141 protein-coding genes, 1 pseudogene and 1 riboswitch are annotated in these 162,175 nt (G+C 72.5%); of the genes and pseudogenes, 38 read left to right on the top strand and 104 right to left on the bottom strand.

The annotated features are described in order from the left end of the window. Positions 1–408 precede the first annotated feature (408 nt). Both ACZ7FF_RS34450 and ptsP read left to right on the top strand, forming a co-directional pair. Entirely contained in the window at positions 409–858 is a 450-nt protein-coding gene (locus ACZ7FF_RS34450) for a PTS sugar transporter subunit IIA (protein ID WP_470817349.1), read from the top strand. 78 nt (positions 859–936) lie between these two features. Further along, positions 937–2,607, top strand: a complete 1,671-nt coding sequence (gene ptsP, locus ACZ7FF_RS34445; RefSeq protein ID WP_470817347.1) for a phosphoenolpyruvate--protein phosphotransferase — start codon at positions 937–939, stop codon at positions 2,605–2,607. Positions 2,608–2,700: 93 nt separating this feature from the next. Here ptsP and ACZ7FF_RS34440 read toward each other — a convergent pair whose 3' ends face one another. Beyond that, positions 2,701–3,594, bottom strand: coding sequence for a hypothetical protein (locus ACZ7FF_RS34440; RefSeq protein ID WP_470817346.1), 894 nt, complete (start codon positions 3,592–3,594; stop codon positions 2,701–2,703). A 22-nt stretch (positions 3,595–3,616) separates the two neighbouring features. Further along, on the bottom strand, positions 3,617–4,891 hold the full coding sequence (locus ACZ7FF_RS34435) for an MFS transporter (RefSeq protein ID WP_470817344.1): 1,275 nt from the start codon (positions 4,889–4,891) through the stop codon (positions 3,617–3,619). 45 nt (positions 4,892–4,936) lie between these two features. Here ACZ7FF_RS34435 and ACZ7FF_RS34430 point away from each other — a divergent pair, with 45 nt between their 5' ends. After that, on the top strand, positions 4,937–6,256 hold the full coding sequence (locus tag ACZ7FF_RS34430; RefSeq protein WP_470817342.1) for an aminotransferase class I/II-fold pyridoxal phosphate-dependent enzyme: 1,320 nt from the start codon (positions 4,937–4,939) through the stop codon (positions 6,254–6,256). Positions 6,257–6,266: 10 nt separating this feature from the next. Here the strand turns inward: ACZ7FF_RS34430 and ACZ7FF_RS34425 are convergent, their stop codons facing one another. Further along, positions 6,267–8,234, bottom strand: a complete 1,968-nt coding sequence (locus ACZ7FF_RS34425) for an acetoacetate--CoA ligase (protein ID WP_470817341.1) — start codon at positions 8,232–8,234, stop codon at positions 6,267–6,269. 214 nt (positions 8,235–8,448) lie between these two features. On the opposite strand from ACZ7FF_RS34425, the gene ACZ7FF_RS34420 reads away from it, so the two are divergent. Further along, entirely contained in the window at positions 8,449–10,809 is a 2,361-nt protein-coding gene (locus ACZ7FF_RS34420) for a glycoside hydrolase family 31 protein (RefSeq protein ID WP_470817339.1), read from the top strand. An 82-nt stretch (positions 10,810–10,891) separates the two neighbouring features. Here ACZ7FF_RS34420 and ACZ7FF_RS34415 read toward each other — a convergent pair whose 3' ends face one another. Continuing rightward, positions 10,892–11,428 carry an NUDIX domain-containing protein gene (locus ACZ7FF_RS34415; RefSeq protein WP_470817337.1) on the bottom strand — a complete coding sequence of 179 codons (537 nt, stop codon included), beginning with the start codon at positions 11,426–11,428 and terminating at the stop codon, positions 10,892–10,894. A 225-nt stretch (positions 11,429–11,653) separates the two neighbouring features. On the opposite strand from ACZ7FF_RS34415, the gene ACZ7FF_RS34410 reads away from it, so the two are divergent. The 5 genes from ACZ7FF_RS34410 (at position 11,654) to glpK (ending at position 17,781) form a co-directional block, all read left to right on the top strand. Beyond that, a complete protein-coding gene (locus ACZ7FF_RS34410) occupies positions 11,654–12,100 on the top strand; it encodes a Zn-ribbon domain-containing OB-fold protein (protein ID WP_470817336.1) in 447 nt (148 codons plus the stop codon). Continuing rightward, complete coding sequence (locus ACZ7FF_RS34405) at positions 12,097–13,287, top strand: lipid-transfer protein (RefSeq protein ID WP_470817334.1); 1,191 nt, start codon at positions 12,097–12,099, stop codon at positions 13,285–13,287. The genes ACZ7FF_RS34410 and ACZ7FF_RS34405 overlap by 4 nt, the downstream gene beginning before the upstream one ends. A gap of 132 nt (positions 13,288–13,419) precedes the next feature. Beyond that, positions 13,420–15,072 carry an EAL domain-containing protein gene (locus ACZ7FF_RS34400; protein ID WP_470817332.1) on the top strand — a complete coding sequence of 551 codons (1,653 nt, stop codon included), beginning with the start codon at positions 13,420–13,422 and terminating at the stop codon, positions 15,070–15,072. Between the two features lie 341 nt (positions 15,073–15,413). Beyond that, positions 15,414–16,163: an MIP/aquaporin family protein gene (locus ACZ7FF_RS34395; protein WP_470817331.1), complete on the top strand. Its 750-nt coding sequence runs from the start codon at positions 15,414–15,416 to the stop codon at positions 16,161–16,163. Positions 16,164–16,260: 97 nt separating this feature from the next. After that, a complete protein-coding gene (glpK, locus tag ACZ7FF_RS34390) occupies positions 16,261–17,781 on the top strand; it encodes a glycerol kinase GlpK (protein WP_470817329.1) in 1,521 nt (506 codons plus the stop codon). An 80-nt stretch (positions 17,782–17,861) separates the two neighbouring features. Here glpK and ACZ7FF_RS34385 read toward each other — a convergent pair whose 3' ends face one another. The 5 genes from ACZ7FF_RS34385 to ACZ7FF_RS34365 are packed head-to-tail and all read right to left on the bottom strand — an operon-like array spanning position 17,862 to position 25,793. Then, positions 17,862–18,467 (bottom strand): GTP-binding protein, encoded by a 606-nt coding sequence (locus tag ACZ7FF_RS34385; protein ID WP_470817327.1) that lies wholly within the window; start codon positions 18,465–18,467, stop codon positions 17,862–17,864. Then, a complete protein-coding gene (locus tag ACZ7FF_RS34380; protein WP_470817326.1) occupies positions 18,448–22,125 on the bottom strand; it encodes a hydantoinase B/oxoprolinase family protein in 3,678 nt (1,225 codons plus the stop codon). The genes ACZ7FF_RS34385 and ACZ7FF_RS34380 overlap by 20 nt, the downstream gene beginning before the upstream one ends. A gap of 24 nt (positions 22,126–22,149) precedes the next feature. After that, positions 22,150–22,545, bottom strand: coding sequence for a DUF742 domain-containing protein (locus ACZ7FF_RS34375; protein WP_470817324.1), 396 nt, complete (start codon positions 22,543–22,545; stop codon positions 22,150–22,152). 9 nt (positions 22,546–22,554) lie between these two features. After that, positions 22,555–22,989, bottom strand: coding sequence for a roadblock/LC7 domain-containing protein (locus ACZ7FF_RS34370; protein WP_470817322.1), 435 nt, complete (start codon positions 22,987–22,989; stop codon positions 22,555–22,557). Next, positions 22,986–25,793: a nitrate- and nitrite sensing domain-containing protein gene (locus tag ACZ7FF_RS34365; RefSeq protein WP_470817320.1), complete on the bottom strand. Its 2,808-nt coding sequence runs from the start codon at positions 25,791–25,793 to the stop codon at positions 22,986–22,988. Before ACZ7FF_RS34365 ends, ACZ7FF_RS34370 begins: the two co-directional genes overlap by 4 nt. Before the next feature lie 419 nt (positions 25,794–26,212). On the opposite strand from ACZ7FF_RS34365, the gene ACZ7FF_RS34360 reads away from it, so the two are divergent. Beyond that, complete coding sequence (locus tag ACZ7FF_RS34360) at positions 26,213–26,734, top strand: hypothetical protein (RefSeq protein ID WP_470817319.1); 522 nt, start codon at positions 26,213–26,215, stop codon at positions 26,732–26,734. Between the two features lie 135 nt (positions 26,735–26,869). Here ACZ7FF_RS34360 and ACZ7FF_RS34355 read toward each other — a convergent pair whose 3' ends face one another. From ACZ7FF_RS34355 to ACZ7FF_RS34340, 4 genes are all read right to left on the bottom strand, one after another. Next, positions 26,870–31,519 (bottom strand): hypothetical protein, encoded by a 4,650-nt coding sequence (locus tag ACZ7FF_RS34355; RefSeq protein ID WP_470817318.1) that lies wholly within the window; start codon positions 31,517–31,519, stop codon positions 26,870–26,872. Positions 31,520–31,583: 64 nt separating this feature from the next. Further along, the gene (locus ACZ7FF_RS34350) at positions 31,584–32,462 is read right to left on the bottom strand and encodes a hypothetical protein (RefSeq protein WP_470817316.1); all 879 of its coding nucleotides are present in this window, start codon (positions 32,460–32,462) and stop codon (positions 31,584–31,586) included. A 31-nt stretch (positions 32,463–32,493) separates the two neighbouring features. Next, positions 32,494–34,023 (bottom strand): hypothetical protein, encoded by a 1,530-nt coding sequence (locus tag ACZ7FF_RS34345; protein WP_470817314.1) that lies wholly within the window; start codon positions 34,021–34,023, stop codon positions 32,494–32,496. Positions 34,024–34,202: 179 nt separating this feature from the next. Then, a complete protein-coding gene (locus ACZ7FF_RS34340; RefSeq protein ID WP_470817312.1) occupies positions 34,203–34,904 on the bottom strand; it encodes a GntR family transcriptional regulator in 702 nt (233 codons plus the stop codon). 166 nt (positions 34,905–35,070) lie between these two features. Between ACZ7FF_RS34340 and ACZ7FF_RS34335 the strand changes: the two genes are divergently transcribed. From ACZ7FF_RS34335 to ACZ7FF_RS34310, 6 genes are read left to right on the top strand one after another with little or no spacing between them, the layout of a single operon-like run. Then, entirely contained in the window at positions 35,071–36,378 is a 1,308-nt protein-coding gene (locus tag ACZ7FF_RS34335) for an MFS transporter (RefSeq protein ID WP_470817311.1), read from the top strand. 5 nt (positions 36,379–36,383) lie between these two features. Then, a complete protein-coding gene (locus ACZ7FF_RS34330; RefSeq protein WP_470817357.1) occupies positions 36,384–37,214 on the top strand; it encodes a putative hydro-lyase in 831 nt (276 codons plus the stop codon). Between the two features lie 50 nt (positions 37,215–37,264). After that, positions 37,265–38,023, top strand: a complete 759-nt coding sequence (locus tag ACZ7FF_RS34325) for a LamB/YcsF family protein (protein ID WP_470817310.1) — start codon at positions 37,265–37,267, stop codon at positions 38,021–38,023. Continuing rightward, on the top strand, positions 38,020–38,637 hold the full coding sequence (locus tag ACZ7FF_RS34320; protein ID WP_470817308.1) for a 5-oxoprolinase subunit B family protein: 618 nt from the start codon (positions 38,020–38,022) through the stop codon (positions 38,635–38,637). The genes ACZ7FF_RS34325 and ACZ7FF_RS34320 overlap by 4 nt, the downstream gene beginning before the upstream one ends. Then, complete coding sequence (locus ACZ7FF_RS34315; protein WP_470817306.1) at positions 38,634–38,861, top strand: hypothetical protein; 228 nt, start codon at positions 38,634–38,636, stop codon at positions 38,859–38,861. Before ACZ7FF_RS34320 ends, ACZ7FF_RS34315 begins: the two co-directional genes overlap by 4 nt. Next, entirely contained in the window at positions 38,858–39,727 is an 870-nt protein-coding gene (locus ACZ7FF_RS34310) for a 5-oxoprolinase subunit C family protein (RefSeq protein WP_470817305.1), read from the top strand. Before ACZ7FF_RS34315 ends, ACZ7FF_RS34310 begins: the two co-directional genes overlap by 4 nt. A gap of 248 nt (positions 39,728–39,975) precedes the next feature. On the opposite strand, the gene ACZ7FF_RS34305 is transcribed toward ACZ7FF_RS34310, so the two are convergent. From ACZ7FF_RS34305 to ACZ7FF_RS34285, 5 genes are all read right to left on the bottom strand, one after another. Continuing rightward, on the bottom strand, positions 39,976–40,884 hold the full coding sequence (locus ACZ7FF_RS34305; RefSeq protein ID WP_470817303.1) for an SGNH/GDSL hydrolase family protein: 909 nt from the start codon (positions 40,882–40,884) through the stop codon (positions 39,976–39,978). Continuing rightward, positions 40,881–42,053 (bottom strand): glycosyltransferase, encoded by a 1,173-nt coding sequence (locus tag ACZ7FF_RS34300; RefSeq protein WP_470817301.1) that lies wholly within the window; start codon positions 42,051–42,053, stop codon positions 40,881–40,883. Before ACZ7FF_RS34300 ends, ACZ7FF_RS34305 begins: the two co-directional genes overlap by 4 nt. Then, positions 42,050–43,177, bottom strand: a complete 1,128-nt coding sequence (locus ACZ7FF_RS34295; protein ID WP_470817299.1) for a glycosyltransferase family 4 protein — start codon at positions 43,175–43,177, stop codon at positions 42,050–42,052. Before ACZ7FF_RS34295 ends, ACZ7FF_RS34300 begins: the two co-directional genes overlap by 4 nt. Before the next feature lie 278 nt (positions 43,178–43,455). After that, the gene (locus ACZ7FF_RS34290) at positions 43,456–44,874 is read right to left on the bottom strand and encodes a HEAT repeat domain-containing protein (protein WP_470817298.1); all 1,419 of its coding nucleotides are present in this window, start codon (positions 44,872–44,874) and stop codon (positions 43,456–43,458) included. Positions 44,875–45,171: 297 nt separating this feature from the next. Beyond that, entirely contained in the window at positions 45,172–45,564 is a 393-nt protein-coding gene (locus ACZ7FF_RS34285) for an ankyrin repeat domain-containing protein (protein WP_470817296.1), read from the bottom strand. 266 nt (positions 45,565–45,830) lie between these two features. Here ACZ7FF_RS34285 and ACZ7FF_RS34280 point away from each other — a divergent pair, with 266 nt between their 5' ends. Next, positions 45,831–46,025, top strand: a complete 195-nt coding sequence (locus ACZ7FF_RS34280; RefSeq protein WP_061930217.1) for a hypothetical protein — start codon at positions 45,831–45,833, stop codon at positions 46,023–46,025. Between the two features lie 46 nt (positions 46,026–46,071). Then, positions 46,072–47,673: a hypothetical protein gene (locus tag ACZ7FF_RS34275; protein ID WP_470817294.1), complete on the top strand. Its 1,602-nt coding sequence runs from the start codon at positions 46,072–46,074 to the stop codon at positions 47,671–47,673. A 284-nt stretch (positions 47,674–47,957) separates the two neighbouring features. Here ACZ7FF_RS34275 and ACZ7FF_RS34270 read toward each other — a convergent pair whose 3' ends face one another. Further along, positions 47,958–49,466: an SCO1417 family PLP biosynthesis transcription factor gene (locus ACZ7FF_RS34270; protein WP_470817293.1), complete on the bottom strand. Its 1,509-nt coding sequence runs from the start codon at positions 49,464–49,466 to the stop codon at positions 47,958–47,960. 102 nt (positions 49,467–49,568) lie between these two features. On the opposite strand from ACZ7FF_RS34270, the gene yczE reads away from it, so the two are divergent. From yczE to ACZ7FF_RS34250, 4 genes are all read left to right on the top strand, one after another. Then, positions 49,569–50,222, top strand: coding sequence for a membrane protein YczE (gene yczE, locus ACZ7FF_RS34265; RefSeq protein WP_470817292.1), 654 nt, complete (start codon positions 49,569–49,571; stop codon positions 50,220–50,222). After that, positions 50,219–50,986, top strand: a complete 768-nt coding sequence (locus tag ACZ7FF_RS34260; RefSeq protein WP_470817291.1) for a glycerophosphodiester phosphodiesterase — start codon at positions 50,219–50,221, stop codon at positions 50,984–50,986. The genes yczE and ACZ7FF_RS34260 overlap by 4 nt, the downstream gene beginning before the upstream one ends. Positions 50,987–51,042: 56 nt before the next feature. Further along, positions 51,043–52,389 carry an MFS transporter gene (locus ACZ7FF_RS34255; protein WP_470817356.1) on the top strand — a complete coding sequence of 449 codons (1,347 nt, stop codon included), beginning with the start codon at positions 51,043–51,045 and terminating at the stop codon, positions 52,387–52,389. 266 nt (positions 52,390–52,655) lie between these two features. Continuing rightward, positions 52,656–53,030, top strand: a complete 375-nt coding sequence (locus tag ACZ7FF_RS34250) for an RNA polymerase-binding protein RbpA (protein WP_010046329.1) — start codon at positions 52,656–52,658, stop codon at positions 53,028–53,030. 79 nt (positions 53,031–53,109) lie between these two features. On the opposite strand, the gene fxsA is transcribed toward ACZ7FF_RS34250, so the two are convergent. The 4 genes from fxsA to ACZ7FF_RS34230 all read right to left on the bottom strand — a co-directional run bounded on the left by fxsA (position 53,110) and on the right by ACZ7FF_RS34230 (position 57,280). Then, complete coding sequence (gene fxsA, locus ACZ7FF_RS34245; protein ID WP_470817289.1) at positions 53,110–53,661, bottom strand: FxsA family membrane protein; 552 nt, start codon at positions 53,659–53,661, stop codon at positions 53,110–53,112. 67 nt (positions 53,662–53,728) lie between these two features. Beyond that, the gene (locus tag ACZ7FF_RS34240; RefSeq protein WP_470817288.1) at positions 53,729–54,523 is read right to left on the bottom strand and encodes a polyprenol monophosphomannose synthase; all 795 of its coding nucleotides are present in this window, start codon (positions 54,521–54,523) and stop codon (positions 53,729–53,731) included. A gap of 608 nt (positions 54,524–55,131) precedes the next feature. After that, positions 55,132–56,739: an amidohydrolase gene (locus ACZ7FF_RS34235; RefSeq protein WP_470817287.1), complete on the bottom strand. Its 1,608-nt coding sequence runs from the start codon at positions 56,737–56,739 to the stop codon at positions 55,132–55,134. A 100-nt stretch (positions 56,740–56,839) separates the two neighbouring features. Continuing rightward, the gene (locus tag ACZ7FF_RS34230) at positions 56,840–57,280 is read right to left on the bottom strand and encodes an Lrp/AsnC family transcriptional regulator (protein ID WP_053759891.1); all 441 of its coding nucleotides are present in this window, start codon (positions 57,278–57,280) and stop codon (positions 56,840–56,842) included. Positions 57,281–57,524: 244 nt separating this feature from the next. Here ACZ7FF_RS34230 and ACZ7FF_RS34225 point away from each other — a divergent pair, with 244 nt between their 5' ends. Next, complete coding sequence (locus ACZ7FF_RS34225; protein ID WP_470817285.1) at positions 57,525–57,959, top strand: hypothetical protein; 435 nt, start codon at positions 57,525–57,527, stop codon at positions 57,957–57,959. 22 nt (positions 57,960–57,981) lie between these two features. Here ACZ7FF_RS34225 and ACZ7FF_RS34220 read toward each other — a convergent pair whose 3' ends face one another. The 3 genes from ACZ7FF_RS34220 to ACZ7FF_RS34210 form a co-directional block, all read right to left on the bottom strand. Further along, the gene (locus ACZ7FF_RS34220) at positions 57,982–59,076 is read right to left on the bottom strand and encodes a phosphotransferase family protein (protein ID WP_470817284.1); all 1,095 of its coding nucleotides are present in this window, start codon (positions 59,074–59,076) and stop codon (positions 57,982–57,984) included. Positions 59,077–59,090: 14 nt separating this feature from the next. After that, positions 59,091–60,197, bottom strand: a complete 1,107-nt coding sequence (locus tag ACZ7FF_RS34215; protein WP_470817282.1) for an Rv3169 family protein — start codon at positions 60,195–60,197, stop codon at positions 59,091–59,093. Between the two features lie 344 nt (positions 60,198–60,541). Then, the gene (locus ACZ7FF_RS34210) at positions 60,542–61,714 is read right to left on the bottom strand and encodes an acyl-CoA dehydrogenase family protein (protein WP_470817280.1); all 1,173 of its coding nucleotides are present in this window, start codon (positions 61,712–61,714) and stop codon (positions 60,542–60,544) included. 333 nt (positions 61,715–62,047) lie between these two features. Between ACZ7FF_RS34210 and ACZ7FF_RS34205 the strand changes: the two genes are divergently transcribed. Continuing rightward, entirely contained in the window at positions 62,048–63,280 is a 1,233-nt protein-coding gene (locus ACZ7FF_RS34205) for a glycoside hydrolase family 18 protein (protein WP_470817278.1), read from the top strand. 54 nt (positions 63,281–63,334) lie between these two features. Here ACZ7FF_RS34205 and ACZ7FF_RS34200 read toward each other — a convergent pair whose 3' ends face one another. The 5 genes from ACZ7FF_RS34200 to ACZ7FF_RS34180 form a co-directional block, all read right to left on the bottom strand. Continuing rightward, positions 63,335–63,988 carry a TetR/AcrR family transcriptional regulator gene (locus ACZ7FF_RS34200; RefSeq protein WP_470817277.1) on the bottom strand — a complete coding sequence of 218 codons (654 nt, stop codon included), beginning with the start codon at positions 63,986–63,988 and terminating at the stop codon, positions 63,335–63,337. 105 nt (positions 63,989–64,093) lie between these two features. Then, a complete protein-coding gene (locus tag ACZ7FF_RS34195) occupies positions 64,094–64,234 on the bottom strand; it encodes an SCO1431 family membrane protein (RefSeq protein ID WP_470817275.1) in 141 nt (46 codons plus the stop codon). A 101-nt stretch (positions 64,235–64,335) separates the two neighbouring features. Next, the gene (locus tag ACZ7FF_RS34190; RefSeq protein ID WP_470817273.1) at positions 64,336–65,709 is read right to left on the bottom strand and encodes a peptidase C39 family protein; all 1,374 of its coding nucleotides are present in this window, start codon (positions 65,707–65,709) and stop codon (positions 64,336–64,338) included. 218 nt (positions 65,710–65,927) lie between these two features. After that, the gene (locus ACZ7FF_RS34185; protein WP_470817271.1) at positions 65,928–67,457 is read right to left on the bottom strand and encodes an amino acid permease; all 1,530 of its coding nucleotides are present in this window, start codon (positions 67,455–67,457) and stop codon (positions 65,928–65,930) included. Positions 67,458–67,521: 64 nt separating this feature from the next. Further along, complete coding sequence (locus tag ACZ7FF_RS34180; RefSeq protein ID WP_470817270.1) at positions 67,522–68,478, bottom strand: hypothetical protein; 957 nt, start codon at positions 68,476–68,478, stop codon at positions 67,522–67,524. 322 nt (positions 68,479–68,800) lie between these two features. On the opposite strand from ACZ7FF_RS34180, the gene ACZ7FF_RS34175 reads away from it, so the two are divergent. Together ACZ7FF_RS34175 and ACZ7FF_RS34170 are read left to right on the top strand one after the other, a co-directional pair. After that, a complete protein-coding gene (locus ACZ7FF_RS34175) occupies positions 68,801–69,361 on the top strand; it encodes a uridine kinase family protein (protein ID WP_470817355.1) in 561 nt (186 codons plus the stop codon). Between the two features lie 430 nt (positions 69,362–69,791). Continuing rightward, positions 69,792–71,654 carry an AAA family ATPase gene (locus ACZ7FF_RS34170; RefSeq protein ID WP_470817269.1) on the top strand — a complete coding sequence of 621 codons (1,863 nt, stop codon included), beginning with the start codon at positions 69,792–69,794 and terminating at the stop codon, positions 71,652–71,654. A gap of 80 nt (positions 71,655–71,734) precedes the next feature. Here ACZ7FF_RS34170 and ACZ7FF_RS34165 read toward each other — a convergent pair whose 3' ends face one another. The 9 genes from ACZ7FF_RS34165 to ACZ7FF_RS34125 all read right to left on the bottom strand — a co-directional run bounded on the left by ACZ7FF_RS34165 (position 71,735) and on the right by ACZ7FF_RS34125 (position 79,079). Then, positions 71,735–72,823 carry a hemolysin family protein gene (locus ACZ7FF_RS34165; protein WP_470817267.1) on the bottom strand — a complete coding sequence of 363 codons (1,089 nt, stop codon included), beginning with the start codon at positions 72,821–72,823 and terminating at the stop codon, positions 71,735–71,737. Beyond that, a complete protein-coding gene (locus ACZ7FF_RS34160; protein WP_470817266.1) occupies positions 72,820–74,154 on the bottom strand; it encodes a hemolysin family protein in 1,335 nt (444 codons plus the stop codon). Before ACZ7FF_RS34160 ends, ACZ7FF_RS34165 begins: the two co-directional genes overlap by 4 nt. 203 nt (positions 74,155–74,357) lie before the next feature. Next, entirely contained in the window at positions 74,358–74,813 is a 456-nt protein-coding gene (locus ACZ7FF_RS34155; RefSeq protein ID WP_470817264.1) for a PH domain-containing protein, read from the bottom strand. 16 nt (positions 74,814–74,829) lie between these two features. Beyond that, on the bottom strand, positions 74,830–75,678 hold the full coding sequence (hisG, locus tag ACZ7FF_RS34150; RefSeq protein ID WP_470817263.1) for an ATP phosphoribosyltransferase: 849 nt from the start codon (positions 75,676–75,678) through the stop codon (positions 74,830–74,832). 55 nt (positions 75,679–75,733) lie between these two features. Beyond that, the gene (locus tag ACZ7FF_RS34145) at positions 75,734–76,006 is read right to left on the bottom strand and encodes a phosphoribosyl-ATP diphosphatase (protein WP_019983911.1); all 273 of its coding nucleotides are present in this window, start codon (positions 76,004–76,006) and stop codon (positions 75,734–75,736) included. 34 nt (positions 76,007–76,040) lie between these two features. Further along, the gene (ribH, locus tag ACZ7FF_RS34140; RefSeq protein ID WP_470817260.1) at positions 76,041–76,526 is read right to left on the bottom strand and encodes a 6,7-dimethyl-8-ribityllumazine synthase; all 486 of its coding nucleotides are present in this window, start codon (positions 76,524–76,526) and stop codon (positions 76,041–76,043) included. Between the two features lie 23 nt (positions 76,527–76,549). Next, a complete protein-coding gene (locus ACZ7FF_RS34135; protein WP_470817258.1) occupies positions 76,550–77,839 on the bottom strand; it encodes a bifunctional 3,4-dihydroxy-2-butanone-4-phosphate synthase/GTP cyclohydrolase II in 1,290 nt (429 codons plus the stop codon). After that, a complete protein-coding gene (locus ACZ7FF_RS34130) occupies positions 77,836–78,477 on the bottom strand; it encodes a nicotinamide mononucleotide transporter family protein (protein WP_470817257.1) in 642 nt (213 codons plus the stop codon). The genes ACZ7FF_RS34135 and ACZ7FF_RS34130 overlap by 4 nt, the downstream gene beginning before the upstream one ends. Then, complete coding sequence (locus ACZ7FF_RS34125) at positions 78,474–79,079, bottom strand: riboflavin synthase (protein ID WP_470817255.1); 606 nt, start codon at positions 79,077–79,079, stop codon at positions 78,474–78,476. The genes ACZ7FF_RS34130 and ACZ7FF_RS34125 overlap by 4 nt, the downstream gene beginning before the upstream one ends. 159 nt (positions 79,080–79,238) lie before the next feature. Next, a riboswitch (FMN riboswitch) is annotated at positions 79,239–79,369 on the bottom strand. Between the two features lie 351 nt (positions 79,370–79,720). Here ACZ7FF_RS34125 and ACZ7FF_RS34120 point away from each other — a divergent pair. Then, the gene (locus ACZ7FF_RS34120; RefSeq protein ID WP_470817253.1) at positions 79,721–80,476 is read left to right on the top strand and encodes an SDR family oxidoreductase; all 756 of its coding nucleotides are present in this window, start codon (positions 79,721–79,723) and stop codon (positions 80,474–80,476) included. Positions 80,477–80,511: 35 nt separating this feature from the next. On the opposite strand, the gene ACZ7FF_RS34115 is transcribed toward ACZ7FF_RS34120, so the two are convergent. Continuing rightward, positions 80,512–81,765, bottom strand: a complete 1,254-nt coding sequence (locus tag ACZ7FF_RS34115; RefSeq protein ID WP_470817251.1) for an ROK family transcriptional regulator — start codon at positions 81,763–81,765, stop codon at positions 80,512–80,514. Positions 81,766–81,894: 129 nt separating this feature from the next. Between ACZ7FF_RS34115 and ACZ7FF_RS34110 the strand changes: the two genes are divergently transcribed. Next, positions 81,895–83,118 carry an MFS transporter gene (locus ACZ7FF_RS34110; protein ID WP_470817249.1) on the top strand — a complete coding sequence of 408 codons (1,224 nt, stop codon included), beginning with the start codon at positions 81,895–81,897 and terminating at the stop codon, positions 83,116–83,118. Here the strand turns inward: ACZ7FF_RS34110 and ACZ7FF_RS34105 are convergent. Beyond that, positions 83,078–83,536, bottom strand: coding sequence for an acyl-CoA thioesterase (locus ACZ7FF_RS34105; RefSeq protein ID WP_470817247.1), 459 nt, complete (start codon positions 83,534–83,536; stop codon positions 83,078–83,080). The two genes, ACZ7FF_RS34110 and ACZ7FF_RS34105, sit on opposite strands and share 41 nt — an antisense overlap. A 237-nt stretch (positions 83,537–83,773) precedes the next feature. Between ACZ7FF_RS34105 and ACZ7FF_RS34100 the strand changes: the two genes are divergently transcribed. The 3 genes from ACZ7FF_RS34100 (at position 83,774) to ACZ7FF_RS34090 (ending at position 87,016) form a co-directional block, all read left to right on the top strand. Next, on the top strand, positions 83,774–85,165 hold the full coding sequence (locus tag ACZ7FF_RS34100; RefSeq protein ID WP_470817245.1) for a uracil-xanthine permease family protein: 1,392 nt from the start codon (positions 83,774–83,776) through the stop codon (positions 85,163–85,165). A gap of 137 nt (positions 85,166–85,302) precedes the next feature. Further along, positions 85,303–85,989 (top strand): DUF5995 family protein, encoded by a 687-nt coding sequence (locus ACZ7FF_RS34095; protein ID WP_470817243.1) that lies wholly within the window; start codon positions 85,303–85,305, stop codon positions 85,987–85,989. A 97-nt stretch (positions 85,990–86,086) separates the two neighbouring features. Beyond that, the gene (locus ACZ7FF_RS34090; protein WP_470817241.1) at positions 86,087–87,016 is read left to right on the top strand and encodes a TIGR03619 family F420-dependent LLM class oxidoreductase; all 930 of its coding nucleotides are present in this window, start codon (positions 86,087–86,089) and stop codon (positions 87,014–87,016) included. A gap of 36 nt (positions 87,017–87,052) precedes the next feature. On the opposite strand, the gene ACZ7FF_RS34085 is transcribed toward ACZ7FF_RS34090, so the two are convergent. The 11 genes from ACZ7FF_RS34085 to ACZ7FF_RS34035 all read right to left on the bottom strand — a co-directional run bounded on the left by ACZ7FF_RS34085 (position 87,053) and on the right by ACZ7FF_RS34035 (position 99,592). Beyond that, positions 87,053–88,759: a flavin monoamine oxidase family protein gene (locus tag ACZ7FF_RS34085; protein WP_470817239.1), complete on the bottom strand. Its 1,707-nt coding sequence runs from the start codon at positions 88,757–88,759 to the stop codon at positions 87,053–87,055. Between the two features lie 58 nt (positions 88,760–88,817). Then, positions 88,818–89,606, bottom strand: a complete 789-nt coding sequence (locus tag ACZ7FF_RS34080; RefSeq protein WP_470817237.1) for a carbon-nitrogen hydrolase family protein — start codon at positions 89,604–89,606, stop codon at positions 88,818–88,820. A 253-nt stretch (positions 89,607–89,859) separates the two neighbouring features. After that, positions 89,860–90,501 (bottom strand): DUF4232 domain-containing protein, encoded by a 642-nt coding sequence (locus tag ACZ7FF_RS34075; RefSeq protein WP_470817235.1) that lies wholly within the window; start codon positions 90,499–90,501, stop codon positions 89,860–89,862. 101 nt (positions 90,502–90,602) lie between these two features. Continuing rightward, the gene (locus tag ACZ7FF_RS34070) at positions 90,603–90,983 is read right to left on the bottom strand and encodes a DUF742 domain-containing protein (protein WP_470817233.1); all 381 of its coding nucleotides are present in this window, start codon (positions 90,981–90,983) and stop codon (positions 90,603–90,605) included. A 7-nt stretch (positions 90,984–90,990) separates the two neighbouring features. After that, positions 90,991–91,428 (bottom strand): roadblock/LC7 domain-containing protein, encoded by a 438-nt coding sequence (locus ACZ7FF_RS34065; RefSeq protein WP_470817231.1) that lies wholly within the window; start codon positions 91,426–91,428, stop codon positions 90,991–90,993. Next, entirely contained in the window at positions 91,418–94,027 is a 2,610-nt protein-coding gene (locus ACZ7FF_RS34060) for a sensor histidine kinase (RefSeq protein WP_470817229.1), read from the bottom strand. Before ACZ7FF_RS34060 ends, ACZ7FF_RS34065 begins: the two co-directional genes overlap by 11 nt. 95 nt (positions 94,028–94,122) lie before the next feature. After that, positions 94,123–95,565 carry an HAD-IA family hydrolase gene (locus ACZ7FF_RS34055; protein ID WP_470817353.1) on the bottom strand — a complete coding sequence of 481 codons (1,443 nt, stop codon included), beginning with the start codon at positions 95,563–95,565 and terminating at the stop codon, positions 94,123–94,125. A gap of 83 nt (positions 95,566–95,648) precedes the next feature. Continuing rightward, a complete protein-coding gene (locus ACZ7FF_RS34050) occupies positions 95,649–96,725 on the bottom strand; it encodes an ABC transporter ATP-binding protein (RefSeq protein WP_470817227.1) in 1,077 nt (358 codons plus the stop codon). A gap of 4 nt (positions 96,726–96,729) precedes the next feature. Next, positions 96,730–97,551 carry an ABC transporter permease gene (locus ACZ7FF_RS34045; RefSeq protein WP_470817225.1) on the bottom strand — a complete coding sequence of 274 codons (822 nt, stop codon included), beginning with the start codon at positions 97,549–97,551 and terminating at the stop codon, positions 96,730–96,732. Next, a complete protein-coding gene (locus tag ACZ7FF_RS34040) occupies positions 97,536–98,435 on the bottom strand; it encodes an ABC transporter permease (RefSeq protein ID WP_470817223.1) in 900 nt (299 codons plus the stop codon). The genes ACZ7FF_RS34045 and ACZ7FF_RS34040 overlap by 16 nt, the downstream gene beginning before the upstream one ends. Beyond that, complete coding sequence (locus tag ACZ7FF_RS34035; protein ID WP_470817221.1) at positions 98,432–99,592, bottom strand: ABC transporter substrate-binding protein; 1,161 nt, start codon at positions 99,590–99,592, stop codon at positions 98,432–98,434. The genes ACZ7FF_RS34040 and ACZ7FF_RS34035 overlap by 4 nt, the downstream gene beginning before the upstream one ends. A gap of 213 nt (positions 99,593–99,805) precedes the next feature. Here ACZ7FF_RS34035 and ACZ7FF_RS34030 point away from each other — a divergent pair, with 213 nt between their 5' ends. Further along, positions 99,806–100,546: a GntR family transcriptional regulator gene (locus tag ACZ7FF_RS34030; protein ID WP_470817220.1), complete on the top strand. Its 741-nt coding sequence runs from the start codon at positions 99,806–99,808 to the stop codon at positions 100,544–100,546. A gap of 37 nt (positions 100,547–100,583) precedes the next feature. Here ACZ7FF_RS34030 and ACZ7FF_RS34025 read toward each other — a convergent pair whose 3' ends face one another. The 9 genes from ACZ7FF_RS34025 to fmt form a co-directional block, all read right to left on the bottom strand. Continuing rightward, positions 100,584–101,036 (bottom strand): Lrp/AsnC family transcriptional regulator, encoded by a 453-nt coding sequence (locus ACZ7FF_RS34025; RefSeq protein ID WP_470817218.1) that lies wholly within the window; start codon positions 101,034–101,036, stop codon positions 100,584–100,586. A gap of 27 nt (positions 101,037–101,063) precedes the next feature. Beyond that, on the bottom strand, positions 101,064–102,551 hold the full coding sequence (locus tag ACZ7FF_RS34020) for an amino acid permease (RefSeq protein ID WP_470817216.1): 1,488 nt from the start codon (positions 102,549–102,551) through the stop codon (positions 101,064–101,066). Between the two features lie 331 nt (positions 102,552–102,882). Next, positions 102,883–104,325 carry a GuaB1 family IMP dehydrogenase-related protein gene (locus ACZ7FF_RS34015; protein ID WP_470817215.1) on the bottom strand — a complete coding sequence of 481 codons (1,443 nt, stop codon included), beginning with the start codon at positions 104,323–104,325 and terminating at the stop codon, positions 102,883–102,885. A 132-nt stretch (positions 104,326–104,457) separates the two neighbouring features. Then, positions 104,458–104,787: a barstar family protein gene (locus ACZ7FF_RS34010; protein WP_470817214.1), complete on the bottom strand. Its 330-nt coding sequence runs from the start codon at positions 104,785–104,787 to the stop codon at positions 104,458–104,460. Next, a complete protein-coding gene (locus ACZ7FF_RS34005; RefSeq protein WP_470817212.1) occupies positions 104,784–105,191 on the bottom strand; it encodes a guanyl-specific ribonuclease in 408 nt (135 codons plus the stop codon). Before ACZ7FF_RS34005 ends, ACZ7FF_RS34010 begins: the two co-directional genes overlap by 4 nt. A 61-nt stretch (positions 105,192–105,252) precedes the next feature. Beyond that, positions 105,253–106,296, bottom strand: a complete 1,044-nt coding sequence (locus ACZ7FF_RS34000; protein ID WP_470817211.1) for a sugar-binding transcriptional regulator — start codon at positions 106,294–106,296, stop codon at positions 105,253–105,255. A gap of 90 nt (positions 106,297–106,386) precedes the next feature. Continuing rightward, the gene (gene rpe, locus ACZ7FF_RS33995) at positions 106,387–107,073 is read right to left on the bottom strand and encodes a ribulose-phosphate 3-epimerase (RefSeq protein WP_470817209.1); all 687 of its coding nucleotides are present in this window, start codon (positions 107,071–107,073) and stop codon (positions 106,387–106,389) included. A gap of 109 nt (positions 107,074–107,182) precedes the next feature. Next, positions 107,183–108,610 carry an RsmB/NOP family class I SAM-dependent RNA methyltransferase gene (locus ACZ7FF_RS33990; protein WP_470817208.1) on the bottom strand — a complete coding sequence of 476 codons (1,428 nt, stop codon included), beginning with the start codon at positions 108,608–108,610 and terminating at the stop codon, positions 107,183–107,185. Positions 108,611–108,688: 78 nt separating this feature from the next. Next, the gene (gene fmt, locus ACZ7FF_RS33985) at positions 108,689–109,621 is read right to left on the bottom strand and encodes a methionyl-tRNA formyltransferase (protein ID WP_470817207.1); all 933 of its coding nucleotides are present in this window, start codon (positions 109,619–109,621) and stop codon (positions 108,689–108,691) included. 279 nt (positions 109,622–109,900) lie between these two features. Here fmt and ACZ7FF_RS33980 point away from each other — a divergent pair, with 279 nt between their 5' ends. Continuing rightward, on the top strand, positions 109,901–110,443 hold the full coding sequence (locus tag ACZ7FF_RS33980; RefSeq protein WP_470817206.1) for a hypothetical protein: 543 nt from the start codon (positions 109,901–109,903) through the stop codon (positions 110,441–110,443). Between the two features lie 78 nt (positions 110,444–110,521). Here ACZ7FF_RS33980 and ACZ7FF_RS33975 read toward each other — a convergent pair whose 3' ends face one another. Further along, positions 110,522–112,681: a primosomal protein N' gene (locus ACZ7FF_RS33975; RefSeq protein WP_470817205.1), complete on the bottom strand. Its 2,160-nt coding sequence runs from the start codon at positions 112,679–112,681 to the stop codon at positions 110,522–110,524. Positions 112,682–112,971: 290 nt separating this feature from the next. On the opposite strand from ACZ7FF_RS33975, the gene ACZ7FF_RS33970 reads away from it, so the two are divergent. Then, positions 112,972–113,118: a hypothetical protein gene (locus ACZ7FF_RS33970; RefSeq protein WP_470817203.1), complete on the top strand. Its 147-nt coding sequence runs from the start codon at positions 112,972–112,974 to the stop codon at positions 113,116–113,118. A 60-nt stretch (positions 113,119–113,178) separates the two neighbouring features. Here ACZ7FF_RS33970 and metK read toward each other — a convergent pair whose 3' ends face one another. From metK to pyrR, 13 genes are all read right to left on the bottom strand, one after another. After that, positions 113,179–114,387 (bottom strand): methionine adenosyltransferase, encoded by a 1,209-nt coding sequence (gene metK / locus ACZ7FF_RS33965; protein ID WP_470817201.1) that lies wholly within the window; start codon positions 114,385–114,387, stop codon positions 113,179–113,181. Between the two features lie 236 nt (positions 114,388–114,623). Next, positions 114,624–115,826, bottom strand: a complete 1,203-nt coding sequence (gene coaBC / locus ACZ7FF_RS33960) for a bifunctional phosphopantothenoylcysteine decarboxylase/phosphopantothenate--cysteine ligase CoaBC (RefSeq protein ID WP_470817351.1) — start codon at positions 115,824–115,826, stop codon at positions 114,624–114,626. 111 nt (positions 115,827–115,937) lie between these two features. Beyond that, entirely contained in the window at positions 115,938–116,210 is a 273-nt protein-coding gene (rpoZ, locus tag ACZ7FF_RS33955; protein ID WP_005319902.1) for a DNA-directed RNA polymerase subunit omega, read from the bottom strand. Positions 116,211–116,262: 52 nt separating this feature from the next. Continuing rightward, the gene (gene gmk / locus ACZ7FF_RS33950; protein ID WP_470817198.1) at positions 116,263–116,907 is read right to left on the bottom strand and encodes a guanylate kinase; all 645 of its coding nucleotides are present in this window, start codon (positions 116,905–116,907) and stop codon (positions 116,263–116,265) included. Then, positions 116,882–117,205, bottom strand: coding sequence for an integration host factor (locus tag ACZ7FF_RS33945; RefSeq protein WP_003977346.1), 324 nt, complete (start codon positions 117,203–117,205; stop codon positions 116,882–116,884). The genes gmk and ACZ7FF_RS33945 overlap by 26 nt, the downstream gene beginning before the upstream one ends. A gap of 300 nt (positions 117,206–117,505) precedes the next feature. Continuing rightward, positions 117,506–118,351, bottom strand: a complete 846-nt coding sequence (pyrF, locus tag ACZ7FF_RS33940) for an orotidine-5'-phosphate decarboxylase (protein WP_470817196.1) — start codon at positions 118,349–118,351, stop codon at positions 117,506–117,508. Beyond that, on the bottom strand, positions 118,348–119,454 hold the full coding sequence (locus ACZ7FF_RS33935) for a quinone-dependent dihydroorotate dehydrogenase (RefSeq protein WP_470817194.1): 1,107 nt from the start codon (positions 119,452–119,454) through the stop codon (positions 118,348–118,350). Before ACZ7FF_RS33935 ends, pyrF begins: the two co-directional genes overlap by 4 nt. Positions 119,455–119,599: 145 nt before the next feature. Continuing rightward, positions 119,600–122,908 (bottom strand): carbamoyl-phosphate synthase large subunit, encoded by a 3,309-nt coding sequence (gene carB, locus ACZ7FF_RS33930; RefSeq protein ID WP_470817192.1) that lies wholly within the window; start codon positions 122,906–122,908, stop codon positions 119,600–119,602. Beyond that, complete coding sequence (gene carA, locus ACZ7FF_RS33925) at positions 122,901–124,058, bottom strand: glutamine-hydrolyzing carbamoyl-phosphate synthase small subunit (RefSeq protein ID WP_470817191.1); 1,158 nt, start codon at positions 124,056–124,058, stop codon at positions 122,901–122,903. Before carA ends, carB begins: the two co-directional genes overlap by 8 nt. Continuing rightward, positions 124,055–124,615: a PH-like domain-containing protein gene (locus ACZ7FF_RS33920; RefSeq protein WP_470817189.1), complete on the bottom strand. Its 561-nt coding sequence runs from the start codon at positions 124,613–124,615 to the stop codon at positions 124,055–124,057. The genes carA and ACZ7FF_RS33920 overlap by 4 nt, the downstream gene beginning before the upstream one ends. Beyond that, positions 124,612–125,898, bottom strand: a complete 1,287-nt coding sequence (locus ACZ7FF_RS33915; RefSeq protein WP_470817187.1) for a dihydroorotase — start codon at positions 125,896–125,898, stop codon at positions 124,612–124,614. Before ACZ7FF_RS33915 ends, ACZ7FF_RS33920 begins: the two co-directional genes overlap by 4 nt. 5 nt (positions 125,899–125,903) lie before the next feature. Further along, positions 125,904–126,881 carry an aspartate carbamoyltransferase catalytic subunit gene (locus ACZ7FF_RS33910; protein ID WP_470817185.1) on the bottom strand — a complete coding sequence of 326 codons (978 nt, stop codon included), beginning with the start codon at positions 126,879–126,881 and terminating at the stop codon, positions 125,904–125,906. A gap of 89 nt (positions 126,882–126,970) precedes the next feature. Beyond that, complete coding sequence (pyrR, locus tag ACZ7FF_RS33905; RefSeq protein WP_470817183.1) at positions 126,971–127,540, bottom strand: bifunctional pyr operon transcriptional regulator/uracil phosphoribosyltransferase PyrR; 570 nt, start codon at positions 127,538–127,540, stop codon at positions 126,971–126,973. 252 nt (positions 127,541–127,792) lie between these two features. Between pyrR and bldD the strand changes: the two genes are divergently transcribed. After that, positions 127,793–128,296: a transcriptional regulator BldD gene (gene bldD / locus ACZ7FF_RS33900; RefSeq protein WP_020938842.1), complete on the top strand. Its 504-nt coding sequence runs from the start codon at positions 127,793–127,795 to the stop codon at positions 128,294–128,296. Between the two features lie 156 nt (positions 128,297–128,452). Here the strand turns inward: bldD and nusB are convergent, their stop codons facing one another. From nusB to ACZ7FF_RS33835, 13 genes are all read right to left on the bottom strand, one after another. Continuing rightward, positions 128,453–128,887, bottom strand: a complete 435-nt coding sequence (gene nusB / locus ACZ7FF_RS33895; RefSeq protein ID WP_366761377.1) for a transcription antitermination factor NusB — start codon at positions 128,885–128,887, stop codon at positions 128,453–128,455. A 2-nt stretch (positions 128,888–128,889) separates the two neighbouring features. Then, positions 128,890–129,456, bottom strand: a complete 567-nt coding sequence (gene efp / locus ACZ7FF_RS33890) for an elongation factor P (protein ID WP_009187601.1) — start codon at positions 129,454–129,456, stop codon at positions 128,890–128,892. Positions 129,457–129,500: 44 nt separating this feature from the next. Next, positions 129,501–130,607 (bottom strand): aminopeptidase P family protein, encoded by a 1,107-nt coding sequence (locus tag ACZ7FF_RS33885; protein WP_470817180.1) that lies wholly within the window; start codon positions 130,605–130,607, stop codon positions 129,501–129,503. 83 nt (positions 130,608–130,690) lie between these two features. Next, on the bottom strand, positions 130,691–131,572 hold the full coding sequence (locus ACZ7FF_RS33880) for a Pro-rich N-terminal domain-containing protein (protein ID WP_470817177.1): 882 nt from the start codon (positions 131,570–131,572) through the stop codon (positions 130,691–130,693). Between the two features lie 166 nt (positions 131,573–131,738). Further along, a complete protein-coding gene (gene aroB, locus ACZ7FF_RS33875; protein WP_470817174.1) occupies positions 131,739–132,830 on the bottom strand; it encodes a 3-dehydroquinate synthase in 1,092 nt (363 codons plus the stop codon). Next, positions 132,827–133,345 carry a shikimate kinase gene (locus ACZ7FF_RS33870; RefSeq protein WP_470817172.1) on the bottom strand — a complete coding sequence of 173 codons (519 nt, stop codon included), beginning with the start codon at positions 133,343–133,345 and terminating at the stop codon, positions 132,827–132,829. The genes aroB and ACZ7FF_RS33870 overlap by 4 nt, the downstream gene beginning before the upstream one ends. Then, a complete protein-coding gene (gene aroC, locus ACZ7FF_RS33865; protein ID WP_470817170.1) occupies positions 133,342–134,526 on the bottom strand; it encodes a chorismate synthase in 1,185 nt (394 codons plus the stop codon). Before aroC ends, ACZ7FF_RS33870 begins: the two co-directional genes overlap by 4 nt. Before the next feature lie 165 nt (positions 134,527–134,691). After that, complete coding sequence (locus ACZ7FF_RS33860; RefSeq protein ID WP_470817168.1) at positions 134,692–135,531, bottom strand: shikimate dehydrogenase; 840 nt, start codon at positions 135,529–135,531, stop codon at positions 134,692–134,694. Then, positions 135,512–137,134: an endolytic transglycosylase MltG gene (gene mltG, locus ACZ7FF_RS33855; protein ID WP_470817166.1), complete on the bottom strand. Its 1,623-nt coding sequence runs from the start codon at positions 137,132–137,134 to the stop codon at positions 135,512–135,514. The genes ACZ7FF_RS33860 and mltG overlap by 20 nt, the downstream gene beginning before the upstream one ends. 176 nt (positions 137,135–137,310) lie before the next feature. After that, on the bottom strand, positions 137,311–137,775 hold the full coding sequence (gene ruvX / locus ACZ7FF_RS33850; RefSeq protein ID WP_470817163.1) for a Holliday junction resolvase RuvX: 465 nt from the start codon (positions 137,773–137,775) through the stop codon (positions 137,311–137,313). Positions 137,776–137,800: 25 nt separating this feature from the next. Further along, positions 137,801–140,473: an alanine--tRNA ligase gene (gene alaS, locus ACZ7FF_RS33845; protein WP_470817162.1), complete on the bottom strand. Its 2,673-nt coding sequence runs from the start codon at positions 140,471–140,473 to the stop codon at positions 137,801–137,803. After that, complete coding sequence (locus ACZ7FF_RS33840; RefSeq protein ID WP_470817160.1) at positions 140,473–140,820, bottom strand: hypothetical protein; 348 nt, start codon at positions 140,818–140,820, stop codon at positions 140,473–140,475. Before ACZ7FF_RS33840 ends, alaS begins: the two co-directional genes overlap by 1 nt. A gap of 15 nt (positions 140,821–140,835) precedes the next feature. After that, the gene (locus ACZ7FF_RS33835; RefSeq protein ID WP_470817158.1) at positions 140,836–141,270 is read right to left on the bottom strand and encodes a DUF948 domain-containing protein; all 435 of its coding nucleotides are present in this window, start codon (positions 141,268–141,270) and stop codon (positions 140,836–140,838) included. Between the two features lie 152 nt (positions 141,271–141,422). On the opposite strand from ACZ7FF_RS33835, the gene ACZ7FF_RS33830 reads away from it, so the two are divergent. After that, entirely contained in the window at positions 141,423–143,573 is a 2,151-nt protein-coding gene (locus ACZ7FF_RS33830) for an ATP-binding protein (RefSeq protein ID WP_470817156.1), read from the top strand. A gap of 21 nt (positions 143,574–143,594) precedes the next feature. Here the strand turns inward: ACZ7FF_RS33830 and rpsD are convergent, their stop codons facing one another. The 5 genes from rpsD to ACZ7FF_RS33805 all read right to left on the bottom strand — a co-directional run bounded on the left by rpsD (position 143,595) and on the right by ACZ7FF_RS33805 (position 149,024). Further along, complete coding sequence (gene rpsD / locus ACZ7FF_RS33825) at positions 143,595–144,209, bottom strand: 30S ribosomal protein S4 (protein WP_030343860.1); 615 nt, start codon at positions 144,207–144,209, stop codon at positions 143,595–143,597. A gap of 304 nt (positions 144,210–144,513) precedes the next feature. Then, on the bottom strand, positions 144,514–145,869 hold the full coding sequence (locus tag ACZ7FF_RS33820) for a replication-associated recombination protein A (RefSeq protein WP_470817154.1): 1,356 nt from the start codon (positions 145,867–145,869) through the stop codon (positions 144,514–144,516). A 46-nt stretch (positions 145,870–145,915) separates the two neighbouring features. Beyond that, positions 145,916–146,572, bottom strand: a complete 657-nt coding sequence (locus tag ACZ7FF_RS33815) for a vitamin K epoxide reductase family protein (protein WP_470817152.1) — start codon at positions 146,570–146,572, stop codon at positions 145,916–145,918. Between the two features lie 468 nt (positions 146,573–147,040). Then, on the bottom strand, positions 147,041–148,303 hold the full coding sequence (gene hisS, locus ACZ7FF_RS33810; RefSeq protein ID WP_470817150.1) for a histidine--tRNA ligase: 1,263 nt from the start codon (positions 148,301–148,303) through the stop codon (positions 147,041–147,043). Positions 148,304–148,316: 13 nt separating this feature from the next. Beyond that, positions 148,317–149,024 (bottom strand): MBL fold metallo-hydrolase, encoded by a 708-nt coding sequence (locus ACZ7FF_RS33805; protein WP_470817146.1) that lies wholly within the window; start codon positions 149,022–149,024, stop codon positions 148,317–148,319. Between the two features lie 169 nt (positions 149,025–149,193). Between ACZ7FF_RS33805 and ACZ7FF_RS33800 the strand changes: the two genes are divergently transcribed. Together ACZ7FF_RS33800 and ACZ7FF_RS33795 are read left to right on the top strand one after the other, a co-directional pair. Further along, entirely contained in the window at positions 149,194–150,018 is an 825-nt protein-coding gene (locus ACZ7FF_RS33800; protein WP_470817143.1) for a peptidylprolyl isomerase, read from the top strand. A gap of 154 nt (positions 150,019–150,172) precedes the next feature. Next, on the top strand, positions 150,173–151,402 hold the full coding sequence (locus tag ACZ7FF_RS33795; RefSeq protein WP_470817141.1) for a DUF349 domain-containing protein: 1,230 nt from the start codon (positions 150,173–150,175) through the stop codon (positions 151,400–151,402). A 94-nt stretch (positions 151,403–151,496) separates the two neighbouring features. Here ACZ7FF_RS33795 and ACZ7FF_RS33790 read toward each other — a convergent pair whose 3' ends face one another. The 10 genes and pseudogenes from ACZ7FF_RS33790 to ACZ7FF_RS33745 form a co-directional block, all read right to left on the bottom strand. Continuing rightward, a complete protein-coding gene (locus ACZ7FF_RS33790; protein ID WP_470817140.1) occupies positions 151,497–154,037 on the bottom strand; it encodes a RelA/SpoT family protein in 2,541 nt (846 codons plus the stop codon). A gap of 264 nt (positions 154,038–154,301) precedes the next feature. After that, positions 154,302–154,850, bottom strand: coding sequence for an adenine phosphoribosyltransferase (locus tag ACZ7FF_RS33785; RefSeq protein ID WP_470817138.1), 549 nt, complete (start codon positions 154,848–154,850; stop codon positions 154,302–154,304). Further along, positions 154,847–155,932, bottom strand: coding sequence for a protein translocase subunit SecF (gene secF / locus ACZ7FF_RS33780; RefSeq protein WP_470817136.1), 1,086 nt, complete (start codon positions 155,930–155,932; stop codon positions 154,847–154,849). The genes ACZ7FF_RS33785 and secF overlap by 4 nt, the downstream gene beginning before the upstream one ends. A gap of 3 nt (positions 155,933–155,935) precedes the next feature. After that, complete coding sequence (gene secD, locus ACZ7FF_RS33775; protein WP_470817134.1) at positions 155,936–157,723, bottom strand: protein translocase subunit SecD; 1,788 nt, start codon at positions 157,721–157,723, stop codon at positions 155,936–155,938. Positions 157,724–157,867: 144 nt separating this feature from the next. Next, the gene (gene yajC / locus ACZ7FF_RS33770; protein WP_470817132.1) at positions 157,868–158,362 is read right to left on the bottom strand and encodes a preprotein translocase subunit YajC; all 495 of its coding nucleotides are present in this window, start codon (positions 158,360–158,362) and stop codon (positions 157,868–157,870) included. Positions 158,363–158,573: 211 nt separating this feature from the next. Continuing rightward, a complete protein-coding gene (gene ruvB, locus ACZ7FF_RS33765; protein ID WP_470817130.1) occupies positions 158,574–159,638 on the bottom strand; it encodes a Holliday junction branch migration DNA helicase RuvB in 1,065 nt (354 codons plus the stop codon). Positions 159,639–159,663: 25 nt separating this feature from the next. After that, positions 159,664–160,272 (bottom strand): Holliday junction branch migration protein RuvA, encoded by a 609-nt coding sequence (gene ruvA / locus ACZ7FF_RS33760; RefSeq protein WP_470817127.1) that lies wholly within the window; start codon positions 160,270–160,272, stop codon positions 159,664–159,666. A 311-nt stretch (positions 160,273–160,583) separates the two neighbouring features. After that, positions 160,584–161,123: a crossover junction endodeoxyribonuclease RuvC gene (gene ruvC, locus ACZ7FF_RS33755; RefSeq protein WP_470817125.1), complete on the bottom strand. Its 540-nt coding sequence runs from the start codon at positions 161,121–161,123 to the stop codon at positions 160,584–160,586. A 115-nt stretch (positions 161,124–161,238) separates the two neighbouring features. Next, entirely contained in the window at positions 161,239–161,991 is a 753-nt protein-coding gene (locus ACZ7FF_RS33750) for a YebC/PmpR family DNA-binding transcriptional regulator (RefSeq protein WP_470817123.1), read from the bottom strand. 48 nt (positions 161,992–162,039) lie between these two features. Next, positions 162,040–162,175: pseudogene (locus tag ACZ7FF_RS33745) on the bottom strand (pyridoxal 5'-phosphate synthase glutaminase subunit PdxT); the annotation flags it as partial.

The following is a 162,175-nucleotide window of genomic DNA, read 5'->3' as shown; positions in this document are numbered from 1 at the left end:
GTTGATTTTTGGCACGCTGTTGAGTTCTCAAGGAACGGTCGCTTCCTTTGTACTCACCCTCTCGGGCTTTCCTCCGGGCTTCCCTTCGGTGTTTCAAACTCTATCAGTGTTTTTCCGTCCTCCTGACCACCCCCCTGCGGGCATGCAGAAGGAGATCCGGAGATAGGATCTGACGAGTTTGGGTTCTGCTGGACGATGACGCTCTCGCGCCGCTCAGCCCCAGGCAGGAGTACGACTGTACACGCGGCTCTGAAGCGGGTGCAAATCCGGGGGGTTGGTGGTCTAGACCACTTACTGGTAGCTTCTATACGGAACCGCCACTTCACATGACATACCCTGCTGCTCAGAGCGCCGTCCGGACACCCGGTGACGGCCCGTGAGCAGCTCCACTGCTTTGGGAGGCTTCCCATGACCACCGTGACGTCCCCTCTCGCCGGATGTGCCATCGGACTGGCCGAAGTGCCGGATCCGGTCTTCTCCGGGGCCATGGTCGGCCCAGGCACCGCGATCGACCCCGTGCGCGAGCCGTCCGAGGCCGTAGCGCCCGTGGACGGTGTCATCGTTTCGCTGCACCCGCACGCCTTCGTCGTGGTGGACGAGAGCGGACACGGCGTGCTCACCCACCTCGGCATCGACACGGTCCAGCTCAACGGCGAGGGCTTCGAGCTGCTCGTGAGCAAGGGCGACACCGTGACCCGCGGCCAGAGCATCGTGCGCTGGAACCCCTCCGCCGTCGAGGCCGCCGGCAAGTCCCCGGTGTGCCCCGTCGTGGCGCTCGAAGCCACGGCCGAGTCCCTGTCCGACCTCCGTGACAGCGGTGACGTGAAGGCCGGCGACAGCCTCTTCTCCTGGAGCTGACGGAACCGCCGTCCCTGGACGGCGTACAGGACAACCACTGCGGCGGCGGGACCCGCCGCACTATCGGAGACGGGTGAGATGGACACAACGCTGCGAGGCGTCGGCGTGAGCCATGGCGTGGCGATCGGCGAGGTTCGGCACATGGGTACGGCGGTCCTGGAGCCGCCGGCCAAGCAGATTCCCCCGCAGGACGCGGAGCGGGAGCAGGGGCGCGCCCGGCAGGCCGTGGACGCCGTGGCCGCCGACCTGATGGCGCGCGGCAACCTGGCGGGGGGCGAGGCCCAAGCGGTGCTCGAGGCACAGGCCATGATGGCCCAGGACCCCGAGCTGATGGCGGACGTGGAGCGGCGGATCGCCGTGGGCAGCACGGCCGAGCGTGCGGTGTACGACGCGTTCGCGGCGTACCGGGAGCTGCTGGCCGGTGCCGGTGAGTATCTGGCGGGCCGGGTGGCCGACCTCGACGACGTGCGCAACCGTATCGTCGCCCGGCTCCTGGGCGTTCCGATGCCGGGTGTCCCGGACAGCGACCGGCCCTATGTACTGGTGGCGCGGGATCTCGCTCCTGCCGACACCGCTCTGCTGGACCCCTCTCTGGTGCTCGGTTTCGTCACCGAGGAGGGCGGCCCGACCAGCCACAGCGCGATCCTGGCCCGTGCGCTGGGTGTGCCGGCCGTCGTCGCGCTTCCGGGTGCGGGCGAGCTGGCCGAGGGGACGGTGATCGCCGTGGACGGCAGCACCGGCGACATCTTCGTGAACCCGAGCGAGGAGAAGAAGGCGGCGCTGGAGGCGTCGGCCGCCGAGCGCAAGGCCGCGCTGGCCGCCTCGACCGGGCCGGGTGCGACCGCGGACGGCCACAAGGTGCCGCTGCTGGCCAACGTAGGCGGTCCGGCTGACGTGCCGGCGGCCGTGGAGGCCGGGGCCGAGGGTGTCGGTCTGTTCCGTACCGAGTTCCTGTTCCTGGACGACAGCAAGAACGCTCCTTCCGAGGAGAAGCAGGTGGAGGCCTACCGGCAGGTGCTGGAGGCGTTCCCCGAGAGCCGTGTGGTCGTGCGTGTGCTGGACGCGGGTGCGGACAAGCCGCTGGAGTTCCTGACTCCCGCGGACGAGCCGAACCCGGCCCTGGGCGTGCGCGGCCTGCGGACGCTGCTCGACCACCCCGAGGTCCTGCGTACGCAGCTGACCGCGCTGGCGAAGGCCGCCGAGGGGCTGCCGGTCTACCTCGAGGTGATGGCCCCGATGGTGGCGGACCGGGCCGACGCGAAGGCGTTCGCGCAGGCGTGCCGTGAGGCGGGGCTGCGGGCGAAGTTCGGGGCCATGGTCGAGATCCCGTCGGCCGCGCTGCGGGCGCGTTCCATCCTTCAGGAGGTCGAGTTCCTGTCGCTGGGGACCAACGACCTCGCGCAGTACACGTTCGCGGCGGACCGGCAGGTGGGTGCGGTGTCGCGGCTCCAGGACCCGTGGCAGCCGGCGCTGCTCGACCTGGTCCAGCTGTCCGCCGAGGCGGCCAAGGCCGAGGGCAAGAGCTGCGGTGTGTGCGGTGAGGCCGCGTCGGATCCGCTGCTGGCATGTGTGCTGGCCGGTCTGGGTGTCACCTCCCTGTCGATGGGTGCCGCGTCGATTCCCTATGTCCGGGCGACGCTGGCGAAGTACACGCTGGCGCAGTGCGAGCGGGCCGCGGCGGCGGCCCGGGCGACGGACAGTGCCGAGGAGGCGCGTGGCGCGGCTCAGGCGGTGCTGTCCGGCGAGTAGCCGGGCCGGCGCCCGTGGTGTGCCGGGTGGTCAGGGGCGTCCCGCCTTCGGGTGGGGCGCCCCTGGCGCGTTTCGTGTGCCTTCGGTGTGCGGTCAGTGGTGGTGTCCCCGTGCCAAGTCCTCCTCTCCGAGGTCGGGAGGTTCGCAGTAGTCGACGCCGGGTTCCGGGGAGATGAGGTCGCCGGTCTCCGCGTCGGTGCAGTAGGCGTCGAACACCTCGGAGGCGGTGAGCGGTTCGAGGCCGCCGCCGCGCAGCCGCCACCCGTGGACGCGGTCTGGGGTGCCGGGGGCGCTGGTGCGCAGGACGAGTCCGCCGGGGCTGCGGGTCGCGAGGCCGAGTGCGAGGACGCCGGTGAATTCCAGGGCCTCGGCCTCGTCGAGGCGGGTGTCGCCCTGTGTGTCCTGCTCGCCGTGCAGGACCGAGACGAGTGTCTCCGGTGTTCCGGAGACGGTGCAGACGAGGTGCCGGTCGCCGGGCGGGGCGGTGTCGAGGATGCGGACGAGCAGGTCGGAGGCGCGGGTGAAGGCGGCCCGGCCGATGTCCTCGCCGCAGGTCGGGCAGGGGCCCAGCCGGGTCAGGAGTGTGGTGGCGTACTCCCAGGTGGCCTGGCGTACGGCTTCGTCGACGAGGGCGGGCACGAGTGCGGCGAGCGGACGGCCGTCGTAGGGGATGGTGGGTCCGGTGGCCGCGAGTTCCGCGGTGAAGCGGGTCCGGCTGGCGGGGAGGTCGGGGTCGAGTCCGGTGCCGGCGCAGAATTCGGCGTAGTCGGTGGGGTCGAACAGGGCGAGTGTGGTGTGGCCGCCCTGGGCGGCTCGGTCCCTGAGGAGGTCCTCGACCTGCCGGAGGTAGGTCGTGTGGTCGTCGAAGGTGAAACTTCGGTAGCGCCGCATGGCGCGGAAGTCGTGTTCGTCGGTGAGCAGTCCGATGGTGCCGGCGATCTCGCGGCGCAGGACGCGTCGCAGGTTCCGGTGGTCGGTGTGCGCCATGATTCCCCCAATGCGCAGTCGATCAGTGCTCACTCACGGTAACCGGGGGCACTGACAACGGGGTTCGCTGGAGCCGGTCCCGGACCAGTCGGTGCTGGATTCCGCAGGTCATGGCGATGGTGGCACCGAAGACGGTCCAGCCGAGCGGTCCCGCGGCGATGGCGGCGGTGACGGCCAGTGGGCCGATGCTGCGCTGGGTGGCCTGGGCGAGCCCGTGGACGCCGAGGTAGGCGCCGAGGGCGGTGCCGGGGGCGAGGGCCACGGACAGTTCCCAGGAGACGGTCGCGTGCAGCATCTCGGCGAGGGTGAAGGCGGCGGCCGCGGCGGTGAGCCAGCAGACGGCCGACGAGGTGCCACCGCCGGCGGAGAGGGTCATGGCCGTCCCGCCGAGGGCGAACGCCGCGGAAAGCGGAACGAGGAGTCTGCGCGCGGCCGCGGTGGTGCTGCCGTAGCGAGCGAGGGGGACCTGGAGCGCCACGACCATGAGGCTGTTGAGCACGAGCAGCAGTGGTGCGAGGCCGTGCGGTACGCCGGGGGTGTGCGCGATCCAGAGGGGCAGGCCGACCTTGAAGACGGTGTCGTCGAGGGAGAGCACGGTCTCGGTCGCGACGTAGGCGAGGTAGGTGCGGTCGCGCCAGGGGCCGGTGGGCCGGGCCGCGGGTGTCTGCGAGCCGGAGGCGGCGGCGATACGGGTGTGCCCGGGAGGCTCCGCGCAGGCAAGGGTCAGGAGCGCGACGGTGACGAAGGAGAGGGCGTCTGCGGCGAGGAGCCAGCGGTAGACGGTGGTGGTGCCGAGGGTGAGGGCGGCCGCGGCGCCGAGTCCGCCGAGGGCCCAGCCGGCGTTGGACGAGGTCCGGTTGACCGCTTGGTAGCGGACGCGGTCGGGTCCCGCGACGCGGGTGGCGTAGAGCTTGGTGAGGACGCTGGCGGCACGGTCGCCCAGGCTGCCGACGGCGGAGCACGCGAGCAGCAGCGCGTAGCGGTCCGTGGTCAGCAGGGCGAGGGAGGCGACGGCGCGGAGGAGCTGGAGTGCGATGAGCACCCTGGTGAGAGGGAACCGGTCGGCGATGCGGCCGCCGAGGGGCGCGCCCGCGATGCCGACGGCGCCGGAGATCGCGGCGAGGGTGCCGACCTGGGCGAGGGAGAGGCCTGAGACGTAGGTGAAGTACAGGACGGAGACGGATGCCCACAGGCCGCTGCCGATGCGGTCGACGAAGGTGATGGCGAGCATTCTCCGGCCGTCGCGGCCCCCGGGTATGCGCGGCGGCCGGTCGGTGGCGCAGGGCTTCGCGTCCACGGGTCCCCCTTGTGTCGAGTTATGTATTGATACATAATGATCAACGTGGCAATACAATATGGGATCGCTGGTACGACGGCCAAGGCGATTGCCGCGTCCGTCGAACGCGGGGTGGCCGAAGGGACGTTGGCGCCCGGGTCCCCGCTGCCGCCGGTGCGGCGGCTCGCGGACGAGCTGGGCGTGAGTCCGGGCACGGTCGCGACGGCCTACAAGGAGCTGCGGCAGCGGGGCATCGTCGTCACGCGCGGGCGGGGCGGCACGGTGGTGGCGCCGGCTCCCACGGTGGCGTCACGGCGTCCGCCCAGGGTTCCCGAGGGGCTGCGGGACCTGGCGGGCGGCCATCCGGATGCCGCGCTGCTGCCCTCGGTGGTGCCGCCTTCGCGCCTCTCCCCCGGTGCCCGGTCGCACCGTTCCACACCCCGGCTGGCGGGGCTGGAGGACGCCGTACGCGACTGGCTCGGCCCGGACGGCGTACCGGTGGAGCACGTGACGTTCGCGCACGGCGCGCTGGATCTGATCGACCGGGTGCTGCAGGTGGAACTGCGGCCCGGGGACGGCGTGGCCATGGAGGATCCGGGCTACCACCATCTGCTGGATCTGGTGACGGCGTCGGGGCTGCGGACCGTGCCCGTCGCCGTCGACGACGAGGGTGTGCGTCCGGACGCGCTGCGCGAGGCGCTGCGGGCGGGTGTGCGCGCGGTGGTGTTCAGCCCGCGGGCGCAGAATCCGTACGGCGGCTGTTTCTCCGCGGCCCGGCGGGACGCGGTCGCCGAGGTGCTGCGGGAGGCTTCCGAGGTGCTGGTGGTGGAGAACGACCACGCCTCGGACGTGGCCGGCGCCCCGCTGCACAGTGTCGCCTCGGCGCGGCTGCCGCGCTGGGTGCATGTGCGCACCGTGAGCAAGTTCCTGGGCACCGACTTGCGCTGGGCGGCGGCCGCCTGCGACCCGGTCACGTTCGCGCGGCACGACGGACGGCTGCTGCTGACCTCGGGCTGGGTCAGTCATCTGCTGCAGGAGAGCGTCCACGGTCTGCTGCTGGACGCGGGCACGCGCGCGTTGGTGGCACGCGCGCGGGAGACGTACGCGCGGCGGCGCACGGCCCTGTCGGGGGAACTGGCCGGGCGGGGCATCGCCTCGCACGGGGCGAGCGGGATGAACCTGTGGGTGCCGGTCCGGGACGAGTCGGCGGTGGTGAACGGCCTGCGGTCGCACGGCTGGTGGGTGGCCGCCGGGGCGAGGTTCCGGCTGGCGAGCGGGCCCGGGGTGCGCATCACCACCGCCGACCTGGAGCCCGCCGAGGCGGAGCGCCTGGCCTCGGACTTCGCCGCCGTACTAGGCGAGTCCGAGGCCACCTACGGAGGGTGAGGCGCCGGGGTCAGGCGCGCTTGCGGGCCAGCTCCTCGTAGAAGGCGAGCAGGGCGAGGTCGTCGATGGAGCCGGGGTTGACCGCCTTCTCCATCGGCGTGCCCTGCAGGAGGCGCTTGACGGGGACCTCGATGCGCTTGCCCGTGAGGGTGTGCGGGACGCCGGGCACCTCGATGACCTCGTCGGGGATGTGGCGGGGTGAGAGCTGTTCGCGGATGGCCTGCTTGATCCGGTTCAGCAGGGCCTCGTCCAGGACGGCGCCGGGTGCGAGGTGTACGAAGAGGGGCATCCAGTAGCCGCCGTCGGGCTGTTCGATGCCGATGACCAGCGATTCCTTGATCTCGGGCAGGCGCTCGACGACCTCGTAGATGTCGGCGGAGCCCATGCGTACGCCCTGCCGGTTGAGGGTGGAGTCGGAACGGCCGTGGATGATCACGGTTCCGCGCGAGGTGAGCGTGATCCAGTCGCCGTGGCGCCAGACGCCGGGGTAGGTGTCGAAGTAGCTGTCGTGGTAGCGGCTGCCGTCGGGGTCGTTCCAGAAGTGGATCGGCATGGACGGCATGGGGTTGGTGACGACCAGCTCGCCCACCTCGTCGACGAGGGGCTTTCCGCTCGGGTCCCAGGACTGCAGGTCGGTGCCGAGCCCGGGGGCCTGGAGCTCGCCCGTGTACACCGGGAGGGTCGGCACGGCTCCCGCGAAGCAGGAGCAGACGTCGGTGCCACCGCTGACGGAGGCGATCCACAGGTCGTCGCGGACCTCGTCGTGCAGCCATCGGAAGCCGTCGGGCGGGAGGGGGGAGCCCGTGGTGGCGACGCAGCGCACCGTGGAGAGGTCGTGGTCGCGGGCCGGGTGGACGCCGGCCTTGTGGCAGGCCATGACGTAGGCGGCGGAGGTGCCGTAGAGAGTGGCTCCGGTGCGTTCGGCGATCCGCCACTGGGCGCCCGTGTCCGGGTAGCCGGGGCTGCCGTCGTACAGGACGACCGTCGTGCCGGTGAGCAGGCCGGAGACGAGGAAGTTCCACATCATCCAGCCGGTCGAGGTGTACCAGAAGAAACGGTCCCCCGGGCCGAGGTCGCAGTGCAGGCCCAGCTGCTTGAGGTGTTCGACCAGGATGCCGCCCTGGGACTGCACGATGGCCTTCGGCAGGCCGGTCGTGCCGGAGGAGTACAGCACCCACAGGGGGTGTTCGAAGGGCACCTGCTCGAAGACGGGCTCGGTGTCCCCCGCCGTCAGCGCCGACCACTCCAGGGCGCCCTCGGGTGCCTCGGTGCCGAGGAGCGGGATGTGGACGACGGCGCGCAGGGTGGGCAGCTCGCGGCGCAGCTCGGCGACGACCTCGCGGCGGTCGTGCTCCTTGCCGCCGTAGCGGTAGCCGTCGACGGTGAACAGGACGACCGGTTCGACCTGCTGGAAGCGGTCGAGGACGCTGCGGGCGCCGAAGTCGGGGGCGCAGGAGGTCCAGACGCCGCCGACGGCGGCGGTGGCGAGCAGGGCGACGACGGACTGCGGGACGTTGGGGAGGTAGCCGCTGACGCGGTCGCCGGGGCGTACGCCGAGGGCGCGGAGCTCGGCGGCGAGGGAGCCGACCTGGCGGCGCAGCTCGGACCAGGTCACCGGGCGCGGTTCGTGGGTCTCGTCCACATGGAGGAGGGCGGGTTCGTCCGGGCGGTCGGCGGCGGCGCGCAGGGCGTGCTCGGCGTAGTTGAGGGTGGCTCCGGGGAACCACTGGGCGCCGGGCATGGCGCGGTCGCCGAGCACGCGCGCGTAGGGCGTCGAGAACCGTACGTCGAACCACTCGGTGACGGCTTTCCAGAAGGTGTCCGGCTGGTCGACGGACCAGCGGTGCAGGGCCGGATAGCCTCCGTCGGCCGGCGCCCCGTGGTGTTCGGCGGCCCACGCCTGGAACTTGGTGATGCGTGCCTCGGCGATCCGCTCGGGATCGGGCTGCCAGAGCGGCTGGGGGTTCGCGGTCGACATGGGGCGGCTCCCGGACTGTGCGCGTCGTGTGCGTCGGTCCGCGCACGGGCTGGGGTGTGCGCGTGACGCGGCTGACAGGGACGATGCCATGTGATCGACTTCAGCACCAGGGTGCCCCCCACATCGTCCGCGTCATGAAGATGTGGTCACGGCACGGGTGAACGGCAGTTGAACGACACGCGCGCGCGGGGCGCGCAGTGGCAGGGTGAGCAGCATGGACGGTCGTGACCTGGTGCGTTCGGTGAGTCTGGTCGGTTCGGGGAGGGCGGCTCGGGGGTTGCGTACGGTGCGTGCCGCGTGGCGCAGGCGGCGGATCGACGCCGCCGGGCTGCCGCGGCGGGGGGCCGAGCGGGCGCGGGTCCCCGGGCAGGTGGAGGGCGTGGCGCCGGGCCCCGGGGGCGGTGTGATCCGGTTCAGCCGGTCGGAGCTGCGGATCACCGTCGCGGTGAACGGGGCGGTGTTCTGGGGCTGGGACGGGGCGGGTCCGCAGCCGTCGTACGCGCTGGCCGGCACGTGTCCGGAGCCGGACCCGCGGGCGGTGCTGGAGCCGGACAAGGACGGCGGCTGGCGGGTGGTCGCCGAACGTGTGACGGTCGTCGTCTCACGGCACGGCGCCGTGCAGGTGTGCACCCCGGGCGGTGTGACCCTGCGGCGGGATCTGCCGCCGCGCTGGTGGGAGCCGGTCGACGGGGGCACGGCTCGCTGGATGCAGCGGTCGGAGGTGGCGGCTGACGCCCGGTTCTTCGGCCTGGGCGGGCGGGCGTCGGGTCCGCGGCTGCGGGACGGCGGGTACCGGCTGTGGAACACCGACCCCGGCCGTGCGTTCGGCCCCGGCGACGATCCGCTGTATCTGACCATGCCGGTCCAGCTGGTGGTGGCCGACGCCGGCACGCATCTGGTGTTCCACGACACCACGTGGGACGGCACGGTGGTGCTGCGGGAGGGCGAGGAGGGGGCGGGCTCGGGACACGACCGGGTGGGTCGCTGCGAGCTGCGGATGGACGGCGGTCCGCTGCGCTGCTGGGTGATGGTGGGCCCTCCCGCGCGCGTGCTGCACACCTGGGCCTCGCTGACCGGGGCGCCCGCGCTGCCGCCCGCGTGGGCGCTCGGCCACCACCACGCGCGCTGGGGCTTCGGCAGCGAGCAGGAGGTGCGCCGGATCGTCGCGGGCTACCAGGAGCACGACCTGCCCCTGGACGCCGTCCACCTGGACATCGACCACTACGACGAGCATCAGGTCTTCACCGTCGACCATGAGCGCTTCCCGAAGCTGCCGGTGCTCGCCGAGGAGCTGCGGCGGGCCGGCGTCCGGCTGGTGTCCATCGTCGATCCGGCCGTGAAGGCGGCGCCGGGCAACGCCGTGTACGACGGCGGCGCGGCCGTGGACGCGTTCGTGCGCGATCCTGCGGGGCGGACGGTGCGCGGTGAGGTGTGGGCCGGGGAGTCGGTGTATCCGGACTTCACGCACGCGCGCGTGCGCAAGTGGTGGGGCGGGCTCTACGAGGAGCGCCTCGGGCAGGGCTTCGCGGGGTTCTGGCACGACATGAACGAGCCGACGTCGTTCAACGCCTTCGGTGAGACGACGCTGCCGCGTTCCGCCCGGCACGCCCTGGAGGGGCGTGGCGGCGACCACCGGGAAGCGCACAACGTGTACGCGCTGTGCATGGCGCGGGCGGGCTACGAGGGGCTGCGCGAGCTGGCGCCCCGGGAGCGGCCCTTCCTGTTCTCGCGCTCCGGCTGGGCGGGCATGCAGCGCTACGGCGGTACCTGGTCGGGAGACGTGGCGACGGGCTGGCCGGGGTTGCGGGCGTCCCTGTCGCTGGTGCTGGGCCTCGGCCTGTGCGGGGTGCCGTACTCGGGGCCGGACGTGGGCGGTTTCGACGGCAGTCCGTCGCCGGAGCTGTATCTCAGATGGTTCCAGCTGGGCGCGTATCTGCCGCTGTTCCGCACCCACGCGAGCCTGCGGGCGGGGCGCAGGGAGCCCTGGGAGTTCGGACCGGAGGTGCTGGCGCACGCGCGCGCCGCGCTCCTGGAACGCCGCCGGCTGCTGCCGTACTTCGTCACCCTGGCGCATCTGGCCCGGCGGACGGGTGCGCCCTATGTCCGGCCCCTGTGGTGGGGGTCGCCCGAGGACCGGGCGCTGCGCGACTGCGAGGACACGTTTCTGCTGGGCGACTGTCTGCTGGTGGCTCCGGTCCTCGACCCGGGTGCCGACCGGCGTGCGGTGCAGCTGCCGCGGGGCCGCTGGTACGACACGGTGACGGAGCAGATGTACGAGGGACCGGGGCAGGTCCTGGTGGACGCGCCGCTGTCGCGGATACCGGTGCTCGCGCGCGCGGGCGCGGTGCTGCCGGTGCGCGGTGCCGACGGCGGCCCGGAGCTGGAGGTGTGGGCGCCCGCGCGCGGCCGTACCGGCGGGGGGCTGGTGGTGCGGGACGCGGGCGACGGGTGGGACGAACCGGAGATCGAACGCTACGTCGCCCGCAGGCAGGGAGGCCGGGTGGTGGTCACGCGGGAGGGGGAGGACGGCGTGAGCGCGCCGTCCTGTCCGGTGCGCGTGCGGGGGCTCGGCTGAGCCGCCCGTCCGGCGCGTGTGGAAGGCTCGGCTGAGCCTTCCTGTCCGGTGCGTGCGCGGGGGCTCGGCCATGCCGCTCGCCTCAGATGTACCGGCCCTCGAACCAGGCCCGCACGGCCACCGTGTGCAGCGGGAAGGCGAGTTCCTCGGGCCTGCGCAGCAGGTGCCAGCCCTCGGTCTCGTCCGTGGGGTCGGAGGGCGGCAGTCCCTCGGCCGGGCGTTCCGGGAGGAGTCCGAAGAGCAGCAGATGGCCGTCGGGTGAGCTCATGGCGTCGACGAGCCGCACGTCGCGGGCGGCGGCGTCGATGCCGGTCTCCTCCTTGAGCTCCCGTACGACGGCCTGCTTCCAGTCCTCCCGGTCGTCGACGTAGCCGCCGGGCAGGGCGGTGCCTCCGCGCGCGGGGCCGACGGTGCGGGTGATGACGACCAGGGCCGTGCCCTTGGTGTCGTACACGGGCTGGAGCGCGATCGCGACCGGCAGCGGGTTGCGGTAGGCGGTGGTCCCGCAGGATCCGCAGGTGCGCGGCCAGCCGGAAACGCCCGCTCCATAGGGCGCCCCGCAGCTCGAACAGTGAGAGCCGGGCACGGAGTTGGTAGTCGGTTGTTGATTTTCGGACACGCGCGGACTTTATCCGACCACGGGACGAACGTCTTCCGGAAGTGATGCGCCGGAAAGCGGCGGCCGGGAAGAGGGACGGCCGGCACCACCCCCGTCGGCCCCGAACGCCCCGCCCGTACCACGGCGCCGGGTGCGGCCGTCCGGTTCGCAGGCACGGCCTGCCCTTTTCCGGTCGCCCGTGACACACTCCTGACGCTTCGTCAGACAACGTCACAGGGAGGGGCTTTGCCGCACACACGGACCCCCGCGGTCGCCGGCTGGTTCGGCGGCGAGGGGGACGACTTCCGACTCCTCGGCACCCGCTGCTCGTCCTGCGCCTCGGTCTTCTTCCCGCGCGAGGACGTCCACTGCCGCAATCCGCACTGCGCGGGCGGCGATCTGGAGGAGGTTCCCCTGTCACCAAAGGGACGAATCTGGTCGTACACCGACAGTAGATACCGTCCTCCGTCACCCTATGTGAGCAACCCGGAACTTCCATGGGAGCCGTACACGTTGATCGCGGTGGAGCTGGAGGCCGAGCGGATCGTGGTGCTGGGACAGGCGGCTCCCGGGGTCACCGTCGCCGATCTGGCGGTGGGCATGCAGGTGGAGGCCGTACCCGGCGTGCTGCACGAGGACGCGGAGACGGCCTGGACGGTCTGGCACTGGCGGCCGGCGGAGGTGACGGCATGACGGCGGACGTGGCGGTGCTCGGCGCGGGCATGCACCCCTGGGGCAAGTGGGGGCGCGGCTTCGTGGAGTACGGGGCGGCGGCGGCCCGCACGGCGCTCGCGGACGCCGGGCTCGGCTGGCGGGAGATCGGCTCCATAGTGGGCGCCGACACGGTGCGCGGCGGATATCCCGGGTATGTGGCGGGGGCTTCGTTCGCCAAGGCGCTCGGCTGGCAGGGCGCCCGAGTCACCAGTGTGTACGCGGCCTGTGCGTCGGGGGCGCAGGCGATCGCCACGGCACGGGCGCAGATCCTCGCCGGCCTCGCCGACGCCGTGCTCGTGGTCGGCGCGGACGCCGCGCCCAAGGGCTTCTTCCGGCCCGCGGGCGGGGACCGTCCCGACGACCCGGACTGGCTGCGCTTCCGCCTGCTCGGGGCGACGAACCCGACGTACTTCGGGCTGTACGCGCGCCGGCGCATGGCGGTGCACGGCGACACACCGGACGACTTCGCGCTGGTCAAGGTGAAGAACTCCGCGATGGGAGCGCTGAATCCGAACGCCCGCTACCGCAGACGGGTCACCGCGGAGGAGGTCGCCGGCTCGGCGGTCGTAGCCGATCCGCTGCGCCTGCTCGACATCTGCGCCACCTCCGACGGCGGCGCCGCCCTGGTCCTGTCCAGCATGGAGTTCGCGCGGCGGCACGGCGCGGCACGGCCGGTGCGCATCCGGGCGGTGTCGACGGTGACCCCGCGCTTCCCGAACACGGTGCTCGACCTGCCGGACATCGCGACGGACCCGGCGGTGGCGGTGCGGCCCCCGGACGAGACGTTCCGCGCGTCCATCGCCCGGACCGCCTACGAGGAGGCCGGCATCGGCCCCGAGGATCTGTCGCTGGCCGAGGTGTACGACCTGTCCACCGCGCTGGAGCTGCAGTGGTACGAGGACCTGGGACTGTGCGGCGAGGGCGAGGGGGCGAAGCTCCTCAGGGAGGGCGCGACGGCGCCGGGCGGCCGGACACCCGTCAACACCAGCGGCGGCCTGGCCTCCTTCGGTGAGGCCGTGCCGGCCCAGGCCATCGCCCAGGTCTGCGAGCTGACCTGGCAGTTGAGGGGCACCGCGGGCGACCGTCAGGTGGCCGGGGCCCGGGCGGGGATCACGGCCAATCAGGGGCTCTTCGGGCACGGCTCGTCGGTGGTCGCGGTGCGGTGAAAGGGGGTGGAAGGAGTGATCTACGGGAGGAGGGTTCACGCCGTTGCCCACGCTGTGTGACCACCCCGGAATCCTGCGTGAACGTCTCATGAACTGGGCCTGGGCGTACGCGGGCAGCGCCATCATGCTCCCGTGCCTTCCTGGACGGATACTCTCCGCTTCGCCTTCCAGCCGGTGGTCAATCTGAGGACCGGCGCGGTCGCCGCACTGGAGACACTCGCCCGCCCCGAGACCGGCGACATCCTGGCCGAGGCCCGCCGTGACCCCGAACTGGACGGCAGGCTGGCCGTGTTGGCGCTCCGTGCGGCCACGCACAAGGAGACCCTGCTGCCGCTGCACCTGAACGTGTTCGCGGCCACTCTCGCCGACCTCGGCGGCCTCACCCCGCTGCACGACGCCGTGCGGGGGGCGGGGCGCATGCCCTGGGAGGTGACGCTGGACATCGTGCCGCCGTACACGCACGTGCCGCAGCGGGCCCTGCTGGAGGCGGTCGCCGCGCTGCGGGAGCAGGGGTTCCGGATCAGCGCGGACGGCGTCGGAGAGGGGGACGTGCCGCTCAGGCTGCTCGCCGACCTCTCCCCCGACCTGGTCAAGCTCGACGCCTCGCTGCTGGCACGGCCGGCCGCGGTACGGGCGATGCGGACGCTGTGCGAGGGGCTGGGCGCCCTGGTCGCCGTGGAGGGGGTGGAGACCGAACTGCAGTACGGGGCCGCGGTGTCGGCCGGCGCCCAGCTGGCCCAGGGCGAGCTGTTCGCGCCGCCGGCCCGGATCCCCGCGGCGGACGTATACGTTCCGCCCCACGCGCCGCGTGCCGCGGTGACCTCCCGGTCCGGCCCTTCGGTACGGGAGTTCGTGCGCCCGGCCGCCGCGCTGCCGGTGACCGCGTCGGCGGGGCAGGTGCGCGCGCTGCTGACCGGATCGCCGGACGTCTCCGGCGTGCTGCTGATCGACCAGGCCGGCAGGCCCGTCCGGTCGGTCCACCGCTCACGCTTCCTGCTGTCGATGTCCGGGCGCTACGGGCACGCCCTGTACGCCGACCGGCCCGCCTTCAAACTGGGCGACGCACCGCGCACGGTCGGTGTCGACGCCACCGCCTGGGAGGTGCTGGACGTGGTCGCGGTCGGCGGCCGGGACCGCACCTCCGACGATGTGACGGTGGTCGACGAACACGGCCGCTGCGCGGGGGTCGTACGGCTCGCGGACCTGGTGCGGGCGCTGGCCGAGAACCGGGTGGAGGAGGCGGCCGGGCTCAATCCGCTGACCCGGCTGCCCGGTTCGGACGCGATCACGAGCGAGGTGGACCGGCGGATCGCGGACGGCCGGACGTTCGCACTGAGCTGGCTGGACATCGACCACTTCAAACAGGTGAACGACGGTGCCGGCTTCGCCGCGGGCGACGAGCTGATCCGCTCCGTGGGGCGGGCGCTGACGCAGGCGGTCGCCGGGCACGCGCGCGTGGGGCACATCGGCGGGGACGACTTCCTGGTGCTGGCCGAGGAGGAGGCGCTCGGTCCGCTCGTGGCCGCCGTGCTCGACGCGCACTGGTCGGCGGCCGGCCGGCCGGTCACCCTGTCCGTGGCGACCGTCGTGTGCGGTCCGGGCAGCGTGACCGACCACCGCCAGGCCGCCGCCCAGCTCGCCTCGCTCAAGCGGGTGGCCAAGGCGCTGCACGGCGCGAGCTGGGTGCTCGGGCGCGCCGGGCGGAGCGGTCACGAGGTCCGGCGCGGCGGCCCGGTGGCGGCACCGGCGCAGGCGGGCTGCGCGACCGCCGAGCCACGGTGGTGAACGGCTCGCCCGGACAGGTTCGTTGACGTACCCGGCGGAAGGAGGGCCGCCGGGGTGTCGCCGCCATCGGCGCTGTCGGCAACCTTGACGCCCCCGGGACGCCGGTGAACACTTCCCGGTGTCAGCCGACATCGCCGCACATTCACGGTGTTATCAGGCACTGCGCCACGGGTCCGCCCTGCTCCACGGCCCCCTCCCTGGCGATCCGGCTGCGACGGCACGCTCGTCACGGACGCCGGGCGGGACGCGGGGACCTCCCCTCCTCCGGCTGAAGTCGCCAAGGAACCGTCCTGCACGGAGGGCCGGGGCCGATCGCCCCCTACCGCGCCAAGGGAGCCGCCATGAGCAACGGACACATTTTCGTCGGCGAGGTCATCGGCACCGCGATCCTCATCCTCTTCGGTGCCGGTGTCTGCGCCGCCGTCACCCTCAGATACTCCAAGGCGCGGGCCGCGGGGTGGGTCGTGATCGCGTTCGGCTGGGGCTTCGGCGTGCTGGCCGGCGCGTACACCGCCGCTCCCCTCTCCGGTGGCCAGCTCAACCCGGCGGTCACCATCGGCATCGCCATCGACACCGGCAAGTGGGACAAGGTCTGGGTGTACCTGCTGGGCGAGATCGTGGGCGCGATGCTCGGCGCCGTGCTGGCGTACCTGGTGTATCTCGCCCAGTTCCAGGCCAACGAGCGCAGGGTCGGCACGACCGAGGGCACCGCGGACGAGCCGGTGCCGACGCTCGGCATCTTCTCGACCATCCCGGAGATCCGGAACCCGGTGGCCAACCTCGTCACCGAGATCATCGCGACCATGGCGCTCGTGCTGCCCATCCTCGCCTTCGGGCTGACGAAGGGGCTCGGGGAGTCCGGGACCACCGTGCTGATCGTCTCGCTGCTGGTGGTCGGCATCGGGCTCTCCCTCGGCGGGCCCACGGGCTATGCCATCAACCCGGCCCGTGACCTCGGCCCGCGCATCGTGCACACCTTCCTGCCCATACCGAACAAGGGCTCGTCCGACTGGGGTTACGCCTGGATCCCGGTCGTGGGCCCCCTGATCGGCGGGGCCCTCGCCGGCCTGATCTACAACGTGGCCTTCTGATCCCCGCTCCCCCTCCCCGCGCGCCTCGCACGCAGTCGGCCGCGGCCCCTCGCGGCCCTGTGACCCAGCGACCCGACCCAGCGACCCAGGGACAGCTATGACGGACACCGCCCAGAAGTACGTCGCCGCCATCGACCAGGGCACCACGTCCAGCCGCTGCATCGTCTTCGACCACGGCGGCGCGATCGTCGCCGTCGACCAGCGCGAGCACCGCCAGATCTTCCCCAAGCCGGGCTGGGTGGAGCACGACGCCACCGAGATCTGGTCCAAGGTGCAGGCGGTGGTCGCGGGAGCGCTCGCCAAGGCCGGTCTGCGCGCCGACCAGCTGAGTGCGCTCGGCATCACCAACCAGCGGGAGACCACGGTCCTGTGGGACCGCGCCACGGGCAAGCCGGTGCACAACGCGATCGTCTGGCAGGACACCCGCACCGCGGCCCTGTGCCACGAACTCGGCGGCACGGACGGCCAGGACCGCTTCCGCGAGCAGACCGGGCTGCCGCTGGCCAGCTACTTCTCCGGGCCGAAGGCGGCCTGGCTGCTGGACCAGGTGCCCGGCCTCAGGGAACGCGCCGAGCGCGGCGAGATCGCCTTCGGCACCATCGACTCCTGGCTGATCTGGAACCTGACCGGCGGCACCGACGGCGGCCGGCACGTCACCGACGTCACCAACGCCGGGCGCACCATGCTGATGAACCTCGACACCCTGGAGTGGGATCCGGCGATCCTGTCCGCCATGAACCTGCCCGAGGCGATCCTGCCCGAGATCAGGTCCTCCGCCGAGGTGTACGGCACCGCGGTCGGGCAGCTCTCCGGAGTGCCCGTGGCCTCGGCGCTGGGCGACCAGCAGGCCGCCGTGTTCGGGCAGGCCTGCTACGACGTCGGCACCGCGAAGAACACCTACGGCACCGGCAGCTTCCTGCTGCTGAACACCGGCAGCCGGCCGGTGCCGTCCAAGAGCGGGCTGCTGACGACGATGGGCTACAAGATCGGCGGGGAGGCGCCGGTGTACTGCCTGGAGGGGTCCATAGCGATAACGGGCGCGCTGGTCCAGTGGTTCCGCGACCAGCTCGGGATCATCCGCACCGCCGACGAGATCGAGACACTGGCGGCGAGCGTCGACGACAACGGCGGGGCCTACATCGTGCCCGCGTTCTCGGGCCTGTTCGCGCCGTACTGGCGCTCCGACGCGCGCGGAGTCGTCACCGGCCTGACCCGCTACGTCACCAAGGCGCACCTCGCGCGCGCGGTGCTGGAGGCGACGAGCTGGCAGACCCGGGAGGTCGTGGACGCCATGTACCAGGACTCCGGGGTGCGCATCACCACCCTGAAGGTCGACGGCGGCATGACGAAGAACAACCTGCTCATGCAGCATCAGGCGGACGTCCTCGGCGTGCCGGTGATCAGGCCGCGGGTGTCGGAGACGACCTGTCTCGGCGCCGCCTACGCGGCCGGTCTGGCGACCGGTGTCTGGAACGACCTGGACGAGCTGAAGTCGCACTGGCAGAGGGACGCGGAGTGGACGCCCGCGATGGAGGCGTCGGCGCGCGACCGCGAGTACCGCAACTGGCGCAAGGCGGTGGAGAAGAGCTTCGGCTGGCTGGAGGAGAGCGACGCGTGACGCCGCCGTACGCGCGCGTGCCGCTCCACAGGACCACGGCCCGTACCCCGGTCGGCGGGGGTACGGGCCGTGCCCGCGGGTCAGCCGACGACGGGCTCGCGGTGGTCGGCCGCGTACTCCATGGCGTGCTGCACGACGCCGATGAGCACCTCTTTGGCCGACTCCCGGTCGCGTGCGTCGCAGAGCACGACGGGCACGTCTCCGTCCAGGTCGAGGGCCTGACGGACGGCGTCGGCCGGGTAACGGGCGGCTTCCTCGAAGCAGTTGACACCCACGAGGAAGGGGATCGAGCGCCGCTCGAAGTAGTCGACGGCGGCGAAGCAGTCCTCGAGGCGGCGCGTGTCGGCGAGGACGACGGCGCCGAGCGCGCCCTCGGACAGCTCGTCCCACATGAACCAGAACCGTTCCTGCCCGGGCGTGCCGAAGAGGTACAGCACGAGGTCCTCGCGCAGGGTGATGCGGCCGAAGTCCATGGCGACGGTGGTGGTGTGCTTGCCCTCCACACCGCTGGTGTCGTCGACCGGGCGGCCGGCCTCGGTGAGCAGCTCCTCGGTGCGCAGCGGCTTGATCTCGCTGACCGCGCCGACGAGGGTCGTCTTGCCGACGCCGAAGCCGCCGGCCACCAGGATCTTGAGCGTGACGGGCTCGACCGGTGGCTTGCCGCGCTCAGAACGCTCGAAGACCATCGTTCTCTTCTCCTGCTTGATGGGGGTCGGGCGACGGCCGGCCGTAGCCGCCGCCACCGGGGGTTTCGATGACGAGTAGGTCGCCGGGGGCGACGTCCGCGGAGCCGCTGCCGCCGAGGTCGGTGACCGTGCCGTCGGCGTGCTCCACCCGGTTGGCGCCGAGCGCTCCGGGCGCGCCGCCCGCCATGCCGTACGGGGGCACGCGGCGGTGCTGGGAGAGGGCGGAGACGGTCATGGACTCCAGGAAGCGGATGCGGCGCACGGCGCCGTCGCCGCCGCGCCAGCGTCCGCCGCCACCGCTCCCCCGCCGGACGGCGAACTCCTCCAGCCTGACCGGAAGCCGCCATTCGAGGATTTCGGGGTCGGTGAGCCGGGAGTTGGTCATGTGGGTCTGGACGACGTCGGCGCCGGGGAAGCCGTCGCCCGCTCCGGATCCGGAGGCGACGGTCTCGTAGTACTGGTGGCGTTCGTTGCCGAAGGTGACGTTGTTCATGGTGCCGGATCCCTCGGCCTGGACGCCGAGCGCCGCGTAGAGGGCGCCGGTGATGGCCTGGGAGGTCTCGACGTTTCCGGCGACGACGGCCGCCGGGGGCTCGGGGGCCAGCATGGAGCCCGGCGGCACGACGATGTCCAGGGGGCGCAGGCAGCCGTCGTTGAGCGGGATGTCGTCGGCGACCAGGGTGCGGAAGACGTACAGGACGGCCGCGTTGACGACCGCGAAGGGGGCGTTGAAGTTCGTGGCGAGCTGCGCGGACGTGCCGGTGAAGTCGATGGTGGCGCGGCGCTCGGCGCGGTCGACGCGCACGCGGACGCGGATGACGGCGCCCGAGTCGGTCTCGTAGGAGTACTCCCCGTCGGCCAGGGCGTCGACGACGCGGCGCACGGCCTCCTCGGCGTTGTCCTGGACGTGCCGCATGTAGGCCTGTACGACGTCGAGGCCGAACTCGCCGATCATGCGGCGGACCTCGTCGACGCCCTTCCGGTTGGCGGCGATCTGGGCGCGCAGGTCGGCGAGGTTGGTGCGGGGGTTGCGGGAGGGATGGGGGGCCTCGGCGAGCAGGCGGCGGGTCTCCTCCTCGCGGAAGCTGCCGTTCTCGGCGAGGAGCCAGTTGTCGAAGAGGACGCCCTCCTCCTCGATGGTGCGGCTGTGGGCCGGCATCGAGCCGGGGGCGATGCCGCCGATCTCGGCGTGGTGGCCGCGGGAGGCCACGTGGAAGAGGAGCCGGGGCCGACTGTCCGTGTCCGGCGCGGAGTCGGTGTCGAAGACCGGGGTGATCACGGTGACGTCGGGCAGGTGCGTGCCGCCGTGGTACGGGTCGTTGACGGCGTAGGTGTCGCCCGGTCGCATCGAGGTGCCCCGGCGCCGCAGGACCTCCTTGACGCTGGTGCCCATCGACCCCAGGTGAACCGGGATGTGGGGGGCGTTGGCCACCAGGTTTCCGTCCGGGTCGAACAGGGCGCAGGAGAAGTCCAGGCGTTCCTTGATGTTGACGGACTGGGCGGTGGACTCCAGTCGGGCTCCCATCTGTTCGGCGATCGACATGAAGAGGTTGTTGAAGACCTCGAGCAGGACCGGGTCGGCTTTCGTGTCGAGATCGGAACTCTGCGTGACCGCCGTGCGTTCCATGACCAGATGACCGTCGTCGGTCGCCGCGGCCCGCCAGCCGTCGTCGACGACGGTGGTGGCGCCGGCCTCCGTGATGATCGCGGGGCCGGTGACCCTTTCGCCGGGAGGAAGGGCCTCTCGGCGGTGGAGGGGTACGTCGCGCCAGGAGCCGCCGGTGTGGAGGCGGGCGGCCTCGGGCGCGCCGGGCCGGCCCTCGTACGGAGCGAGGGCGGAGAGATCGGGGGGTGCGGTGACGCCGGTGGCTTCGACGGAGAGGGATTCGACGACGATCGGACGGTCGAGGGTGAAGGAGTACGTGGCGCGATGACGTTCTTCGAAGGCGTGCCTCATGGCGTCGGACCCGGCCAGTTCGACCGTGAGCGCGGTGTCGGTGCCGTCGTAGCGGAGCTGTGCGCGGCGGGTGACCCGGATGCGGTCCCCGGGGACGTCCTCGGCGACGAGTTCGGCGCGTGCGGCGGCCTCCAGGTCGTCGGCCGTCTTGGTGACGCCGGGCATGGTGGCGGCCTCCAGCGGGGCCTCGACGGACTGCTCGCGCATGGCGGTGGTGTCGGCGAGCCCGATGCCGAGCGCGGACAGGACCCCGGCCATGGGGGGTACGAGGACGGTGCGGATCCCGAGCGACTCGGCGACCCGGCACGCGTGCTGGCCGCCCGCCCCGCCGAAGGTGGTCAGCGCGTAGCGGGTGACGTCGTGGCCCTTCTGGACGGAGATCCGCTTGACGGCGTTGGCGATGTTGGCGACGGCGATCTGCAGGTAGCCCTCGGCCACCTGCTCCGGGGTGCGCTCGTCGCCGGTCCGCTCGTGGATCTCGCGCGCGAGGTCGGTGAACCGGTCGCGGACGAGGGCGGCGTCCAGGGGCTGGTCGCCGCCGGGCCCGAACACGGCCGGGAAGTGGGTGGGCTGGATGCGGCCGAGCATCACGTTGGCGTCGGTGACGGTGAGCGGGCCGCCCGCCCGGTAGCAGACGGGGCCGGGGTCGGCGCCGGCCGAGTCGGGGCCGACCCGGTAGCGGGAGCCGTCGAAGTGCAGCACGGAGCCGCCGCCGGCCGCGACGGTGTGGATGTCCAGCATGGGGGCGCGCAGCCGGACTCCGGCGATCTGCGCGGTGAAGACGCGTTCGTAGTCGCCGGCGAAGTGCGAGACGTCGGTGGAGGTGCCGCCCATGTCGAAGCCGATGACCCGGTCGTGGCCCGCGCGCTGCGACATACGGGCCATGCCGACGATCCCGCCGGCCGGCCCGGAGAGGATGGCGTCCTTGCCGCGGAACTGTCCTGCCTCCGTGAGCCCGCCGTTGGACTGCATGAACATCAGCCGCACGCCGCTGTCGAGTTCGTCGGCGACGTGCCGCACGTAGCGACGCAGCCCCGGCGACAGGTAGGCGTCGACGACGGCGGTGTCCCCGCGCGGGACGAGTTTCATCAGCGGGCTGACCTCGCTGGACAGCGAGATCTGCGGGAAGCCGGTGCGGGCGGCGAGCTCGCCGACGGCGCGTTCGTGCGCGGGGTGGAGGTGGCTGTGCAGACAGACGACGGCGACGGCGCGGATCCCGTCGTCGTACGCCTGACGCAGCGGGCCCGCGAGGGCGTCCAGGTCGGGGGCGCGCAGCACGGTGCCGTCGGCGGCGACGCGTTCGTCCACCTCGACGACCCGTTCGTGGAGCAGTTCGGGCAGTTCGATGCGGCGGGCGAAGATGCGGGGGCGGTTCTGGTAGGCGATGCGCAGGGCGTCGCGGAAACCCCGGGTGATCACGAGGAGGGTGCGTTCACCCTTGCGTTCCAGGAGCGCGTTGGTGGCGACCGTGGTGCCCATGCGGACCGCCTCGACGGGCTCCCGGGAGTCGCCGAGGAGCGCGCGGACGCCGGCGACGGCCGCGTCGCTGAGGGGGGCGCCCCCGTCCGGGCCGGGCCGGGAGCCCGGGAGGGCCGGGTTGTCGGACAGCACCTTGCGTGTGAGCAGCCGGCCGTCCGGGCGACGCGCGACGATGTCGGTGAAGGTGCCGCCTCGGTCGACCCAGAACTGCCAGCCTGTCACGTCACTACTCCGCTTCCGCGCCGGTCACAGCGCCCGGAGGCCGTTGATCACGTCGCGCAGAATACTCTCGTCGGGCAGCTCGGCCGGGGGTACCGGGCGGGTGACATGGACGAGTTCCGCGTGCACGAGGTCCCCGATGAGGACGCGCACCACACCGATGGGCAGATCGAGTTCCGCGGCGAGCTCGGCGAGCGACTGCGGCGCCTCCCGGCAGAGCCCGACGATCTCCACGTGCTCGGGGGAGAGCGTCGGATCCGTCTCCGGGTCGCCCGCGTCGGGCTCGGCGACGACCACCGCGATCAGGTCGAGGCGGTGCTGGGCCGCACTGGTGGTGCGGCCGCGTGTCATGGCGTACGGACGGACGACCGGTCCGGCGTCGTCGTCGAACCAGTGGCTTGTTACCTGACCGTCTCCGCTCATGCCATCCCACTACCCGCCTGCGGGCAGATCGGTGCGCGGAGCGGCGCCCAGATGTACGCCGACCCGCTTGACCAGGAGGGTCATCTCGTAGGCGACCTGCCCGACATCGGAGTCGGCGTCCGAGAACACCGCGAGGCAGCTGCCGTCGCCGGCGGCGGTCACGAACAGGAAGGCGTCGTCCAGCTCGACCACCGTCTGCCGGACGCTGCCGGCGTCGAAGTGGCGGCCCACGCCCTTGGCGAGGCTGTGGAAGCCGGACGCGACGGCGGCGAGGTGCTCACTGTCCTCCCTGGTCAGGTCCTTGGACACGCCCGTGGGCAGGCCGTCGCCGGACAGTACGACGGCCTTGCGGATGCTGGCGACCCGGTCCACGAGGTCGTCCAGGAGCCAGTTCAGCTCGCCGTTGTTCGTCGCCGTGTGGCCGGCCGCCTTCGGTGCGGTCATCGACCGTCCCCCTTAGTCGTTCCTGGTGCTGTGCCGTTCCGGGCCTCGTCGCCCGCGGCGTTCTCGTCGCGGCCGCGCTGCCAGCCGCGCTGGAGCGAGGCCATACGGCTGCGTACCTCCTCGGCGTCGCGGTCGGCGGGCTCCGCCGCACGCTCGGTCCGCCGTTCGGTGTCCTGCTTGAGCTGGGGGGCCAGGCTGGCCTGTCGCACGCGCCGGGGCAACGGGCCGGTGCCCGCTTCCGCGCCCGAGTCGGCCGCCGGCCGGGCCGGGCCGTCGGAGGCGGTCGGCGTGGACCGGATGCGCCGGGGCAGGTCCGGAGCCCCGGGTGTCTCGCCGACGCCGCCGGGCGGGGCGGGCCGGAGTTCGTCCGCGCGGTCGGCGCTCTCGGCCGGGCGCCGGGCTGCCGGGCCGCGGCGGCGGGGCAGCGGCGCCGGCCCCGCCTCGGCGCTCTGCGGGCCCGTGGAGGCCTGGCGGCCCGGTTCGGGCCGACGGGAGCGCTGGTCGGTGACGGGCTTGCCGTGCGAGCTGACCAGCTTGGGTGTCTGCCGCCGCGGGAGCGGTACGAGTCCGGGGTCGCCGGTCTCGGGGAACGCCGTGCGGTCGCCCGGCCGGGGGGCCGCCTCGTCCTCGGCCGGGTCGCCGGCCGGATCGTCGGCGCGGGACCGGGAACGGCGGGGGCGGAAGAGACCGCCGCGCTCGCTGTCCTCGTCCGCGAGGACGCCGGGGAAGTCGTCGAGGGCGTCGAGATCGACGGGCGCCTCCAGCTCCACCGGGCCGTCCAGCACGGAGGTCGGCAGGCCGGGCAGCTGCAGCTGTGCCCGGGGCCGTCCGGCGGCCCGGCTCACCGGCTGGCCGGTGTCCTTCGCGGGACGGTCGCGGTCGAGGCGGAAGCCGATGCCGTTGGTGTCCGGGACCTCGTCGCTGAGCAGCGCGTCGGGGATGAAGACGACGGCGGTGGTGCCTCCGTAGGGCGAAGGCTGGAGTGAGACGCGGACGTTCTGCCGCTGCGCGAGGCGGCTGACCACGAACAGACCGAGCCGGTCGGTGTCGGAGAGTTCGAACTCGGGGGTCTCGGCGAGGCGCAGGTTGGCGTCCAGGAGCGCCTCGGCCGTCATGCCCAGACCCCGGTCGTGGATCTCCAGGGTGAAGCCGTTGGCGACCCGCTCGCCGATGACCTGGACGGCGGTGTGCGGGGGCGAGAAGACCGTGGCGTTCTCCAGGAGTTCGGCCACGAGGTGGGTGACGTCGGCGACGGCCGGACCGGTCACGGCGACGCGCGGGAGGCGGCGGACCTCGACGCGCTCGTAGTCCTCGACCTCGGCGACGGCGGCGCGGACGATGTCCATCAGCTGCACGGGCCGGCGCCACTGCCGGGACGGCGCGGCGCCGGAGAGGATCACCAGGCCCTCGGCGTGCCGGCGCATACGGGTGGTGAGGTGGTCCAGGCGGAAGAGGTCGGCGAGTTCGTCGGTGTCCTCGGTCCGGCGTTCCATGGTGTCGAGGAGCGTGAGCTGCTTGTGCAGCAGCACCTGGCTGCGGCGGGCGAGGTTGACGAACACCTCGGAGACACCGGCCCGCAGCTCGGCCTGCTTGACGGCGGCCTCGACGGCGGCGCGCTGGAGGGTGTTGAGTGCCTGGCCGACCTCGCCCATCTCGTTCTTGTCGTACTCCAGGCGCGGCACCTCGGTCTCGACGTCGACCTGTTCGCCCACGGACAGGCGGCGCATCACGCTGGGCAGCCGGACCCCGGACGCCTCGTGCGCGTCCAGGCGCAGCTGCCGCAGGTCGCGGATGAGGCCGCGGCCGATCCGGACGGAGAGGACGACGGACACCAGGAGCGCGATCAGGCCGAGCAGGCCCGCGACGGCGGCCTGTGCGATGACGCCCATGGCGACGGGGTGCATGCGCTCCTGGAAACGGTCGCCCGCCTGGTCGTCGAGGGTGCCCAGGTTGTGGAGGACGCTCCCGGCGGCGGAGTCCCAGCTCTTCGCGGTGACGTCGCGCGGGGTGCCCGAACCGCTGTCGGTGACGGTCTGTTCGGCCGCGCGCAGCGGGGCGGTGGTGGCGTTGTTCCAGAAGCGCTCGTAGCGTTCGCGCTCCGCGGCGGGCAGCACCGGCAGGCTGATGTCGTACAGGAGGGTGCGCTGGGCGACGAGGTCGGAGATGTCGCGGGTCTCGTCGCGGGTGAGCCGGCCGACCACGAGCGAGGAGCCGAGCAGGGCGTCCTCGCGGGAGAGCAGTTCGCGGGCGCGGCTGATGTTGACCAGGGCGCGGGACTGCTTGTCCATGTCGACGTCGTCGATGCCGTCGAGGGTGGCGAGCAGCGCGTAGCAGGGGTCGACGAGGCGGTCGTAGAGGTCGAGGGCCTGGGCGCGGTTGACCGTGCCCCCCTCGACGCTGCGGCGCAGGGCGTCGAGCCCGCCGAAGGCGTCGAGGACGGCGGTGAGGTGTTCGTTGTCGCTCGCGTTCAGGCCGCCGAGGAGATGGCGGTCGCCGGCGTTCTTCCGGAACCTGGCGATGGCCCGGTCGGTGGCGGTGCGGGTGCGCTGCAGGGCGGAGAGCGTGTCGGAGGCCCGCGGGTCGGCGAGGTAGACGAGGGTCTGCCGGCGCTCCTGCTGGAGGACGCGGACGGTGTCCTCGGTGGGATAGCCGATGTCCTGTACGACGTCGGTCACCTGGAACAGCCGGGCGGCTTCGCGCCCCGTGACGACCGTGGCGAAGCCCCAGATGGCGGTCAGCGACAGCAGCGGCACGAGAAGCAGCGCCACGATCTTCCGGCGGATCGACTTCCCGCGAAAGCGCATGGCCTCCCCCAGCTCGACCCCCGCCGGCCGGGGGTGTACGTGTGCGTCAACAAACGGCGCGAGCCTACTACCGCCTCACAGTTAACTCGAAGACCTGTCCGGAAGGCGAACTTCCGTGCCCGCCCCCGGACGGGGTGAGTTGTCCGGGCATTACGGGAGATTGACCCGCGATTCGGAGGGGCACTCCAGGAGCGGACGAGTGGGCACGGACGGGCGGTTGGCTGGAATTTTTCGCCGATGGGGAATCTTCGTGCGCTCTCGCTCGTCCTTCTCTACGGGAAATGGGGGCGGAATGGGCCACAGGAGCCGCATCCCGCACCCCGGCAGCGTAAAACAGCGCAAGCCGGGCAGCCACAGGGGAGTCGGGGTCTTCGGACATCGGGGCAAGCGGTCTGCAGGCGGTGGGGAGTGACACGGTGATGGGCACGGCGGAGCGGAGCAAGGCGCCCGGGCAGAGCGTGGCGGGGCGGCGCGGACACCATGCCGCGGATCGCGGCATCCCGGCGCAGGCGCGCGCCGGGGAGTTCTTGGAGGACGAACAGGACCGGGAATACCGGCCGTTGTGGGTGGAGGAGCCGGCGCGCCGGCATCCCATACCCGACCCGGTGCGCACGGCGGCGGTGCGGGCGCTCATCGTCATCGCGGTGACGCTGATCGAGGCGATGGTGGCGTTCCTGTGCACGATGGCCGGGTCCTGGCTGGCGTTCCCCATGGTGATCAGCAGCGTGGCGAGCACGGTGGTGGCCACCTGGGCCGTGGTCGACGTCTGGGTGACCCGCCAGGTGTGGAACCAGCGGCACGGAGTGGTCTCCGAGCCGAGCAGCACCGCCAGGGCGCTGCGCCGCGAGCGGCGGGCCCACAGGCGGCAGGAGCCGGCGCCCCAGCGGGACCAGGAGCGGATAGGACGGCGGGGCGGCACAGGACAGTTGTCGCACTCCTGACGGCATCGCCCCGGCGGCCCGGGGCTCGCGGCCGCGCGCCGGTCGCCACGCTGCGGTGCGGTCGGGCCCGTCCGAAGCAGGGCGGGCCCGACCGGAGCGGGACGGGCCCGTGCAGAGGGCGCGGGTCCCTGACGGCTATGCAGGTCGCTTGTACATCCGTGTCGCGGTGATCTCGCTGTGCACCGCTTCTCCGGTCTGAGGCTGCTGAGGAAGACCGGGGCGCAGGTGCTCCTCCACGCTGATGTACTTCAGGCCGGCCCTGAGGTCGGCGTCGTTGCGCAGACGGATGACCAGCGGGAACTCCGCCAGTGCGGTGGTGTCGAACAGGCCCGTGGTGTAGAGCAGCTGCACGCCGAGCGCGTCGGACACGGCCCGTTGGAGCTCCAGCAGATACGTGGCGTTGGCGCGGCCGATCGGGTTGTCCAGGAACAGCGTGCCAGCGTGCCGGTGCCTGTCACGGCCCCGGTCGTTCGACCGGAGCGCGGCCATCGTGCAGTACAGGGCGATCGCGGCGGTCAGGAGCTGACCGCCCGAGAACACGTCGCCCATCTGCCCGACGGGCACCCGCTCGGCCCGCAGCACGGCGTCCGGCTTGAGGATCTCGACCGCCACGCCCTTCGGCTGCAGTGCCGCCGCGACGCCCCGCAGCAGCAGGGACATGCCGTCGCGGCGCAGGTCGGAGTTCTTCTTCACGGCCGCGCGCGTGGCCTCGTCGATGACCTCGCCGAGCCGTTCGGTGAGCGTGGCCTGGTCGGGCTCCTCGAAGCGGATGCGCAGGAACTCCTGGCCGGACCACTCGCCGAGCCCCTCGGGCAGCCGGGAGAGCCGCTGGGCGGACCTGAGCGTCGCCAGAGCCGACTCCACGAGACCGCGCAGCCGGTCCACGATCGAGTCGCGGTTGCGCTCCAGCTGCGCCAACTCGTCGGTCAGGACGCGCAGTCGGGGCGCGAAGGCGTCCGCCCACTTCTGCGCGTGCTCGGGGAGCGCGGAGGCGGGCAGTTCACGGATCTGCTGCCGGGCCGGGGTGCGGACCTGTTCGTAGCGGGTGGAGTTGGCGTGCCGGACGAGCACGTCGCTCGCCTCGCGCACGGCTCCCTCGGCGGCGGAGAGGTCGGCGGAGCAGCCGCGCAGCGAGCGGCGGGCCTCGGCGGCGGAGTGCCGGGCCTCCTCCAGGCCGCCGGAGTACGGCTCCGGTTCCTCCTGCTCCTCCTCGGCGTGCTCGCGCAGCAGGTCCCGGAGCATCGCGGCGATCTCGTCGAAGCCGCCGGCCGCGTCCTCGGCGGCCCGGTGGGCGGCCAGCAGCTCGGCGTGGGCGGCGCGGGCCTCGGCCAGCGCCTCGGCGCGGGCGGCGAGTTCGCCCGTGGCGGTGCGCAGGAGGGCCTGGGCGTGCTCGGCGTCGCGCGGGACGAGATCCTCGGGCAGCTCGGTGTGCGCCTCGCCGTCCTCGGGCGCGTGCCGCTCGGCCTCGCCGCGCAGCCGGCCGAGCTGCTCGCTCGCGGTGGACATGCGGGTCTCCAGGAGCTGGACCAGCTCCTCGGCACGCGCGGCCGCCGCCTGCCGGGAGGGTCCGTCGGAGCCGTCGGGCGACTGGAGGAGCTGCTCGGCACGGGTGCGGACCTTGTTGCTGAGCCGGTCCAGTTCGGCGCGGGCGGCGCTCTCGTCGCTCTCGGCGCGGGCCTGCTCGGCGCGCAGGTCGGCGCCGACACCGACCTTCTCGTACAACTGCGAGGCGGCCCGGTAGGCCTCGCGCAGGGCGGGCAGGGCGGCCTGCGGGGCGTCCGCGTCGTCGGCCGGCACGTCGTCGGGGGCGCCGGCGATCTCGGAGCGTTCGGCGCGCAGGGCGCGGGCGGTGCGGCGGGCGTCGTCGGCGGCGCGCTGGGCGCCGCGGCGGTCCTCGTCGGCGGCGCGGGCACGTTCCAGGCAGACCTGGGCGCGGGCCTCGGACTCCGCGGCCTCGTCGGCGAGTTCGCGCAGTTTGACCTGCCAGCCGGCGCGCTCGCGGAGCCGGAAGGCGAGTCCGGCGAGGGCGTCGGCGGCGCGCCGGGCCTTCTGCGCGGTCTCCTGCCGTTCGTCACGGACCTGGGTGGCCTCGGCGGCGGCCTCCTCGGCCTCCGCGCGTGCGGTGCGTGCCTCGGCGAGTTCGGCCTCGCTCTCCTCGGCGAAGGCGCGGGCCTCCTCGGCGGCCGCGGACAGCTCGACGAGGCGTCCGGCCGGGCAGCCGGTGCGCCAGGAGGCGAGCCGGGCGGCGAGTTCGCGGTCCTTGCCGAGCCGGGCGGCGAGCGTGCGGATCTCCTCGTCGCGCTCGGTGGCCCGGGCGCGCAGCGTCTGCCGTTCCTCGTCGGCGGCGTGCTCGTCGTGCATGGCCGGGTTCGGCGGCACGAGGAAGACGTCGGCGGGGCCGGTGCCCTCGGCGGGGGTCGGGGCGAGCAGGGCGGCTGCCGTGCCGACGGCCACCGCGGAGCGGGGCAGCAGGGCGGCGTCGCCGAGGGCCTCGCGGGCACGCGCGTGCGTGTCGGGGTCGGTGATGATCACACCGTCGACCAGTTCCGGGCGGGCGGCGAGCACGCGCGCGTGGTCGGCGGGGTCGACGGCCTGGGCGAGGTAGCGCCAGCCGGGCAGCGCGGGGATGCCGCGCTCGCCGAGGAACTCGACGGTGGCCAGCACGTCGGGCCCGGGCGGCAGCAGCCCGCCGTGGCCCAGGGCGCCGAGGATCCTCGCGTCGTCGGCGGCGGCCGTGCGCAGGTCGAAGAGGTGGCGTTCGGCGCTCGACACGGAGTCGTCGAGGAGTTCACGCAACTCGTCCGCGAACCGGTCGAGTTCCTCGGCGGTGAGGGGGGCGCCGGCCGGGTCGTCCGCGTCCGCGGTCCGGCCCGGGCGCGTGCCGTCGGCCCCTTCCGTCCGGGGCGCGGGCACGCCCGCGCGGGACGCTCCGGACGGCGCGCCCGGCAGGCTCAGCAGTTCCGCGAGCCGCTCCTCGGCGGCCAGCGACTCCGCGAGGCGCCGCTCGGCGTCGTACGTCCGCTCGGCCGCGGTCGCCGCGTCCGCCGCGCGGGCCGCGGTCAGCTCGGCGCGGGACTCGGCGGAGGCCGTCTCGCGGGCGTGCTCGGTCGCCTTGCGGGCGGCCTCGCGGGCGGTGTCCCAGGCGGCGACGGCGGTCTTCTCGGCGTCGCTGGCGGCCAGTGCGGCGCGGGCCGGGTCGGCGTCCGGGGCGCTGTCGTCGAGCCAGCCGGCGCGGACCGCCTCGGCGGTCTCCTGCTCGACCTCGGTGAGCCGCTGGCGCAGGTGTCCGGCCTCGCTGCGGGCCCGCTGGGCCTCGGTGGCCGCGCCCGTGGAGTCGCGGTGGGCGGAGTCGCTGACCCCCTGGAGGGCGGCGGAACGCTCCTCCTCCTCGTTGGCGAGGCTCTCTGCGCTCCCGGCGGCCGCGTGCAGCGCCCGTACGAGGTCCACGGCGGCCTTGGCGCGGGCGGCGAGGGCGGGGGCCGCGTCGCGTTCGGCCTCCTGGATGGCGGCCGAGACGCGTGCGGCGCGGTCGGCGGCCGCGCGGTGGCGCAGCACGGCCTCGGCGGCCTGCCAGGCGGAGTGCAGGGTGCGGGCGTCGGCCAGCTCGCGCTTCTGGGCGGCGGCGGCCTTCTCGGCGGCCGCGAGGGCCAGGGAGGCGTGCCGGTAGGCGAGTTCGGCGGCGACCAGGGAGCTGCGCTCCCGTGCGCCCTCGGAGTGCGTGACGGCGTACGCGGCGGCCGTGACCCGCTGGGCGAGGTCGGCGGCCCGCACCCGCTCCTGGACGGCCCGCGCGGACAGCCGCCGGGCCAGCGTGCGGGTGCGGCGCTCGGCGCCCGCGTGGACGTCACGCGCGCGGGAGCGGGCTTCGGCGGCCTCGACGATCCGTCCGAGCAGGTCTGCCGAGCCGGCGGTGAAGTCGCGTTCGGCGATGAGTTCGGCGCGCCGGCCGAGCTTGTTGCCGAAGCCGCCGACGAGGTCGGCGAGGCCGTCGGTGTCCCGGGTGTCGGTGACCGCGCGCAGCAGCAGGTCGGTGAAGTCGGAGTCCTTCTTGACCGCGAAGAGTCCGGCCGCCTCGCCCTCGTCGGCGTTCATCTCCCGCTGGTAGCGGAAGAGCTCCGGGTCGAGGCCCAGCTCGCCGAGGTGCTCGATCCAGCGGTCGTGGATCTCCTCCCAGTGGACCTCCAGGTGCGGGTAGGCCTTGCCGGCCTCCATGAGGGCGTCGCGGAAGCCCTTCATGGTGCGGCGGCGGCCCTGGGCGCCGGAGGTGCCCTCGACGGGCGGCCGTACGGCAGTGGACTCGGCCACCGGCAGGTTGTCCAGGCTGAGGCCGGGTCCGGGCCGGAAGGAGTACCAGGCCTCGGCGAACTTGCGCGGGTCGTTGGACACCTGCCGTCCGCGCCACTCGCTGACCTTGCCGACCACGACGCACTCGCCGGTCTGCACGTGCTGCCACTCCAGGGCCACGTGTCCGCAGTCGTCGGCGAGCAGGAACTTGCGCAGCACGCCGGAGCTGGCGCCGCCGAGGGTGTTGCGGTGGCCCGGCAGCATCACCGAGAAGATCAGCTTGAGCAGGACGGACTTGCCGCCGCCGTTCTCCAGGAACAGCACGCCGGCGGGCGCGGGCCGGCGCGGCGGCCCGGACGGCTCCTCCTCGAAGAACTCCGCCTGCGTGGGCGCCGGGTCGGGCACGGGCTCGCCCACGCCCCGCAGGTCAAGCACGGTGTCGGCGTAGCGCGCACCGGCGGGACCGATGGAGTAGAGGCGGACCCGGGACAGCTCGTACATGGCGGACTCTCGTAAGTCTGGTGAAAGGTGCGGTGGTTCGGGCGCGTCAGGGGGTGCGGACGCTTCAGGAGTGGAACGGCAGCCCCGCGTCGGCCACCAGTTCCAGGTCGTCGGTGTCGTCGCCGGGCAGCAGGGTGGCCGTGCCGTCGGTCACCGGGACGACGCCCAGCTCCAGCAGTTCGGCCATGGCGGCGCTGCCGGCCATGTCACGGACCTGGAGCTGGTAGCGGGCCGTGGTGCGGTAGGTGCCGCCGCTGTCGTCGCCGGTGCGCTGCAGGAAGCCCGAGTCGGTGAGGAAGGCCAGGGCCTTCGCGACGATGCCGGTGGTGGAGGAGGCGGGCCGGCGGGCGTCCTTGGTGGCGCCGGTGGCGCTGCGTCTGGCCCAGATCCGCCAGGCTGCCTCCAGGCCGGGCGCATCGGTGGCCGGGTCGGTGTTCTCGCCGTGCTCCTCGGCGCGCTCCTCCAGGCGGCGGCAGGCCTGCCGTACGAAGGCGTCGACGCCGTTGACCGTGACCCGGCCGATGTAGGTGTCGTCGGCCAGGTCCTCGGGGCGCGGGAACGCCAGGGCGGCGACGGCGAGATGGGCAAGTCCGTGCAGGAAGCGGTCGCCCGAGTCGGCGGCGGTGCGACGCGCGTAGTCGCCCATGCGGACGGCGAACACCGAGTCCTCGGCGGCGGTCACGGCCATCCCCGCGCGCGTGGACACCTCCAGCACGACGAGTCCCAGACCGGCGGCGACGGCGTCGGCGAGGCGTGCGAACGGCGGGTCGTCGCGGTAGCGGCGCAGCAGCTCGGTGTACTCCTGGTCGCGTGCGGGCTGCAGTTTGGGCTGCAGCCCGAAGGCGACGAGCCGCGCCGCGTCGGCGGCGTCGGCGGGGGTGACGGCGGCGGATGCCGACGGGGCCGCGGCCTCCGTGTCACTCCACTCGACGTGCTCGCTCACGGTTGGGACTCCTTGTCGCGCTGTTGTCGGCTCATGCTGCTTCCGTGCGGTCCGCGGCCATTCCCGCCGCGTCGAGCAGGGCGGTGCCCACGATCAGGTCCGCCCCGCCGAACTCGGGGTCGTCGAGTTCGGTGCCGTCGTCCACGGCGAACAGCAGTTTCTCCTCGCCCTGCCGATAGGCGGTGCCGACGGCGGGGCTGGCCGCGTGGACCGCCAGCAGGGCGACCAGATAGGCCAGATCGGTGTCGCCGGTGCGGCGGGCCTCGCCGAGCAGGCCCGAGAGTCTGCGCGGGGCGTCGGCGGGCAGGTCGAGCAGCTCCATGGCGGTGGCGAGCTGCTCCTCGCTGAACCGGCTGTCGTCCGGCGTCGCGATCAGGTCGGGTTCGGGCATCTCGGCGCCCAGGTGCTCGCGTTCCACGGGCGGTGTCAGCAGTATGTCGACGAGGTCCGCCACCCGCACGGACACCGGTGTCCGCAAGCCCGTGCCGTGGGTGAAGAACGCGTCCGTGACGCGGGTCGCCTGCTCCACCGGCAGGGTCAGCACCGGTGCGACCAGGTGGCCGTAGAGGTCCGTCCCGGAGGTGGTCGCGTGGGTGGCGAAGGCCTGCCGGTCCTGTTCCGCGCGGAACAGCGGGCCCGCCTCCAGGAGCCGGGACTGGAGCTGGGTGTGCCGGCGGATGCAGTCCTTGACGATGTCGACGAGCTCGGCGGCGCGGCGCTTGTGCTCGGGCTCCTCGGTCTCGTCGCGGGCCTTGCGGATGTTGGTGAGGATGGCGTTCTCGTGGCGGTAGCGGTCGGCCACGTGGTCCAGGGCCTCGGCGATCATGTCGGGCACGGCGTTGAGCCAGTCGACCGCGCGCACGTTGCGCCGTGTGGCGTCCAGGGCGCGGCGCAGCGTCTCGGAGTACTGCACCGTGCGGTACCTGGCCTGCTCGGCGGCGAGCTGGGCGTCGGCGAGCCGGCCGCGGTTGATCAGCACCTCCAGCTTGACCTCGGCGGCGATCTGGGCGCTGGTGACGTCGGTGTCGAGGGCGCCGACGAGGACGTTGACCGCCTCGTCGGTCGTCCGCAGGTACACCGTGCCGCCGGGGCCGGGGACCTCCTCGATCAGCTTGAAGTCGTAGTCACGGCGGACATAGGTGCCGTCCGTCGCGAAGGTGCCGTAGACCGCGCGGAAGCCGCGGTCCACGCTGCCGACGTTGATCAGGTTCTCCAGGACCCAGCGGGCCACGCGCTCGTGTTCGGCGGCGGGGCGGTGCGGGGCCTGGGCGGCGATGCGCGGGATCAGCCGGGCGACGATCTGCTCGTGGTCGGCGCCGGTGTCGAAGTCCATGTTGAGGGTGACCAGGTCGATGGCGGCCAGTGCCACCTCGGCCATTCCGTACAACGAGTACTCGCCGGCCAGGTTGGCCTTGCGTGCGTCGAGGTCGTGCAGCGGCGCGGTGCAGGCGAGCGCGCGCAGCCGACGCGCCAGCCCCTCGTCGGCGGCCGGGCCCGGTGCCGGGCGCGGCCCCGCGCTGAGCTGGGGCGGAACGCTGTCCGTCGGTGCAGGCGAAGTCACGGTGCACAGACTAGGTCCTCGGTCTGACATCGACCCAAACGAGAGGCTCTGCCGGTTTGGCCGGGGAGGGCGCGTCCGCGTTCCCGCGCGGCTGCGCCGCGGTTCCCCGCTCCTGCCACGGGGGCTCTCCTCGCCCTGCCGGTGCTCCCCCTTGCCTCCGCGGGGGTGCTCCCTCGCCCCTACGGGACGCTCTCCTCGCCGACCCTGCGCCGGTACACCTCCACCACCCGTTCCAGGGAGTCCGCGAGGTAGGTCTCCAGCAGCGCCTCCGCCCCCGGCCGGTCCCCGGACTCCAGCGCCCGGAGGATCTGGTGGTTGCGGGCGAGGTACGGCTCGTGCAGCCGGCGCGGGTCGTCCACGACGTGGAAGGCGAGCCGCAGCTCGGCGAAGACACTGCGCATCAGCTCGTCGGTGCGCTCGCTCCCGGCGAGGGCGACCAGTTCCTGGTGGAAGTGGATGTTGGCCGTACCCATCGCTTTCCAGTCATTCTCGACGGCGGCCCTCTCCCCCTCGGCGACCGCGGCGGCGAGCCCCCGCACCGGGTACGGCGGCTCGCCGAGACCCCGGACGACGGCGCACTCGACGAGGGAGCGCGTCCGGTAGATGTCCTCGACGTCCTCGACGGTCAGGACCCGGACGAACACGCCCCGGTTGAGCTCGTGGACGAGCAGGCGTTCGTGGGTGAGCAGCCGGAACGCCTCGCGCAGGGTGTTGCGGGAGACGCCCAGCGCCCCGCCGATGCTGTCCTCGGAGAGCCGGGTGCCGGGTGGGAAGTACCCGTCGGCGATACGGCTCCTGAGGATGTCCGAAACCCTCTCCGCCGTGCTCGTGCGCCCCAACAGGGCGCGGTCGTCGGCCAGTCCCGCCAGCTGCTCTGCCATGCCCGGAATTCAATCGCAGACACCGGGACGAGACAACGGGGGTATTGAAGGATCGTTGAACGATCCTCTACGGTGCTCGGCACGGTACGGGCCCACCCTGGGCCGCTCCGCTTCCGCACGGCACTGCTCACGTCCCAGCACCCTCCGTCCCCTCTGCGAGGTGCCCATGAGCACGACCCCACCGCGCACCACCACGTCCGCATCCCCGGGCGAACGCACCGCCGACGACGGCGCGTTCGGCTGGCTGCGCGCCCTCGGCCCGCGCGGCCGACGCGCGTTCGCCGGCGCTTTCGGCGGATATGCCCTGGATTCCTACGACTACTTCACGCTGCCGCTGACGATGGTGGCGCTCTCGTCGTACTTCGGTCTGAGCAGCGGCCAGACCGGTCTGTTCACCACCGTCACGCTGGTGGTCTCCGCGATCGGCGGCGCCGTGGCGGGCGTGGTCGCCGACCGGGTGGGCCGGGTCCGGGCCCTGATGATCACGGTGATCGCCTACGCGGTCTTCACCGTGGCGTGCGGTTTCGCGCCCGACTACGGGACGCTGCTCGTCTTCCGGGCGCTCCAGGGCCTCGGCTTCGGCGGCGAGTGGGCGGTCGGGGCGATCCTGGTCGCCGAGTACGCCTCCGCGCGCCACCGGGGCCGTACGCTCGGCGCTGTCCAGAGTTCCTGGGCGGTCGGCTGGGCGCTGGCCGCGGTCGTCTACACGCTGGTCTTCTCCTTCGCGGGCGGCGACCTGGCCTGGCGGGTGATGTTCTGGACCGGGGCACTGCCCGCGCTGCTCGTGGTGTGGCTGCGCCGCCGGGTGCACGACGCCCCCGCGGCCACGGCGAGCCGCGAACAGGACCCGCGCCGCGGATCGTTCGCGGCGATCTTCCGGCCGTCCCGCGACGGCGCCCCGGGCCTGCTGCGGACCACGGTCTTCGCGAGCCTGCTCTCCACCGGGGTTCAGGGCGGCTACTACACGCTCGCGACCTGGGTGCCCACGTACCTGAAGTCCGAGCGCGGCCTGTCGGTCGTGGGCACGGGCGCCTACCTGGCCTTCCTGATCTCCGGCGCGTTCCTCGGCTACCTGACCGGCGGCCACCTCACCGACCGGATCGGCCGGCGCGCCAACATCTGGCTGTTCGCGCTGCTGTCGGCCCTGGGCGTGCTGGCCTACGCGAACATCCCGCACGGCGCCGACACTTTGCTGCTGGTGCTCGGCTTCCCGCTCGGCTTCTGCATGTCGGCCATCTTCAGCGGGTTCGGCTCCTACCTGAGCGAGCTGTACCCGACCGCGGTGCGCGGCACCGGACAGGGCTTCACGTACAACACCGGCCGCGCGGTGGGCGCGGTGTTCCCGACCCTGGTGGGCTTCCTGGCCGACAGCTGGGGCGTGGGCGGCGCGCTGGTCTTCGGCGCGGTCGGCTACGGGCTCGCCGCGCTGGCGCTGCTCGGGCTGCCCGAGACGCGCGGGAAGGAGCTGGCGTGACGCAGATGCAGAGCACCGGGGACCGGCCCGTCACCACGGCCGACGAGCACGCGCGCGCGTGGAGCCCGAGAACCGCGCGGGCCCGGTTCCGCGACGGTCTCGCCGGTCCGACGGCCGGGGTCGCGGCCGGCCACACGCAGGCCAACCTGATCTCCGTGCCCGCCGACTGGGCCTACGACATGCTGCTGTTCTGCCAGCGCAACCCCAGGCCGTGCCCGGTGCTCGACGTCACGGACGCCGGCTCCACGACGACGTTCCTCGCCGAGGGCGCCGATCTGCGCACCGACCTGCCGCGCTACCGGGTGTGGCGGGACGGCGAGCTGGTCGAGGAGCCGACGGACGTGCGCGCGCACTGGCGGGATGACCTGGTGTCGTTCCTGCTCGGGTGCAGCTTCACCTTCGAGTGGGCGCTGGCCCGGGCGGGTGTGCCGATCCGGCACGTCGAGCAGGGCCGCAACGTGCCGATGTACGTCACCGGACGACAGTGCCGTGCGGCGGGCCGGCTGCGGGGGCCGATGGTGGTGTCCATGCGCCCGGTGCCGCCGGAGCACCTGGCTGCCGCGATCCGCGAGAGCAGCCTGCTGCCGGCCGTGCACGGCGGCCCCGTGCACTGCGGGGACCCGGCGGGTCTCGGCATCGCGGACCTGGGGCGGCCGGACTTCGGCGACCCGGTGACCGCGGACGACGGCGACATCCCCGTGTTCTGGGCCTGCGGGGTGACCCCGCAGGCGGCGGTGACGGCCTCCCGGCCGCCGTTCGCCATCACCCACGCGCCGGGCCAGATGTTCCTGACCGACGCCCGCGACGAGCAGTACCGGCTGGTCGGCGTCGACTGATGCCGGCAGCCGACCCCACCCGATACGAGAACCGGAGACACGGGACGACCATGACCGCGATCGATCTGAACGCCGACCTGGGCGAGGGCTTCGGCCGCTGGCGGCTCACCGAGGACGAACAGCTGCTGTCCGTCGTCACCAGCGCCAATGTGGCCTGCGGGTTCCACGCCGGGGACGCGGCGACCATGCGCCGGGTGTGCGGCCTGGCGGCCGAGCGCGGGGTGACGATCGGCGCGCAGGTCTCCTACCGGGACCTCGCCGGGTTCGGCCGGCGCGCGATGGACGTGCCGCCCGCCGAACTGGCGGCCGAGGTGGCCTACCAGATCGGGGCGCTCGAGGTGTTCGCGCGCGCCGCCGGGGCGCGCGTGGCGTACGTCAAGCCGCACGGCGCGCTGTACAACCGGGTCGTGCACGACGAGGAGCAGGCGCGCGCGGTGATCGACGGCGTACTCCTGGCGGACCCCTCGCTGCCGGTGCTGGGGCTGCCCGGCTCGCGGCTGCTGGAGCTGGCCGGGAAGGCGGGCCTGCCGGCCGTGACGGAGGCCTTCGCGGACCGGGCGTACACCGACGAGGGCACGCTGGTGCCGCGCGGCCGGGACGGCGCGGTGGTGACCGATCCGGAGGTCGTCGTGGAGCGCTCGGTCGGCCTTGCGCGCTCCGGCTCGGTCACCGCGCACTCCGGCGCGCGCATCCAGGTACGCGCCCGCTCGCTGTGTCTGCACGGCGACACTCCCGGCGCAGTGGAGCTGGCCCGCCGGGTGCGCGAACGGCTGGCGGCGGCGGGCGTGCGGGTGGAGGCCTTCGCGTGAGGGCGCTGCCCGTGGGCGACGACGCGCTGCTCGTCGAGGTGGCCTCGGTCGAGGAGGCACAGGCCCTGCACGCCGAGCTGCTGCGGCGCCGCGCGGAGGGTTTGCTGACGGTCCGCGAGATCGTGCCCGCGGCGCGCACGGTCCTGCTCGACGGGCTGTCCGATCAGGTGCGTTGGGCATCCGAACTCACCTCCTCCGCGGTGCCGCCGTCTCCCCCACGCGCGCGTGCCCTCGTCGAACTTCCGGTGCGCTACGACGGCCCCGACCTCGCGGAGGTCGCCGCGCACTGGAGAGTGGGCGAGCACGAGGTGGCCCGCATCCACGGGGGCACCGAGTTCACGGTGGCCTTCTGCGGGTTCGCCCCCGGCTTCGGCTACCTCACCGGACTCCCGGCCCGGTACGACGTGCCGCGCCGGGCCACTCCCCGCACCGCCGTCCCCGCCGGCGCGGTGGCCCTCGCGGGCCCGTACACCGGCGTCTACCCCCGCTCCTCGCCCGGCGGCTGGCAACTCATCGGCTCGACCGACGCACCCCTGTGGAACCACACCCGCACGCCCGCCGCCCTCCTCTCACCGGGCACCCGCGTGCGGTTCGTTCCGGTGGGGGACGCATGAGCGGGGCGCGGGTGACGGGGCGGGAGACCGGGGCGCGGCGAAGCGGGCACGCGCGCGTGGGCCCCGGCGCCGCCCGCGCGCGCAGGATCGGGACGCACAGGGCCGGACAGAAGACCGAGCAGCGGTACGCCCGCGCGGGCCTCGAAGTCGCCGGCGCCCGCACGGCCGGTGCGGCAGTGGCCTCACGCGCGCGCATGAACGTCGTACCCGTGGAGGACGCATGAGCGACCGTGCGCTCGTCGTCGTGCGCTGCGGGGCGCTGACCACCGTGCAGGACCGGGGGCGGCCCGGGTACGCGCATCTCGGTGTGCCCCGGTCGGGGGCGCTGGACCCGCTCGCGGCGGGGCTCGTCAACCGGCTCGTCGGGAACGCCCCGGACGCGGCCGTGCTGGAGACGACCCTCGACGGGTGCGCGCTGCGGCCCCGTGCCACGGTGACCGTCGCGGTGGGCGGCGCGCCCTGCCCCGTGGCGGTCGGCGGGCGCCCCGCCGCGTGGGGCGCACCGGTCGTGGTGCCGGCCGGTGCGCTGCTGGAGGTGGGTGCCGCCGTGGCCGGTGTACGCAGCTACGTGGCCGTGTCCGGCGGCGTCGCCGTCGAACCGGTGCTCGGCAGCCGCGCCACGGACCTGCTGTCCGGCCTCGGCCCGGCCCCGCTCGCCGACGGCGCGGTGCTGCCGCTCGGCAGCCCGGCGGGGCCGCCCGCGCGCGTGGACGGTGCCCCCCAGCCGCGTCCGCCGGCGGAACTCGTGCTCCGGGTGACGCCGGGCCCGCGCGCCGACTGGTTCACGGCGAGCGCGCTCCGCGACCTCACCACGCGCGCGTACCGCGTGTCCTCGGCGAGCAACCGCATCGGCCTGCGCACCGAGGGCCCGGTCCTGACCCGGGCACGGCCCGGTGAGCTGCCCAGCGAGGGCATGGTGCTCGGCGCGGTCCAGGTCCCGCCGGACGGCCGCCCCGTGGTCTTCCTCGCCGACCATCCCACCACCGGCGGCTACCCGGTGATCGCGGTGGTCCGCACCACCGACCTCCCGGCGGCCGCCCAGGCGTCACCCGGCACACCGATCCGATTCGTCCCGACCCGCCACCGCTGACCTCCCGGCGGCCGCCGAGCCGACACCCGGCACTGCGACCCGGTTCTTCCCGGTGCCCGCCGCTGACGTTTCGACGGCCGCGCAGGCAGCATCCGGCACTCCGGTCCGACTCGTCCCTGCGCCCCGCCACCGCCCCCGGTGGCCGCCCATCCGACGCCCGGCACCGCGGTCCGATTCCTCCCGCCGCGCCGCCACAGACCTCCCGACGGACGCGCAGGCAGCACCGGCTGCGGCGGCAACCGTGCCCCTCAGCCGACCCCCACCTCCACCTGTTCCGCAGGAGTCGCCTGCGTCTCGGCGACCTGCTCCTCGGAGCGTCGCGTCGGTGGGGCGGCCGGGGGCAGCGCGGACAGGGCCGCGGAGACGGTGGCGGAGGCGTGCAGGTCGAGGTGGGCCGTGGTGCCCCGGGCGCGGTGACGCAGCTCGTCCGCCGCGAGGCGCAGCAGCTGCGGCAGCAGGTCCCGGCACCGCCGGGCCACCCAGCCGGTGCCCGCGGTGGCCAGCCACACGAGGCTCGCCGCCCGGGTCGGTGCGGGGAACTCCGGTTCGAGCGACGGCGGCTCGCCCGCCGCCCGCCCGGCCTCGGCGAGCAGGGCGTGGAAGCGGGCGGCGAGCTGCCGGTGCCCGCGCTCGCCGGGGTGCAGCCGGTCCGCGCTCCACAGGGCCCGGTCGGTGATCCAGACGCCGTCCGCCGCGTGCAGGTGGACGGCGCCGTAGCGCTCGGACAGCGCGTGGACGACCGCGTTGACCGCCCGCTGCCGCCGCGCCAGCGGCCTGGCCAGGGCGCTCGGCAGACCCAGCATCGCGCCGGGGTCCGGCAGGCAGGCGGTGAGCAGGGTGGCGCCCTGGCGGGTGCAGGACGCGTAGACGTGGTCGAGGCAGGCGGTCACCGCGTGGATGTCGAAGGTGCGGCGCAGGGTGTCGTTGACGCCGATGACCACCGACACCAGGTCGGGGCGCAGTTCGAGCGCGGCGGGCGTCTGCCGTTCCATGACGTCCCGGGTCTGCGCCCCGCTGACCGCGAGGTTGGTGAACTGCGTGCCCTCGCCCAGGGAGGGCGCCAGCAGCGCGGCCCAGCCTCGCCAGCCGTCCCTGGCGGGGTCGCCCACACCCTCGGTCAGCGAGTCCCCGAGCGCGACGAAGCGGACGGGTCTCATGCCACGCCCTCCGGCACGGTCCGGCGGAACCCGGTGCGCAGCACCTCCGCGTCGTGGGCGGCGAGGAACGCCTCCACGGCCGCTCCCCAGCCGAAGCACTCCGCTCGCGCGCGTGCGGCCTCGCGCCGTTCGGGCTCACGGCGCTCCAGCAGCAGTTCCACGGCGTCCGCGAACGCCTCGCCGCGGTCGGCCGCGGTCGCTCCGGCGGACCCGATGACCTCGGACAGCGCGGACGAGGCGCTGGCCACCACGGGCGTGCCGCAGGCCATGGCCTCCAGGGCGGCCAGCCCGAAGGTCTCGGCGGGGCCGGGCGCGAGACAGACGTCGGCGGACGCCTGGAGCGCCCCGAGCGTGGCCCGGTCGGAGACGTGCCCGAGGAACGTCACCGGCAGCCCCCGCTCCCGCGCGCGCTGCTCCAGGCGTTCCCTGAGCGGCCCGTCCCCGGCCACCACGAGCACCGCGGGGCGCCCGCGCCGTACCAGCGCCTCCAGGGCGTCCAGGGCCGTGCCGGGGCGTTTCTCGATGGACAGCCGGGAGCACATCACGAGCAGCGTCTCGCTCCCGCGCGCGTGGCGGGCACGCAGCCCGGGGTCGCGCAGCCCGGGGTGGCGTTCCGTCAGGTCGACGCCCAGGGGGGCGCGTACGACGTTGCGCGCACCGATGCGGACGAACTCGCGCTCGGCGAACTCGGTGGTGCAGACCACCCGCGAGTAGACGTGCGCGGTGCGGGTGTTGAGGGCGTCGGCGGCCCGCCGGGAGAGGTTCTCGGACAGGCCCCAGGTGCGCAGCACGCCGTCGGCGGTCTCGTGGGAGACCATCACGGCGGGGACGCGCGCACGGCGGGCCCAGCGGCCGGTCCAGCGCAGGGTCGTACGGTCGGAGACCTCCAGCCGGTCCGGGGCCAGGTCCTCCAGGAGGGCGGCCACGCGCCGCTTGTCGGTGAGGACGCGGTAGCCGCCCGTGCCCGGCAGCGGCGGGCCGGGCAGGGTGATGACCCGGCCCTGCTCGGTGTCGGTGTCGGTGTGCCGTTCGCCGGGCACGATCAGCACCGGTTCGTGGCCCGCGGCACGAAAGCCCTTGCCCAGCTCGCGCAGGGCGGTGCGCAGCCCGCCGGAGGCGGGTGCGACGAAGTTGGCGAGGCGGACGATGCGCAGCGGCCGGCCGGTCATGCCGCCACCGCCGTCCTGCGCGACGCGAGGACGTCGTCGTAGTGGGCGATCAACTGGTCGCCGACGGCGGCCCAGGTGCGGCCCTCGACCATGGTGCGGGCGGCGGCGCCGAAGGCGGTCCGCCGGGCCGGGTCGGCGGCCAGGGTGCGGACGGCGTCCAGTACGGCGTCGGCGTCGTGCGGCGGGACGAGCAGACCGGTGCGGCCGTGGGCGACCAGGTCGAGCGGGCCGCCGGCGGCGGGCGCGACGACCGGGATCCCGCTGGCCATGGCCTCCTGGACGGTCTGGCAGAAGGTCTCGAAGGGGCCGGTGTGCGCGAACACGTCCAGCGAGGCGAAGATCCGGGCGAGCTCGATGCCGGTGCGGCGGCCCAGGAAGACGGCGCCGGGCAGGGCCTCGGTCAGATGGGCCTGGCTGGGCCCGTCGCCGACGACCACGACCTTGACGCCCTCCAGGCCGCATACGCCGGCGAGGAGTTCGACGTGCTTCTCGGGGGCGAGCCGGCCGACGTAGCCGACGATCAGCTCGCCGTTCGGCGCGAGTTCGCGGCGCAGTGCCTCGTCACGGTGCTCTGGCCGAAAACGTACGGTGTCCACCCCGCGCTGCCACAGCCGCACCCGGGGCACTCCGTGCGCCTCCAGGTCGTGCAGGGCTGCGCTGGAGGGGGCGAGGGTGCGCTCGGCGGCGCCGTGCACCGAGCGGATCCGGCGCCAGGCGGCCGCCTCTCCGGCTCCCATGTAGGTGCGGGCGTAGCCGGCGAGGTCGGTCTGGTAGACGGCGACGGCGGGGACGCCGAGGCGGGCGGCGGCCGTCATGCCGCGCACGCCCAGGACGAAGGGGCTGGCGAGATGGACCACGTCGGGTCGGTGCGAGACGAGGGCCGCGGCGAGACGCCGGCTGGGGAGGGCGACGCGCACCTGGGGGTAGCCGGGGAGCGGGAGGGACGGGATCCGCACCACCGGGCACGGGGCGTCCGTGTCCGGCCCGCTGCCGGGAGCGGGGGCGGGGGCGACGACGAGCGGGAGGTGACCGCGATCTACGAGGTGCCGGGCGGTCTGGAGCGCGCAGTGGGCCACGCCGTTCACATCGGGGGGAAAGGATTCGGTCACGATGACGACACGCATACGGGTGTTCTCGCCGCGCAGGACGTGGCCGCGTCAACTTCGATCTTTCCGCCCGGGGAACGTCCCATGAGCGTTGGGTCGCACACCCGCGCAGGTCAGACGGCCGTCATGGCCGCCTGACCTGCGAGTCACCCGGCGTTCACACGACGGGCGGCGGACCGCTCCACGGACACCGGCATCCTCGCGGGGTACGACACCGCCCCGGACGCGGTCCCGCGCGTCGGCGGGCAACGGGACCACTCCGACGGGCCCGGCCGGGCCCCGTGCTCGTGACCGGGTCAGCCGGCGGAGAGGTCCGGGCCGAAGCGGCTGCGTACCGCGGTCTGTACCTCGGCCTCCTCGGCCGGGTCGGCGGCCAGGCGGCGCAGGCGCTCCACGACGCGGGCGTCGCCGGTCTCGGCGTGCCGTGCGGCGATCTCGCGGGTGGTCTCCTCGCAGTCCCACAGGCATTCGATGGCGAAGCCGGTGGCGAAGGAGGGATCGGTGGCGGCCAGGGCGCGGGCGGCGCGGCCGCGCAGATGGGAGGAGGCCGTCTCACGGTAGACGTGGCGCAGCACGGGGGCGGCGCAGGCGATGCCGAGGCGTCCGGCGCCGTCGACCAGGGTCCACAGGGTGGGGGCGTCGGGGCCCTCGCCGCGCACCGCCTCACGCAGGGCGCCGAGGACGAGGCCGCTGTCCTGGGCACCGCCGCGACAGGCGAGCATGCGTCCGGCGGCGGCGCCCAGCACGTCGGGGCGCTGGGCCCAGCCGCGCGCGCGGTCCACGGCGGCGATGCTGCGCATCCGTTCGAACGCGTCGACGGCGGCCTCCACGACGACCGAAGTGCCGTCGGCCACCGCGGCCTCGATCAGTTCCAGGGCGTCGTGGTCGTTGCTGTCGGCGAGGTAGCGCAGCGCGGTACACCGGGCTCCGTCCGTGCCGGCCCTGGCCGCCCGCAGGATCTCCGGCCGGTCCTCGGGGCCGGCCACGGCGACCAGGCAGCGGGCGGCGGGGACGTGGAGGGCGGCGCCGCGGTCCATGCCCTGCTGGGCCCACTCGAAGACGGCGCCCACGCTCCATCCCGGGCGGGGCCCGGTCGGCCGCATCTGGCGTTGCCAGCGGTCGAAACAGCCGGCCTCCTGGGCGGCACGCACGCGCGTGGCGATCGATTCGCGGCGATCCTCGGCCCACAGGCGCCAGGGCCTCGGCTCGAAGGCGTCGCGCACGGCGACGGCCAGCTCGGCCTCGCCCTCGGAATCGGCGGGGAAGCGGGCCAGGACGGGCGCGGCGAGGGCGCGCAGGCCCGCGTCGTCGTCCCTCAGGGCCAGCTCGTCCAGCGCCCAGGCCCAGTTGGAGCCCTGAGCGGCGTACCTGCGCAGCAGGTCGAGCGCGTCGTGCCGGCCGTAGGAGGCGAGGTGCCCGAGCACCGCGAGAGCCAGGCCGGTGCGGGACTCGTCCGTGTCGAGCAGGTCCTCCGAGTCGAAGAGGTGTGCCTCGACGGCGTCCAAGTCGCCGTTCAGGTCGAGATACAGGCGGGCGTAGTACAGGGAGCGGTTCTCCACCTGCCAGTCGTGGCGGGGATCGCGCAGCACACAGTGGTTCAGGGCCGCAAGCGCTTCCGCGCGAGGGGCGGTGAGCGCGTGCAGCGTTCCGTCGCCGCGGCCCCGCTGAAGCAGGCCGAGCAGCGTACCGCTGGGCGCTATGACCGGATCGAACATGGGAAACAGCCTCACATCAAGCGTCGACGCAACCGGGGAACACGCACTACCTGGCCGCGTGACACAACGTCGGAGCGCCCGCCGTCTCTTGCTTGCTGTAGACCATCTCTCTGCCTCTCGTCGGTGGCCCATGCGGACCGATCACGGTCCGCGCGGTGCGGCAACACCTGCCCAGCCATCGCGTCCGTGAATCACGTCGTCATGATGACCCGCGGTGTGTGCTGCCGCGACCGTATTTCCGGCGGCCCTGTACCGCCTCCCCCGTTTTCCGTGCCGTAGCTGCTCGGGACGTTCGCGTCAGTTGACGCCGAAAAGTTCCAGAAGTTCCGTCCTGCCGAACATGCGGGCCGTGTCGACGGCCGACGGCGTGCCCGCGGCGGGGTCGGCCCCGCCTTCCAGCAGGGTCTTGATGACGTCCGTCTCACCCTTGAAGACCGCCCCGGCGAGCGGGGTCTGGCCTCGGTCGTTGACCCGGTTCGCCTCCGCGCCACGGGCGAGCAGCGCACGGACCGCGTCGGCGTGGCCGTGGTAGGCGGCGAGCATCACCAGGGAGTCACCGCGGTCGTTGGTGAGGTTGGCCGGAACACCCGCGTCGACGTACGCCACGAGCGGTTCGGTCCGCCCCTGCCGGGCCAGATCGAAGATCTTGGTCGCCAGCTCCACGACCTCGGGGTCGGGGGCTTCACTCATCGGCCGGTCCGCCTCTCATTACAACCGTTCAGGTGAATCGCAAGGGTACTGGCTCGTGCCTCACATGACCCGAAGTGCCCGAGGTAAAGATCACTACGGGCCCCGACTGACGCAAGTCCCCTGCTCAAGGAGCCCATGACCGGCTTCGGCCGACCGGGTGAAAAGTCACGAAATTCACCCGCTTGCACCTTTTATCGTATAGATACATGCTGTGATCCTGGAAGTACTGATGGTGACTGTCCCCCCTCGACACCAGGAGGCCCCCAATGATCCTCTCCATGTCAGGCGTCGTCCTGCTCGGCACCATCGTGTTCCTGTTCTTCCGCAAGGACGGCCTCAAGGGCTCGCACGCGTGCGTCTCGGCCCTGTTCGGCTTCTACCTGTCGAGCACGGCCATCGCCCCGAGCATCAAGGCCGGCGGAGAGAGTCTGGCGAGCCTACTGGGCGGCATCAAGTTCTGACGCCGACAGCCCACGTCCCGCCCGTACGCACCAACAGGAGACAGCAGTGGCCCGGCGCCCTCTCCCCCGCATTCTGAGCAAAGACAGCGCGCAGATCGCCCGGATGCAGATCGCCCGGAGCCGGGAGCTGGCCCGGACGGCGGCCGACAGCGCCACCGACGTCCTCCACCCGCTGATCACCGTCTCGCGCGGACTGCGCCTTCTGGCCTCGGCCGGGCGGCGCAGATGGGCCGACACCCCCAAGGACAGGCGCGGACCACTGCTGTTCCTGGTGGCATCCCTGATCCTGGTCGTGGCGCTCGCGCCGTACGGGCCGCTGCTCGCCGTCATCACCGTGATGGCGGCGGCGGCCTGGCAGGGCCGCGAGCGCACCCCGGCGGAGCCCGACGGGCCCGACGAGTCCCAGACCGAGCGGCTCCAGTCCCTCTACGAGGCGCTGGTGCCCTACTTCTCCGGCCCCGAGGACCCGGCGCCGCTGTACCTGCACGGGGGCGAATGGGAGAAGGCCTTCCCCGCGTACGAGTTCGACGACAGCGGACGCGTCGGACACCTCACGATCCGCTACCCCGCCTACTTCCCGGACGGCGAGCCCGAGGCCCGCGCGCGGATCGAGCAGTTGCTCACGGCGAAGTCGGGGCGGAGCCGCGAGTACCACTTCGCGTGGGACGAGGTGGGCAACCAGCTCGCCGTGACCGCCCTCGCGCCGCTGCCCGCCGACATCGCCGCCCAGCGTTTCGTCACCGCGCCCGGCGAGACCGTCCTCGGCTTCACCGACCCGAGCGAGGTCCAGCGCACGCTCCCGCTCTCCTACGGCGAGGAGCGGTGCGACGTCCCGCCGGTCGTCTGGCGCACCGGCATCCGCTCCACCGAACCGCACCTGCTGGCCATGGGGCATCCCGGCAGCGGCACGTCCACGCTGCTGCGCTCCATCGCGCTCCAGGCCCTGCAGTACGCCGACATCCTGATCGTCGACGGGGGCGGCACCGGCGAGTACGCATGTCTGACCGGGCGCGACGGCGTGCTGGCCGTGGAGTGCGCCCTGCCGGGCGCGCTGGCGAGCCTGGAGTGGGCCGCGCAGGAGACCGAGCGGCGGCTCATCGCGATCAACCTGGCCCGGCAGGCGGGCGACCCGCCGCCGCAGGACACCCGGCGTCCGCTGTGGATCCTCGTGGACCGCCCGAGCGTCTTCGCGCACCTCGCGGCGGCCGACGGCCGCAAGGACCCGCAGACGCTGCTCCAGGTGCCGCTGCGGCACGGGCGCGCGGCGAACGTGACCGTCGTCGTGGCCGAGCAGTTCGAGAGCGCGGAGGCGCTGGACGACGCCGTACGGCAGCACACGCGCGCGCGCGTCGTGCTCGGGTCCGCGGCTCCCCAGCAGGTCACGGCCGTGCTGGGCGCACCGCCGCAGACGACGCCACCGGCCCATGTGCCGCCCGGGCGTGGGTACGCCCGGCTGGGCAACGGCGTGGTCCACCGGCTCCAGGTACCGCGTACACCCGATCCGTACGACGACGCGACCAGCGACGTCGACCGGCAGGCCGTGCTGGCGCTGCTGCCGGGGCGGAGCACGCCAGGCGACGCGGAGCGGATCGACCTGACCAAGCCCACGGCCGAGGCGGCACCGGTGGTCGCCGCGGAGAGTTCCTGAGCGGGGGGTTGGACACCCCCCCGCTCACGGAGTGCGGTGCGATCCGAGTGCCGTTTCCGCGGTCCCCTGGAGCGCGGGGTGACTGCCGATCGGCGACGGACGCCTGGTACCGGGCACGCCGGCGCGGAGCCGTCCGCCCGGGCAGGCGGCTGCCCCCCGCTCGCGGAGTGCGGTGCGAAACGGGTGCCGTTGCCGCAACCCCAGGAGCGCGAGCGACCGCCCGATCGGCGACGGACGCCCGGTACCGGGCACCTCGGCGCGGAGCCCCTTCGCCGTGCGGGCGGCTACGCCACGAACGTGCGCGGTGCCTCCGTCGCGCCCGTCGCTCCCGTTTCCACCAGGTGCGCAGCCGCGGCGAGGCGGGAGGCGGCCTCATCGGCGACCGCTCCCCCGACGGTGAAGGGCAGGCGGACGTAGCCCTCGAAGGCGCCGTCGACCCCGAAGCGGGGGCCGGAGGGGACGCGGACGCCGACGCGCTCGCCGGCCTCGGCGAGACGGGAGCCGGAGAGGCCGCCGGCACGGACCCAGAGGGTCAGGCCGCCCCGCGGGACCTCGAACTCCCAGTCCGGCAGCTCACGGGCGAGGGCGGCGACGAGGGCGTCCCGGTTCTCCCGGGCGTGGGCCCGCCGCAGCGCGACCGCCTGCTGCCAGCCGCCGGTGCTGAACAGCCAGTTGACGGCCAGCTGCTCCAGGACCGGAGTGCCGAGGTCGGCGTAGGCACGGGCGGCGACGAGGCTGCGGATGACGTCGGGCGCGGCACGGACCCAGCCGATGCGCATGCCGGCCCAGAACGCCTTGCTGGCCGAGCCGACCGTGATCACCGTGGAGCCGGCGGGGTCGAAGGCGCACACCGGGCGCGGCATCCCCCCGTCCCCCAGTTCCTCGTCCAGCCACAGCTCGGTCATCGTCTCGTCGGCGACGAGCACGGTGCCGGCCGAGCGGGCCGCGTCCACCAGCCGGCGCCGCTGGTCCTCGTCGGCCAGCGCACCGGTGGGGTTGTGGAAGTCGGCGACCACGTAGGCGAGGCGGGGAGCGGCCTCGCGCAGGACCTGGCGCCAGCGGTCCATGTCCCAGCCGGACAGCCCCTCGGCCATCGCGACCGGCACCAGACGGGCGCCCGCCTCCCGCATGAGCTGGAGGATGTTGGCGTAGGAGGGGGACTCCACGGCGATGCGCTCGCCGCGGCCCGCGAAGAGGTGGCAGATGGCGTCGATGGCGCCCATCGCGCCGGTCGTCACCATGATCTGCTCCGGCATGGTGGGGATCCCGCGCGCGGTGTAGCGCTCGGCGATCATCGCGCGCAGGGCGGGCAGTCCGGCGGGATAGTCGCCGTGCGTGTGGGCGTACGGCGGCAGTTCCTCCAGGGCGCCCTGGACCGCGCGGGTGAGCCACGGCTCGGGCGCGGGCAGGGACGCGCAGCCCAGGTCGATCACCGAGCCCAGGGCCTCCGGGGGCAGGGGCTCCAGGCCGCGGGCGGGCAGCGGGTTGCCGGCCGGCACGGCGGTCCAGCTGCCGGCCCCGCGCCGGGACTCCAGGAAGCCCTCGCTGCGCAGCGCCTCGTAGGCGGCCGCGACCGTGGTCCGGCTGACGGAGAGGGAAAGGGCCAGTTCGCGTTCCGCGGGCAGGCGGGCGGCGACCGGGACGCGGCCTTCGAGGACCAGCAGCCGGATGCCGTCGGCGAGCGCCCGGTAGGCGGGCGGCCGGCGGGTGCCGGGGCCGGCCGGCCGCTCCTGCTGGGAGGTGAGAAGGCGGGCGAGCTGCGCGGCCCCCACCGCCGAGGTCCACTGCGCCATGAAGATCAGTCCACCTTCCCTGAATTGGCCATGGATGCCGTTTCATCGCAAGCCACAGAGTGTCATGCGTCAGGCCACCGCCACCACCCAGGGGGGTATGTCGTGTCCACTCGGGGCCACCTCGCACGACGGTTGATCCCGCTCTACAGCGGGCTCGCGCTCTACGGCGCGAGCTCCGCGCTGCTCGTGGCGTCCGGCCTGGGTCTGGAACCCTGGAACGTGCTGCACCAGGGGCTCGCGAAGCTGACCGGCCTCACCATCGGCGTGGTGTCGATCGTCGTGGGTGCGGCGGTGCTGCTGCTGTGGATCCCGCTGCGCCAGCGTCCCGGGCTCGGCACGGTCTCCAACGTCTTCGTCGTCGGCCTCGCCATGGACGGCACGCTGGCGCTCGTCCCGGCGGCGCACTCCCTCCTGGTGCGCGTTCCGCTGCTGCTTGCCGGGATCGTGCTCAACGGCGTGGCGACCGGCCTGTACATCTCGGCGAACTTCGGGCCGGGACCGCGCGACGGGCTGATGACGGGGCTGCACCGGCGCACCGGCCGCTCGGTCCGGCTGGTGCGCACGGTGATCGAGGTGACGGTGGTGGTCACCGGGTTCGCGCTGGGCGGCACCATCGGGGTGGGCACCGTGCTGTACGCCGCGTCGATCGGCCCGCTGGCGCAGCTGTTCCTGCGGGTGTTCGCCGTCGCGCCGGCATCGGCCGGAAGCGCCGTCGTTGCCGAAAGGACACCCGGCCGGGCGATACTGCGTCGGTGACCACCGCGATACGCCACCCCTATCTCGACCACCCCGGCCCGATCGCCTTCGCCCACCGGGGCGGGGCCGCCGACGGCGTGGAGAACACCGAGGCCCAGTTCCGGCGCGCCGTCGAGCTGGGCTACCGGTACATCGAGACCGACGTGCACGCCACGGCGGACGGCCGGCTCGTCGCCTTCCACGACGCGACCCTGGACCGGGTCACCGACGGGGCGGGCCGGATCGCCGACCTCGCGTGGGACGAGGTGCGCCAGGCGCGGGTGGGCGGCCGGGAACCGGTGCCTTTGTTCGAGGAACTGCTGGAGACCTTCCCCGAGGTGCGCTGGAACGTCGACGTCAAGACCGAGCCCGCGCTGCGGCCGCTGCTGCAGCTGATCGAGCGCACGAGCGCCTGGGACCGCGTCTGCGTGGGCTCCTTCTCCGAGGCGCGGGTGCTGCGCGCCCAGCGGCTGGCCGGGCCCCGCCTCGCCACCTCGTTCGGCACCCGCGGGGTGCTGAACCTGCGGCTGCGCTCCTGGGGACTGCCCGCCGCGGTGCGCCGGTCGGCCGTCGCCGCGCAGGTGCCCGAGGCCCAGTCGGGCGTCCCGGTGGTCGACCACCGCTTCGTCCGCGCCGCCCACGCGTACGGGCTGCAGGTGCACGTGTGGACGATCAACGAACCGGAGCGGATGCACCGGCTCCTGGACCTCGGCGTGGATGGCATCATGACCGATCACATCGACACGTTGCGCAAGGTCATGGAAGAGCGCGGCGTCTGGGTCTGAGCACCCGGGCGCCCCGGCCCGAGCCTTCGCAGTTGAACGGGGAAGCGAGGGCACGGGTGGACATCGACACCGTGCGGGCACAAGGGGCGGACGAGACCGCCGGGCGCAGACGCGAGCAGCACGGCTGGTACTTCTACGACTGGGCGTGCTCGGTCTATTCGACGAGCGTGCTGACCGTCTTCCTCGGCCCCTACCTCACCGCGGTCGCCCAGCACGCGGCGGACGCCGACGGCTATGTGCACCCGCTGGGCGTCCCGGTCCGGGCGGGCTCCTTCTTCGCCTACTCGGTGTCGCTCTCGGTGATCCTGTCCGTCGTGGTGATGCCCCTCGTGGGCAGCACGGCCGACCGTACGGGCCGCAAGAAGCCGTTGCTCGCGGCGGCCGCGTACACCGGGGCGGCCGCGACCACGGGCATGTTCTTCCTCGACGGCGACCGCTATCTGCTCGGCGGGGTGCTGCTCGTCGTGGCCAACGCGGCGCAGTCCGTCGGGATGATGCTCTACAACTCCTATCTGCCGCAGATCGCCCCGCCCGAGGAGCGGGACGCGGTCTCCTCCCGGGGCTGGGCCTTCGGCTACGGGGCCGGCTCCTCGATGCTGGTGGCCAACCTGGTCCTGTACTCGGCCCACTCCTCCTTCGGTCTCTCCGAGACGGCCGCCGTCCGTATCTGCCTGGCCTCGGCGGGCCTGTGGTGGGGTGCCTTCACGCTCATTCCGCTGCGCAGGCTGCGCGACCGGCACACGCGCGTGGACCGCGCCGCGGCGCCCGGGCTGCGGCAGCTCGCTGCGACGGTGCGGGACATGCGCAGGCATCCGCTGACGCTGTCCTTCCTGCTGGCGTACCTCATCTACAACGACGGCATCCAGACGGTGATCTCCCAGGCCTCGGTCTACGGTTCCCAGGAGCTCAGGCTCGGGCAGTCGACGCTCATCGTGGCCGTGCTGCTCGTGCAGGTGCTGGCCGTGGCGGGGGCGCTGGGGATGGGGCGGCTGTCCCGGGTGTACGGCGCCCAGCGGACGATCCTGGGCTCGCTGGTGGCCTGGACGGTCACGCTCGGTGCCGGTTACTTCCTGCCCGCGAACGCGCCGGTGTTCTTCTTCGTGCTGGCCGGCGGGATCGGCCTCGTCCTCGGCGGCAGCCAGGCGCTGTCCCGGTCGCTGTTCTCCCATCTGGTGCCGCCCGGGAAGGAGGCCGAGTACTTCTCGGCCTACGAGATGAGCGACCGCGGGATGAGCTGGCTCGGGCCGCTGCTGTTCGGCGTGACCTACCAGATGACCGGCAGCTACCGCTCCGCGATCATCTCCCTGGTGGCCTTCTTCGTCATCGGTTTCGCGCTGCTCGCGCGGGTCCCCGTGCGGCGGGCGATCGCCGAGGCGGGCAACCCCGTACCGGAGAAGATCTAGCGCCGATTTAGCGTTCAACACGAAAGGGCGGTAGTGTACGCGTTTGGCCTGCCAGGCGTACCGTTACTGCGCGTCAAAGATGCCGGAACGCTGGGTGACATCTGCTAGCAGATGTGACAAACCGGGCGCCTGTGGGTAGAACAAGGGGCGGCTACGACGGCGACGCATGACCCGTAACGGGAATCTTTACCGCCGACCGGACGTTGACCGGATGACGACGACAGCGACACCTGTCCTGTGGGCGACAAGCCCGGGAGGCACGATTCATGAGTGAGCGAGCTCTTCGCGGTACGCGCCTCGTGGTGACCAGCTACGAGACGGACCGCGGCATCGACCTGGCCCCGCGCCAGGCCGTGGAGTACGCATGTGAGAAGGGTCATCGCTTCGAGATGCCCTTCTCCGTCGAGGCGGAGATTCCGCCGGAGTGGGAGTGCAAGGTCTGCGGGGCCCAGGCACTCCTCGTGGACGGCGACGGCCCGGAAGAGAAGAAGGCCAAGCCCGCGCGTACCCATTGGGACATGCTGATGGAGCGGCGCACCCGTGAGGAGCTCGAAGAGGTCCTTGAGGAGCGCCTGGCGGTTCTGCGCTCGGGGGCGATGAACATCGCGATTCATCCCCGGGACAGCCGCAAGTCCGCATAGCGGGAAACCGCACAGCGCACAACAGACCGCGGGCGCCGTACGTCTCACGTACGGCGCCCGCGGTCTTTGCCGTGTCCGGCTACTGGTTCAGCGGCGGCCACTGCCCGCCCTGCTCGGGACGGTCCTCGCGGATGACCTCGCCCTGCACGACCTTGCCGTCGGGGCGGTGGATACGGGCCTGCTGGAAGGCGTCGCCCAGGCTGCCCGGGGAGGCACCGCGCAGCCGCCTGTCCAGGGCGCTCTCCCCGAAGCGGCTCACGGCCCGCTGGACCGGGGGGACGAGCAGGAGCAGACCCGCCACGTCGGAGAGGAGACCGGGGATGATCAGCAGCAGGCCGCCGAGCATCATCAGTCCGTTGCCGCCGCCGCGCTCGGGCGAACCGCCCCGCTGCAACGCCTCGTTGAGGCTCTGGAAGGCGCGACGGCCGGCCCGCTTGATCACCACGGAACCGGCCACGACGCCCGCGACGAGGAGGAGGAACACGGTGAGGCCCCCGGCCGCGCCCGCGACCAGGGTCAGCAACCAGATCTCCAGCACCAGCCACGCGGCGATCCCCAGCGGCAGATACCTGCGCAGCCGGGAGCGCCGGGGCCGGGCGGTGTACGGAGAGGTCGGAGCGCCAGTCGTCATGCTCCCAGTGTGCCTGGCCCCGGCTCAGTGCCGGATAAGGGGATGACCGGCCGGGGCCCGCGGCGGGCTAGGAGGACCGCTTCTTGCCGGTGAGCTTGGCGACCCGGTCGCTCGCGCCCCAGGCGGTGACCCGCCACAGCGCCTCGACCAGGATGTCCTTGCTCATCTTGGAGTCGCCGAGTTCGCGCTCCACGAAGGTGATCGGGACCTCGACCACGTGGTAGCCGGCCTTGACCGCGCGGCGGGCGAGGTCGACCTGGAAGCAGTAGCCCTGCGAGGCGACCTCGCTCAGGCCGAGGCCCTGGAGGGTCTCACGGCGGAAGGCGCGGTAGCCGCCGGTGATGTCGCGCAGCGGCAGGTCGAGCGCGAGCCGCGAGTAGAGGCTGCCGCCCCGGGAGATGAACTCGCGGGACTTGGGCCAGTTGACCACCCGGCCGCCGGGCACCCAGCGGGAGCCGAGCACCAGGTCGGCGCTCTTCAGCGCGGTGAGCAGCCGCGGCAGCTCCTCGGGCTGGTGGGAGCCGTCGGCGTCCATCTCGACCAGCACGCCGTAGTCGTGCTCCAGGCCCCAGCGGAAGCCCGCGAGGTAGGCGGCGCCGAGGCCCTCCTTGCCCTTGCGGTGCATCACCTGGACGTTCGCGTCCTCGGCCGCCAGCTCGTCGGCGAGCTTGCCGGTGCCGTCCGGGCTGTTGTCGTCCGCGATCAGCACGTGCGCCTCGGGGACGGCCTTGCGTACCCGGCCGACGATGGTCTTGATGTTCTCCGCCTCGTTGTAGGTCGGGATGATCACCAAGGCCGTGCCGAGCGGACCGAACTGCCTCCCCTGAGCCGTGGCCGCGAGGGTCCCGTCGCCGTCGTTCACTGCTGCCCCTTCTGGTCGTACGCAGGCGTCCACCATAGTGGTCGCCGCCTGGGAAGACGCGACAGCCCGTTCGTATGGTGGTGTCGATTCCACAAGAGTGGGGTAAGAATGCGTTCTTTGGCATCTTCACGCTGCGTTTTCGCCACGTTCGTGCCGCGTTCCGGCTCTCCGGATCGCCCCGAGCACGCCTCGGACGCCTTCGTCCCGCTGCGGATGGGGGCCCGGCGCCCTTCGGGCCGACCTGGGACCCGCTGGCTGCGGATCGACCGAAAGCCGTTGTCTACTGAGCCCGGGCCCCACCCGGGTCACACCTTGCCGACCGGCGGGAACGCTTCCTCGTCGGCGCGGGGCGCTGAGCCTGGTTCCCAGCGACGGTGCCCCGGTGCGGCACACCGTCCCTGACCCAGCGGCGCTGCGGCGAGTTGCGCGAACGCTCCCCGGTCGGGCGTCCGGTGGTGGACTCGGACGAACCTACCGGCCCCCCGCCGCCGACTGTCAACAGCCTCTTTACCTGCGCAAACGCCGACGGGCAGGCGGAAAGCCCGGAGGATGCGCAGGTCGCGCGAGGCGGCGGCGGCGCCCCACGGGCGCCGCGCCACCCCGGTAGATCACTCGCCCGGCCGTACGAACACGGTCCGCCCGCCGACCACGGTGCGCAGGCAGACCGGCAGGTCGCGGCCCGGGGTGAGGTCGGGCAGGCCCGGGGTGCCGGAGCGCGGGTCGGTGGACCAGCGCGCCACCCGGTCGTCCGGGGCCTGGACGACCAGTTCGTCGGTGCGCCAGACGGCGTAGTCGGCGGGCGCACCCGGCACCAGCACGCCCGCGTCGTCGCGGCCGGTCGCCCGCCAGCCGCCGCGCGTGTGCGCCGTGAAGGCGGCGCGCACGGAGACCCGGTGCTCGGGCGTGTGGTGGAAGGCGGCGGCGCGGACCGTGCCCCAGGGGTCGAGCGGGGTGACGGGGCTGTCGGAGCCGAAGGCGAGGGGCACACCGGCGCGGAGCAGGGCGGCGAAGGGGTTGAGGGTGCGGGCCCGGCCGGCGCCGAGCCGGCGGGCGTACATGCCGTCCTCACCGCCCCACAGCGCGTCGAAGGCGGGCTGCACGGATGCGATCAGGCCCAGCTCGGCGAAGCCGGCGACGGTCTCGGGGGTGAGCATCTCGGCGTGCTCGACGCGGTGCCGGGCGGCGCGGATCCGGGCGAGGCCGATCTTCTCGGCGGCGGCGCGCACGCCCGCCACGACGGCGGTCACGGCGGCGTCGCCGATGGCGTGGAAGCCCGCCTGGAGCCCCGCCTCGGTGCAGGCCACCACGTGGGCGGCGACGGCCTCGGCGTCCAGGTAGGCGGTGCCGGTGTGGCCCGCGTCGGCGTACGGCTCGTGCAGGCAGGCGGTGTGCGAGCCGAGGGCGCCGTCGGCGAAGAGGTCGCCCGCCGCGCCCACGGCACCCAGCTCCCGCGCCCGGTCGACGTTCTGTTCGGCCCAGTAGCCGACGACACGGGGGCCGGGCAGCTCGGTGGCGAGCCTCAACAGGGCGGTGAAGTCGTCCTCGGAGGAGATCTGGGGGCCGCCGCACTCGTGCACCGAGCCGATGCCGAGGGAGGCCGCGTGGGCGAGGGCGGTGCGCTGGGCCTCGGCGCGCTGGGCCGGTGTGATGGCTCCGAGGGCGGCATCCCGTACGGCGTGGTGGGCGTCGCGGGTGAGCGGGGCGTCCTCACGGGGGAGGTCGCCGGGGACCAGGTCCAGCAGGGCGGTGCTGACGACGGCCGAGTGCACGTCGATGCGGGACAGGTACAGGGGGCGGCCGCCGGTGGCCTCGTCGAGTTCGGCGCGGGTCGGCGGGCGGCCGCCGGGCCAGCGGGCGGCGTCCCAGCCGTGGCCCAGCAGGACCCGGTCGCCGGGGCGGGCGGCGGCGAACTCGCGGACCAGGGCGAGGGCCGCCTCCAGGGAGGGCGCGCCGGACAGGTCGAGGCCGGTCAGCGCGAGACCGGTCGCGGTGGTGTGCACATGTGCGTCGGTGAAGGCCGGGGTGACCAGGGCGCCGTCGAGGTCGACCACCTCGTCCACGCCGTCGGCGAAGGCGTCGGCGGCGCCCTCGGAGCCGACCCAGGCGACTTGTCCCGCCTCGACGACCATCGCCGTCGCGAAGGGGTCGGCGGGGCTGTGCACCTCACCGCGGCGCAGGAGGACGGTCTCGGGGGGCTCGGTGGTGCGCTCACTCATAGCGCACAGTTTCCCCCGCCGGAAGGGGGCCGCCGCACCTGGGGCGGGCGAAAGGGCGCGGCCGGCGCCGGCCGCGCCCCCGCCGGCGGGCCGGTGGCGCTCAGATCCGGGGCGGGCGGGCCTCGTACGGCGTCGACAGGACCACCGTCGTACGCGTCGACACGCCCGCCAGGCCGCGCAGCCGGGCGAGCAGTTCCTCCAGTTCGTGCGGGGTGGCCACACGGACCTTGAGGATGTAGTTCTCGTCGCCGGCGACGCTGTGGCAGGCCTCGATCTCGGGGACGCCCGCCAGGCGGTCCGCGATGTCGTCCGGGGCGCTGGGGTCGAACGGTTTCACCGAGATGAACGCGGTCATCGGCAGCCCGACGGCCTCCGGGTCGACCACCGCGGCATAGCCGCGGATGACGCCACGTTGTTCGAGCCGGCGCACCCGCTGGTGCACGGCCGACGTGGACAGGCCCGTGGCCTTGCCCAGGTCTGTGTAGCTCATCCGCCCGTCCTTGACGAGCAGCTGCACGATCTGACGGTCCAGCTCCTCCATGGCGCCAAAACCTACAGTGCGGTTGATCTCCTCGGATAGCCGAGAGCGCAGGTCATGGCCGGTTCGATACAAAAAGCACCGCCGCGGGGCCCTCGTGAACACCCTCGCATGGCATGTGATGAACGCCACATGGTTCGAACAGGCTCCGTGATGTTCTCGTGATTACCGCCGAGACCGGGCGGGAAGTGCTTGCTGTGGTCGAGGCCTCAGCGCCTTCTCGGCCCATCCTTAGGGGGAGAGTCCCATGCAGAGTGTCAAGCGCCCTGGTCGATCCGCGTCCAAGCGGCAGCAGCCGGTGGTCGAGCCCGAGCCGGAGGGCGTCGAACCCGACGCCCTCGAGGACGAACTCGACGCCTACGACACCTTGGAGATGTACCGGGTGGTCTGCCCGGACTGCGCGCAGCCCATCGCGCTGCTGGCGGACGAGGAGGTCCTGCCGGAGCACGCGCTGTGCGCCTCGCCGTGGAACCCGTTCGGGCTCACGGTCTGTGCCGGCACGGGCCGTACGGCGGCCGACGCCCGCCCCGCGGACGAGTCCGTCGAACCGCAGGAGCAGGACACCGCCCTGCTGCTCACGCTCCCCCAGGGACTGAACTGGCGGACGCAGCCCTTCTCGCACGTCGGCGGCCCGGGCTCGCGCCCTATGCGCGTGCCGTCGATGCGCCGCCAGGCCGCCTGAGCGCTCCCGCCCCGGGCCCGGCTCACTCCCAGTAGGTTCCCTCCACCATGGCGCGCAGGCTGCCGTGGTGCAGGATCAGGGTGTCCGGGTCCGCCGGGACGGAGGCCTCGCCGAAGTACACCTGGCGGTAGGCGATGCGCAGCATGACGACGGCGTGCCGCAGTGCGGCGTACAGGGTGTGGAACTCCATGTCCCGCGGGGTGTGCCCGGTCAGGCGCGCGTAGCGGGCCTCGACCCGGTCGCGGCGCAGCAGGCCGGGCAGTCCCCGCTGTCCTGAGCCGGCCGTGAGGTCCTGGAAGAAGCGGTGCAGGTAGATCGTCCAGCCGAGGTCCACCTCGCGCGGGGCGAGTGCCGCCATCTCCCAGTCGAGGACGGCAACGGGCTCGAAGCCGTCGTAGACGACGTTTCCGATGCGCGCGTCACCCCAGGTGAGGACGGGTTCGCCGGGCTCGCGGGGCCACAGCTGGGCCAGCCGGTCGAACGCCGCCTCGATCAGGGGCGACGGGGCGAGTCCGTCGGTCACCCAGGCGTAGTAGGCCCGTTGGGCCGCCACGTGCCGGCGCAGGGCGTCCCCTTCACCCGGCAGGGCGAGGAAGTGGGCGTCGGCGGGCGGGACTTGGTCGTGGAGCCGGGCGAGCAGCCCGATCGTGGCCGCCTCCAGGTGCTCGCGCTCGGCATCGCTCGCCGCGTGCAGCCAGCTGTCCTCGTAGGTGTACGGCATGACGTCGGGCGGCACCCGTCCGGCGACCCGTTCCATCACGAGGAACGGCGCCCCGAGCGGGCCCGGGTCCTCCTCCAGCCACAGCGCCCGGGGCACGGGCACGTCCGTGCGCTCGGCCACCAGGCGCAGGGTGCGGTACTGGCGGGCCATGTCGTACTCCGGGAAGACGGTGTACGCCGCCGGGTCCGCGGCGAGCCGTAACGCGCAGGAGCGGACCGGCGGTCGCGGGTGGTCGATGTCGAACAGCAGGGTCTCGCTCGACATGCCGTTGGAGGCCGGGACGGTGACGCCGACGGCCCTGGCGCCGGGCAGGCGGGTGCCGAGCCAGGCGGTGAGCCGGCGGGTCAGTTCGCCGGGGTCGCGGGTGGTGGTGCGGGGGCGCGGTGCGGGGGCCATGCCGGGCTCCTCCCTCAGGGCGCGACCGAGTCGAAGCCGGTGAAGCCGCTGGGATCGTGCCGGCCGAACGAGCCGTGCTCGAAGATCCCGTGGCCGGTGTGCCCGTCGAGCCGGAAGCGGGCGGAGTGGTCGGTGACGCCGTAGGCGGCGAGGGGCTGGGCGGCCGGGTCGGAGAGGTCGTAGGTGCGGCTGTCGGTCCAGCCGGGGCCGCGCCAGGTGCCGTGCTGCCAGTCGTCGGCGGGCGGGTACCCGGCCCCGACGGCGAGCGGGGAGGAGACGAGGGTCTCCACCTCCAGTTGGTGCGGCTCGCGCGGGTCGCCGAGGTGGATGACCGCCCGTTCCGGGTGGCGGGTGCCGGAGCGGTAGCCGATCTCGGCGCGGGGCCAGCCGAGTTGGCGGTCGCGATGGCCGGGCCGGACGAGGGTGGCGTCGTTCAGGGTGCGGTAGCCGTCGGCGTCCTCCTGGGTGACGACCATGAGGAAGCGGTCCGCGAAGCGGACCGGGCACCAGATCCAGTGGAAGCCCTCGGCGGGGTGGTCCTGGGCCAGCCGGCCGCCGTCCTCGCCCGGCACCGGCCGGACGCCCCAGCTGCGGTCGCGGGTGCCCGTCCAGTCCCGCGCGGTGACCCGGAACTCCTCTCCCCCGGCCCGGATCACGCCCTCCGCGGTGCCCGCCTGGACGAACCGGCGGCCTTCCAGGGTGAGCCGCTCGCCCCGGCGCTGGAGGTGGTGCGGCTCCCAGAGGGCCGGGAAGGCGGCCGTCCAGGTCAGGTCGCAGGCGAGCAGTTCGTCCTCGCAGCGCAGCCTCAGGAGTTCCAGCGGCCGCGCCACGTCGATGCGCAGCGGGCCGACGGCGAGCCGCATGCGGTCGTCACCGAGGGCGTCCGAGGCGCGCACGGCGTACAGGGTGTCGCCGGTGCGGAGGGTGGCATAGGCGTCGATCACGCCGAGGTTGGGGTAGACGCCGAGGCCGAGGATCAGCAGGGCACGGCCGGCGTGGTCGAGGACGTGGAAGATGCAGCGGTCGTAGGCGTTGCGGTCGCCGGTCGCCACGTGCCTCATGGACAGCGGCACCTGGTGCACGGGGTACTCGTCGAGCGCTACCGGACGGTCGTCGGCCACGGACACCCCCCTGGGAGACAGTCCGCTGACGGTACGTCAGATATCGGGAGGAGGCCAGAGCGGGGCGCGGACGTCCGTGAACTGACGCCCGATTCCGGCGGGCGGTGACCTGCCGGGCGGACGCCGCGTTCTTCCGGGCATGACCCCCCTGTACTCGGCCACCGGGCGTCAGCGCCGCATTTTCGTCCCCCGCCCGGCGGAATCGGTTCCGCCTCCCGCGCCGCAGGACCCGCCCATCTACCGCGAACTGATGCGCGTCTGGGCCGACCGGGGCCGCACCCTGCCGGGCCGCCACGACCCGGAGTGGGTCAGGCTGGCGGCCCCGACGGTCCGCACGGGGCAGTTCAGCGACCTTCGGGTCCCGCCACGTGACGTGCGATGACCATCCGCTGGATCTGGTTGGTGCCCTCGACGATCTGCAGGACCTTGGCCTCGCGCATGTAGCGCTCGGCCGGGAAGTCGGCGGTGTAGCCGTAGCCGCCCAGTATCTGCACGGCGTCCGTGGTGACCTTCATGGCCGTGTCGGTGCAGTGCAGCTTGGCCATGGCGGCCTGCTTGGCGAACGGCCTGCCCGCGTCGCGCAGCCGGGCCGCGGCGAGGTAGAGCGCGCGGCCGGCCTCGATCTGGGTGGCCATGTCGGCGATCATGAAACGCAGGCCCTGGAAGTCGGCGATCGGCCGGTGGAACTGCCGGCGCTCGGTGGCGTACGCGACCGCCTCGTCGAGGGCGGCCTGGGCGACACCTATGGCGCAGGCGGCGATGCCGAGGCGGCCCGAGTCGAGGGCGGACAGGGCGATGGTGAAGCCCTGGCCCTCCTCGCCGATGCGCCGCTCGTCGGGGACGCGGACGCCGTCGAAGTGGACCTGGGCGGTGGGCGAGCCCTTCATGCCCATCTTCTTCTCGGGTGCGGCGGCGCTCAGACCGGGCGCGTCGCCGGGCACCAGGAAGGCGGTGATCCCGCGGGGGCCGTCTTCGCCGGTGCGCGCCATCACGGTGTAGAAGTCGGCGATGCCGCCGTGCGTGATCCACGCCTTGGTGCCGGTGATCACCCAGTCGTCGCCGTCCCGGACGGCCTTCGTGCGCAGCGAGGCCGCGTCGGAGCCGGATGAGGGCTCGGAGAGGCAGTACGCGCCGAGGAGTCCGCCGCCGAGCATCGCGGGCAGGTGCTCGACCTGCTGCTGCTTGCCGCCGTAGGTGGCGAGCCCGTAGGAGGCGAGGGTGTGCACGCTGACGCCGAGGCCGACCGTGAGGCGGGCCGCGGCCAGCTCCTCCAGGACCTGGAGGTAGACCTCGTAGGGCTGTTCGCCGCCGCCGTACTCGGGGTCGTACGGCAGGCCGAGCAGTCCTGATGTGGAGAGCAGGGTGAAGACCTCGCGCGGGAAGCGTCCCGCGTCCTCCTCCTCGGCTGCCTTCGGCGCGATCTCGCGCTGGGCGATCTCACGGACGAGGGCGAGCAGGTCCCTCGCCTCTTCCGTCGGCAGTTGACGCTCCACCGGCTGCGGGTCGCGGTCGGACATGGCGTCGGTCTCCTCCCTGTTCGGGCACCGGCGGTCTGGCCCGTCGGGTGGGGGCGGCTCCGCCTGGTCGTTCCGGTCGGCCACCGGCGCTCGCTCCCGGGTCTCGGAAGCTGCTGACCAGCGGCTGTGCGCTGTGAGTATGCCCGATCGGCGACCTCCAGTCACCAGTTAACGACCGCTCACTTCAAGATTCCAGTCGAGGCGACCCGGGTGCGCGCGGATTGGTCCGAACCATTGACTCAGTGGTCTAGTCCTCCTAGGGTGCATGACCGACGCTTTACCGCGTTCATGCCAATCGGCGCGCGTCACCCTCACCCCGCGAGGAGACACCCGATGCTCACTCCCCAGCGCTCGCGGCTGCGGGCCCTCGTCTCGGCCGCGTGCACCGCCGTCCTCGGCGCGGGCCTGCTGGCCGGCGCGGGCACCGCGACCGCCGCCGCCCCCGTGGCACCGCGGTTCACGGCCGGGTCCAAGGTCGTCGGCTACTTCACCGAATGGGGCACCTACGACCGCACGTACTACGTCAGGAACATCCAGACCTCGGGCTCCGCGTCCAGGCTGACCCACATCGACTACGCCTTCGGCAACGTCACCGGGGGCAGGTGCGCGCCGGGCGACTCCTACGCGGCCACCGACCGCGCCTACACCGCCGCCGAGTCCGTCGACGGCGTCGCCGACACCGGGGACCAGCCGCTGCGCGGCAACTTCAACCAGCTGCTGAAGCTGAAGAAGAAGCATCCGGGCCTGAAGATCCTGTGGTCCTTCGGCGGCTGGAGCTGGTCCAGCGGCTTCGGGGAGGCCGCGAAGGACCCGGCCGGCTTCGCCCGGTCCTGCTACGACCTGGTGAAGAACCCCAGGTGGGCGGGGCTGTTCGACGGCATCGACATCGACTGGGAGTACCCGAACGCCTGCGGCGACACCTGCGACACCAGCGGGCGGGAGGCCTTCAGGGACGTCATGGCCGCACTGCGGTCGAGGTTCGGCTCCCGCAACCTGGTGACCGCGGCGATCACCGCCGACGCGACCCGCGGCGGGAAGATCGACGCGGCGGACTACGCGGGCGCCGCGCGGTACGTCGACTGGTACGACCCGATGACGTACGACTACTTCGGCGCCTGGGACGCCACGGGACCGACCGCCCCGCACTCCCCGCTGACCTCCTACCCCGGCATCCCGAACGCGGACTTCAGCACCTCGGCGACGATCGCGAAGCTCCGCGGACTCGGCATCCCGGCGGCCAAGCTCCTGCTCGGCATCGGTTTCTACGGCCGCGGCTGGACGGGCGTCACCCAGGCGGCACCGGGCGGCACGGCGAGGGGCCCGGCGGCGGGGACGTACGAGCAGGGCATCGACGACTACAAGGTCCTGAAGGCCAAGTGCCCGGCGACCGGCATCGTGGGCGGCACGGCGTACGCCAAGTGCGGCAGCGACTGGTGGAGTTACGACACCCCCGCGACCATCGCCGTCAAGTCGGCGTACCGGAACCGGCAGGGCCTCGGCGGCACCTTCCTCTGGGAACTGAGCGGCGACACCGCGAACGGCGAGCTGATCAAGGCCGTCAGGTAGGCCCCCTGGCGGGGGACCCGGGAGCGGAGGACCACGAGCCTCCGCTCCGTCGGGTCACTGGTCCCGGCGGGCCGGCGGCGGGGCCGGGTAGGCCGGGTCGAGCTCCTCTATGGCGCGCAGGGCGCCGCCGAGCGTCTTCACCAGCAGTTCCCGCATGGTGTCGCGGGGCAGCTCGGGGTGTTCGATCCAGTCCAGGGCGGCGCCCTCCACGCTGCACACCCAGGAGAGCAGGCCCATCCGCACCAGCGGGGAGACGTCGCTGCGGCCGTAGGCCCCTTCGGCGATGGTGGTGATGATCGCCTCGCGCACGCCGTCCCGGATGGCGTGCACCTCGGCGTCGAAGCCGACGCCGCCGCTGACGATGGTGCGGTAGGCCGCCTGGTGATGCTCGGCGTAGCGCAGGTAGCTGTCGATGGTGCGGTGGACCCGGTCCACGGCGGGCAGTTCGAGGGCGCCTGCGGCGTAGGTGACCAGGTCGGCGACGGAGTCCTGGATGATCGCCAGGTAGTAGCCGCGCTTGGACTGGAAGTAGTAGTAGATCAGCCCCTTGGCGACATGCGCCTGGCGGGCGATGTCGTCCATGGACAGCGCGTCGTAGGACGTGTCGGCGAACAACTTGCGCCCGATGGCGATGAGTTCGGCGCGACGCGCCACGGAGCGCTCGGTGCCGCGCACCCGGGGACGGACGACGGCAGCCTGTTGACGCATATTCAATTTCGGCCCTGTTCCAGGCGGTCGGCGGGACATCCGCAGTATGTCAGAACATGCCCTGCCCGGGAGGCGCCGAAGCGGAGCAGGCCGGGACCGCCCGGGTCAGAGCAGGCCGAGCCGGGTGACGAGCATGGCGATCACCGCGACGAGGACCCAGCCCACGACGTGTTCGGCGATCTTCGGGCCGTCCTCCTGGGGGCCGCCGGTGCGGACGCGGGTGGCGGTGGCCGGGTGTGCGGTCATGCTGGTACTCACAGAGGTCGGACGTGCAGAGCGGTTCCCCCACCCTTTTGTCCACCTTGCCACCCGCGAGGGCCCGTGCGGCGATGAGCTTGGTCACACGGTCAGCGCACGCCCACCGCGGCCAGGGCCTTGCGCTGGCGCGGGGTCGGATGCGCCGGGAAGTAGAGGTAGCAGACCCCGCCGGTGCCCGAGGAGACACCGCCCGAGGCGTTGTACCGCTTGGTCCTGAGCCAGATGTTCTCGAACTCCCGGCGCAGGTAGACCCGTCGTACGGCATCGTCGCCCGGCGAGGCCGGGTCGTTGGCGATCACGTCGCCCTCGGCCGTGAAGCCGATCACCGTCATCAGATGGCCGGAGGTGCCGTAGCCGGCGCCGGTCAGCTCGGTCTTCAGGAAGGACTGGGACGTTATGGCCGGGATGCCGGCCGCGACCAGGGTCTCCAGGTCGGTCAGCGAGGCGAGACGGGTTACCACGCCCTGGATGTCCTGGTAGGTGGCCGCGTAGGCCGCGTTGAAGGGCCAGTTGCCGCAGCCCTCGTACTGGTAGTCGTAGGTGGCGCGGGCGGCCAGGTCCACCTGCGGGTCGGCGTAGGACGGGTCGACCCAGGCGAGCTGCTCGGGGGTGGGGCGGCCGCCCCAGTACTCGATGATCATCTGCGATGAGGTGGGGCTGCACCAGGCCTCGCCGCCGTTGTCGTACTGCGGGTACTGGCCCTTGTGGATCTCCTGCGAGTAGCGCGGTACGGGCAGCTCCTGGGCGAGCCCGGGCGAGGAGGCGGGCACGGTGAAGCGGTCGGGGATGTCCGAGCCCATCGCGCCGAGCCGCCAGACGGTCGGGGTGAGGCGGGTGCCGGGCTTGCGGTAGAGCGTGAGGCGCAGCCGGTACGACGCGAGCCGCAGGCCGGTGCCGGCGTCGTCGATGGCGAAGGTGTCGGTCCAGATGCTGCTCCGGCCGTCGCTCTGGCCGTCCACCGAAGTCCGCTTGATGTCCTGGTCCCCGGCCGCCCAGCGGCCCATCACGTACCAGGGGGTGTCGGTGCCGTCGGAGTAGGTGCCGAGCAGTTCGACCTGGAGCCAGGTGCCGTCGGGGGTGTGCGCGTTCCAGGAGGAGACGACCTCGGTGGCCGGGGCGGAGAGCCGGTGCACCGGGGAGGTCCAGGTGGCGTACTCCCAGGTGGCGGTGGTGCCGGTGTGCGGGTCTGTGTAGTCGCTGCGGCCTGCGGGCGAACCGATCACCACCCCGGGGCGGGGGCCGGACACGGCGCGGACGCCCTGGTCGGCGCCTGAGCGCCAGTCCCGGTACGTGGTCCAGGCGTGGTAGTCGATCGGGCGGGCGTCGGCCCGGCCCGCGGCCTCGGTGCCGGTGGCGGTCACCCGCGCGGTGGCGGCGGCAGCGGGCGCGGCCGCTCCGGTCACCGCCGCGGCGACCGCGACGGCGAGGACGGTTCTGCGGGACGGCTGTTGGGCTCTGCTCATGGGCGCGATTACCCCCAGGTGTCCGAGTCGTGGCTGATTTCCGGTGCACGCGTGTGCGCCAACTATGGAGCAGCCGCCATGCCCCTGCCAGCACTTCCACCGATGCCGCGCCACCAACATTGGTCTGATCCGGTGACGGGATCCGGCAGCCGGGGGACACGGCCCGGCCCCGGCCCCGCGGGGTGGGGCCGGGGCCGGGGCCGGGTCGCTCGGAGCGGTCAGACGAGGTCCATCGCGGCGACCTCGTCGGGGCGGCCGTAGCTGACGGGACCCTGGAAGCGGCGGCGGGCGGTGGCGAACCACCAGACCGTCGCCACGAGGAGGACGGCGGCGAGGGCGATCGGCGCGTAGTTGAAGGAGTCCACGGTGATCGGGGAGGCCTGCGGCAGCATGAACAGGACACTGCTGAGGACGATCCAGATCACCGCGAGCCAGCCGACCGGCCGGCCCCAGCGGCCCAGGTGCCACGGCCCGGGCTCGAAGCCGTCGCCGAGGCGCAGCCGCAGGAAGATCGGCACGGCGTAGGCGAGGAAGAGGCCGACGACGTTCACGCTGACGATCGCGGTGAAGGCCGTGTGCGACCACCAGCCCGGGACGACGAGGGCCAGCGAGCAGACCACGGCGAGCCAGACCGCCTTGACGGGCGTGCGGGTGCGCGGCGAGACCGAGTGCCACCAGCGGGAGCCGGGCATGGCACCGTCCCGGGAGAAGGCGAAGATCTGCCGGGTGTTGCTGGTGAGGTTGGCCAGGCCGCAGAACAGCATCGCGCCGATGACGATGAGGAGCATCACCTTGGCGGTGGCGAGACCGAGGCCGTCGATGAGGATCTGGACGGGGGGTGCTCCCGCACCGGCCACCTTGGAGTAGTCGTTAATGCTGTAGACCAGTGCAAGCATCAGGACGAGACCGGTGATCGCCGAATAGCCGATGGCACGGGTGATCCCCTTGGGCGCGTTGACCGTGGCGCGGACCGTTTCCTCGGACATGTGGAAGCTGCCGTCGAACCCGGTGAACGTCCAGCTGGTGACCAGCAGACCGAGCATGCCGCCGTAAAGTCCGCTAGTGAAGCCGGTGTTGTTCTCGAAATGCGTCACGAAGGACGCGGGCTGATGATGGTGCGGCATCACTATGAGTGCCCCGACGATCACCACGAGTCCGATCAGCAGCCACCACACGGAAATTCGGTTCAGTACGGCGACGAGCTGCACGGTGTAGGTGTTGGCGAGCCCCTGCACGACGATGATCACGGCCGTGATCAGGATCGTCTGGTGGACGGTCGGCTGGTAGGAGGGCCACTGCAGCTGCACGAAGGCCTGGACGAAGGTGGCGGCCGCATAGCCGGTCGCGGCCGTGCCGCCGATCTGGCCCACGAAGTTCAGCCAGCCCGTGTACCAGGACCAGGCGCCCTTGTGCCGTTTGGCGAGTTTACCGGCGGAGAAATACAGGGCACCGCTGGTCGGATATGCGGACGCGACCTCCGCCATGGCCGCGCCGATGAGCAGCACCATGAAAGAGACACCGATCCAGCCGAACACGAGAATGCGGGGCCCACCCGCGTTCATGCCGAATCCGAAGGACGAGAAGATACCCGAGAGGATATTGATGATGGTGAAGGAGATCGCGAAATTGTCGAACGCCTTGAAACGGCGCGTGAGTTTTCGCGGATAACCCATCGCGTGCAGCGTCGCGTCGTCGTCGAGCACGACCGCGTCCTTGTCCGCGCGGGCCTTCGCCCGTGGGGTAGGCATCCCTTCCGACACTGATCGACCTTTCTCTCGATGGCTCTCGATGGGGAGCGGGGGGCGAGCGGGGTCAGGCGGGTCCGGGGACGGGCAGGCCGCAGCCGCGGCGCGCCCGGGAGAGCTGCTCGGCGGGGTCGCCGAAGGCGCTCCAGGGCATGCGCGAGGCGTACGGGCCCATCGCAGCGAAGACCGCCCGGGCCTCGAACTCGCGCTGGGCCATGACCAGCGCGTGCGCGAGGTAGGCCAGGTCGAGCACCGGGGTGAAGCGGTAACCGGCCACCGCGGGCAGCCAGTTGTGGTAGATCGCGAGGGCGGTGGAGCGCCACTGGGGCTGTTCCCAGACCCGGTCGGCGAGCAGCTGGGTCGGGTTGTAGCTCTCCACCAGGGCCACCAGGGGCAGCAGCCGCAGGGCGGAGTCGGCGGGCGCCCGCTGGCTCAGGAAGGCGGCCACGTCCCAGGCCGAGTTGACCGAGCCGCCGTGGCGCGTGAAGAAGGAGGACAGGAAGCGGTGGTGGGCCTCGCGGTGCCAGGGGTCCAGCGACAGGATGTGCGCGAACAGCCGCCAGGGCCCCGGCGGGGCGGTGAGCAGACCCTGCGGCGCCGGGTCGCGCAGCCGGTGCAGGCGGGCCATCGCCAGCTTGGCGACCCAGGGCGTGGGATCCTTGGGGGCCTCGGCCGCGGCCCGCTCGCAGGCGGTGAGCGCTATCCGCTCCAGCGCCTCGGCGCGCTCGTCGCGGGCGTCGGCGGCGCGCAGCGCGCGCTGCACCGCGACCCGCGCCCACATCAGCTCCGCCTCGGGCGAGGGCTCCTCGGCCAGCCAGCGCTCCACCAGGTCGCTGCCGGCGGCCTCGGAGGCGAGCACCAGCGAGCGGTGGGCGCGCAGGGCGAAGTCGGAACGGGTCTCGGCCAGGGCCTCGTGGGCGTATCGATATCGTCCGGCGCGCACGTCGACGCAAACGCTTGCCAGGACACGGTCGTCGGCCGCCGGGTGCCATACATAGTGCCCTTCGAATAACTCCGCGGCCATGTCCCCTGCCTGTCCCCGTTCGACGCATCACAGTTGCGCTGGAGGCACTTTACTCAGCGGCGGGCACACCCGGAACGCCGAATTCGACATATCGGTCAGGGGATTCGCGAATGTTTATCGGTGCCATTGACTGGCCGCCAGCCGGTGGTTCAAACCGTGACTTTCTTTCCCGCCGGGCGGCCCCGGTGGTCCAGTCACTATGGGCCGCTACTAGAATGTTTCCGGAAAACCCCCCACACCGCACCACACCTCGGGAATCACCATCGACGACCTCGCCGCCCGGCTGCGCGGGCTCCGCCCGTCCCTCGGGCCGGTCCGGCTGATCGGTGTGGACGGGCACGCGGGATCCGGGAAGTCCACCTTCACCGGACGGCTGGCCGACGCGCTGGGCGGGGCCCCGGTGCTCCACCTCGACGACATCGCCAGCCACGAGCGGCTCTTCGCGTGGACCGACCGCCTCCGGAGCCAGGTGATCCACCCGCTCGCCGACGGCGAAAGCGCGTACTACACCCCCTACGACTGGCGCGCCCGCGCGTTCGGGGAGCCGCGCCCCCTGCCGCCCGCGCCCGTGGTCCTGCTCGAGGGCGTCGGCGCCGGCCGCCGCGAGCTGCGGCCGCATCTGGCGCGGCTGCTGTGGATGGAGCTGCCCCAGGAGGAGTCCTGGGCGCGCGGCCGCCGGCGGGACGGGGCGGAGCAGCGGGAGTTCTGGGACGGCTGGGTGGCGGCGGAGCGCGCGCACTTCGCCTTCGACCCTTCGCGCCCCCATGCCGATCTTCTGGTGATGCAGACACACAAGGGATACAAGGTACTGCCGGGGCCCGAGTCGCCCCCTGGACCGGACCAGGTTGTGACCCACAGTGACGGACCGTCTCTGATGTGGTGAAGGTGTGAAGAGCCGTCCGCGGCAACTCCCCCGAGTGCCTCAACTCTGCTTGACCGGGGGGTCGTACAGGACTTACGTTCTCAATGAGCGGCCATGGGAGCCGCCCGAAGACGCGAAGCCCCCGGTTGTTCCCCCGTGATCGGGGGCTTCGTTCTGCCCGCGAGCCGGTTTCCCGGCCGCTCCGCGCACCCATCTCATCACCCTCGGTCACCGAGGCGCGTGCGCCCGTCTGCTCCCACCTCGCCAAACGGGCTGTGCGGCACCCTTCGGAACGCGGTCGTACCGCGGGTACGATGCCTTCGGTGCGACCTTCGAGCGGCTGCCTCGCGCACCTGCAACTCCGGTCCGCGGAAAGGCGGTTCGACCGCGGCGGCCGCCGGGTGACTGCCCGGGCGGTGAACCACGGGGGCACGGTCTGTGGGGGGACGTGATGGACTTCGGCACGCAGGGCCCCGAGGCCCCGGCCGACCTCGCCTGGCTGCGGGGGGTGGACGCCTACACGATGGGTGCCTATCCGCAGGCGGAGGAGGAGTTCCGGGTCGCGGTGCGGATGGACCCCGGCATGGCGGACGCGTGGCTCGGGCTGCATGCGCTCCGGGTCGACACCACGACCGCGCTGCTGCGCATGTACCGGCACCGGGAGCGCTTCGGCGAGCAGCGCGCCCGGCACCGCCGGACCCTGAACTCCTGGTACTGGCTCGGCTGGTGGGTGCAGCCGGTGCTGGAGAGCCCGCGTGACCTGCTGCTGGCGCACGCCTCGCACTGGCTGGACGGGCGGCACGTGCCCGAGCTGGACCGTGCGCTGGCCGGTCTGCCGCCGGTCGACACGGACCCGCAGGTCCGCTTTCTGCACGCCTGCCGCGCCTATCTGGTCAAGGACTGGGATCAGCTGGTGCGGCACACCGACCCGCTGCTCGACGACCCGATGCTCGGCATCGAGGCCGGCCTGTTCGGCGGCATGGCCCGGGTGCGGCTGGAGATGTACGGCCAGGCCGAGCCGCTGCTGTCGGCGGCGCTGATGCGCTGCCGCAGCGAGCAGCCGCAGCGCAAGGAGCTGCGCTACTGGCTGGCGCGCGCCCACGAGGGCACCGGCCGCTCCGCCGCCGCGCTCCCGCTCTACCGCGCGGTGCACCGGGTCGACCCGGCCTTCATGGACACCTCGGCCCGGCTCGCGGCGATCGCCGAGGGCGACGGGTACGACGACGCGGCCGACCTCGCCTCGATCACGCTGACCGGCATGGGGCAGGACGTGGGGGACGGCCTGGACGGATTCGACCCGGTGTTCGGCGCGGAGGGACGGGACCTGCGGCTGCCGGAGCCGGACCTGCCGACCGGTCCCCTGCCCTCGGTCCCCGATCCGGCGGTGCGGGTCAAGACCGGCGTCTCCGCGTCCCATCTGCCGGCGGGGCCGACCGATCCCGCGCTACTGGAGGAGGCTCTCGCCGAACTGGAGCGCATGGTGGGGCTCGAACCGGTCAAGCGGCAGGTGAAGGCGCTCTCCGCGCAGCTGAACATGGCCCGGCTGCGGGCCGGTCAGGGGCTGCCGGTGCAGCCGCCCAAACGGCACTTCGTCTTCTCCGGCCCGTCGGGCACGGGGAAGACCACGGTGGCCCGGATCCTCGGCCGGGTGTTCTACGCCCTGGGGCTGCTCGGCGGTGACCACCTGGTCGAGGCCCAGCGGGCCGACCTGGTCGGCGAGTACCTCGGGCAGACGGCCGTGAAGGCCAACGAGCTGATCGACTCCGCGATCGGCGGGGTGCTGTTCGTGGACGAGGCGTACTCGCTGTCCAACTCCGGGTACGGCAAGGGGGACGCGTACGGCGACGAGGCGCTGCAGGTGCTCCTGAAGCGGGCCGAGGACAACCGGGACCACCTGGTGGTGATCCTCGCCGGCTATCCGGAGGGGATGGACCGGCTGCTCGCCGCGAACCCCGGGCTGTCCTCCCGGTTCACCACCCGGGTCGACTTCCCCTCCTACCGGCCGCCGGAACTCACCGAGATCGGCAAGGTGCTGGCCGCGGAGAACGGGGACGTGTGGGACGACGAGGCCCTGGAGGAGCTGCGCTCCATCGCGGGCCACGTCGTCGACCAGGGCTGGATCGACGAACTGGGCAACGGCCGCTTCCTGCGCACCCTGTACGAGAAGAGCTGCGCGTACCGGGACCTCCGGCTGTCGACCTACGCCGGCGCCCTGTCCCGCGACGACCTGGCGACCCTGCGGCTGCCCGACCTGATGCAGGCCTACGGGGAGGTCCTCTCGGGCCGGGGGCCGCACGATCCGTCGGCCATGTAGGCGCGGGAGCACGCGGGAGAGGCGCGCACGGGGCACGGGCGACTGAGCGAACATCCCCCGCGCCCCTGGGCGACCACGGTCTACGTGGCCAGTGCCTGCTCCGGCTCCCCGCTCACCCTCGGCTCGGTCAGCCGCACGTCCGGGACCTCCCGGTGCGCCGGGTCCCGTACCTCGCCGACCAGGAGTTCGAGCACGTCCTCCAGCGCCACCAGCCCCAGTACCCTGCCGGTGGAGTCCGCGACCTGGGCCAGATGGGTGGCCGCGCGGCGCATGACCGTGAGGGCGTCGTCCAGGGGCAGCTCGGCGCGGAGGGTCGCCATCGGGCGCCAGACGCGCTGGGGCACCGCCCGGTCGGAGTCCTCCAGGTCGAGGACGTCCTTGACGTGGACGTACCCCATGAACGCGCCCTTGGCGGACGCGGCGACCGGGAAGCGGGAGTAGCCCGTCCGGGCGGTCAGCCGCACGATCTCCCCCGGGGTGACCGAGGGGGGCACGGTGACCAGGGACTCGCGCCGCAGCAGGACGTCCGTCACCGGGCGGGAACCCAGCTCCAGGGCGTCCTCCAGGCGCTCCTGCTCCTCGGGGTCGAGCAGGCCCGCCTGACCGGAGTCCTCCAGCAGGCGGTTGAGCTGCTCGCTGGTGACGACGGCCTCGACCTCGTCCTTCGGCTCGACCCGGAACAGCCGCAGGACGGCCTGGGCGCAGGCGCCGAGGGACACCGTGATCGGCCGGCAGACGCGGGCGAACCAGACCAGGCCGGGGCTGAGCCACAGCGCGGCCTTCTCCGGGGCCGCCATGGCCAGGTTCTTCGGGACCATCTCGCCGACGACGAGGTGGAAGAAGACCACCCCGGCGAGGGCGATGACATAGCCGAGGGGGTGGATCACGCCGTCCGGAAGGTGGACGGCGGCGAACACCGGCTCCAGCAGCCGGGCCACCGTCGGTTCGGCGACCGCGCCGAGGGTCAGGGAGCAGACGGTGATGCCGAACTGGGCGGCGGCCATCATCTGCGGCAGCCGCTCCAGGCCGTACAGCACCTGGCGTGCCCGGGCGGTGCCGAGCGGTTCGATCTGGCTGCGGCGGACCGAGACCAGCGCGAACTCGGCGCCGACGAAGAGACCGTTGGCGAGCACGAGCAGCGCGGCGAAGAACAGTTGGAGGACGCTCATCGCAGGGCCTCCACGGCGTTGACCGCCGGGGCCGTCCGGACCAGGCGGACCCGCTCGGCGCGGTAGTGGCCGACCTGGCGGACCGAGAGCCGCCAGCCGGGCAGTTCGGCCTTGTCGCCGGGGGCGGGGATCCGGCCGAGCAGGTCGGCGACCAGGCCGGCCACCGTCTCGTACGGTCCCTCGGGCACGTCGAGGCCTATGCGCTGGAGGATGTCGACGCGGCAGCTGCCGTCGGCGTCCCAGGCGGGCCTGCCGTCCTCGGGGGGTGCGGCGGCCAGCTCGGGCACGTCCTTGGCGTCGTGCTCGTCGCGGACCTCGCCGACGAGTTCCTCGACGATGTCCTCCAGGGTGACCACGCCGGCCGTGCCGCCGTACTCGTCCACGACGACCGCGATGGGCTGCTCGCTGCGCAGCCGGGCCAGCAGGGGCTGGACCGGCAGGGTCTCGGGGACCAGCAGCGCCGGACGGGCGATGCGGCCGACCGGGGTGCGCAGGCGGTCGCTCGCCGGGACCGCGAGGGCGTCCTTGAGGTGGGCCATGCCGACGATCTCGTCGATCTTCTCCCGGTAGACGGGGAAGCGGGACAGTCCGGTGGCACGGGTGAGGTTGACCACGTCCTCGGCGGTGGCGGAGTCCTGCAGCGCGCTGACCTTCACACGGGGGGTCATCACGTGCTGCGCGGTCAGCTCGCCGAGGGACAGGGTGCGCACGAACAGGTCGGCCGTGTCCTGCTCCAGGGCGCCCGCCTGCGCGGAGTGCCGGGCCAGCGAGACGAGTTCGCCCGGGGTGCGGGCGGAGGCCAGTTCGTCTGCGGGCTCGACTCCGAGCGCGCGGACGAGCCGGTTGGCGACCGTGTTGAGCGCGGCGATCACCGGCCGGAACAGGCGGGAGAAGCGGGCCTGCGGGCCCGCGACGAAGCGGGCGACCTGCAGCGGCCTGGACACCGCCCAGTTCTTGGGCACGAGTTCGCCGACCACCATCTGGATGGCCGAGGCCAGCAGCATGCCGACGACCACGGCGACGCCGGAGACGGCACCGCCGGGGATGCCGAGCGCGGCGAACGGGCCGTGCAGCAGCGCGGCCAGCGCCGGTTCGGCGAGCATGCCGACGACCAGGGAGGTGATGGTGATGCCGAGCTGGGTGCCGGAGAGCTGGAAGGACAGCTCCTTCAGCGACTCGACGACCGTGCCGGCGCGTCGGTCGCCGTCGGCGGCGGCCTTCTCGGCGTCCGGCCGCTCGACCGTCACCAGGCCGAACTCGGCCGCCACGAAGAATCCGTTGGCAAGGATCAGCAGGAGAGCCGCTCCGAGGAGCAGCAGAGGGGTGGTCACGATGCCGCCGCCTCCCCGGTATGTCGGGTGGGGGCGGCGCAGGTACTACAGGACGATCCGTCCATCGCCGGAGGGGGTCACTCCTCGGGTTGCAGGAACCCCTGTGCACCGGGCGGCACGCAGGGGCGGAGGCGCAGCGTGAACGCCTCCGCCACCAGATTAATAAAGACAGGGCCCGCACGGGCAGGGTGGGCGACCCCGAGTCAGCCCCGATCTTCCGCCACATGGGCGGTGGAGCGGGCCTCGGCGAGCGCCCGCAGGGCCCTCGCGTCGGCGATGGCCCGCTGCCTGGCCAGGCCTGGCTGGATGCCGAGCGCGGCCAGGCTGGTGCCGTCGCTGAGGTTGAGGAACACCCAGGGATCGCCCGGACGGAGGTTCACCTGAAGGATCTCCGCCCAGTCCAGGCGCCGCTGGCCGGCGATGTTGACGACGGTGACGCCGCCCTCGTCGGCGACGACCTTGACCCGGGCCAGCCGGGCCAGGGCCCAGAAGATCAGCGCGCCGGTGACGACGAAGCTGGCCCGCTCCCCCGGGCCGAGCTGCTCGAGCAGCATCGCGACCCCGGAGATGGTCAGGAAGATCGCCACGCCCGCCGTGAGCAGGATGGCCCGGGTGTGGCCCGGGCGGAAGGTGACGGGCAGCGTGGGCAGGTCGGACATCTGTTCGCTCACCTTCTTACAGGCGGCAGGCGTGGATGGCCGTGGTCAGGATGGCGCGGGCGCCGATGGCGTAGAGGTCGTCCATGATCCGCTGCGCCTCCTTGGCGGGGACCATGGCACGGACCGCGACCCAGCCCTCGTTGTGCAGCGGGGAGACGGTCGGGGACTCCAGGCCGGGGGTGAGCGCGACGGCCTTCTCCAGCTGCTCGACGCGGCAGTCGTAGTCCATCATCACGTACGTCCGGGCGACCAGGACGCCCTGGAGGCGGCGCAGGAACTGCTGGACCTTCGGCTCCTCGGCGTCCGCGCCGGTGCGGCGGATCACGATGGCCTCGGACTTCATGATCGGCTCGCCGAAGACCTCCAGGCCCGCGTTGCGCAGGCTGGTGCCGGTCTCGACGACGTCGGCGATGACCTCGGCGACGCCCAGCTCGATCGCGGTCTCCACCGCGCCGTCCAGGTGGACGACGGAGGCGTCGACGCCGCTGTCCGCGAGGTGCTTGGCGACGATGCCCTCGTAGGAGGTGGCGACCGTCCTGCCCTTGAGGTCCTCGATGCCGTCCGCGGTGCCGGGCCTGCCGGCGAAGCGGAAGGTGGAGCGGGCGAAGCCGAGCGGCAGGATCTCCTCGGCGTCGGCACCGGAGTCGACCAGCAGATCGCGGCCGGTGATGCCGATGTCGAGGCGGCCGGAGGAGACGTAGATCGCGATGTCGCGGGGGCGGAGGTAGAAGAACTCGACCTCGTTGCCCGGGTCGACGATGCGCAGCTCCTTGGACTCCCGGCGCTGCTGGTAGCCGGCCTCATGCAGCATCTCCGCCGCAGGGCCGGACAGGGAACCCTTGTTGGGGACGGCGATGCGCAGCATGAGGTCGGCTTCCTTTGCGTGAAGGGGTTTCTACGGCTGTTGCGGCGGGGGCGACTTACAGATGGGCGTAGACGTCGTCCAGGGAGATGCCGCGGGCGACCATCATCACCTGGACGTGGTAGAGCAGCTGCGAGATCTCCTCGGCGGCCGCCTCCTTGCCCTCGTACTCGGCGGCCATCCAGACCTCGGCGGCCTCTTCGACGACCTTCTTGCCGATGGCATGGACACCCTTGCCCACCAGCTCTGCGGTGCGGGAGGTGGCGGGATCGCCCTGGGCGGCCTTGTGCTGGAGCTCGGTGAAGAGCTCCTCGAACGTCTTCTTGGACATGGTGGTCCTTACCCTACGCGCTCCGGCCGGTGCCTCAGTGCCAGGGTTCGGATACTGAGCGAAGTGTGGCCGCGGTTGACACCGCCGCGGTCACCGCCTCGTGTCCCTTGTCCTCGTTCGACCCTTCCAGACCGGCCCGGTCCAGGGCCTGCTCCTCGGTGTCGCAGGTGAGCACGCCGAAGCCCACGGGGACGCCGGTCTCCACGGAGACCTGGGTGAGGCCCTGGGTGACGCCCTGGCACACGTAGTCGAAGTGCGGGGTGCCGCCGCGTACGACGACACCGAGGGCGACCACCGCGTCGTAGCCGCGGCCGGCCAGGACCTTGGCGGCGACCGGGAGCTCGAAGCTGCCCGGGACCCGGATCAGGGTCGGCTCGTCGATCCCCAGCTCGTGCAGGGCGCGCAGGGCGCCGTTCACCAGACCGTCCATCACCTTCTCGTGCCACTGCGCCGCGATGACGGCGACCCGCAGGTCGCTCGCGTTGCGTACGGACAGCTCCGGTGCACCCTTGCCGCTCACTTCTCTCCTCAGTGCGTTCGTGCTTACTGGTTGCCGCAGGTGGCCGACACGGCGCCCGTGTCCAGCCAGGGCAGATCGTGCCCCATCCGGTCCCGCTTGGTGCGCAGGTAGCGGAGGTTGTGCTCGCCGGCCTGCACCGGCATCGGCTCGCGGCCGGTGACCTGCAGCCCGTGGCGCAGCAGCGCGTCGGTCTTGTCGGGGTTGTTGGTCATCAGCCGCACGCTGCGCACGCCGAGGTCGGCGAGGATCTGCGCGCCGGCCCCGTAGTCGCGGGCGTCGGCGGGCAGGCCGAGCTCCAGGTTGGCGTCGAGGGTGTCGCGGCCCTGCTCCTGGAGTTCGTAGGCGCGCAGCTTGGACAGCAGGCCGATGCCGCGTCCCTCGTGGCCGCGCAGGTAGACCACCACTCCCCTGCCCTCCTCCTGGATCCGCCGCAGGGCGGTGTCCAGCTGGGGGCCGCAGTCGCAGCGCAGGGAGGCGAAGACGTCGCCGGTGAGGCACTCGGAGTGGACGCGGACCAGGACGTCCTCGCCGGTGCCGAGGTCGCCGTGGACGAGGGCGACGTGTTCGACGCCGTCGGTGGCGCGGTAGCCGTAGGCCCTGAAGGTGCCGTGCCGGGTGGGCAGACGGGTCTCGGCCTCGCGGTGGACGGTGGGCTCGCTGCCGCGGCGGTAGGCGATCAGGTCCTCGATGGAGATGATCGTCAGGCCGTGCTTGCGGGCGAAGGGGATCAGCTCGGGCAGGCGGAGCATGCGGCCGTCCTCGCCGGCGATCTCGACGATGGCGCCGGCCGGACGGAGTCCGGCGAGCCGGGCGAGGTCGACGGCGGCCTCGGTGTGGCCGTTGCGCACGAGCACCCCGCCGGACCTGGCGCGCAACGGGAAGACGTGGCCGGGCCGGACGAGGTCCGTCGGCTCCGCCGCGCCGCTCGCGAGCAGCTGGAGCGTGGTGGCGCGGTCCGCGGCCGAGATGCCGGTGCTCACCCCGTGGGCGGCGGAGGCGTCCACGGAGACGGTGAAGGCGGTCTTCATCGACTCGGTGTTGTCCTCGACCATCTGCGGCAGCCGCAGCCGGTCCAGTTCCTCGCCCTCCATGGGCGCGCAGATCAGGCCCCGGCACTCGCTCATCATGAAGGCGACGATCTCGGGGGTCGCCTTCTCGGCGGCGACGACGAGGTCGCCCTCGTTCTCCCGGTCCTCGTCGTCGACGACCACCACGGGTCGGCCGGCGGCGATGTCGGCGATGGCCTGCTCGACCGGGTCGAGCGTGAAGTCGTCGACGTCGTCGGTGCGGTACAGCAGAGGGGCCGCGGTCATGCCGGCGCTCCTTCCAGGACGGGCTGCGGGCTCCGGCGGGAGCGCAGCCACCAGTCGCGCATGCCCCACAGGACGAGTGCGCCGTAGATGACGTAGACGAAACCGGAGAAGGCGTAGCCGTTGGCGAAGTTGAGGGGGACGCCGACGAGGTCGACGAGCAGCCAGGCGAACCAGAACTCGACCATGCCCTTGGCCTGGGCGTACATGGCGACGACGGTGCCGACGAAGATGTAGGCGTCCGGCCAGGGGTCCCAGGACAGCTTTGGGAACGCGGTGAAGAGCAGGGCGGCGGCGACGGTGCCGACGGCCGCGGCGCCGACCAGGGCGGCGCGCTCGCGCCAGGTGGCGAACCGAGGGGTGATCTGCCCGTCACCGCCCTCGCCCCGGCCGCGGTTCCACTGCCAGAAGCCGTAGACGGCGACGGCCATGACGACGGCCTGCTTGCCGGCGCTGCCGGTCAGGTGGCCGTAGAAGGCCGCGAAGAGGATCAGGCCGGAGACGAACTGGACCGGCCAGGTCCACAGGGAGCGGCGCCAGCCGAGCGCGAGGGCTGCCAGGCCGAATATGTTGCCGATCATGTCGGACCACAGGATGTGCTGCCCGAACAGGGTGAATGCCTCGGAGTTGAGCGAGTTCACCGGCCGGCCCCCTGACCGGCCGCGAGCAGCCGCTCCACGTACTTGGCGACGACGTCCACCTCGAGGTTGACCGGGTCGCCGGGCTGTTTCACGCCGAGCGTGGTCAGGGCGAGGGTGGTGGGGATGAGGCTGACGGTGAAGTAGTCGGGGCCGGCCTCCACGACCGTGAGGCTGATGCCGTCGACGGTGATGGAGCCCTTCTCCACGACGTAGCGGGAGAGGTCCGCCGGGAGCGAGACCTTGACGATCTCCCAGTTCTCGGAGGGCTTGCGCTCCAGTACCTCGCCGGTGCCGTCGACATGGCCCTGCACGATGTGGCCGCCGAGGCGGGCGCCGACGGCGGTGGGGCGCTCCAGGTTGACGCGGGCGCCGACGGAGAGCGCGCCCAGGCTGGAGCGGTTCAGCGTCTCGGCCATGACGTCGGCGGTGAACTCGTCGCCCTCGTGGTCGACGACGGTGAGACAGACCCCGTTCACGGCGATGGAGTCGCCGTGCTGCGCGCCCTCGGTCACGACGGGTCCGCGGAGCCGGAAGCGGGAGGCGTCGCCGAGGTTCTCGACGGCGGTGATCTCACCAAGCTCTTCGACGATTCCGGTGAACACTTCCCGGGTCCTCCTGCCTCTTCGGGCACGGACTCCGGGGCCTGTCGATGACGACAGAGACACGGGTGGGCACACACGTCGGGCGACGCCGAGAAGGACCCGCCCGGGTACGGACGAGTCCAGATACGGCGGCGCGCACACGTGACGCATGCCCGCCCGCCGCGCACTGCCTCCCATCCGGACTTTAACCGTCGGTCCAGGAATTCCACCTGGTCAACCGGCCGCTGGAAGCGACCGGGTCGCGGACTGTAACCGCCGGTTCGGACTTTCACCGACCCCGGAGTGCGCTGCTTCTGGTACAGGGCCAGTGTGCCATGCCGGGCCCCCGCCCTGACAGGGGGCACATGTGGGTTCGCTCACAGTGTGTGCCCCTGGACTTGCGCGCCGCAGCGGCCCGGGTCAACTGCCGTGCCGCGGCCCCGCGTTGGTCTCGGTCCGGACCATTGACCGCACTGGTCTAGTCCATTTAGGGTGCGGGCGGGCCCGGCGGCGGTGACGACGGCCCTTGCCCGCCGCCGGGCCGCCAGGACCCTGGTACGGCCCGGCACGCCGGGCGTGTCACGTTTCCCGGTGCTGTCCTGTCCCATCCGGTGAGGGGTGCCCCGACCGGGGGCGCCCGGGTCCGGAGGGACGGGAACAGCATGACCACGATCCTGGTGACCGGCGGCACCGGCACGCTCGGCCGGCACGTCACCGAGCGGCTGCGCGCGGACGGGCACGAGGTGCGCGTGCTCAGCCGGCACACGCAGCCCTACGCCGTCGATCTGCGCGTGGGCGGGGCGGGCCTGGACGCCGCGCTCGCGGGGGTGGAGACGGTGGTGCACTGCGCGAGCAGTCCGCGGGGCGGCGACGAGAAGGCGGCGGAGCGTCTGATCGGGGCCGCCGAGAAGGCCGGTGTGCGCCATCTGGTCTACATCTCCATCGTCGGCGTCGACCGGGTGCCGCTCGGCTACTACCGGACGAAGCTGGCGGTGGAGGGACGGATCGAGCGGTCGGGGCTCGGCTGGACCGTCCTGCGGACGACCCAGTTCCACGATCTGCTGGTGACCCTCTTCCAGGGGCTCGCGAGGCCGCCGTTCATGGCGCTCCCGGCGGGCGTGGCGGACCAGCCGGTGGAGGTGACCGAAGTGGCCGACCGGCTGGCCGAGTTGGCGCTCGCGGCACCGGCGGGGCGGGTGCCGGACATCGGCGGGCCCGAGGTGCGTGCCTTCGAGTCGCTGGCCCGCGCCTATCTCCAGGCGACCGGGCGCCGCCGGGCGGTGGCGAACGTGCCGCTCCTCGGCCGCACCTACCGCACCTTCCGTGACGGCGGGCACCTGGCACCGGAGCGCGCGGTGGGCAAGGTGACGTTCGAGGAGTACCTGGCACGGCGGTTCGGCCCCGCCACCCGCCGCTAGCGCGGTGACCGGAAAGGTCTCACCGGGCAATACACCTAGCGCTCCCGCGGCGCGAACAGCTCGTCCTGCGCCCGGTCCCGGGCCGTCAGCAGCGCACCGCGCAGCACGGCGGCCCCGCCGAGGGTGCTCGCACGGACGTCGGTGGGCAGCGGGGACATCCGGCGCAGCCGCTCCCCCACCAGGCCGGCCAGCAGCTCGCCGCCCGCCTGCCCGATCTCCCCGCCGAGCACCACGCACCCCGGATCGAGGAGGGCGGCGACGGAGGCGGCCCCCACGGCGACCCGGTCGGCGAGCACCTCCAGAAAGCGGCCGGCGGGGGTGGCGCCGACGTCGCGGACGGGCCCCACCCCGAGTGCGGCCCCGGCGCGCACGCCCTCTCCCCGCTCCTTCGCCCGCGCCACCGCGGCCCGCACCACCTCCGCCGCGCCCGGGCCGTCCGGCGCGCCCGGCGCGGGGAGGCCGTGCTCCGCCGCCAGGGAGCACACCGCGGCGGCTCCGACCAGGGAGTGGAATCCTCCGCCGCAGTCGGTCGCCGAGGGGAGGGACACGGTGCCGGGGACGGGGAGGAAGCCGATCTCGCCGGTACCGCCGGAGGCGCCGCGGCGCAGGGTGCCGTCGAGGACGACCGCGGCGCCGACGCCATGGCCCAGCCAGAGCAGGACGAAGGTGTCCCGGTCGCGCGCGGCGCCCTCGCGCTGTTCGGCCAGGGCGGCCAGGTTGGTCTCGTTCTCCACGGTGACGCGGGCGCCGGGAAGCCGTTCCTGGAGCGCGGCTGCCAGGCTGCGGTGCCAGGCGGGCAGCCCCGCGGAGTCGCGGAGGTCGCCGGTGGCCGGGTCGATGAGACCGGGCGCGCCGATCCCGACGGTGTGCAGCGGGTCGGCCCCGGCCTCCTTGGCGGTCCGCTCCACCGCGGCCACCGCCTGCTCCACGGCGGGCCCGGTCCCCGTGTCCCCGCCGATCGGCACGGACTCCTCGGCCAGCACCCGCCCCACGAGGTCGGAGACCAGCACGAGGACCCCCTCGGTGCGCACGTCCAGCGCGGCCAGGTGGGCGCGGTCGGCGACGATGCCGTAGAGCCGCGCGTTGGGGCCCCGGCGGACCTCGCCGGACTCTCCGACCACGGCGATCAGCCCGGAGTCGGTGAGCCGTTCGACGAGGTCGGCGACGGTCGGCCGGGAGAGCCCCGTCAGCTGCTTCAACCGCCCGGCGGTCAGCGGGCCTTCCTGCTGCAGCAGCCGCAGGGCCTGCCGGTCGTTGATGGCCCGGGCGGTGCTGGGTGATGCGGGCATGACGGGATCCTCCCAGATCGGCGGACCCGGCCGCCCCGCTCGTGACGCGCTATCTATCAGGCAGGGTCCCTGATAGTTTACGGCGGGCAGCGGACGGCGGTGTCGGGGAACCTGGGGAGGGACTGGGACATGAGTGACGTGGGTCGCGCGCAGGACGCGCAGGACGAGGTCAGGCGCGCCCGGTACGCCGTGGCGGCCGTGTTCGCCGTGCACGGCGCCGTCACCGGCACCTTCGCCACCCGGGTGCCGTGGATCCAGGCACATGCCTCGCTGAGCGCGGGCCAGTTGGGGTTCGCGCTGGCCTTCACCGCCTTCGGCGCCTCGTGCTCGATGCCGCTGGCCGGCCGGATCAGTCACCGCTTCGGCAGCCGGACGGCCCTGCGCGGCCTGATCGCGCTGTGGACGCTGTCCCTCGTACTGCCGTCCCTCGCGCCGAACCTGTACACCCTGTGCCTGGCGATGTTCACCTACGGCGCGAGCGCGGGCATGGCCGACGTGGCGATGAACGCGCTCGGGGTCGAGGTCGAGCGGCTGCTGGACAGGTCGATCATGTCGGGACTGCACGGCATGTGGAGCGCCGGCGCGCTGGTCGGCTCGGCGGCCGGCACCCTCGCCGCGCACCTCGGCGCGGACGCGCGCCTGCACTTCCTGCTCACCTCGGCCGTCCTCACCGTGCTCGGCCTCGTCGCCTGCTCCTGGGTGCTGGACGTGCAGCCCGCCGAGGGCGAGGAGCCGCCGCCGAGGTTCGCGCTGCCGCCCCGCTCGGCCCTGCTGATCGGCACGGTCGGCTTCTGCGCGGTGTTCGCGGAGGGGGCGAGCCTCGACTGGTCGGCGGTGTTCCTGCACGACCGGCTGGACACCTCGGCCGGTCTGGCGGCGGCGTCCACGACCGGGTTCATGCTGACCATGGCCGTGGCGAGGATCGCCGGGGACGCGGTGGTCAACCGGTTCGGCGCGGTCCGCACGGTGCGCGCCGGCGGGTTCCTCGCCGTGCTGGGCGGGGTGCTGATCGTCCTCGCCGGGCAGCCGGCGCCCGCGATGTGCGGGTTCGCGTGCATGGGCCTCGGCATCGCGGTGGTCGTGCCGCTGTGCTTCGCGGCCGCCGGGCACGCCGGGCCCAACCCGAGCCAGGCCATAGCGGGCGTGGCGACCATCACCTACACCTCGGGACTGATCGCGCCGAGCCTCATCGGCGGGGTGGCCCAGGCGACCAGCCTGGTGGTCTCGTTCTGCGTGGTGACGGCGCTGGCGTGCGGGCTCGCGGTGTTCGCGGGCGTGCTGCGCACGGCCGAGCGCCGGGGACCCCGTGAGGTCAGCCGGCAGGCAGCAGCAGTTCCCGGCCCGCGGCCCTGAAGGCGTCGCTCCACGGCGCGGGACGCATGGTGGCCGGGTCCAGCCTGACCAGCACACGCGTGCCCCGGGCGTAGGTCTCGACCCCGTCGGCGGAGCAGAAGCGGAAGCCGTAGGTCAGGCCGGTGGTGCCGAGCCGTTCCAGCCAGAGGTGCACGGCGTAGGTGCCGGGGCGGGTGACCGGCGCCTCGTAGCCGATGCGCAGTTCCCGGACCGCGTTGCAGGCGTCGCCCGCCGCCGCCCAGTCGCCGTCGAAGCGGACGCCGTGCTCGTTCCACAGCTCGGTCCAGGCGCGCTCGACCATCAGCGGGTAGCGGGCGTTGTGCAGGAGCCCGAGCGCGTCGAGGTCGTCGAAGTGGACGGTGACGGGGATCAGCCGGCCGTGCGAGACGAGGGGTGCGGTCGGGGCTTCGGCGGTCACGGGCGGGGCTCCTGGGCGTCGCTGGCGGGGTGGTGACACCCCCGGGCGCGTTCCATACTAAGCGACCGCTCAGCACCCTCCGCCGGGGAGCTCGCCGCGCCCAGCGAGCGTTGCGATCGATCAAGGATCAGATATATGAGCATTGTTCATGAACTGGATCGTGCGAGCGTAGAGCCGCCAGGTACCCGTGACAATGGTGCGGAACGTCTTCACGTACACAGAAAGCGAAACCCCACCATGGACCTCGGCGTGCGCTGGAAACTGCACGGTGACGGGCGCACACCCGCGCCCGGAGCGGTGGTACGGCCCGACGAACGGCTCTCCTGGCCCCGGACGGTGGGCCTCGGCGCACAGCACGTGGTCGCGATGTTCGGCGCCTCGTTCGTGGCTCCCGTACTGATGGGTCTCGACCCGAACCTGGCGATCATGATGTCGGGCGTGTCGACCGTGATCTTCCTGCTCGCCACCCGCGGCCGGGTGCCGAGCTACCTCGGCTGCTCCCTGTCGTTCGTGGGTGTGGCCGCCGTGATCCGCGCGCAGGGCGGCACGAGCGCCACCGTGACCGGAGCGGTGTTCGTGGTCGGCGCCGTGCTGTTCCTCGTGGGGCTCGCGGTGCAGCGGTTCGGGGCCCGGATCATCCATGCGGCCATGCCGCCGATCGTCACCGGCGCGGTCGTCATGCTGATCGGCTTCAACCTGGCCCCCGTGACGGCGTCCACCTACTGGCCGCAGGACCAGTGGACGGCCCTGCTGGTCATGGTGTTCACCGGCCTGGCGCTGGTCTGCATGCGCGGCTTCTGGTCCCGCATCGCGATCTTCCTCGGCCTGATCTTCGGCTACGGCATCTCCTGGGCCTTCGACCGGATCTTCGGCAAGATCCACTCCATGGGCCCGAACGGCAAGGTCACCGACCACTGGCGCCTGAACCTCTCCGGTGTCTCCAAAGCCGACTGGATCGGCCTGCCGCACTTCCACGGCCCGTCCTTCCAGTGGTCGGCGATCCTGGTCGCGCTGCCCGTCGTCATCGCCCTGGTCGCGGAGAACGCGGGGCACGTAAAGGCGGTCGGCGAGATGACCGGCGACCCGCTGGACGACAAGCTCGGCACGGCGATCTCGGCCGACGGCGTCGGCTCGATGCTGTCGACCGCGGTGGGCGGCCCGCCGAACACCACCTATTCCGAGAACATCGGCGTGATGGCCGCGACCCGGGTCTACTCCACCGCGGCCTACTGGGCCGCCGCCTGCTTCGCCCTGCTCTTCGGGATCTGCCCGAAGTTCGGCGCGGTCGTCGCCGCCATCCCCGGCGGGGTGCTCGGCGGCATCACGGTGATCCTCTACGGCATGATCGGCCTCCTCGGCGCCCAGATCTGGCTGCACGCCAAGGTCGACCTGCGCAACCCGCTGAACCTGGTGCCGGCGGCCGCGGGCATCATCATCGGCGTCGGCAACGTGAGCATGAAGTTCAGCGGCACCTTCTCGCTCAGCGGCATCGCCCTCGGCACGCTCGTCGTCATCACCGGCTACCACGCGCTGCGCTTCTTCGCCCCCGCCCACCTGAAGCAGCAGGAGCCGCTGCTGGACGAGGGGACCTCCAGCTACGACGAGGATTCCCCGCCCACCAAGTCGTAGGAGCGGACGGCGGGCACGTCCCGGACGGCCCCGGTGGCGTGCCGCCGCACTCCGGTTCCCGACGTTCGTTCGCCCGTTCCGGCGAAGCGCCGGGCCGGTCGGCACACGGGCCCGTCCGAGGCTGCGACCCTTCCCCCATGACGCAGTCCGAACACGTCACCACGCCCGTCGACGCGGTCGTCTCCCGGATGCGCGCCCTCGCCGCGACGCTGCCCGAACGGGACGGCGTCGCCGTGTTCAACCGCGTCTACCTCACCGTCACCGAGGAGGTCGGCCGGCGACTGGCCGGCGGCGGGTTCCCGGACCCGCGGGCCGCGACGGAGCTGGACGCGCGGTTCGCCGGGCGGTACCTGGCGGCGGTCGACGCGGCCGCCGGGGACCGCCGCCCGCCCGCCTGCTGGCGGCCGCTGTTCCAGCTGCGCCGCCATCCCGGCGTACGGCCGCTGCAGTTCGCGCTGGCGGGGATCAACGCGCACATCGGGCACGACCTGGCGCTGGCCGTGGTGGACAGCTGTGGGCTGCTCGGCTGCGAACCGGAGGATCTGGAGGACGAGTTCGAGCGCGTGGGCGAGCTCCTCGTGTCCCTGGAGGAGCGGATCCGCGAGGATCTGATGCCGGGCTCCGACCTGCTGCAGATCGCCGACCCGCTCACCCATCTGCTGGGCGCCTGGAGCCTGGAACGGGCCCGGGACGCCGCCTGGGCGGCGGCACGCGCGCTGTGGGCACTGCGCCGCTGCAGGGACGTCGCCGACGAGTTCACCGAACGCCTCGACGCGGTGGTGGGTTTCGCCGGGCGGATGCTGCTCACGCCCCTGCCCGGCTGAGGTCGCTGGATCCGGTCCCCCCACATGCCGCGTTCGGAACGACGCGGTGAGCGCCGTACGTTGATCGTCCGGAACCCGATCACAGAGGAGTGGCGGTATGGCGACCAGGCTCGGACTCGGTCTTCCCCAGATGCGGCAGTACTCGATCGGCGAGGACGTGCCCGACGTGGCCCGCGCGGCGGAGGACATCGGCTACGACAGTCTGTGGGTCTTCGAGCGGGCCCTGTTCCCCGAACCGGCCACCCAGGGCCTGTACGGCGTCGAGGGCCTGCCCTGGCCCGACGAGTACCGCGAGGTGGCGGACCCGCTGGTCAGCCTCACCCTGGCCGCGGCGGCCACGCGGCGGGCCCGGCTCGGCACCAGCGTCCTGGTGGCGCCCCTGCACCTGCCCTTCCAGCTCGCGAGAACCCTGGCCACGCTGGACGCGGCGAGCGGTGGCCGGGTGATCGCGGGCTTCGGCACCGGCTGGTCTCTGGACGAGTACGCGGCCGCGGGCGTGCGGCCCTTCGAGGAGCGCGGCAGGGTGCTGGACGAGATCGTCGCGGTGTGCCGGGCGGTGTGGGGCCCGGACCCGGTGGTGCACGACGGGCCCCTCACGAAGATCGCGTCCGCGGTCGTCGGGCCCAAGCCGGCCCGGCCGATCCCGATCCTGCTCGCCGCGGGCGGCGGCCCGGCGATGCGGCGGCTGGTGGACCACGCCGACGGGTGGCTGCCGGTGGGCATGGGGGCCGAGCAGCTCGCCGGCCAGTGGCGTCGGCTGCGGGAGCTGGCCGAGGAGCGGGGACGCACGGAGCCCCTGCGCACGGTCCTGCGGGTGAACACGGTCCGCCTGTCCAAGGCCTACGAGGGCACGGACCGCCGGCCGTTCCAGGGCAGCGTGGACCAGATCGTGGAGGACCTGGTGGAGCACGCGCGGATCGGTCTCGACGAGATCCTCGTCGACCTCCAGAGCACGGCACGGGACGCGCAGGAGCTGAAGGACGTCGCCGCCGAGGTGTTCGAGAAGGCGCGGGCGGCCGGAGTCTGAGGCCGGCCGCCCGCGCCTCGGTCACGGTCCGCCCGGTCAGTCCTCGGGCAGTTCCACCGGGGCGATCTCGTCGTAGAGGTCACCCGGACCGGGGTTGGTCGCGTCGGTCTCGCCGCCGAGGTGGTGCATGACGCCCCAGACCGCGTTCAGCGCGGTCTGGATGGCGCCCTCGGCCCAGCCGGCCGTCCAGGAGATGTCGTCGCCCGCCAGGAAGATGCCCCGCTTGTCCGCGGGCAGCCGGTCCTGCATGAAGTGCGTGAACAGGCGCCGCTGGTAGCGGTAGTGGCCGGGCAGGTTGGCCTTGAACGCGCCCATGAAGTAGGGCTCGTTCTCCCAGGAGACGGTCACCGGGTTGCCGATGATGTGCTTCCTGATGTCGACCTTGGGGTAGATCTCGCCGAGCGACTTCAGCATGACCTCCATCCGCTCGTTCGCGGACAGCGGCAGCCACTTCAGGCTGTCGTCGCACCAGGTGTAGGACAGGCAGATCACGGCGGGCCTGTCCGGGCCGTCGTCCAGCAGGTAGGTGCCGCGGGTCATGCGGTCGGTGAGCGTCATCGACATGACGTCCCGGCCGGTCTCCTCGTCCTTGTCGAGCCAGAAGGGCCGGTCGACGGGCACGAAGAGCTTCGAGGACTCCATGTAGTGGGTCCGCTCGATCGCCGTCCAGTGGTCGATCGGGAAGAGCGAGTCGTCGCAGGCGATCTTGGACAGCAGCATCCAGGACTGGGCGGTGAAGACGGCCGCCTTGTAGGTGCGGATGTCGCCGTTCGCGTCCGTCACGGTGATCTGGTTGCCCGCGGTGCGGTGCAGCCGGGTCACGGCCGGGCGCGGCTCGCCGTCCATGTGCAGGGACTTCAGCGAGGTGCCGAGGGCCCAGTGGACGATCTTCGCGGGCTCGCGCTCCCACAGGCGCAGCGGCAGCTGCTGGGAGCCGCCGACGATGCCGCGGTGGTGGTCGTCGGCCTCGGTGTAGACGACGCGCAGGATCTCCAGGATGGAGTTCGGGAAGTCGGTGTCCCAGCCGCCGGTGCCGAAGCCGACCTGGCCGAAGATCTCGCGGTGCCGGAAGGACCTGAAGGCCTCGGAGTCGCAGAGGAAGCCGTAGAAGGTCTGGTTGTCGAGCTTCTCGACGAGCTTCGCCCAGATCTCGCGGATGCGTGGCACGTCCCGCTCGCGCATGGCGCGGTTCATGTCGGAGAAGTCGGCGCCCTCTTCGAGGCACTTGTTCCAGGCCTCGGCGACGTCCCGGTAGACCTGGGGCAGGTCGTCGATGGTCTCGGCGTAGTGCGACTCGCCCTTGAGGTCCACGACGGTCGAGGGGGTGGCCTCGGCCAGCGGGTTCGGGAAGGGCTGCGTCTCCAGGCCCACCATGTCGATGTAGTGCTGGAGGGCGGTCGAGGAGGGCGGGAAGCGCATCGCGCCCATCTCGGCGGTCAGCCCCTCCGTCCGGGCGCCGCTGCCCTCGAAGCCGACGGTGCGCAGCCGGCCGCCGATCTGGTCGGCCTCGTAGACGACGGGCTTGAGGCCCATCTTCATCATCTCGTAGGCGGCCACGATGCCGGACAGGCCGCCGCCGATGATCGCGACCTCCGTGCCGTGCTCGGTCGCGGGTATCTGGCCGAGGCCCGCCGGGTGCGCGAGGAAGTCGTCGTAGGCGTAGGGGAAGTCCGGGCCGAACATGGTGATCGGCGGCTGCTGCTCGTCGGTGTGCTCGACGGCGTTGGGCACCGTGGACGTCATGGGGTACGGACTCCTTGCGCGGAAGAACTCGGGGGAGGTTCGGGGAAGCTCGGGCGGGTCAGGTCAGGGACCCGTACAGGCCGGGGCGGCGGTCCCGCAGATAGGGGTTTGCCTCGCGGGAGGCGGCCAGGAAGGCGGGGTCGGCGTCGGCGACGACCAGTTCCTCCGCGCGTCCGGCGCGGGCGCGGGCGATGCCGTCGGGACCGGCCAGGGCGGACAGCCCGAAGAACTCGAACTCGCCCTCCGGGCCGACCCGGTTGACGTACGCGACGTACATCTGGTTCTCCCAGGCGCGCACCGGCACCAGGGACTCGGCCACGATCTGGAACGGGTGCATGTTCGCCGTGGGGACCACGAGCAGATCGGTGCCGGCCAGGGCGTGGGCGCGGACGTTCTCCGGGAACTCGACGTCGTAGCAGATCATCAGGCCGACGGTGAGGCCGTTCAGCTCGGCCTGCACGACCGGCTGCCCGCCCGGCGTGAAGTGCTCGCGCTCGGCGCAGCCGAAGAGGTGGGTCTTGCGGTAGTTCGCGAGCCGGGTGCCGTCGGCGGAGATCAGCTGGGCGGAGTTGTGGACGGTCTCGCCGTCGCGCTCCGGGTAGCCGTAGGCGATGGCCAGGCCGTGCCGGGTGGCGGTCTCGGCGACCGCGTCCGCGGACTCGCCGTCGGCGGGCTCGGCGAGGCGGCCGATGCCCTCGCCGATCGCGTAGCCGGTGAGGAACATCTCCGGTGCGGCGAGGAGCGCGGCGCCCGCGGCTGCGGCACGGCCCGCGGCCTCGTCGAGGACCTTGAGGTTCTCGGCGACGGAGCCGGGGCGGCCGGAGCTCTGGAGCAGGGCGGTGCGCATGCGGGATCCTCACCGGGGGCTGGGTTTGGGGGGCCAGAAAGAAGGTAAGGTCGGCGCGCTCGGCCGGACAAGAAGGAGCCGTTGCGCGTCCCTGCGCGGTTCGTTGCGTGGGACGGGGGAAGAACGGCGATTCGTTGCGTGCCCCGGGGCCGCTTCCCGTGTTCCCGGGTGCACCGGTGACGTGAGGGGGCTCCCCGCCCGGGCGGGGAGCCCCCTCACGTAGGTGTCTTCGGGCCGCTCGTGCGGGGCCCGCCTACTTGCCGGTGCCGACCGGGTCGACGGTGACGGCGGGGCCGCTGCCGTCCGAGACCGGGACGTTGATGCCGACGGGCAGGGTGTGCGGGTGGGTCTCGTTCGGCGGGGTGACGACGAGGCTGGTGAAGGTCTCGCCGGAGCCGCCGGAGTTGTTCGGCGGGTAGTGCAGGGTGAAGCGGGTCTCGGCGCCCGGCTTGACGCTGACCAGGGGTGCGGCCAGGTTGCTGCGCTTCGCGCTGATCGTGCCGTCCTTGCTCTTCAGGTCGGCGCCGGGGAAGCCCTTGAGGGTGCAGGCGGCCGGACCCGTGTTCTTCAGGTTGACGACGAGCGTGCCCTCGGCCATCCCGCCGGAGGTGCTGAACGCCAGCTGGGAGGTCTTGCAGGCGCCCGAGGCGCCGTGCCCGGCCGAGGTACCGGTGCCGGCGCTCGCCCGGCCGGCGGCGGTGCTCCCGCCCGCGGAGACGCCGGTGCCGCCGCTGCCCTGGGCGCCGGCGCTCTGCGCGGCGGAGGACGAGGAGCCGGAGCCGGGGGTGGAGGAGCCGTTCGTCCCGGACGCGTTGCCGTCGCCGCCCTGGCAGGCGGTGAGCGACAGGCCTGCGACGGCGGCGACGGCGAGCAGCGAGAGCTTCTGGACGCGCATGGTTCCCCTTCAGCGGTACGGGTGGTGACGTTCCAGGAGACCCCGGCGCGGGCCGCCGCGTTCCGCTCGACACCGGTCCCGTACGTGGCTGTTACAAACAGCTAGATCTCGCGGAGACGCTCCACGATCTCCCGCAGCAGCCCGGGGTCGGCGGCCGGGCCGCTGACCGGGAGGGCGCGGGGTGCGTCGATGCGGACCAGACCCGCCTCCGCGAGGTCGCCGAGCAGCACCCGGACGACGGTCAGGGGCAGGTCGGCGTCCGCCGCCAGCTCGGCGACGGGGCGCGGGCCCCGCCGGATCAGTTCGAGGAGGGCGGCCCGGGCATGGTCGACGCCGGTCGCCTGCGGGTCCGTCTCCAGCGCGGTGACCCGGGACATCAGGTCGATGGCGTGCCGGTCCGAGGGCCGGGTGCGGCCCCGGGTCACCGTGTAGGGGCGCACCATGGACCCGGTCTCGTCCTCGTACCAGTGCTCGTCGCTCACCGCGGGATCATGGGGTGGTGCGGGTGGCGGCGTCCAGATGGCGGCCGAGACGGCGGACGAGCAGGGCCATCTCGTGGGCGAGCTGGCCGACGTCGGTCCGGGCCTCGCTGAGGACCGCGAGCCGGCTGCCGTGTCCGGCCGGGGTGATGAACAGGTAGGCCTCGTCCAGCATCACCATGGTCTGCCGCACCCCACCGGCCGCGAACCGCTCCCCCGCCGACCGGGCGAGGCCGTGGAAGCCGGAGCAGACGGCGGCCAGGTGCTCGATGTCCCGCCTGCGCATCCCGTCCGAGCTGCTGAGCGGGAGGCCGTCCGCGGTGAGCAGCACGGCCTGGCGGACGTGGTCGGTGCGCGCCACGAGGTCGTCCAGCAGCCAGCCGAGGTCCGTGCCGGGTGTGCCGGCCGGTGGGACGGGCTGCTCGGGGGTCTGGTCGTCACCGTGCATCGTCGGTGTCCGTCCCTTCGTCGTCGTGGGTGGTCACGGCGTCGCTGGTCGTGTCGTCGTGCGCGGGCAGTCCCCTGCGGCCGCGGTCGAGGCCGCGCTGGAAGGCGCCGAAGATGGCCCGCATCTCGTCGGCGTCGACCTCCCGTCCGCCCTCGCTCCCCCGGGGCGCCGGCTCCTCCCGCAGCTCCGCCACGAGAGAGGCCTGCCGGACCCGCGTGGGCAGGGCGGGAACGGACGAAGAGGCATCCGCCTCGGACACGGCCCGCGTCGCGCGCCCCAGCGGGGCCTCGACCCCCGGCCCGGGCACGGCCCGCGTGTCCCGGCCCAGCGGGGACTCGGGCCTCGGCTCGGGCACGGCCCGCCCAGCCCGGTCCAGCGGGGACTCGGCCCGCGTCTCCTGGTCCAGCGAGACCTCGGCTCCCGGTCCGGGCACGGCCCGCCCAGCCCGCTCCAGCGGGGACTCGGCCCGCGGCTCGGGGCCCATCGAGACCTCGGCCCCCGGCGCGGGGACCGCCGGTGTCCCCCGGTCGGTCCGCCGTTCCTCGCCCGGGACCGTCGGCGCGTCGGTGCGCCTCCTGGACGGCAGGGGGTCGGGGGCGGTTCGGGTTCGTGACGGGAGCTGCCGTACGACCGCGTCCTCCTCGTCCGGTCGCGGTGCCCGTACCCGTCCCGCCCCGGGCGCCGCCGGCTGGATCTCCGCGAGGACGCCCTGCGGTAGCAGCACCACCGCGGTCGTACCGCCGTACGGGGAGTCGCCGAGGCTGATCTCGATGCCGTGGCGGGCGGCGAGGCGGCCGACGACGTAGAGGCCGAGCCGGTCGTGCCGGGTGGGGTCGAAGGCGTCGGGGTCGGTGAGGGTCCGCTGGGCCTCGGCGCGCACGTCGGCGTCGAGGCCGAGCCCGCGGTCGTCGATCTCCAGCACGAAGCCGCTGCCGACGTGCCCGGTGCGCAGGGTGACCTGGGTGTGCGGCGGCGAGAACACGGCCGCGTTCTCCAGGAGTTCGGCGATCAGGTGCACCACGTCGGCGACCGCGTCCGCCGCGACGCCGACCTCGGGCATCGGCGGCACGACCACGCGGGCGTAGTCCTCGATCTCGCCGACCGCGGACGCGACGACGTCCGCGATCGGTACGGGCCGGCGCCAGCGGCGGCCGGGCGTCGCGCCGGAGAGGATGATCAGGCTCTCCGCGTGCCGCCGCATGCGCGTGGTCAGGTGGTCGATGCGGAACAGCTCGCGCAGCACGTCCGGGTCGTCGGTCCGCCGTTCCAGCGTGTCCACGAGCTTCAGCTGCCGGTGCACCAGCGCCTGGTTGCGGCGCGCGATGTTGAGCAGCACCGCGAACAGCCCCCGGCGCAGGCCGGCCTGCTTCACGGCGGCCTCGACGGCGGCCAGGCGCGCGGTGTTGAAGGACCGGCCCACCTGCCCGATCTCGTCGTCATGGACCTCGTCGGCGGCGAGCGGCGGCGCCTCGGCGACCGCGTCCACCTCCTCGCCGGCGCCGAGCCGCCGCATGACGTCGGGCAGTTGGCGCCCCGTCAGGACGTCCGCGGCGTCCCGCAGGTCCTCCAGGCGGCGCGAGATGCGCCGGGCGCCGCGCACGGCGAACCACAGCGACAGCGCCACGGCGGCCAGCCCGACCGCGCCGACGACGGCCGCCTTGGTCAGCTCACGGTAGGCGAACGCCCTTCCGCGGGCGGCGGAGTTCTCCGCGGACTTCGTGCACAGCTGCATGTACCGCCGCACGGCCTGGTCGGCGGTCGACCGCCAGGTGCCCGCCGCGACGGCCCGGCCGGCCCCGCCGGCCCCGGAGCGCAGCAGCGCGTCCTCGCCGCCCACCAGTGACCGGTACAGGCTCCCGCGCTGGAACTCCTCGAACAGCGCCCGGGAGTCGGCGGGCAGGTCCGGCACGTAGGTCTGCTCGAAGACACGGCGGTCCTCGATGGCGGCGGTCAGCATGTCGTACTGCGCGCCGGTGACGGCGCCGGCCGCCCGCGCCCCGGCGACCAGCGCATCCTCCCGGGAGACGAACTCCCGCACCCGGACCAGCTCGATCACCACCTGGGCCTCGCGGGCGAGCTGCCCGGCCTGCAGGGCGGTGAGCGTGGACTGCACGTCGAAGCCGGGCTCGACGAGCGCGCTGTACTCGTCGACCGCCCGGTCCCAGGTGATGCTCCGGGAGAGCACCCGCTGACGCAGCCCGTCCAGCTTCCCGGTGGCCGCGACCACGGCGTCCAGCGCCTGCCGCTGCCGCGCCGTGAGCCGGCTGCGGTCACCGCCCTGGACCGCCTGCCGCATGGCGTCGACGGCCCGGTCGGTACGGCGCTCCTGACCGAGGAGCCCGCCGGCGGCGGCCGTGTCGAGCCGGGAGCCCAGGTAGGCGGCGGACATCCGCCGCTCGATCTGGATCTGCCCGATCGCCGTGTCCACGGGGGTGCCGAAGTCCTCGTACACCCCCTGGAGCCGGATCAGCGCGCGCAGTTCGGCGGTGACGGACACCATGGCGAAGCTCCACAGGGCCATCAGGGCGACCGCCGGGGCGAGCGCGAGCGCCACGATCCGCGTGCGGACGGTGGTGGGACGGCCGAGAGGCCAGCGCATGGGATACCTGCCGGTGTTACCAGTCGGTAGAGAGTGCGGCACAACTTACGGGACGGTCACCCCGTACCGCAACGGTGACCTGCGGTAACCCCAGGTCACCTCGGCGGCAGCGCGAACGTGGTGAGGACCGCCGCGTGGTCGGAGGGCCAGTCGTTGTCCGCCACGTCCGGCCAGGGGCGCGGACGGCCGGTGACGACGGTCCGCGCGTCCAGCACGGCCAGGCCCCGGTGCAGGACGAAGTCGATCCGGTCCTGCGGCTCCGGCCGCCCGCTGCCGTCCTCGTGCACCGGGTGGATCGGCGACCAGGTGTGCCCGGGTTCGGCGACGGGGTCGGGGTGCGCCTGCCGGTAGGAGTCGGCGAGGCCCGCCTCCTCGGCCGCCTTGGTCACCGGCCACTCCACGTCCGGCCAGTCCAGGTGCGAGGGGCAGTTGAAGTCGCCGACGAGCACGACCGGGACGCCCTCGGACGAGGACTCGCCGATCCGGCGCAGCGCGTCCCGCATCTGCGTGAGCCGCAGCTCCTCGTGGGCGATCAGCTCGGCCGCCGGCAGCCCGTCGAAGGCGGACTCGTACGGCCCGTACGGCGTGTAGTGCAGGTGCGCGGTCCACACGTCGACCTCGCGGCCGGGCGCCACGGCGACGCGGACGCCCGCGGCACCGTAGAAGCCGACCTCGGGGTCGCCGAAGCGGGCGGTGATCGGGTGGCGGCTGATGACGCCGAGGTTCTCGCCGGCCCGGTGGTGGTGCCAGCCGAGGGCGTCGGCCAGCTCCTGGGCCGCGGTGGCGGCGGTCTCCTGGAGCCCGACGACGTCCGCCCCGCTCTCCAGGATCACCTTGAGCTGCTTGGCCCGGTGGTCGTCGACCATGCCGCCGCCGAGCCACAGGTTCCAGCTCATGACGGTCAGTTCGGGCGCGACCATGCGGCCCAGCGCCTCGGCCGTGAGACCGGCCAGGGTGTCGCGCACGGTCCGGCCGGGCGCGGCGCCGATGGGGGCGAGCGACGGCACGGCGAGCACGGCGCACCCGGCGGCCTCGGCGGAGGCCACGCCGGTCTCGGTGTCCTCGACGGCCACGCAGGCCGCCGGGTCGACGCCGAGGGCGCGGCAGGCGGCGAGGTAGGGGTCGGGCTCGGGCTTGGTGCGGGCGGTGTCGTCGGCGGTGACGGAGGCCGCGAACCGGTCGGCGCCCAGGGCGTCGAGGACCACGTCGGCGACCGCGCGCGGGGACGCCGTGACCAGGGCGGTGCGGACGCCCGCGGCGGCCAGCGCGTCCAGCAGGGCGAGGGCGCCGGGGCGCGGCACGATCCCGGTGCGCACACGCTCGGCGAACTCGCGGTGCAGGTCGGCCGCGAGCTCGGCGTCCGGCCGGCCGGTGGCCGCGCCGAGCCAGGCCGCGGTGTGCTCGACCGGGCGGCCGAGCACGTCCGGCTGGTCCGCCTCGGTCAGCGGACGGCAGGCGACCTGTTCGACCGCCTCCCACCACAGGCGCTCGGTGTCCACGAGCGTGCCGTCCATGTCGAACAGGACGGCCTGCGGCAGGCGGGCCGGGGTGTGCGGGTGCGGGCGGGCGGGGGTGTGGGGGGTCGCCCGTCGTTCGTGGGGGGTCACGTGGGAGTCATTCCTCATTTCTGGGTACGTTCGGCCACGAGCACGGGGCGCTCCGGCAGCGACACGGCGACGGCGGCTCCGGCGCCGAGCCCGATGGCCTCGTGCGCGGGCAGGTCGGCCTTGGCCTCGGTGCCGTCGGCGAGCCGTACGGTGAGGCGGACGACCGCGCCGAGGAAAGCGGTGGCGACGATCCGGGCGTCGCCCTGCTCGTCGGCGCGCACATGGACGGCCTCGGGCCGCACCAGCACGTCCACCGCGCCGTCCGGCACCTCGCCCTCGGCGGGCAGCCGCTGTCCGAGCACCTCGACCGTGCCGTCGGCCAGCTCGCCCGGGAGCCGGCTCATGGTGCCGACGAACTCCGCGACGAACGCGGTGGCGGGGCGGCCGTACAGCTCGGCGGGCGGGGCGCACTGTTCGAGCCGGCCGGCGCGCATGACGGCGACCCGGTCGGCCACCGACAGGGCCTCCTCCTGGTCGTGGGTGACGAAGAGGGTGGTGATGCCGAGTTCCTGCTGGAGCCGGCGGATCTCCTCGCGCAGGGTGAGCCGCACCTTGGCGTCGAGCGCGGACAGCGGCTCGTCGAGCAGCAGGACGCGCGGGCGCAGGGCGAGGGCGCGGGCGAGCGCGATGCGCTGCTGCTGCCCGCCGGAGAGCTGGTGCGGGTAGCGCTGCCCCTTGTCGCCGAGGCCGACCAGCTCCAGCAGTTCGGCGGCACGGGCGCGCCGTTCGGCCGTGCGCACGCCTCGCATGCGCAGCCCGAAGGCGACGTTGTCGACGGCGCTCAGGTGCGGGAAGAGGCTGTACGACTGGAAGACCATCCCGGCGTCGCGGCGGTGGGCCGGGACACGGGTGACGTCCTCGCCGTCCACCAGCACCGCGCCGGAGTCGGGGTGTTCGAACCCGGCGAGCATGCGCAGGGCGGTGGTCTTGCCGCAGCCGGACGGGCCGAGCAGGGCCAGGAACTCGCCCGGCCGGACGGTCAGGTCGAGCCCGTCGAGGGCGACGGTGGCACCGAACTCGCGCCGCAGACCCCGGAATTCGACGGTCGCGGCCTTCTCTGCGGTGGCCTTCTCAAGCGTGGTGGCGGTCATGGTGTCATCCCCGGGAAGGAGCGGTTCGGTTGCGTCCGCCGCCGGCACCGGCGAGCGCGAGGAGCAGGGCCCAGGTGACGAGCAGGCTGAGCACGGAGACGGCGACGGACATCTGGGCCTGGTCGCCGCCGACGTTGTAGATCCACACGGCGAAGGGCTGGTAGCCGAGCAGCTGGGCGACGGTGAACTCGCCGAGGACCAGCGCCAGCGTGAGGAACGCCGCGTTCAGCAGGGCGCCGCGCAGATTGGGCAGGACGGCCCGCACGAGCGCCTGGGGCCAGGAGGCGCCGCAGCTGCGGGCGGCCTCCACGAGGGTGCGCACGTCCATGGCGCGCAGTCCCGCGTCCAGCGCCCGGTACACGAACGGCAGCGCCATCACGACGTACGCGAGGACCAGCACGACCGGGAAGTCCGGGTTCTGGATCGCGACGAAGGTCTCGAACAGCGGTGTGCGGGACAGGTGGTCCGGGCCCCACTTCAGCACGGTCACGATGCCGGCCACGAAGGCGATCGGCGGCACCACGAGCGGCAGCGAGCAGACCACCTCGACCACCGGCCGCAGCCGGGGCGCGCCGAGCCGGAGCGCCACGACCGCGGGCACCATCAGCAGCAGGACGACCACGATGGTGGCGACGGCCAGCTCCAGCGAGAGCACCAGGCTGGAGAGGAAGCCGTCGGTGGAGAGGATCCTGGTGTAGGCGTCGAAGCTGACGCCCTGGCCGGGCACGTCGACGGTGAACACGACGGACGCGGCGAGCGGCACCAGGAAGTACAGGGCGGCGAGGCCGAGGACGGCCCACCGCCAGGGGGTCAGGCGTCGAGCCATCGGGCGCTCCGGCGTTGCAGGGGCAGGTACACGGCCATCACCAGGCCGGCCACCAGGACCATGTCGAGGCTGAGGGCGAGCGCGACGTTCTCCTGGCCGACCAGCACGTTGCCGGACAGGGCGTCGGCGATCTGCAGGGTGACCAGCGGGACCGCGCTGCCGACCATGGCGGCCGCGGTGGCGTAGGCGGCGAAGGCGCTGCCGAACAGCAGCACCAGGCCGCCGAGCAGCGAGGGCGCGAGCACGGGCAGGGCCACGTGCCGCCAGTACTGCACACCGGTGGCGCCGTTGTTCAGCGCGGCCTCCCGCCACTGGGTGCGCAGCCCGTCGAGCGCGGGGGTGATGGTGAGGACCATGAGCGGGATCAGGAAGTACAGGTAGACGAGGACCAGGCCCGAGAAGCTGTAGAGGTCCCAGCCGTGGTCCTTCAGGCCCAGGTGCACCGTCAGGACGCCCGCGTTGCCGAGGGTGGCGACGAAGGCGAAGGCCAGCGGGACGCCGCCGAAGTTGGCGAGCACCCCGGAGGCGGTCAGCACGGCCTCGCGCAGCGCCCGGGAGCGCGAGCTGACGACGGCCTGGGCGAGCGGCAGCCCGAGCAGGGCTCCGAGCGCGGCGGAGACCGCGGACAGCTTGACGCTGCCGAGCAGGGCGGTGAGGTACGGGCCCTGCAGCGAGGTGGTCATGTTGGCGCCGGTGTAGGAGGTGGCGCCCGTGGTGGCGTCCTTGACCGTGAAGGCGCCGTTCAGGATGGCGAGGGCGGGCAGGCCGAAGGCGATGGCCGTGAAGACCAGCAGCGGTACGACGGCGAGCCAGCCGGGGACGCGGCGCCGTCGCTTCGTCGAAGCGACGGGCGCCACGTCCGCGCGCGGGAGGGCGGCGGTCATCCGGAGACGGCCTTACCCCAGCCCTCGGCGATGACCGTCTTGGCCTTGCCCTGCTGGGCCTCGGTCGGGAAGGAGGGCGTCCCGGTGACCTTCGGGAGCTTGGCGGCTGCCGTCTTGTCGAGGGTGCCGGCGCTCTCCATGGAGGTCATCAGGGCCGGGCGGGCGTAGCCCTTGAGCCACAGGTTCTGGCCCTCGGCGCTGTACAGGTACTCCTGCCACAGGCGGGCGGCCGCCGGGTGCGGGGCGCTCTTGTTGATGGCCTGGGAGTAGTACTGGGCGTACTGGCCGTCGCTCGGGATGGCGACCTTCCAGTCGACGCTCTTGGACTTGAACTCGTCGGCGTAGCCGGCGTTCAGGTAGTCCCAGTCGATCGAGATCGGCGTCTCGCCCTTCTCGACGGTGGCCGGGGTGGACTCGACGGGCGTGTAGTTGCCGCTCTTCTTCAGCTTGGCGAAGAAGTCCAGGCCGGGCTGGATGTCGTCGAAGGAGCCGCCGCTCGCGAGGGCCGCCGCGTAGACGCCGCCGAAGGCGGAGCCGGACTTGGTGGGGTTGCCGTTCAGCGCGACCTGGCCCTTGTACTGGGGCTTGAGCAGGTCCTTGAAGGAGGCCGGGCACTCCTTGACGCGCTTGGCGTCGCAGCCGATGGAGATGTAGCCGCCGTAGTCGTTGAACCAGCGGGCCTGCGGGTCCTTCTGGACGGCCGGGATGTCGTTGAAGGAGGTCACCTTGTAGGGCGCGAGCAGGCCCTGCTGGGCGGCGCTGAGGGCGAAGGAGCTGCCGAGGTCGAGGACGTCGGGGGCGCGGTCCTGGCCCTTGCGGGAGGTGACGGCGTTGATCTCGTCCTGGCTGGAGCCGTCGGGGCTCTCGTCCTGGATCTTGATGCCGTACTTCTTCGTGAAGCCGTCGATGAGGGCGCCGTAGTTCGCCCAGTCGCGGGGCACCGCGATGATGTGCAGCGTGCCCTCCTTCTTGGCCGCCTTGACCAGGGCGTCCATGCCGCCGAAGTCGGCCGCGGAGGTGGCGGTGGCGGCGTTCTTGCCGTCCTTGGTCGTGGTCGACGCGTTGTCGGGGGCGGCGCCGCAGGCGCTCAGGGCGAGCGCGGCGACGACGGCGAGGGAACCGCCGAGGACGGCGTTTCTCGGCAGGGACACGGTCACGATCTCTCCAGGGGTGCACACGAGGGTTGAGGCAGTGCGGAGAACTTGTCTGAACAAGTTGCGTCACAGTACGCCCGGTCCCGGTGTCCTGTCTGTAAACGGGAGCGAAACTTTGGACCCTGCTTGGCTGCACAATCCAGACCGTTTCAGATCACGCTCAGGTCTCGATTAGGCTGGTCACGCTGTGCACAGCGACCTACGCAGAGGGGAAGCATGACGGCGCGACACGAGGAGATCGCCGACGAGCTCCGGCGAGCCATCGACCGCGAGCAGTACACGGTCGGCAGCCGCCTGCCCTCGGAGTCGGAACTGGCCGCGCACTACGGTGTCTCACGCGGCACGGTCCGGCAGGCGGTCGCCGCCCTCACCGCCGAGGGCCTGATCGGCTCCCGCCAGGGCGCCCGGCGTGTCGTGCTCGCCAGCCGGCGCAGCCAGAGTTTCGAGGAGCTGCGCAGCTTCGCCCAGTGGGCCCGCGCCATGGGCCGCGAGGCCACGGGCCACGTGGTGTCGCAGCAGTCCCGCCCGGCCACCCACGAGGACGCGGTGCGCCTCCAACTGCCCCTCGGCGCACCGGTGTTGCACGTACTGCGGGTGCGCGGCCTGGACGGCGAGCCGGTGCTCCTCGAACGGACGGTCTACGCCGACTGGATCTCGCCCGCGGTCGAGGCCATAGAGCCGGAGTGCCCCTCGGTCACCCAGCGCCTGTACGACGACACGGGGCTGGTCTTCGCGTACGGCGAGCACGTGATCGACGCGGTCTCCGCCGGGGCGCAGGACGCCGAGCTGCTGGGGGTCCGCCGCACGAGTCCGCTGCTGCGGGTGCGGCGGGTGACGACGACCCGGGAGGGCCGCCCGGTGGAGTGGTCCGACGACCGCTACCGCTCGGACGCGGTGAGCTTCAGCGTCCACAACTCCATCGGGAACAACGCCCTGGCGCGGAAGACCGCGGAGTAGGGCCCCCGGAGACGCTCCGCCACGCCGCCGGCCGCCCCTACCCGGGCGCCCCGGAGGAGAAGCGTCGCAGCAACGGCGAGAGCACCAGCACCGACTTGGTCCGCTCGACGAACGGCTCCCCGGCGATCCGCTCCAGCACCCGCTCGAAGTGGCGCATGTCGGAGGCGAAGACCTGGACGACCGCGTCCGCCTCCCCGGTGACGGTGGAGGCGGCCACGACCTCCTGGTAGCGCTCCAGGCCCCGCTGGATGGTGTCGGGCGAGGTGTTGCGCCGGCAGTAGATCTCGACGAACCCCTCGGTCTCCCAGCCGAGCGCCGCCGGATCCACCCGTACGGTGAATCCGGTGATGGCTCCGTTGGCCCGCAGCCGGTCCACGCGCCGCTTGACCGCGGGCGCGGACAGGCCGACCATCTGCCCGATGTCCGCGTAGGAGCGGCGGGCGTCCTCGGCGAGGGCGTGCACGATGCGTTCGTCGAGATCGTTCAGCACTGGGGGTGGTTCACTTCTTCGGTTCGGTCACTTCTCTGCCGTCGCCACGAGGTGCTCACCGGTCGCGAGACGGGAACGGCGATGGCCGTACACGAAGTAGAACACGAGCCCGACCGCCATCCAGACACCGAACACGACCCAGGTGACGGCGGACAGGCTGCCCATCATCCAGACGCAGAAGAGGAAGCCCACGGCGGGCAGCACCGGCGACAGCGGCACGCGGAAGGTGCGGTTCATGTCCGGGCGGGTCCGGCGCAGCACCACCACGGCCACGTTGACGAGGGCGAAGGCGAACAGCGTGCCGATGCTGGTGGCGTCCGCCAGCTGGCCGAGCGGGACGGCCGCGGCGAGGACACCGCAGAACACGGACACGATGACCGTGTTGGCGCGCGGCGCGCCGGTCTTCGGGTGGACCCTGGCGAAGACCTTGGGCACCAGGCCGTCGCGGGCCATGGCGAAGAGGATGCGGGTCTGGCCGTAGAGCACGGTCAGGACGACGCTGGCGATGGCGATGACGGCGCAGAAGGCCAGCAGGGTGGCCCAGAAGCTCTGGCCGGTGACGTCCTTCATGATCTGGGCGAGCGCGGCCTCGGAGTCGTTGAACCTCCGCCAGGGCTTCGCGCCGACCGCGACGGCGGCGACCAGCACGTACAGCGCCGTCACGATGACCAGGGACAGCATGATGGCGCGCGGCAGGTCGCGCTGGGCGTTCTTGGCCTCCTCACCGGCGGTGGAGGCGGCGTCGAAGCCGATGTACGAGAAGAACAGCGTGGCGCCGGCCGCGCTGACGCCGCCCATGCCGAGCGGCATGAAGTCGGCGTAGTTGCCGGACTTGAAGCCCATGAAGCCGATGGCGCAGAACAGGACCAGCGCGGCGATCTTCACACACACCATGACGGTGTTGGCGCGCGCGGACTCCTTGGCGCCGCCGAGCAGGAACACCATCGCGAGCAGCACGACGATCAGGGCGGGGAGGTTGAAGATGCCGCCCTGGCCGGGCGGGGCCGACAGGGCCGTCGGGATGGTGACGCCGATCGTGCCGGCCAGCAGCTCGTTCAGGTACTCGCCCCAGCCGACGGCCACGGCGGCGACCGAGACGCCGTACTCCAGCAGCAGGCACCAGCCGCAGACCCAGGCGATCAGCTCGCCCATCGTTGCGTACGCGTACGAGTACGAGGAGCCGGAGACCGGGATGGTGCCGGCCAGCTCGGCGTAGGACAGGGCCGAGAACAGCGCGGTGAGGCCGGCGATCACGAAGGAGAGGGTGACGGCCGGGCCCGCCTTCGGGACGGCCTCGCCAAGGACGACGAAGATGCCGGTGCCGAGTGTGGCACCGATGCTGATCATGGTCAGCTGCCACAGCCCGAGGGAGCGCCGAAGTGCTCCTCCCTCACCCTGGCCGCCCTCCGCGACCAGGCGTTCCACCGGCTTGCGACGCATGAGGCGCGCGAGGGCGCCCGGGGACGCCGGGGCGGACGTTGTCTGGTTCTGCGAGGGTGCGCCTTGGTCGAGCACGCGCTGGCTCCTTATCGCTGCCGGTCGTCGGGGACGGGGACCGGTGGCAGCCCCGCACGGGCGGGCACCGACCGAGCGGGACCCCGCCACGCCGCGTACAGACGAGCACCCTATGAGGCGGGCCTTCACGGGCGTAATGCAGCAGCCTTGCGCGTTCCCGCATGATCATTGCGTTCCTCGGGACGGACCGGCCATTCGTTGCACACGCGCTGTCGTCCGTTGCACACCGGCCGTACAGGCCCCGTTCACGCCGCCGTCGCACCGGGGACGCCGACGGCCCCCGCCCTCCCGGGAGGCGGGAGGACGGGGGCCGTGGGGGACTTCGGCGGGGTCAGACCCAGCTGGCGTGCAGGGGCTTGCCCTCGGCGTAGCCGGCCGCGCTCTGGATGCCGACGATGGCCTTCTCGGCGAACTCCTCCAGGGAGCCGGCACCGGCGTAGGTGCAGGACGAGCGGACGCCGGCGATGATCGAGTCGATCAGGTCCTCGACGCCCGGGCGGGCCGGGTCGAGGAACATGCGGGAGGTGGAGATGCCCTCCTCGAACAGCGCCTTGCGGGCACGGTCGTAGGCCGACTCCTCGGACGTGCGGTTGCGCACCGCGCGCGCGGAGGCCATGCCGAACGACTCCTTGTACAGCCGCCCGTTCGCGTCCTGCTGGAGGTCGCCCGGGGACTCGTAGGTGCCCGCGAACCAGGAGCCGACCATCACGTTGGAGGCACCGGCCGCAAGGGCCATGGCCACGTCGCGGGGGTGGCGGACACCGCCGTCGGCCCACACGTGCTTGCCGTACTTCTTCGCCTCCGCGGCGCACTCCAGCACCGCGGAGAACTGCGGGCGGCCCACGCCGGTCATCATGCGGGTGGTGCACATGGCGCCGGGGCCGACACCGACCTTGATGATGTCCGCACCGGCGTCGATCAGGTCCTTGACGCCCTCGGCGGAGACGATGTTGCCCGCGGCGATCGGCACGTGCGGGTCGAGCCCGCGAACCAGCCTGATCGCGCTGATCATCGACTCCTGGTGGCCGTGCGCGGTGTCGATGACGAGCGTGTCCACGCCCGCGTCGAGCAGCTGCTTGGCCTTGCCCGCCACGTCGCCGTTGATGCCGACGGCGGCGGCGATGCGCAGCCTGCCGTTCGCGTCCACGGCCGGGGTGTACAGCGTGGCGCGCAGGGCGCCCTTGCGGGTCAGGATGCCCGCGAGCCTGCCGTCCTTGTCGACGGCCGGGGCGTAGCGGCGGTTGTGCGTGTCGAGGGTGTTGAAGGCCTCGCGCGGGTCGATGTCGGCGTCCAGCAGGAGCAGGTCCCTGGACATGACCACTTCGAGCTGGGTGAAGCGGTCGACGCCGGACAGGTCCGCGTCGGTGACGACGCCGACGGGGCGGTTGTCCTCGTCCACGACCACGCCCGCGTTGTGCGACCGCTTGGGCAGCAGCGCGAGGGCGTCCGCGACGGTCTGGTGCGGGGCCAGCACGATCGGGGTGTCCAGCACCAGGTGGCGGCTCTTCACCCAGGAGACGACGTCGGTGACGACGTCGATCGGGATGTCCTGCGGGATGACCACCAGGCCACCGCGGCGGGCCATGGTCTCGGCCATGCGGCGGCCGGCGATGGCGGTCATGTTGGCGACGACGAGCGGGATGGTGGTGCCCGTGCCGTCCGGCGAGCTGAGGTCCACGCCCTGACGCGAGCCCACCGCGGAGCGGCTCGGCACCATGAACACGTCGTCGTACGTCAGGTCGTACGCGGGCTGGATGTCATTGAGGAAACGCACGTGCTGCACATCCCAGTCGATCAGAGGTGGCCCCCGGACAGGTGTGCCAGGGGGAAAGAGCACGTACTTCATTGTCCCATGGGGCCGGGCCGCTCATGCCCTCACAGAACATCCAGGCTGGTCGGGGCCCTCCTAGGAGGATCCTCCAAGGGCGAGGACCACGGTGAGCGCGGGGGTGCGGTCCACCGCCTCGCCGAACACGTCCTGCGCAGTCCGCCACTCCTCGGGCTCCGCCTCGGCGTACGGCCGCCAGCCCCGTACGACGACGAGCAGGCCCTGCTCGACGGCCGCCTCGGGCCACACCGTGGGGTCGGACAGGGAGTCGGCCAGCGCGTCCCAGTTGCGCCCGAACCACTCGGGCAGCGCGAGGGCGCGGGCCACGCGGTCCATGAGGCCCGCCTTGCCCGTGACGCCGTCGAGGTCCAGCGTGACCACGAGGCGGCCCGCCAGGTCTTCGCTCATCTCAGCACCGCCCGGAACGACTTGTAGTGGTCATCGGTGTAGTAGATCTCCCCGTCCTGTCCGGTGACGAGGCGCCGGGCCCCTCGGTCGCGCGAACCGGGGGTGCGCACGGTGTACTCGTGGTAGTAGCCACGCGCGTGCCGGGGCAGGTGTCCCTCGAAGTTCCCGAAGACGACCCCGTCCTGCGCGTAGGGGAAGGGGCCGCCCCTGTCGACGAGGGCCAGGGTCTGCCGGGCCTCGGGCGGGAGCCGGGACGCGCTGACGGTGGCCGTCCCGCCGGCCCAGGCGGGCGCGGAACGGCCCGGCGCGACGGTGGTGCCGCCGTGCGACGCGCAGCCCGTCAGCAGGACGGAGAGACAGACCAGCAGCCCGGCGAGCGCACGGGGGACGAACCGCAGCAGCATGCCGACGATGCTGCCACGGCCGGTCCGCCGCGACGACCACACGACCCGCGGCCGGGGTCCCTCAGAGTCCGTCCGGGTCCGCGCGGCTGAGCGCGGGCTTCGGCGTCGGCCCCGCCGTCATCAGGTAGTCCGCGGCGGAGGTGTCCGTGACCAGGCTGGTGACCAGGCCGGAGCGCAGCACCGCGTCGATGGCGGACGCCTTGCGCTGGCCGCCGGCGATCGCCACGACCTCCGGCACCCGGCGCAGCTGGTCGGCCTTGACCGTGATGCACCGCTCCCCCAGGTCCCGCCCGATCCGGCGCCCCTCGGCGTCGAAGAGGTGCGCGGCCATCTCGGCGGCGACGCCGAGCGAGGCGTAGTGCGCCCGCTCCTCGTCGCTGAGCATGTCGTGCACCGTGGAGATGCCCGGCTCCCAGGAACCGATGGAGACGCAGGCGACGGTGACCTTGTCGAAGTACTCGTAGGCCCGGGCGATCCCGGTCTGGTTGCGCAGGGCGGCCGCGGTGGCCGCGTCCTGCAGCAGCATCGGCGCGTAGATCGGGTGGGCGTCGCCGCCCGACACCTGGGCGGCGCGGCGCACGGCCTCGACCGAGCCGCGCTCCGAGGTCCCCGCGTCGTACACACCCGTCAGCTGGACCACCGTGCACGGCGGCAGCCGGTCGAGCGCCGCCGCCATGTGGATGGTGGACCGGCCCCAGGCCAGCCCGAGCACGTCCCCCTCGTTGACCAGCTCGCCGAGCAGGTCGGCGGCGACCTCGCCGAGGTTCTCCGGATCGGGGGTCTCCTCGGCCTCGGCCGGGGACTCGACCACGACGGCGTGCCTCAGGCCGTAGCGGGCGCGCAGCGCGTCGGAGCGCTCGGCGTCCAGCTCGGCCGGCACGCGGATCTCGATACGTACGAGATCCCGTTCGAGGGCCGTCTCCAGGACCCGGGCCACCTTGAAGCGGCTGACGCCGAACTCCTCCGCGATCTGGATCTTGGACTTGCCCTCGAGGTAGAAGCGGCGGGCCATGGCCGCCGCCTGCACCAGCTCAGCGGGTCCCATCCGCATGGCTGACCGGCCCGCCGACATACCCGACACGGCGATCTCCTCACTGCTGTTCACACTCTGGATTCGCCGTTCATCCTTGCAGATTCGGCGCAACGGATCCGCCCTGATGGGCGGCGTTCACTCAAGCGTTCACGTACCTGTGGCTCAGTGGTCGCATGCCCACGACGCCTTGGCGGTGGCCGAATCCGCCTGGGCGCGCAGGGCACGTACCGCGTCCGTTGGGTCCTTCGCCCCGTAGACCGCCGAGCCGGCGACGAACACGTCCGCCCCGGCGTCCGCGCACCGCTCGATCGTCGAGGCCGAGACACCACCGTCGACCTGCAGCCACAGCTGAAGACCGTGCTTGCCGATCAGCTCACGGGTGCGGCGGATCTTCGGCAGCATGATGTCGAGGAACGCCTGGCCGCCGAAGCCGGGCTCGACCGTCATGATCAGCAGCATGTCGAGTTCCGGCAGCAGGTCCTCGAACGGCTCGATCGGCGTCGCGGGCTTGAGCGCCATGGCGGCGCGGGCCCCCTTGGCGCGGATCTCCCGGGCGAGTCGCACCGGCGCGGCGGCCGCCTCCACGTGGAAGGTGACCGACGAGGCGCCCGCCTCCACGTACTGGGGCGCCCAGCGGTCGGGGTCCTCGATCATCAGATGGCAGTCCAGCGGGGTGTCCGTCGCGCGGGCCAGGGACTCCACGACCGGCACGCCGAGCGTGAGGTTCGGGACGAAGTGGTTGTCCATGACGTCGACATGGAGCCAGTCGGCGCCCTGGACCGCCTTGGCCTCCTCCGCGAGGCGCGCGAAGTCGGCGGACAGGATGCTGGGATTGATCTGCACGGCCATGACCCAAGCCTGCCATGCCCGGAGCACTGATGTTCGCGCCGTCCACGCGCGAGGCCGTTCATCGTACCGGTGACGGCCGGCCTCACGTCCCCCGCCCCCGCCGGAACGCTCAGCCGGTGCGGCGGATCAGGGCCAGGTACATCGCGTCCGTGCCGTGCAGATGCGGCCACAGCTGGACGTCCGGTCCCTCGCCGAGCGCGGGGACGCCGGGGAGCAGCGGGCGTGCGTCGACGAGTTCGGCGTCGGGGTGCTGCTTGAGCACGTCGGAGACGACCGCGCGGGTCTCGGCGAGGTGCGGCGAGCAGGTGGCGTAGCCGACGATGCCGCCGACGCGCACCGAGTCGAGCGCGGTGGTCAGCAGGGCGCGCTGGAGCGGGGCGAAGCTGTCCAGGTCCTCGGGGCGCCGCCGCCAGCGGGCCTCGGGGCGCCGCCGCAGGGCGCCGAGCCCGGTGCACGGCACGTCCATCAGCACGCGGTCGAAACTGCCGGACCGCCACGGCGGCCGGGTCCCGTCCGCGGTGACGACCTCGTACGGCCCCGGGTTCCCGGCCAGCGCCCGGGCTACGAGACCGGCCCGGTGCGGCTGCTTCTCCGCGGCGAGCAGCGCGGCGCCCCGCTCGGCGGCGAGCGCGCCCAGCAGCGCGGCCTTGCCGCCGGGCCCGGCACACCCGTCGAGCCACCGGCGGTCCGGCCCCTCCAGCGGAGCGTTGGCCAGCGCGAGGGCCACCAGCTGGCTGCCCTCGTCCTGCACCCCGGCGCGCCCCTCGCGCACGGCCCCGACCGCGCCGGGCTCGCCGCCCTCGGCCAGCCGCACGGCGTACGGCGACCAGCGCCCCGGCACCGCCGCGTCCTCGCGCAGCAGTTCCTCGGCGGTGGCCCGCCCCGGGCGCGCGACCAGCGTCACCTCGGGCCGCTCGTTGTCGGCCGCGAGCAGTTCCTCGATGCCGGCGCGTCCGCCCCCGAGGGAGTCCCAGAGCGCGGAGACGATCCAGCGGGGGTGGGAGTGCACGACGGCGAGATGGTCCTCGGGATCCTCGTCGTAGGACGGCGCGACCTTGCCGAGCCACCCGTCGAGGTCGTCCTGCGCCACCTTGCGCAGCACCGCGTTGACGAACTTGGCGCGTCCGTCCCCGAGCACGACTCGGGCGAGTTCCACGGTCGCGGACACGGCGGCGTGGGTGGGGATCCGGGTCCCGAGCAGCTGGTGCGCGCCGAGGCTCAGCACGTCGAGCACCGGCGGGTCGACCTCGCGCAACGGCCGGTCGACGCAGGCGGCGATGACGGCGTCGTACGTGCCCTGGCGGCGCAGCGTGCCGTACACCAGCTCGGTGGCGAGCGCGGCGTCCCGGGCCTCGAACTTGTCCGGCCCCTCCTTCTCGCGCGCCTTCCTGAGCAGCGGGGGCAGCACGAGGTTGGCGTACGCGTCCCGCTCGTCCACCGCCCGCAGCGCCTCGAAGGCCAGGATGCGGACGGGGTCCTTCTGGGGACGCCGGTAGGGCTTGGCGGGCCTGTGGGGCCGCCGCGACTGCTCGCTCACGAAAAAGGTGCTCCGGATGTGAAGAGGGGGTGCGGTGTCCAGCCTACGTCGGCGCACCGCCGTCCCCGCCGCCCGGGCTCAGCCGCCGAGCGCCTCGCCCTCGGCGATGCGCACGCCGCGCGCCCAGTCGGCCGCGCGCATCGGCTTCTTGCCCTGGGCCTGCACCCAGAGCAGCTCGACCGCGTGGGAACCGGTGCCCACGTGCACGCTGTTCTTGCCCGCAGCGATCCGGCCCGGGGCCAGGTCCGTCCGCTCGGGCGCCGGGGTGACCTGGACGAGCTTGAGCCGCTCGCCGCGGAAGGTGGTCCAGGCGCCGGGCGCCGGGGTGCAGCCGCGCACGACCCGGTCCACGCGCAGCGCCGGCGTCGCCCAGTCCACCCGGGCGTCCTCGACGGTGATCTTCGGTGCGAGGGTGATGCCCTCGGCCGGCTGCGGTACGGCCTTCAGCGTGCCGTCCTCGATGCCGTCCATGGTGGCCGCGAGCAGCCCGGCCCCGGCGAAGGCCAGCCGGGTGAGCAGGTCGCCGCTGGTGTCGGTGGGCCGGACCTGCTCGGTCACCGTCCCGTACAGCGGCCCGGAGTCCAGGCCCTCCTCGATGAGGAAGGTGGAGGCCCCGGTGATCTCGTCGCCCGCCATGAGCGCGTGCTGCACCGGCGCCGCGCCGCGCCAGGCGGGCAGCAGCGAGAAGTGCAGGTTGACCCAGCCGTGGGCGGGCACGTCGAGGGCGACGCGGGGCAGCAGGGCACCGTAGGCGACGACGGGGCAGCAGTCCGGGGCGATCTCCCCCAGCCGCTCCAGGAACTCGGGGTCGCGCGGCCTGACCGGCTTCAGCACCTCGATGCCGGCCTCCTCCGCCCGCTCGGCCACGGGCGAAGCGACCAGCCTGCGTCCACGGCCGGCGGGTGCGTCGGGCCGCGTGACGACGGCGGCCACCTCGTGCCGCCCGGAGGCGATCAGGGCGTCCAGGGCGGGAACGGCGACCTCGGGGGTACCGGCGAAGACGAGCTTCATGGGCGGGAGCGGGCCTCTCGGGCGGGGGCGGGCGGGCAGCGCACCAGTCTATGACCACACCGCACAGGCTTCCGACGGCGAATCACCACCCGCCGGTCGCCCTGCCGTCCGGTCAACTGACGGCGAGCGGCGCGCGGGTGGAAGGGAGGCGTATGCATATGCCCGTACGCCCCCACCCCGTGACCAGCGGAGCGCACACGCGTTGGTCAAGAAGGAGTTGACCACAGAGGACCGCTTTCGCCGCCCGATTCCTTTCACCGCAGTTCGAGAGGCTTGTTCATGGCCGACCACGCAACCCACGACGCCCAGGCCCGGGCCAGCCTGCACTTGCTGGTGCGGGACATCGAGCGGGTCCGCCGGCAGGTGGACGCGCTGCGCACGCTCACCGCCCAGTTGGGCAACGTCTACCGCCCGCGCCGCTCCGGCCCGTCCACGGGCTTCGTCGTCTACGGACGCGCCCCCGCCCCGACGGTGCGCCTCGCCCAGGAACTCCGGGACAGCGTCGAGACCCTGGTGACGGCCGCCGTGGACTTCGACCGCTCACTCGGCTTCTCGTGGGACGCGGTCGGTTCGGCTCTCGGGGTGACCAAGCAGGCGGTGCACCGCCGTTACGGCGCCCGCCGCGCCGCGACCCCGGCGGCGACCGAGCCCGAGCTGGCCCAGGAGCCGACCGGAACCCGCACGGTGAACGTGAACACCGGCCTGCCCACGGTGCCGACGGTCCCCGCCGCCCGTTCCCTGCCCACGCAGCCGACCGCGGGCAGCCCGACGCTGCGTGACGACGTCCGGCCGACCGCCTTCCCCGGTCCGCGCAACGGCTGAGCCGCCCCACCCCGCCCTCCCGGGAGGCCTCCGGGAGGGCAGCCGTGCGTCAGGACCCCCGGCCCGCCCGCCCCGCCGTCACCCGATGTCCGGCGGATCGATCCGCACCCGCACCGGCTCGCCGCTCCCCCGTGCCATGCGGGCTGCCTGAGCGGCCTTCAGAGCGGCCGCCAGCGCCGCGCCGCTGCCGGGCGGCACGCGTACCAGTGCCCGCTCCCAGTGCTCCCCGGGAGGCGCCACCCCGGGCCTGCGCGGCCGGCCGGGCGGCGCGTCCGGCAGCGGTACCGGCCCCAACACCTCCGCGTCGGACGGCAGTTCGACGGCGGCGAGAAACTCGGCGACGGCCGCCGGAGTGCCGGACACGGCCGCCATCCGGGACACCGGCGGAAAACCCAGTTCGGCCCGCTCGGCCAGCTCCCGCACCGCGTGCCCCACCGGGTCCCACCGCACCAGCGCCTGCACGGGCCGCAGGGTCGGCTCGGCCACCACGACCACCGTGCCGCCCTCCCCCTGGGGGCGTACCAGCGCCGCCGCCGCGATCCAGCGGCGCAGCGCGTCCTCCCCGGCCCTCAGGTCGGGCCGTACGAGCATGGCCCAGCCGTCCAGCAGCAGGGCCGCCGCATAGCCGCCCTCGGCGACCGGCTCGGCGCCCGGTGTACTCACGACCAGCGCGGGTGTGCCCGGCACGGTGTCCAGTACGTGTTCGCGCCCCGAGGTGCGCACGGGCACGGCGGGAAAGGCCCGGCCCAGTTCCTCGGCGGTCCGCCGCGCGCCCACGACCTGGGCGCGGAGCCGGAAGCCCCCGCACTCGGGGCAGTGCCAGGCGCCCTCCTCGCGCCCGCACCAGCCGCACCGCAGCACGTCCGCGTCCTGCCCCTGGAGCGGCCCGGAGCAGTGCCGGCAGCGCGCCGGGGCGCGGCACCGGGCGCACGCCATGCTCGGCGCGTACCCGCGCCGGGGCACCTGGACGAGCACCGGCCCGTGCCGCAGGCCTTCGCGGGCCGCCTGCCAGGCGAGCGTGGGCAGCCGGGCGGCGCGCGCGGCCTCGTCGCGGGCGAGGTCCTCGTCCCCGACCGTCCGGACCAGCGGCGCGGACCGCCGCACCTGCTCCCGCCCGGCCACCAGGGGCCGCGCCCAGCCGCTCTCGACCAGCTGGGCGGCCTCCACGGTGCAGCCGAAGCCGCCCAGCAGGAAGCCGCACCGGTCGAGCGCGGCGCGCAGCAGCAGCACGTCACGGGCGTGCGGCTGCGGGGCGTGCTGCTCGCTGTGGCTGTCGTCGCCGTCGTCCCAGACGGCGACGAGCCCGAGGTCCTGCACGGGCGCGAACATGGCCGCCCGGGTCCCGACCACGGCGCGTACGGATCCCCGCCGCACCGCGAGCCACTGCGCGTACCGCTTCTCGGGTCCGGCCTCGGCGGTGAGCAGCGCGTGCCGGCCCGTGCCGAGCAGCGTGGTCAGCGCGGCGTCGACCCGTGCGGCCGCCCGGCCGTCCGGTACGACGACGAGCGCGCCGCGTCCGGAGGCGAGCGTGGCGGCGACGGTCCGGGCCAGCTCGTCGCTCCACAGCGGCCCCGGCAGGGCGTTCCACACGGCCCGGGGCGCGCCGCCGGAGGCCAGCGCGTCGAGGAAGGCGCCCCCCTGCTCGTACCGCGTCCAGGAACCGGCGCCGGGCGCCTCGGGCGGCGGCAGCGGATCGGGGGACGGACGCCCCTCGGCGCGGGCGCTGCGCGGCGGTACCGCCAGCTGGAGCACGTCGGCGAGGCTTCCCGCGTACCGGTCGGCGACGGATCTGGCGAGCCCCAGCAGCTCCTCGCTCAGCACGGGCTCGGGCGACACGACCTGGGCGAGCGCCGCCAGGGGCCCGGAGTAGTCGGACTCCTCCCGACGCTCGACGAGGAAACCGTCGATGAGGCCGCCGCCCTCCCGGCGGCCCTCGCGCACCCGGTGCCGCCCGGCCCCGAACCGCACGCGCACCCGCACTCCGGGCTGCGCCTGCTCGTCCAGCTCGGCGGGGACCGCGTAGTCGAAGTAGCGGTCGAGATGCAGCACACCCTTGTCGACCAGCACCCGCGCGACCGGCGCCCGCTCCGCGAGGGCGGCGCCCCGCCAGGTCCGCGGCTTGGCCCGGGGCGTCTTCGCCTGGCGCACGCTCTCCCGGATGAGCGCGAGCTGCTCCGGCGGTGCCCCCTCGGCCCCGCCGTCCCCTTCTGCCCGGGGCGCCCCGTTCTCGCTGCTCACGCTTGCATTCTTACCAAACGGCACCGACAACGGCGCCGGACGCCCGGTGCCCGCCCGAGATCGGCCCGGCCACGGCCGACGCCTCACGGCGCTTCCGCCTTGGGCCACTCGGCCATACCGCCCCGCCTGCGGAGCGGCAGCAGGATTCGAACCTGCGGGGTCTGCACCCGGAAGTATCCGCGGCCCTCGCACCGGGCGGGCACCGGCGGCCCCGGCGTAGGGAGGACCGGTCCACGCCCGCCAGGCAATTCCCGGAGCTGTCGTGGTCCTCCATCGGTCGTCCGGCGGACGTGGTGCGGCCGGGTCGGCGGATCACCGCCGAGGTGCTGATCGCGGAGACCCTGCGGGGCCGGGTCGTGCTCTCCTACAAGGCCCTCCAGCGGACCCCTGGGAGCGGCCGTCCGCGGCGGTGGATCCGGCCGGTGCCCGCCGGCTGAACCGGGACACGCCGAGGCCCGGCCCCGTGGGGGCCGGGCCTCGGCGAGAGGTGGCGGGGTCTACAGGCCCACGGCGGCGCGCAGGGCGTCGACGCGGTCCGTGCGCTCCCAGGTGAAGTCGGGCAGCTCGCGGCCGAAGTGGCCGTAGGCCGCCGTCTGGGCGTAGATCGGGCGGAGCAGGTCGAGGTCGCGGATGATCGCGGCCGGACGCAGGTCGAAGACCTCGTCGATGGCCTTCTCGATCTTCTCGGCGTCGACCTTGGCGGTGCCGAAGGTCTCCACGAACAGGCCGACGGGCTCGGCCTTGCCGATCGCGTACGCGACCTGGACCTCGCAGCGGGCGGCCAGACCGGCGGCCACCACGTTCTTGGCGACCCAGCGCATCGCGTACGCGGCGGAGCGGTCCACCTTGGACGGGTCCTTGCCCGAGAAGGCGCCGCCGCCGTGGCGGGCCATGCCGCCGTAGGTGTCGATGATGATCTTGCGGCCGGTCAGACCGGCGTCACCCATCGGGCCGCCGATCTCGAAGCGGCCGGTCGGGTTGACCAGCAGCCGGTAGCCCTCGGTGTCCAGCTTGATGCCCTCGTCCAGGAGCGCCTTCAGCTCCGGCTCCACGACGAACTCGCGGATGTCGGGCGCCAGCAGAGACTCCAGGTCGATGTCCGAGGCGTGCTGGGAGGAGACGACGACCGTGTCGAGGCGGACCGCCTTGTCGCCGTCGTACTCGATGGTGACCTGCGTCTTGCCGTCCGGGCGCAGGTAGGGGATCGTGCCGTTCTTGCGGACCTCGGAGAGGCGCTTGGACAGGCGGTGCGCCAGGAAGATCGGGAGCGGCATCAGGGTCGGGGTCTCGTCCGACGCGTAGCCGAACATCAGGCCCTGGTCGCCCGCGCCCTGCCGGTCCAGCTCGTCCTCGTCACCCTCGACCCGGTTCTCGTACGCGGTGTCGACACCCTGCGCGATGTCCGGGGACTGCGCGCCGATGGACACCGACACGCCGCAGGAGGCGCCGTCGAAGCCCTTCTTGGAGGAGTCGTAGCCGATCTCCAGGATCTTGCTGCGGACGAGGGTCGCGATGTCCGCGTAGGCCTTGGTCGTCACCTCGCCGGCCACGTGCACCAGGCCGGTGGTGATGAGCGTCTCCACGGCGACCCGGGAGGTCGGGTCCTCGCGCAGAAGCGCGTCGAGAATGGTGTCGCTGATCTGGTCAGCGATCTTGTCGGGGTGACCCTCGGTCACGGACTCCGAGGTGAACAGGCGACGGGACACAACGCTCCCTGTGGTTGCAGCGGCTGCTGGCTGATCATTTGCGGACGACACGGGCTGCGCCTGGCGTCGACCGTGAACAGTTTATCGGTCGCACTCGGCCGATGGGCCACCGTCTCGCCTCTCGGGAGCGCTGTGACCTGCGGCACGGGCATTCTGCACAATGCCGAGCGACCTTGGCCAGGGTCGCCACACCCGATTTCGGCGTGGCGTGAACCTGACGACCGGCCCGCCGGGCGTCAGCCCAGCCGGGGCACGACCAGGTCCCAGACGATCTCGGCCAGGGCCTCCTTGGGCCCGTGCGGCACCGGGGTCTCGCTGTCGTCGGCGCCCAGCACGACGGCCTCGTTCTCCTCGGAGCCGAAGGTCTTGCGCTCCCCCACCTCGTTGACGACGAGGAGGTCGCAGCCCTTGCGGGCGAGCTTGGTGCGGCCGTTGGCGAGCACGTCGTCGGTCTCGGCGGCGAAGCCGACGATCACCTGTCCGGCCCTGGCCCGATCGGCGGAGATCTCCGCGAGGATGTCCGGATTCCGCACCAGCACGATGGGGTCGGGGTCCTGGCCGTCCTTCTTCTTGATCTTGCCGGTCGCGTAGGCCGCCGGGCGGAAGTCGGCGACGGCGGCGGCCATGACGACGGCGTCGGCGTCCGCGGCGGCCTTCAGGACGGCCTCGCGCAGCTGGACGGCGGTGCCGACCTGGACGACGTCCACGCCCGCCGGGTCGGGCAGGCCGGTGTTGGCGGCGATCAGCGTCACCCGGGCGCCGCGGGCGGCGGCCGTGCGGGCGAGGGCGTAGCCCTGCTTGCCGGAGGAGCGGTTGCCGAGGAAGCGCACGGGGTCGAGGGGCTCGCGGGTGCCGCCGGCGGAGACCACGACGTGCCGGCCCCTCAGGTCGGGCTCGGCGACGCCCCGGGCCAGCACCCGGCGGCAGACCTCGAAGATCTCCACCGGGTCGGGCAGCCGGCCCTTGCCGGTGTCGACGCCGGTGAGGCGGCCGACGGCGGGCTCGACGACGACGGCGCCGCGACGGCGCAGGGTGGCGACGTTCTCCTGGGTGGCGGGGTGCTCCCACATCTCGGTGTGCATCGCGGGGGCGAAGACCACGGGGCAGCGAGCCGTCAGAAGGGTGTTGGTCAGCAGGTCGTCGGCCAGGCCGTGGGCGGCCTTGGCGAGCATGTCGGCCGTCGCCGGGGCCACGACCACCAGGTCGGCGTGCTGGCCGATGCGGACGTGCGGGACCTCGTGGACGTCGTCCCAGACCTCGGTGGCGACCGGGTTGCCGGACAGGGCGGACCAGGTGGCGGCGCCGACGAAGTGCAGCGCCGAGGCCGTGGGCACGACGCGCACGTCATGGCCCGACTCCGTGAACCTTCTCAGCAGCTCACAGGCCTTGTAGGCGGCGATGCCGCCGCTGACGCCCAGAACGACCCTCGGCTTGTCCACCATCTCTCCCCGGCTCGAACGTACGGGACCATCACACACCACAGGCCCGGCAGTACGGCTGCCGGGCCTGTGGATAAGTCAACCGCAATCTGAAAGTACTACCGCGCGGTGCTACTGAGCGGGGCCCTCGATGGCCTCGGAGGTCAGCAGACCGGCGTTGATCTCGCGCAGGGCGATCGAGAGCGGCTTCTCGTGGACGTGGGTGTCGACGAGCGGACCGACGTACTCGAGGAGGCCCTCGCCGAGCTGCGAGTAGTACGCGTTGATCTGACGGGCACGCTTGGCCGCGTAGATCACGAGGCTGTACTTCGAGTCGGTGGCCTCGAGAAGCTCGTCGATCGGCGGGTTGATGATGCCCTCGGGCGCGGTGATGGAAGAGGACACGCTCTACCTTCCGATGGGTGGGAAAGAATCATTCATGATCACACACTCGTGATCACACAACGTCCATCAAGGCTAGCAGCTCACGGGCCACGTCCTCGACGGAGGTGTTGACCAAGGTCTCGTCGAACTCCGGCTCGGCCGCCAGCTCGGTCCTGGCCGCCTCCAGGCGACGCTCGATGACCTCGGGCGGCTCGGTCCCCCGGCCGGTGAGCCTGCGCACCAGCTCCTCCCAGGAGGGCGGGGCCAGGAACACCAGCTGGGCGTCGGACATGGAGTCGCGGACCTGCCGGGCGCCCTGGAGGTCGATCTCCAGCAGGACCGGCTCGCCGTTCTCCAGCCGCTCCAGCACGGCCGCGCGGGGCGTGCCGTAACGGTTGCCGGCGAACTCGGCCCACTCCAGCAGTTCACCGTTGGCGATCAGCTTGTCCATCTCCTCGTCGGTGACGAAGAAGTAGTGGATTCCGTGCTGCTCGCCGGGGCGCGGCGTACGGGTCGTCGCCGACACCGAGAGCCAGACCTCGGGGTGTTCCTTGCGCATATGGGCGACGACCGTGCTCTTGCCGACCCCCGAGGGGCCGGAGAGCACGGTCAGCCGCGGACGTTCACTCATGCAGCGATTATTCCAGCAATCCCGGAGTGCCCGGGACTCCCGGCCCGGCCAAGGCCCGGACTCAGGAGCCGGTGCTGCCGAACTCACGCTCCAGGGAGGCGATCTGGTTGGAACCGAGACCCCGCACACGGCGGCTCTCGGAGATACCCAGACGCTCCATGATCTGCTTGGCGCGGACCTTGCCCACGCCCGGCAGCGACTCGAGCAGTGCGGAGACCTTCATCTTGCCGATGACGTCGTTCTCCTGGCCCTGCTTGATGACCTCGTGCAGGGAGGCGCCGGAGTGCTTGAGTCGATTCTTGACCTCGGCCCGCTCCCGGCGAGCCGCGGCGGCCTTTTCGAGCGCGGCTGCGCGCTGTTCAGGGGTAAGGGGCGGAAGAGCCACGCCTACGTCACCTCGGATGTCGAACTGTCGGATACGGACCGGTGAGGAACCTAGTCGCCCCACACCTGGGGAGCTACGAGCAACACGCTTCGCCCGTTCTCCCCCACTACCTAATGGGTGTGGGGGTGTCCCCACAGCTCGGAGACTAGCGGTCAAGTCCGCCAGAGTCAGCGAGAACAGCGGAAAAGTCCTGGTCAGCCTCCGTCAGGCCGGACATTTCAGACATACTGCCCTCGATTTGAGGATGTATTCACACTCAAGTCGCCCCCAGGCCGCTCACCGGAGCACCCGTCGAAGGGGTCAGGCACCGGCCACGGCCGCCCGGATCTCCTCCGCGAAGCGCTCGGCGGCCCCGCGCAGCGCCCCGACGTCGGGACCGTGACGCAGGACACCCCGGCTGACGTTGGGCACCACGTTGCGCACGGCCGCCCCGAAGACCTCCGGGAGGTCGGCCGGGGTCGCGCCCTGGGCGCCGATGCCGGGCGCGAGCAGCGGGCCGTTGATGGCGAGGTCGTACGTGGAGAGGTCGCCGAGCGTGGCGCCGACGACCGCGCCGAAGGAGCCCATCGGCTCCTCCCCCGCGTTCTCGGCCGCCAGGTGGGCCAGCATGGTCGCCCCGACGGTCCGGCCGTCGGCGCGGACCGCGTGCTGCACCTCGCCGCCCTCCGGGTTCGAGGTCAGCGCCAGTACGAACAGGCCCGCGCCGCTCTCCCGGGCCAGCGCCACGGCCGGGCTGAGCGAGCCGTAGCCGAGGTACGGCGAGACGGTCAGGGCGTCGGAGAACAGCGGGGAGTCCTTGTGCAGGAAGGCCTCGGCGTAGGCGGCCATGGTCGAGCCGATGTCGCCGCGCTTGGCGTCCGTCACGACCAGCGCGCCGGCCTGGCGCGCCTCCTGGACCGACCGTTCGAGGACGGCCAGGCCGCGCGAGCCGAACCGCTCGAAGAAGGCGCTCTGCGGCTTCAGGACGGCCACCCGGTCGGCCATCGCCTCGACGACCGTGCGGCTGAACCGCTCCAGGCCCGCCACGTCGTCGTTCAGGCCCCACTCGGCGAGCAGGGAGGCGTGCGGGTCGATGCCGACGCACAGCGGGCCGCGCTCGTCCATGGCGCGGCGCAGCCGGGCGCCGAAGGGCTCCATCGGGGTCATGCGGGCTTCCTCACGTCGGCGCCGACCGCTTCGGCGAGGGTGGCGTACGGGCTGGTGCGCAGGCGGGCGGCGAGGCCCTTGTGGATCGCGCGGCACCAGAAGGGGCCCTCGTAGACGAAGGCGCTGTAGCCCTGGACCAGCGTGGCACCGGCCAGGATGCGCTGCCAGGCGTCCTCGGCGGTCTCGATGCCGCCGACCCCCACCAGGGTGATCCGATCGCCCACGCGCGCGTACAGGCGGCGCAGGACCTCCAGGGAGCGCGCCTTGAGCGGCGCGCCGGACAGGCCGCCGGTCTCCTTCAGGAGCGAGGGCCCCGACCGCAGCCCGAGGCCCTCGCGCGCGATGGTCGTGTTGGTCGCGATGATGCCGTCCAGGCCCAGCTCGACGGCCAGGTCGGCGACGGCGTCGACGTCCTCGTCGGCGAGGTCCGGGGCGATCTTCACCAGGAGCGGGACGCGCCGGTTCGCGACCGTGCGGTCGGCGGCCTCGCGCACGGCGCTCAGCAGCGGACGCAGGTGGTCGACCGCCTGCAGGTTGCGCAGGCCGGGCGTGTTCGGGGAGGAGACGTTCACGACCAGGTAGTCGGCGTACGGGGCGAGGCGCTCGGCCGACTTCACGTAGTCGCCCACGGCCTCCGCCTCGGGGACGACCTTGGTCTTGCCGATGTTGACGCCGACGACGGTACGGAAGACCGGCTCACGCGTGGCCAGGCGGGCCGCCACGGCCAGCGAGCCGTCGTTGTTGAATCCCATGCGGTTGATCAGCGCGCGGTCCGCCACGAGCCGGAACAGCCGCTTCTTCGGGTTGCCGGGCTGCGGCTCCCCGGTGACCGTGCCGATCTCGACGTGGTCGAAGCCCAGCATGGACATGCCGTCGATGGCGACGGCGTTCTTGTCGAAGCCGGCCGCGAGCCCGAAGGGGCCGTGCATGCGCAGCCCGAGGGCCTCGGTGCGCAGCTCCTTGTGGCGCGGCGCGAGGGCGGCCGCCACGAAGGTGCGCAGCACCGGGACGCGGGCGGCGAGTCGGATCCAGCGGAAGGCCAGGTAGTGGGCCTTCTCGGGATCCATCCGCTTGAAGACCAGACGGAAGAAGAGGTGATACATCAAGTGTCCTCACACCAAGGGGGGACACCGTTTCCGGAGTCCCCCCTCATGGGCGGCTAGGGGCCCGCGCCCCGAAGGGGCGCGGGGAACTGCGCGACCAGCCACAGACGGCCCGCAGCGTGGCACACGGCCTCTCCGCGGAGCGCTAGTCGCGGGCCGCGGTCAGGTGTTCCGCGTGCTCCTGGAGCGAGCGGACGCCCACGTCGCCGTGGTTGAGCGCGTCGATGCCCTGGACGGCCGCGGCGAGCGCCTGGACGGTCGTCAGGCACGGGACCGAGCGGGCCACGGCCGCCGTACGGATGTCGTAGCCGTCGAGGCGGCCCCCGGTGCCGTACGGGGTGTTGACGATGAGGTCGACCTCGCCGTCGTGGATGAGCTGGACGATGGTCTTCTCGCCGTTCGGGCCGGTGCCCTCGGACTGCTTGCGCACGACGGTGGCGTTGATGCCGTTGCGCTTGAGGACCTCGGCGGTGCCGGAGGTGGCGAGCAGCTCGAAGCCGTGGGCGACCAGCTCGCGCGCCGGGAAGATCATCGACCGCTTGTCGCGGTTGGCGACCGAGATGAAGGCGCGGCCCTTGGTGGGCAGCGGGCCGTACGCGCCGGCCTGCGACTTGGCGTACGCCGTGCCGAAGACCGAGTCGATGCCCATGACCTCGCCGGTGGAGCGCATCTCGGGACCGAGGACGGTGTCGACGCCGCGGCCCTGGATGTCGCGGAAGCGCGACCACGGCATGACGGCCTCCTTGACGGAGATCGGCGCGTCCAGCGGCAGCTCGCCGCCGTCGCCGTGCTTCGGCAGCAGCCCCTCGGCGCGCAGCTCGGCGATGGTCGCGCCCAGCGAGATCCGGGCGGCGGCCTTCGCGAGCGGCACGGCGGTCGCCTTGGAGGTGAAGGGCACCGTGCGGGAGGCGCGCGGGTTGGCCTCCAGGACGTAGAGGATGTCGCCGGCCATCGCGAACTGGATGTTGATCAGGCCGCGCACGCCGACGCCCTTGGCGATGGCCTCGGTGGAGGCGCGCAGGCGCTTGATGTCGAAGCCGCCGAGGGTGATCGGGGGCAGGGCGCACGCCGAGTCGCCGGAGTGGATGCCGGCCTCCTCGATGTGTTCCATCACTCCGCCGAGGTACAGCTCCTCGCCGTCGTAGAGCGCGTCGACGTCGATCTCGATGGCGTCGTCCAGGAAGCGGTCGACGAGAACCGGCCGGGAGGGGCTGATCTCGGTCGACTCGGCGATGTAGCTGGCGAGGCGGGTCTCGTCGTAGACGATCTCCATGCCGCGCCCGCCGAGGACGTAGGAGGGCCGGACGAGGACCGGGTAGCCGATCTCGTCGGCGATGGCCTTGGCCTCCGCGAAGGTGGTGGCCGTGCCGTGCTTCGGGGCCGGCAGCCCCGCTTCGGCGAGGACGCGCCCGAAGGCGCCGCGGTCCTCGGCCGCGTGGATGGCCTCCGGGGAGGTGCCGACGATCGGCACGCCGTTGTCCTTCAGGGCCTGCGAGAGGCCCAGCGGGGTCTGGCCGCCGAGCTGGACGACCACGCCGGCGACGGGACCGGCGAGGGACTCCGCGTGGACGATCTCCAGCACGTCCTCGAGCGTCAGCGGCTCGAAGTACAGGCGGTCGGAGGTGTCGTAGTCCGTGGAGACGGTCTCCGGGTTGCAGTTGACCATCACGGTCTCGTACCCGGCGTCCGACAGCGCGAAGGAGGCGTGGACGCAGGAGTAGTCGAACTCGATGCCCTGGCCGATGCGGTTCGGGCCGGAGCCGAGGATGATCACCGCGGGTTTGTCGCGCCGCGCGACCTCGGTCTCCTCGTCGTAGGCGGAGTAGAAGTACGGCGTCCGTGCGGCGAACTCGGCGGCGCAGGTGTCGACCGTCTTGTAGACCGGGCGGATGCCGAGCGCGTGCCGGACCTCGCGGACGACGTCCTCGCGCAGACCGCGGATCTCACCGATCTGCTGGTCGGAGAAGCCGTGCCGCTTGGCCTCGGAGAGCAGGTCGCCGGTCAGTTCCGGCGCCTCGGCCAGCTCGTCGGCGATCTCCTTGATCAGGAAGAGCTGGTCGACGAACCACGGGTCGATCTTCGTGTACTCGAAGACCTCCTCGGGCGTGGCGCCCGCGCGGATGGCCTGCATGACCGTGTTGATCCGGCCGTCGGTGGGCCGTACGGCCTCGCGCAGCAGCGCCTCCTTGTCGCCGGTCTCGCCGACGAAGGTGAACTGGCTGCCCTTCTTCTCCAGGGAGCGCAGGGCCTTCTGGAAGGCCTCGGGGAAGTTGCGGCCGATGGCCATGGCCTCGCCGACCGACTTCATGGTGGTGGTCAGCGTGGAGTCGGCCTGCGGGAACTTCTCGAAGGCGAAGCGCGGGGCCTTGACGACCACGTAGTCGAGCGTGGGCTCGAAGGAGGCCGGGGTCTCCTGCGTGATGTCGTTCGGGATCTCGTCCAGCGTGTAGCCGACGGCCAGCTTGGCGGCGATCTTGGCGATCGGGAAGCCGGTCGCCTTGGAGGCGAGCGCCGAGGAGCGCGACACGCGCGGGTTCATCTCGATGACGATCACGCGGCCGTCCTCGGGGTTCACCGCGAACTGGATGTTGCAGCCGCCGGTGTCGACGCCGACCTCGCGGATGACGGCGATGCCGATGTCGCGCAGGATCTGGTACTCGCGGTCGGTCAGCGTCATCGCGGGCGCGACGGTGATCGAGTCACCGGTGTGCACGCCCATGGGGTCGAAGTTCTCGATGGAGCAGACGACCACGACGTTGTCGTGCTTGTCGCGCATCAGCTCCAGCTCGTACTCCTTCCAGCCGAGGATGGACTCCTCCAGGAGGACCTCGGTGGTGGGAGACAGCGTGAGGCCCTGGCCGGCGATGCGGCGCAGCTCCTCCTCGTCGTGCGCGAAGCCGGAGCCGGCGCCGCCCATGGTGAAGGAAGGGCGGACGACGACCGGGTAGCCGCCGAGCGTCTCGACGCCCTTGAGGACGTCGTCCATGGTGTGGCAGATCACCGAGCGGGCGGACTCGCCGTGCCCGGTCTTGCGGCGGACCTCCTCGACGACGCCCTTGAAGAGATCGCGGTCCTCGCCCTTGTGGATGGCCTCGGGCTTGGCGCCGATCAGCTCGACGCCGTACTTGGTCAGAACGCCGTTCTCGTGCAGCGAGATGGCGGTGTTCAGGGCCGTCTGGCCGCCCAGGGTGGGCAGCAGCGCGTCGGGGCGTTCCTTGGCGATGATCTTCTCGACGAACTCGGGGGTGATCGGTTCGACGTAGGTGGCGTCGGCGATCTCCGGGTCGGTCATGATCGTCGCCGGGTTGGAGTTGACGAGGACCACGCGCAGGCCCTCGGCCTTGAGCACCCGGCACGCCTGGGTGCCGGAGTAGTCGAACTCGGCGGCCTGGCCGATGACGATCGGGCCGGAGCCGATGACCAGGACGGACTGGATATCGGTGCGCTTAGGCACGCTGGCCCTCCATCAGGGAAACGAAGCGGTCGAACAGGTAGGCGGCGTCGTGCGGGCCCGCTGCCGCTTCGGGGTGGTACTGGACGGAGAAGGCCGGCTGGTCGAGCAGCTGCAGCCCCTCCACGACGTTGTCGTTCAGGCAGACGTGCGAGACCTCGGCGCGGCCGAACGCGGTCTCGCTGACCTTGTCGAGGGGCGCGTCCACGGCGAACCCGTGGTTGTGCGCCGTGACCTCGACCTTGCCGGTCGTACGGTCCTGGACCGGCTGGTTGATGCCGCGGTGGCCGTACTTCAGCTTGTAGGTGCCGAAGCCGAGGGCGCGGCCGAGGATCTGGTTGCCGAAGCAGATGCCGAACAGCGGCGTCCTGCGCTCCAGGACGGCCGACATCAGCGCGACCGGGCCGTCGGCGGTCGCCGGGTCGCCGGGGCCGTTGGAGAAGAACACACCGTCCGGGTCGACGGCGTAGATCTCCTCGGCCGTGGCGGTCGCGGGCAGCACGTGCACCTCGATGCCGCGCTCGGCCATGCGGTGCGGGGTCATGCCCTTGATGCCGAGGTCGATCGCGGCGACCGTGAAGCGCTTCTCGCCGACGGCAGGGACGACGTACGCCTCCTTGGTCGCGACCTCCTCGTAGAGGCTCGCGCCCTTCATGTGGGGCTGGGCCTGCACGCGGGTGAGCAGTTCGCTCTCGGGGGCGAGGGCCTCGCCGGAGAAGATGCCGGAGCGCATCGAGCCGCGCTCGCGCAGGTGGCGGGTGAGGGCGCGGGTGTCGATGCCGGAGATGCCGACCACGCCCTGCCGCACCAGCTCGTCGTCCAGGGAGCGCTTGGCGCGCCAGTTGGACGGCACGCGCGCGGGGTCGCGCACGACGTATCCGGAGACCCAGATGCGGCCGGACTCGTCGTCCTCGTCGTTCCAGCCCGTGTTGCCGATCTGCGGGGCGGTCGCGACGACGATCTGACGGTCGTACGACGGGTCGGTCAGGGTCTCCTGGTAGCCGGTCATACCGGTGGAGAACACGGCCTCGCCGAAGGTCTCCCCCACGGCCCCGTAGGCGCGGCCGCGGAAGATGCGGCCGTCCTCCAGGACGAGTACGGCGGGAAGCGCCTTGTTCCTCTGTGAGGAGCTTCCCCTGGTGGAGGTCGTCATCGTGCGCCTTCCGTGTCGTTGGTCATCTGGTTCAGGGTGTCGACCCACTCGGCGTGCTCGGCCGCGTGGTCGGAGCGGAAGCCGGAGTCGATCAGCTTGCCGCCGTGCTCCCAGGTCACCACCAGCAGGCCGCCCTCGGTGAGGACCTTGCCGGCGATGCCCTTGTCGAGCCGGGCCCCGCGCAGTGCGGCGGCGGGGACGAAGAAGTCGGGCGCGCCGGGGCGCTCCACCTCCAGGCCCTCGTCCGTCAGGGTGAGCTCGGCCAGGCTGCGGGCGCCGAGGCCGTGCGCCACGATCCGGTCCAGCCACTGCCCGGCGGTGGTGGAGCCGTGGTAGCGGCCGCTCATGCTCAGTCTCACCGGGCCGGTCTCGTCCGGCGCGCTGGGCAGCTCCGGCATGTCGCTCTGGAGCGTGCCGCGCCACTTCCAGCCCTCGCGCATCAGCCAGTAGACGAGTGCGATGAAGAGGAGGAGTCCGACGAGCCAGCCGATGCGGGCCGGCCAGTCGGTGACCGCGGCCGACCTCTTGGCCTCGGCCAGCAGGATTACAGGTGTCACGTGAGCTTCCCGTCGACGAGCGTGGCCTTGCCCCGCAGCCACGTGTGTGTCACACGGCCCGGCAGCTCACGACCCTCGTAGGGGGTGTTGCGGCTGCGCGAGGCGAAGCCCGCGGGTTCCACCTGGCCACGGTATGCCGTGTCGACGAGGGTGAGGTTGGCGGGCTCACCGGCCGAGACGGGACGGCCGTGCCCGGTGGCCTGTCCGATCTGCGCGGGCTTGACGGACATCCGGTCGGCGACGCCGGCCCAGTCCAGCAGGCCCGTTTCGACCATGGTCTCCTGGACCACCGACAGCGCGGTCTCCAGGCCGACCATGCCCATGGCGGCCGCCGCCCACTCGCAGTCCTTGTCCTCGTGCGGGTGCGGCGCGTGGTCGGTGGCGACGATGTCGATCGTGCCGTCGGCGAGCGCCTCGCGCAGGGCCGTCACGTCCCGCTCGGTGCGCAGCGGCGGGTTGACCTTGTAGACCGGGTTGTAGGTGCGCACCAGCTCGTCGGTGAGGAGCAGGTGGTGCGGGGTGACCTCGGCGGTGACCTGGATGCCGCGGGACTTGGCCCAGCGGACGATCTCCACCGAGCCGGCGGTCGACAGGTGGCAGATGTGGACGCGGGAGCCGACGTGCTCGGCGAGCAGGACGTCCCGGGCGATGATCGACTCCTCGGCGACGGCCGGCCAGCCGCCGAGGCCCAGCTCTGCGGAGACGACGCCCTCGTTCATCTGGGCGCCCTCGGTCAGCCGCGGCTCCTGCGCGTGCTGGGCGACGACACCGTCGAAGGCCTTCACGTACTCCAGCGCGCGGCGCATGATCACCGCGTCGTCCACGCACTTGCCGTCGTCGGAGAAGACGGTGACGCCGGCGGCCGACTCGTGCATGGCGCCCAGCTCGGCGAGCTTCCTGCCCTCCAGTCCGACGGTGACGGCGCCGATGGGCCGCACGTCGCAGTAGCCGTGCTCCCCGCCGAGCCGCCAGACCTGCTCGACGACACCGGCGGTGTCGGCGACGGGGAAGGTGTTGGCCATGGCGAACACGGCGGTGTAGCCGCCGCTCGCCGCCGCGCGCGTGCCGGTCAGCACGGTCTCGGAGTCCTCGCGGCCCGGCTCGCGCAGATGGGTGTGCAGGTCGACCAGGCCCGGCAGCAGCACCCGGCCCTCCGCCTCGACGACCTCGGCGCCCTCGGCGCTGAGACCGGTGCCCACCTCGGCGATGGTCTCGCCGTCGATCAGCACGTCCTGCGGCTCGCCGCCGAGCACCTTCGCACCACGGATCAGGATCTTGCTCATGGGTCTTACTTCTCCTCGGTACGGGAGTGGGTGACGGCGGGCTCGTTGCCACCGAGCAGCAGGTACAGGACGGCCATCCGGATGGAGACACCGTTGGCGACCTGCTCGACGGCGGTGCAGCGGTCGGAGTCGGCGACCTCGGCGGTGATCTCCATGCCGCGCACCATCGGGCCGGGGTGCATCACGATGGCGTGCTCGGGCAGCTTGGCCATGCGGTCGCCGTCGAGGCCGTAGCGCCGGGAGTACTCGCGCTCGGTGGGGAAGAAGGCGGCGTTCATCCGCTCACGCTGGACGCGGAGCATCATCACCGCGTCGCACTTGGGCAGCGTGCTGTCGAGGTCGTACGACACCGCGCAGGGCCAGGACTCGACGCCGACCGGCAGCAGGGTGGGCGGGGCGACCAGGGTGACCTCGGCGCCGAGGGTGTGCAGCAGGTCGACGTTGGAGCGGGCGACCCGGCTGTGCAGGATGTCCCCGACGACGGTGACGCGCCGGCCGGACAGGTCCTGGCCGAGTCCCGCGTCCCGGCCGACCAGGCGGCGGCGCATGGTGAAGGCGTCCAGCAGGGCCTGGGTGGGGTGCTGGTGGGTGCCGTCGCCCGCGTTGATGACGGCGGCGTCGATCCAGCCGGAGTTGGCCAGGCGGTAGGGGGCGCCGGAGGCGCCGTGCCGGATGACGACGGCGTCGACGCCCATCGCCTCCAGGGTCTGGGCGGTGTCCTTGAGGGACTCGCCCTTGGAGACGCTCGACCCCTTGGCGGTGAAGTTGATGACGTCCGCGGAGAGGCGCTTCTCGGCGGCCTCGAAGGAGATGCGGGTGCGCGTGGAGTCCTCGAAGAAGAGGTTGACGATCGTGCGGCCGCGCAGGGTCGGCAGCTTCTTGATCGGCCGGTCGGCGACCCGGGCCATCTCCTCGGCGGTGTCGAGGATCAGGACGGCGTCGTCGCGGGTGAGGTCGGCGGCCGAGATGAGATGACGCTGCATCTGTCAGGCTCCGTAAGGCAGTTCAGTCGGGAGAAAAGGGGCAAACCGGCTGGGTGCGGGCGCGCCGGAGCGGCCCTGCGCCGGGCTTGCTACTGGTCGGCCTTGACACCGAGCAGCACGGTGTCGCGACCGTCCTCCTCGGCGAGCTGGACCTTGACCGTCTCCCGCAGCGACGTGGGGAGGTTCTTGCCGACGTAGTCGGCGCGGATGGGCAGTTCGCGGTGCCCGCGGTCGACCAGCACCGCGAGCTGCACCGCGCGGGGGCGCCCGATGTCGTTCAGGGCGTCGAGGGCGGCGCGGATGGTGCGGCCGGAGAAGAGCACGTCGTCGACGAGGACGACGAGGCAGCCGTCGATGCCGTCACCGGGGATCTCGGTGCGGGCGAGCGCGCGCGGCGGGTGCATGCGCAGGTCGTCGCGGTACATGGTGATGTCGAGCGAGCCGACCGGGATCTTGCGGTCGGTGATCTGCTCCAGCTTGGCGGCGAGCCGCTGGGCGAGGAAGACACCCCGGGTGGGGATGCCGAGGAGCACCACGTCGTCGGCGCCCTTGGCGCGCTCGACGATCTCGTGGGCGATACGGGTCAGTACCCGTGCGATGTCGGGGCCCTCGAGAACGGGCCGCGCATCGGTCGCGTGCGGGTTCGCGTGCTTGTCCATACGAAACGGACCTCCTTCTCCGCCTCACGGGACGGACCTTAAAGGACGTCGGATTTGCGCCATCTACCGTAGCAGGCCATCGGGGCGAGCCCGATCACCCCCTTGGAGTAGTGCACCATCTCTACCACGGAAGAGTCGGCGTGGACCATTCGGCTTGACGCAGAAGAGTCACGCTGCGTAACCTCACAGTGAGTTACCAGCCGCGCGGCGGGAAAGCAGCCGGCCGCGTCGACACAGTGTCCGGGGAGCTATATGTCCAGCGAATACGCCAAACAGCTCGGGGCCAAGCTCCGGGCCATCCGCACCCAGCAGGGCCTTTCCCTCCACGGTGTCGAGGAGAAGTCCCAGGGGCGCTGGAAGGCCGTGGTGGTCGGTTCGTACGAGCGCGGCGACCGAGCCGTGACCGTGCAGCGTCTTGCCGAGTTGGCTGATTTCTATGGCGTCCCGGTGCAGGAGCTCCTGCCGGGCACCACGCCGGGCGGGGCCGCCGAGCCGCCGCCGAAGCTGGTCCTCGACCTCGAGCGGCTGGCCACGGTGCCGGCCGAGAAGGCGGGCCCTCTGCAGCGCTACGCGGCGACCATCCAGTCCCAGCGCGGCGACTACAACGGCAAGGTGCTCTCGATCCGCCAGGACGATCTGCGCACACTTGCCGTCATCTACGACCAGTCCCCCTCGGTCCTCACCGAGCAGCTGATCAGCTGGGGCGTCCTGGACGCGGACGCGCGCCGCGCGGTGGCGACGCACGAAGACGCCTGATCGCCCTCACCTGTCTCAGCAGAAACGTGCCGCCGGGGCGGCCGGAACTTCACGGTTCCGGCCGCCCCGGCGGCTTTTTCACGGCCTGCGGGACACGCTGAAGGGCCTGGTAGCACAGACGTGCTGCCAGGCCCTTCAGTGACGTCGTAGCGGGCTCTACGCCTCGTCCCGGCGCAGGGACGGCTTGAGCTCCTTCAGACGGCCCAGCAGGCCGTTGACGAACGAGGGCGACTCGTCCGTGGAGAACTCCTTCGCCAGCTGCACCATCTCGTCCAGGACGACGGCGTCCGGGGTCTCGTCGACCCAGATCAGCTCGTACGCGCCCAGCCGCAGGATGTTGCGGTCGACGACCGGCATCCGGTCGAGCGTCCAGCCGACCGCGTACTGGGCGATCAGCTCGTCGATGCGCTTCGCGTGCTGCGCGTAGCCCTCGACGAGCTGCATCGTGTACTCGCTGACCGGCGGCTGCCGGGTGTCGCTCCGGGACAGCCGGATCCAGTCCGCGAGGACCGTCAGGACGTCGGCGCCGCGCTGGTCGCCCTCGAAGAGGATCTGGAAGGCGCGCTTGCGGGCCGTGTTGCGGGCAGCCACGGTTAGCTGTTCACCCGGCCGAGGTAGTCGCTCGTGCGGGTGTCGACCTTGATCTTCTCACCGGTGGTGATGAAGAGCGGGACCTGGATCTGGTGGCCGGTCTCCAGGGTGGCGGGCTTGGTGCCACCGGTGGAGCGGTCGCCCTGGACGCCCGGCTCGGTCTCCTGGACGGTCAGCTCGACGGCGGCCGGCAGCTCGACGAAGAGCACCTCGCCCTCGTGCTGCGCCACGGTGGCCGTGAAGCCCTCGATGAGGAAGTTGGCGGCGTCGCCGACGGCCTTGCGGTCGACCATCAGCTGGTCGTACGTCTCCATGTCCATGAAAACGAAGTACTCGCCGTCCATGTACGAGAACTGCATGTCGCGCTTGTCGACAGTGGCCGTCTCGACCTTGACGCCGGCGTTGAAGGTCTTGTCGACGACCTTGCCGGACAGCACGTTCTTGAGCTTGGTGCGCACGAAGGCCGGGCCCTTGCCGGGCTTGACGTGCTGGAACTCGACGACGGACCAGAGCTGGCCGCCTTCGAGCTTGAGCACCAGGCCGTTCTTGAGGTCGTTCGTGGAAGCCACGGTTGCGGAATCTCCTGGACTGACGTACGACCCAGGGTCACGCGCTACAGCGCGAGCAGCTCCTTGGTCGTGATGGTGAGTAGCTCGGGTCCGCCGTCCGCCTCTGGGCGCACGACGAGTGTGTCATCGATCCGGACACCGCCCCGGCCGGGGAGGTGGACCCCCGGTTCGACGGTGACCGGCACGCAAGCGTCCAGTTTACCCATGGCCGCGGGGGCCAACTGCGGGTCCTCGTCGATTTCGAGTCCCACACCGTGTCCGGTGAGCGGTTGCAGCGCCTCCGCGAAGCCCGCCGAGTCCAGGACATGGCGTGCCGCGCGGTCCACGTCACGGTAGGCGGCGCCGGGGGCCAGGGCCTCGCGGCCGGCCCGCTGGGCGGCGAAGACCAGGTCGTACAGCTGGATCTGCCAGTCCGCGGGCGAGGTGCCGATGACGAAGGTCCGGCCGATCTCGCAGCGGTAGCCGCGGTACGTCGCGCCGAGGCAGACCGAAAGGAAGTCGCCCTCCTCCACGCGCCGGTCGGTGGGCCGGTGACCGCGGCGGCCGGAGTGCGGCCCGGTGGCCACGGAGGTGGGGAACGCCGGGCCGTCGGCGCCGTGGTCGACCAGGCGGCGCTCCAGCTCCAGCGCCAGGTGCCGTTCGGTGCGGCCGACCAGGATGGACTCCAGCAGCTCGCCGAGGGCCTGGTCGGCGATCTCGGCGCCGATGCGGAGGCAGGAGATCTCCTCCTCGTCCTTGACCACCCTGAGCTGCTCGACGGCTCCGCCGACGTCGGCGAGACGGAGCGCCGGGGCGACGGCGGCGACGGCCCGGTGCCGGCTGACCGTGAGGTGGTGCTCCTCCACCGCCAGGGAGTCCGCGCCCTGGCCCGCGGCGAGACCGGCGGCGGCCGCGGCGGGGTCGCAGGCGGGCGCGGGCACCACGTGCACCCGCAGGTTCTCGTCCGGCCGGCCCTCGTGGGGGCGGTCGTCGGGCGGGGCGGCGCACACCAGGAGGTCCTCGCCCCTGCCGAGGAGCAGTACGGAGTCCTGCGGGGCCGCGGCCGCGAGGTAGCGCACGTTGGCGGGGCGGGTGACGAGCGCTGCCGCGGTACCGGCCGCGTTGAAGTGGTCCCTCAGCCGGGATCGGCGGTTCGCGTACACCTCTGACATGAGATGAGCGTAGGAGTTTCGCGCGGATTGTGCTGATTGAGAGGGGCCGAGTGGGGTTCGGGGAGATTGGTCGCGCGACCCGCTCACCAGTTCGGCGGGCTCGCTATCGCCCTGGCCAGAACCTCGTCCAGCACGCGGGCCGTGCCGGGGACGTCCAGCTGGGAGTTGTCGATGATCGGCAGGCCCGAGCCGTACCAGCCGGCCATGCGGCCGTGGATGCGGGCCACCTCCTCGTCGGTGAGGCGGCGGTTGCCGGTGCGCTCGGCGTTCCGCTCCAGCACGACGTCCAGGCCGGGCAGCAGGACGACCGGGAGGAGCCCCGGGCCGACATGGCGCTTCCAGCCGCCGAGGCCGACGACCGGGCGGTCCGGGAAGACGGCGTCGTCCAGGACGCAGGAGATGCCGTTCGCCAGGAAGTTCCGGGCGGCGAAGCCGCAGGTGCGGCGGGCCAGGCGGTACTGGGCCTCGGAGTTGTCGTTCCATCCGGACTGGAGGTCGGCGAAGCCGGAGCGGACCCATTCGCGCACGTCGTCCAGGCTGATGTGGGCCGTGGGCACGCGCCGGTGGTCGGCCCAGTACCTGGCGACGCTGGTCTTGCCCGCGCCCGCGGGGCCGATCAGCAGGACGGCCAGGGTGGTGGTCGTCGGATCGGGGACCGCGGCCGGTGCCTGGGCCGCCGTGGGCACACCGACGGGTCCCCCGGGAGGCAGGGGCACATGACCGGTGGTGTCGGGGGCCGGCGGGGCGGGCACGTGCTGCGGGGCCGGGGGCTGCGGGGGCGCCTGCGGCACGGGGCCGGACGGCGCCGGGAAACCCGGTGCCGGAGGCGGCGGGGGAACGGGGGCGGGCCCCTGGGAGGCTCCCGGGGGCGGGCCCGGGTGGTGTGCGGCCGGCGCCCACCCGGTATGCGGCCCGTGCCCCGGCTGGTGGGGCGGCGGCAGCGGAGACCCCACTGCGTGCTGCATCCGTTGCCACTCCATCTCGTACAGGCAATTGGTGCTGGCAGCGGGGGGCGGGCCCCGCTCCCTACCGAACGGTACCGTCCCCGGCCGTCGTTTGGTGAAACGGCCGGGGGCGGCCCGAAGTGCCCGATGCGCTGCGGGAAATGAGACGGACGGCCTGCGGCGGGACCTACTGGCCCACTTCTCCGTACGCGGCCAGCAGCACGGCCGGGTCGGGACCCTCCAGGACGGTCGGCTTGGCCAGGCCGTCGAGGACGATGAACCGCAGCAGGTCGCCGCGGGACTTCTTGTCGACCTTCATCGCCTCCAGCAGCTTGGGCCACTGGTCGTAGCGGTAGTGCAGCGGCAGGCCCACCGACTCCAGGACCGTGCGGTGCCGGTCGGCGGTCGCGTCGTCCAACCGGCCCGCCAGACGGCCGAGTTCGGCGGCGAAGTGCATCCCGACCGCGACCGCGGCGCCGTGCCGCCACTTGTAGCGCTCGTTCTTCTCGATGGCGTGGCCCAGCGTGTGGCCGTAGTTCAGGATCTCCCGGCGGCCGGACTCCTTCAGGTCCGAGGAGACGACCTCGGCCTTCACCCGGATCGAGCGCTCGATCAGCTCGGCCGTGTGCGGGCCGGCCGGGGTCCGGGCGGCCTCGGGGTCGGACTCGACGAGGTCGAGGATGACCGGGTCGGCGATGAAGCCTGCCTTGATGACCTCCGCGAGTCCGGAGACGTAGTCGTTCACCGGGAGCGAGTCCAGGGCGGCCAGGTCGCACAGGACGCCGGCCGGCGGGTGGAAGGCGCCGACGAGGTTCTTGCCCTCGGCGGTGTTGATGCCGGTCTTGCCGCCCACGGCCGCGTCGACCATCGCGAGCACGGTGGTCGGGACGGCGATCCAGCGCACCCCGCGCAGCCAGGTCGCGGCCACAAATCCGGCGAGGTCCGTGGTCGCACCGCCGCCCACGCCGACGATGACGTCGGTACGGGTGAAGCCGGACTGGCCGAGCGCCTTCCAGCAGTAGGCCGCGACCTCGGCGGTCTTGGCCTCCTCGGCGTTCGGCACCTGGATGGCGACCGCCTCGAAGCCCTGCTCGGCCAGGTCGGCGCGGAGCGCGTCGCCGGTCTCGGCCAGCGCCTCCGGGTGGATCACCGCGACCCGCTTGGCCTTCTGCCCGATCAGCCCGGCCAGTTCGCCCAGCAGTCGCCGGCCGACCAGCACCTCGTAGGGGTCGGTGCCCGCGCTGCCGGCGACCTGGATCCGGGTGACTGCCTCGCTCATGCTTCCTTCAACTCCAGTGCGTCCAGCGCCTGTTGGGTGACCTCTTCGGGGGTGCGGCCGTCGGTCGGCACGACGGCGGTGGCGACCTCCTCGTACAGGTGCCGCCGGGCCTCCATCAGCTCGCGCCACTGCTTGCGCGGGTTGACCGCGAGCAGCGGCCGGGCCACGTTCAGGCCGGTGCGCTTGACGGCCTCGTCCACCTCCATGGAGAGGTAGACCACCCGGTGCCCGACGAGCAGCGCGCGGGTGTCCCCGTCGAGGATCGCGCCGCCGCCGAGCGCGAGGACGCCCCCGTGCCCGGCGAGCGCGCTGTGCACCGCCCGCTTCTCCATCGCCCGGAAGGCGGGCTCGCCCTCGTCCACGAAGATCTCGGCGATGGTCCGGCCCTCGGCCGCCACGATGTCGTCGTCGGTGTCCCGGTAGCCGACCCCCAGCCGCTCGGCCAGCAGCCGGCCGACGGTGGACTTGCCGACGCCCATCGGGCCGACCAGTACGACCGCAGGCACGGCGCTCACCGGATGTGGAGGTTGTCGAGGTACGACCGCACGTTGCGGCGGGTCTCGGGGACGGAATCGCCGCCGAACTTCTCGGCGACCGCGTCCGCGAGGACGAGCGCGACCATGGCCTCCGCGACGATACCGGCGGCCGGCACGGCGGAGACGTCGGAGCGCTGGTGGTGGGCCTGGGTGGCCTCGCCGGTGGCCACGTCCACCGTCTTCAGCGCGCGCGGCACGGTCGCGATCGGCTTCATCGCGGCCCGCACGCGCAGCAGTTCGCCCGTGCTCAGCCCGCCCTCGGTGCCGCCCGCGCGGCCGGAGACGCGCCGGATGCCCTCGGGGGTGCCGACGATCTCGTCGTGCGCCTGCGAGCCGGGCACCCGGGCCAGCTCGAAGCCGTCGCCGATCTCCACGCCCTTGATCGCCTGGATGCCCATGAGGGCACCGGCGAGGCGTGCGTCCAGCTTGCGGTCCCAGTGCACGTGCGAGCCGAGGCCGACCGGGACGCCGTACGCCAGCACCTCGACGACGCCGCCCAGGGTGTCGCCGTCTTTGTGGGCCTGGTCCACCTCGGCGACCATCGCCTTCGACGCGTCCGCGTCGAGGCAGCGCAGCGGGTCGGCGTCCAGCCTCTCGACGTCGGCCGGCGTGGGGTACACACTCGCCGGGGCCTTCACGGAGCACAGCTCGACGACGTGGGAGACGATCTCGACGCCGGCCGTCTCCTTCAGGTAGGAGCGGGCGACCGCGCCGAGCGCCACCCGGGCCGCGGTCTCACGGGCGGAGGCGCGCTCCAGGATCGGGCGGGCCTCGTCGAAGCCGTACTTCTGCATGCCGGCGAGGTCGGCGTGGCCGGGGCGCGGGCGGGTCAGCGGCGCGTTGCGGGCGACCCCGTCGAGGATCTCCGTGTCGACCGGGTCGGCGGCCATGACCTGCTCCCACTTCGGCCACTCGGTGTTGCCGACCATGATCGCGACCGGGGAGCCGAGGGTCAGTCCGTGCCGGACACCACCCAGGAAGGTGACCTCGTCACGCTCGAACTTCATGCGCGCACCGCGGCCATAGCCGAGCCGCCGCCGCGCGAGGTGGTCCGCCACCATCTCCGTGGTGATCGGCACGCCGGCGGGAAGGCCCTCCAGCGTCGCGACAAGTGCGGGACCGTGGGACTCCCCCGCGGTCAGCCAACGCAGCCTGCTCAACGGTGCTCCTCAGTGTTCGCGCCCGGTACTGCCCTGCGTACGCACGTCCTCGCGTACGGCGACGGCGCGGCCGGATGCGCGACCCCGGCCCGCCACCTCCGATCCTCCCACGTCCGGGGCGGGCCTCAGGCCTCCGGTCCAGCAGGCGGACGCCGGCGCGGACGGTCAGCGGGCGGCGAGCGCCTGCTCACCGGCCCGGCGCATGGCCTCCAGCGGGGCCGGGCCGCGTCCGGTCATCTGTTCGACCTGGAGGACGGCCTGGTGGACCAGCAGGTCGAGGCCGCCGAGGACGGCACCGCCGAACATGGACCAGCGGGCCGCCAGCTCGGTCGGCCAGGGCTCGTAGAGCACGTCGAAGAGGGTGGCCGGGCTCTCGGGCACGGCGGCGGCGAGGGCGTCGGTGGTGCCGGCGGGCGTGGTGGCGATCACCAGCGGGGCGCTCAGGGCCTTCGCCGCGTCCGCCCAGTCCGCCGTGCGGACGTCCACGTCGAGCCGTTCGCCCCACTGCCGCATCTCGGCGGCCCGGGCCTCGCTGCGGACGTAGGCGACGACCGGGCCGGTGCAGATCCGGGCGAGGGCGGCGAGCGCGGAGGAGGCGGTGGCACCGGCGCCGAGGATCGCGGCCGAGCCGACCTCTTCGATGCCGTGCGCGCGCAGGGCGGCCACCATGCCCGGGATGTCGGTGTTGTCCCCGATCTTCCGACCGTCCTCGGTGAGGACGACCGTGTTCACCGCGTCCACGGAGGCGGCCGTCTCACTGATCTCGTCCACCAGCGGGATGACCGCCCGCTTCAGCGGCATGGTCAGCGACAGCCCCGCCCACTCCGGTCCCAGCTTCTCCAGGAAGCCGGGCAGGCCCGCCTCGTCGACCTCGAAGCGGTCGTACGACCAGCCGGTGAGCCCGAGTTCGCGGTACGCGGCCCGGTGCAGCACCGGGGAGAGGGAGTGGGCGATGGGCTGACCGAGCACGGCGGCCCGGCGGGCGTCAGTTGCCCGAGGTGGCATTGAACTTTTCCTTGAGCTGCTTGAATTCTTCGTAGGTCCGGGCGAATTCGGTATTGGTCGTACCGTCGGTCGCCACGAAATAGATCCAGCCGTCGTGGGTCGGATTCAGCGTCGCCTTGATCGCTTCATCACTGGGGTTGCCGATCGGACCGGGCGGCAGGCCCTTGTGGGTGTACGTGTTGTACGGGTTCTGGTTCCCGTTGATCTCCTTCTCGGAGATATGGATGTTGCTGGTGCCCTTGAGGTAGTTGTACGTCGAGTCGAACTGCAGCAGCTGGTTCGTCTCGGTATTCGTCGGCTTCAGACGGTTGTAGACCACTTCCGCCATCTTGCGGTAGTCGTCGGGCGTCTTGCCCTCCGCCTGGACCAGACTCGCGACCGTGACCAGCTGGAACGCGTTGCTCAGACCCAGCGACCTGGCCTTGCTCTCAAGACCGTAGGCGGCATACCTCTGTTTGGCCTGGGCGATCATCTGCTTGAGGATCGCGTCCGGCTTCATGCCCTTCGCGGCCGGATAGTTGCCCGGGTAGAGGAAGCCCTCCAGCGGGTCCTTGACCTGCCCGCCGGCCTGCGCCCAGCTCGGCATGCCGAGGGCCTTGTATCCCTTTTGAGCGATCTTCTGGGTACTGCCCGCGGCGAGCTGGAGTTTCTCATCGATGGCCTTGTACACCTTCGCGTTGCGCTCGCCCGGAGTCACCATCACATTGTTCTGGCTCTTCGGGTCGAGCATCATCCGGACGGCGCTGGCGGCGGACATCTGCTTCTTGAGGAGGTACGCGCCGGCCTGGATCGAGTCGCCGCCCGGTGTCGTGCCCTGCGCGTGCACGAAGGCGTCGACTGACTTGACGACCCCGGCTTCCTTCAGCTTCCGGCCGATGTCGTAGCCGCCCGCGCCCTTGGGGATCTCGACGGTCACGACCTCGTTGGTGCCGTCGCCCACGTAGTCGGGAGCGGGGGCGAAACGATTTTGGTAGAAGCGGTAGCCGTAGTAGCCCACCCCGCCGAGGCCGCCGCCGAAGACCAGGACGACGACCATGCAGGCGCAGCCGGTGCGCCGTTTCTTGGCCTTGACGGGTTTCCTGCCCTTGCCGCCGCGCCGCTCCCGGCGGCCCTGCAGCTCGTGCTCCTCGTCGTCATCGTCATCGCCGCCGCCCGCGAAGAAGGCGTGCTCCTCCTCGTCGGCTGCGTGGTCCGGCTCGGGCTCGGCCTCGGGACGCCTGCGGCCGGGCGGCTCCGGCGGCGGGTAGGCGTCCTCGGTGCCGTAGAAGTCGGGCTGCTCCGCGCCGTACGCCACGGGCTGCTGGCCGTACGGGTCGCCGGGGTCGGCGGCGTACGGCACATGGCCGTGGGTGCCGGTCGCGTCCCAGCCACCCTGCGGGAACTGCTGCTGGGAGTGGCCGGCGTAGTGCGGGTCGTACTGGGGATGCCCCTGTCCGTCGTAGTACGGGTACTGCTGACCGTCGTACCCGGGCTGCTGCTGATGCCCCCACTGGCCGTACTGCTGCTGCGGCTGCTGCGGGTACTGCTGCTGCGGCTGGCCGCCGTAGGCAGACTGGTGGCCGACGTGCGCCTGCTGCCCTTCCCATCCGACGTCCCCGAACAACGGGTCCTCCGGATGCCACGGTTCGGAGCCTGGGCCCCGGCCATACTCAGTCATCGATCCCCTAGAGCCGCGAGGCCGAAGGTCGCACAGCCGGTGGGCCGGCTTCCGTTCCGCCTCTTGCTGTGCTCCGGCTGTTCGAACACCGGCGCATCGCGCGGAACGTTACCGTATCGCGATCAGATGACCACTTCGACGCCCTCGCCGGGTGCTTTACCTGACACCCGTTCGGATTCCAGGGCCTGCTGGAGAATGATGACCGCGGCCGCCTGGTCGATGACCGCGCGGCCCTTCTTGGATTTCACCCCCGAGGCCCGCAGGCCCTGACTCGCCGTCACCGTCGTCATGCGCTCGTCCACCAGGCGGACCGGCACGGGCTTGACACCGTTGGCCAACTCCTGTGCGAAGGCGCGGACCTTGACGGCCGCCGGGCCCTCGCCCCCCTTGAGGGAGCGGGGGAGGCCGACGACCACCTCGATCGGTTCGTACTCCTCCACCAGTTGCCGCAACCGGCGGTGGGCGGCGGGGATGTCCCGTCCGGGGACCGTCTCCACCGGGGTGGCGAGGATCCCGTCGGGGTCGCACGAGGCGACCCCGATCCGGGCGTCCCCGACGTCGATCGCGAGACGACGTCCTCTGCGCATTTCCGACCGATTCCTTACTTGGCCGTCACTTGGCGGTGTCGGCGACGAGCCGCTCGACCGCGTCGACGGCCTCACCGACGGCGGCCGGGTTCTGGCCGCCGCCCTGGGCGACGTCCGGCTTGCCGCCACCGCCGCCGCCGAGGGTCTTGGCGGCGGTACGGACCAGGTCACCGGCCTTGAGACCACGCTCGCGGGCGGCCTCGTTGGTGGCGATGACCGTCAGCGGCTTGCCGTTGCTGACCGCGAAGAGGGCCACGACCGCGGCCCGGCCGCCCTGGATGCGCCCGCGCACGTCCAGGACCAGCTTGCGCAGGTCGTCCGGAGTGGTGCCGTCCGGAACCTGACCGGTGACGACGGCCACACCGCGGACGTCCTTGGCGGACTCGGCGAGACCGGCGGCGGCCTGCAGCACCTTTTCGGCGCGGAACTTCTCGATCTCCTTCTCGGCGTCCTTCAGCTTGCCGAGCATCGAGGAGACCTTCTCCGGAAGTTCCTCCGCGCGGCCCTTGAGCAGCTCGGTCAGCTGGTTGACGACCGTGTGCTCCCGGGCGAGGAAGTTGTAGGCGTCCACACCGACCAGGGCCTCGATACGACGGACACCCGAGCCGATGGAGGACTCGCCGAGCAGCTTCACCAGGCCCAGCTGGGCGGTGTTGTGCACGTGCGTGCCGCCGCACAGCTCCTTGGAGAAGTCGCCGATGGTCACGACGCGGACCCGCTCGCCGTACTTCTCGCCGAACTCGGCGATGGCGCCCTGCTTCTTGGCCTCGTCGATGCCCATGACCTCGGCGTGCACGTCGAGGTCGCGGGCGAGCACCTCGTTGATCTTCTGCTCGACGTCGGTCATCACGGCCGTCGGGACGGCGGAGGGGGAGCCGAAGTCGAAGCGGAAGCGGCCGGGCTGGTTCTCGGAACCGGCCTGGGCGGCCGTCGGGCCGAGCGCGTCGCGCAGGGCCTGGTGCGTCAGGTGGGTGGCCGAGTGGGCGCGGGCGATGGACTTGCGGCGGCGGACGTCGATGGAGGCGTGCGCCTTGGCGCCGACCGTCACCTCGCCGACCTGCACGACACCCTTGTGCACGTACACGCCCGGCACCGGCTTCTGGCAGTCGCGGATCTCGATGACGGCGCCGGAGTCCACCTTGATCCGGCCCGTGTCGCCGATCTGGCCGCCGCCCTCGGCGTAGAAGGGGGTGCGGTCGAGGACGACCTCGACCTCGTCGCCCTCGGTCGCGGCCGGGGAGGAGACGCCGTCGACCAGGAGGCCGACGATCGTGGTCTCGCCGGCGGTGTCGGCGTAGCCGATGAAGTCGGTCTCGCCCGCGGCGTCCGCGATCTCGCGGTAGGCACCCATGTCGGCGTGGCCGGTCTTCTTGGCCTGGGCGTCGGCCTTGGCGCGCTCCCGCTGCTCCTTCATCAGGCGGCGGAAGCCCTCCTCGTCCACGGCGAGGCCCTGCTCGGCGGCCATCTCCAGGGTGAGGTCGATCGGGAAGCCCCAGGTGTCGTGGAGCAGGAACGCCTTGTCGCCGGAGAGGACCGTGCCACCGGACTGCTTGGTCTCGGTGACGGCGGTGTCGAGGATGTTGGTGCCGGCCTTCAGCGTCTTGAGGAAGGCGTTCTCCTCGGCGAGGGCGACCTTCTCGATGCGCTCGCGGTCGGTGAGCAGCTCCGGGTACTGCCGGCCCATCATGCCGATCACGGTGTCGACGAGGTCCTTGACGACCGGGCCGGTGGCGCCGAGCAGGCGCATGTTGCGGATGGCGCGGCGCATGATCCGGCGCAGCACGTAGCCGCGGCCCTCGTTGCCGGGGGTGACGCCGTCGCCGATGAGCATCACGGACGTGCGCATGTGGTCGGTGACCACGCGCAGGGACACGTCCGACTCGTGGGCCTCGCCGTAGCGGACGCCGGTCAGCTCGGTGGCCTTCTCGATGACCGCCATGGACGTGTCGATCTCGTACATGTTCTGCACGCCCTGCAGAATCATGGCGAGCCGCTCCAGGCCGAGGCCCGTGTCGATGTTCTTGCTCGGCAGGTCCCCGAGGATCTCGAAGTTGTCCTTGCCGATGCCCTCGCCGCGCTCGTACTGCATGAAGACGAGGTTCCAGATCTCCACGTACCGCTCGTCGTTGACGGCGGGGCCGCCCTCGACGCCGAACTCGGGGCCGCGGTCGTAGTTGATCTCGGAGCAGGGGCCGCAGGGGCCGGGGACGCCCATGGACCAGTAGTTGTCCTTCATGCCGAGGCGCTGGATGCGCTCCTTCGGCACACCGACGACCTCGTGCCAGATGCGCTCGGCCTCGTCGTCGTCCTTGTAGACCGTGATCCACAGACGGTCCGGCTCCAGGCCGTAACCGCCCTTGTCCTGGGGGCTGGTGAGCAGCTCCCAGGCGTACTTGATGGCGCCTTCCTTGAAGTAGTCGCCGAAGGAGAAGTTGCCGCACATCTGGAAGAACGTGCCGTGGCGCGTGGTCTTGCCGACCTCTTCGATGTCGGGCGTGCGCACGCACTTCTGCACGCTGGTGGCGCGCGGGAACGGCGGCTTGACCTCACCCAGGAAGTAGGGCTTGAAGGGCACCATGCCGGCGGGGACGAGGAGCAGAGTCGGGTCGTCGGCGATGAGCGACGCCGAAGGGACGACGGTGTGCCCGCGCTCCTCGAAGAAGCTCAGCCAGCGGCGGCGGATCTCGGCCGACTCCATCAGTGGTCCTCATTCCGGTTGTACGAGTACGTCGGGTTGTCGACGTACTTCGGGTTGCTGCGGTTGTTCTCGATGGCGGCGAACCGCCGGGGCGCGGGAAGTTCGGGACTGTCCTGGATGCCGAGAGCCTCCTCCAGCTCCGCCTCCCGCTCGGCCATGTTGTCCCGGACGTCGAGCGCGAAGCCGACCGCGCGGTCCTTCAGATGCCTGCCGGTCTCCAGGGCCTTGTTGGCCGCGGTGGCGGCGAGGCTCTCCGGGGTCAGCTGCCTGAGCTTGCGGTTGACCTTGGCGGTGGCCCACACACCTGCGGCGACACCCGTGGTGAACCAGAACGTACGGCGGAACATCGCTCGGTCTCGTCCTTACTTCCGCTTGCGGCGTGCGGCGGGAACCGTGCGGCCCACGATCACGGTACGCCGGGGCGACTTGGCGGGCACGTCCTCCTTGCGGCCGCCCAGGGCGCGGCGGACGCCGTAGCCGAAGGCCGCGACCTTGACCAGCGGGCCGCCGAAGGTGGAGGCGACGGTGCTCGACAGCGCGGAGGCGTTCGACGTCACCTCCTGCACGTCGGAGGCGATGGCGTCGACCCGGTCGATCTGCGTCTGCGCGGAGCGCACCGCCTGCGAGGCGTCGGCGAGCAGCGGGACGGCCTGGTCGGTCACGTCCGCCACGAGTTTGGTGGTCGCCTTGAGCGTCTGGGCCAGCCTCACCAGTGCGACGGCGAGGAAGGAGACCAGGATCGCCCAGAACACGGCCACCAGGATCCCGGCCACCTCACCACCGGACACTGTGCGCACCCGCTCCCTGAAACGTGCCTGAACATCGAAAAAGTCGTGTCCCGAGCCTATCGCGCCGGGGCGGACGCTCCGTACCGGATTCCCGGCGCGGACGGCGGAGTTACGGGAACCGATTGTACGCAATGAACACGGTTCAGTACGCTCCGTGTCCCATGCGAGGTCCTCAGCGCCCAGACCACTTCACCGACGGCGATCCGCCCCTCGAACTGACCGGCTTCGTGGGGCGCTCGGTCGAGCTGGCCGACCTGGCCGCGGCGCTGCGGCGCGCCCGCCTGGTGACGGTGACCGGGGTCGGCGGAGTGGGCAAGTCGCGCCTTGCCGCGCGACTCGCCGCGGGCTGGGGGGCCGGCCACGGGCGGGTGGAGCTGGCTCCGGTGCGCGATCCGCAGTTCGTGGAGTACGCGGTGATGGAGGCGCTGGGGCTGACCGACCACACCGCGCGCACGCCGCGCGAGATGCTGCTGGAGCATCTCGCCGGTCGCCGGGTGCTGCTGGTGCTCGACGGGTTCGAGCACCTGGTCGAGGCCGCGGCCGAGCTGGTCGCGGAGCTGCTGCGCAGGCTGCCGGAGCTGCGGGTACTGGCCGTGGGCCGGCGTCCGCTGGGGCTGGCGGGCGAGCGGCTGTTCCCACTGGCGCCGCTGGCCGCGGACGAGGCGGTGGAGCTGTTCGCCGCCCGGGCCGTGGAGCAGGGGCTCCGGCGGCCCGGCGGCCCGGAGGTGCGGGAGCTGTGCCTCCGCCTCGACGGCATCCCGCTGGCGCTGGAGCTGGCGGCGGGCCGGCTGCGGGCGCTCTCGCCCGCGCAGTTGCTGCAGCGGCTGGACGACCGGTTCCGGCTGCTGACCGGCGGCGGCCGGGGCGGACTGCCCCGGCACCAGACGCTGCGCACGGCGATCGGCTGGAGCCATGAGCTGTGCACGCCCACCGAGCGGCTGCTGTGGGCGCGTCTCACGGCGTTCGCCCAGACCTTCGACCTGGAGGCCGCCGAGTACGTGTGCAGCGGGGACGGCCTGCCCGCCGAGGACGTGCTGGACGTGCTGTCGGAGCTGCTCGCCCAGTCGCTCCTCGCGCGCGAGGAGACCCCGTGCGGTCCCCGCTACCGGATGCTGGACACCGTCCGGGCCTACGGCGCGGACTGGCTGGAGGCGACCGGGGACGCGGCCCGGCTGCGCAGACGGCACCGGGACTGGTATCTGGGCCTGGCGACCTGCTGCGAGCTGGACTGGTTCTCGCCCCGGCAGCGGGAGGTGGCCGCGCGCGTGGACGCCGAGCTGCCCAATCTGCGGGCCGCGCTGGAGTTCTGCCTGACCGAGCCGGAGGAGGCGCACCTGGGCCAGTACCTGGCGGGCTCGCTGTGGTTCTGCTGGGTGGGCTGCGGACGGCTCGCGGAGGGGCGGCGCTGGCTGGAGCGGAGCGTGGAGCTGGAATCGGGGTACGAGCAGTCGCGGCTGAAGGCGCTGTGGGTGCTCGGCTATGTGGCGATCCTCCAGGGCGACGCCGTGCCGGCGCTGCAGGCGCTGCGGGAGTGCCGGGAGCAGGCCGAGCGGGCGGCCGATCCCACGGCGGTGGCGTACGCCGAGCACCGCACCGGCTGTCTGGCCCTGGTCACGGATGACATGGCACGCGCGGAAACGCTGCTTCGCTCGGCCCTGGACCGCTACCGGGAGGTCGGCGAACTCAACAGCAACGTCCTGATGGGCCAGGTCGAGCTGGCGATGGCCCGGGCCTTCCAGGGGGACCTGGCGGACGCGGTCCGGCTGTGCGAGGACGTGCGCCGGGTGTGCGAGGACCACGGGGAGCGCTGGACCCGGTCGTACGCGCTGTACGTGCTGGCGTACGCGGCCTGGCTGGAGGGCGCCCCGCAGCGGGCGCGGGAACTTCTCGCGGACTGCCTCGGCAACGCGCACGCCTTCCACGACCTGCTCGGCACGGTGCTCGCGATCGAGCTGCTGGCACTGGTGACGGCGACCCAGGACGACCCGTTCGAGGCGGCGGTGCTGCAGGGCGCGGCGGCCCGGCTGTGGCCGTCTGTGGGGCTGCCGCTGTTCGGCTCCGCGTACTTCAACGCCCCGCACGCGCAGTGCGAGACGGCCGCACGGCAGGCGCTCGGGGACGCCCGGTACGAGGAGTGCCTGGGGCTCGGGGCGCGGCTGGAACGGGAGACGGCCGTGGCCCGGGCGCTGGGGCACGACGGGGTACGGCCGCTGAACGCGCTGCCGGCTCCGCGGGGGGCGGTGCACACCAGGCCCGGACAGCGCGAACCCGCCGCCTCGCCCACCCGGAAGGGCGGGGAGACGGCGGGCTGAGGAACTGCGCCGGGGCTGGGATCAGCGGGCGTAGTACTCGACGACGAGCTGCTCGTCGCAGATCACCGGGATCTCCTTGCGGTTCGGCTCGCGGTCCAGGCGGAACGCCAGGGCCTTGAGGTTCACCTGCAGGTAGCGCGGGGTCTCACCGTCGGGGGCGAAGCCACCCTCACGGGCGATCGTGAAGAGGGTCTTCTCCTTGGAGCGGTCGCGGACCTGCACGACGTCGTCCGGACGGACACGGAAGGACGGCTTGTCGACCTTCTGGCCGTTGACCTGGATGTGGCCGTGGACGACCATCTGGCGGGCCTGGTAGATCGTGCGGGCGATGCCCGAACGCAGGACCAGCGCGTCGAGGCGGCGCTCCAGCTCGACGATCAGGGCCTCACCGGTCTTGCCCTGGACCTTGGACGCACGCTCGTAGGCGCGGACCAGCTGGCGCTCGGAGATGTCGTACTGAGCGCGCAGGCGCTGCTTCTCCAGCAGACGGACCTTGTAGTCCGAGTTCTGCTTGCGGCCACGGCCGTGCTCACCCGGCGGGTAGGGGCGGGCCTCGAAGTACTTGACGGCCTTCGGGGTCAGCGCGATGCCGAGGGCACGCGACTTCTTGACCTTGGGGCGGGACTGGTTCGCCACTGTCTCTGTCTCTTTCGTAGTGTTCGGCTTGCCAGAGTTAGAGAGGTCGCATCCGCAGCCGGGAAAACCCGCCGGCCCCGTGAGGGGACCTGCCGGGCAGCCGCTTCCCTGGTCTGGGCACATACGTGCAGCACGCGAGTGGCCCACCGACCGTCCCGCGATGGCGAGTGGTGGTGGGCTGCCCGCGACACCGTTCGACGGTGCGCGACGCTCCTGGAGCCGGTCCGCGAGGGACCGGGTCTCCGGCCGGCTGTCCCGCTCTGACGGCACGGGACTCGGCACTTCGACGCAGTCTACAGGGTGCTCAGGACCGCCTGCGACCGAGGTGCTTCCTGGTCCACTCGACCGCGTCGGCGTATCTGGCCTCGGTGCCGTGCCGGGTCGGCGTGTAGTACTCGCGGTCCTTCAGGGCGTCCGGGGCGTACTGCTGCTGGGCGATGCCCTCGGGCAGGTCGTGCGGGTAGACGTACCCCTGCGCGTGGCCGAGCTTGGCGGCGCCCTTGTAGTGCCCGTCGCGCAGGTGCGGCGGGACCGGGCCGGCGAGGCCCGCCCGCACGTCCTGGGTCGCGGCGCCGATCGCGGTGGTCGCGGAGTTGGACTTGGGCGCGAGCGCCAGGGCGATGGTGGCGTGGCTGAGGGTGAGCGCGGCCTCGGGGAAGCCGATCATGGCGACGGCCTGGGCGGCGGCGACGGCGATGGGCAGGGCGCCGGGGTCGGCCAGGCCGATGTCCTCGCTGGCGGAGATCATCAGGCGGCGGGCGATGAACCGGGGATCCTCGCCGGCCTCGATCATGCGGGCCAGGTAGTGCAGGGCCGCGTCGACGTCGGAGCCGCGGATCGACTTGATGAGGGCGCTGGCCACGTCGTAGTGCTGGTCGCCGTCGCGGTCGTACTTCACCGCCGCCCGGTCGACGGTCTGCTCCAGTGTCTCCAGGCTGATCTCGCTCTCGCCCTGGTCGAGGGCGGCTCCGGCGGCGGCCTCCAGGGCGGTCAGGGCGCGGCGGGCGTCACCGCCGGCGATGCGCAGGAGGTGTTCCTCGGTGTCCTCGGGGAGGGCGACCGCGTCCGCCAGGCCGCGCTCGTCGCCCAGCGCCCGCTTCAGCAGGCTGCGGATGTCGTCGTCGGTGAGGGGTTCGAGGGTGAGCAGCAGGGAGCGGGACAGGAGCGGGGAGATGACCGAGAAGTAGGGGTTCTCCGTGGTGGCCGCGATCAGCGTCACCCAGCGGTTCTCGACGGCGGGCAGCAGGGAGTCCTGCTGGGCCTTGCTGAAGCGGTGGATCTCGTCGAGGAAGAGGACGGTCTCCCTGCCGAAGCCGCCGCTGGCACGGCGGGCGCCGTCGATGACCGCGCGGACCTCCTTGACGCCGGCGGTGATCGCGGACAGTTCCACGAAGCGCTTGTCGGTGGCCTTGGAGACGACGTAGGCGAGGGTCGTCTTGCCCGTGCCGGGCGGGCCCCACAGGATCACCGAGGACGGTCCGGCGGGGCCGCCGGAGCCCTCGCCGACCAGGCGGCGCAGGGGTGAGCCGGATTTCAGCAGATGCTGCTGGCCCACGACCTCGTCGAGCGTGCGGGGGCGCATGCGCACCGCGAGGGGGCTGGCCGCCGGGTCCTTCTCCTGGCGGTCTTCTGCTGCGGCGGTGAAGAGGTCGGGTTCCACGCTGAAACCCTAAGACACGGCACCGACAATGCCGCCCGGCCCCTGGTCAGGCCCAGAGCTGGCTGCCCCAGCGGGTCAGGATCAGCATGGCGATGACGCCGCAGTGGGTGACCGGGAGCACCCAGGTGAACTCGCCGAGGAAGGACTTGAGCCAGCGGGGCGCCGGCAGGAAGTCGTTGCGGACGTTGGACGAGGTCACGTACCAGAACATGGTGATCGTGGCGACCCAGGCGAGGGAGCACCACAGGCACAGCGCGTTGATCCGGTACAGGGACTGGAACTGCAGCCAGGTGACGAAGCAGACACCGAAGAGCGTGCCGAAGTTGAAGGTCAGCCAGTACCAGCGCGGGAAGCGGGCGCGGGCCAGCAGGCTCATGCCGACGCAGACGACGATGCCGTAGCAGACCAGGCCGAGCCAGGGGTTCGGGAAGCCGAAGGCCGCCGCCTGCTTGCTCTCCATGACGCTGCCGCAGGACACGATCGGGTTGACGCTGCAGCCCGGCGTGAACGTCTTCCCCGCGATCTTCGCCTCGAGGATCTTGTTCTTGTCGAGCGTGATGACCCACGCCGCCAGCAGTCCGGCCGCGCCGGTGATCACCAGCATCAGGGCGAAGGCGCGGCCGCCGCCCACCAGGCGCGGAGTGTCTGCGGCGCGCTCGGGACCGGACTCCGTGGAGACGTCTTTGACTGTCGTCTTGCTCATCACGCCGATTCCGTCACTTGAGACTTGGACCATCTTCGGGCAGGGCCATTGTGCCGCACCCGCATGCGCGCCCACCGTTCGATGGACATAAGGACATACGCAAGGAGGTCACCGAGCGTTCGGTTCCGGCCGATGCCCGGGGTGCACGACAGCACACGCGAACGAACCCGCGGTGAACGTGCGGGGGCCCCGCGAGCCGTACGGGGACGTCATGACGGTGGTCTCCCCGGGGCGGACCCGGCGACGGGCACGCGCGCGTGGAGATCCCGTGTGGGCATCCCCCGGCGGGATGAACCGGCACCCGTCGAGTTGACGTGTGGCCGGTCCGGGGCCGCCGCGCAAGGGCGCTCACGACCCATCCGCCGGGCGTCCTCGGCGAGTTGGGCGTGGGCGACGCCGGACCAGGGGTTGCACGACGCACGAGAGGGGCGCCCGCCGTGCGGCGGGCGCCCCTCTCGTCGGTCCGGACTAGCCGAGACGGGACTCCAGTTCCGCCACGATCTCGTTCACGCCGATCGCCGTCTGCTCACCGGACTCCATGTCCTTGAGCTGGACCACGCCCTCGGCGAGGTCGCGCTCGCCGGCGACGACCGCGTACCGCGCGCCGCTGCGGTTGGCGTTCTTCATGGCGCCCTTCAGGCCCTTGCCGCCGTACGAGAAGTCGGCCGCGATACCGACCTTGCGCAGCTCGGTGACCTTCGCGAACAGCACGCGGCGGGCCTCCTCGCCGAGCGGCACCGCGTAGACGGACGTGGCGGACGGGATGTCCAGTTCCACACCCTCCGCCTCCAGCGCGAGGACCGTGCGGTCGACCCCGAGGGCCCAGCCCACCGACGGCAGCGCCGGGCCGCCGATCATCTCGGACAGGCCGTCGTAGCGGCCGCCGCCGCCCACCGCGGACTGCGAGCCCAGGCCGTCGTGCACGAACTCGAACGTGGTGCGGGTGTAGTAGTCCAGGCCGCGCACCAGCTTCGGGTCGTCCTCGAAGACCACACCCGCCGCGGTGATCAGCTCACGGACCTCCTCGTGGTACGCCTTGCAGGCGTCGCACAGGTAGTCGCGCAGCAGCGGGGCGCCGGTCAACTGCTTCTGGACCGACTCGCGCTTGTCGTCGAGGACCCGCAGCGGGTTGATGTCGACGCGCCGGCGCGTGTCCTCGTCCAGGTCCAGGCCGCGCAGGAAGTCCTGGAGCGCGGCCCGGTACACCGGACGGCACTCCTTGTCGCCCAGGCTGTTCAGCAGGATGCGGAAGGCGCGCAGGCCGAGCGAGCGGTACGCCTGGTCGGCCAGGATGATCAGCTCGGCGTCGAGGGCCGGGTCCTCCGCGCCGATCGCCTCGGCGCCGACCTGGGAGAAGTGCCGGTAACGGCCCTTCTGCGGGCGCTCGTAGCGGTAGTACGAGCCCGAGTACCAGAGCTTGACGGGGAGGTTGCCCGACTTGTGCAGGTTGGCCTCCAGGGCCGCGCGCAGCACGGACGCCGTGCCCTCGGGCCGCAGGGCGAGCCTGTCGCCGCCCTTGGTCTCGAAGGCGTACATCTCCTTGGTCACGATGTCGGTGGACTCGCCGACGCCGCGCGCGAACAGCTCGACGTTCTCGAAACCGGGCGTCTCGATGTAGCCGTAACCGGAGTTGCGCAGCGGGGCGGCGATCGCCTCGCGGACCGCCAGGTACCTGGCCGAGTCCGGCGGGATCAGGTCGTAGGTGCCCTTGGGGGCGTTGAACGTGCTCACGGAAGCTCTCTCGTCACATTCCTCGTCGGGGAGCCGCGGAGGCTCCCTGGCCGGCGCCGACCTGCCGCAGGTACGGGTTGGCGGCGCGCTCCTGGCCGATGGTCGTCTGGGGACCGTGTCCGGACAGCACCACGGTGGAGTCGTCGAGCGGCAGGCACACGCGTGCCAGCGACCCGAGCATGTCCTCCATGGATCCGCCCGGCAGGTCGGTGCGTCCGATGGAGCCGGCGAACAGCAGATCCCCGGAGAAGAACACCGACGGGATGTCGGTGGTCTCGGGCATCCGGAAGGTCACCGACCCCTTGGTATGGCCCGGCGCGTGCGCGACGGAGAACTCCAGCCCGGCCAGCTCCAGCTTCGCGCCGTCGGCCAGCTCCCTGACGTCGTCCGGCTCCCCCACGGTCAGCTCACCCATCAGCGGCATGCCGATGGACCGGCCGAGCGCCTTCTCGGGGTCGCTCATCATGTAGCGGTCCTCGGGGTGGATCCAGGCGGGTACGTCGTGTGCACCGCAGACCGGGACGACCGAGGCCACGTGGTCGATGTGACCGTGGGTGAGAACGACCGCGACGGGCTTGAGCCGATGTTTCCTGAGCGCTTCCTCGACGCCTTCGGCGGCCTGGTGGCCGGGGTCGATGATCACGCACTCCTCACCGGCGGCGGGGGCGACGAGATAACAGTTCGTCCCCCAGGCCCCGGCGGGGAACCCGGCAATGAGCACGATCGTCCTTCGTTGTGTCGGCTACAGGCGGCTTCAGCTGCAGTCAGAGCCTACCGGCGCTGCCGTTTCCTCAGCGAACCCATATACGGTACGGGGCTACACGCAGCGGTCTGCTCACAAGGGCGCACGCGTACCGCTCGACACACGACACGCATGAGGAGACAACCCGGTGGTCAGCCAGGAGCAGCGGCGGCGTCAGCTCGCCCGGGAGAAGTTCTTGCGGCAGCAGCAGCGGCGCACCGAGTCGCGGCGCAAGGCCCGCGTGCGCAACTCCGTGATCGCGTCGGTACTGGGCGTGGTCGTGATCGGCAGCGTCGCCCTGTACACGACCGGGGTGCTGAAGAACAAGGACGACAAGAAGACCGACACCGCCGCGCAGACGACGCCCAGTGCCACCCCGCCGAGCAAGGCCCCGGACCCGTGCCAGAAGCCGGCGGCGGGCGCGGTGAAGAAGCTGAGCTGGAAGTCGGAGCCGGCGATGGCGATCGACACCTCGGCGCGGTACACGATGAAGCTCGCCACCACGTGCGGTGACATCGGCATCGACCTGAAGACGTCCGCGGCCCCGCACACGGTCAACTCGTTCGACTTCCTTGCGGGCAAGGGCTTCTTCGACCACACCAAGTGCCACCGGCTGACCACGCAGGGCATCTACGTACTGCAGTGCGGCGACCCGACGGGCTCCGGCAGCGGCGGTCCGGGCTACACGATCCCGGACGAGAACCTGAAGGACACGAGCCTGAAGGGCAACTCGTATCCGGCGGGCACGGTCGCGATGGCCAACACCGGCCAGAAGCACACCGGCGGCAGCCAGTTCTTCCTCGTGTACAAGAGCAGCCCGCTGCCGCCCAACTACACGCCGTTCGGCACGATCGACGCGGCCGGCCTGAAGGTGCTCGACAAGATCGCCGCGGCGGGCGAGAGCACGGGCGCCGGTGACGGTGCGCCGAACGCGACCGTCGTGATCAACAAGGCGACGGTCACGAAGTCCTGACGCCGCCGGAAACCCGAGAACGGCCGGCTGTGGAATTTCGGTCGCGCTGGATGCGGACAGGCAACCCGCTGGTCGCCTATGTTGGCCGTGACGAAACTGTGGACGATGCCCGGGGTGCCGAAACCCCCCGCGGGCATCATGTGGAGGAGGCGCTGTGAGCAGCGACCCGTGGGGCCGCGTCGACGAGACGGGGACCGTGTACGTGCGTACGGCCGACGGCGAGCAGGTCGTCGGATCGTGGGCGGCCGGCTCCCCCGAGGAGGCGCTGGCCTACTTCGAGCGCAAGTACGAGGGCCTGGTTGTCGAGATCGGCCTCCTCGAGAAGCGCGTGCAGACCACCGATCTGTCGGCGAAGGACGCCCAGGTGGCCATCGGGCACCTGCGCGAGCAGGTGGAGGCGCACCACGCGGTCGGCGACCTGGACGCCCTGCGCAAGCGGCTGGACAAGCTCGTGGAGACCGTCGAGGCGCGCCGCGAGGAGCGCAAGGCCCAGCGGGCCAGGCAGTCCGACGAGGCGCGCCAGGCCAAGGAGGACCTGGTCACCGAGGCGGAGCAGCTGGCGCAGTCCGACCAGTGGCGGGCCGCGGGTGAGCGGCTGCGGGCGCTGGTGGACACCTGGAAGGGGCTGCCGCGGCTGGACCGCAAGTCGGACGACGAGCTGTGGCACCGGTTCTCGCACGCCCGGTCGGCGTTCTCCAAGCGCCGCAAGGGTCACTTCGCGCAGCTGGACGCGCAGCGCGAGGACGCCCGCCGGATCAAGGAGCGGCTGGTCGCCGAGGCCGAGGCGCTGTCCGGCTCCACGGACTGGGGCCCGACGGCGGCCCGTTACCGCGAGCTGATGGCGGACTGGAAGGCCGCGGGCCGTGCCCAGCGTGAGCACGAGGACGATCTGTGGAACCGCTTCCGCGGTGCCCAGGACGTGTTCTTCGCCGCGCGCAGCTCGGTGTTCGCCGAGCGGGACGCGGAGCAGGCCGAGAACCTGAAGCTGAAGGAGGAGCTGGCCGAGGAGGCCGAGAAGCTCCTGCCGATCACGGACCTCAAGTCGGCCCGGGGCGCCTTCCGTTCGATCAACGAGCGCTGGGAGGCCATCGGCCACGTTCCGCGGGACGCGCGTCCCAAGGTCGAGGGCCGGATGCACACGGTCGAGCGGGCGATCCAGGAGGCCGAGGAGGCCGAGTGGCGCCGGACGAACCCGGAGGCACGCGCGCGTGCCGAGGGTCTGACCGGTCAGCTCCAGGCCGCCGTGGACAAGCTGCGGGGCCAGATCGAGCAGGCCCGCGCCCAGGGCAACAACGCCAAGGCCGACAAGCTGGAGCGTGAGCTGGAGGGCCGCCAGGCGCTCCTGGACCAGGCCCTGAAGGGCCTGCACGAGTTCGGCGGCTGAATCCCCCCGGTAGTGATGCGAAAGGGCCCCGTACGCGCGTACGGGGCCTTTTCCGTGTGCCGGGCCCGCCGGGATGCGGCGGGCCCTCGTGTCCCTACGAGCGGGTGCGTCCCGAGGTCACGCGGTAGACGTCGTACACGCCCTCCACGCCCCGTACGGCCTTCAGGACGTGGCCCAGGTGCTTCGGGTCGCCCATCTCGAAGGTGAAGCGGGAGGTGGCCACCCGGTCGCGCGAGGTCTGGACGGCGGCCGACAGGATGTTGACGTGCTGGTCGGACAGGACGCGGGTGACGTCCGACAGCAGGCGGGAGCGGTCCAGGGCCTCGACCTGGATGGCGACCAGGAAGACCGAGGACTGGGTGGGCGCCCACTCGACGTCGAGGATGCGCTCCGGCTCCCGGGACAGCGACTCCACGTTGACGCAGTCGCTGCGGTGAACCGATACGCCGCTGCCGCGCGTGACGAAGCCGATGATCGGGTCGCCGGGTACGGGCGTGCAGCAGCGGGCCAGCTTGACCCACACGTCGTCGACGCCCTTGACGACCACGCCCGGGTCGGCGCTGGAGCGGCGCTTGCGGCCGCGGGTGCGGGACGGCGGGACCGCCTCGTCGATCTCCTCGGTGGCGGCCTCCTCGCCGCCGAGGGCCTGGACGAGCTTCTGCACGATGTTCTGCGCGGAGACGTGCCCCTCGCCGATCGCCGCGTACAGCGCGGAGATGTCCGAGTAGCGCATCTCGTGCGCCAGCGTGACCAGGGAGTCGCCGGTGAGGATGCGCTGGATCGGCAGGTTCTGCTTGCGCATGGCCCGCACGATGGCGTCCTTGCCGTGCTCGATGGCCTCGTCGCGGCGCTCCTTGGAGAACCAGGCGCGGATCTTGTTGCGGGCCCGGGGGGACTTGACGAAGCCGAGCCAGTCGCGCGACGGTCCGGCGCCGGGTGCCTTGGAGGTGAAGACCTCCACCAAGTCGCCGTTGTCCAGGGTGGATTCGAGCGGAACGAGCCTGCCGTTGACCCGTGCCCCTATCGTGCGGTGACCGACCTCGGTGTGGACCGCGTACGCGAAGTCGACCGGGGTGGCGCCCGCGGGCAGCGCTATGACGTCGCCCTTGGGGGTGAAGACGAAGACCTCGTTGCGGGACAGGTCGAAGCGCAGGGACTCCAGGAACTCGCCCGGGTCCTCGGTCTCCTTCTGCCAGTCCAGCAACTGCCGCAGCCACGCCATGTCGTTGATGGCGTCCTTGTCCTTCGCGGACGTCTTGGGCGCGTCGGTACGGATCTTGGAGGCGCCGGCGACGGCCTCCTGCTTGTACTTCCAGTGCGCGGCGATGCCGTACTCGGCGCGGCGGTGCATGTCGAAGGTGCGGATCTGGAGTTCGACCGGCTTGCCGTTGGGCCCGATGACCGTCGTGTGCAGCGACTGGTACATGTTGAACTTGGGCATCGCGATGTAGTCCTTGAACCGGCCGGGGACCGGGTTCCATCGCGCGTGCACGGTGCCGAGGGCGGCGTAGCAGTCCCGGACGGTGTCGACGAGGACGCGGATGCCCACCAGGTCGTAGATCTCCGCGAAGTCGCGGCCGCGGACGATCATCTTCTGGTAGACGCTGTAGTAGTGCTTCGGGCGGCCGGTGACGGTCGCCTTGATGCGGGCGGCCCGCAGGTCGGCCTGGACCTCGTCGGTCACTATGGCCAGGTACTCGTCGCGCTTCGGGGCGCGCTCGGCCACCAGCCGCACGATCTCGTCGTACATCTTCGGGTAGAGGATCGCGAAGGCGAGGTCCTCCAGCTCCCACTTGATGGTGTTCATGCCCAGGCGGTGGGCGAGCGGCGCGTAGATCTCCAGGGTCTCGCGCGCCTTCTTCTCCTGCTTCTCACGCTTGAGATAGCGCATGGTGCGCATGTTGTGCAGGCGGTCGGCGAGCTTGATGACCAGGACGCGCGGGTCCTTGGCCATGGCGACGACCATCTTGCGGACGGTCTCGGCCTGCGCGGCCTCGCCGAACTTGACCTTGTCCAGCTTGGTGACGCCGTCGACGAGCAGCGCGACGACGTCGCCGAAGTCGCGGCGCAGGTCGTCCAGGCCGTACTCGGTGTCCTCGACGGTGTCGTGCAGCAGCCCCGCCATCAGGGTCGCCGGGTCCATGCCCAGCTCGGCGAGGATGGTGGTGACCGCCAGCGGGTGCGTGATGTACGGGTCGCCGCTCTTGCGCTTCTGGCCGCGGTGCCAGCGCTCGGCGACCTGGTAGGCGCGCTCGATCTGGCGGAGCGTGGCGTTCTCGATCTTGGGGTCGTTGCTGCGCACTATGCGCAGCAGGGGCTCCAGGACCGGGTTGTACGGGTTCGCGCGCTGGACGCCGAGGCGGGCGAGACGGGCGCGGACGCGGTTGGAGGAGCCGGTGCGGCCGGGCTGCACGGCGGGCGGGCGCACCACGGGCGGCTGCGCGGGGCGCTCGGTGGACGGGGCCGGTTTCGGACGCGAGGACTCGGCAGCCTTCTCGACGGGCGCCGACTGGGCGTGCTCGACCGTCCCGCGGCTGTCGTTCGTCGCGGTCGGCACGTTCGGCGCGGGCTTCGCCGCGGGCGCCGAGGCGGGCTCGGGCTTGGCGGCGGTCAGTGGCTGGGCCTCGTCTGGCAAGAGGACTCCTCTGCGCGATCCGGGTCCCCCGGTCAGGCTCCGGAGACCCCCATGGTAGCGATCCCGCGCCCGGTCATCGCCTGCAGGCGGATGTGAGGACCGTCTGCTCCTGAAACGCGGGGGGCTCCCGTGGGATTCCGGGAGGTGGCGGGGCGGTGATGCGGGGGCGCCCGGCGGGTGTCCCACGGGTGGCCCGGGGCGGGGCTCCGTAAACGCGTACGGCCGCCCCGGCAGGGCGCCGGGACGGCCGTACGACGAGACGGGTCACACCTGGAGGAGCGCCTCCAGCGGTGCCCCGGCGAGGGCGGGCACCAGCCGCGCCCGGCCGCCGAGGAAGCCCAGCTCCATGAGGACCGCGAGGCCCGAGACCTCGGCACCGGCCCGCTCGATGAGCCGGATCGCGGCTTCGGCGGTGCCACCGGTCGCCAGGACGTCGTCCACGATCAGGACGCGGTCGCCGGGGGCCAGGTCCTCCGCGTGCACCTCGATCTCGGCCGAGCCGTACTCCAGCTGGTAGGCCTGGCGCAGCGTGGCCCCGGGCAGCTTGCCCGCCTTGCGGACCGGGATGAAGCCGACGCCCGCGCGGACGGCGACGGGGGCGCCGAGGATGAAGCCCCGCGCCTCCAGGCCGACGACCTTGGTCGCGCCGGTGTCCGCGGCGATCCCCGCGAGCGCGTCGGTCAGGGCCGTGAACGCGTCCGGGTCCGCCAGGAGCGGGGTGATGTCCTTGAACATCACGCCCGGCTCCGGGTAGTCCGCCACGTCACGGATCCGGCTGAGCAGCAGCTCGGTGAGGTCGGCGAGGTCGGTCATCGGCGCCTGCCCCCCTGGCGGCCGCGGCCGCGGGAGGAGGGCTGGTTGCGCGGGCCGACCACGGCGGGCGCGGCGTCGTCCGCGTCGTCACCGGGGGCGACGTCCCCCGCGGCGGCCTGGGCGCGCTTGGCCATGACCCGCTTGGTGAGGGCCTTCATCGCCGGCTCGCGCTCCTTGAGGTCGGCGACGAGCGGCGTGGCGATGAAGATCGAGGAGTACGCGCCGGCCGCGAGGCCGACGAACAGCGACAGCGAGATGTCGTTGAGGTCGCCGGCGCCGAGGAAGCCGCCGCCGATGAAGAGCAGACCGGCGACCGGCAGCAGGGCGACGACCGTGGTGTTGATGGAGCGGACCAGGGTGCCGTTGATCGACCGGTTGGCGATCTCGCTGTAGGTGAAGCGGGTCTGCTTGGTGATGTCCTTCGTCTGCTCCTTGAGGCTGTCGAAGACGACGACCGTGTCGTAGAGCGAGTAACCGAGGATGGTGAGCAGACCGATGATCGTGCCCGGCGAGACCTGGAAGCCGACCAGGGCGTAGATGCCGGTCGTGATGGTGATGTCGTGGATCAGCGCGACCAGGGCCGCGATGGCCATACGCCACTCGAAGGCGATGGCCAGGTAGATCACGACAAGCACCATGAAGATCGCCAGGCCCTCCCAGGCCTTGTCGGCGATCTCCTGACCCCAGCTCGGGCCGACCAGGTCGGCGGCGAGCGTCTCGGGGTTGAGCTTCAGGTCCTTGGCCAGGCTCTGCTTGACCTGGTCGGACTTGGCCGTGTCCAGGCCGGCGACCTGGATGCGCAGGCTGCCGTTGCCGAGCTTCTGCACGACGGCCGTCTGGCCGGAGGCGTCCTTGGCGTACGACTCCGCCTGAGCGACCGAGACGCTCATGTTGGTCGGCGTCGTGAAGACGGCGCCGCCCTGGAAGTCGATGCTCATGTTCAGGCCGCGCACCGCCAGGCCGACGATGGCCGTGATGGTGATCAGGATCGAGACGCCGTACCAGATCTTGCGCTTGCCGATGAAGTCGTAGCTGATCTCGCCGCGGTGCAGCCGGGCGCCGATGGAGCCGAGTTTCGACATCGCTCAGGCCTCCTTCGGGTCGACGGGGCCGGCGGCGGGGCCGGCGGGACGGCGGGTGCGGCGCAGCGGCGGCTTGCCACCGAGGCTCTTCGGGTCGAGGCCTGACCACTTGTGACCGTTGCCGAAGAACTTGCTGCGGGCGAGCAGGGTCATCAGCGGCTTGGTGAACAGGAAGACGACGACCACGTCGAGCACGGTCGTCAGACCCAGCGTGAACGCGAAGCCCTGGACCTTGCCGACGGTCACGATGAACAGGACGGCGGCGGCGAGGAACGACACGAAGTCGGAGACCAGGACGGTGCGCCGGGCGCGCGGCCAGGCACGCTCGACGGCGGGGCGCAGCGTGCGGCCCTCGCGGATCTCGTCCCGGATGCGTTCGAAGTACACGATGAACGAGTCCGCGGTGATACCGATGGCGACGATGGCACCGCAGACGGCCGGCAGGTTCAGCGCGAAGTGGATGGCCGGGCCGAGCAGCGACATGATCACGTAGGTGAGGGCCGCCGAGACCATCAGGGACGCCACGGCGATGAGCGACAGCCCGCGGTAGTAGAACACCAGGTAGATGATCACCAGGGCGAGGCCGATCGCGCCCGCGAGCAGACCGGCGTGCAGCTGCTGGCCGCCGAGCGCGGCGGTCACCGTCGTGACGCTCGACTCCTTGAAGGACAGCGGGAGCGCGCCGTACGACAGCATGTTGGCGAGGCTCTGGGCGTCCTGCTGGGTGAAGCTGCCCGAGATCTCGGCCTGGCCGCCGCCGATGGCGGTCTGGACGAACGGGTGGGAGACCACCTGGTCGTCGAGGACGATCGCGAACTCGTTCTGCGGGGTGGCCTTCTGCGCCAGCTGGCCGGTGATGTCGGCGAACTTCTTGGAGCCGCTGGAGTCGAAGTTCATCTGGACCTGCCAGCCGCTCGCGCCCTGGGTGTCGAAGACGGCCTGCGCCTTCTTGACCTCCTGGCCGTCGACGGCGACGGGGCCGAGCAGGAACTTGCTCCAGACCTTGCCGTCCTTGCCGCAGGCGACGGTCGGCTCGCCGGGCTTGGCGCCCTGGCCGGCACTGTTCTGCGCGGAGAGCTTGGTGCAGTCGAGGGCCGCGTAGCGCGCCTGGAGGTCGGAGGAGCCCGTGGAGCCCGTGCCCCCGGACGGGGACGGCGAGGGCGAGGTGGTGGCCCCGGGAGACGCGGAGCCGGTCGCGGACGGCGTCGGGGAGGCCTTCTTCAGCCCGTCGGTGACGGCACGGCCCTGCGTGGTCGCGGAGGCCGAGGGGGTGCCGGAGCCGCTGGCCTTCTGCTTGCCGGAGCCGGTGGAAGCGCTCGGCGAGGGGCTGCCGGTGGCGGCGGGCGAGGGGCTGCCGCTCGGCTTGGGCTGGCCGGTGGCGCCCTGGGCCTCCCGCTGCAGGACGGGGCGGAAGTACAGCTTGGCGGTGGTGCCGACCTGCTGCTGTGCTTCCTTGGAGTTCGTGCCGCGCGGAATGTTGACGATGATGTTGCGATCGCCCTGGGTCTGGACTTCCGCCTCCGACACGCCCAGACCGTTGACACGGCGGTTCATGATGTCGACCGCGGTGTCCATGTTGGTCTTGTTGATCGCGTTGGGCTGGCCCGGCTGGTTGACCGCCGTCAGCGTGATGCTGGTGCCGCCGGCAAGGTCGATACCGAGACGGGGGGTGGTGTGCCCTGAGGCGAACATTCCGCCGGTGAGCGCCGCGATGGCGATCAGGATGAGGGCCAGTGAGCGCCCTGGTTTGCCCTGGGCGCTCGCGCTCCGGCCCTTCTTAGGTGCTGCCACCTTCTCGTACTCCCTCTCGGGCCGCCCTGCGCCGGTTCGGCGCGCGGCGGCCATGACATGGTGTCGGGCTCCCGTGCGGGAAACAGACGCGCCCGGTGGTGCGCGGGGCGTGATTATGCCGCGCCGCGCGCCACCGGGGCGTGACTACTTCGCGTCGGAACCGCCGTCGGTCTTCTTCGGCTCCTCCGCCTTGGCCTCGGTGGCCTCGGCCGCGTCGGCGCCGTCCTCGTCGGCATCCTTCTTACCGAGGTCGATCTTGTCGTCGGAGGCGGCGGCGGATCCGTCGGTCTCGTCGGTCTCGGTGAGGGAGGAGGCGTCGTCCGGGACGACGTCCGCGTCGGACTTGAGGTCGTGCTCGATGCCGTGGACGATGCGGTTGTACTCGTCGTCGCTGAGAACGGCACCGATCGCGTTCTTGGCGAAGAGGAGGTCGACGCCCGGGCCGGCGTCGAGGAGGACCGTGTCCTCGTTGACCTCCTTGACCGTCGCGTACATCCCCCCGATCGTGCGGACACCGGATCCGGGCTGCATCTCGTTCCGCATGGAGGCGGCCTGCTGCTGCTTCTTCTTGGCAGAGCGCGTCATCAGGAACATGGCCGCGATGAGCACGATGAAGGGGAGAAGGGTAAAGGCATTCACGGGACGGGGTTTCCTTCGCGCGACCGCGACGGAGAGCGGCCTGTTGACGGGGGTGTGGGTCGCGCCGCCCGCAAGGAGCGGCATCGGCGGAGTCTAAGCGAGTCCGCGCGCATGGAACAACGCTCAGCATGGCACCTGAGTTCCTGGTCCGGCCACTGCCCTCGCCGTCGGGCGGCGCTCGGGGCGCCCCCGGGTCCCCGCCGGACCGCCCTCACGCCCCGAACAGGTCCTGTTGTCCGTTTCCCCCCACCGGACCCGGCGGGGTGAGCCCGAGGTGGGCCCAGGCGGCGGGGGTGGCGACCCGGCCGCGCGGGGTGCGGGCCAGCAGGCCCTCCCGTACGAGGAACGGTTCGGCGACCTCCTCGACGGTCTCCCGCTCCTCCCCCACCGCGACGGCGAGGGTGGAGAGACCGACCGGTCCGCCGCCGAACAGTTTCAGCAGGGCCTCCAGGACGGCGCGGTCCAGCCGGTCCAGGCCGCGGGCGTCGACCTCGTACACGGCGAGGGCGGCCCCGGCGATCTCCCGGGTGATGAGGCCGTCCGCCTTGACCTGCGCATAGTCCCGGACGCGGCGCAGCAGACGGTTGGCGATGCGGGGGGTGCCCCGGGACCGGCCGGCGATCTCGGCGGCGCCGTCCGGCTCGATCTCGACGTCGAGCAGGGTCGCCGAGCGGTGCACCACGCGCTCCAGCTCGCGCGGCTCGTAGAACTCCATGTGCGCGGTGAAGCCGAAGCGGTCGCGCAACGGGGGCGGCAGCAGGCCCGCGCGCGTGGTGGCGCCGACCAGCGTGAACGGGGGCAGCTCCAGGGGGATGGCGGTGGCGCCGGGGCCCTTGCCGACGATGACGTCGACGCGGAAGTCCTCCATCGCCATGTACAGCATCTCCTCGGCCGGCCGGGACATGCGGTGGATCTCGTCCAGGAAGAGGACCTCGCCCTCCTGGAGGGAGGAGAGGATCGCCGCGAGGTCGCCGGCGTGCTGGATGGCGGGGCCCGAGGTGATGCGGATGGGGGCGCCCATCTCGGCGGCGATGATCATCGACAGGGTGGTCTTGCCGAGGCCCGGGGCGCCGGAGAGCAGGACGTGGTCGGCGGTGGCCCCCCGCGCGCGTGCGGCGCGCAGGACGAGGTCGAGCTGTTCGCGGACCTTCTCCTGGCCGATGAACTCGCCGAGGTCCTTGGGGCGCAGGGCGGCCTCGACGGCCTGGTCCTCGCGGTCGGCGACGGAGCCCACCAGCCGCTCGGCGGGGTCGTCGGTGGTGTCGTCCCAATTCATCTGCTCTGCCTTACGACGGTCTGGGTCAGCGGGCGCGGTTCAGGGTCTGCAGGGCCGCCTTGAGCAGCTGCCCCACCTGCGGGGTGCCGTCGGCCGCCTCGGCCTGCGGGGCCACGGCGGCGACGGCCTCGTCGGCCTCCCTGGTGGCGTAGCCGAGGCCGATGAGGGCGGCGTGCAGCTGGTCGCGCCAGCCCTGGGTGACCGGGGCGCCGACGGCGGGGGCGGTGCCGACGGGCGCGCCGAGCCGGTCCTTCAGCTCCAGGAGCAGCTTCTGTGCGCCCTTCTTGCCGATGCCGGGGACGGCGGTGAGGGCCTTCTCGTCACCGGTGGCGACGGCGCGGCGCAGGGCGTCCGGGCTGTGCACCGCGAGCATGGCCTGGGCGAGGCGGGGGCCGACGCCGCTGGCGGTCTGGAGCAGGACGAAGACCTGGCGGGCGTCGTCGTCCGTGAAGCCGTACAGGGTCAGCGAGTCCTCGCGCACGACCAGGGAGGTGTGCAGTGTGGCGGGCTGTCCGACGCGGAGCGTGGAGAGCGTGTCCGGGGTGCACTGGACGGACATGCCGACACCGCCGACCTCCACCACCGCGGCGTCGGGGGCGAGCGCGGCGACCGTGCCGCTGACGAAGGCGATCATGCCGTACGGCCTTTCGTGGGCTGGGTGGTGGACGGAGTGACGATGATGCCGTGGCCCGGGTCTTGCGAGGACCGCTGCCGGGCCAGGTTATTCGGTGGCACCGACAACGCGTCGCACGCCCTGATGATCAAGGGGTCGGCAAAGGATCATGGCCCGCTGCACTGACAGCTGATCGACCAGGAGGGCCGTGCCGCCGGGCGCGGTCCTCTTCGCGCATCACGGACGTGCGAGGACGACGGGGAGACGGCCCGCAGGGTGCGTCGGCCTCGTCGGGGTGGAGTACCCGCGAGTCCATGGCCCGGCGAAGGCGCTCATGCCGTACGGCCCTTCGTCGCGTTGGCCGTGTGCAGGGCGACGGCCTGCTGGAGGCGGTTCTGGGCGGGGGCGCGCCAGATGTGGCAGATGGCGAGCGCGAGGGCGTCGGCCGCGTCCGCGGGCCTGGGCGGTGCGGCGAGCCGGAGCAGCCTCGTGACCATGGCGCCGACCTGGGCCTTGTCGGCGCGGCCGCTGCCGGTGACGGCGGCCTTGACCTCGCTGGGGGTGTGCAGGGCGACCGGGATGCCGCGCCGGGCGGCGCACAGCATGGCGACGGCGCTGGCCTGGGCGGTGCCCATGACCGTGCGGACGTTGTGCTGGCTGAAAACGCGCTCCACGGCGACGAACTCCGGCCGGTGCTCGTCGAGCCACTGCTCGATGCCCTGTTCGAGGGCGACCAGGCGCCGGCTGAGGTCGGTGTCCACCGGGGTGCGTACGACCCCGACGCCGAGCATGGTGAGCGGGCGGCCCGCGACCCCCTCGACGACGCCGACACCGCACCGGGTCAGGCCGGGGTCCACCCCCAGTACGCGCACGCGCCCCTCCCTTCGATCGCCTGTCTGTGCAGGCTATCGGGTGCCACCGACACCGCCGTGTACGGCGACGGGCCGACGGGTGTGTCCCGTCGGCCCGCTCGGCCTGCCGTGCGCGTTACGCGTCGACCTTCTCCATGATCTCGTCGCTGACGTCGAAGTTGGCGAAGACGTTCTGCACGTCGTCGCTGTCCTCGAGCGCGTCGATCAGCTTGAAGATCTTCTTGGCGCCCTCCTCGTCCAGCTCGACCTGGACGGAGGGGACGAAGCTGGACTCGGCGGAGTCGTAGTCGATGCCGGCCTCCTGGAGGGCGGTGCGGACCGCGACCAGGTCGGTGGCCTCGCTGATGACCTCGAAGGTCTCGCCGAGGTCGTTGACCTCCTCGGCACCGGCGTCCAGCACGGCACCGAGCACGTCGTCCTCGGCCAGCTCGCCCTTGGGGACGATGACGACGCCCTTGCGGGTGAACATGTACGAAACGGAGCCCGGGTCGGCCATGTTGCCGCCGTTGCGGGTCATGGCGACGCGGACGTCGGAGGCGGCGCGGTTGCGGTTGTCGGTGAGGCACTCGATGAGCACCGCGACACCGTTCGGACCGTAGCCCTCGTACATGATCGTCTCGTAGTCGGCGCCGCCGGCCTCGAGACCGCCACCGCGCTTGACGGCGGAGTCGATGTTCTTGTTGGGAACCGACTGCTTCTTGGCCTTCTGGACTGCGTCGTAGAGCGTCGGGTTGCCATCGAGGTCGACACCACCCATACGCGCAGCGACCTCGATGTTCTTGATCAGCTTCGCGAAGAGCTTGCCGCGCTTGGCGTCGATCACGGCCTTCTTGTGCTTCGTCGTAGCCCATTTAGAGTGGCCGGACATCTGCCTGTCTCCTTCGCGTAACCCATCTATGAACGAACCCCAGAGATCCTACAAGGACTCAGGTGTCCGGTTGGCGCGCACCATGTCGACGAACAGGGCGTGCACGCGGTGGTCGCCGGTGAGTTCCGGGTGGAACGAGGTGGCGAGCGCGTTGCCCTGGCGGACGGCGACGATGTGGCCGTCG

This window comes from Streptomyces sp. NPDC037126 (assembly GCF_055605965.1).
Note: the sequence above shows the minus strand (reverse complement) of the source record. Positions and strands in the feature narration are given on the sequence as shown.

Excerpts from the sequence above, each read along its gene's own strand:
- ACZ7FF_RS34450 (WP_470817349.1), top strand. The coding sequence starts at position 409 with ATGACCACCGTGACGTCCCCTCTCGCCGGATGTGCCATCGGACTGGCC.
- ptsP (WP_470817347.1), top strand. The coding sequence starts at position 937 with ATGGACACAACGCTGCGAGGCGTCGGCGTGAGCCATGGCGTGGCGATC.
- ACZ7FF_RS34440 (WP_470817346.1), bottom strand. The coding sequence starts at position 3,594 with ATGGCGCACACCGACCACCGGAACCTGCGACGCGTCCTGCGCCGCGAG.
- ACZ7FF_RS34425 (WP_470817341.1), bottom strand. The coding sequence starts at position 8,234 with ATGTCGACCGCGAACCCCCAGCCGCTCTGGCAGCCCGATCCCGAGCGG.
- ACZ7FF_RS34420 (WP_470817339.1), top strand. The coding sequence starts at position 8,449 with ATGGACGGTCGTGACCTGGTGCGTTCGGTGAGTCTGGTCGGTTCGGGG.
- ACZ7FF_RS34405 (WP_470817334.1), top strand. The coding sequence starts at position 12,097 with ATGACGGCGGACGTGGCGGTGCTCGGCGCGGGCATGCACCCCTGGGGC.
- ACZ7FF_RS34395 (WP_470817331.1), top strand. The coding sequence starts at position 15,414 with ATGAGCAACGGACACATTTTCGTCGGCGAGGTCATCGGCACCGCGATC.
- glpK (WP_470817329.1), top strand. The coding sequence starts at position 16,261 with ATGACGGACACCGCCCAGAAGTACGTCGCCGCCATCGACCAGGGCACC.
- ACZ7FF_RS34385 (WP_470817327.1), bottom strand. The coding sequence starts at position 18,467 with ATGGTCTTCGAGCGTTCTGAGCGCGGCAAGCCACCGGTCGAGCCCGTC.
- ACZ7FF_RS34375 (WP_470817324.1), bottom strand. The coding sequence starts at position 22,545 with ATGAGCGGAGACGGTCAGGTAACAAGCCACTGGTTCGACGACGACGCC.
- ACZ7FF_RS34370 (WP_470817322.1), bottom strand. The coding sequence starts at position 22,989 with ATGACCGCACCGAAGGCGGCCGGCCACACGGCGACGAACAACGGCGAG.
- ACZ7FF_RS34365 (WP_470817320.1), bottom strand. The coding sequence starts at position 25,793 with ATGCGCTTTCGCGGGAAGTCGATCCGCCGGAAGATCGTGGCGCTGCTT.
- ACZ7FF_RS34360 (WP_470817319.1), top strand. The coding sequence starts at position 26,213 with ATGGGCACGGCGGAGCGGAGCAAGGCGCCCGGGCAGAGCGTGGCGGGG.
- ACZ7FF_RS34355 (WP_470817318.1), bottom strand. The coding sequence starts at position 31,519 with ATGTACGAGCTGTCCCGGGTCCGCCTCTACTCCATCGGTCCCGCCGGT.
- ACZ7FF_RS34340 (WP_470817312.1), bottom strand. The coding sequence starts at position 34,904 with ATGGCAGAGCAGCTGGCGGGACTGGCCGACGACCGCGCCCTGTTGGGG.
- ACZ7FF_RS34335 (WP_470817311.1), top strand. The coding sequence starts at position 35,071 with ATGAGCACGACCCCACCGCGCACCACCACGTCCGCATCCCCGGGCGAA.
- ACZ7FF_RS34330 (WP_470817357.1), top strand. The coding sequence starts at position 36,384 with ATGCAGAGCACCGGGGACCGGCCCGTCACCACGGCCGACGAGCACGCG.
- ACZ7FF_RS34325 (WP_470817310.1), top strand. The coding sequence starts at position 37,265 with ATGACCGCGATCGATCTGAACGCCGACCTGGGCGAGGGCTTCGGCCGC.
- ACZ7FF_RS34315 (WP_470817306.1), top strand. The coding sequence starts at position 38,634 with ATGAGCGGGGCGCGGGTGACGGGGCGGGAGACCGGGGCGCGGCGAAGC.
- ACZ7FF_RS34310 (WP_470817305.1), top strand. The coding sequence starts at position 38,858 with ATGAGCGACCGTGCGCTCGTCGTCGTGCGCTGCGGGGCGCTGACCACC.
- ACZ7FF_RS34305 (WP_470817303.1), bottom strand. The coding sequence starts at position 40,884 with ATGAGACCCGTCCGCTTCGTCGCGCTCGGGGACTCGCTGACCGAGGGT.
- ACZ7FF_RS34300 (WP_470817301.1), bottom strand. The coding sequence starts at position 42,053 with ATGACCGGCCGGCCGCTGCGCATCGTCCGCCTCGCCAACTTCGTCGCA.
- ACZ7FF_RS34295 (WP_470817299.1), bottom strand. The coding sequence starts at position 43,177 with ATGCGTGTCGTCATCGTGACCGAATCCTTTCCCCCCGATGTGAACGGC.
- ACZ7FF_RS34290 (WP_470817298.1), bottom strand. The coding sequence starts at position 44,874 with ATGTTCGATCCGGTCATAGCGCCCAGCGGTACGCTGCTCGGCCTGCTT.
- ACZ7FF_RS34285 (WP_470817296.1), bottom strand. The coding sequence starts at position 45,564 with ATGAGTGAAGCCCCCGACCCCGAGGTCGTGGAGCTGGCGACCAAGATC.
- ACZ7FF_RS34280 (WP_061930217.1), top strand. The coding sequence starts at position 45,831 with ATGATCCTCTCCATGTCAGGCGTCGTCCTGCTCGGCACCATCGTGTTC.
- ACZ7FF_RS34270 (WP_470817293.1), bottom strand. The coding sequence starts at position 49,466 with ATGGCGCAGTGGACCTCGGCGGTGGGGGCCGCGCAGCTCGCCCGCCTT.
- ACZ7FF_RS34250 (WP_010046329.1), top strand. The coding sequence starts at position 52,656 with ATGAGTGAGCGAGCTCTTCGCGGTACGCGCCTCGTGGTGACCAGCTAC.
- fxsA (WP_470817289.1), bottom strand. The coding sequence starts at position 53,661 with ATGACGACTGGCGCTCCGACCTCTCCGTACACCGCCCGGCCCCGGCGC.
- ACZ7FF_RS34235 (WP_470817287.1), bottom strand. The coding sequence starts at position 56,739 with ATGAGTGAGCGCACCACCGAGCCCCCCGAGACCGTCCTCCTGCGCCGC.
- ACZ7FF_RS34230 (WP_053759891.1), bottom strand. The coding sequence starts at position 57,280 with ATGGAGGAGCTGGACCGTCAGATCGTGCAGCTGCTCGTCAAGGACGGG.
- ACZ7FF_RS34225 (WP_470817285.1), top strand. The coding sequence starts at position 57,525 with ATGCAGAGTGTCAAGCGCCCTGGTCGATCCGCGTCCAAGCGGCAGCAG.
- ACZ7FF_RS34220 (WP_470817284.1), bottom strand. The coding sequence starts at position 59,076 with ATGGCCCCCGCACCGCGCCCCCGCACCACCACCCGCGACCCCGGCGAA.
- ACZ7FF_RS34210 (WP_470817280.1), bottom strand. The coding sequence starts at position 61,714 with ATGTCCGACCGCGACCCGCAGCCGGTGGAGCGTCAACTGCCGACGGAA.
- ACZ7FF_RS34205 (WP_470817278.1), top strand. The coding sequence starts at position 62,048 with ATGCTCACTCCCCAGCGCTCGCGGCTGCGGGCCCTCGTCTCGGCCGCG.
- ACZ7FF_RS34200 (WP_470817277.1), bottom strand. The coding sequence starts at position 63,988 with ATGCGTCAACAGGCTGCCGTCGTCCGTCCCCGGGTGCGCGGCACCGAG.
- ACZ7FF_RS34195 (WP_470817275.1), bottom strand. The coding sequence starts at position 64,234 with ATGACCGCACACCCGGCCACCGCCACCCGCGTCCGCACCGGCGGCCCC.
- ACZ7FF_RS34190 (WP_470817273.1), bottom strand. The coding sequence starts at position 65,709 with ATGAGCAGAGCCCAACAGCCGTCCCGCAGAACCGTCCTCGCCGTCGCG.
- ACZ7FF_RS34185 (WP_470817271.1), bottom strand. The coding sequence starts at position 67,457 with ATGCCTACCCCACGGGCGAAGGCCCGCGCGGACAAGGACGCGGTCGTG.
- ACZ7FF_RS34180 (WP_470817270.1), bottom strand. The coding sequence starts at position 68,478 with ATGGCCGCGGAGTTATTCGAAGGGCACTATGTATGGCACCCGGCGGCC.
- ACZ7FF_RS34170 (WP_470817269.1), top strand. The coding sequence starts at position 69,792 with ATGGACTTCGGCACGCAGGGCCCCGAGGCCCCGGCCGACCTCGCCTGG.
- ACZ7FF_RS34165 (WP_470817267.1), bottom strand. The coding sequence starts at position 72,823 with ATGAGCGTCCTCCAACTGTTCTTCGCCGCGCTGCTCGTGCTCGCCAAC.
- ACZ7FF_RS34155 (WP_470817264.1), bottom strand. The coding sequence starts at position 74,813 with ATGTCCGACCTGCCCACGCTGCCCGTCACCTTCCGCCCGGGCCACACC.
- hisG (WP_470817263.1), bottom strand. The coding sequence starts at position 75,678 with ATGCTGCGCATCGCCGTCCCCAACAAGGGTTCCCTGTCCGGCCCTGCG.
- ACZ7FF_RS34145 (WP_019983911.1), bottom strand. The coding sequence starts at position 76,006 with ATGTCCAAGAAGACGTTCGAGGAGCTCTTCACCGAGCTCCAGCACAAG.
- ACZ7FF_RS34135 (WP_470817258.1), bottom strand. The coding sequence starts at position 77,839 with ATGACCGCGGCCCCTCTGCTGTACCGCACCGACGACGTCGACGACTTC.
- ACZ7FF_RS34120 (WP_470817253.1), top strand. The coding sequence starts at position 79,721 with ATGACCACGATCCTGGTGACCGGCGGCACCGGCACGCTCGGCCGGCAC.
- ACZ7FF_RS34115 (WP_470817251.1), bottom strand. The coding sequence starts at position 81,765 with ATGCCCGCATCACCCAGCACCGCCCGGGCCATCAACGACCGGCAGGCC.
- ACZ7FF_RS34110 (WP_470817249.1), top strand. The coding sequence starts at position 81,895 with ATGAGTGACGTGGGTCGCGCGCAGGACGCGCAGGACGAGGTCAGGCGC.
- ACZ7FF_RS34100 (WP_470817245.1), top strand. The coding sequence starts at position 83,774 with ATGGACCTCGGCGTGCGCTGGAAACTGCACGGTGACGGGCGCACACCC.
- ACZ7FF_RS34095 (WP_470817243.1), top strand. The coding sequence starts at position 85,303 with ATGACGCAGTCCGAACACGTCACCACGCCCGTCGACGCGGTCGTCTCC.
- ACZ7FF_RS34090 (WP_470817241.1), top strand. The coding sequence starts at position 86,087 with ATGGCGACCAGGCTCGGACTCGGTCTTCCCCAGATGCGGCAGTACTCG.
- ACZ7FF_RS34085 (WP_470817239.1), bottom strand. The coding sequence starts at position 88,759 with ATGACGTCCACGGTGCCCAACGCCGTCGAGCACACCGACGAGCAGCAG.
- ACZ7FF_RS34080 (WP_470817237.1), bottom strand. The coding sequence starts at position 89,606 with ATGCGCACCGCCCTGCTCCAGAGCTCCGGCCGCCCCGGCTCCGTCGCC.
- ACZ7FF_RS34075 (WP_470817235.1), bottom strand. The coding sequence starts at position 90,501 with ATGCGCGTCCAGAAGCTCTCGCTGCTCGCCGTCGCCGCCGTCGCAGGC.
- ACZ7FF_RS34065 (WP_470817231.1), bottom strand. The coding sequence starts at position 91,428 with ATGCACGGTGACGACCAGACCCCCGAGCAGCCCGTCCCACCGGCCGGC.
- ACZ7FF_RS34060 (WP_470817229.1), bottom strand. The coding sequence starts at position 94,027 with ATGCGCTGGCCTCTCGGCCGTCCCACCACCGTCCGCACGCGGATCGTG.
- ACZ7FF_RS34050 (WP_470817227.1), bottom strand. The coding sequence starts at position 96,725 with ATGACCGCCACCACGCTTGAGAAGGCCACCGCAGAGAAGGCCGCGACC.
- ACZ7FF_RS34045 (WP_470817225.1), bottom strand. The coding sequence starts at position 97,551 with ATGGCTCGACGCCTGACCCCCTGGCGGTGGGCCGTCCTCGGCCTCGCC.
- ACZ7FF_RS34040 (WP_470817223.1), bottom strand. The coding sequence starts at position 98,435 with ATGACCGCCGCCCTCCCGCGCGCGGACGTGGCGCCCGTCGCTTCGACG.
- ACZ7FF_RS34030 (WP_470817220.1), top strand. The coding sequence starts at position 99,806 with ATGACGGCGCGACACGAGGAGATCGCCGACGAGCTCCGGCGAGCCATC.
- ACZ7FF_RS34010 (WP_470817214.1), bottom strand. The coding sequence starts at position 104,787 with ATGAGCGAAGACCTGGCGGGCCGCCTCGTGGTCACGCTGGACCTCGAC.
- ACZ7FF_RS34005 (WP_470817212.1), bottom strand. The coding sequence starts at position 105,191 with ATGCTGCTGCGGTTCGTCCCCCGTGCGCTCGCCGGGCTGCTGGTCTGT.
- rpe (WP_470817209.1), bottom strand. The coding sequence starts at position 107,073 with ATGGCCGTGCAGATCAATCCCAGCATCCTGTCCGCCGACTTCGCGCGC.
- fmt (WP_470817207.1), bottom strand. The coding sequence starts at position 109,621 with ATGAAGCTCGTCTTCGCCGGTACCCCCGAGGTCGCCGTTCCCGCCCTG.
- ACZ7FF_RS33980 (WP_470817206.1), top strand. The coding sequence starts at position 109,901 with ATGGCCGACCACGCAACCCACGACGCCCAGGCCCGGGCCAGCCTGCAC.
- pyrF (WP_470817196.1), bottom strand. The coding sequence starts at position 118,351 with ATGACCCCGATGGAGCCCTTCGGCGCCCGGCTGCGCCGCGCCATGGAC.
- ACZ7FF_RS33935 (WP_470817194.1), bottom strand. The coding sequence starts at position 119,454 with ATGTATCACCTCTTCTTCCGTCTGGTCTTCAAGCGGATGGATCCCGAG.
- carA (WP_470817191.1), bottom strand. The coding sequence starts at position 124,058 with ATGACGACCTCCACCAGGGGAAGCTCCTCACAGAGGAACAAGGCGCTT.
- ACZ7FF_RS33915 (WP_470817187.1), bottom strand. The coding sequence starts at position 125,898 with ATGAGCAAGATCCTGATCCGTGGTGCGAAGGTGCTCGGCGGCGAGCCG.
- ACZ7FF_RS33910 (WP_470817185.1), bottom strand. The coding sequence starts at position 126,881 with ATGCAGCGTCATCTCATCTCGGCCGCCGACCTCACCCGCGACGACGCC.
- pyrR (WP_470817183.1), bottom strand. The coding sequence starts at position 127,540 with ATGGACAAGCACGCGAACCCGCACGCGACCGATGCGCGGCCCGTTCTC.
- bldD (WP_020938842.1), top strand. The coding sequence starts at position 127,793 with ATGTCCAGCGAATACGCCAAACAGCTCGGGGCCAAGCTCCGGGCCATC.
- ACZ7FF_RS33885 (WP_470817180.1), bottom strand. The coding sequence starts at position 130,607 with ATGTCAGAGGTGTACGCGAACCGCCGATCCCGGCTGAGGGACCACTTC.
- ACZ7FF_RS33880 (WP_470817177.1), bottom strand. The coding sequence starts at position 131,572 with ATGCAGCACGCAGTGGGGTCTCCGCTGCCGCCGCCCCACCAGCCGGGG.
- aroB (WP_470817174.1), bottom strand. The coding sequence starts at position 132,830 with ATGAGCGAGGCAGTCACCCGGATCCAGGTCGCCGGCAGCGCGGGCACC.
- ACZ7FF_RS33860 (WP_470817168.1), bottom strand. The coding sequence starts at position 135,531 with ATGCCACCTCGGGCAACTGACGCCCGCCGGGCCGCCGTGCTCGGTCAG.
- ruvX (WP_470817163.1), bottom strand. The coding sequence starts at position 137,775 with ATGCGCAGAGGACGTCGTCTCGCGATCGACGTCGGGGACGCCCGGATC.
- alaS (WP_470817162.1), bottom strand. The coding sequence starts at position 140,473 with ATGGAGTCGGCCGAGATCCGCCGCCGCTGGCTGAGCTTCTTCGAGGAG.
- ACZ7FF_RS33840 (WP_470817160.1), bottom strand. The coding sequence starts at position 140,820 with ATGTTCCGCCGTACGTTCTGGTTCACCACGGGTGTCGCCGCAGGTGTG.
- ACZ7FF_RS33830 (WP_470817156.1), top strand. The coding sequence starts at position 141,423 with ATGCGAGGTCCTCAGCGCCCAGACCACTTCACCGACGGCGATCCGCCC.
- ACZ7FF_RS33815 (WP_470817152.1), bottom strand. The coding sequence starts at position 146,572 with ATGAGCAAGACGACAGTCAAAGACGTCTCCACGGAGTCCGGTCCCGAG.
- ACZ7FF_RS33785 (WP_470817138.1), bottom strand. The coding sequence starts at position 154,850 with ATGACCGACCTCGCCGACCTCACCGAGCTGCTGCTCAGCCGGATCCGT.
- secF (WP_470817136.1), bottom strand. The coding sequence starts at position 155,932 with ATGTCGAAACTCGGCTCCATCGGCGCCCGGCTGCACCGCGGCGAGATC.
- ruvB (WP_470817130.1), bottom strand. The coding sequence starts at position 159,638 with ATGAATTGGGACGACACCACCGACGACCCCGCCGAGCGGCTGGTGGGC.
- ruvA (WP_470817127.1), bottom strand. The coding sequence starts at position 160,272 with ATGATCGCCTTCGTCAGCGGCACGGTCGCCGCGCTCGCCCCCGACGCC.
- ACZ7FF_RS33750 (WP_470817123.1), bottom strand. The coding sequence starts at position 161,991 with ATGTCCGGCCACTCTAAATGGGCTACGACGAAGCACAAGAAGGCCGTG.